Annotated in this window: 204 protein-coding genes, 6 tRNA genes, 1 other RNA gene and 1 pseudogene (2 of these 212 only partly in view); 67 read left to right on the top strand and 145 right to left on the bottom strand. The window is 41.3% G+C overall.

The window, feature by feature from the left end:
* Nucleotides 1-46: the 5' portion of an HTH-type transcriptional activator IlvY gene (gene ilvY, locus E5N72_RS08450; RefSeq protein ID WP_135924060.1), read on the bottom strand. The gene continues 857 nt to the left of window position 1, outside the view; only the first 46 of its 903 coding nucleotides appear in the window; its start codon is at nt 44-46; the stop codon falls past the left edge of the window.
* A 146-nt stretch (nt 47-192) separates the two neighbouring features.
* Between ilvY and ilvC the strand changes: the two genes are divergently transcribed.
* The 4 genes from ilvC to E5N72_RS08430 all read left to right on the top strand — a co-directional run bounded on the left by ilvC (nt 193) and on the right by E5N72_RS08430 (nt 5,845).
* On the top strand, nt 193-1,665 hold the full coding sequence (gene ilvC / locus E5N72_RS08445; RefSeq protein WP_135924059.1) for a ketol-acid reductoisomerase: 1,473 nt from the start codon (nt 193-195) through the stop codon (nt 1,663-1,665).
* 144 nt (nt 1,666-1,809) lie between these two features.
* A complete protein-coding gene (locus E5N72_RS08440; protein WP_135924058.1) occupies nt 1,810-3,723 on the top strand; it encodes a methyl-accepting chemotaxis protein in 1,914 nt (637 codons plus the stop codon).
* An 84-nt stretch (nt 3,724-3,807) separates the two neighbouring features.
* Nucleotides 3,808-4,992, top strand: a complete 1,185-nt coding sequence (locus E5N72_RS08435) for a tetratricopeptide repeat protein (RefSeq protein ID WP_240704506.1) — start codon at nt 3,808-3,810, stop codon at nt 4,990-4,992.
* The gene (locus tag E5N72_RS08430; protein ID WP_135924056.1) at nt 4,934-5,845 is read left to right on the top strand and encodes a M28 family peptidase; all 912 of its coding nucleotides are present in this window, start codon (nt 4,934-4,936) and stop codon (nt 5,843-5,845) included. Before E5N72_RS08435 ends, E5N72_RS08430 begins: the two co-directional genes overlap by 59 nt.
* Here E5N72_RS08430 and E5N72_RS08425 read toward each other — a convergent pair.
* Nucleotides 5,834-6,163, bottom strand: a complete 330-nt coding sequence (locus E5N72_RS08425; RefSeq protein ID WP_135924055.1) for a GIY-YIG nuclease family protein — start codon at nt 6,161-6,163, stop codon at nt 5,834-5,836. The two genes, E5N72_RS08430 and E5N72_RS08425, sit on opposite strands and share 12 nt — an antisense overlap.
* Before the next feature lie 117 nt (nt 6,164-6,280).
* Between E5N72_RS08425 and bamE the strand changes: the two genes are divergently transcribed.
* On the top strand, nt 6,281-6,643 hold the full coding sequence (gene bamE, locus E5N72_RS08420; protein WP_135924054.1) for an outer membrane protein assembly factor BamE: 363 nt from the start codon (nt 6,281-6,283) through the stop codon (nt 6,641-6,643).
* 43 nt (nt 6,644-6,686) lie between these two features.
* On the opposite strand, the gene E5N72_RS08415 is transcribed toward bamE, so the two are convergent.
* Complete coding sequence (locus E5N72_RS08415) at nt 6,687-7,013, bottom strand: RnfH family protein (protein WP_135924053.1); 327 nt, start codon at nt 7,011-7,013, stop codon at nt 6,687-6,689.
* A complete protein-coding gene (locus E5N72_RS08410; RefSeq protein ID WP_135924052.1) occupies nt 7,010-7,450 on the bottom strand; it encodes a type II toxin-antitoxin system RatA family toxin in 441 nt (146 codons plus the stop codon). Before E5N72_RS08410 ends, E5N72_RS08415 begins: the two co-directional genes overlap by 4 nt.
* A 133-nt stretch (nt 7,451-7,583) precedes the next feature.
* On the opposite strand from E5N72_RS08410, the gene smpB reads away from it, so the two are divergent.
* Entirely contained in the window at nt 7,584-8,063 is a 480-nt protein-coding gene (gene smpB / locus E5N72_RS08405) for an SsrA-binding protein SmpB (RefSeq protein ID WP_063700124.1), read from the top strand.
* Between the two features lie 189 nt (nt 8,064-8,252).
* Entirely contained in the window at nt 8,253-10,853 is a 2,601-nt protein-coding gene (locus E5N72_RS08400) for a TonB-dependent receptor (protein WP_135924051.1), read from the top strand.
* Nucleotides 10,854-10,921: 68 nt separating this feature from the next.
* Here E5N72_RS08400 and E5N72_RS08395 read toward each other — a convergent pair whose 3' ends face one another.
* Nucleotides 10,922-11,527, bottom strand: coding sequence for a peroxiredoxin C (locus tag E5N72_RS08395; protein WP_135924050.1), 606 nt, complete (start codon nt 11,525-11,527; stop codon nt 10,922-10,924).
* Nucleotides 11,528-11,827: 300 nt separating this feature from the next.
* Entirely contained in the window at nt 11,828-12,493 is a 666-nt protein-coding gene (gene queE / locus E5N72_RS08390; protein WP_135924049.1) for a 7-carboxy-7-deazaguanine synthase QueE, read from the bottom strand.
* A 122-nt stretch (nt 12,494-12,615) separates the two neighbouring features.
* Between queE and queC the strand changes: the two genes are divergently transcribed.
* Nucleotides 12,616-13,296, top strand: a complete 681-nt coding sequence (queC, locus tag E5N72_RS08385; protein ID WP_276605834.1) for a 7-cyano-7-deazaguanine synthase QueC — start codon at nt 12,616-12,618, stop codon at nt 13,294-13,296.
* Between the two features lie 28 nt (nt 13,297-13,324).
* On the opposite strand, the gene E5N72_RS08380 is transcribed toward queC, so the two are convergent.
* The 4 genes from E5N72_RS08380 to E5N72_RS08365 all read right to left on the bottom strand — a co-directional run bounded on the left by E5N72_RS08380 (nt 13,325) and on the right by E5N72_RS08365 (nt 17,916).
* Complete coding sequence (locus E5N72_RS08380) at nt 13,325-15,499, bottom strand: exonuclease domain-containing protein (protein ID WP_135924047.1); 2,175 nt, start codon at nt 15,497-15,499, stop codon at nt 13,325-13,327.
* A 66-nt stretch (nt 15,500-15,565) separates the two neighbouring features.
* Nucleotides 15,566-15,754, bottom strand: coding sequence for a DUF3185 family protein (locus tag E5N72_RS08375; protein ID WP_135924046.1), 189 nt, complete (start codon nt 15,752-15,754; stop codon nt 15,566-15,568).
* Between the two features lie 78 nt (nt 15,755-15,832).
* Nucleotides 15,833-17,242, bottom strand: a complete 1,410-nt coding sequence (locus E5N72_RS08370) for an ATP-binding protein (protein ID WP_135924045.1) — start codon at nt 17,240-17,242, stop codon at nt 15,833-15,835.
* On the bottom strand, nt 17,242-17,916 hold the full coding sequence (locus E5N72_RS08365; RefSeq protein ID WP_135924044.1) for a response regulator transcription factor: 675 nt from the start codon (nt 17,914-17,916) through the stop codon (nt 17,242-17,244). The genes E5N72_RS08370 and E5N72_RS08365 overlap by 1 nt, the downstream gene beginning before the upstream one ends.
* Before the next feature lie 174 nt (nt 17,917-18,090).
* Here E5N72_RS08365 and E5N72_RS08360 point away from each other — a divergent pair, with 174 nt between their 5' ends.
* Genes E5N72_RS08360 through E5N72_RS08350 form a run of 3 tightly spaced genes read left to right on the top strand, consistent with a single transcriptional unit; the run spans nt 18,091 to nt 22,076 of the window.
* Complete coding sequence (locus E5N72_RS08360) at nt 18,091-20,034, top strand: LTA synthase family protein (RefSeq protein WP_135924043.1); 1,944 nt, start codon at nt 18,091-18,093, stop codon at nt 20,032-20,034.
* Nucleotides 20,035-20,043: 9 nt separating this feature from the next.
* Nucleotides 20,044-21,675: a phosphoethanolamine--lipid A transferase gene (locus E5N72_RS08355; protein WP_135924042.1), complete on the top strand. Its 1,632-nt coding sequence runs from the start codon at nt 20,044-20,046 to the stop codon at nt 21,673-21,675.
* A 20-nt stretch (nt 21,676-21,695) separates the two neighbouring features.
* Complete coding sequence (locus tag E5N72_RS08350; RefSeq protein ID WP_135924041.1) at nt 21,696-22,076, top strand: diacylglycerol kinase; 381 nt, start codon at nt 21,696-21,698, stop codon at nt 22,074-22,076.
* Here E5N72_RS08350 and E5N72_RS08345 read toward each other — a convergent pair.
* The 6 genes from E5N72_RS08345 to E5N72_RS08320 form a co-directional block, all read right to left on the bottom strand.
* Nucleotides 22,073-22,306, bottom strand: coding sequence for a hypothetical protein (locus E5N72_RS08345; RefSeq protein WP_135924040.1), 234 nt, complete (start codon nt 22,304-22,306; stop codon nt 22,073-22,075). The two genes, E5N72_RS08350 and E5N72_RS08345, sit on opposite strands and share 4 nt — an antisense overlap.
* 49 nt (nt 22,307-22,355) lie before the next feature.
* Nucleotides 22,356-23,108, bottom strand: a complete 753-nt coding sequence (locus E5N72_RS08340; protein WP_135924039.1) for a hypothetical protein — start codon at nt 23,106-23,108, stop codon at nt 22,356-22,358.
* A 64-nt stretch (nt 23,109-23,172) separates the two neighbouring features.
* On the bottom strand, nt 23,173-24,684 hold the full coding sequence (locus E5N72_RS08335; protein ID WP_135924038.1) for a family 10 glycosylhydrolase: 1,512 nt from the start codon (nt 24,682-24,684) through the stop codon (nt 23,173-23,175).
* 70 nt (nt 24,685-24,754) lie between these two features.
* Entirely contained in the window at nt 24,755-27,373 is a 2,619-nt protein-coding gene (locus tag E5N72_RS08330; RefSeq protein WP_135924037.1) for a TonB-dependent receptor, read from the bottom strand.
* 563 nt (nt 27,374-27,936) lie between these two features.
* Complete coding sequence (locus E5N72_RS08325) at nt 27,937-28,782, bottom strand: HDOD domain-containing protein (RefSeq protein WP_135924036.1); 846 nt, start codon at nt 28,780-28,782, stop codon at nt 27,937-27,939.
* A 179-nt stretch (nt 28,783-28,961) separates the two neighbouring features.
* Nucleotides 28,962-29,261: a hypothetical protein gene (locus E5N72_RS08320; protein WP_135924035.1), complete on the bottom strand. Its 300-nt coding sequence runs from the start codon at nt 29,259-29,261 to the stop codon at nt 28,962-28,964.
* A 278-nt stretch (nt 29,262-29,539) separates the two neighbouring features.
* Between E5N72_RS08320 and E5N72_RS08315 the strand changes: the two genes are divergently transcribed.
* The 3 genes from E5N72_RS08315 to E5N72_RS08305 all read left to right on the top strand — a co-directional run bounded on the left by E5N72_RS08315 (nt 29,540) and on the right by E5N72_RS08305 (nt 33,377).
* A complete protein-coding gene (locus E5N72_RS08315; protein ID WP_135924034.1) occupies nt 29,540-31,324 on the top strand; it encodes an ATP-binding protein in 1,785 nt (594 codons plus the stop codon).
* A 230-nt stretch (nt 31,325-31,554) separates the two neighbouring features.
* Nucleotides 31,555-31,755, top strand: coding sequence for a hypothetical protein (locus E5N72_RS08310; protein ID WP_135924033.1), 201 nt, complete (start codon nt 31,555-31,557; stop codon nt 31,753-31,755).
* Between the two features lie 245 nt (nt 31,756-32,000).
* On the top strand, nt 32,001-33,377 hold the full coding sequence (locus E5N72_RS08305) for an alpha-amylase family glycosyl hydrolase (RefSeq protein ID WP_135924032.1): 1,377 nt from the start codon (nt 32,001-32,003) through the stop codon (nt 33,375-33,377).
* Nucleotides 33,378-33,583: 206 nt separating this feature from the next.
* Here E5N72_RS08305 and ffs read toward each other — a convergent pair.
* Nucleotides 33,584-33,680: signal recognition particle sRNA small type (gene ffs, locus E5N72_RS08300), an RNA gene on the bottom strand.
* Nucleotides 33,681-33,818: 138 nt separating this feature from the next.
* Complete coding sequence (locus tag E5N72_RS08295; RefSeq protein ID WP_135924031.1) at nt 33,819-34,682, bottom strand: DUF3014 domain-containing protein; 864 nt, start codon at nt 34,680-34,682, stop codon at nt 33,819-33,821.
* A 130-nt stretch (nt 34,683-34,812) separates the two neighbouring features.
* Here E5N72_RS08295 and E5N72_RS08290 point away from each other — a divergent pair, with 130 nt between their 5' ends.
* Entirely contained in the window at nt 34,813-35,958 is a 1,146-nt protein-coding gene (locus E5N72_RS08290; protein ID WP_135924030.1) for a patatin-like phospholipase family protein, read from the top strand.
* On the opposite strand, the gene E5N72_RS08285 is transcribed toward E5N72_RS08290, so the two are convergent.
* Nucleotides 35,959-37,932 carry a monovalent cation:proton antiporter family protein gene (locus tag E5N72_RS08285; protein WP_135924029.1) on the bottom strand — a complete coding sequence of 658 codons (1,974 nt, stop codon included), beginning with the start codon at nt 37,930-37,932 and terminating at the stop codon, nt 35,959-35,961.
* A 139-nt stretch (nt 37,933-38,071) separates the two neighbouring features.
* Between E5N72_RS08285 and E5N72_RS08280 the strand changes: the two genes are divergently transcribed.
* Complete coding sequence (locus tag E5N72_RS08280; protein WP_135924028.1) at nt 38,072-38,968, top strand: GGDEF domain-containing protein; 897 nt, start codon at nt 38,072-38,074, stop codon at nt 38,966-38,968.
* 25 nt (nt 38,969-38,993) lie between these two features.
* Here the strand turns inward: E5N72_RS08280 and E5N72_RS08275 are convergent, their stop codons facing one another.
* The 6 genes from E5N72_RS08275 to lpxB all read right to left on the bottom strand — a co-directional run bounded on the left by E5N72_RS08275 (nt 38,994) and on the right by lpxB (nt 46,949).
* A complete protein-coding gene (locus E5N72_RS08275) occupies nt 38,994-39,338 on the bottom strand; it encodes a hypothetical protein (RefSeq protein ID WP_135924027.1) in 345 nt (114 codons plus the stop codon).
* Nucleotides 39,331-40,641, bottom strand: coding sequence for a tRNA lysidine(34) synthetase TilS (tilS, locus tag E5N72_RS08270; RefSeq protein ID WP_135924026.1), 1,311 nt, complete (start codon nt 40,639-40,641; stop codon nt 39,331-39,333). Before tilS ends, E5N72_RS08275 begins: the two co-directional genes overlap by 8 nt.
* A gap of 91 nt (nt 40,642-40,732) precedes the next feature.
* Nucleotides 40,733-41,689 carry an acetyl-CoA carboxylase carboxyl transferase subunit alpha gene (accA, locus tag E5N72_RS08265; protein ID WP_135924025.1) on the bottom strand — a complete coding sequence of 319 codons (957 nt, stop codon included), beginning with the start codon at nt 41,687-41,689 and terminating at the stop codon, nt 40,733-40,735.
* Nucleotides 41,690-41,705: 16 nt separating this feature from the next.
* Nucleotides 41,706-45,197: a DNA polymerase III subunit alpha gene (gene dnaE, locus E5N72_RS08260; RefSeq protein ID WP_135924024.1), complete on the bottom strand. Its 3,492-nt coding sequence runs from the start codon at nt 45,195-45,197 to the stop codon at nt 41,706-41,708.
* The gene (gene rnhB / locus E5N72_RS08255; protein ID WP_135924023.1) at nt 45,197-45,802 is read right to left on the bottom strand and encodes a ribonuclease HII; all 606 of its coding nucleotides are present in this window, start codon (nt 45,800-45,802) and stop codon (nt 45,197-45,199) included. The genes dnaE and rnhB overlap by 1 nt, the downstream gene beginning before the upstream one ends.
* On the bottom strand, nt 45,792-46,949 hold the full coding sequence (gene lpxB, locus E5N72_RS08250; protein ID WP_135924022.1) for a lipid-A-disaccharide synthase: 1,158 nt from the start codon (nt 46,947-46,949) through the stop codon (nt 45,792-45,794). Before lpxB ends, rnhB begins: the two co-directional genes overlap by 11 nt.
* Before the next feature lie 422 nt (nt 46,950-47,371).
* Here lpxB and E5N72_RS08245 point away from each other — a divergent pair, with 422 nt between their 5' ends.
* From E5N72_RS08245 to cydC, 5 genes are read left to right on the top strand one after another with little or no spacing between them, the layout of a single operon-like run.
* Nucleotides 47,372-48,958 (top strand): cytochrome ubiquinol oxidase subunit I, encoded by a 1,587-nt coding sequence (locus tag E5N72_RS08245; protein ID WP_135924021.1) that lies wholly within the window; start codon nt 47,372-47,374, stop codon nt 48,956-48,958.
* On the top strand, nt 48,955-50,094 hold the full coding sequence (gene cydB / locus E5N72_RS08240; protein ID WP_135924020.1) for a cytochrome d ubiquinol oxidase subunit II: 1,140 nt from the start codon (nt 48,955-48,957) through the stop codon (nt 50,092-50,094). The genes E5N72_RS08245 and cydB overlap by 4 nt, the downstream gene beginning before the upstream one ends.
* 12 nt (nt 50,095-50,106) lie before the next feature.
* Complete coding sequence (cydX, locus tag E5N72_RS08235) at nt 50,107-50,259, top strand: cytochrome bd-I oxidase subunit CydX (RefSeq protein WP_036969707.1); 153 nt, start codon at nt 50,107-50,109, stop codon at nt 50,257-50,259.
* Nucleotides 50,249-52,009 carry a thiol reductant ABC exporter subunit CydD gene (gene cydD, locus E5N72_RS08230; RefSeq protein ID WP_135924019.1) on the top strand — a complete coding sequence of 587 codons (1,761 nt, stop codon included), beginning with the start codon at nt 50,249-50,251 and terminating at the stop codon, nt 52,007-52,009. The genes cydX and cydD overlap by 11 nt, the downstream gene beginning before the upstream one ends.
* A complete protein-coding gene (gene cydC, locus E5N72_RS08225; RefSeq protein WP_135924018.1) occupies nt 52,002-53,741 on the top strand; it encodes a thiol reductant ABC exporter subunit CydC in 1,740 nt (579 codons plus the stop codon). Before cydD ends, cydC begins: the two co-directional genes overlap by 8 nt.
* Here cydC and E5N72_RS08220 read toward each other — a convergent pair.
* The 14 genes from E5N72_RS08220 to rpsB all read right to left on the bottom strand — a co-directional run bounded on the left by E5N72_RS08220 (nt 53,738) and on the right by rpsB (nt 67,122).
* The gene (locus tag E5N72_RS08220) at nt 53,738-54,106 is read right to left on the bottom strand and encodes a septal ring lytic transglycosylase RlpA family protein (RefSeq protein WP_135924017.1); all 369 of its coding nucleotides are present in this window, start codon (nt 54,104-54,106) and stop codon (nt 53,738-53,740) included. The genes cydC and E5N72_RS08220 overlap by 4 nt on opposite strands.
* Before the next feature lie 140 nt (nt 54,107-54,246).
* The gene (lpxA, locus tag E5N72_RS08215) at nt 54,247-55,017 is read right to left on the bottom strand and encodes an acyl-ACP--UDP-N-acetylglucosamine O-acyltransferase (protein ID WP_135924016.1); all 771 of its coding nucleotides are present in this window, start codon (nt 55,015-55,017) and stop codon (nt 54,247-54,249) included.
* Nucleotides 55,018-55,019: 2 nt separating this feature from the next.
* Complete coding sequence (gene fabZ, locus E5N72_RS08210) at nt 55,020-55,472, bottom strand: 3-hydroxyacyl-ACP dehydratase FabZ (protein WP_135924015.1); 453 nt, start codon at nt 55,470-55,472, stop codon at nt 55,020-55,022.
* Between the two features lie 10 nt (nt 55,473-55,482).
* On the bottom strand, nt 55,483-56,523 hold the full coding sequence (gene lpxD / locus E5N72_RS08205; protein WP_135924014.1) for a UDP-3-O-(3-hydroxymyristoyl)glucosamine N-acyltransferase: 1,041 nt from the start codon (nt 56,521-56,523) through the stop codon (nt 55,483-55,485).
* Between the two features lie 9 nt (nt 56,524-56,532).
* Nucleotides 56,533-57,051 carry an OmpH family outer membrane protein gene (locus E5N72_RS08200; protein ID WP_135924013.1) on the bottom strand — a complete coding sequence of 173 codons (519 nt, stop codon included), beginning with the start codon at nt 57,049-57,051 and terminating at the stop codon, nt 56,533-56,535.
* A 12-nt stretch (nt 57,052-57,063) separates the two neighbouring features.
* Nucleotides 57,064-59,535 (bottom strand): outer membrane protein assembly factor BamA, encoded by a 2,472-nt coding sequence (gene bamA / locus E5N72_RS08195; protein WP_135924012.1) that lies wholly within the window; start codon nt 59,533-59,535, stop codon nt 57,064-57,066.
* Nucleotides 59,536-59,641: 106 nt separating this feature from the next.
* Complete coding sequence (rseP, locus tag E5N72_RS08190) at nt 59,642-60,994, bottom strand: sigma E protease regulator RseP (protein WP_135924011.1); 1,353 nt, start codon at nt 60,992-60,994, stop codon at nt 59,642-59,644.
* 1 nt (nt 60,995) lies between these two features.
* A complete protein-coding gene (gene ispC / locus E5N72_RS08185; protein WP_135924010.1) occupies nt 60,996-62,195 on the bottom strand; it encodes a 1-deoxy-D-xylulose-5-phosphate reductoisomerase in 1,200 nt (399 codons plus the stop codon).
* On the bottom strand, nt 62,192-63,058 hold the full coding sequence (locus E5N72_RS08180; RefSeq protein WP_135924009.1) for a phosphatidate cytidylyltransferase: 867 nt from the start codon (nt 63,056-63,058) through the stop codon (nt 62,192-62,194). The genes ispC and E5N72_RS08180 overlap by 4 nt, the downstream gene beginning before the upstream one ends.
* Nucleotides 63,059-63,080: 22 nt before the next feature.
* Nucleotides 63,081-63,860 carry an isoprenyl transferase gene (locus E5N72_RS08175; protein WP_135924008.1) on the bottom strand — a complete coding sequence of 260 codons (780 nt, stop codon included), beginning with the start codon at nt 63,858-63,860 and terminating at the stop codon, nt 63,081-63,083.
* 105 nt (nt 63,861-63,965) lie between these two features.
* Nucleotides 63,966-64,523, bottom strand: a complete 558-nt coding sequence (frr, locus tag E5N72_RS08170; RefSeq protein ID WP_135924007.1) for a ribosome recycling factor — start codon at nt 64,521-64,523, stop codon at nt 63,966-63,968.
* A gap of 14 nt (nt 64,524-64,537) precedes the next feature.
* Nucleotides 64,538-65,287 (bottom strand): UMP kinase, encoded by a 750-nt coding sequence (gene pyrH / locus E5N72_RS08165; protein ID WP_135924006.1) that lies wholly within the window; start codon nt 65,285-65,287, stop codon nt 64,538-64,540.
* A gap of 151 nt (nt 65,288-65,438) precedes the next feature.
* Nucleotides 65,439-66,290 carry a translation elongation factor Ts gene (tsf, locus tag E5N72_RS08160; protein ID WP_135924005.1) on the bottom strand — a complete coding sequence of 284 codons (852 nt, stop codon included), beginning with the start codon at nt 66,288-66,290 and terminating at the stop codon, nt 65,439-65,441.
* Nucleotides 66,291-66,393: 103 nt separating this feature from the next.
* A complete protein-coding gene (gene rpsB / locus E5N72_RS08155) occupies nt 66,394-67,122 on the bottom strand; it encodes a 30S ribosomal protein S2 (RefSeq protein WP_054562046.1) in 729 nt (242 codons plus the stop codon).
* A gap of 246 nt (nt 67,123-67,368) precedes the next feature.
* On the opposite strand from rpsB, the gene map reads away from it, so the two are divergent.
* From map to E5N72_RS08130, 5 genes are all read left to right on the top strand, one after another.
* Nucleotides 67,369-68,178 (top strand): type I methionyl aminopeptidase, encoded by an 810-nt coding sequence (gene map / locus E5N72_RS08150; RefSeq protein WP_268833789.1) that lies wholly within the window; start codon nt 67,369-67,371, stop codon nt 68,176-68,178.
* A 12-nt stretch (nt 68,179-68,190) separates the two neighbouring features.
* Nucleotides 68,191-70,809 (top strand): [protein-PII] uridylyltransferase, encoded by a 2,619-nt coding sequence (gene glnD, locus E5N72_RS08145; RefSeq protein WP_135924003.1) that lies wholly within the window; start codon nt 68,191-68,193, stop codon nt 70,807-70,809.
* Between the two features lie 9 nt (nt 70,810-70,818).
* A complete protein-coding gene (gene dapD / locus E5N72_RS08140) occupies nt 70,819-71,646 on the top strand; it encodes a 2,3,4,5-tetrahydropyridine-2,6-dicarboxylate N-succinyltransferase (RefSeq protein ID WP_063706839.1) in 828 nt (275 codons plus the stop codon).
* Nucleotides 71,647-71,893: 247 nt separating this feature from the next.
* The gene (locus E5N72_RS08135) at nt 71,894-75,004 is read left to right on the top strand and encodes an efflux RND transporter permease subunit (RefSeq protein WP_135924002.1); all 3,111 of its coding nucleotides are present in this window, start codon (nt 71,894-71,896) and stop codon (nt 75,002-75,004) included.
* An 11-nt stretch (nt 75,005-75,015) separates the two neighbouring features.
* Entirely contained in the window at nt 75,016-76,092 is a 1,077-nt protein-coding gene (locus E5N72_RS08130) for an efflux RND transporter periplasmic adaptor subunit (RefSeq protein ID WP_135926256.1), read from the top strand.
* 91 nt (nt 76,093-76,183) lie between these two features.
* Here E5N72_RS08130 and E5N72_RS08125 read toward each other — a convergent pair whose 3' ends face one another.
* The 10 genes from E5N72_RS08125 to pspA all read right to left on the bottom strand — a co-directional run bounded on the left by E5N72_RS08125 (nt 76,184) and on the right by pspA (nt 84,212).
* Nucleotides 76,184-76,753 (bottom strand): hypothetical protein, encoded by a 570-nt coding sequence (locus E5N72_RS08125; protein WP_135924001.1) that lies wholly within the window; start codon nt 76,751-76,753, stop codon nt 76,184-76,186.
* 119 nt (nt 76,754-76,872) lie between these two features.
* Nucleotides 76,873-77,382, bottom strand: a complete 510-nt coding sequence (locus E5N72_RS08120; protein WP_135924000.1) for a DUF6795 domain-containing protein — start codon at nt 77,380-77,382, stop codon at nt 76,873-76,875.
* Between the two features lie 278 nt (nt 77,383-77,660).
* Nucleotides 77,661-78,005 carry a 4a-hydroxytetrahydrobiopterin dehydratase gene (locus E5N72_RS08115; protein ID WP_036969771.1) on the bottom strand — a complete coding sequence of 115 codons (345 nt, stop codon included), beginning with the start codon at nt 78,003-78,005 and terminating at the stop codon, nt 77,661-77,663.
* Between the two features lie 9 nt (nt 78,006-78,014).
* Nucleotides 78,015-78,812, bottom strand: coding sequence for a phenylalanine 4-monooxygenase (phhA, locus tag E5N72_RS08110; RefSeq protein ID WP_054553132.1), 798 nt, complete (start codon nt 78,810-78,812; stop codon nt 78,015-78,017).
* 226 nt (nt 78,813-79,038) lie between these two features.
* Nucleotides 79,039-80,220, bottom strand: a complete 1,182-nt coding sequence (megL, locus tag E5N72_RS08105) for a methionine gamma-lyase (protein ID WP_135923999.1) — start codon at nt 80,218-80,220, stop codon at nt 79,039-79,041.
* Nucleotides 80,221-80,354: 134 nt separating this feature from the next.
* Entirely contained in the window at nt 80,355-81,389 is a 1,035-nt protein-coding gene (locus E5N72_RS08100) for a TIGR01620 family protein (protein WP_135923998.1), read from the bottom strand.
* On the bottom strand, nt 81,386-82,798 hold the full coding sequence (locus E5N72_RS08095) for a YcjX family protein (RefSeq protein WP_135923997.1): 1,413 nt from the start codon (nt 82,796-82,798) through the stop codon (nt 81,386-81,388). Before E5N72_RS08095 ends, E5N72_RS08100 begins: the two co-directional genes overlap by 4 nt.
* Nucleotides 82,799-82,860: 62 nt before the next feature.
* A complete protein-coding gene (gene pspC / locus E5N72_RS08090; RefSeq protein ID WP_135923996.1) occupies nt 82,861-83,262 on the bottom strand; it encodes an envelope stress response membrane protein PspC in 402 nt (133 codons plus the stop codon).
* Nucleotides 83,259-83,492 (bottom strand): envelope stress response membrane protein PspB, encoded by a 234-nt coding sequence (gene pspB / locus E5N72_RS08085; RefSeq protein ID WP_036969793.1) that lies wholly within the window; start codon nt 83,490-83,492, stop codon nt 83,259-83,261. The genes pspC and pspB overlap by 4 nt, the downstream gene beginning before the upstream one ends.
* Nucleotides 83,493-83,549: 57 nt before the next feature.
* Nucleotides 83,550-84,212 carry a phage shock protein PspA gene (gene pspA, locus E5N72_RS08080; RefSeq protein WP_135923995.1) on the bottom strand — a complete coding sequence of 221 codons (663 nt, stop codon included), beginning with the start codon at nt 84,210-84,212 and terminating at the stop codon, nt 83,550-83,552.
* A 188-nt stretch (nt 84,213-84,400) separates the two neighbouring features.
* On the opposite strand from pspA, the gene pspF reads away from it, so the two are divergent.
* The 6 genes from pspF to E5N72_RS08050 are packed head-to-tail and all read left to right on the top strand — an operon-like array spanning nt 84,401 to nt 90,770.
* Complete coding sequence (gene pspF / locus E5N72_RS08075) at nt 84,401-85,477, top strand: phage shock protein operon transcriptional activator (RefSeq protein WP_135923994.1); 1,077 nt, start codon at nt 84,401-84,403, stop codon at nt 85,475-85,477.
* Nucleotides 85,478-85,522: 45 nt separating this feature from the next.
* Nucleotides 85,523-87,100, top strand: coding sequence for an ABC transporter substrate-binding protein (locus E5N72_RS08070; protein ID WP_235382079.1), 1,578 nt, complete (start codon nt 85,523-85,525; stop codon nt 87,098-87,100).
* On the top strand, nt 87,100-88,134 hold the full coding sequence (locus E5N72_RS08065) for an ABC transporter permease (RefSeq protein ID WP_135923992.1): 1,035 nt from the start codon (nt 87,100-87,102) through the stop codon (nt 88,132-88,134). Before E5N72_RS08070 ends, E5N72_RS08065 begins: the two co-directional genes overlap by 1 nt.
* Nucleotides 88,121-89,014 carry an ABC transporter permease subunit gene (locus E5N72_RS08060; protein WP_135923991.1) on the top strand — a complete coding sequence of 298 codons (894 nt, stop codon included), beginning with the start codon at nt 88,121-88,123 and terminating at the stop codon, nt 89,012-89,014. The genes E5N72_RS08065 and E5N72_RS08060 overlap by 14 nt, the downstream gene beginning before the upstream one ends.
* A 2-nt stretch (nt 89,015-89,016) precedes the next feature.
* Nucleotides 89,017-90,009 (top strand): oligopeptide/dipeptide ABC transporter ATP-binding protein, encoded by a 993-nt coding sequence (locus E5N72_RS08055; RefSeq protein ID WP_135923990.1) that lies wholly within the window; start codon nt 89,017-89,019, stop codon nt 90,007-90,009.
* Nucleotides 90,009-90,770 carry an ATP-binding cassette domain-containing protein gene (locus E5N72_RS08050; RefSeq protein ID WP_135923989.1) on the top strand — a complete coding sequence of 254 codons (762 nt, stop codon included), beginning with the start codon at nt 90,009-90,011 and terminating at the stop codon, nt 90,768-90,770. Before E5N72_RS08055 ends, E5N72_RS08050 begins: the two co-directional genes overlap by 1 nt.
* Nucleotides 90,771-90,866: 96 nt before the next feature.
* Here the strand turns inward: E5N72_RS08050 and E5N72_RS08045 are convergent, their stop codons facing one another.
* The 13 genes from E5N72_RS08045 to E5N72_RS07985 all read right to left on the bottom strand — a co-directional run bounded on the left by E5N72_RS08045 (nt 90,867) and on the right by E5N72_RS07985 (nt 101,336).
* Nucleotides 90,867-91,214, bottom strand: coding sequence for a cupin domain-containing protein (locus tag E5N72_RS08045; RefSeq protein WP_135923988.1), 348 nt, complete (start codon nt 91,212-91,214; stop codon nt 90,867-90,869).
* Nucleotides 91,211-91,609: a GNAT family N-acetyltransferase gene (locus E5N72_RS08040; protein ID WP_135923987.1), complete on the bottom strand. Its 399-nt coding sequence runs from the start codon at nt 91,607-91,609 to the stop codon at nt 91,211-91,213. Before E5N72_RS08040 ends, E5N72_RS08045 begins: the two co-directional genes overlap by 4 nt.
* Before the next feature lie 96 nt (nt 91,610-91,705).
* Nucleotides 91,706-93,607 carry a peptidylprolyl isomerase gene (gene ppiD, locus E5N72_RS08035; protein WP_135923986.1) on the bottom strand — a complete coding sequence of 634 codons (1,902 nt, stop codon included), beginning with the start codon at nt 93,605-93,607 and terminating at the stop codon, nt 91,706-91,708.
* Between the two features lie 197 nt (nt 93,608-93,804).
* Nucleotides 93,805-94,095 carry an HU family DNA-binding protein gene (locus tag E5N72_RS08030; RefSeq protein WP_175580427.1) on the bottom strand — a complete coding sequence of 97 codons (291 nt, stop codon included), beginning with the start codon at nt 94,093-94,095 and terminating at the stop codon, nt 93,805-93,807.
* 196 nt (nt 94,096-94,291) lie between these two features.
* Nucleotides 94,292-96,652, bottom strand: a complete 2,361-nt coding sequence (lon, locus tag E5N72_RS08025) for an endopeptidase La (protein WP_135923985.1) — start codon at nt 96,650-96,652, stop codon at nt 94,292-94,294.
* 143 nt (nt 96,653-96,795) lie between these two features.
* Complete coding sequence (gene clpX / locus E5N72_RS08020) at nt 96,796-98,079, bottom strand: ATP-dependent protease ATP-binding subunit ClpX (protein ID WP_135923984.1); 1,284 nt, start codon at nt 98,077-98,079, stop codon at nt 96,796-96,798.
* Nucleotides 98,080-98,214: 135 nt separating this feature from the next.
* Nucleotides 98,215-98,832, bottom strand: a complete 618-nt coding sequence (clpP, locus tag E5N72_RS08015; protein ID WP_135923983.1) for an ATP-dependent Clp endopeptidase proteolytic subunit ClpP — start codon at nt 98,830-98,832, stop codon at nt 98,215-98,217.
* Between the two features lie 275 nt (nt 98,833-99,107).
* Nucleotides 99,108-100,412: a trigger factor gene (tig, locus tag E5N72_RS08010; RefSeq protein ID WP_135923982.1), complete on the bottom strand. Its 1,305-nt coding sequence runs from the start codon at nt 100,410-100,412 to the stop codon at nt 99,108-99,110.
* 410 nt (nt 100,413-100,822) lie between these two features.
* Nucleotides 100,823-100,899: transfer RNA gene (locus tag E5N72_RS08005), tRNA-Pro, on the bottom strand.
* Between the two features lie 42 nt (nt 100,900-100,941).
* Nucleotides 100,942-101,018 (bottom strand) — tRNA-Pro (locus E5N72_RS08000).
* A gap of 15 nt (nt 101,019-101,033) precedes the next feature.
* Nucleotides 101,034-101,109 (bottom strand) — tRNA-His (locus E5N72_RS07995).
* A gap of 23 nt (nt 101,110-101,132) precedes the next feature.
* Nucleotides 101,133-101,209, bottom strand: a tRNA-Arg gene (locus tag E5N72_RS07990).
* A 50-nt stretch (nt 101,210-101,259) separates the two neighbouring features.
* Nucleotides 101,260-101,336 (bottom strand) — tRNA-Pro (locus E5N72_RS07985).
* A 341-nt stretch (nt 101,337-101,677) separates the two neighbouring features.
* Between E5N72_RS07985 and folD the strand changes: the two genes are divergently transcribed.
* Nucleotides 101,678-102,532, top strand: a complete 855-nt coding sequence (folD, locus tag E5N72_RS07980; protein WP_135923981.1) for a bifunctional methylenetetrahydrofolate dehydrogenase/methenyltetrahydrofolate cyclohydrolase FolD — start codon at nt 101,678-101,680, stop codon at nt 102,530-102,532.
* A 50-nt stretch (nt 102,533-102,582) separates the two neighbouring features.
* Here folD and E5N72_RS07975 read toward each other — a convergent pair whose 3' ends face one another.
* The gene (locus tag E5N72_RS07975; protein WP_135923980.1) at nt 102,583-103,467 is read right to left on the bottom strand and encodes an EamA family transporter; all 885 of its coding nucleotides are present in this window, start codon (nt 103,465-103,467) and stop codon (nt 102,583-102,585) included.
* 135 nt (nt 103,468-103,602) lie between these two features.
* Nucleotides 103,603-104,982: a cysteine--tRNA ligase gene (gene cysS / locus E5N72_RS07970; RefSeq protein WP_135923979.1), complete on the bottom strand. Its 1,380-nt coding sequence runs from the start codon at nt 104,980-104,982 to the stop codon at nt 103,603-103,605.
* A gap of 177 nt (nt 104,983-105,159) precedes the next feature.
* Here cysS and ppiB point away from each other — a divergent pair, with 177 nt between their 5' ends.
* The 3 genes from ppiB to E5N72_RS07955 are packed head-to-tail and all read left to right on the top strand — an operon-like array spanning nt 105,160 to nt 107,291.
* Complete coding sequence (gene ppiB, locus E5N72_RS07965) at nt 105,160-105,651, top strand: peptidylprolyl isomerase B (RefSeq protein WP_135923978.1); 492 nt, start codon at nt 105,160-105,162, stop codon at nt 105,649-105,651.
* A 56-nt stretch (nt 105,652-105,707) separates the two neighbouring features.
* Nucleotides 105,708-106,439, top strand: coding sequence for a UDP-2,3-diacylglucosamine diphosphatase (locus tag E5N72_RS07960; RefSeq protein ID WP_135923977.1), 732 nt, complete (start codon nt 105,708-105,710; stop codon nt 106,437-106,439).
* Nucleotides 106,440-106,496: 57 nt separating this feature from the next.
* Entirely contained in the window at nt 106,497-107,291 is a 795-nt protein-coding gene (locus E5N72_RS07955) for a transporter substrate-binding domain-containing protein (protein ID WP_135923976.1), read from the top strand.
* Here the strand turns inward: E5N72_RS07955 and E5N72_RS07950 are convergent.
* From E5N72_RS07950 to miaE, 3 genes are all read right to left on the bottom strand, one after another.
* On the bottom strand, nt 107,284-109,185 hold the full coding sequence (locus tag E5N72_RS07950; RefSeq protein WP_135923975.1) for an ATP-binding protein: 1,902 nt from the start codon (nt 109,183-109,185) through the stop codon (nt 107,284-107,286). The genes E5N72_RS07955 and E5N72_RS07950 overlap by 8 nt on opposite strands.
* A 5-nt stretch (nt 109,186-109,190) precedes the next feature.
* Nucleotides 109,191-111,413 (bottom strand): EAL domain-containing protein, encoded by a 2,223-nt coding sequence (locus E5N72_RS07945; protein ID WP_135923974.1) that lies wholly within the window; start codon nt 111,411-111,413, stop codon nt 109,191-109,193.
* A gap of 224 nt (nt 111,414-111,637) precedes the next feature.
* Nucleotides 111,638-112,396: a tRNA isopentenyl-2-thiomethyl-A-37 hydroxylase MiaE gene (miaE, locus tag E5N72_RS07940; protein ID WP_135926255.1), complete on the bottom strand. Its 759-nt coding sequence runs from the start codon at nt 112,394-112,396 to the stop codon at nt 111,638-111,640.
* A gap of 230 nt (nt 112,397-112,626) precedes the next feature.
* Between miaE and E5N72_RS07935 the strand changes: the two genes are divergently transcribed.
* On the top strand, nt 112,627-113,226 hold the full coding sequence (locus E5N72_RS07935) for a Yip1 family protein (protein ID WP_135923973.1): 600 nt from the start codon (nt 112,627-112,629) through the stop codon (nt 113,224-113,226).
* A 77-nt stretch (nt 113,227-113,303) separates the two neighbouring features.
* Here E5N72_RS07935 and purF read toward each other — a convergent pair whose 3' ends face one another.
* From purF to E5N72_RS07825, 22 genes are all read right to left on the bottom strand, one after another.
* Nucleotides 113,304-114,830 (bottom strand): amidophosphoribosyltransferase, encoded by a 1,527-nt coding sequence (gene purF / locus E5N72_RS07930; RefSeq protein ID WP_135923972.1) that lies wholly within the window; start codon nt 114,828-114,830, stop codon nt 113,304-113,306.
* An 18-nt stretch (nt 114,831-114,848) separates the two neighbouring features.
* The gene (locus tag E5N72_RS07925) at nt 114,849-115,343 is read right to left on the bottom strand and encodes a CvpA family protein (RefSeq protein ID WP_135923971.1); all 495 of its coding nucleotides are present in this window, start codon (nt 115,341-115,343) and stop codon (nt 114,849-114,851) included.
* A gap of 572 nt (nt 115,344-115,915) precedes the next feature.
* Complete coding sequence (locus E5N72_RS07920) at nt 115,916-116,569, bottom strand: SPOR domain-containing protein (protein ID WP_135923970.1); 654 nt, start codon at nt 116,567-116,569, stop codon at nt 115,916-115,918.
* An 11-nt stretch (nt 116,570-116,580) separates the two neighbouring features.
* Entirely contained in the window at nt 116,581-117,846 is a 1,266-nt protein-coding gene (folC, locus tag E5N72_RS07915; protein WP_135923969.1) for a bifunctional tetrahydrofolate synthase/dihydrofolate synthase, read from the bottom strand.
* A 25-nt stretch (nt 117,847-117,871) separates the two neighbouring features.
* Nucleotides 117,872-118,747 carry an acetyl-CoA carboxylase, carboxyltransferase subunit beta gene (accD, locus tag E5N72_RS07910; RefSeq protein WP_135923968.1) on the bottom strand — a complete coding sequence of 292 codons (876 nt, stop codon included), beginning with the start codon at nt 118,745-118,747 and terminating at the stop codon, nt 117,872-117,874.
* A 158-nt stretch (nt 118,748-118,905) separates the two neighbouring features.
* Nucleotides 118,906-119,700, bottom strand: coding sequence for a tRNA pseudouridine(38-40) synthase TruA (gene truA / locus E5N72_RS07905; protein ID WP_135923967.1), 795 nt, complete (start codon nt 119,698-119,700; stop codon nt 118,906-118,908).
* Nucleotides 119,701-119,802: 102 nt separating this feature from the next.
* The gene (locus E5N72_RS07900; protein ID WP_135923966.1) at nt 119,803-120,135 is read right to left on the bottom strand and encodes a Na+/H+ antiporter subunit G; all 333 of its coding nucleotides are present in this window, start codon (nt 120,133-120,135) and stop codon (nt 119,803-119,805) included.
* A gap of 8 nt (nt 120,136-120,143) precedes the next feature.
* Nucleotides 120,144-120,413 carry a K+/H+ antiporter subunit F gene (locus tag E5N72_RS07895; RefSeq protein ID WP_135923965.1) on the bottom strand — a complete coding sequence of 90 codons (270 nt, stop codon included), beginning with the start codon at nt 120,411-120,413 and terminating at the stop codon, nt 120,144-120,146.
* Complete coding sequence (locus E5N72_RS07890) at nt 120,407-120,943, bottom strand: Na+/H+ antiporter subunit E (protein ID WP_135923964.1); 537 nt, start codon at nt 120,941-120,943, stop codon at nt 120,407-120,409. The genes E5N72_RS07895 and E5N72_RS07890 overlap by 7 nt, the downstream gene beginning before the upstream one ends.
* On the bottom strand, nt 120,943-122,460 hold the full coding sequence (locus tag E5N72_RS07885) for a monovalent cation/H+ antiporter subunit D (protein WP_135923963.1): 1,518 nt from the start codon (nt 122,458-122,460) through the stop codon (nt 120,943-120,945). The genes E5N72_RS07890 and E5N72_RS07885 overlap by 1 nt, the downstream gene beginning before the upstream one ends.
* Entirely contained in the window at nt 122,457-122,801 is a 345-nt protein-coding gene (locus E5N72_RS07880; protein ID WP_135923962.1) for a Na+/H+ antiporter subunit C, read from the bottom strand. The genes E5N72_RS07885 and E5N72_RS07880 overlap by 4 nt, the downstream gene beginning before the upstream one ends.
* A complete protein-coding gene (locus E5N72_RS07875; RefSeq protein ID WP_135923961.1) occupies nt 122,801-125,593 on the bottom strand; it encodes a monovalent cation/H+ antiporter subunit A in 2,793 nt (930 codons plus the stop codon). Before E5N72_RS07875 ends, E5N72_RS07880 begins: the two co-directional genes overlap by 1 nt.
* Before the next feature lie 212 nt (nt 125,594-125,805).
* The gene (locus E5N72_RS07870; protein WP_168246722.1) at nt 125,806-126,840 is read right to left on the bottom strand and encodes a hypothetical protein; all 1,035 of its coding nucleotides are present in this window, start codon (nt 126,838-126,840) and stop codon (nt 125,806-125,808) included.
* Nucleotides 126,841-126,991: 151 nt separating this feature from the next.
* The gene (nlpI, locus tag E5N72_RS07865; protein WP_135923959.1) at nt 126,992-127,870 is read right to left on the bottom strand and encodes a lipoprotein NlpI; all 879 of its coding nucleotides are present in this window, start codon (nt 127,868-127,870) and stop codon (nt 126,992-126,994) included.
* 128 nt (nt 127,871-127,998) lie between these two features.
* Nucleotides 127,999-130,128 (bottom strand): polyribonucleotide nucleotidyltransferase, encoded by a 2,130-nt coding sequence (gene pnp / locus E5N72_RS07860; protein WP_135923958.1) that lies wholly within the window; start codon nt 130,126-130,128, stop codon nt 127,999-128,001.
* Nucleotides 130,129-130,371: 243 nt separating this feature from the next.
* The gene (gene rpsO, locus E5N72_RS07855) at nt 130,372-130,641 is read right to left on the bottom strand and encodes a 30S ribosomal protein S15 (RefSeq protein WP_036969894.1); all 270 of its coding nucleotides are present in this window, start codon (nt 130,639-130,641) and stop codon (nt 130,372-130,374) included.
* A gap of 108 nt (nt 130,642-130,749) precedes the next feature.
* Nucleotides 130,750-131,694 carry a tRNA pseudouridine(55) synthase TruB gene (gene truB / locus E5N72_RS07850; protein WP_135923957.1) on the bottom strand — a complete coding sequence of 315 codons (945 nt, stop codon included), beginning with the start codon at nt 131,692-131,694 and terminating at the stop codon, nt 130,750-130,752.
* A complete protein-coding gene (gene rbfA / locus E5N72_RS07845; protein ID WP_036969898.1) occupies nt 131,694-132,098 on the bottom strand; it encodes a 30S ribosome-binding factor RbfA in 405 nt (134 codons plus the stop codon). The genes truB and rbfA overlap by 1 nt, the downstream gene beginning before the upstream one ends.
* A 110-nt stretch (nt 132,099-132,208) precedes the next feature.
* A complete protein-coding gene (infB, locus tag E5N72_RS07840) occupies nt 132,209-134,866 on the bottom strand; it encodes a translation initiation factor IF-2 (protein ID WP_135923956.1) in 2,658 nt (885 codons plus the stop codon).
* 25 nt (nt 134,867-134,891) lie between these two features.
* Entirely contained in the window at nt 134,892-136,391 is a 1,500-nt protein-coding gene (gene nusA, locus E5N72_RS07835) for a transcription termination factor NusA (protein ID WP_135923955.1), read from the bottom strand.
* A 38-nt stretch (nt 136,392-136,429) separates the two neighbouring features.
* A complete protein-coding gene (rimP, locus tag E5N72_RS07830) occupies nt 136,430-136,885 on the bottom strand; it encodes a ribosome maturation factor RimP (protein ID WP_062569821.1) in 456 nt (151 codons plus the stop codon).
* Nucleotides 136,886-137,180: 295 nt separating this feature from the next.
* A tRNA-Met gene (locus E5N72_RS07825) sits at nt 137,181-137,257 on the bottom strand.
* A 245-nt stretch (nt 137,258-137,502) separates the two neighbouring features.
* Between E5N72_RS07825 and E5N72_RS20840 the strand changes: the two genes are divergently transcribed.
* Nucleotides 137,503-137,964, top strand: coding sequence for a globin (locus E5N72_RS20840; protein WP_135923954.1), 462 nt, complete (start codon nt 137,503-137,505; stop codon nt 137,962-137,964).
* On the opposite strand, the gene E5N72_RS07815 is transcribed toward E5N72_RS20840, so the two are convergent.
* Nucleotides 137,959-138,738, bottom strand: a complete 780-nt coding sequence (locus tag E5N72_RS07815; RefSeq protein ID WP_135923953.1) for a hypothetical protein — start codon at nt 138,736-138,738, stop codon at nt 137,959-137,961. The genes E5N72_RS20840 and E5N72_RS07815 overlap by 6 nt on opposite strands.
* Before the next feature lie 129 nt (nt 138,739-138,867).
* Between E5N72_RS07815 and E5N72_RS07810 the strand changes: the two genes are divergently transcribed.
* Complete coding sequence (locus E5N72_RS07810) at nt 138,868-140,424, top strand: cryptochrome/photolyase family protein (RefSeq protein ID WP_135923952.1); 1,557 nt, start codon at nt 138,868-138,870, stop codon at nt 140,422-140,424.
* A 78-nt stretch (nt 140,425-140,502) separates the two neighbouring features.
* Here the strand turns inward: E5N72_RS07810 and E5N72_RS07805 are convergent, their stop codons facing one another.
* Nucleotides 140,503-140,949, bottom strand: a complete 447-nt coding sequence (locus E5N72_RS07805; RefSeq protein WP_135923951.1) for an Hsp20 family protein — start codon at nt 140,947-140,949, stop codon at nt 140,503-140,505.
* A 329-nt stretch (nt 140,950-141,278) separates the two neighbouring features.
* Here E5N72_RS07805 and E5N72_RS07800 point away from each other — a divergent pair, with 329 nt between their 5' ends.
* From E5N72_RS07800 to E5N72_RS07790, 3 genes are all read left to right on the top strand, one after another.
* Entirely contained in the window at nt 141,279-141,737 is a 459-nt protein-coding gene (locus E5N72_RS07800; protein WP_240704505.1) for a TlpA disulfide reductase family protein, read from the top strand.
* 109 nt (nt 141,738-141,846) lie between these two features.
* Nucleotides 141,847-142,110, top strand: coding sequence for a GrxA family glutaredoxin (locus E5N72_RS07795; RefSeq protein ID WP_054553185.1), 264 nt, complete (start codon nt 141,847-141,849; stop codon nt 142,108-142,110).
* Between the two features lie 147 nt (nt 142,111-142,257).
* Nucleotides 142,258-144,075 carry a DEAD/DEAH box helicase gene (locus tag E5N72_RS07790; protein ID WP_135923949.1) on the top strand — a complete coding sequence of 606 codons (1,818 nt, stop codon included), beginning with the start codon at nt 142,258-142,260 and terminating at the stop codon, nt 144,073-144,075.
* Between the two features lie 135 nt (nt 144,076-144,210).
* On the opposite strand, the gene E5N72_RS07785 is transcribed toward E5N72_RS07790, so the two are convergent.
* The 8 genes from E5N72_RS07785 to E5N72_RS07750 form a co-directional block, all read right to left on the bottom strand.
* Nucleotides 144,211-145,770 (bottom strand): AbgT family transporter, encoded by a 1,560-nt coding sequence (locus tag E5N72_RS07785; RefSeq protein WP_135923948.1) that lies wholly within the window; start codon nt 145,768-145,770, stop codon nt 144,211-144,213.
* 149 nt (nt 145,771-145,919) lie between these two features.
* The gene (locus E5N72_RS07780; protein ID WP_135923947.1) at nt 145,920-146,198 is read right to left on the bottom strand and encodes a YfcL family protein; all 279 of its coding nucleotides are present in this window, start codon (nt 146,196-146,198) and stop codon (nt 145,920-145,922) included.
* A gap of 2 nt (nt 146,199-146,200) precedes the next feature.
* Entirely contained in the window at nt 146,201-147,343 is a 1,143-nt protein-coding gene (locus E5N72_RS07775; protein WP_135923946.1) for an ATP-NAD kinase family protein, read from the bottom strand.
* Complete coding sequence (locus tag E5N72_RS07770; protein WP_135923945.1) at nt 147,333-147,902, bottom strand: elongation factor P hydroxylase; 570 nt, start codon at nt 147,900-147,902, stop codon at nt 147,333-147,335. The genes E5N72_RS07775 and E5N72_RS07770 overlap by 11 nt, the downstream gene beginning before the upstream one ends.
* A 90-nt stretch (nt 147,903-147,992) precedes the next feature.
* Nucleotides 147,993-151,169, bottom strand: coding sequence for an HD domain-containing phosphohydrolase (locus E5N72_RS07765; RefSeq protein WP_135923944.1), 3,177 nt, complete (start codon nt 151,167-151,169; stop codon nt 147,993-147,995).
* A gap of 122 nt (nt 151,170-151,291) precedes the next feature.
* Nucleotides 151,292-153,733 (bottom strand): HD domain-containing phosphohydrolase, encoded by a 2,442-nt coding sequence (locus E5N72_RS07760; RefSeq protein ID WP_135923943.1) that lies wholly within the window; start codon nt 153,731-153,733, stop codon nt 151,292-151,294.
* Nucleotides 153,734-153,822: 89 nt separating this feature from the next.
* Complete coding sequence (locus E5N72_RS07755) at nt 153,823-154,878, bottom strand: GGDEF domain-containing protein (protein WP_168246721.1); 1,056 nt, start codon at nt 154,876-154,878, stop codon at nt 153,823-153,825.
* A 283-nt stretch (nt 154,879-155,161) separates the two neighbouring features.
* Nucleotides 155,162-155,812: a glutathione S-transferase family protein gene (locus E5N72_RS07750; protein ID WP_135923941.1), complete on the bottom strand. Its 651-nt coding sequence runs from the start codon at nt 155,810-155,812 to the stop codon at nt 155,162-155,164.
* A gap of 101 nt (nt 155,813-155,913) precedes the next feature.
* Between E5N72_RS07750 and E5N72_RS07745 the strand changes: the two genes are divergently transcribed.
* Nucleotides 155,914-156,753 (top strand): LysR family transcriptional regulator, encoded by an 840-nt coding sequence (locus E5N72_RS07745; RefSeq protein WP_135923940.1) that lies wholly within the window; start codon nt 155,914-155,916, stop codon nt 156,751-156,753.
* Between the two features lie 13 nt (nt 156,754-156,766).
* Here E5N72_RS07745 and E5N72_RS07740 read toward each other — a convergent pair whose 3' ends face one another.
* On the bottom strand, nt 156,767-158,767 hold the full coding sequence (locus E5N72_RS07740; protein WP_135923939.1) for a winged helix-turn-helix domain-containing protein: 2,001 nt from the start codon (nt 158,765-158,767) through the stop codon (nt 156,767-156,769).
* A 130-nt stretch (nt 158,768-158,897) separates the two neighbouring features.
* Here E5N72_RS07740 and E5N72_RS07735 point away from each other — a divergent pair, with 130 nt between their 5' ends.
* Nucleotides 158,898-160,904, top strand: coding sequence for a fused MFS/spermidine synthase (locus tag E5N72_RS07735; protein ID WP_135923938.1), 2,007 nt, complete (start codon nt 158,898-158,900; stop codon nt 160,902-160,904).
* A gap of 68 nt (nt 160,905-160,972) precedes the next feature.
* On the opposite strand, the gene aroC is transcribed toward E5N72_RS07735, so the two are convergent.
* Nucleotides 160,973-162,070: a chorismate synthase gene (gene aroC / locus E5N72_RS07730; RefSeq protein ID WP_135923937.1), complete on the bottom strand. Its 1,098-nt coding sequence runs from the start codon at nt 162,068-162,070 to the stop codon at nt 160,973-160,975.
* Nucleotides 162,071-162,135: 65 nt separating this feature from the next.
* Nucleotides 162,136-163,071, bottom strand: coding sequence for a 50S ribosomal protein L3 N(5)-glutamine methyltransferase (prmB, locus tag E5N72_RS07725; protein ID WP_135923936.1), 936 nt, complete (start codon nt 163,069-163,071; stop codon nt 162,136-162,138).
* Between the two features lie 101 nt (nt 163,072-163,172).
* Here prmB and smrB point away from each other — a divergent pair, with 101 nt between their 5' ends.
* A complete protein-coding gene (gene smrB, locus E5N72_RS07720) occupies nt 163,173-163,730 on the top strand; it encodes an endonuclease SmrB (protein ID WP_135923935.1) in 558 nt (185 codons plus the stop codon).
* A gap of 24 nt (nt 163,731-163,754) precedes the next feature.
* Nucleotides 163,755-164,675 carry an AEC family transporter gene (locus E5N72_RS07715; protein ID WP_135923934.1) on the top strand — a complete coding sequence of 307 codons (921 nt, stop codon included), beginning with the start codon at nt 163,755-163,757 and terminating at the stop codon, nt 164,673-164,675.
* 3 nt (nt 164,676-164,678) lie between these two features.
* Here E5N72_RS07715 and E5N72_RS07710 read toward each other — a convergent pair whose 3' ends face one another.
* Genes E5N72_RS07710 through sixA form a run of 4 tightly spaced genes read right to left on the bottom strand, consistent with a single transcriptional unit; the run spans nt 164,679 to nt 166,746 of the window.
* Nucleotides 164,679-165,413: an SDR family oxidoreductase gene (locus E5N72_RS07710; protein ID WP_135923933.1), complete on the bottom strand. Its 735-nt coding sequence runs from the start codon at nt 165,411-165,413 to the stop codon at nt 164,679-164,681.
* 2 nt (nt 165,414-165,415) lie between these two features.
* Complete coding sequence (locus E5N72_RS07705) at nt 165,416-165,886, bottom strand: ASCH domain-containing protein (RefSeq protein ID WP_168246720.1); 471 nt, start codon at nt 165,884-165,886, stop codon at nt 165,416-165,418.
* Nucleotides 165,870-166,220 carry a RidA family protein gene (locus tag E5N72_RS07700; RefSeq protein WP_135923931.1) on the bottom strand — a complete coding sequence of 117 codons (351 nt, stop codon included), beginning with the start codon at nt 166,218-166,220 and terminating at the stop codon, nt 165,870-165,872. Before E5N72_RS07700 ends, E5N72_RS07705 begins: the two co-directional genes overlap by 17 nt.
* Before the next feature lie 49 nt (nt 166,221-166,269).
* On the bottom strand, nt 166,270-166,746 hold the full coding sequence (gene sixA / locus E5N72_RS07695) for a phosphohistidine phosphatase SixA (RefSeq protein ID WP_135923930.1): 477 nt from the start codon (nt 166,744-166,746) through the stop codon (nt 166,270-166,272).
* A gap of 196 nt (nt 166,747-166,942) precedes the next feature.
* On the opposite strand from sixA, the gene E5N72_RS07690 reads away from it, so the two are divergent.
* A complete protein-coding gene (locus E5N72_RS07690) occupies nt 166,943-169,663 on the top strand; it encodes an insulinase family protein (RefSeq protein WP_135923929.1) in 2,721 nt (906 codons plus the stop codon).
* A 53-nt stretch (nt 169,664-169,716) separates the two neighbouring features.
* Nucleotides 169,717-171,954, top strand: a complete 2,238-nt coding sequence (locus E5N72_RS07685; RefSeq protein WP_135923928.1) for an EAL domain-containing protein — start codon at nt 169,717-169,719, stop codon at nt 171,952-171,954.
* On the opposite strand, the gene E5N72_RS07680 is transcribed toward E5N72_RS07685, so the two are convergent.
* A complete protein-coding gene (locus E5N72_RS07680; RefSeq protein WP_135923927.1) occupies nt 171,951-172,145 on the bottom strand; it encodes a hypothetical protein in 195 nt (64 codons plus the stop codon). The two genes, E5N72_RS07685 and E5N72_RS07680, sit on opposite strands and share 4 nt — an antisense overlap.
* Nucleotides 172,146-172,520: 375 nt before the next feature.
* On the opposite strand from E5N72_RS07680, the gene E5N72_RS07675 reads away from it, so the two are divergent.
* Nucleotides 172,521-172,997: a DUF4234 domain-containing protein gene (locus E5N72_RS07675; RefSeq protein ID WP_135923926.1), complete on the top strand. Its 477-nt coding sequence runs from the start codon at nt 172,521-172,523 to the stop codon at nt 172,995-172,997.
* A gap of 78 nt (nt 172,998-173,075) precedes the next feature.
* On the opposite strand, the gene E5N72_RS07670 is transcribed toward E5N72_RS07675, so the two are convergent.
* The 7 genes from E5N72_RS07670 to yeiP all read right to left on the bottom strand — a co-directional run bounded on the left by E5N72_RS07670 (nt 173,076) and on the right by yeiP (nt 180,385).
* Complete coding sequence (locus tag E5N72_RS07670) at nt 173,076-174,395, bottom strand: DUF58 domain-containing protein (protein WP_135923925.1); 1,320 nt, start codon at nt 174,393-174,395, stop codon at nt 173,076-173,078.
* Nucleotides 174,392-175,375, bottom strand: a complete 984-nt coding sequence (locus tag E5N72_RS07665) for a MoxR family ATPase (protein ID WP_135923924.1) — start codon at nt 175,373-175,375, stop codon at nt 174,392-174,394. The genes E5N72_RS07670 and E5N72_RS07665 overlap by 4 nt, the downstream gene beginning before the upstream one ends.
* Entirely contained in the window at nt 175,372-176,520 is a 1,149-nt protein-coding gene (locus tag E5N72_RS07660; protein ID WP_135923923.1) for a hypothetical protein, read from the bottom strand. The genes E5N72_RS07665 and E5N72_RS07660 overlap by 4 nt, the downstream gene beginning before the upstream one ends.
* A complete protein-coding gene (locus tag E5N72_RS07655; protein ID WP_135923922.1) occupies nt 176,510-177,970 on the bottom strand; it encodes a hypothetical protein in 1,461 nt (486 codons plus the stop codon). Before E5N72_RS07655 ends, E5N72_RS07660 begins: the two co-directional genes overlap by 11 nt.
* A complete protein-coding gene (locus tag E5N72_RS07650; RefSeq protein ID WP_135923921.1) occupies nt 177,960-178,910 on the bottom strand; it encodes a stage II sporulation protein M in 951 nt (316 codons plus the stop codon). The genes E5N72_RS07655 and E5N72_RS07650 overlap by 11 nt, the downstream gene beginning before the upstream one ends.
* A complete protein-coding gene (locus tag E5N72_RS07645) occupies nt 178,907-179,635 on the bottom strand; it encodes an RDD family protein (protein ID WP_135923920.1) in 729 nt (242 codons plus the stop codon). Before E5N72_RS07645 ends, E5N72_RS07650 begins: the two co-directional genes overlap by 4 nt.
* A 177-nt stretch (nt 179,636-179,812) precedes the next feature.
* A complete protein-coding gene (gene yeiP / locus E5N72_RS07640) occupies nt 179,813-180,385 on the bottom strand; it encodes an elongation factor P-like protein YeiP (RefSeq protein ID WP_135923919.1) in 573 nt (190 codons plus the stop codon).
* A gap of 190 nt (nt 180,386-180,575) precedes the next feature.
* Here yeiP and E5N72_RS07635 point away from each other — a divergent pair, with 190 nt between their 5' ends.
* Nucleotides 180,576-180,962, top strand: coding sequence for an MmcQ/YjbR family DNA-binding protein (locus E5N72_RS07635; RefSeq protein ID WP_135923918.1), 387 nt, complete (start codon nt 180,576-180,578; stop codon nt 180,960-180,962).
* A gap of 14 nt (nt 180,963-180,976) precedes the next feature.
* Here the strand turns inward: E5N72_RS07635 and E5N72_RS07630 are convergent, their stop codons facing one another.
* From E5N72_RS07630 to fadI, 3 genes are all read right to left on the bottom strand, one after another.
* Nucleotides 180,977-181,507 (bottom strand): GNAT family N-acetyltransferase, encoded by a 531-nt coding sequence (locus E5N72_RS07630; protein ID WP_135923917.1) that lies wholly within the window; start codon nt 181,505-181,507, stop codon nt 180,977-180,979.
* Between the two features lie 136 nt (nt 181,508-181,643).
* A complete protein-coding gene (gene fadJ, locus E5N72_RS07625) occupies nt 181,644-183,869 on the bottom strand; it encodes a fatty acid oxidation complex subunit alpha FadJ (RefSeq protein WP_135923916.1) in 2,226 nt (741 codons plus the stop codon).
* The gene (fadI, locus tag E5N72_RS07620; RefSeq protein ID WP_135923915.1) at nt 183,869-185,179 is read right to left on the bottom strand and encodes an acetyl-CoA C-acyltransferase FadI; all 1,311 of its coding nucleotides are present in this window, start codon (nt 185,177-185,179) and stop codon (nt 183,869-183,871) included. The genes fadJ and fadI overlap by 1 nt, the downstream gene beginning before the upstream one ends.
* A 359-nt stretch (nt 185,180-185,538) precedes the next feature.
* Between fadI and E5N72_RS07615 the strand changes: the two genes are divergently transcribed.
* The 8 genes and pseudogenes from E5N72_RS07615 to E5N72_RS07580 all read left to right on the top strand — a co-directional run bounded on the left by E5N72_RS07615 (nt 185,539) and on the right by E5N72_RS07580 (nt 193,757).
* Nucleotides 185,539-186,495, top strand: a complete 957-nt coding sequence (locus tag E5N72_RS07615; RefSeq protein ID WP_135923914.1) for a MoxR family ATPase — start codon at nt 185,539-185,541, stop codon at nt 186,493-186,495.
* 3 nt (nt 186,496-186,498) lie between these two features.
* Nucleotides 186,499-187,443 carry a DUF58 domain-containing protein gene (locus E5N72_RS07610; protein ID WP_135923913.1) on the top strand — a complete coding sequence of 315 codons (945 nt, stop codon included), beginning with the start codon at nt 186,499-186,501 and terminating at the stop codon, nt 187,441-187,443.
* 2 nt (nt 187,444-187,445) lie between these two features.
* Nucleotides 187,446-187,886, top strand: coding sequence for a DUF4381 domain-containing protein (locus E5N72_RS07605; RefSeq protein WP_135923912.1), 441 nt, complete (start codon nt 187,446-187,448; stop codon nt 187,884-187,886).
* Nucleotides 187,879-188,865, top strand: coding sequence for a VWA domain-containing protein (locus tag E5N72_RS07600; protein WP_135923911.1), 987 nt, complete (start codon nt 187,879-187,881; stop codon nt 188,863-188,865). The genes E5N72_RS07605 and E5N72_RS07600 overlap by 8 nt, the downstream gene beginning before the upstream one ends.
* A 1-nt stretch (nt 188,866) precedes the next feature.
* Nucleotides 188,867-190,744 carry a VWA domain-containing protein gene (locus E5N72_RS07595; RefSeq protein ID WP_135923910.1) on the top strand — a complete coding sequence of 626 codons (1,878 nt, stop codon included), beginning with the start codon at nt 188,867-188,869 and terminating at the stop codon, nt 190,742-190,744.
* Nucleotides 190,738-192,387, top strand: coding sequence for a BatD family protein (locus tag E5N72_RS07590; protein ID WP_135923909.1), 1,650 nt, complete (start codon nt 190,738-190,740; stop codon nt 192,385-192,387). Before E5N72_RS07595 ends, E5N72_RS07590 begins: the two co-directional genes overlap by 7 nt.
* Nucleotides 192,388-192,465: 78 nt before the next feature.
* Nucleotides 192,466-193,008, top strand: a pseudogene (locus tag E5N72_RS07585) (sigma-70 family RNA polymerase sigma factor); the annotation flags it as partial.
* The gene (locus tag E5N72_RS07580) at nt 193,008-193,757 is read left to right on the top strand and encodes a DUF3379 family protein (protein WP_135923907.1); all 750 of its coding nucleotides are present in this window, start codon (nt 193,008-193,010) and stop codon (nt 193,755-193,757) included. The pseudogene E5N72_RS07585 and the gene E5N72_RS07580, both read left to right, overlap by 1 nt.
* 73 nt (nt 193,758-193,830) lie before the next feature.
* On the opposite strand, the gene E5N72_RS07575 is transcribed toward E5N72_RS07580, so the two are convergent.
* From E5N72_RS07575 to E5N72_RS07560, 4 genes are all read right to left on the bottom strand, one after another.
* Nucleotides 193,831-195,021, bottom strand: a complete 1,191-nt coding sequence (locus tag E5N72_RS07575; protein WP_135923906.1) for an amino acid aminotransferase — start codon at nt 195,019-195,021, stop codon at nt 193,831-193,833.
* 73 nt (nt 195,022-195,094) lie between these two features.
* Nucleotides 195,095-195,754: a GAF domain-containing protein gene (locus E5N72_RS07570; protein ID WP_135923905.1), complete on the bottom strand. Its 660-nt coding sequence runs from the start codon at nt 195,752-195,754 to the stop codon at nt 195,095-195,097.
* Between the two features lie 45 nt (nt 195,755-195,799).
* A complete protein-coding gene (locus tag E5N72_RS07565) occupies nt 195,800-197,470 on the bottom strand; it encodes a fused response regulator/phosphatase (protein WP_135923904.1) in 1,671 nt (556 codons plus the stop codon).
* Nucleotides 197,470-197,775: an STAS domain-containing protein gene (locus tag E5N72_RS07560; protein WP_135923903.1), complete on the bottom strand. Its 306-nt coding sequence runs from the start codon at nt 197,773-197,775 to the stop codon at nt 197,470-197,472. Before E5N72_RS07560 ends, E5N72_RS07565 begins: the two co-directional genes overlap by 1 nt.
* A gap of 133 nt (nt 197,776-197,908) precedes the next feature.
* On the opposite strand from E5N72_RS07560, the gene E5N72_RS07555 reads away from it, so the two are divergent.
* Nucleotides 197,909-198,238, top strand: a complete 330-nt coding sequence (locus E5N72_RS07555) for a stress response translation initiation inhibitor YciH (protein ID WP_135923902.1) — start codon at nt 197,909-197,911, stop codon at nt 198,236-198,238.
* 16 nt (nt 198,239-198,254) lie between these two features.
* Here the strand turns inward: E5N72_RS07555 and E5N72_RS07550 are convergent, their stop codons facing one another.
* Complete coding sequence (locus tag E5N72_RS07550) at nt 198,255-201,254, bottom strand: EAL domain-containing protein (protein WP_199527881.1); 3,000 nt, start codon at nt 201,252-201,254, stop codon at nt 198,255-198,257.
* A 332-nt stretch (nt 201,255-201,586) separates the two neighbouring features.
* On the opposite strand from E5N72_RS07550, the gene E5N72_RS07545 reads away from it, so the two are divergent.
* The 3 genes from E5N72_RS07545 (at nt 201,587) to E5N72_RS07535 (ending at nt 203,686) form a co-directional block, all read left to right on the top strand.
* A complete protein-coding gene (locus tag E5N72_RS07545; protein WP_135923901.1) occupies nt 201,587-202,738 on the top strand; it encodes a chorismate mutase in 1,152 nt (383 codons plus the stop codon).
* Between the two features lie 127 nt (nt 202,739-202,865).
* On the top strand, nt 202,866-203,384 hold the full coding sequence (dsbB, locus tag E5N72_RS07540) for a disulfide bond formation protein DsbB (protein ID WP_135923900.1): 519 nt from the start codon (nt 202,866-202,868) through the stop codon (nt 203,382-203,384).
* Entirely contained in the window at nt 203,384-203,686 is a 303-nt protein-coding gene (locus E5N72_RS07535) for a DUF6170 family protein (RefSeq protein WP_135923899.1), read from the top strand. Before dsbB ends, E5N72_RS07535 begins: the two co-directional genes overlap by 1 nt.
* A 23-nt stretch (nt 203,687-203,709) precedes the next feature.
* Here the strand turns inward: E5N72_RS07535 and E5N72_RS07530 are convergent, their stop codons facing one another.
* Nucleotides 203,710-204,003 carry a helix-hairpin-helix domain-containing protein gene (locus E5N72_RS07530; RefSeq protein ID WP_135923898.1) on the bottom strand — a complete coding sequence of 98 codons (294 nt, stop codon included), beginning with the start codon at nt 204,001-204,003 and terminating at the stop codon, nt 203,710-203,712.
* A 287-nt stretch (nt 204,004-204,290) separates the two neighbouring features.
* Here E5N72_RS07530 and E5N72_RS07525 point away from each other — a divergent pair, with 287 nt between their 5' ends.
* The gene (locus E5N72_RS07525) at nt 204,291-204,593 is read left to right on the top strand and encodes a YebG family protein (protein WP_135926253.1); all 303 of its coding nucleotides are present in this window, start codon (nt 204,291-204,293) and stop codon (nt 204,591-204,593) included.
* Nucleotides 204,594-204,655: 62 nt separating this feature from the next.
* Here E5N72_RS07525 and putP read toward each other — a convergent pair whose 3' ends face one another.
* Entirely contained in the window at nt 204,656-206,167 is a 1,512-nt protein-coding gene (gene putP, locus E5N72_RS07520; protein WP_135923897.1) for a sodium/proline symporter PutP, read from the bottom strand.
* Between the two features lie 370 nt (nt 206,168-206,537).
* Here putP and E5N72_RS07515 point away from each other — a divergent pair, with 370 nt between their 5' ends.
* Entirely contained in the window at nt 206,538-207,761 is a 1,224-nt protein-coding gene (locus tag E5N72_RS07515; protein ID WP_135923896.1) for an HDOD domain-containing protein, read from the top strand.
* 66 nt (nt 207,762-207,827) lie between these two features.
* Here the strand turns inward: E5N72_RS07515 and E5N72_RS07510 are convergent, their stop codons facing one another.
* From E5N72_RS07510 to ccmA, 10 genes are read right to left on the bottom strand one after another with little or no spacing between them, the layout of a single operon-like run.
* Nucleotides 207,828-208,559 (bottom strand): VacJ family lipoprotein, encoded by a 732-nt coding sequence (locus E5N72_RS07510; RefSeq protein ID WP_135923895.1) that lies wholly within the window; start codon nt 208,557-208,559, stop codon nt 207,828-207,830.
* A gap of 9 nt (nt 208,560-208,568) precedes the next feature.
* Nucleotides 208,569-209,828 carry a c-type cytochrome biogenesis protein CcmI gene (gene ccmI, locus E5N72_RS07505; protein ID WP_135923894.1) on the bottom strand — a complete coding sequence of 420 codons (1,260 nt, stop codon included), beginning with the start codon at nt 209,826-209,828 and terminating at the stop codon, nt 208,569-208,571.
* A complete protein-coding gene (locus E5N72_RS07500) occupies nt 209,829-210,290 on the bottom strand; it encodes a cytochrome c-type biogenesis protein (RefSeq protein ID WP_135923893.1) in 462 nt (153 codons plus the stop codon).
* The gene (locus E5N72_RS07495) at nt 210,287-210,859 is read right to left on the bottom strand and encodes a DsbE family thiol:disulfide interchange protein (RefSeq protein WP_135923892.1); all 573 of its coding nucleotides are present in this window, start codon (nt 210,857-210,859) and stop codon (nt 210,287-210,289) included. Before E5N72_RS07495 ends, E5N72_RS07500 begins: the two co-directional genes overlap by 4 nt.
* A complete protein-coding gene (locus E5N72_RS07490; RefSeq protein ID WP_135923891.1) occupies nt 210,856-212,811 on the bottom strand; it encodes a heme lyase CcmF/NrfE family subunit in 1,956 nt (651 codons plus the stop codon). Before E5N72_RS07490 ends, E5N72_RS07495 begins: the two co-directional genes overlap by 4 nt.
* 1 nt (nt 212,812) lies before the next feature.
* Nucleotides 212,813-213,292 (bottom strand): cytochrome c maturation protein CcmE, encoded by a 480-nt coding sequence (gene ccmE / locus E5N72_RS07485; RefSeq protein ID WP_135923890.1) that lies wholly within the window; start codon nt 213,290-213,292, stop codon nt 212,813-212,815.
* Entirely contained in the window at nt 213,289-213,492 is a 204-nt protein-coding gene (gene ccmD, locus E5N72_RS07480) for a heme exporter protein CcmD (protein WP_054553244.1), read from the bottom strand. The genes ccmE and ccmD overlap by 4 nt, the downstream gene beginning before the upstream one ends.
* Before the next feature lie 2 nt (nt 213,493-213,494).
* Nucleotides 213,495-214,232: a heme ABC transporter permease gene (locus E5N72_RS07475; RefSeq protein ID WP_135923889.1), complete on the bottom strand. Its 738-nt coding sequence runs from the start codon at nt 214,230-214,232 to the stop codon at nt 213,495-213,497.
* Between the two features lies 1 nt (nt 214,233).
* Nucleotides 214,234-214,920, bottom strand: a complete 687-nt coding sequence (ccmB, locus tag E5N72_RS07470) for a heme exporter protein CcmB (RefSeq protein ID WP_135923888.1) — start codon at nt 214,918-214,920, stop codon at nt 214,234-214,236.
* Nucleotides 214,920-215,540 (bottom strand): cytochrome c biogenesis heme-transporting ATPase CcmA, encoded by a 621-nt coding sequence (gene ccmA / locus E5N72_RS07465; RefSeq protein ID WP_135923887.1) that lies wholly within the window; start codon nt 215,538-215,540, stop codon nt 214,920-214,922. The genes ccmB and ccmA overlap by 1 nt, the downstream gene beginning before the upstream one ends.
* Before the next feature lie 102 nt (nt 215,541-215,642).
* On the opposite strand from ccmA, the gene E5N72_RS20715 reads away from it, so the two are divergent.
* Nucleotides 215,643-218,276, top strand: a complete 2,634-nt coding sequence (locus E5N72_RS20715) for a flagellar hook-length control protein FliK (RefSeq protein ID WP_240704504.1) — start codon at nt 215,643-215,645, stop codon at nt 218,274-218,276.
* Nucleotides 218,277-218,281: 5 nt separating this feature from the next.
* Nucleotides 218,282-218,590: an EscU/YscU/HrcU family type III secretion system export apparatus switch protein gene (locus tag E5N72_RS07455; protein ID WP_135923886.1), complete on the top strand. Its 309-nt coding sequence runs from the start codon at nt 218,282-218,284 to the stop codon at nt 218,588-218,590.
* A 398-nt stretch (nt 218,591-218,988) separates the two neighbouring features.
* Here the strand turns inward: E5N72_RS07455 and E5N72_RS07450 are convergent, their stop codons facing one another.
* On the bottom strand, nt 218,989-219,759 hold the full coding sequence (locus E5N72_RS07450) for a LytTR family DNA-binding domain-containing protein (RefSeq protein ID WP_135923885.1): 771 nt from the start codon (nt 219,757-219,759) through the stop codon (nt 218,989-218,991).
* Nucleotides 219,752-220,807 (bottom strand): histidine kinase, encoded by a 1,056-nt coding sequence (locus E5N72_RS07445; RefSeq protein ID WP_168246719.1) that lies wholly within the window; start codon nt 220,805-220,807, stop codon nt 219,752-219,754. Before E5N72_RS07445 ends, E5N72_RS07450 begins: the two co-directional genes overlap by 8 nt.
* 235 nt (nt 220,808-221,042) lie before the next feature.
* Here E5N72_RS07445 and E5N72_RS07440 point away from each other — a divergent pair, with 235 nt between their 5' ends.
* Nucleotides 221,043-223,439 (top strand): immunoglobulin-like domain-containing protein, encoded by a 2,397-nt coding sequence (locus E5N72_RS07440; protein ID WP_135923883.1) that lies wholly within the window; start codon nt 221,043-221,045, stop codon nt 223,437-223,439.
* Nucleotides 223,440-223,741: 302 nt separating this feature from the next.
* Here E5N72_RS07440 and E5N72_RS07435 read toward each other — a convergent pair whose 3' ends face one another.
* From E5N72_RS07435 to E5N72_RS07395, 9 genes are all read right to left on the bottom strand, one after another.
* Nucleotides 223,742-224,566 (bottom strand): hypothetical protein, encoded by an 825-nt coding sequence (locus E5N72_RS07435; RefSeq protein WP_135923882.1) that lies wholly within the window; start codon nt 224,564-224,566, stop codon nt 223,742-223,744.
* Nucleotides 224,567-224,841: 275 nt separating this feature from the next.
* Nucleotides 224,842-225,453 (bottom strand): hypothetical protein, encoded by a 612-nt coding sequence (locus E5N72_RS07430; RefSeq protein ID WP_135923881.1) that lies wholly within the window; start codon nt 225,451-225,453, stop codon nt 224,842-224,844.
* A 213-nt stretch (nt 225,454-225,666) separates the two neighbouring features.
* On the bottom strand, nt 225,667-226,071 hold the full coding sequence (locus tag E5N72_RS07425) for a DUF2802 domain-containing protein (RefSeq protein ID WP_135923880.1): 405 nt from the start codon (nt 226,069-226,071) through the stop codon (nt 225,667-225,669).
* Between the two features lie 15 nt (nt 226,072-226,086).
* Nucleotides 226,087-226,584, bottom strand: coding sequence for a chemotaxis protein CheW (locus E5N72_RS07420; RefSeq protein WP_054553251.1), 498 nt, complete (start codon nt 226,582-226,584; stop codon nt 226,087-226,089).
* A 21-nt stretch (nt 226,585-226,605) separates the two neighbouring features.
* Nucleotides 226,606-227,364 (bottom strand): chemotaxis protein CheW, encoded by a 759-nt coding sequence (locus E5N72_RS07415; RefSeq protein WP_135923879.1) that lies wholly within the window; start codon nt 227,362-227,364, stop codon nt 226,606-226,608.
* Nucleotides 227,365-227,366: 2 nt separating this feature from the next.
* Nucleotides 227,367-228,137, bottom strand: coding sequence for a ParA family protein (locus tag E5N72_RS07410; protein ID WP_135923878.1), 771 nt, complete (start codon nt 228,135-228,137; stop codon nt 227,367-227,369).
* An 11-nt stretch (nt 228,138-228,148) separates the two neighbouring features.
* A complete protein-coding gene (locus E5N72_RS07405) occupies nt 228,149-229,108 on the bottom strand; it encodes a flagellar motor protein MotB (protein WP_135923877.1) in 960 nt (319 codons plus the stop codon).
* Nucleotides 229,109-229,112: 4 nt separating this feature from the next.
* Nucleotides 229,113-229,877: a flagellar motor protein gene (locus tag E5N72_RS07400; protein WP_135923876.1), complete on the bottom strand. Its 765-nt coding sequence runs from the start codon at nt 229,875-229,877 to the stop codon at nt 229,113-229,115.
* Nucleotides 229,870-230,686 carry the 3' portion of a chemotaxis response regulator protein-glutamate methylesterase gene (locus E5N72_RS07395; protein WP_135923875.1) on the bottom strand. The gene runs 323 nt beyond the window's last position, so 817 of the gene's 1,140 nt are visible here — the last part of the coding sequence; its start codon lies off the right edge, out of view; the stop codon is at nt 229,870-229,872. The genes E5N72_RS07400 and E5N72_RS07395 overlap by 8 nt, the downstream gene beginning before the upstream one ends.

The following is a 230,686-nucleotide window of genomic DNA, read 5'->3' as shown; positions in this document are numbered from 1 at the left end:
GCGTCTTAGCTAAAGCCAAAAAGTAATGTAGATGTTTGTGATCCATAAACCCACCATTTCATTTTATGAAACACTTTAATTCAAATATATCATTTTACGCAAGGCAAAAAATTGCATACTGTTAACTCACACAAGGGGCAACAGATTGGCTCTTTGTTTTCTAACAAATTAGTTTTTTATAGGACACTAACAATGGCGAATTATTTTAATACTCTTCCTTTAAGAGAGCAGTTAGCGCAATTAGCGCAGTGTGAATTTATGGATCCTTCAGAGTTCTCTGAAGGCGTTGATGCTTTAAAAGGAAAAAAACTCGTTATTGTCGGTTGTGGTGCTCAAGGCCTTAACCAAGGTTTGAACTTACGTGATTCAGGCTTAGATGTTTCTTATACATTACGTGAGTCAGCTATTGCCGAGCGTCGTCAATCATTCTTAAACGCAACTGAAAATGGCTTTACTGTTGGTACATACGAAGAACTTATTCCAACAGCAGATGTAGTACTAAACCTAACACCAGATAAACAACATACTTCTGTTGTTACTGCAATCATGCCTTTAATGAAGCAAGGCGCAACACTAGCATATTCACACGGTTTCAATATCGTTGAAGAAGGCATGCAAATTCGTGAAGACTTAACAGTTATCATGGTTGCACCAAAATGCCCTGGCTCTGAGGTTCGTGAAGAATACAAGCGTGGCTTTGGTGTACCGACTCTTATTGCTGTTCACCCTGAAAACGACCCTCAAGGTCATGGTCTTGCACAAGCTAAAGCATACGCTGTTGGCACCGGTGGTCATCGTGCAGGTGTATTAAAGTCATCATTCATTGCAGAAGTAAAATCTGACTTAATGGGCGAGCAAACAATTTTATGCGGTATGCTGCAAACAGGTTCACTACTTTGTTTTGATAAAATGGTCGAAAAAGGCATTGATCCAAGCTACGCATCTAAATTAATTCAATACGGTTGGGAAGTAATCACCGAAGCTCTTAAATACGGTGGCGTCACTAACATGCTTGACCGCCTGTCAAACCCAGCAAAAATAAAAGCGTTTGAACTAGCCGAAGAGCTAAAAACAATTATGCGTCCGCTTTATAACAAGCATATGGACGATATCATCAGCGGTGAGTTTTCTCGTGGCATGATGGCTGATTGGGCTGAAGACGATGCAAAATTACTTGCATGGCGTGCTGAAACAGCTGAAACAGCATTTGAAAAGCAACAAAATACAGATCAAGAAATCAACGAACAAACGTTCTTCGACCAAGGTATTTTAATGGTTGCAATGGTTAAGGCTGGTGTAGAGCTTGCGTTCGAAACCATGACTGCTGCAGGTATTATCGCAGAGTCAGCTTACTATGAGTCATTACACGAAACGCCGCTTATCGCAAATACCATTGCGCGTAAAAAGCTTTTCGAAATGAACAGAACAATTTCAGATACAGCAGAATACGGCTGTTACCTATACAACCATGCGTGTTTACCGCTATTACAAGACTTTATGAAAAACATCGACACAGATGTAATTGGTAAAGGCTTAGATACAACAAGTAATCAAGTAGATAACCAAGCATTGATTGCTGTAAACAAAGCACTACGTGAGCACCCAGTTGAGGTAGTAGGTAGCAAGCTACGTGGTTATATGTCAGCAATGAAGAAAATTGTTTAACCCTGGAAAGTAAGTTTCGCTTGTTAGAAACCAAGCCCAATTGCTAATATGCTTTGGGCTTTTTTTTTGTTCCTACATTGATTCGTCATCTGCAAAGTGTATGCTAAAATTACTGACTTAAATGTTGTAAACTAAGACACTTTCATGGCGTTAAATCAACTCACCATTACTAAAAAGATAACACTGCTTGGCAGTGCAATTGCATTAATTGTTGCCGCTCTCATTGGCGCAACAGCTCTATACAGCGCAAAACAAATCATCGAGCAACGAATGATTGAATCTGAGCTACCTAGCAAGCTACAAGCAATTGATAATTATATTACTCACGATATAAATCAAATGATCAGCGCCGCTGAGCAACTCTCTAGTAACGAATTTGTATTAGAGTGGGCGCGTTCAGGCAATACTGATGATAAAACACTGCTAAAAGAGCTTAACCGCCTTGTTAAGCAATACGATTTAGCAACCGCTTCTTGGGCTAATCGTGAAACGGCACAATACTGGAATCAAGACGGTTTCTTGCGAGTTTTAACTAAAGATCAAGATGGTTGGTTTTTTGCGTTTACTAACACAACACAGCCGTTTTCTATTAGTATCTATCAAGAATCACCAACTGATGTGAAAATGTTTGTAAACCACCAGCAAACCAATGGCATTGGTTTAGCCGGCCTTGCAAAAAGCATTGACGATATGCAAGCAATGCTAAAGCGCTTCCAAATCGAAGAAACAGGGTTTGTATTTTTAGCTGACAAAAATGGGTTAATCCAGCTGCATAAAGATGCTGATAAAGTCGCGAAAGCAAAACTTGATAGTATCTACTCGCCGGGTATTACAAACACACTCTTAACAAACCAAGACTTCAACCTACAAGAAATCGAGCTTAATGGTGAAGCCACTTTAGTTGCTGCAAGTCCAATCAAAAATACAGATCTATTTGTTATCGCTCAGGTACCAAAACATGAAGTATTTTCGAGCATTCAAGTTTTACAATGGCAAATTATAAGCTTTGCTATTGTTATTGCACTGATAGCGAGCTTTGCAGGCTTATTATTAGCACGCACACTGTCATCTCCTCTTTCAAAAATGGCTGAACTGTTTACTCGTTTAGGCTCAGGTGATGCTAATTTAGCGTACCGACTACCTGACTCAGAGCAGCCTGAACTTGCTAATTTATCAGCTGGTTTCAATCAATTTATTTCTAAGATAGAAACCGCTATCAGCCAAGTTGCACAAGAAAGTAGCGAAATAAGACAAAGTGCCTCTCATGTTTTTAAACAAGCGCAAAAGAACTCTGAAGCGCTTGATAATCAAAAAGAGCAAACTATTTCTGTTGCTGCTGCTATTAATGAAATGGGCGCAACCGTGCAAGAGATAGCCTCAAGTGCTGCAAATACTGCCAAGTTAACACAAAGCAGCAAAGATAATACTAAGCAAAGCCACACTCAGGTCACACAAAGTAAAGAAGCGATAATAGAACTGGCGACCGATATCGATAATATTACAGAGCAAGTGAATGAGCTGGCACATAAAACACAAGCCATTGCCAGTATCGTTGACTCAATCAGAGGTATTTCAGAGCAAACAAATTTACTGGCTCTTAATGCGGCCATTGAATCCGCACGAGCTGGTGAGCATGGCCGTGGTTTTGCTGTTGTGGCAGATGAAGTAAGAGCACTTGCAAACCGAACTTCACAATCAACAACTGAAATTCAAACCATGATCAGTGAACTAAGTAGTACCTCTGACTCAGTGGTAAATCATATAAATCACTCGAAATCACAGGCTCAGGTTAGCGTTGAAGCAATGCAAAGTTCAGTGGAATTACTCAATGCCATTAATGATGCAGCTAATGAAATCAATGATATGGCAACACTTATTGCGACCGCTACTGAAGAGCAAAGTAACGTGGTAGCTGATGTAGGCCGCAACATTGAGCAAATTAGTGATATCAGCGATACCGTGATGCGTGAGCAAATTGATACAGAGCAAGCGATTAAAGATTTAGCAAGTAGCGCACAAACCTTAGATGACCTTGTTGCTACATTTGATAAACGCTGACATGTTTTGTAACAGATAACACTGACCCTTTTTTATTCACGGCCTATACTTAAATAGTATTAGGCCATGAATTTAGAGGGTCAGATGAAAACAATTACCATTGCTTTAATATCGAGTCTAAGTTTTTTAACCGCTTGCAATAGTACACAATCTAACTTAGTTCCCCCACCGCTGTCGTTAACACAAGCCAACGAATTCATTGTATCTGAGGTCGAAAGCCAAGAGCTGATATTTGCATTGACCCCTCATATTAAAGAGCAGCTCAACACTGCCTTTCCTAAAGAAGCTCGAACGTTACAAAATGCCAAAAAGTTACTTTATTTTTTGCTTAAAAATGGAGACTCGTCACTTTCATATCAATCAGGTGCAACACTTACGGCAGGTCAAAGCTATGCCAATTTAAATGCAAACTGTTTATCGCTATCAATATTAGCCTACAGCTTAGCTGAGCACCTCGGACTCGAAGGGCAATTTCAACAAGTTCATATACCTGAATATTGGGCCCTCAATAACGGCTTTAATTTGCTAACAGGCCACATAAACTTAAAAGTAAAAGAAAGCAACAAAGCATCCGTAAATCATAAGGTGATTTACCCACAAGAACGGGCAATTATTATCGACTTTGATCCGAATAGTCGCCAAGAAGCATTTAGAACGACTAACATTAATAAAGCCCGAATCACCGCAATGTTCTACAACAACAAAGGTGTTTCAGCAATGCTGAAAAATGACTATGACCTTGCTTACAGTTATTATTTAGCTGCGATTAATGCGGACTATAAATACTCTGGTGCATGGGGAAATCTTGGGGTACTTTTTAGGCTTAACAATGATTTTCAGCGTGCAGAAACAGCGTATCAATATGCAATCACCTTAAACTCAGACAACAACACTGCTCTTGGCAATTTAGCTCGGCTTTATAATTTAACTGACAGAGTACAGCAAGGTCGCGAAATTTTAGCTATGCTCGACAAAAAACGCCAAGCAAACCCGTATTATCATATTTCGCTTGGCAATGATGCCTATACAACAAAACGCTATAGAGATGCTATCAAGCATTACAGAAAAGCCCGTGAGCTTGACCCAAAATTACATGATACCGATTTTGGTTTAGCACGAACTTATTATCAACTCGGCGATTTAAAACTGGCTAAAAAATATTTAACCATGGCTAACGATAAAGCTGACTTTGAGGAAGATAAAAAACGCTATGAAAGCAAGCTACGCGCGCTTCGTTCACATACTGCAAAACTGTCTTATCACGACTAGTTTAATTTACTTTTGCTGTTTTCAAGTCAATGCAAGCTCACAGAAACAGCTTGAACACGATATAGCGATCCTTACTTCAAAACAGTTTTATGGCCGAAAAACGAATACTGTTGGTGCTAAGCGGGCTGCAGAATATATTACCCAGCGATTTAGTGACCTTGGTTATCAAATTCAACGCCAAGAATTTCACTACTCGGGCACCTTTTACCAGCAACCCCAAGCTAGTAACATTATTGCCGTTCAGCCAAACAGCTGCCAATCGTGCAAATTAATCGTGTTAACCGCACATTACGATCACTTAGGTTTACAAGGCAGTCGTCTTTACCCTGGAGCTAATGATAATGCCAGTGGTGTTGCAGCCCTTCTTTATATAGCAGCCATTTTTGCTGAGAAAACATCCCCATATAAGCTTGTGTTTGTTGCTACAGATGCAGAAGAAAATGGCTTACATGGTAGTGATTACTTCGTTTCTACATTAAATCCTAGCGACGTAAAGCTGAACATTAACTTAGACATGTTGGTGGTTAATCAGCACAAACCGCGTATGATCGCATTTTTAAATCATCAATCGCAGTACAAAAACGCCATAAACTCACTGTCTGACGAGAAAATACGGTTTGTAGCAACAAGTTCTTCGCACTATTTAAACCGTTTGTTTGATTTAAAAGTTAACTGGCTTAAGGCAAGTGACCACTACTCTTTTGCTAAAGCTGACATTCCTTATATTTACTTTGGTATGGGTCACGATAAGCACCATCATCAAAGCACTGATACAATTGCACACATCAATTTCGATTTATATGAACACGCTATTCAAAAAATAGCTGAATTTATGGACAAGCTAACCGACTAACTTAATAGGTAATTTAGATGTGGCTACAAACTGTATTTTTTGCGCCTTAGTAAGCTTTTTTACACGACACTCCAATTTACTTGCCTCACTGCGACTACCCACTTGTTGTTGGTAAATTAATTTAAGCGGCCCTTTGCCTTTTAAATTTTTCGCACCTTTGCCAGCTTGGTGGGCTTCAAAACGTTTTTGCACATTGGTACTGATCCCCGTATACCAATGCCCTAAACGAGTCTGAACAATATACAAATGCCATGAAGCATCTGAGTTATCGCTGTTTTTTATTGGATCGAGTAAACTTTCTGTATTATCTGTGGTCAAATTTATGCCTCGTGATTGTTAATCGCATTTCAGTAAAAACAATTACTGAAAAGGGTTTTACCTTCTGTGACTAATCGGTATCATGCAGTGTATAAAAAATAAGGATTCAAACAAATAATGCAGTCGTTTAAAACTTTTTCTTTTTGGTTAGTACTTACCCTTACTTTAAGTGCTACAGCAGGGTGTTCAAGCTGGGTTTACCGTATCAATATTCCACAAGGTAACTTTTTAGAGCAATCTGACGTTGATAAACTTCGCGTCAATATGACACGCGAACAAGTTCTTTATGTACTTGGTAAACCAGTAGCTGAAGATTCATTCGACAATAATACATGGCATTATCTTTATGTATTTAATATTGGTCGTAGTAACGAACAGCGTAAATCACTAACGCTTAACTTTGAAAACGATAAACTGGTTTCACTTTCAGGTGATTATGAACAGCCAAGTGAATTCAATACACCGCTCGAGCAAGAGTAACGAATCACACTTAACAAAAAGGGTAGCTTAGCTACCCTTTTTGTTATGCTTTATTTAAAGGACGACCGCCCGTTACTTTGTTTGCTCGGCCTTCTTCTTTTGCTTTTTCTGCTCGGCGTCTGCGTGCATCTTTTGGATCTGCAATTAATGGGCGATAAATCTCTATTCTGTCGCCATCCTTAACCTGCTGATTTAATTTGCAGGTTCGATTCCAGATCCCTAATGTTAAATTGTTAGCATCGATTTCAGGACATTTGTCAAAAATACCTGACTTTATCACCGCCTGCTCTGCACTGGTCCCTACCGGTACTTCAACAAGTAAACTTGTCGCTGTGGTAGGTAGCGCATATACAACTTCAACAGTAATCATGTGCGTGCTCCGTAAACAGTTTTCGCGCGCTGAGTAAACGCATTCACCATATTTTTAGCAACTTCGTTAAATATTTTACCAAAAGCAAGCTCAATTAGTTTACTGGCAAATTCAAACTCTAAATGTAAGTGCACTTTGCATGCTTGCTCATCTAGAGGTAAAAACTGCCATTTACCCTGTAGCTTTTTAAACGGCCCATCCACTAAGCGTAGCGTAACCGTTTGCTCATCAATAAAGGTATTTTCGGTGGTGAACCACTTTTTCAAACCTGCTTTCGAGATCTCTAAGCTTGCTGTCATGCCGCTGGTTTGTTGTGCAATTATCTTCGCATCAGAGCAATGCGGCAAAAACTCTGGGTACGCATCTACATCGTTCACAAGATCAAACATTTCTTTACTGCTGTACATTACCAGCGCACTTTTTTCTATCTGCGGCATATTCACTCCCAACTGTGTCGGCGAATTTTAGCAAGCTTTGGCTATTTCCCCAAATTTTAGTAGCGTGAAAATTTATGCAAAGCCTTAAAAAAGCGATGTAAAAACGCTGTTTTTACGTATAATATGAGCCACTATGGCTAAGAAAAAATCATCTAAATCGACAAGTAATACCATCGCGCTTAACAAAAAAGCGCGCCATGAGTATTTTTTACACGATAAGTTCGAAGCAGGGGTTGAACTACAGGGCTGGGAAGTAAAAAGTATCCGAGCTGGTAAAGTAAACATCTCTGAGACTTATATTCATATTAAAAACGGCGAAGCATTTTTACTTGGCAGTCAAATTCAGCCACTCAATAGTGCTTCTACTCACGTGATTTGCGATCCTCTTCGTTATCGTAAGTTACTTTTAAATAAGCGTGAAATCGATCGTCTTATCGGTGCCACAGAACGCGATGGGTTTTCTTTAATCGCAACTGCAATGTACTGGAAAAAATGCTGGGTGAAGTTGGAGTTCCACCTTGCTAAAGGTAAAAAGATGCACGACAAACGCGAAGACGGAAAAAACAAAGATTGGGCGCGTGAAAAAGAACGCCTAATGAAACATAAAGCATAATTCTGCTCTTTGAGCCTAACTTAAGGTTAGGCTCTTATCCCTTATAAACTCTCGCTTTTTACAAATAAATCAATACCCTTTCTAAAAACCCATACTTTTTTGCTATTTCAAACAATATCATTTACATGATATCAATCTTTACTGTGATATTTTCACAATACTTTCACAATTAAACAAGGATTGAAATTTATGAAGAACACCCACCGCTTTATACAGCGACCTCTCTATGCATTTACAATTGCAGCGTTAAGTGGCACAAGTTTTATGTCTGTTGCCGCACAATCAGATGGAGCTGAAAAGGTCGAGCGTATTGAAGTTACAGGTTCTCGCATTAAGCGCTCTGATATTGAAGGCCCTTCACCGGTACAATCTATTAGTCGTGCTGATATCGACAATATGGGTTACGACAATCTACAGCAACTATTGGAGCGTATGCCAGTTGCAGGTAATGGAACTTTCTCTACGCGCGGTAATAACCAAGACTCAACAGCAAATGGTGCCGCTGCAGTGAGTCTTCGTGGCTTAGGTTCAGATGCAACACTGGTACTAATTAATGGCCGCCGTGTATCTATTAGTGCCTTTGCAGAAAGCATTACCAATTCATTTGTTGATATCAACTCAATCCCAGTCTCTGCTATTGAGCGTATCGATATTTTAAAGGATGGCGCATCAGCAATTTATGGTTCTGATGCAGTTGCAGGTGTAGTTAATATCATCTTAAAGAAAGATATTAATGGTCTGGAAGTAAACCTAGGTTACGGCGGTACTGATGGTCCTAACTACGAAGAAAAAACGGCAAGCCTAGTTTGGGGTACGAGTACTGAAAAAAGCAGTGCGTCAATCATTATTGACTACTTTAACAACACAGCGCTGTCTTCTGATGAAATGGGTCGCTTAGGTACTGCAAATCAAGAACCTTATGGCGGCATGGATTTTCGTTCATCGCGTGGCTTCCCTGGCTACTTTTACGTAGATGGCGAAAAAACAATTGACCCTGCATGCCCGGCAGAAAATGCCACAGCAAGTGGGAGCTGTTTATTTGACTACGGTCCATTTGGTTATGTAACTCCGGCGTCAGAGCGTGTTGGTGCTATATCACAGTTTGAATACAACTTTGATAACGGTATTTCAGCTTTCTTAGAAGTGGCTGTACAACATAATACATCGCAAGCAGCTGGTGCCCCTACCCCTCTTGATGAAGATGCAGGCTTAACAGTGCCAGCAAGTCATCCAAATAACCCATTTGGCCAAGATATCGAGATTGGTCGCTACAGAACGGTAGATGCAGGCCCTCGTCAATGGGACATTGAGTCAGATACGTTACGTTTTGTTGCTGGTTTAAGAGGTGAGATCAGTGACTGGAGCTGGGAAGCGGCAGTTCAAAAAGGCCGTAGTAAATCAATGCAAACAGGCGATAGAAGCCAAGGTTGGGTGCGCACTGATTTCTTACAACAAGAAATTGACGCAGGTAACTATAACCCATTCGGTGGCACCTATAATGACCAAGCAGTTATTGATCGTATTACCACAAGCTTAGTTCGCCGCGGCGAATCTCACATGACATCATTTGATGCAAATATCAGTGGTGAAGCATTTAGCTTTGGCGATGATGTAGTGATGATGGCTGCAGGTATTGAATACCGTGAAGAAGATGTGAGCGATATTCCAGATGACCAATTCCAACGCGGGTTAATCTTTGGTACTGAGTCTGTATCAGCTGCAGCAGAGCGCGATCAGTATGCTGCTTATATTGAGTTTTCAATTCCGTTAGCAGAAAACTTAGAGCTGCAATTAGCAGGTCGTTACGATGATTACAGTGACTTTGGTTCAACAACAAACCCTAAAGTAGCTGTGCGCTGGGCACCAACAGATTCAATTACTGTGCGTGGTTCTTGGGCTCAAGGTTTCCGTGCTCCTTCACTGGCACAGATTGGTTTAGGTCCATCTGAAGAAAGTCAGTTCTTTGTAGATACTTATCGTTGTCAGGCAACGGGACAGGATTGTAATGCTCTAGATTACAATATCCAATTTGCGGGTAACCCGAACCTTGAAGCTGAAGAATCAGAGTCATGGAACATGGGCTTCATTTGGGCACCAACCGCTGAGTTTGGCTTTGGAATCGATGTATGGAGCATTACACAAGATAATAAGATAGACGAACAAGAGTTCGGCCCTATCTATGATAACAACTGTAACGATCAAAACAGCACTGTGTGTGTGCGTTTGGCACCACAAAATGGTCAAAGTTTAGGGGTAATCCAAAAAGTTTACAGCACCTTTGAAAACGTTTCATCGCAAGAAGTATCGGGTGTTGATGTGTCGGCAAACTACACTCATGCTATGAACGATTACGGCTTCTTAAAATTCAATTTAGAATGGGCATACCAAAACGAATTTAAAAAAGATGGCCGCGATTACACAGGCGAGTACCGTTATCCTGAAAACCGTTGGATTTTCTCAACAAATTGGGAAATGGGTGACTTCAATACCAATGTGAACGTTAGCTACACAGGCGAGTTTGAAGATACACCAGACATCGACTTTGATGGAAACTTAGACTTTGATAGCAACACATCACGTATGGTTGATTCGCAAACACTGGTTGATTTACAAACTGCGTATAACTTTTCAGATAAAATCAAACTATCTGTGGGTGTGAATAACGTGTTTGATGAAGATCCTCCGTTCGCAATTGGCGATGGTGATGGCGACTTATATGGCTATGTATCGAGCGTACATAACCCACGTGGTCGTTATTTCTATACTAAGCTAACAATGCGCTTTAATTAATCTCGTTGAGCTTAAAAACAAAAACCCGCCAATTGGCGGGTTTTTTAATTCGCTAACAAAGGCCTAAATTATAGGTCGCCTTCGTTTTCAGAAAGGAATTTAGCAACACCTTCAGGGCTTGCATCCATACCTTTTTTACCTTCAGTCCAACCTGCTGGACATACTTCACCGTGCTCGCTGTGGAACGCTAGCGCGTCAACCATGCGGATCATTTCGTCGATGTTACGGCCTAGTGGAAGGTCGTTAACTACTTGGTGACGTACGTTACCTTCTTCGTCGATTAGGAAAGAACCACGGAAAGCAACACCAGCTTCTGGGTGCTCAACGTCGTATGCTTTACAGATTTCGTGTTTAACGTCTGCAACTAGTGCATATTTAACTTGACCAATACCACCGTCAGCAACGGCAGTGTTACGCCATGCATTGTGTGAGAATTGTGAATCGATAGAAACACCGATTACTTCAACGCCACGCTTTTGGAACTCTTCAAAACGCTTGTCGAAAGCGATTAACTCTGAAGGACAAACGAAAGTGAAGTCTAACGGGTAAAAGAAGATAACTGCTTTTTTACCTTTGATAGTTTCTTTTAGGTTGAAGTTTTCAACGATTTCACCGTTACCTAGAACAGCTGCTGCAGTAAAGTCTGGTGCCTGACGGCCAACTAATACACCCATTTTTATCTCCAAATATTTGAGTTTATTTCCAATTGCATAAGCAATACTTACCTTTATATGGTTCCAAAAAACTAAAAACCAAGAGTAAGCACTGATATTTTGTAAGATAGTTTAAAGAGGTTACAGAGAAATGAACAATCGGAAATATCGATATCACCAATCGGAAAAATTGATTTAGCTAAGTTACTCATTATCCATTGAATATTAATGAATGAACAACTGACTAAAGAGTAGAGCGTGCCCTTTCAAAGATATATTCTACAGAGCACAACACGCATCTTTAATCAGTACATCAGCAGGCTAACTAATCCCTAAGTACTTATGCACCTGAACTGATAAACGCCAATTTTTCTCAATACATGTTTCAATAGCAAGTTTGGTCGCTGACTGCTTTTGACTAATTGGTTGAAGGTACACTAAACGTGGATTCACACCCGTTTTTAAGAATAAGTCTTCAAGCTCTTCAACATGCTTTTGCATTGCAACAGGATGCTTAATTTCATCAGCACGCTGCATCGCACTGCGCAGTACTTTATAGCCACCACGCATATTAATCTTTGGTGATACGGTCACCCATGTTTGCTCAGGCGCTAAAATCTCAAATGTGCCGCTGGTTTCAATTTGAGTTGAGTAGCCGTTTGCATGTAATAATTCACACACTGGATTTAGGTCGTACATGCAAGGCTCACCACCGGTGATCACCACATGTTTAGCGTTATAGCCACGTTCTTTAAATAATGCTAATACTTGCTCTGCTGATGCTTCTGCCCAATGATCAGAATCCGCTTTTTTCTCGACCGTGTCATCAAGAGACACTTTATATACATTATCAACATCCCATGTTTGCTTCGTATCACACCAAGCACAGCCTACAGGGCAGCCTTGTAAACGTAAAAAGATTGAAGGTGTACCCGTAAAACTCGCTTCACCTTGAATTGTTTCAAACACTTCGTTAATTTTGTACAAAAGACATCTCACTTACGACACGACGGTATAAAATACATACCATCAGATAAACCAAAAACACTGGCAAAAATTGTTATTTAGGCCCGAGCCGTGTAGTATATCGCGCCCTGAAGTAAACCTCTATCAAAAGTAAGAGCAAAACAGTTATGACGCAAAAAGTAGTTGTTATTTATTCCGGCGGTATGGACTCGTTTACCGTATTAAATAAAGCCCTGCAACAAGGCCACGAAGTGTATGCCCTGTCGTTCGACTACGGCCAGCGTCATGTTAAAGAGCTTAAAGTTGCCGCTCAAGTATGTGAAAAATTAGGTGTTTCACATAAAATTGTTGATATTTCAGCGATCAACCAATTGATTGGTGGTTCATCACTGACCGACGATATTGACGTGCCAGAAGGTCACTACGAAGAAGAAAGCATGAAGAGCACAATTGTGCCTAACCGCAACATGATCTTACTTTCACTTGCTGTGGGTTATGCGGTGTCTTTAAAAGCCAGCAAAGTTTATTACGGTGCGCACTCAGGCGATCATGCTATTTATCCTGATTGTCGCCCTGAGTTTGTGCGAAAAATGGATGATGTTTGCCGTATTGCTAATTACGACGCTGTTGAGATTTTCAGCCCGTACTTAAACAATACCAAAATCGACATTTTAACAGACGGTTTAAAAATGGGTCTTGATTACAGCCAAACATGGACCTGTTACAACGGCCGCGACAAAGCCTGTGGCAAATGTGGTGCCTGCCAAGAACGCTTAGAAGCTTTCGCATTAAATAACGTTACCGACCCTATCGAGTACGAATAACCATAACGTTTAAGTTTAAAAGGCGAGATTAACTCGCCTTTTTTGATTGTGTTTGTTGGATAAGTTTTAGCAGCTCTGCAGTGGCAGTCGCATCGGCTAATGCTCGGTGATGATTAGTTAAATTCAATTCAAAATGTGCCGCTAAATTACCGAGTGAATAAGACTTAAGCTTTGGAAATGCCTTGCGCGACTCAACCACTGTACATAGCTTTGGCATTTTAAAGCCCTGCCCGATTGCACTGTATTCTTTGCGAATAAAACCGTAATCAAAATTCACATTATGGGCAACAAAAACACTGCCTTTTAAAAGTGAACGCAGTGTATCGGCAACCTCTTCAAAGCGAGGAGCATCACGCACCATCGCAGCATTAATTCCTGTTAGCTTAGTGATAAAGGCAGGAATACTTCGCTCAGGATTGATTAAACTTGCCCATTGCTTTATCACTTCGCCCGCTTGTAACTGCACAACTGCAATTTCGGTGATTTTATTATTACCTTGTACGCCACCCGTGGTTTCTATATCAACGACACTATAAATACGGTTCGGATCATTAAACCAATTTACTGCGACGATGTTTACTGCAAAGCCCTGCTGTTTTAACACCTCAATACTGACAAGTTGGTTACGTCTTAGTTTGTCGCCAGGGGCTTTTACTTCTTCAAAGGTGAGCTTATCCCCTTTTAGCACCATCAAGTCTGGGTAACCGTCTTTTAGCTGCTTAAAGGTTTTTGACATTTGTAATAAATGCGCTTTTAAATTTGCAAGCGGGCTGTGTTTTATTAATACCTCTAGCGGCTCTAAAATATCGCTATGCCACATAAAAACACCATTAGGTGTTTCGTAAAACTGCCCTGCATTTTTGCAGACATGTTTATACAAGGCTTCATTGCTAGTGAAATTTGCAAGCTTTTGCTCAATTTGTGTTTGTTGCAAAGTGTAAAAGCAATCAGCCTGCAACACCTTTGGGTAAATATCAAATTCATTACACGGCGGGTGCGGAGTCTCTATAAAAAGCTCTTGCCAAAACGTTAAGGTAAAGAAGCTCAACCAAAGATTATTCTCAGTAAAAAATACCGTGTTACCAAGCTGTTGATAGTGCTCGCACACTCCTTGCTCTACATCGCCACGGTAAATATCATCAACCTCTAATTGATGCTCTGTATCCATGAGCATTTGTGTTAAGCGTGAACGTTGTTGCTTGTTATATTTACGCTGTAAAAAATCTTCAGCAAAATACAAAATGCCATCATCAAGTGGGTCTTGAATAATACTTTCAAGCTTTTGCTCAACCCAGTCTTTATCTCCTTGCTTATAACGCTGGCGAATAGCTAGCTCTTGCGCTTCACTGCTGCCTTCACAGTGCTCAAGTAACTCAAATGCAAATGCTAAGTTATGCTCTTTGAGTTGTTTGTATAGGCGAATAAGTAACTTATTTTTAATACTCTGGGCTAGTTCATCTTCACAGCTGATAGCTAAAAGCGCATGGGCTAAGTTTTGATACTGTGTTTGTGACTCGCTTTGCTTAAACTGCATGCGTAATTGGTTTAATTGATAATGTGTTTGTGCCTCGGCTAGCGTTTGAAAACGCGATAAGCTCTCGCTGACATCGCTACGCACTTTTGCAATTCCTAAGTCACGCATCACAAATCGGTTTTGATGATTTATATCGCCGCCACTCAGTCGGCCACTGTATAAAAACTCAAAATATTCATAATATTGGTCTCGGCTATTAACTACAAACTGACTAAACAATGCCTCTAAATCAGCGTGGCTACGATCGATATGTTGTTTACACAGTTGGGTTAAGCTCTGTTTACTGGCTGACTTTTTGTAATCAGGTTGAGTTGCCATTAACGCATCGTTTGCTAATAAGGTTAACAGGGTTGGCTTTGTTAAATGTTCAAGCAATAGATCTAATTCGTCGTTGTTAGGATGCGCTACCAGTCCTTGTTGTTTTAACTTAAAAATAGCACCGTGAAGATTAGGGATCTCTTCATAATTTAATGATGACAATGCGACAATTTTTGGCTTACGAGAATAAATACGCAGCAAAGTACACAAGCTTTGCTCATCAAGTTGAAGGAGTTTTTTAAGAAATTGCAGCTGCTCTGCTAAAAGCAGATGCCTGCACTGAGATTGAATAAACTCAGCAAGCTCAAAGAAGTGACTTAAATAATATTTTGCTGGTAATTGTGTTTTCATAGCCAAACCCGACACTGTATATAATTACAGTATCAGGTATTAGCTAAGCGATTTCAATATTTGAGGCTATTTAACTTTTAAAATACCCACAACCGCGCAAATTGCGCCACCCACCATACCTAACCAAGCTTCAATCGGCGTATCGCCGCTAAAAGTTCGGCTAATTTGCGCACTCGCCGAGTCATACACGTTGTAACCCCAAACCGCGAGTGCTACACCAATAACAATTAAAGCAATCCCTATAATTTTTCCCATTGTGTTGTTCCTTATTGTTGTTTTTTATTACATGTTAGTACGAACAGTTTTGCACATAAAATAATTAGCTGCAAAACCTTAAGCAATAATCAAACTAAAGATTATGTTTTGCCCACTTAACGAAACATGAAGCTCTGCACCAATTGCTCGACTTAACGCCTTGGCAATGGATAAACCTAAACCGAAGTTATCATTAGACGTTCTGGCACTGTCTTTTTGCCATAGTGGATCAAATAACTGGCTAATATCTTCATCTGTTAAGGATAATTTTAATTCATTAGTAACAGAGAATTGCAACTTACCCTCGTCATTCAACTGCGTACTTACAGTCACTACGCTCTTTTCTGGGCTATATTGTTTGGCGTTATTGACAAGGTTGGTGATGATTGATTCAAGTGCAAATAGATTACTAACAATCGCCGGTATATCTTCTTGAAGTGCAAATTCAACTCGCTCTAAATCGCACTTTTCTAAGATGCGCATTATGACCTGATTTAAATCACATGCGTCTTGTTTTGGTAAGGCTTCATTACTGTATTTATGCAGTAGCAATAAGTTCGACACAATGCTTTTTAACCGTTGGCTAATTTTTAGTACCTCGGGTTTAAAATCGGCTTCAAATTCTTTTTCATCAGGAAAACGAATTGCCACTTCGGTCATGTTGATTAGCTCAGCAATAGGGGTTTTTAGTTCGTGAGCGATGTCTGAGGTTAAACGTTTTTCGCGAAAGTAAAGCTGCCTATTTTCTTGAATAAAGGCATTTAAGCTATTTACAATCGGCTGCAGCTCTTTAACTGGTTCTTTAACAACAATTATTGCGTTTTTATCAGCGATACTGAGCTTACTTATATCACGATTTAATTTATTGAGTGGTGCTAGCGAGCTGTCGACCGATTTACGCACAAATAAACGAATAAAGACAATGACTGTTACTGTGGTTACCACAAAAATAATGTCGATAAGCCATAATATAAAATCAACTTCTTCGGAAGATGCGGCATAAGCCAACGTGAGTGTTTTAAAGTTCGGCTTACTCACCCCATCATAAGAGCTGTAGTGCGAATGTGGATCAAACTGCGGTTGAAAGCGAGTATAAATGATCCGTCCATCTCGACCATCTGGTAACTGGGTGGTCATTATTTTCGCTTCACCGAGTTTTAGTTCTTGAAACTTAAGGCTCTTTACTGGAAATAAATCAAGACTTGGTGAGCGAATAAGTACGCCCTCATCAGTCCACATTTGAAAATACTCAGGTTCAACTCGGCCATCAAACTCTGGCATAAACTCACCTGGGTGGTTAAAACCTATCCCTTGGTCGTCCTCATGCACCAGTGTCATTAGCATACCAGCTTTTGAGTGTAAGCCACGATTAAACTCATTATCTATCCAACTGTCGACGGCAATATCTGTGGCTAATAAAATACCTAAAACAAGCCCTGTTATAGCTATGGATAGAGTAAAAACTAATTTACTGCGAATTGATTTCATCACCTTCCTTGAATTATGTAACCAAAGCCGCGCTTGGTTTGAATAGGTAACTCACCACCTGCCGCTCTAACCTTTTTACGTGCCGATGATAAATGCGCCTCAATAGAGTTTTTCGAAACCAAGTCATATTGCCCTGCAATATAAGTACTTAACTTTTCTGATGTAATCACTTTATTTTGATTGCTAAATAAGCACTCAACAATTTTGTATTCGTTGGGCGTAAGGTCGATGACAGTGTCACCGACTTGCAACAGTTTTAATTGTAAGTTCAAAGACAGGTTATCGATGCGGATCACATCACTGATTGTTTTCAAGCCACCGCGACGCATCAAGTTTAATAACCTTGCATGAAGCTCATCAAACGAAAATGGTTTTGTTAGGTAGTCATCGGCCCCTGTCAGCAGCCCTTTCACTTTGTCTTCAGGCTCTTGCTTGGCAGATAAAATCAGCACACGCACATCGAGCTGCTTTGCTCTAATTGTTTGTAATAAGGTAATACCATCAATGCTGGGTAACATAATGTCGAGTATGATTAATTCGTAATCTCCTGTCATTGCCATACTAAGTCCTTCAGCACCATCGCCAGTTTCATCAATGGTAAAACCTAGGTTTTCAAGGCCAATTCGTAGACTACGTCTTAATGACACTGAATCTTCAATAATTAACAATTTCATATGTTACTCAAATAGGTAAAAACACTTTTACGTCATCAGGTTACGCCACCAAACTTAAGATTCACTTAAGATTTACTGAAGTTTTTCTGGTTTAGAAAATATTAAGATTACCATAAGGATTTCTTAAGTTTTGCTTCCTACTATAGCCGTAGTTTCGATTAAGTAAGTACGACTATGACAGCAAAACTCTCCGTTTTAAAACCTTTGTTTCGTTTTACCTTATTATTAATGGCAGTTTTTATGCTGTCGAGAATTGGCTTGCTGTTATGGCAACAGCAACGGCTCGTTGATGGCGATAGCTTAGCGGTGATAATGGGTGGCCTGAGAATCGACTTAAGTAGCCTTGGTTACCTATCAGCCTTAGCTGTTTTGATGTTACTTGCTAACGTGTTTTTGCGCAGTAAGACCACTTTATTTCAACATGCTTTTACTCTTTATAGCAGCCTAGTTGTGACTTTAATCGTGGTTGTTGAAGCTTCGACACCCGCGTTTATTAACCAATACGATGTGCGACCAAATCGCTTATTTGTCGAATACCTAGATTATCCTCAAGAAGTATTCTCTATGCTGTTAAATGGCCATCTGCTGGCTATGATAAGCAGCTTAATTATTGCAACATTAAGTTGTGTGTTTACGTATCGCTTTATAAGCGCAGCATTTAGTAAACAACAAAACACTAAAAAAGTTAGCCAAGTTGTAATACTCGTTACCACCTTATTAGTTTGTTTAATTAGCGCAAGAGGTACTGTAAGTCATCGCCCGTTAAATCCTGCGTTAGTGTACTTTTCAAGTGACTCGCTGGTTAACTCCTTGGCCCTTAATTCAACTTACAGTGTCGCATTTGCTATTAAAAATATGGGCAATGAAAAAAATGCCAGTAGCTTGTATGGCACCATGCCACGTGATGAAATTTTACAAACAGTCAAGCAAGCCGCCTATAAACAGCAATTTATCACTGAGAGTATTCCTACTCTTGCTAACAACCAGCCGTTTAACACCGGCAAACAAAAGAATTTAGTTATCATTTTAGAAGAAAGCTTAGGCGCACGCTTTGTTGGTGAGTTAGGTGGCATTGGCGTGACTCCAGAGCTTGATAAACTTTATCAACAAGGCTGGGGGTTTGATAATTTATACGCTACTGGCACACGCTCTGTTCGTGGTATCGAAGCAGTTACAACGGGGTTTACTCCTTCTCCTTCACGCTCTGTGGTAAAACTTTCTAAATCACAGCACAACTTTTTTTCTCTTGCCGATGTATTAACCCGCACCGGTTATACCACCCAATTTATCTACGGCGGTGAAAGCCATTTTGATAACATGAAAAGCTTTTTCTTAGGGAATGGCTTTAGCGATATTGTCGATATTAATGACATACAAAGCCCAGAGTTTATCTCATCTTGGGGAGTAAGCGACGAAGACTTGTTTAATCAAGCTGATAAAGAGCTAAACGAGTTAAATAAAACGGGCAAGCCTTTTTTCAGCCTTGTGTTTACGTCAAGTAACCACGACCCATTCGATATACCAGAAGGTAAAGTAACGCTACCTGATGGCCATGACCCAGAAAACTACAAACGCGACCTAGCAATTAAATACGCTGATTATGCACTAGGTAAATTCATCGCAAAGGCAAAAACACAAAATTACTGGCAAGACACGGTATTTTTAGTGGTTGCTGATCATGATGTGAGGGTGTTTGGCTCAGAGCCTGTACCGCTTAAATCTTTCCATATTCCTGCTGTGATCCTAAACAGTGATGTAGAAGCAAAGCGCGATACTCGCTTAGTCAGCCAAATAGACTTACCTGCTACTTTGTTGTCTTTATTAGGTGTAGGGCAAGCAACTCCCATGCTTGGCTATGACTTAACTAAACAATACCCTGTTGAGCGCGCCATGATGCAGTATTACGACAACTTTGCTTATGTAGAAAATGGTGAGGCGGTAATACTAATGCCAAACCAAAAAGTGAGTTATTGGCGTTATGACACAACCAATAAAAGCCAAGTTGCCATTGATAAACCAACCACTGACTTAAACCTTGCCAAAAAAGCGCTGGCTCATGTCTTATTTAGCAATCTTGCTTATACCGAAAAGCTGTATCGCTTACCGAATAAATCATAGCGATGAGGAATGACTATGAGTATGCAAATCAAACAACTTTTTACTAAAAAATGGCCCGTTAGCTACAGCCAATTTGTCTGGCTAGTGTCTTTATATTTAGTTATCGCTTTTAACGGCTTATTTTTATATAACGTCTTTGAGGCGGCAGCCAAGCCTGGGCATGTCGACTGGTTATTCATAATAACCGTGCCGTTTTTCTTATTGGCATTGACGGCAATGGTGCTAAGTTGGCTGTCGTTAATCACCTTTGTAAAGCCCATACTTTTGACAAGCGTGGTGCTCTCGTCACTGCTGTTTTATGCCACTTTGAACTATGGCGTGATCTTCGATAAAAGCATGCTGCAAAATGTCTTAGAAACAAATTCAGGTGAGGCATTTTCATACCTGAATGTACAAGTGATCGCTTTTATTGGTGTGCTTGGGGTGCTGCCAGCCTATTTGTTTTCTCGCTTTAAGATTGTTGGCCACTTTCGCGAACGCCTAAAAAGCTTTGCGCTATTAAACCTTGCAGCTGTTATCGTTGTAGCCATTATTGCGGTACCATTTTATAAAGATTATGCCTCTGTAGGGCGTAATAACCGCCAATTAACGAGCTACATAACTCCTTTTGCATTTTACACTGCAGGTTATAAGTACTTGCGCGATAATTATTTTTATCCACCTTTACCATTTAAAGTATTAGATAAAACACCGCATTTATTGGCTAAGCAGCAAAGCTCACTCACCATTATGGTAGTAGGCGAAACAGCACGAGCTGCCAATTTTTCACTGCAAGGTTATGAAAAACCAACCAATCAAAATACACCTAAGCTTGGGGTAAAATATTTCAGTAATGTTAGTTCATGCGGTACAGCAACCGCAATTTCTGTACCTTGCATGTTCTCTCGATTAGACCGCAACAGCTATGATTCACGCATAGCACAAAGCCAAGAGAATGCGCTTGATATCATTCAACGAAGTGGAGTTGAAGTAACATGGATTGATAATAACAGCAGCTGCAAAGGGGTTTGTGTACGTGTTAAATCACAAACGATAGAACCGACAAAGAGCAATCCACTTTGTGATGGCCATTACTGTTTTGATGAGGTACTCGTTGATGAGTTAGCAGCAACACTTGCCAAGAGTAATGCAAAGCACCAACTAGTGGTGTTACATATGATTGGTTCACATGGGCCAACCTACTATCGCCGCTACCCAAAAAAAGACACTAAATTTTTGCCTGACTGCCCACGTAGCGATATCCAAAATTGTAGCAGCGAGCAACTCACAAACACCTATGACAATACCATTGCTTATACCGACTTAGTGCTGAGTAAACTAATTAACTTGCTTAAAGACAGTAAAGCGGATGATAAATCACTGCTATATGTCTCTGATCATGGTGAGTCGTTAGGTGAAAAAGGTTTGTATTTACACGGTTTTCCATATGCATTAGCGCCAAAAGAGCAAACTCAAGTGCCTATGCTATTTTGGAGTAATAAGCTAGCCGATAGCCGCTTTAACCAATGTATTGAACAACAGCGTAACCATGCTTTTTCACACGATAACATTTTTGACACCCTACTTGGCTTAACCCATGTCGGAAGTACTAAATATAATCCTGAGCAAGACATTTTTTATGCTTGCTCAAAACAAAGCTAACGAAATAGAGATTTCATACTATGCAATTTGATAGCACTAACAAACCCATAGGCATTAAACGTATTCGCCTTGCATTTAAAAATTCCCAACGTGCATTCACGTGGTTAGCAAAACATGAATCTGCTTTTAAACAAGAGCTGATACTATTGGTCCTTGCCATAGCCGTGGTTTTTATCTGGCAAATTACCCTGTATGAGAAAATCATGCTGCTTGTATCTGTGCTATTTGTGATGTTTGCTGAAGTGGTCAATACGGCAATTGAAGCAGCAATAGACCGCATAGGCCTTGAAATTCATCCGTTATCAGGCCTAGCTAAAGACTTGGGGTCAGCAGCCGTACTTATTGCTCTTACAATTTGTGCGCTAGTATGGGGCGGTGTATTTGTTTACAACCTAAGTTAACTGGCTTTTTTATCATCCGGGGTGTCATTACAAAGTGCACAATGTCGCCCTTTTGATGAGTGATATAAACGGGTTGCGATAAAAATTGCCGTTGCAATAAATGACCAAAGTAATGCAAAACTCAATGCACTTTGTGTGTCGTGACCTTTAAGGATTTCTACCATAAACAATAAAATAGCCACCAGCGTGAAAACTCTAGTGGCTCTTAAAATCCAAAATTTTGTACTCATAACTTACTCCTTTAAAAAAGTAAGTGTAGTTCAAAGTAAGCAAAAACACCTAAAAACCCAAAGCAGGCTCAGACAAAATCTGTACATTATTTTTAAATACTTCTAATTGCCCTGCCGGAGATTGTTCAGTACCTAGCACGATAACATGACACACATAGCGATAGCCGTTATTCATAAATGTATAAAAATGGTTACCGCCACTACCATCAAAGCTTAACGTGCCCCCTGTTATCACCAATCTTGGCTCATCCAGCATTGATTGTTCAATATCCCAAGCCGCATAGCGGTATTGATTTTCTGCCAACTCATCAATACGAATTAAATGCTTTTTTGTCTTCCAAGTTAGTATCGGCTGAGTAAATTCGCGAAGGGTTTCGTGTAAAGCTTGTTTTTGCTCTTCAATAAGCGCTTCGCGTAATGTTTTTTCTGCATCTGATTGATAGGGCACAGCCCAAATAGAGCCATCAAAGTCTAACCAAAGTTTGCCTGAATCAAACATAATGCCGCGCCAACCCATCATCTCCCAATCATGACGAATATTTGAGTTAGCTATCGACTCAACAAATTGCTGATCAAATACCTGCTCAAATTTATCGATAAGCATTTGCTTATTCTCAATGTCTTTAAGAGGGGCTTTACGCTGCAATGGATAGTGGACTCGTTCTGCAATCGCCGCTTTATCCCCTGCTTTAAACGCTGCAACCACAGGTTTTACTATTTTGATATGCTTTGTTGCGGCAGTAGCCCATGATGAATAAGAGCTACCAATCAGTACGATTGCACTTAACAAAACTGCTTTCACTTTAGAATCCATTTTTTAGTTTTATAAAGCGTAACAAATTAGGGGACACGCAGTACAGCCTCAACTAAAATTCTAATTGAACTGCATCACTCTGATTACCTAATCTGTCAACGGCTATTACTTTAATTGTTGTTAATGTTTGTTGCTCTTTTTCTGTAGCAACTTTGAGCGTATGTTTATTGTTTGCATAAAGCTGATAATGCCAATCGTCACCGTATTTAAAATACACCAAGCTCTGCGTTACTTGTGGTTCATTTACATGCTGCCAAGATAGCTCAATGTGATTTGCTGAACGTTCATATGAAACTTTAAATGGCTCAACCGCTGGCATGTCTATCCAAGGGGTTTGCGGTATTAATGCTTGGTGCTGAAACACGCCTTTTGCTAACGCATCACTCATTAATCGACTACCGTCAAGCGCCGCAACATTCCAAAAAACAGTCCCTGGCGATGCTAAAAATCCTCGGTTAATCATGAGCTGATTAACCACTTCATCGACACCCGCTGTATCAAACGACCGAAGTGCGTTAATACCCGGCCATAAATGACGTTGTTTGGTGTTTTGTGTTTGCCACCAATTTACCAGCAGTGGATAACTTTGCGCGTACTGGTTTATTGGCCAGTACAATTGTGGAGTTAAGTAATCAAGCCACCCCTCGTTTAGCCATAACTTAGCATCCGCATAGAGCTTCTCGTACTGATCCATGCCACGAATTGAGTCTGGATTATTGGGTCTGTAGATACCAAATGGGCTAATGCCAACTAACACATGGGGTTTAGTTTCTTTAACACGAGCATAAAGGCGTTTAACAAATTGATTGACCGCTTCTCTACGCCAATCTGCAACTGTTAACTTGCCGCCCGCTTTTACATAAGCCTGATATTGTAATGCGTCAGGGAAATCTTCGCCTTCATTATAAGAAGGGTAAGGATAAAAGTAGTCATCGTAGTGAATAACATCTAAATCGTAATTTTTAACAAGTTCCGTTAATGTATTTAAGGTGTGAGCAACCACATCTTGATCGGTTGGTAAAAACCAATAAGTACTATTTTTTAGTTTTACCACTTGGTCTGGCATACGTGTGACCACAGAGTGTTCAGACACACGGCCACCATCAGGATGATGGGCTCGATAAGGGTTGAACCACGCATGTATCTTTAGGCCACGCTTATGTGCTTGCTCAATCCAAAACTGTAGCGGGTCATAAAATGGTACTGGTGCTCTGCCCTGCTCGCCAGTTAAATAATAAGACCAAGGCTCACGACTACTCTGATAGAAGCTATCTGCTTGCGGGCGTACCTGAAAAATCACAGTATTAAAGTTATGCTGTTGTAATTTATCGAGAATTTGAATCGCTTGCCGTTTTTGCTCTGTAACAGCTAACCCAGGCTCAGTTGGCCAGTTAATGTTTGCTACTGTGGCAACCCAAGCAGCACGAAACTCCCTTGCGACCTGTGGTTGGTAAATCGTACCAAGCAGTTGTTTTTCAGTATACGTTGTTTCATTTTTTGACAATAAACTACACGCACTTAAAACCAAGCACATGCTCAAAAGCGATAAAATTTTTAAATACATGATCAACCTCATAAAAAAGGCACAGCAATCATGTTGCTGTGCCTTCAATTTCACTAAACTCAAATGAGTATTAGAACTTCATTTGTGCGCCAATCAAGAAGCGACGACCATAATCATGAATTGCTAATGGACGATTAGCATCTGGCATACCTGTGCTATTACCTGAAGTCGCTTTTTGCTCTTCATTTGTTAAGTTAATAGCTTGGAAAATAAGATTAAAATCTTCAGAAATGTTATAGCTAACATTTAAATCATATTGACCAAAACCATCCTTATACTGGTTTAAGCCAAGGTAATTAGTATAAAAATATTCTGAACGATATGTATAAGAAACACGGGCACTGAAAGCAGTGTTTTCATAATAAACCGTCGCATTAAAAGTATCTTCTGAGTTGTTTGGCAACACAGCTTCTTCACCTGCGGCTTTTTGCTCCGGTGTTTGCTCTAGTTCAGCATCTGAATATGTATAGTTGGTTTGAATACCAAAACCATACATAAGCTTTTGAGTGTAGTTCACTTCAAAGCCCGAATTCTCACCACCTAGGCCATTTTGAGGCTGAGTCACTAAGAAATCACGAACCTCTTCAACGCCAGTATCAGGGTCTGTCCATGTCCACTGCTTTTCAATCGTTGTATTGGTGATATACGAATCAATATCTTTGTAGAAATAAGCTAATGACAATATTGATGACTCATTAAAGTACCACTCAGCTGATAAATCATATTGAGTCGAACGATAAGGTTTTAAGTCTGGATTACCTTGTGAACCTTTACAGCCTGTTGCCGCTGCACAGTAGCCACTTTTACGCGCTGATAAAAAATCGTAATCAGGGCGAGACATTACTTTAGCCGCAGCAAAGCGAAGCACAACATCATCCGTAAAGTCATAATTAATGTTTACACTTGGTAAGAAGTCATCGTAGCTATTTGAGCTATATACATCTTGAATATTTTCAGGCGCAAAACTACGTCCTGTGTACTCAACTGAACGAGAGTCAAGCTCTGTTTTAACCGCGCGTACGCCCATATTACCGCGCCACTTATTGTGCTCGAACACGGCTTTGACGTAGCCAGCTGTAACGGTTTCTTCAAGATCGAAGGTGTAGTCAAGGTGCTCATAAGGACCTGATGTTGGGCTAGTAGACGAGATCCAATCTGCATACTGGTTATTATCAAACTGCCATAAAATGCCGTCGCTAGTAGAATCGCTTGCAAACATACCCAAATTAAAGCTCTCACCTGCTGCTGACACTTTTGGATAGTTAGCTTTGATCAAACTGGCAGCTTTTGTATGCTCACGGTACTTTACACCCGCTTTAATTGCAGTGAAAAAACCAGTGTCTAATAAATATTCAACATCAAACTGCGCATAAAGCTCATCAGAGTCATTGAGTATGTCATTTTTATGGTTGTAATCTAAACGGTAATCTTGTGGGCTTAAATCTGCCGATAAAGTCACATCTGGCGTACCATTTTCTAACGTAAATGACGCATTTGTATTGGCATAGTACTCTGAATAAACATCACTCACCTCACCGTCAGCTTTACTGTAACCTAGCTGACCTGTAACAGTGTAATCATCTGCTTTGTAAGTCACTTTTAAATCATGAGCTTGAGTCTTAAATTCACCACGGTAGCCCGCATTACCATAATAACCCAAGTTATTGTGTGCTGGTAAATCACCGGCGACAACCGTACCGTCAACGATAACGGGGTTCTCAATGTTAGCAATATTTTGCAGGATAAAACCGCTTGAATACGTGCCATATGATTCATGTTCTGACTTTGAATATAAGTTATTGAAAACAAAATCAAGGTTATCATTTGCAGCGTATTGGAATGTCGCTGTTGCGGTATCTAAATCGCTATCACTTGCGTAGCGGTTGTAACCCACTGCCCCAGGATAAAATTCTGCATTACCATCTTGGTTAGCATCTGTGCTGCGATATCCAAAACGTACTTCTTTACTATCACGCTGCGTTGCTGTTTCTTTGTGCACGAAGCCAACATTAAAACCAAAATCTTGGGCTTCATTTTTCCATGAATATAAACCAGACACGTATGGCTTAGTTTCATCTGCGTTTTCAAAGTGGAATGCTTTTACTGAAAGCGCTGCATAGTTAGCTTCACTATCAAGCGGTTTACGTGTTTTTACTACAACAGTGCCACCAATTGAACCCTCATCAATGTCAGCTTCAGCAGACTTATAAACCTCGAGAGTATCGACCATTTCTGCTGGTAATAATGAGTAATTAAAACCACGCGACGGGCGTGTAATTGATGCCGAAGCCGTTGCAGAAGCCACATTTTGGCCATTTAACAGCGTTATATTTAAATGAGGTGCTGTACCACGAATACTCACTCGGTCGCTTTCACCGCCTAAGTCTTTCTCTACTTGCACGCCAGGAATTCGTTGCAATGCATCTGCAACTGTTTGATCAGGAAATTTACCAATATCTTCAGCAGAAACTGCATCAACTACGCTGTTTGAAAAGCGTTTCATATTAATACTTTTCTCAACTGACGCCGCATAGCCGCGAACTTCTATCAGCTCAATATCTTCTTTTGTAACTTTCTTTTTTTCATCTTGTTGATCAGCTGCAAAGGCTGGTGCACATGTTCCAAGTAAAAGAGTTGGGAGCAATGCTTTTTTGATGCAAACAGTTAGCGTGGAGAATTTTTTATTCATGGAAATGTAACCCTATCGTTTTTTAAAAAGTGAGAGATTTTGTGACTACAAACTACATAAATGCTCTTTTGAACAACAATTGGTAACAACTTTATTGTTACATTGCGGCTACAATAGTAGTAATATTTTATAAAATCAAGATATTTTATTCTTTAAATTTTTCATATTAACAATATTAAATTCCAAAAAAGAGACAAAAAACATACTGCAAGCAACCTCGAGATTAAAAAACACTTAAAATCATTAACTTATATTAATGTTTTATAAAATAGGTATTTTTTAAGAATTGAAGAATTACATTCGCGTGTTTGTTTTGGGGAATTTTTTATTCAATAACAAAACTAAGAATCAATGGGAATGGGTAATAAACGTCTATAAAACAAACGCTGCTAGTGCCTATTACAAGCACATGAAATGTTAAGGACTCTTTGGAAAAATAAAACTCAGCTAACACCAGAAAATTTAATATTGAATAGTTTCTGCCTATTTAAAAAAGAGTGATGAAAACTCACCACTCGCAAACTCATCGAAGTTAAGATAAGAGGAAATAAAACTAAATGGCTTTAACTTGCCATCGCATTGTCGACGTAATCTTCGACCATATCAGCAAAATCTTGCTCAACAATACCAAGCTCAGTAAAACACGCCTCTTTGATTTTAAACCATTCGCTTGAATACTGTTGGTGACGGGCATAATCCACAGCACTTTCTGCACATTTTAAAATGGCATAGGCCATACGTTGTTGTTCATCATTATTTTGCGCTAAAAAGTGCGTGTTATGATGGTTTAAAATAACGTGACAAAGTGGCTTAGGTAAATGCCAAGAAACAGAGATAAAGTAACCAATCACCGCGTGGTCACACTGGTAGCGTGCTTGTTCAAGGTCTGTAATCGCATGCTCTTTAGCTAGATTTGCTTGTTTAAGTACCTCGACATAATCTGTAAATTTTAATGCCATTGCGGCAATACCCACATTATGAAAAAGCCCTAAAGAATAAAGCTCATCTACTGGCATTAATGACTTATAACTATTACCGAGCAGCACACAAGCATTAGCAACCTCAAGCGACTCATCCCAGAAGCGCTCTAGGCTTATGCAGGCATTGCCATTAAAATTTTGCTTAAGTAAGGCCATCGTTACCAACCGATTAAGCTGCTCTAAGCCTAAAAACATCGCGGCTTGGCGTATATCACTTATAGTGCGTTGCAAGCCAAACACCGGGCTGTTTATAGTTTTTAACAATAAGGCCGAAAGGCTAATGTCTTTTGAAATTAGTAGGGCTATTTTATCTAAACTTGCATCCGACTTTTGCATTTCATCAGCAATTTGGCTCAATAATTCAGGTTTAGGTGGAATATGAAAACCGCGTTCGAGCGAAACTAGGCGTTGTTCATCTAAGTTGATCATTTGCTCAAGAGCCTCCTTTAATAAGCAACGAGCAATTTAATGGTTTAGATGTGTAAAGTAGCCTAAGAGGTTTACCTTAGTATTGTTTGAGATCAACTAGTTGCGCAGAAAGAGTATTCATTGCGTAAAAAAACGGCATAGTAATACGTCAATTAATATGCCGCCTATTGGCTATTTACTTAGTGAGAAAGTACGCTTAGCCACTCATCAGGGTTTGCTAAAATAAACTCAAATACATCATGGTTATTTAACGTAATACGAATTCCATCAGCTGTAATTGGTAAAATACCCGCGCCTTTACCTGAACACTTATCAATGTTTTTGATTTGCGATCGTGAAAATGTGTATGGACCTAGGCCTAACTCTTTGTTAAATGGCTCAAAAACAATGTCTTGCTCTGTAACTAAAAGCTTACCATCTGCTTTTGCAACACCTGATTGAATAGTTGCCATTGATTCTTTGACTGTTTGCGCTTGCATATCCTTTACTCCACTTAACAAATGAGTGTTAGCTTACACTCAATTAAACCTTAAAATCCCGTACCAACTTAAGATACAACAAGTACGAAAAAAGTACAGTGCTATTGATTTAAAATATTTTTATAAATAGCTTATTAATCGCTTTAGGTTATTTCATGTTATTCGTTAAGGCTTTTTATTATTCACATAAAAAGCCATTCTGACTTTAGTCCATTCTTATGTGAACAAAAAAAATGCTGCTATGCTTAAAATAATAATGGGATAGATGCATTAATCTAATGACAAAAGCGCTGCTGCAAACTAAAAAAAAGTTAAAAATGAATGCATCTATCGTGATTGCATTAGTCATATTGCTTACTTTTACTTCTTTATTCTCTTATAAAAATGTCGACTCGCAATGGCATGATTATTCTGAAACAGCAGCAAATGTTTATGTCCTTCACGACAAGCTTATTCAAAAACTAGGTTATGGTGGTTTTATTCATCATTTTAAAAACTTGGTGCTAAGAAAAAACACTGAGCTTTACCTTCCCAAAATTAAAAATGAACTTGCCGCAATAAAAGACTTACTATCCAAACTCAGCGCAATAGAAGAATACGATCAAACAGCGCTTACTGACGTTACAAAAACAGTTAGTGAGTATGAAGCTAAACTCAACATTGCAATAAAAATGATTGCTGAAGGCGCTACAAGTGAGCAAATCGATTTAGTGGCTAAAGTGGATGATGCTGCGGCCTTAAAGGCTCTTTCAGAATTCGAAACATACATAAGTACGATACTGAAGGACAAAAGCCTTGCTATCAATAACAACTTTCAACTCGCTTACATCGTACACATTTTAACCATCATCTTGCTTGCCAGCATATTGCTTGTTTACTTTAGAAAGCTTTCAAACTCTTATAAACAACAGATTGAACTCACCGAGCGTGCTTTAGAAGGCACACGAATAAAATCAGAGTTTTTAGCTAACATGAGTCATGAAATCCGCACCCCTTTAAACGGTATTATGGGGCTATTACAAATCTTGCAGCCAAACATTCAAAAACCGAACAATATAGAAGTTGTTGCTAAGGCGCTGTTTTCTTGTCGATCACTACTTACCATCATCAACGATATTTTAGACTTTTCTAAAATGGAGGCGAACGAGCTATCAGTTGAACGAATAGACTTCTCTCTCTCGCGGGTCGTTGAGTCAATTAATTCTGATTTTTTGCCTGTCTGTAATGAAAAATCTATCTATTTAAAAATTGAAGTTAGTGATGATATAGAGGATTTATGGATTGGCGATCCGGTACGCATAAGGCAAATACTGTTAAACCTAGTATCTAATGCAGTTAAATTCACTGAACAAGGAGGTGTAAAAGTTATTGTCAAAAAAGCTGCTCAGCGCGAGGGAATAGAATTAGATGTTATCGACACGGGTATTGGCATGAGCAAAGAAGGACTGTCTCATCTTTTCAATCGATTTCAGCAAGCCGATAACAGCATTACCAGGCGCTTTGGAGGTACAGGTCTTGGCATGTCGATTACAGTTAATTTAATAAACCGCATGGGTGGTAGTATTGATGTAAAAAGTGAACTTGGTAAGGGCACCCGTTTTACAGTGTATTTACCACTTAAGCTATCTCAAAAAGCTCATATTGATGAAACAATTACTCACATTAAAGTACCTGACTTAACAAATCAGACGGTGTTAATAGCAGAGGATAACCCTTTAAACACCATGATTATTAAATCAATGCTAGGAGAAACCAATGCTGAACTACACTTCGCACAAGATGGTAAACAAGCTATAGAGTTATTTAATAAGCTCAATCCTAGGCTAGTACTTATGGACATACAAATGCCAAATATGGGGGGCATTGAAGCGTGTGCTCATATACGAAGAGTTAACGAAGCAGTTCCTATTATCGCTCTTACTGCCAATGTAATGAAAGAAAATATTATCGAGTATATGAACTGCGGCTTTAACGGTCACGTTGGTAAGCCTATTGAAAAACACCTGCTGTTTAACACGATTAATGATGTACTCGAAATTAACCAAAATGAAGGCTTAGATTAAAGTTTTCATCAAAATTCACAGCTTATTTTGCTATTTCAATAAGCTATAGATTTTCAAAAAAATGGCAAATGAACAGCCCACTCCAAAACACTTATTTAACCTTTACATAACGATTGACTTACAAAAAAAGATCGCCCATAGTCATTAATCATCGGTACACATTGAACCTAATTATAAAACCAATTAGTAGCAACCGCTGCTATCAAAATTAAAATGTGGAGGGGTGCGTTATGAACCGTAAGTCTAAACTAATATACCGTATTATGTTGGCCTCTAAGTTTCATAGCCGTGACAAAGCGATTTCACTTGATAAGCTAAAACAAGGCTGTTGTTTAAGTGAATCCGAATTGCTAACCGTTTTAAAAGAGCTTGAAATCAACCAACTCATTAGCTGGGATCCCAGCAAATCAACTTTTCAACTATCCGCTTAAAAGCGGACCAAGCCACTGACTATTTGGTTGTTAGCAGTGGCTTTTGTTCAACACATTCATTTAATCATTTAAGTACTTTATTAGTTGCTTATTCTCAGCGAAATAGCAAGAATCAACTTAATCGATTATGTAAACACAAAGTGAATACGTATGCACTTTATTGTTGCAGCTAAACGCGAAGGCTATAGTAAGGACACCTGCTGATTTTTCAATCAGCATATAAAACTAGACAACAAGGCCTTAAAATGACTCATATTACAAAAAAGTGCTTACTTATATTCATACTTTGTTTACTCGCTTCGGCGTGTACTCAAACAACAAATAGTGCCTACCAACCAAAACCCTATGTAAAGATAACGCATCCGGCATGGTCAAAAAATGCAGTGATGTATCAGCTAAATACTCGCCAGTTTACTAAAGAAGGCACTTTTAATGCCGCACAGCAACAACTGCCGCGCTTAAAGAAATTAGGTGTCGATGTTATTTGGTTAATGCCAATTCACCCTATTGGTGAAGAAAATCGCAAAGGCAGTTTAGGCAGCCCCTACTCAGTAAAAGACTACCGAAAAGTAAACCCTGAATTTGGCACACTAGATGATCTTAAAGCCTTTGTGAATAAAGCACATGACATGGGCATGTACGTTATTTTAGATTGGGTAGCAAACCACAGCGCATGGGATAACTGGCTTAGATATGAACACCCCGATTGGTACGATAGAGACTATCAAGGCCAATTTAGACCGACGCCTTGGTGGGATTGGTCTGACATTATCGACTTTGATTATTCAAAACCAGCGCTTCGTGAGTACATGACAGAGTCGATGAAATACTGGGTAAAAGAAGTCGGTATTGATGGCTATCGTTGTGATGTAGCAGGCTTTGTACCCGTAGACTTTTGGAACAATGTACGCCGTGAGCTTGATGACATAAAGCCTGTTTTAATGCTTGCTGAATGGGAATCGCGCGATTTACATGCCGAAGCCTTTGACATGACATACGCTTGGTCATGGTCTGAACACATGCGCAAAATTGTAAATGGTCATGCAGATGTCAGCGCCCTATTTATTTATTATTCATGGAATGAAAGCGCATTCCCAGCTGAAGCTTACCGCCTTGTAGGTGTTGCCAACCATGACACCAATGCTTGGGAAGGTACCATGTTTGAACATTACGGTGAGGCGCTTGAATCTGTCATTGCGCTGTCTGTAGTTGGCGAAGGCTTCCCGATGATTTACAACGGCCAAGAAGCAGGCAACGATAAACGACTCGAATTTTTCGAACGTGACCCTATAAAATGGCAAAAGCACCCTATTGGTGACTTGTATCAGTCACTGTTTGAACTCAAACATAATAATGAAGCACTATGGAATGGCCAATTTGGTGGACGCATGGTACATGTACCAAACACTGCACCAAAAACAGTACTTAGCTTTGTTCGCGCAAAAGGCAACGATAAAGTATTTGCCGTATTTAATTTCTCGAAAGAACCAAAAACAGTCAGTTTTGAAGAGCCATTATATTTAGGTAAGTACACTGATGCTTTTTCAAAACAGCTAATAGAATTTACTGAAACAACAGAACTCACAATTCCGGCGTGGGGATTTAGAGTGTTTGTGAAATAGTTTTAAGAGCCTAGGTTCTAGGTTCTAGGTTCTAGGTTCTAGGTTCTAGGTTCTAGGTTCTAAAGTAAATTGTAAGAAAGAAGGCATCATTCATACCAGCTAATAAATCGGTGTAATTTAATAGAAAATTAAAGCGGGTATCGAAAGCGTGTTTAAAAAAGAGATAAGTATGAAGAAAGTCACCCAAAGAAGATTTTGGGTGGCAGTCTTACCAGCCACATCTCGGCACACACGTCACACGCTGTGGCTGCTCCCTTCCGGGCCTGACCAGATTCACCTGCTAGTGTTGCGAGAGGACCAATAAGACTACCATTGAGAGCCTCGTTCGGCGCGGGAGGGATTATCTCTAGTTTTAGCCTGTTATTCAAGGGGTATTCGAAAAAGAAAGTGCGATTGCATGCTTAGTATACAATCGCACAGTAAATAAGTGATTTTCGTTAATTACTTTTCAAGCTCAGCTTTAATGTTGCGCAGAGCTGCTTTTACTTTTTTCATGTTCTCTGGACCCATACGCAGCAATTGTTTTTGCGCATCAGGTAAATTTTCCCACTCAGAATAAGCATATTGATAAGTAACTGAGTTACGTACTAACGGCATTTCACCTTTTGGTTCTGGTGTATCAAGCAGAACGTCAATCGCCTCTTCTAGCGTGCCAGTGAATGCATCACCTTCGTAGCCAATTTCAGCATAAGCTTCGTTAATCAGCGGTTTGTATTCGTCATACATACGTATAACTTGTGCAGCACTTAAACTAGTAAATAGTTTTACGTAAGGGGTGTAACGCTCATAGCTATTTGGATCGATTGTTAAAATATCCCCTTCAATCACTTTAAATGACTCTTTAGGGCGCTCAACAGGCGCATGGCTTAATGCCACTTTACCTTTGGCGATATTATCAACATACACAACACCGCGACGAATAAGGTCATCGGTCACCATTAAGCTCATCACTTGATCGCTTAATAACTCATCCATACGTGCTACAACCACTTCATCGCTTTCATTGAGCGTAGGCAGTGGCTCTACCTCTGGTACTGGCTCTGGGGTTCGCTCTGGAGCCGTTTCAACCACAACTGGCTCTGGTTCTGGCTCTGAGGTTTCAGGTTCAGGCTCAGGGTTTTGATACTCAACCACAGGCACTTCTTCAGTGACAATGTCTTCAACAACTTGCACTGGCTGCTCTTCTGGTTTCAATAAAATAAACGCCGCAACACCGGCGATAATAATTAATATAACAACCGCAAAAATAAGATTATTATTTGATGAACCTGATTTAACTGTAGGCTCTGACGAATGCTCAGACATACACACTCCCTTTAAAAACAAACAAAAAGACGAAAATTAACGTAACTCGCGAGCTAAACTTTGCTTCTTCTAGCTTAAAGACTTACAGTTGATAAATAAAGTAAAGACGCACAACTAGTTAAATGCAAATATGGGTACTAAGTTAAAAAAAACACAGCATTCAAAAGTCGCCTTACTCCTTACAGGTGGTGGCGCTCGTGCTGCTTATCAAGTGGGCGTGCTAAAAGCAGTTACTCAAAGCATGCCGCGTACTGCCCCTTTACCGTTTACTATAATTAATGGGACATCAGCAGGCGCAATTAATTCCGCTGCATTAGCATGTTATGCTTCTTGTGCTCATTTAGCGAGCAAAAAACTAGAATGGGTATGGAAGAACTTTTCTACTTCGCAAGTTTATAAAAGCGACTTCATCAGCGTTTTTCTGCATATTCTGCGCAATATGCTAACAAGCTTCCAGTCAGAGCATATAAACCACCCACCAGCGAGCTTATTGAACAACAAGCCGCTGAGAAAACTGCTCAATGAAATACTCGATTTATCACGTATTGAGCGAAATCTGCATAAAAATTATTTAGATGCTGTGTCTATTACTGCTTCTAGTTATACCACGGGTGACTCTGTGGCGTTTTTTCAGTCGCTTACTCAAAAGCCTTGGCGCCGAGCGAAGCGCGAGGGACAAGCAACACGTATAAATGTAGAGCATTTAATGGCATCAAGTGCCATTCCTATGGTTTTTCCAAGTGTGAATGTACATAACCATTATTTTGGTGATGGCTCAATCCACCAGCTATCGCCCTTGAGCCCTTCTGTGCATTTAGGCGCTGAGAAAATTTTTATCATTGGTGTAGACGAACCAAAAGCACCACATCCTCCGGGCTATCAACCACACTATCCAGGACTTTCAAATATTGCGGGTCACTTACTCGACAGTGTATTTACCGATACCTTGCAGTCTGATTTAGAGCGTTTACAACGTATCAACCGAACCTTGAGCCTGTTACCTGCTCGCGACAAACATCAAGAATTAAAGCAAATCGAAACCTGCGTGATTAACCCCTCACAGAACTTTAATGTAATTGCCGCACAGTTTTATGACGATATGCCAATGGCGATTAAAGTGTTATTACGTCTTATCGGGGTAAAAAAACGCTCGCAATCAAGCTTAACCAGCTACTTACTGTTTGAGAAGCGTTACACACAAAAGCTCATCGAGATTGGCTACCAAGATGGCCTTAATAAACTCCCTGAAATTCGTAAATTCTTAGAGCTGGATTAGCTACTCCAAACCATCCAGCAAAAACCGCTCTACTCGCTCTACTCGGCGCGGTTTACCTTGTAGCACTAAAATGTCGCCAGCCAGTAAAATAGTTTGCGATGATGGAGCGTCAATTTCACGGTCTTGCCTACGAAGTGCCCTTACAGATACACGGCGCTGTTCAAGTTTTAATTCGCTGATTTTTTGGTTCACAGCATAAGCTCGCTCGGGTAAAGCAATAACATGCAAATATTCTAAGCGGTCTGAACTTGCTTCCTCTCCATCGAGCTTGTCGCCGGTAAAAAAGCCATTTAAAAATTGGTAACGGTTACGACGTTCTTTACTTACTCTGCGGATAATGCGAGTCATAGGCACTCCAGACATATAAAGAACATGAGAAACTAGCATCAAGCTTGCCTCAAGGGTTTCGGGCACCACTTCTGTCACACCCAGTTCTTTTAGTGTTTCGAGTTCACTATCATCACGCATACGCACAAGAATCTTGACCTTGGGCGCGATTTGCTTGATGGCATCAACCACTATTTGTGTTTGCTCAAAGTCGGTAAAGGTAATGATCACTAGCCTTGCTCGCTCTACCCCAGCTGACTTTAAAATATCTTTTTGATTTACATGACCAAATATAACAGGCTCGCCAGCGGCTTTTGCTTCTTGCAATAAGATTGGATTACTCTCTACTGCTACGTACTCAATTGCCTCGGGCTTTAAAAACCGCGCGATGGTTTGTCCAACCCGTGAAAACCCACAGATCACAACATGGTTATGGTACAACGGACTACTCGCAGCGGGTTGCTGCCAATGTTGCCCGGTTTGACTTAAAAGGCCGAGTTTTTTAATAATTAACGGTGTTTTTTCGATAAGATAAGGCGTGAGTGCCATCGATAGCACCCCTACTGCAATTAAAAACGATGCTTGCTCTGCACTGATTAAAAGGTGCTGCGAAGCAAGGGCAATAAGTACAAAACCAAACTCCCCCATTTGCCAAAGCATGATCCCCGCAGAAACAGCATCTTGCTTACGCTCACCCATTACTTGAGCAGCAATCGATAACACCGCTATTTTAAAGAGCAACAAGCCAACCAGTACAGTGATGATCCAATACCAACTACTAAGCACATAAAGTACATCAAGCTGCATACCGACTGTGACAAAGAACAGCCCCATTAAAATATCGCGAAATGGCCGAATATCCGCCTCTAGCTGGTGACGGTAATGACTTTCTCCTAACATCATCCCTGCTAAAAAAGCGCCTAATGCCATTGATAAGCCAAACAAGTATGTAAGCCCAGCTGCGAATAATGCAACCAATAGCGTGGTTAACATAAATAGCTCATCGGTTCTTACCAAGGCGATTTCGCTAAATACCTTGGGGAGTATCCACTTACCTATAGCAAAGAGTAAAACACAAACCAATGCGCCTTTAGTGAGTGCAAACGCCAATGCGCCTACAATTTCCTCTGAGCCGCTTTGTGCTAGCAGTGGATAAACAATAAGTAATGGCACAACCGCGATGTCTTGGAATAGCAATACGCCAATGGCAAGTTGGCCTCGTCGTTGGTTAAGCTCTCCAGATTCTTTAAGTAGCTTTACAACCACTGCGGTTGAAGATAGCGCCATTAAGCTGGCAATAGTAAAACTATTTAGTAAGCTGTAATCAAGCAGCAACAAAATCAGCATAAACACAATGCTGGTGACAACCACTTGTAATGAGCCAAGGCCGAATACGATATTACGCATAGCCCTTAAACGGGGTAACGAAAACTCTAGACCTAAACTAAATAATAAAAACACAATACCTAGCTCAGCCACAAAGTGCATTTCATGGCTTTGCGCCATCCAGCCAATACCGTGACTCCCCGCCAACACCCCAGTTGCCAGGTACGCAAGAATAGGTGGTAAACCAATTCGTTTGAAGAACCAAACAAATAATACGGCAGCAACTAGCAAGCCAAACACTTGAATCAGCACATTTTGCAAGCAATAAACTCCCTTCTACTTGATGATAAAGCTGTAGCCTTCTTTAACTATAGCAACCATTTGTTTTTCAGCCAGTTTAAAAAAGTGGCACAAATCTCGCTAAGTAGGAGTAACTAAACACTCCGGGGGGAGAATTTTAATGGAAAATGTCCATATTTTGACGCAGCGAGTGTCTGCGCGAGGCGAATTTCTGCCGTTTTCGGCAGAGCATTACCGAATAAATGAAACAAATAATCCACATGACTTAATTGCTAAGCTGCAAACCACACTTTCAATTGAGAATATACTGACGATTTTTGCTAATCATGCAAAACAACTGATTAATTTATCGGGATTACAGTTCCAGTCTTCACTCGGCGTGTCTCAGAGTGCAGGGAGTGATACATCTCAAACGCCTTACTCTTTTGATTTAGATATCGAAAGTGAGCGTTTAGGGCAATTAATTTACTTTAGCCAATTCCCAATGGGTAAAGGCATAGAAGCTAAATTAGAACAGTTACACAGTGCGCTGGTTTATCCACTTCGTAATGCCATTATGTATAACCGCGTATTACGTTTGGCAACGAAAGATGCCCTAACAGGCTTAAATAACCGAAGTCAATTTAATGACAGTTTGGCGCAAAAGCTTGAACGTTGTCGTCGCCAAAACCGACCATTTAGCCTAATGTTGCTTGATTTAGATAATTTCAAACAAGTGAACGATAGTTTCGGTCATAAAATTGGTGATGATGTTTTACAAGAGTTCTCAGAAGTACTATGCAGTAGTGTTAGAGGAACAGACTCAATTTTTCGCTTTGGTGGCGACGAGTTTGCACTATTAATTGACGACCCAGAATTCACAACTAACAAAGTAGTTGCAGAACGAATTATGCGGCTGGTGAAAAAGTCTAACTTGATGACACAATACCGCGTAACTTCAAGTATTGGTTATACTTTAGCAACTAACCAAGATTGCGAAAATGATGTATTTGCCCGTGCAGATAAAGGTCTGTACAAAGCTAAAGCAGCAGGAAGAAACTGCGCCAGAGCTTTTTAATTAACAGAAAGCCTAGCATCCCCCGCTAGGCTTTTTTAACTTTAAACTTATAGCAAAGTAATACCAGCCAAAAGCCAGCAAAAAAGCCGCTTAACAAGTAGAGCAATGCAGCCATGGTGGTAAGGGGTGATACCATCACTAAGGCCAATGGCGTAAGTACGCCTAAAATAAAGAATATACCACCTTTACCTGACCAATATCCTAGTAGCAATACTGAACACAACAGGCCGCCAGCTAAGGCATAAAGTAGTGTCAGTAAGCTCAAGTCTGTATAAACAAAACCAGCAATAACAGCAACTAACAGTGACAACACCAAACCTAGTGGTGCCTTATTAACTAGTGATAAACCAACATGTGGTTGTTCACTCATAGAATATCTCCCAAAAAATTCCTTCATCAACACTGTGCTCAGCGCTAGTGAAATAGCCCACTACTTGCACGAGTTGATCGTTATAAAAAATAAGTGGTGTTTGCGCACGTAACCAAGGGGCCACTTTGGCATCTTTAAACCAATGTTTTAAGGTGTTTGAGCCAGGCTTTTTTAAGGGTTTTATACGTGCTTGCGGCTTATTAAATTCAACGCTTACTTGCTCATTTTTTAAAGGCTTTCTGATGCCCTTCCCCTGCTTAACGATAAGTTTACGGCCATCAGTGAGCTCTATAGGCTGTAAGTTAATATCCATTGCCTGTGGTATTGCCTGCTCAGTCACAAAGTACCAATGTTGCTGATGACGACGAACATCGCCGCTTTGCAAACAAATTTTTAGCTGCGCATCTGCTTGTGCCGTTAAACCTTGCTCAATAATTTGCTGTAGCTGATTTTCTGAAGGTAGTTGATGGGTAAACTGATTTAGCCACGCACGCACAAGATTTGCTTGTCTGGGCTTACTAAACTCCGCAATTGCAACACAGCTTAAACCACCCTGTGAATTTTGGCAGTGTGCAAGGTCACTTTGCGTATATTCATCGAGCAGCGATTGCTGTTGTTGTAACAGCCGAATACTGCGCGCTGCACTTTTTTCAAACCCTTGAAAACGATCCATTAAAATAGGCAAAACTTGATGACGTAAAAAATTGCGGTCAAAGCGCTCATCAACATTTGAATCATCAGTGATATGGGTAATGGCAAATTTAATGGCAAACTGTTCAATTTGCTCACGTGTGATATTAATCAGCGGTCTAAAACATACTCGCCCAGACGCTAATAACCGCGTTTGTGGCATTGATGCTAAGCCTTGCAGGCCTGAGCCGCGTTTAAGCCGCAACAAGAAGGTTTCGAGTTGGTCATTTAAGTGCTGACCAAGCAGTATTACACTGCCTGCCACGCAGTTTTCGTCAAGAGCTTGGTATCTTGCCTCTCGCGCTTGTGCCTCGAGTGAAGTGCGCGAGCGCTCTTGGATTTCAACGCGCACCGCTTTAAATGCTACACCGAGCTCTTCACATAGTGACTTACAAAATCCTTGCCACTCATCGGCATACTTACTCAAACCATGATTAACATACACAGCTTCAAGCTTAAGCTCTGGGAGCTGCTTTTGAACTTGGTTCATTAAATGTAACAACACAACAGAGTCAACACCGCCTGATAAGGCAACACTAAAGCAGCTGTGTTCAGCGTTCAGCAACGGCCGTAATTGAGCTAAAAAATGGTGATATAAATCTGATGTTTGCATTAAAAACCAATGAGTATACAAGCGTCTGTGTTATCAGCATTATAAAACAAAAAAAGCCGCAAAAGCGGCTTTTTTCAATTTTAAGCAGTGTTTAGCAATAACCAAACGACATTAAACGTTTGTAACGCTGATCAAGCATTTCATCAAGTGAAAGGCCTTGTAATTCAGCTAGGTCGCGTTTAAGTTGGTTTTTAAGATTACGTGCCATCGCATCGTAATTGCGGTGCGCACCACCTAAAGGCTCTTCAATCACATTGTTGATTAAATCAAGCTCTTTAACGCGCGCTGCGGTTACACCCATTGCTTCTGCAGCTAATGGTGCTTTATCTGCGCTTTTCCATAAGATTGATGCACAACCTTCTGGCGAGATCACAGAGTAAGTGCTGTATTGCAACATGTTAACGCGGTCACCCACACCAATTGCAAGTGCACCACCTGAACCACCTTCACCAATTACAGTACAGATCGTTGGTACTTTTAACGCAGCCATTACTTTAAGATTGCGTGCGATAGCCTCACTTTGACCACGCTCTTCAGCACCAACACCTGGGTATGCCCCTGGTGTGTCGATAAATGTCATAATTGGCATTTTAAAGCGCTCAGCCATTTCCATTAAGCGTAATGCTTTACGGTAACCTTCTGGCTTTGGCATACCAAAGTTGCGTTTGATTTTTTCAGCCGTGTCACGACCTTTTTGTTGGCCGATAACCATTACAGGTTGACCTTCAAAACGTGCAATACCACCTAATATAGCTGGGTCGTTAGCGAAGGTACGGTCGCCTGCTAGTTCGTCAAATTCCGTGAAAATGCGCTCGATGTAATCACGAGTATAAGGACGCAACGGATGACGGGCTAACTGAGAAACCTGCCAAGCACCTAATTCAGAGAAAATTTTCTCTTTCATTTCAGCACTTTTTTCTTTTAATCGACTGACTTCCTCTTCTAATCCAAGGTCTAATTCGCCAGCGCGGCTTACATTTTGTAATTCTTCAATTTTTGCTTCTAATTCTGCGATTGGAAGCTCAAAATCAAGATAATTGAGGCTCATGCTCTAAACTACCTAATTAATTAAATTCTAGTTCTACATCTTGCGCCGCCATCAATGACAACTTATGAATTAAGTCATCACTAGGCGTAACACACCATTCAGTCCCTAAGGTAATCTCAGCCAACGCATCCGGACGTTGATAGAATACTTTAATAGGACATGTACCAAACTTATAAGGTTCAAGTACTTTTTGTAAATTATCGAAGAAGTTTGCCTCGATCTGCACCATATTCAGCGTCATTTTAATCGCTTTTATACGTTTTTCTCGCGCTTCGGCAATGGTGCATATGTCTCTAGCAGTCATTGTAATGCCACCAGAGAAGTTATCAAAGCTGACCTGTCCGGATATTACCAAGATATTGTTAACTTGCAGCATATCTTGGTACATTTCAAACTGTTCTGGGAATAAGCGTACATCAATACGGGCACTCTTGTCATCTAAAGTTATAAGACCCCAACGATTTCCCTTTTTATTTATCAAGGTTCGGGCATTGATAACAAGGCCAGCCGCTGTTGACTGCACATCACGATTTGTGGGCTGCAAGTCTACTAGCCTTCCCGAGGTGTAATGCTTTAGTTCTTTACGGTACTGGTTAATTGGATGGCCAGTTAAGTAAAGCCCTAAGGTATCTTTTTCACCGTCTAGCCATTGCTTATCAGTTAAGTCTGTCGCTTTGATAAACGCCTGTTCAACTTCGTCTGGTTCAGTAGCCAATAAACCAAACAAATCTGCTTGCCCTAATGACTCTGCTTTATGATGTTGATCTGCCGCTCGCATGGCATCTTTTAAGCTCGCTAATAAGGTCGCACGACCTGGCTGGGTTTTATCTGGGCCAAGTTGATCAAGTGCGCCTGCATAGATAAGTTTTTCGACCACGCGCTTGTTTAAGCGTTTTAAGTCAACTCTGGCACAAAAATCAAATAAGTCTTTAAACGGGCCGCCTTCACTTCGAGCTTCTAAAATAGCTTCAACCGGTGCTTCACCCACGCCTTTAATGGCACCAATGCCATAAACAATCTCACCTTTTAGATTAACAGTAAACTTGTACTCACCGGCATTTACATCAGGCGGTAACAAGGTCAGTTTCATGTTTTCACATTCATCAACCAAGGTAACAATTTTATCGGTGTTATCCATATCCGCCGACATTACTGCCGCCATAAACTCAGCTGGATAATGGGTCTTCATCCACAGTGTTTGATACGACACCAGTGCATAAGCAGCAGAGTGCGATTTGTTAAAACCATAACCCGCGAATTTCTCTACCAAGTCGAAGATTTTCATTGCAAGTTCGCCGTCAACGCCATTATTTATAGCGCCTTCTTCAAAAGTCGAACGTTGCTTTGCCATCTCTTCAGGCTTTTTCTTACCCATTGCACGACGCAGCATGTCAGCGCCACCAAGGGTATAACCGGCAAGTACCTGCGCAATTTGCATTACTTGTTCTTGATAAAGAATGATACCGTAGGTCGGCTCAAGAATAGGCTTTAGGCTTTCATGTTGCCACTGAACGTCTGGGTAAGATATTTCTTCTCGGCCGTGCTTACGGTCGATAAAGTTATCTACCATGCCTGATTGCAATGGACCTGGGCGGAACAGTGCCACCAGTGCGATCATATCTTCGAAGCAGTCGGGCTTTAGACGACGAATAAGATCTTTCATACCACGAGATTCGAGCTGGAATACCGCGGTGGTTTCGGCGCGTAGCAATAACTCAATACTTGGCTTGTCATCAAGTGGAATGGCGTTAATATCAACCGGCTCTTTACCCTCGCGGGCTAAGCGCTCATTGGTCATATCAAGCGCCCACTGCAAGATGGTAAGCGTTCTTAAACCTAAGAAGTCAAACTTAACTAAGCCCGCCGTCTCAACGTCGTTTTTATCAAATTGAGTAACCGGGAATTTACCTTCATCATCACAATAAAGGGCCGCAAAGTCAGTGATAGTGGTTGGTGATATTACAACACCACCAGCGTGTTTACCGGCGTTACGTGTACACCCTTCGAGGATGCGACACATATCGATAAGCTCTTTTACCTCTTCATCACCGTCGTAGGCTTCTTGTAAACGCGGCTCAACATCAAACGCTTTAGCCAAGGTCATGCCCGGATCGCCCGGTACTAATTTTGAAATACGATCAACAAAGCCGTAAGGGTGACCAAGTACACGGCCTACGTCACGGATAACCGCTTTTGCAGCCATGGTACCAAAGGTGATGATCTGAGATACCGCGTCACGGCCATAAAGCGCCGCTACGTGGTCAATTACCTCATCGCGCCTATCCATACAGAAGTCGACGTCGAAATCGGGCATTGAAATACGTTCAGGGTTCAAGAAACGTTCGAATAGTAAGTCAAATTCGAGTGGATCGAGGTCGGTGATTTTTAGTGCGTAAGCAACCAATGAACCGGCACCCGAACCACGTCCTGGACCTACTGGAATATTATTATCTTTACTCCACTGAATGAACTCCATTACGATCAAGAAGTAACCCGGGAAACCCATTTGGTTGATTACGTCGAGCTCTATTTTCAGACGCTCATCATACTCACCCCGTTTTTCTTTGCGCTCTTGCTCATCGGGGAATAAAAACTGTAAACGCTCTTCAAGACCATCTTCAGAGACTTTAACCAAGAAGTCTTCAATTTTCAGTGAACCGGTTGGGTAATCAGGTAAGAAGTAAGTTCCTAGCTGCACGGTTACATTACAGCGCTTGGCAATTTCTACGGTGTTTTCTAACGCTTCTGGAATATCGCTAAATAGCTCAGCCATTTGCTCCGCTGTTTTTAGATATTGCTGCTCAGAAAAACGTTTTGGTCTGCGTTTATCTTCTAGGGTATAACCGTCATGGATTGCCACTCGGATTTCGTGGGCTTCAAAATTTTCTGGTTTTAAAAACACCACTTCATTCGTTGCTACCACAGGTAACTGCTCTTTTGCGGCAAGCTCAACAGCCAGATGCAGATAATCTTCTTCTAGGGGGCGTTCAGTACGAATAAGCTCAATATAATAATGATCGCTAAAGTGCTGCTTATAAAAGCTAACCACAGACTCAATAAGACCAGGGTTGCCTTTTAGTAGGGCTTTGCCTAAGTCGCCATCTTTAGCGCCTGATAATAAAATCAGGCCATTTTTATTCTCTACCAACCATTCGCGATCAACCACAGGGCGATGAAATAAATGCCCGCGCTGGTACGCTTTAGAGATCAATAAGGTAAGGTTTTTATAGCCTTCGTTATCTTTCGCTAAGATGGTAATGCGACTTGGTTCATCTTCAAACTCAGGGCTTCTTAACCAAAAGTCAGCACCAACTATAGGCTTAATCCCAGCGCCATGCGCCGCACCATAAAATCGCACCAAACCACATAAGTTCATCTGGTCAGTGATTGCCAGCGCTGGCATTTGCAACTCTTCTGCTTTAGCTACAATCGGCTTGGTTTTAGCAAGGCCGTCCACCATTGAGAAATCTGAGTGAACACGTAAGTGAACAAATTGCGGCGCAGGCATTACAATTGCTCTCCTTTCAACGCCAAAATGCGCTGAACAGGTTTAAAGCTCTTACGATGCTCTGCAATTGCCCCGTATTGTTCGAGTGCCGCAAAGTGCGCTTTAGTTGGATAGCCTTTATGACCTGCAAAGCCATAGTCAGGATAACGCTTATCAAGCTCAATCATTTCTTCGTCACGGGCAACTTTCGCTAAAATAGATGCCGCAGAAATCTCTTCAACGAGGCTATCACCTTTTACTACCGCCTGTGCTGGCACAGTTAACTGGCTAGGCACACGATTACCATCAATAAAAACAAACTCAGGCTTTACACTTAAGCCTTCAACCGCACGGCTCATTGCAAGCATAGTGGCATGTAGAATATTTAACTCGTCAATTTCAGTTGGGCTGCAACGGCCAATGGCATAGCACAGAGCTTTTTCTTTTATTTCTATCGCTAATAATTGGCGTTTTTTATCTGATAACTTTTTAGAATCAGCTAAACCTGCTATTGGCTTATTCGGATCAAGTATTACCGCAGCGGTAACAACATCACCCACTAATGGGCCACGGCCAACTTCATCTACACCTGCTATATAATTAACATTCGGTCGTTCAATTTGCATTTAGTAACTCCGCGACTGCAGCTGCAGCTTGTTCGTTGGCATTTAATCTTATGTCTTTATGAATAGCTAAAAAGCGCGCTTTTAATTCGCTGTTATCCGTATTCAACATAGGTGTTAGCGCAGCTGATAAGTTTTCAACATTACACTCAGTTTGTAAGTATTCTGGAACAAGTTCTTCATCGGCTAATAAATTAGGCAACGAAAAATATTTAATGTTAAAAGTGAATAGTGTTTTAAAAATCCAATAACTCAGTGGCTTAATTTTGTAGCCCACGACCATCGGCTTTTTATACAGCATGCCTTCAAGCGTTGCGGTACCTGAGGCAAGCAAAATGGCATCAGCAGCTTGCATTGCAAGGTTTGATTGACCATCCAATAATTGCAGTGTTAAATCAGGGGCTGTTCTTTCTAAAATCTCACAAAACTGTGCTTTTCGTTTTTCATTGACTAACGGCACTACAATTTTAAGATCAGGATTTTGCGCCTGTAATTTCGCTGCTGTTTGAATATAGGTTTCGCTTAAAAGCCCTACTTCAGAACCCCGGCTACCTGGTAACAAAGCAAGTACTTTATCTGTTTGTGATAAACCAAGCTGATTACGCGCTTCGGTTTGGTCATGCTCAAGCGCAATATCATCAGCTAATGTGTGACCCACAAATGTACAAGGTACATCGTGCTTATCGTAAAAGGCTTTTTCAAATGGTAATAGTGCCAATACTAAATTGGTAGCCGCACTGATTTTATGTATACGTTTTTCGCGCCACGCCCACACTGACGGGCTGACATATTGAATCGTTTTGATACCTGCATCTTTTAACGGTTTTTCAACACGTAAATTAAAATCAGGCGCATCAATGCCAATAAATACATCCGGTGGGTTGTCGATAAAATGCTGCACCAATTGTTTGCGTATTTTGAGTAGGCGCGGTAATCGGCCTAGCACTTCGACTAGGCCCATCACTGATAATTCGTCCATATCGAATAATGTATTGCAACCAGCCGCTTGCATACGCGGGCCCGCAATCCCCTCAAAAATAGCATCAGGAAAACGGCGTTTAAGTGCTTTTATTAACCCTTCACCTAAAATATCACCTGATAACTCACCTGCCACCAAGGCAATACGTAACGGCTTTGTTTGTTCTTTCATTCGTTGATAATTCGCAACTTTTGGCACTAATGAAAATGAGTTTACCGTGTTTTAGCAGTCGGATAAATGTCACAGAGTTAATAAATACTAGAAATCGAAATTACGCTAAAAAGTCGTCGATTCTTTATACACAGTTTACCGCTCAAAGTAGCGGTAGATAATTAGTCAGATTCTTAAAAATAATAAAAATTAACTAAGTAAGCCATAGTAAATGAGCTTTTTATAACGATTAAATATTTGAAAGTGTAGAGCATTATCTCTAACCTGTAGAAAAGATATACAGAGGCTGTCTGTCTTTTTTTCGTACTTTTCTATTGACTAAAATGGATACAAGGTTAGAATTCACAAAGTTTCAATAATTACTGAAACTTTATGACAGATTTTTGTCGTGTCTACCGCACCCGCTAACAAGGAGCTAAACGATGATAGATGAAACATTTGTGGATCTATCGCGATTGCAATTTGCAATCACTGCCCTATTTCACTTCCTATTTGTTCCACTTACCTTAGGTATGACGTGGATTTTGGTGATCATGGAATCCGTTTACGTGATGACTGGTCGCGAAATTTATCGTGATATGACTAAGTTCTGGGGGAAATTGTTTGGTATCAACTTTGCGATTGGTGTGGCCACGGGTCTAACTATGGAGTTTGAGTTTGGTACCAATTGGTCTTATTACTCTCACTATGTGGGCGATATTTTTGGCGCACCACTGGCCATTGAAGGCTTAATGGCTTTCTTTTTAGAGTCAACTTTTGTGGGTATGTTCTTTTTAGGCTGGGAGCGTTTGAGTAAACGTCAGCATCTAGGTGCAACCTTCTTAATGGCATTAGGGACTAATTTATCTGCACTATGGATTTTAGTCGCAAATGGTTGGATGCAAAATCCGGTAGGTGCTGAATTTAATTACCAAACCATGCGTATGGAAATGACCAGCTTTGCTGAACTAGTATTTAACCCTGTTGCACAAGTTAAGTTTATTCATACTGTATCAGCAGGTTATGTTGCAGCATCTATGTTTGTACTGGGTATTAGTAGTTGGTACATCTTAAAAGGTCGTGACCTTGCTTTTGCCAAACGCTCATTTTCGGTCGCATCAGGGTTTGGTTTAGCGTCAATTTTGTGTGTGATTTTACTGGGTGATGAATCTGGCTACGAAGTTGGCGAGGTACAAAAAGTAAAACTCGCAACCATTGAAGCTGAGTGGCACACCGAAGAAGCCCCTGCCGCATTTACGCTAGTCGGTATTCCTGACTCAGAAGAGCAAGTCACTCACGCCGCTGTAAAAATCCCCTACGCACTGGGTATTATTGCTACTCGCTCAATTGACGAGCAAGTAACGGGCATTAAAGACCTTGAAGAGCAGCATGAAAAGCGTATTCGTAATGGCATGATTGCATACGAATACTTAGAAAAGCTTCGCAGCGGTGAAGACACTCCTGAAAACATTGCAAAATTCGATACCTTAAAAGCTGATTTAGGCTATGGTTTGCTACTTAAGCGCTATACGCCTAACGTGGTTGATGCAACAGAAGAGCACATTCAAAAAGCAGTGAAAGATTCAATCCCTCAAGTGGGCCCAATGTTCTGGTCATTTAGGATCATGGTTGGTTGTGGTGTGATCATGCTTGGCGTATTTGTCTTATCTTTTTATTACAACGCACACCGAATTATTGAGCAAAAGCGTTGGTTATTGTGGGCTGCGGTATGGAGTATTCCACTGCCTTGGATTGCTATTGAGTTTGGTTGGATTGTTGCTGAATACGGCCGTCAACCTTGGGCAATTTCGGAAATTTTACCGACCTTCTTGGCAACCTCATCACTGACGGTCAATGACCTATTGATTAGTATTACTGGTTTCTTAGTATTCTACACAGGTCTTGCTGCGGTTGAAGGTTGGCTGATGCTGCGCTTTATAAAACAAGGGCCAAGCTCGCTTCATACTGGTAAATATCACCATGAACTTGTCAAAGCAGATAGTCTTGCAAGCCAAGGAGCTCAATCATGATTTTTGATTACGAAACTCTTAAACTAATTTGGTGGCTGTTAATTGGTGTATTACTGATTGGCTTTGCAGTGACCGATGGTATGGACATGGGTGTGGCAATTTTGCTTCGCCTAGTGGGTAAAACCGATGTTGAACGCCGAACGGTTATTAACACCATTGGTGCTCACTGGGATGGTAACCAAGTTTGGTTCATCACTGCTGGGGGGGCGCTTTTTGCAGCCTGGCCTATGGTCTACGCGGCTGCGTTCTCTGGCTTTTACTTTGCCATGATGCTGGTATTATTTGCGCTATTTTTCAGACCACTTGGCTTTGATTACCGCTCAAAAATAGATTCACCGCGCTGGCGTAATAACTGGGATTGGGGCCTATTTGCAGGTAGTTTTATTCCGGCTCTAGTATTTGGTGTGGCATTTGGTAACTTGCTACAAGGTGTGCCTTATCACATTGATGACCTACTGCGTGTTAGCTACCAAGGCTCATTCTTCGCGCTATTAAATCCATTTGCCATTGTTGCAGGCCTTGTGAGTGTACTTATGCTCGTTGGCCACGCTGGTATGTGGCTACAACTTCGAACTGATGCGGAGGTTGCAAAACGCTCAGCACAATATGGCCGATATGCACTGATGGCGTTTATTGTATTGTTTGCTTTAGCAGGTGTGTGGGTATCTCAACTTGATGGTTATACAATCGTCAGCATGGGCGATACTCAAGGCTATGCCAACCCACTGGCTAAAACAGTAACGCAAGCACCGGGGGCATGGCTTGATAACTATACAAAAATGCCATTAACCATGCTGTTCCCTGCCCTTGCATTCGTTATGGCGGCACTGGCAATAGTGTTATCTAAATTACAAAAACCAGCGATGGCACTGATCGCTTCAAGCCTAATGCTTGCTGGCGTGATACTCACTGCGGGTATGTCAATGTTCCCGTTTGTTATGCCTTCGAGCAACAACCCTAATATTAGTTTAACCATGTGGGATGCGGTTTCGAGCCATATGACACTTAACGTGATGTTTATTGCTGCAGTTATTTTTGTACCACTTATTCTTATCTACACAACATGGTGTTATGTGAAGATGTGGCGCAAAGTAACCATCAGTGAAATTGAAAACAACACTCACGGTAGCTATTAAGGAGATTAAAATATGTGGTATTTTGCCTGGATTTTAGGTGTTCTATTAGCCTGTACACTGGGGGTGATCAACGTAATGTGGTACGAATTTCACCAACATAAAGATTCAATCGCTGATGATGAGCTAGAGCTATACGCGAGACTCAAAAACAACGATGACAACTAAACCCCGACCAAATCGCGCGCAGCAGCAAACGCTGCGCGCTTTTTTAAAGCAGTATAGCCAGTCCGCTTCAGGGCTTCTTAAATTAAGCATTAGTCTGGGCACACTCAATGCCCTGTTAATGATTGCCTCTTGTTACCTTCTTGCGAACGCGGTTCATCAAGTTATGTTTGAACAAGCAAACTTGCAAGCCGTAAGCCCATTGTTATGGCCTCTTGCGGGGCTCATTTTAGTTCGTGCTTTGTTGGTTGCGCTAAGTGAACGGGTGAGTAACCTTGCCGCGTTAAAAATAAAAAACGTGATGCGTAATACATTGCTAGAAAAGCTCAGCAAACTTGGACCAGCATACACTGAACAAAAAGGTCACGGCGCAACACTTAACACCTTACATAATGGGGTTGAAGCACTGCATCAATATTACGCCAACTACATTCCAAGTGTGGCTTACAGTGCGCTTATTCCATTAGCCATATTGGTCGTAATTTTTCCAACCGATTACAAAGCAGGCCTCATATTCCTTTTAACAGCGCCACTTATCCCCTTTTTTATGATTTTAGTGGGCCATAAAGCGGAGCAGTTAAACCAAGAACGCTGGCAACAGCTAGCGGTACTTGGCAATTACTTTTTTGACCGATTACAAGGACTGACTCAACTTAAGCTTTTTAATGCAACCAAGCGTGAGCTAAATAGCATAAGTCAGATATCTGATGATTACCGTGGTGCAACCATGGGGGTGCTGAAAGTCGCCTTTTTATCATCTTTCGCTCTTGAGTTTTTAGCCACCATTAGTGTTGCCCTTGTTGCTGTGATCATTGGCTTTAGATTATTTTTTGGTACGCTCGATTTTGCGACCGGTTTTGTGGTGCTATTACTGGCCCCTGAGTTTTACTTACCACTTCGGCAAATGGGCACTCATTATCATGCAAAACTCGAAGGGATCAGCGCCGCTGCTGATATGGTCGATATAATCAATCAAAGCGACGCCGATGAACATTTGGGTACCTCTAAACTTGAGTTACCGATAAAAGACATACAGCTGAATGCGCTTACTTTTCACTACCCTGAGACAAACGAAGGGGTGACTGATATCAACTTAAGCCTGCCAAGCACAGGCTTAGTTGCCTTTGTAGGTGAAAGCGGCTCGGGTAAAAGTACTTTGTTTGATTGTCTATTGGGTTTTCATCATCAAGTCAACAATGCCATTCACATTAACGGACAGCCACTGAGCGATACCGCCTTAGCTGATTGGCAAGCACAGCTTGCGTGGATCCCACAACAAGCCACATTATTTTATCGAACCGTTGCAGATAACCTACGATTAGCAAAACCAGATGCAAGCCAAGCTGAACTTGAGGAAGCGGCTAATAAAGCTGGTGCGCTTGAGTTTATAAACGCCCTACCTAATGGCTTTGATACACAGCTTGGTGAACAAGGAGAAGGCCTCTCAGGGGGGCAAAAGCAGCGTATTGCCCTTGCCCGTGCATTTTTAAAAAATGCCCCTGTGCTAATGCTTGATGAGCCTACAGCTCACTTAGACAGCCAAACAGAGCATTTAATCAACCAAGCAATCCGAGATTATGCAAAAGATCATTTAGTGCTGGTTATTGCTCACCGACTGAATACAGTTAAACATGCCGACACCATTTACGTTATGCAACAAGGTCAAATTGTTGAGTCTGGTCATTATCAGCAACTCACCGAACAAGCAGGCCTATTTGCTAAGCTTGTGAGCCAAGGTGAAGCCCATGCATAACTTCATACGTTTATTAAAACTTTGCAAACCTCATGCAAGCATGCTGCTTTTGGGGGCTTTTTTAGCAAGCTTAACGGTACTTGCAAATGTCGGTTTACTCGCCATCTCGGGCTGGTTTTTAGCAGCCATGGCAGCGGCGGGTATTGCCGGTGTGCAGATGAACTACTTTACCCCTGCAGGGGTGATCCGCTTTTTAGCTATCGTGCGCACAGCGTCTCGTTACGGCGAGCGAATGATAACTCATAACGCTACCTTTTTGTTACTGAGCGAAATTCGCGTAAAAATGTTCAAGACTCTTAGCCAACTCAACAACGTTGACTTAGCAATGACTCGTAGTAGCGACTTGTTCAACCGCCTACAAAACGATGTTGATGCGTTAGATAAGTTTTACCTAAATGTGCTGCTGCCAATTATCGTCGCTCTTATCAGTATTCCTATCGTAATGGCATTCATGGCAATGTATAACGCTGATGTTGCATTGCTATGCTTTATTTCATTAATGATTATTGGCGTGTTACTTCCGGCTCTATTGAGCCATAAACTTCGCCAACAAGCACATGCTGAAACACAGCTTTCAGCAGAGTTAAGATCTGAGCTTGCTGATACACTATCAGGTGCCAGAGAGCTTGCAGTATATCAAGCACACGCCGCGCAGCTTGCCCATTGTGATTCACTCAGTAAGCAATACAACAGCTTGCTATATAATCGACACAAAGCCATAGCAAACAGTAATGGCTTAAGCACTTTGGTGATCCAACTCACCATGCTTGCCAGTGTATTTATGATAATTCCACTGGTCGCAACAGCTACTATGAAAAACGTTGAACTAGCTATGCTCGCGTTATTTGTATTAGCCAGCTTTGAAACTGTACTAACTTTGCCAAGTGCGTTTATAGAATTACCAAATGCTTTAAGCGCAGCACAGCGACTATTTACACTTGAAGACAAACTCGAAGAGCATAATGAACAGAAGCAAGCATATGCAATACCACACAGTGCTCTTGGCCTTGAGTTCAAAAATGTTAATTACCGATACCAAGGCGCAACCAGTAACGCACTGAATGAAATTAACTTATCAATTGCTTCAGGCAGTAAATTAGCTCTAGTTGGTGCCAGCGGCAGTGGCAAAACCACTCTGGTTAACTTACTAACAGGGCTTTGGCCTATCCAATCAGGCACGCTTGAACTAACCACTAAAGAAAATACTTTTGAGCTAAGCAAGCTTAGTCATCAGCAGCGCTTCAAATGCATGACTATCGTGGCTCAGCAGCATCATATTTTTGATGGCACGCTTCGGGAGAATCTTCGCTATGCAGCTTTTGATGCGACTGATGAAATGCTCATTGAAGCCTGTGAACAAGCTGAACTTGGCTCATGGTTAAGCAATTTAAAAGATGGGCTAAACACTCGTTTAGGCACCGCAGGCAGAAAGCTATCTCATGGTCAGTCACGTCGTGTTGCCATTGCCCAAGCTCTATTAAGGCAAGGTAATTTAATCATTCTTGATGAGCCAACAGAGAGTCTAGATAACCACACTAAGCAAAACTTGCTGACTACGCTTGAGAAAATATGGGCAGATAAAACCATGCTAACCATTACTCACGACCCAGCAATGCTAAGTCGTGTTGATAAAGTTATTTGGTTAGAACAAGGACAAGTGAGAGCCCTTGCAAGTCATGCTGAATTAGTTGCTAATGAAGCTGACTACGTAGAGCTTATTACCCGCTTTTAATCTAGCTGCTCAACGGTAACGTCAATCACACCTTGCTTTGTTGATGCGATTTGTGAAAACGCCTTTTTTGATAAATCAATAATACGACCGCGGATAAATGGGCCGCGGTCATTAATGGTCACAATCACGCTTTTATTATTAGCAATATTAGTGACTTTTACTTTGCTACCAAAGCCAAGTGTTTGATGAGCCGCGCTCAATGCCTGTTGATTAAACACCTCACCACTTGCAGTAGTTCGGCCATGATATTTATCAGCGTAATAACTGGCTTTGCCTTTTTCTATCGTTCCCTTAGTTACCGAAGGCGCAGTACTACAACCAGTTATAATTAAACTTAATAAAGCAAAGAGGATAAGTTTGTTCATATTATTGAATCCTTTTTTTGCCATAAAGGTAGCAAGCGCTTACTTAGCGAAACCTGAACTATACTGATTTACCTAATTAAGCGAATTAGTATAAAAACAAAAAAGCCACCTTACGGTGACTTTTTGTGTATCACTTATAATTAGCGAATAATGCCGCGCTCAGAGCTTTTCACAAAGTCTATCATCAGCTGAACAGCAGGATACTTTGCTGCATCTTCAGTTAACTCGGCGATAGCTTCTTCAACACCTAAACTCTTACGGTAAAGCGTTTTATATGCACGACGGGTTGCCATAACTTCATCACTTTCAAAACCTCGGCGTTTCATGCCTTCAGTATTGATTGCTACAGGGCCAGCCGGCGTGCCAATAGTAGTTACAAATGGTGGTACATCTTTATTTACGCCAGAGTACATACCTACAAAGGCATGAGCACCAATTTTACAAAATTGATGAACACCAGAGTTACCCGCGAGAATAACCCAGTCACCTACGTGTACGTGACCAGCAACAGAGGCATTGTTAGCAAATATAACGTTATCACCAATTACAGCATCATGTGCAACATGGGTGTACGCCATAAATAAGTTGTTACTACCAATTTTTGTCACACCTTGGTCTTGGATAGTACCACGGTGAATTGTTGCACACTCACGGATCACATTGTTATCACCCATGATCAGCGTAGTTGGTTCATTCGCGTATTTTTTGTCTTGGCAAGCTTCACCAACCGATGCAAATTGAAAAATATGGTTACCAGAACCAATCGTCGATGGGCCTTTAACAACCACATGAGATTCGATGATACAGTTGTCACCAATAGTTACATCGTTTCCGATATAGCTATAAGGGCCAACTGACACATTTTTGCCAAGTTTTGCACCTGGTTCGATTATTGCCGTAGGATGAATCACTATTAAAACTCTCTTCTCGCACACATGATTTCGGCAGTACACACCACTTTGCCGTCAACTTTTGCTTCTGCTGCAAACTTCCATATATTGCGGCGCTCTTTTACAAACTCTACATGCAAATGCATGGTATCGCCAGGTAATACCGGCTGTTTGAATCGTGCATTATCAATCGCAGCAAATAAATACAGTTCATTGTCACTACGGTTTTCAACTGTTTTAAAACCTAACAAGCCCGTAGCTTGAGCCATTGCTTCTAGGATCAACACACCAGGAAAAATTGGTTGGTTAGGGAAATGACCCGTAAAAATAGGTTCGTTCACTGTTACATTTTTAATTGCATGTAACGACTTGCCTGGCGTGTAATCTAATACACGGTCAACAAGTAGCATCGGATAACGATGCGGAAGTAAACTCAAGATATCTTGGATATCAAGACTATTTAATTCATTTGCCAAAATAGCATCCTTATTTGTCTTCAATATTGAGTGACTTTGTTAGAGACTCAAGTGCTTTAATGCGGTCTTTCATATCACCGAGGTTTCGGATATGGGCAATACTACGTCGCCATTCTTTATTGGTTAGATGTGGCAAGCCCGAAGAATAAATCCCAGGTTCTGTGATTGCCTTAGTCACCATACTCATACCGGTGATTATAGCACCATCGCATACGCTAATGTGACCATTAATTGCAACCATGCCACCAATCTGACAATTCCGACCAATAACTGTACTGCCAGCAAATACCGTACAGCCAGCAACTGCAGTACCCGAACCGATCTCGACATTATGCGCTATTTGACATTGATTATCGATAATTACATTACTATGAATGATAGTATCGTCAAGTGCACCACGGTCAATGGTCGTTGATGCACCTACTTCAACTTTGTTACCAATAATTACACGGCCTAGCTGTGGAATTTTAATCCACTCACCACGCTCATTCGCATAGCCAAAACCATCGCTACCCACAACTGTATTCGCTTGAAATAAGCAATCACTGCCGATTTCGACTTCATGGTAAACACATACATTTGCCCAAAGCTTAGTGCCTTGGCCAATTTTTGTATTTTCACCGATAAAGCAGCCTGGACCAAGTTGTACGTCGTTGCCGATAACAGCCCCCGCTTCAATCACCACATTAGCAGCGATCGCGACATTATCACCAATACTGGCTGAATCGTGAATGACTGCACTTGGGTGAATACCAGTAGCAGCTGAACGCGGCGTGGTATCCATAAGCTGGGCAAGCTTGGCGTAACATACATAGGGGTTAGCAACCACAAGCTTATTGCCTGTAAAAAACGCTGCATCAGCCTCGGATAAAATCACCGCACTGGCTAATGTATCGTTCAATTGTGAGCGATATTTCTTGTTCGCTAAAAATGCAATATGCCCAGGTTGGGCATTTGCAAGTGTTGATATTTTTGTAATCTCTGTGGCGCCATCACCCTGAAGTTCGGCGCCTAAAAGATCCGCAATCTGCGAAAGCGTGTAATTATGCATATATGATTTCTATTGCTTACTTACTTTTTCAACTACTTTATCTGATAAATCAGATACTGTTTTAGGGTTAAAATAAATTGTTGTTTCTTTAACTTTAACTTCATCAAACTTGCCAGCTTTAGCCACTTCTTCGATTGCATCTAAGATTAGCTTTTGAACTTTAGCTAACTCTTGGTTTTGACGCATCTTGATTTCTTGCTCTAAAGGACGGCCTTTTTCAGCAAGTTGTTGCTGCATACCTTGAATCTTAGTACGTAATTCATCTTTCTGCTTATCGCTCATCGTTGTTGATTCACGCTTGAACTTTTCAGCTTCAAAACGAATATCGCCTTGTAACTTTTCTAACTCTTGACGACGCTCAGAAAACTCAGCTTCAAGTGACTGCTCAACTTTCGCCATTTGAGGGATTTGCTTGTAAATTTCTTGCATATCAACAACACCTACTTTGTGCGCAAATGCATTTGTTGAAAGGCCCATAGATAAAGTAGCAAGCAATGCGAAGGCTGTTGATTTAATTGATTTTTTCACGTAAAAACTCCTTTAGAATGTATTACTAATATTAAAGCTGATGGTCTTCGTATCGTCATCTTCTTCTTTTTGCAATGGATACGCAAAACTAATCAGCATTGGACCCATTGGAGAGATCCATTGTAATGAAAGACCCGTTGAAACCCTAAAGCGCATTGGATCTGAATAATCATCCAATTTTGCGCGTTGATCGGTCGACAGGTTTTGATAACGGTCAATGTTAAACTCTGTGTCCCATATGTTTGCTGCATCTACGAAGAAGCTAGTACGTACAGAGCTGGTGTTTTCTTCATCTAAGAAAGGTGTTGGAACGATTAGCTCCATCCCTGCTACCGCTTTGGCGTTACCACCAATTCGGCCTGCTGTGTATAACTCGTCAAACTCTGATGCACCACCAATGCTACCTGTTGTAGTACCATCAGGTAATGGTGTACCAGGAATACTTTGCGGAACACGAGAAACAGCACGTGGTAGAATCGTATTTCGATCGAAGCCACGTAATTCCATTTCGGTAATTCTGAAGAACTCCTGGAACGGCAATGTTTGGTCATAACCATTAGTTGTTCCATAACCATTACCATAACCAAGTGCTGCACGTGTTGAGAATACCCAACGGTGATCATTACTAATTGGCCAGTAGAAACGCGAATCATAATTTATCTTAAAGTACTGTAAATCAGAGTTCGGCGTTGTCGCTGTTAAGTTAAGTGATTGACGCGAACCAGCCGTTGGGAATAAACCACGGTTTACGGTAACACGCGACCAACCTGCACTAAGCTCATACTTAGTAAAGTCAAAACCTGCATCAGGGTTTTCTGGGTCTAAGAAAGTTTCACGCATTACACGAGTTTGCTCGTATTCAGCAATGTCAGATAACTCTTCTTGGATCCAACGAACACCAAAATTGATACGGTTAACAGCATCGATTGGGAAGCCAATATTGGTACCAATACCATAGCTCTTTGATTTATAGTCGATTAGACTGAATTTACTTGCATCATAGTTGCTGTAGAAGATACTACTCCCTTGCGATACACCATCTGGCGTAAAGTAAGGGTCTGTATAAGAAACACTGATGCGTTCAGAACCACGTGAGGTATTAATATTAAAACCAATTTGGTTACCGGTACCTAAGAAATTTGATTCACTAACACCGATATTAAATTGCAGACCTAAGTAAGAACCATAAGCAAGGCCAGCGTTAAAGCTACCAGCTGATTGTTCTTTAACAGTAAAATCGACATCTACTTGGTCATCAACTCCCGGTACTGGCACAACATTAAAATCAACACTTTCCATGTAAGGTAAACGTTGAATTTGTAGTTTAGAGCGCTCTAAGCTTTGATTTGATAACCACGCACCTTCAAGCTGGGTCATTTCACGGCGTACTACTTCATCAGAGGTATTTTGGTTACCACCTACGATAATACGACGAACATAGACGCGCTTACCTGGGTTAACTGACAAGGTTAATTGAACTTCTTTTTTCTCGTCATCAATCTCTGGGATTGTGCGTACTTCAGCGTTGGCATAACCAAAACGCGCTAAATAGCTTTTAATGAATTCTTCAGAAGACGTAACCACCGAGCCATTATAAAGCTCACCCGTTTTCAGCGGGATAACACTTTTGATTAACTCTTCGCGACCAAGCAAGTCACCAATAAAATCAAACCCTTTTACGGTGTACTTTACACCTTCAGTGATATTAGCTGTTACGTAAACTGAGTCACGTTCAGGACTAACTGAAACTTGGGTTGAATCGATATTAAAACGAAGGTAACCACGGTCTAAATAGTAACTACGAATTTTTTCTAAGTCGCCTTCAATGGTTTGCTTTTGATAGCGGTCGCTCGACATGAACTTCCACCACGGCAAATCTTGTTGTGACTCAGCTAATTTAAGTAGCTCTTCATCAGAGAATAATTCGTTACCAACGAGGTTAATTTGACGAATAGAAGCGGCATCGCCTTCATCAAATTTAAACAATAGCTTCACACGGTTACGTGGCAGCTTAGTGATAGTTACATCCACTTTAGCATTGTACTTACCGATACTATGGAAAAACTCAACTAAACCTTTTTCTATATTATCAAGAACAGTTTTATCAAGTGGCTCACCCGTACGAATATCTTGCTGATCGAGCGACTCATTTAACTGCTCATCTTTGATGTCTTTATTACCATCAAATTCGATCATGCTGATCGTTGGGCGCTCTGTTACGCGGAAAATAACACTGTTGCCATCGCGTAATGCTTTAATATTATCAAAGTGACCTGAACGATAGAGAGCCTTTATGGTTCTTGAAATTGTATACTCATCAATATTATCGCCCACGTTGATTGGAATATGCGTTAGCGCTGCACCTAGAGCAACACGTTGTAAACCTTCAACTTTTAAATCATCTACAATAAAGGAGTTTTGGCCTAGGGCTGCAAAGCTTGCACCTAATAAACTTGAAACTGCCAAATGTTTTTTTATAGCCATTTTATTATCTTTATCCTTTACAACTGTATTACCGCTCAACACCTTGTAAGTTAAACTTTTGCGGTGTTTTACAATCGTGTTCAAATTGGAATTTTTCGCTCATTTGTTATAAACGCGATACATCATTGAACAAAGCGAAACATGTTAAAAACAGGAGCAGCAACGCACCCACTTTAAAACCAAATTCTTGCGTCTTTTCAGAGACCGGCTTTTTGCGAAAAAGTTCAATTATGTAATACATTAAGTGCCCACCATCAAGCACTGGCAACGGTAATAAGTTAAATACACCTAGGTTTACACTTATTAATGCTAAGAAGCTTAAAAAAGCAACCAAACCATAGCTTACGCTAGTTCCCGCACCGACTGCAATGCCTACAGGGCCACTTAAATTTTTAACCGACACCTGACCGGTAATTAAATTACCAATCATGTCGAAACTTAGTGTGATTAAACGCCATGTTTCTTGTATGCCCAGCACAATACTATCGACAGGGCCATAATGTCTAGTTTCAATATAATTTTCTGGCCATGGCTCAACCACTGGAGACACACCTAAGAAACCTTGTTCAACACCTGAATCATTGATTTGGCCTTTAGGTGTAACAATAAGCTCTTTAATACTATCTTGTCTTTGTACACTAATTTGTAAGGATTTGTTAGGTGATTGCTGAATTAGTGAAACTAACTCGTTCCAAGTGCTGATATTTTCACCATTTACGGCAATAATTTTATCATTTACCTGTAATCCTGCCTGTTCTGCAGCTGACCCTTTACTGATCATCGCTACCTGCAGTAAGGCGTTAGGTCGAAAAGGTACTATACCAATCGATGTTAGTGGTGGTACATCTTGCTGATCTAATTTCCAGCCATCTAAGTTAAGGGTACGCACATGCTTTTGATAGTTTTGGTCACGAAGCGTAACAACAACGCTTTGCTCGCCTAAACGGCTCATCAATGAGAAGGTGGCATCTTGCCAAGTGCTGATATCGTCTTCACCGATTTTAATAATTTGTTGGTTCGGCTCAATATTAGCAGCTGCAGCACGGCTTCCTTGAGTCACTTCCCCAACCACAGGTTTTAATGACTGAACGCCCACCATGTACATGACAGCTAAAGCAAAAATAGCAAATAAAAAGTTCGCCATTGGTCCGGCTGCAACTATCGCTATACGTGCTTTTACTGATTTGGCATTAAATGATAAATGACGCTGTTCTGGCGGTACTTCGTCAACACGCTCATCAAGCATTTTGACATAACCACCTAGTGGGATTGCCGCTATCACATATTCTGTTTGCTGTTTGTCATACCACTTGATCAACGGCTTACCAAAGCCAATTGAAAAACGCAGTACTTTGACACCTGCCTTACGTGCAACCCAAAAGTGACCATATTCATGCACTGTCACTAAAATGCCTAAGGCAAGAATAAATGAACCCAGATTCCAAAAAAAATCAAACATGCTAATTAATGCCTCTTCTAACAAACTCAGTGGCTTTAATGCGAGCAGCTTCATCACAAGCCAGGATCTCGTCTAATGTATGCACATTAACATCCTGTGTTGCTGCTAGGGTTTGTGAGTTAATACGAAAGATATCTGTAAACTTAATCTGGCCAGCTAAAAATGCAGCAACTGCAACTTCATTTGCAGCGTTGACAGTGGTTGTTGCACCCTGCCCCATTTCGCATGCTTCAATCGCAAGTTTTAAATTTGGATATCGTGCATAATCTGGCTTAGTGAAAGTAAAGTCTGCAATCTGTGCAAAGTCGAGAGGTTTAACCCCAGCATCAACGCGCTCAGGAAATGCTAAAGCGTGAGCTATAGGAGTGCGCATATCTGGATTACCCATTTGCGCAAGCACTGAGCCATCTTGATATTGCACCATAGAGTGAATAATACTTTGCGGGTGTATCACCACTTCAATATCGCTTGCTTGGCAATTAAATAACCACTTGGCTTCAATAAACTCAAGGCCTTTATTCATCATAGTGGCTGAATCGACAGATATTTTTTGTCCCATCGACCAATTAGGGTGTGCCACCGCTTCTGCTACAGTCACGGATGGTAATGTCGCTAAATCACGCGTTAAGAAAGGACCACCAGAACCAGTAAGCAAAATTTTGCTCACACCATGATCGGCAAGTAAACCCGATGCAGTTTGTAGCGATGCAGGCATACACTGGAAAATAGCATTATGTTCGCTATCGATTGGCAATAAAGTAGCACCATGTTGTTTAACTTTATCAATAAACAACTGACCCGACATAACTAGAGACTCTTTATTAGCAAGCAATACTTTTTTGCCCGCCTCAACGGCGCTTAAAGTAGGTAACAAGCCTGCTGCACCGACAATAGCCGACATGACAGTGTCAGCATCAGTATGAGCAGCAAGCTCGCTCATAGCACTTGTACCTGCAAGAATCTCTGTTTTACAAGAGCTACTGGCAAGTAAGTTAGACAGCGCAGCCGCGGCGTGTTGATCTGCCATTACGGCAAACTTAGGTTGATGTGCAATACATAGTTCAGCCATTTTCTCGGCATTTTTACCAGCAGCTAAGGCAAAAACAGCAAAGCGCTCTGGGTTACGAGCAACAACATCTAAGGTGCTTAAACCGATTGAACCAGTTGCGCCTAATACGACGAGTTGTTCTACTTTGCTCATAAACTCAATGTCCATGCGTAACAAAGTACAAAAATAGGTGCAGCAGCTGTTAAGCTATCGATGCGGTCTAGAATACCACCATGACCTGGTAAACATGAACCGCTGTCTTTCAAGCCAACTTCACGTTTAAACATACTTTCTAATAAATCGCCTACCGCTGAAAACAGCGCAATAAATGCTGTCATAATCGCATAAATTGGCCACACAGCCATATCAACATTGCTGTAATGACAAAATACTAAAACAAAAATAACTGAGGCCACCACGCCACCAAGTAGGCCTTCAATGGTCTTATTTGGGCTCACTTTTGGCATTAGTTTGTGTTTGCCTAAGTTTTTACCAGTAAAATATGCACCGATGTCTGCGCTCCAAACAATGCCTAAAACCACAAGAATAAGCATAGAGCCGAAATGGGTTGATTCGCCATAGCCTGCGCTACGCAGGGTATTTAAAGCTAACCAAAGTGGTACGAGTGTTAAAAATCCGGCAATGGCACGCATCACAATGCCTTCATTCCACGCTTTTGCCATAGCGGGATAACGCCAAACTAAGTAAGTAGCTACAATCCACCAAGCAAACGATAGCGTGAATAGATAGTTTGCATCACCTACTAGTTGACCATTTTGCCAAAGCGAGTCAATCGGCCAATGCCAATTTAATAATGCAAGAAACACCGCTGTTGCAGCGACAAATCCAAAACGTTTAACTTTATCGCATAGCCCCATAAACGCAGACCATTCCCATGCACCGAGTAATACGATACCGGCGGCGATATAACTAAATAGAGTTAATGGGGTATAAAATACCAATACAAGTGCAAGTGGTGCCAACACGAGCGAGGTTAAAATTCGTTGTTTTAGCAATGTGTGTACCTTCAACTAGTAATTAGGTCTCGGCGAGTAATTGTTTTATTTGTTCGCCTGTACAACCAAATCGTCGCTCTCTGGCAACGTAACATGCGATAGCATCGGCAAAAGCAGCTTCATTAAAGTCTGGCCAAAGCGTATCGGTAAAGTAAAGCTCAGCGTAAGCTGCTTGCCATAAAAGAAAGTTACTAATGCGCAAATCACCACCTGTGCGGATCATTAAATCAAGCTCAACTTGATCTGCCATGCTCATGTGTTCACTCATGAGCTCTTCGGTAATCTCTTCAGCGGCCATTTCACCGGCTGCGACTTTTTTTGCAAGCATGGTTGCGGCATTGGTAATATCCCAACGGCCACCATAATTAGCAGCAACGTTTAATTGCAAGCCCGTATTATTACGGGTTAACTCGTGTGCTGCATCAACTTTATTACGCAAATTCTCAGAAAAGCGTGATAAATCACCAATTATATTGAGCTTTACATTATTTTTATGAAGCTTTTTAACTTCTTTGCCCAACACGAATAAAAATAGCTCCATGAGCGTATTTACTTCGTCCTCTGGGCGTCGCCAATTTTCGCTACTAAATGCGAATAGTGTTAACGACTGTATACCTAAGCGAGTACAAAATTGCACTGATTGACGAACCGCATCAACGCCTTTTTTATGCCCATAAACACGTGGGCGATTTTTCGCTTGAGCCCAACGACCGTTACCATCCATGATTATAGCGACATGCTTAGGCAAACTTTGCTGGGAAATTTTATCAGCGTTAAGAACCATAAATATCGAGTATTCCATAAAAAAACGCCGTCTAGTATACCCCAGCCGGCGTTTCAAAACTAATAAATTTGCAATGACCTGCTTGCCTTTCAGGATTCATCCCGAAAAGAAAAACAAGAGCTTTTAGATTTCCATCAATTCAGCTTCTTTCGCTGTTAATTGTGTATCCATCTCTTTGATGAACTTATCTGTAAGCTTTTGGATTTCGTCTTCTGCTTGACGCGCTTCATCTTCAGAAATTTCTTTGTCTTTCAATAAGCTCTTAATGTCGCCATTTGCGTCACGACGAATGTTACGAACAGCAACACGGCCGCCTTCAACTTCACCACGTACAATTTTGATAAGGTCTTTACGACGCTCTTCAGTAAGTGGAGGAAGTGGAACACGGATCACAGTACCAGCAGACATAGGGTTTAAACCTAAATCTGATGCCATTATTGCTTTTTCTACCGCTTGCGCTAATGACTTGTCGAACACGCTGATTGCAAGTGTACGCGAGTCTTCAATTGTTACATTAGCTACTTGGTTTAGTGGCGTGTCAGCACCGTAGTAAGACACTTGAATACCGTCAAGTAATGCAGGGTGAGCACGGCCTGTGCGAATTTTAGATAATTGACTGCCTAGTGCCGCAACACTTTTTTGCATACGTTCTGACGCATCTTTTTTGATATCGTTAATCACGGTTCAATCCTAATCTATTTATTAATTTCATCCGAGGCTTGTGAAGAGATAAGCGTTCCTTCATCTTCGCCCATAATTACACGCTTAAGCGCGCCTGATTTATTCATGTTAAATACACTTAAAGGCATATTATGATCACGGGCAAGCGTGAATGCCGCTAAGTCCATAACCTTTAGTTCTTTATCAATGATCTCATTGTAGCTTAAGTGGCGATATAATGTCGCGTCTGGGTTTTTCACTGGGTCATCTGAATAAACACCATCAACTTTTGTCGCTTTAATTACGGTATCAGCTTCAATTTCAATACCGCGTAAACACGCTGCAGAATCAGTGGTAAAGAATGGGTTACCTGTGCCTGCAGAAAAGATAACAACACGACCAGACTTTAATAAGCTGATAGCTTCTGCCCAGTTGTAAGCATCACACACGCCATTTAATGGAATGGCAGACATTAAGCGACAATTTACAAATGCACGATGCAAAGCATCACGCATTGCCAAACCATTCATTACCGTAGCAAGCATACCCATGTGGTCGCCCACTACGCGGTTCATACCTGCTTCTGCTAATGAACCACCACGCAAGAAGTTACCGCCACCGATAACTAAACCTACTTCTACGTCGAGCTCTACAAGTTCTTTAATTTCTTGAGCCATACGGTCAAGTACTTTCGGGTCGATGCCGAAGCCTTCGTCTCCCATTAATGCTTCACCGCTAAGTTTAAGAAGAACACGTCTAAAAATAGGTTTACGATTGATAGTCATAATATTTGGGCCAGCCTTAATAATGAGATAAAAAATAACCGCGCTATGGTTACACATAAAACGCGGTTATTTTAAAGAATTTTCATCAGTGACGCAAAAGCTAATAACAGATTAATTTCATCTAATTGTCCTACGTCACTAAGTTAGAAAATTACTCGCCTTTTGCAGCAGCGATTTGAGCAGCTACTTCAGCAGCGAAGTCTTCTTCTTTACGCTCGATACCTTCACCAACTTCTAAACGGATGAAGTTAGTAACAGTTGCGCCTTTCTCTTTAAGAATTTCGCCAACAGTTTTCTTAGGTTCCATGATGAAAGCTTGACCAGTAAGAGAGATCTCACCAGTGAATTTCTTCATACGACCAACAACCATTTTCTCAGCGATTTCAGCAGGCTTGCCTTCGTTCATCGCGATGTCGATTTGAACTGCTTTTTCTTTTTCAACAACGTCAGCTGGTACGTCTTCTGGGTTTACGAACTCAGGCTTAGACGCAGCTACGTGCATAGCAACTTGCTTAAGTGTTTCTTCGTCAGCTTCACCAACTACAACAACACCGATACGGTCGCCGTGGCGGTAAGAAGAAAGTTTGTCACCGTCGATGTACTCAACGCGACGAACATTGATGTTTTCACCGATTTTAGCAACTAGTGCAACACGCGTTTCTTCGAACTGTGCTTTAAGTGCATCGATGTCTGCTTTAGATTCTGCAGCAGCGTCTAATACTTCATTCGCGAAGCCAAGGAAGTTTGAATCTTTAGCAACGAAGTCAGTTTGACAGTTAACTTCAAGAAGCGCAGCGAAACCGTTACCTTCTTTGATTAAGATTGTACCTTCAGCAGCGATGTTACCTGCTTTTTTAGCAGCCTTTGCAGCACCGCTCTTACGCATGTTTTCAATCGCTAACTCGATGTCACCGTTAGTTTCAGTTAACGCTTTTTTACAATCCATCATGCCAGCGCCAGTACGCTCGCGTAATTCTTTAACTAGGGCAGCAGTTACAGCCATTAGAATATCCTCAATTGAATTCTGTTATAGGGAAGCGGTATGGGCCGCTTGACAAGAATAACAAGTCTTCACCTTGATTAGATGAAGACTTGATGACAGCTAATTATTCAGCTTCTACGAAGTCGTCTTTTTCAGCTTGAGCAACGATGTTGTTCTCACGACCTTCAGTGATCGCAGCTGATACAGCGCCAGTGTAAAGTTGAATAGCACGGATCGCATCGTCGTTACCAGGTACGATGTAATCAACACCGTCTGGGTTAGAGTTAGTATCAACGATAGCAACAACTGGAATACCTAGGTTGTTAGCTTCACGGATAGCGATGTGCTCGTGGTCTGCATCGATAACGAAAAGTGCGTCAGGAAGACCGCCCATATCTTTGATACCACCAAGGCTCTTTTCAAGCTTTTCCATTTCACGAGTAAGCATTAACGCTTCTTTCTTAGTTAACTTTTCGAAAGTACCGTCTTGGCTCTGCGCTTCAAGGTCTTTAAGACGCTTGATTGATTGACGAACTGTTTTCCAGTTAGTCAACATACCACCTAACCAACGGTGGTTTACGTAGAACTGCTCGCTTTGAATAGCTGCTTCTTTAACTGCTTCGCTTGCTGCGCGCTTAGTACCAACGAAAAGTACTTTACCTTTGTTAGAAGCTGCGTTCGATAAGAACTTAAGTGCTTCGTTGAACATTGGTACAGTTTGCTCTAGGTTGATGATATGAACACGGTTACGAGCGCCGAAGATGAAAGGCTTCATCTTAGGGTTCCAGTAACGTGCCTGGTGACCAAAGTGAACACCAGCTTGAAGCATATCGCGCATTGAAACGTTTGCCATTTTATAATCCTCTATAATTTAGGGTTAGGCCTCCACATATCCCATAGCACCAACACCGTAGTTAATTTGTAACTTAAGTGCACCCAAGTGTATGTGACGATACGTGTGTGTGTTAAAATAAAATTGTGTTTGTCTTAAATACAAAAAATCAGTTAAGAATTTATTTGTAAAAAGACGGCGCGCTTTATACCATATTAAAATTGAAAACTCAACGTCTAGTGCAAAATTTGTGCACTAAAAACTGACCTGAAAAACAACTTTGGAGCCTCAATGAGTGCTGTGATCAAGACCCCTGAAGAAATCGAAAAAATGCGTGTTGCCGGGCGCTTAGCCGCCGAGGTACTTGAAATGATAGAACCGCATGTGGTGCCAGGTGTAACCACAGATGAACTAAATACAATTTGTCATGATTATATTGTTAATGTTCAAGATGCTATTCCAGCACCGCTTAATTATCACGGTTTCCCAAAATCAATTTGCACCTCAGTGAACCATGTAATTTGTCACGGTATTCCGAATGACAAACCGCTCAAAGAAGGTGATAGCGTAAATATTGACGTTACTGTGATCAAAGATGGCTATCACGGTGATACTTCTAAGATGTTCCATGTAGGTACACCTAATATTCAAGGTAAGCGCCTTGCGGATATTACGCAAGAAAGCCTATACCTTGCTATTAAAATGGTTAAACCTGGCGTGCGCTTAGGTGATATCGGTGCTGCAATTCAAAAGTACGCTGAGAGCTTTAACTATTCAATTGTTCGCGAATACTGTGGTCACGGTATTGGTGCTGAGTTCCACGAAGAGCCACAAGTAATGCACTATGGAAAAGCAGGTACTGGCGAAGTATTGAAAGCTGGTATGTGCTTAACAATCGAACCAATGGTCAATGCCGGTAAACGTCAGTGTAAATTACTAAAAGACAACTGGACAGTTGTAACAAAAGACCGTTCTTTGTCTGCGCAGTGGGAACACACACTACTAGTGACTGAAAATGGTGTTGAAATTTTAACGCTCCGATCAGATGATACTATCGACAGGATCATCGAACACTAGGAGCCAGCCCCTGTGGCATTACCCAATAAAGTAAAAAAGTTGCTCAGCCAAGCTGAGCAACTTAGCGATTATCGCGACTGTTCTAGTTATTTTTATAAATGGCTACAGAACGAATTCTCAAAACAACCCGTTAGCAACTTAATTAATGCCCGTGCTGAGTTTATCGACCGCTTATTAATTAAACTGTTTCATGATTACGACCTTGCTCACGAAAGTGACTTAGCACTTATCGCTGTGGGTGGATATGGTCGTGGCGAACTACATCCCTACTCCGATATCGACTTTATGCTGCTGGTTAGTGAACAGCCCAGTGAAGCCGTATGCGAGAAAATTGGCCAGTTTGTCACCATGCTTTGGGATCTTAATTTAGAAATTGGTCACAGCGTTCGTACAATAGAACAAGCATTAGAACAAAAACGCGAAGATGTGACATTTGCCACCAGCTTGCTCGAAAGCCGATTAATTTTTGGTAATCACATTGAATTTGAAAAACTCAAAAATCATTTGATTGATACACCAATTTGGCGCTCAGACGAATTCTTTTTGGCAAAAGTACAAGAACAAAGTTTACGCCATAAAAAATGTCATGGTACGGCTTATAATCTTGAACCAAACATCAAAGAAAACCCAGGTGGCCTGCGCGATTTACAGACCATTATTTGGGTAGCTAAAAAGCACTTTAGAGCCGAAACATTACAAGAACTAATAAATCACGGCTATCTTACTCACGAAGAATACCAAGAGCTTTCTGAATGTTTAGAAAACCTTTGGAACATTCGTTTTGCGCTGCACATCGCTGCGGGGCGATCTGAAAACCGTTTACTGTTCGACCACCAACCTCACGCAGCAGAAATTCTTGGCTTTGGTAGTGAAGGTAAGGCCTCAGTTGAGCGCATGATGAAGCGCTTATTCCGTATTATGAGCCGCGTGCGTGAACTCAACCAAATGCTACTTTCATACTTCGAGCAAAGTATTTTGCCAGGTGCTGGTGAGTTACCAGTGGTTGAGCTTGACCGTAACTTTGAACGTATTGGCCATCAAATTCGCGTAAAAAACCCGTCGGTATTTTTCCGCCGAGATCAGCTATTTGTGTTGTTCGAGCATATTGCTGATAACCCTGAAATTACCCATATCTACCCAAGTACTATACGCACAATGCGTCAAGTACGTCGCCGGTTACTCGGTGATTTACAAGATTACGCCGCTTGCCGTGAAGCATTTTTGCGCTTAATTAAACACCCAAATGGTATGGGTCGCGCATTTACCTTAATGCACAAGCACGGCATTATCGCGGCCTATTTACCGCAGTGGCGTAATATCTTTGGGCAAATGCAATTTGATTTATTCCACGCCTATACCGTAGATGAGCACACCCACAAACTAATCAACAATATTTATAAATATTTTGATAAGTCAAAAGTCAGCGAGTTTCCGCTTTGTAGTGAAATCGTCACCCGCATGGATAAACCTGAGTTACTTTATTTAGCGGGTATATTCCATGATATCGCCAAAGGCCGTGGCGGCGACCACTCTGAACTAGGCTCGGTTGATGCGATTGCGTTTGCTAAATTGCACCGTTTCCCGTCATCAGACGGCAAGCTTATTTCATGGTTAGTGGCTAATCACTTACTTATGTCGGTCACTGCACAGCGTAAAGATATTAATGACCCAGACGTAATTAAAGACTTTGCAAGCAAAGTAAAAAATGAGCGCCAGCTAGATTATTTATATTGCTTAACCTTGGCCGATATTCGTGCCACTAACGATAATCTATGGAACGATTGGAAAAACACCCTACTACGTGAGCTGTATTTACATACCCAGCGAGCACTGCGTTTAGGTCTTGAAAACCCAATGGATCAGCGCGACCAGATTCGTGATAAAAAACAGCAAGCCAAGCAGCGCTTATTGAATCACGGCTGCAATGAAGACCAAATTGACTTAATTTGGAGCCGCTTTAAAGCGAATTATTTTACCGCCTTTAGTGAGCAACAAATTTCGTGGCAAACAGAGCACTTATTAAATTGTGAAGATTTAAGCCTACCAAGCGTCACTGTTTCTGACACCGCAATGCACGGGGGGACGCAAGTATTCGCTTACAGCCCATACTCAGGGGGTTTATTTGCACGCTTGGTGAGTGTAATTGGTTCGAAAAAAGCGCAAATCCAACATGCCCAGGTGTTAACGACTAAAGATGGCTATGTGATTTTTAGCTTTGTTATTTTAGAAGTTAATGGTGACCCGATTGCAAGTAGCCGTGCGCAAGGCATTAAGCGTGCATTAGAGCTTGCGATTAGCGATCCGAAAAAGAAAATTCGCATCAAAAAGAACCGCTCACAGCGCTTTAAAGACTTTAATATCAAACCAAAAATTGTGCTTAGACCGCATGCTCGTAAAGATCGCAGCTTAATTGAAATCCAAGCGGTGGATATTCCGGGTCTATTAACGAAAATTGCTGAAGTATTTCAAGCACACTTATTACATATTCATGCCGCGCGGATCACCACTGTTGGTGAACGTGCAGAAGATTTCTTCGTGGTATCAAATAACGAATACCAAGCATTAACAGACGAAGAACAGGCTAAAATTCATCAAGCATTGCGTAAAAAACTCAACGCAGAAACCGAATAAGAGGATCTTATGTCAGATTTAAAAACCATGATCGAAAACGCCTGGGACAACCGCGATAGCATCAGCCCAAGCACGGTATCAAGTGAAGTAAAGCAAGCGATTATCGATGCGCTTGAATTACTTGATAGCGGCGCTGCCCGTGTTGCTGAAAAAATCAGTGGTGAGTGGGTTGTACATCAATGGTTGAAAAAAGCGGTGCTACTGTCTTTTCGTATTCGTGATAACCAACCTATGAGCGATGGTGTTAATCAGTTTTACGACAAAGTACCACTTAAATTTAGCGACTACACACCAGAGCAATTCCAACAAGGCGGTATGCGTGTTGTGCCTAATGCAGTTGCGCGCAAAGGCAGCTTTGTAGGTAAAAACGTGGTGCTAATGCCATCTTATGTGAACATTGGTGCCTACGTTGATGAAGGTACGATGGTTGATACATGGGCAACGGTTGGCTCATGTGCACAAATTGGTAAAAACGTTCACTTGTCGGGCGGTGTAGGCATTGGTGGTGTACTTGAGCCACTGCAAGCAAACCCAACGATTATCGAAGATAACTGTTTTATCGGTGCACGCTCTGAGATTGTTGAAGGCGTTGTGGTAGAAGAAGGTGCGGTTATTTCAATGGGTGTTTACATCAGCCAAAGCACGCGCATCTATGACCGTGAAACAGGCGAAACTCATTACGGCCGAGTACCAGCGGGTGCAGTTGTTGTTCCAGGTTCTTTACCGTCAAAAGATGGTTCGCACAGCCTATACGCTGCTATCATCGTGAAAAAAGTTGACCAGCAAACTCGCGAAAAAGTAGGTATTAATGCCCTACTTCGCTCGATTGATGAATAACAGAACTGAGCTGTAAGTTTAAAAATTTAAGAAGCGCGATACTAACTAGTTTCGCGCTTTTTTACTTAAAACTGAGCGCTTAAGCCTTAAAGCTCCCTGTTAAATTGTTACATCTTATTTCAAATACACATTTTATCGCGAATTAACGGCTATTCAGCGTTACTCCTGACATACATTTCATTTACCTCACTGGCACTTTTTTTACATCGCACTACAATGCACACAAACTGATTTTGGAACACACACAATGAACCTGACACGTAGTTCGCTGAAGAACCCTGCGAGTGTTATTGTCATCTTGGTGTTGATTATGTTGTTTGGCATGTTAAGTATTTTTAAATTGCCAATTCAGCTCACACCAGATATTGAGCAACCGCAGATCACTATTTTCTCTGGCTGGCGCCAAGCTGCACCTGAAGAGATTGAATCAGTGATCATTGAACCGCTCGAGAACGCGGTAAAAAACACCCCGGGTGCGCTAGAGGTTAATACTTACATTAACCGTGGCAATGGCTCTATCACGTTAACTTTTGCTGTTGGGCAAAACATGCAACAGGCGATGCTTGATGTATTAACTAGCCTTAACCAAGCGCCGCCTCTGCCGTTAGATGCATTTGATCCTGTGGTTTTTGCTGGCGGTAATAATGGGGAAGCCGCTGCAACGTTACTGGTCACTCCAAAAGATTTTAATAGCGACAGCCTTGATTTAGACATGGCGCAGTTCCAAAAACAAATTGATGAATTTGTTGAGCCCCGTTTGGCACGTATTCCTGGTGTTGCTCGCGTTGACTTAGCCAGTGAACGACCAAAAGAATTACGTATTACCTTTGACCCTCACAAAGCCGCAGCACTTGGCGTCAGCCTTGACCAAATCAGTAATGTATTAGCCAGCTCACGCGATACCTCAGGTGGTCTTGCCAATGTTGGCCGTCGTCAATATACAGTTCGCTTTACGGGGCAATATGATTTATCGAGCATGGCACAAATGCGCGTTGGCTATTCAGGCGATAGACCTATTTACCTTGGCGATATCGCAAGTGTAGAGCGCACTTTTTCTGACCGTTTAGGGATGAGTGGTCGAAATGGTAAACCCGCGTATTACATTCGTATTTCGCGCGCTAACGAAGCCAATACCGTTGCCCTACTCGACGAAATAAACCTTGCCATTAAAGAACTAAACGAAGGGCCGCTGGCTGAAAATGGCTTATCGATTGAATTAAGTTTTGATGCCTCAGTGCATATTCGTAATGCCTTGTCGTTGGTTAAAAGTAACTTAGGTCTAGGTGTTTTGCTGTCGTGTTTAATCTTGTGGTTGTTCTTTAGGGGCTTAAAGGCCACGTTTGTGATTGCAGCGACAATTCCTGTCTCTTTGTTAGTCGCGTTTTTAACGTTGAATATTTTTGACCGCAGCTTAAATGTTATTTCACTGGCCGGCCTTGCCTTTGCTGTTGGCTTAGTACTTGATGCCGCCATCATAGTGCAAGAAAACATCGCAAGGCTCAGAAGCGAAGGCTTTGATACTAAAAAAGCCGCGCTAAAAGGCGCAGCTCAAGTAACAGGTGCCTTATTTGCCTCAACCACCACCAGCGTTGCTATCTTCTTGCCTATTTTATTTATGGCAGGTATTGAGGGGCAGTTATTCTCTGACTTGGCGCTTACCTTATCCATTGCTGTAATTGCCTCTATGATTTGCGCAATTACACTTATTCCGTTGGCTAATCACTTTTGGCCAGACAAAGAGCTAAAAGCGGATCCTTATAGTAAATATTGGCATAAGCTAACTAACTTCATCATGGCGCTTACCAATACCCGCGTTAAACAAATAGTATGGATAGTGTCGTTATTAGGTGGCTCACTCGTCGCGACCATGACCATGCTACCTAAAACTGATTTTATGCCGCGCGCACCAACCGATGGCTTTTTCTTTAACTTAAACACCCCGCCAGGTGGCAATGTGCAATTTATGGAAGAAGAGCTGCTGATGCGTATTAAAAAGCGCTTAATGCCTTATTACACAGGTGAAAAAGAGCCGGGGATAAAAGACTTTAACTTTTATGCTTTTGGTTCGAATGCTGGCGGTTTTATTTATTCTGCCGATCCACAACGTGTTGAAGAATTAATGAAGGTTGCCCGAGAAAAAATCTTCATTGATTTACCCGACACTCAAGTATTCTTCTTTAGAGGGTCGATGATCCAAGTTGCTAATGGTGGTGATGGTCGCAATATCAATATCGATTTAACGGGTCCGAATATGGACGAGCTAATAGCCGGTGCTAATGTGGCGCTGCAAGCTGTCACCGAAGCAATGCCGAATGCCACCGCAAGGCCACAACCACGACTCGATATGGCAGAGCCAGAACTTAGGCTCACACCAAATGACCGCCGTATAACCCAAGCAGGGCTAACTCGTCGTGACGTATCTCAAGCAGTGCAAGCCTATACAGGTGGGTTATTTGTTAATGAATACTTTGATGGCAACGAACGCATGAACGTGATTTTGCGCGGCATACCGTGGCAAACTCCAGAGGAGCTTAAAGCACTGCCCATTGTAACCCCGCAATCAGGTATTCAAACCTTAGGCGAACTTGCCAATATTGAGCGCACCGTGGGGCCAACCCAGCTTAGACGTGTTAATGGCCGTCGTACCGTGAGTATTGTTGTCACGCCACCAGCAGATATGAGCTTACAACAAGCGCAAACCATTCTCTCAGAGCAAGTTATGCCGAAAGTTCGTGCAAGCTTGCCCGACAGCTCTGGCGCGATTTTGGCGGGTAACGCACAAAAGATGAATTCGGCCATGCAAGAAATGACAATCAACTTTATCTTGGCTCTGTTTATTTTATTCTTGCTAATGACCGCATTGTTTAAGTCAGCCAAAGACAGCGCGTTAGTTTTACTCGTCATGCCATTGGCAATTGCAGGCGGTGTACTGGCCCTATTTGTACTTAACTTATTTACCTTTCAATCGCTCGACTTACTGACCATGATTGGCTTTATTATCTTGCTGGGTCTGGTGGTAAATAATGCCATTTTATTGGTTGATCAAACCCGTGTCGCGATGGCCGCAGGGCTCAGCCGAGAAGACGCTGTTCGCCAAGCTGTGCTACTGCGCGCAAGACCCGTTTACTTAAGTACCTTAACCAGCTTATTTGGCATGCTGCCACTGATGCTAATGCCGGGGGTAGGATCAGAAATTTACCGTGGCCTTGCCACTGTGATTGTCGGCGGCATGGCCATTAGCGCCCTATTCACCCTGATATTAATGCCAAGTTTATTACAACTTGGCAGACAACTGCCGCCCGTTAATAACAAAAAGCAACCAGAAAAAACGCCTTTAAGCTTGGTATCGAATCAATGAGTATTAAAACAATGAACACACCTTTTCGTAAATTAACCGCTCGCTTTTGTGCGTTATTCAGTCTTATCGCATTTAACGCCTTTGCAGTCGTACCTGTTACAGTAGAAACCGTCACACAAGCTCCGCTGACAAGCGAAATTGAAGTTAGCGGCACTTTGTATGGCAAAGATGATGTAACCCTAACAGCAGGCGTTAGCGGCCGTTTATTATATGTTGTTGAGCCAGGCACTCTGGTTAAAAGTGGCGACACCCTAGTTCGTATGGACACCTTACCGCTTGAACTTGAAAAAGCACGCCAGCAAGAAATGCTCAACCGCGCCAAAATAAACCTACGCTTATATCAACAAGAGCTCGCTCGTTTACAAAAGCTCGCCAAAGCCAGCAGTGCCGCAGCAAGCCAAGTCGATGATATGCAAAATAAGCATGACCTTGCGTTATCTGATATCGCACTGGCTAAGGTTGAATTAAAAGTGATAGACGATCAACTTTCGCGTGCAACCGTGCGCGCTCCATTTGATGGCGTGATCAGTGAGCGTTTTAAACGCGCTGGTCGCGAAATAAATCGTGCTGATGAACTGATCACCCTGCTCGATATTAATAACTTAGAAGTGCGTTTGTACGTGCCTGTTAAATACTTAAAGTTTTTACACAAAGGCATAGAGTTACCGATTCAAGCCGGCGACTTATCAGCCCCTGATATGACAACAGCCATTGTAACAGCGGTGATCCCATCAACCGATCCGCGTTCACAAACCGTAGAAGTACGTGCCTTACTTCCAAATGATGCCGAGCAAACATGGGCAATTGGCCAACTGGTGGATGTAGCCGTGCCACTAAAAAGCAAAGGGGATGTACTACTGGTGAATCGCGATGCGCTGATCTTACGCAAAAAAGGCACCCATATCGTCAAAATCGACAACGACAACAAAGCCCTGCAAATTCCAGTAAAAGTCGGTAATGGTAAAGATAAACTGGTTGAAGTCACCCCGACTTCTAACATCACCTTAAATGCGGGCGATAAAGTCGCAGTACGCGGCGCCGAGCAACTACAAACCGGGCAAGAAGTCGAAGTTCAGGTAAAGCAATAACTAGTTAGCTATGTAAGTAATAGACTGCCAGCAAATGAATATGTCGTGAGCTGGCAGTTATAACTATTTCAAAGATCAATACCTCTTCACTTTATTGCAAACAACCATACCCTTTTAATGAAATTTCTTGAGTATTCGCGCCGCTTTGGTTTTTATGTTGAATGATTAAACGTGAATCTTGGCTAGTAAACGTAAAGGTTCCGAGCCAAGGTAGCTGGGCAATTGGTTGCAGGTGGTAAAAACCATTGGCATCAAAGCATATAAATGAGAATTCATGATGTACCGGGGCAAATACACCATAATCAGCGGTAAATACAGCAATGTTGTCTTGCAGCATAAAGTGTTTCGCTTGCGTGCCCGCCACCAAATACCAAAAGCATATTGCTGTCATCATCACCACTTGTAAACCGCCGAGTAAAAAGACTGCAAACTTAATAATACGGGTCGATTTACTGGCTTCCATATAAAGGCGCTTTGCTTTAAGTAATAACCAAAGCCCAATGGCAACCATAGTGAGCTTTATAATCATCAGCGCCACGCCTACTTGATACATCAGCTTAGGGCTATGCCATTGAATGCCAAATGTTTGCGGGATAAACAAGCTATCAATTAAGGGCAGTAAAATGAGTAGGAATGGCAGAATAAGCGCTTTGTTTTTCATTCTTTACTTTTCTAGTGTTCTTGCATAGATAAGTGCCTAATGTTAATTCTTGGGCTCTAAAAAAGCAAAAAGGCGCAACCTGAGGTTACGCCTTTTATCGTTCTGGGCAGAACTTAAAATTAATCAATATCTGCATAAGAAGATATCTCTTGATTATTATAAAATGATGTTATGAGGCTATCTTGGAAATAGCATATAGATAGAACGACTTGAAAGCGCATACCACCAAAACTTCTTGTATCAACCTCATGGTGTATTTCTTTATTTTGAAGATCTGCATTCAATCTTATTAACAAATCACTTAACGGCTTAACTGGTTCCCATATCTTACTCGTATACCATAGTTGATATAACTTATCGTCGCGCTCAACATAAATTGCTTGTAATACTGGCATGTTCTGTCCAAAGATACTGCCTGGCTTACGAGATTTGATTACCATTTTTGTAAACGAAAACTCACCATTTTCATTTGTAAATGTATGCTCTAGTTGTTCTTTACCATCTTTGTACCCATCATATGCTAGGCTTCTTGCTACTTGCACACCTGATAATGGCTTACCCCCATCAGTTATTCGACCTGATACCTCCGGCGACATTTCTACAGTATGCAATTTAAATCGACCAAACATAGCTTGTACCTCAAGTGGCTTTAGTAAAAGTAAAAGATAAAGGCAAATATAAGCTGATAATATGATATGGCGTAAAAAATAAAAGCTCTGGGTTTGAGTGCTTTCTACAACCTTAGAGGAATAAACGATAAACCACCTTCCCTAGTATTTACCTATATAAGGTTCATGCTAGCCTTTTTATGAAGTCCCTTCAAGTAGGGTGCTGAAATCAGAACTAAAAAAGCAAAAAGGCGCAACCTGAGGTTACGCCTTTTATCGTTCTGGGCAGAACTTAAAATTTACAGTGCAGCGAATACATCGTCTGTTTTAGCAGCACAGATAAAATCATTTTTGTGTAACCCTTTGATAGAGTGGCTCCACCAAGTAACAGTTACTTTGCCCCACTCGGTTAACAGACCTGGGTGGTGACCTTCTTCTTCAGCCATATCGCCCACTTTATTAGTGAACTCAAGTGCTTGCTTGAAGTTTTTAAACTTGTAAACACGCTCTAATTGCATAATGCCGTCGCGCACTTCAGGAACCCAATCTGGGATCATTTTGATCAATTCTGCTAATTCAGCATCAGAAACTTTTGGCGCATCCGCACGACACGCTTCACACTTTTGTGTGCTTAATGAAGACATTATAAATCCTTAACTTGCTAATTTTTCTTTAGGAGGAAACTTTGGCTCATGTAGCCCTAATTCTTTTGCTTTACTCACCAGCGACATGATATCCATTTGTGAAATATCAAATAAGTCATTGATTGAGTTTATGGTGTAGTACACAGGCTGCATAATATCAATACGATAAGGTGTACGTAATACATCTAGCACATTCATCGCATTGATTTCAGGCTTATCTGAGTACACATACTGTGTTTCGCCTGGGCTTGATAAAATACCACCACCATAAATACGCAGACCCTGTTCGGTTTGCATTAAACCAAACTCAACAGTAAACCAGTACAGGCGCGCTAAATAAACACGATCTTTCTTTTCAGCGGCATAACCTAACTGACCATATTTGTGCGTAAACTCAGCAAATGCTGGGTTGGTAAGCATCGCACAATGGCCAAAAATCTCGTGGAAGATATCTGGCTCTTGTAAATAGTCAAACTCTTCACGACTGCGAATAAAGGTCGCAACAGGGAACTGCTTGTTTGCTAATAATCGAAAGAACTCATCAAAATCAATCAGTGCTGGAACAGGCGCGACTTGCCAGCCCGTTGTTTCGAGTAGCACTTCGTTGAGTTCACTAAGTTGTGGAATACGATCTGTTGGTAAATTAATTTTCTTAAGACCTGCTAAATATTCATCACAGGCTTTACCTTCTATGCAAGCGAGTTGGCGAGCAACTAGCTCAGACCATATTTTATTTTCTTCTTCGCTCCAATGGATAACCCCATTTTCATCAGGTTGCTTGGAGGTGTAATTACTTGCTTTAGCCATAATAACCTTCTTCGTTAAATCTTGATCAGCATTGATCAGAATCTCATTAACTTGTTAAGACGATACTATGTAAAAGTAAGCTAAATTTTAATAGTTTTGGCTGTTTCTAAGGTTTGCAGAAACAGCCCCAACGTAAAGATTAAATTACACCAAAGGATCTAAAAGTTTACACACCCCGTTTTTAAAGGTATTAAGGCAAGCAAAACCGTAAACTTAAAATTACAACCTAACCAATGAATGTAAATGCAGTTTTAAGATCGTTAATAATGTCGTTAACATCCTCTAGACCAACTGATAGTCGAATTAGACCATCACTTATCCCAGCTGCTGCTCTTTCTTCTGGTGTATAAGGCGAATGTGTCATCGATGCAGGATGTTGAATGAGGGTTTCAGCATCCCCTAAACTGACCGCCAGAGTGCAAAGCTGGGTGTTATTTATGAATGTTTCGCCATCTTCTAGGCTGCCTTTAATTTCAAAGGCAATAACACCTCCAGCCGCTTTCATCTGCGAGCCAATAAATTTATGACCCGGATGTGATTTAAGTCCTGGATAATAAACTTGGCTTACTAGCGGGTGTTGCTCTAAATATTCAGCAACTATTTGGGCACTCGCACAGTGACGCTCCATGCGCACAGCAAGGGTTTTTAAACCGCGATTAATTAACCATGCATCATGAGGGCTAATCGTTGCACCAATATCTTTTAGCACCGTCATTTTGATTAGGTTGATATGCTCCTCTGTGCCACACACAAGCCCAGCTACCACATCACCATGGCCATTTAGGTATTTAGTTGCGCTATGCACCACAATATCAATACCAAACGAGGTCGGTTGCTGTAGCAGAGGCGTTAAGAAGGTATTGTCGATAACGCTTATCAATTGATGCTGCTTGGCAACATCAGCAATTAAACTTAGATCAAGCACCGCCATGGTCGGATTAATTGGCGTTTCTGCAAAAATCATTTTTGAATTGGCTTTAACCGCACCGCGAAGTTCAGCTTCATTGGTCATATCAACGAAAGTGACTTCGATACCAAAGCGCGGCAACATGTGAGCAAAAAATGCAAAAGTACAACCGTATAACGCACTTGATGCGACTAGGTGGTCACCTTGTTGTAAAAAGCTAAGCACAGACGCAGACACGGCTCCCATACCGGTCGCTGTGGCAGCCGCTGCTTCACAGTTTTCTAACTGAGCCACTTTTTGCTCTAGCTCTTGCGTTGTTGGGTTACCTAAACGGGTATAAATAAAGCCCTGCTCTTCACCGGCAAATCGGGCTGCACCTTGGGCGGCATTAGCAAAGGAGAAGGTAGAGGTTTGGTAAAGTGGCGCACTCAGTGCGCCGTGAGGATCGTTTGGTTTTTCTGGACCATGAATACATTGTGTATGTAAGTGATGCTTAGTCATTGTGTGTTCTCGTTTTTATTATCAGTACTTCATACTCATAAATAAAACGTAGATACCCACAATGCACAAGCATGCCGGATGCTCAGATGGCTAAATATCACTCAGCTGTTTTTATTAACTGTACACAAAAGTTGTCATTTTGTATTTTCGGTCTCTTTGTCACCCGTGCGTGAGGCAATTTTACGGGCAATACTATTGGCGGTTTCTTTCAGCAAACTGCGCTTATGCTCTAAACGAGGTAACGGGCGGCTAAGCTCCATCGCTTTATACCCTATACGCGCAGTAAAAATACCTGCACTTAGCCCTTGCGCTGCACGGCCCGACAATTTCCCCAGTAATTCAGCGCTTAGTGCCGTTGCTGCTAAATCTGAGACTAACTCTGCACTACCAACAAACAGTACCTGTTTCACTAATAAGCGATACAATTTAATACGGCTTGCATAACCAAAACCAATACCGTAAATACGGCCAATTTGCTCAATGAGCTTAGTGCCACGCCATAGCACCGCCATCATATCGACTAAAGCCAGTGGGCTTAGCGCCACCAATAAGCCAGACTCAGTGGCAAAACGGTTAATCAGTTTTTTCGCTTGCTGATCTTGGCTTACCAATAAACTATCGGCGTATAAGGTCATGATTTCTTTATCGGTATGGTGACTTGCTATTTGCTGCTTAAACTCTTCAAACCCTGTAAGCTCCTGATGTTTATTAAGCTTTTCAAGCCACGGCAGTGCTTCACCTACTTGCTCGCTATTGAGTAAACGGTCGGCCTCGGTACGATGCAATTGATTACGCTTTAAACTTCTTAACATGCGGTACTCGCGCCAAATAACACGAGCAATTAGTAGTACACCACTAAGAACTGCCGTTAAATACACCGAGCCTAAAATAATTGATTGCTGAAACGTCACAAATAGTGACATCGCAAACTCAAGTAACACTAACGCTAAAAAGCTAACAACAAACACCCCCTTTAGGGTTTGCCATTTCGACTTTTTATACACAGGCTCAAGCTCAATGCTACCTTGCTGATCTTCTTCAGTATCGATAAATTCGGCGTTTTCTATGACTTTAGCAACAGTTAACTCCTCTGCTGTAGCTTCGTTACTTGCAGAGCTTGAAATACGACGACCAGCCTGAAAGTTCATCTCCTTTGGTTGCTCACTCATGTTAGTTTATCTCCTATCAGGTACTGCATGACATGATCTAAACGAATATGCTTTAACCGTTTATCAGGGCATGGTAGTGGCGAAAACGATAAGAACTCAAAGCCTTGTTTTGGCCACTCTTGTTTGTTGAGAAGGCGTGATGGTGGCTGCGGCGGTAAATACGTTAGCCATTCTTGCTCGCCCAAAGGTTTGCCATAAATACAGGCTAACTGCTGGCCTTTTTCAGCCACTTGGCGCGGCTCTGTAGCGCAGATAGATGACATTGCCATGGTTTCGATTTGCACGCCTTCGAACTTTAAGTGATTCGTTTGGTCATGCACGATTGAATCAAGCAATAGCGCTAAATCTTTGTGATACTGAGCACTAATATGATCTGACTTATTGGCCGCAAACAGTAGCTTGTCGATGTTTGGTTTAAACAAACGTTTAAAGAAGCTTGCTTCACCATAATTAAAGTGCGCCAGCAACTGGTTAATAACACGACTTTGCTCATGCAGCGTTTCGCTACCTTCATTCAAGGCACTGAGCACATCCACCAGCACAATTTGTCGGTCAAAATGACGAAAATGCTTCTCGTAAAAAGGTTTTACAACCTCTTTTACATAGGCCTTATAGCGCTTTTTAAGATGCGCTAGATTTGACCCTTCGCTTATATCGTCAGGCACATTCGCAACCGGGAAAAACTGTAATAACGGCGCGCCTTTTAGCTCACCGGGCATCAGCATGCGACCAGGTTGTAACATGGCAAGTTTGGTGTCTTTTTTAAGGCCGAGCAATAGCTGCTGATAGAGCGAAGCAACATCAGCAAGTTTACTTTCATCAACACTGGCTGATAAATCAAGTTCAGCAAGGGCTGTTAAAAATGGCTTAGCCTTTTCGTTACGGGCTGTTTGCTGCAACAGTGAGTATTGTGACTCACACCAATCAGCAAATGATTGCTCTAGCATTGGTAAATCAAGTAGCCATTCACCTGGGTAATCTATGATGTCTAAATAAAGTGTTGATTGCGGTGCGAAGTGACCACGTAGCCCCGAGTTACTTTGGTACTTAATTGCTAAACGTAGCGTATTTATGCGCTCGGTAGAGGCAGGCCATGTTGGCTCACCTTCAACAGGTAACAACGCCGATAATGCATTGTTATATTCAAATGTCGGTATTGTCAGTGCTTGCTGCGGCACAATTTTTGTAGCGATATGACGCTTTTCGCGCATCACATCAAAAAAAGGTAAGTTTTTTTCGTCAGCTTGACTTGTTAGGTGTTTAACTAAGGCTGTAATAAACGCGGTTTTGCCACTGCCACTTAACCCCGTGACGGCTAACTTCACGTGTTGGTCTAAACTACGATGAAGGGCTTTTTCCGCTTTATTTTTTAACGAATTAAAGGTGTTCTTTGCAAATGATTGGCTCATAAAGTGTCTGGCACCTTATTTGCGCTGGGTATCACGATGCAAACAAGGTGCGTTTATATCCTTTAAAGTTTGTTGATTTCACGGCTAACCGTAAATTCTGTTGATGTGACATAGCGTTCCATCTCTTGTAAACGACCATCAACTCGAGCAAGACGATCTTTTAAGTCTTGCAATGCACGGCGAGGTGGTTCCCCTTTTTGCCATACTTTAAATTTTACTTCAAGCGGGTCTTGGTGAATGCTATCTGCGCTTTTCACTGTTTTTTCAGTTGGTTTTTTATCTAAAATAAACCACGCTGCGATATAAGCAACAACAATAAACGGGCCGCCTGATAATAGTACTGCTGTCACCACTAAAATACGTACCAGCCAAAGCTCCATGTTAAAGTAATCGCTGATACCTGCGCATACACCTGCTATTTTGCCACGCTCAGGGTCTCTAAATAATTCGCGTTTGGTACTCATACTTTACGTCTCCACTGTGGAGCCTCTTGGTCTAATAAGGCTTCTAAGGTTTCAACACGCTCTGCCATTTTGTCTGCTTTTTGTGCAAGCTCTAATAATTGGCGGTGCTCATGTTCACTTAAACCTTGGCTAACTTGCTTTTTACTACGGTAATGTAAAATTAACCAAAGTGGGGCAACAACCACCATAAAAACGATAATGGGTGCCATCAAAACTTCTGCATCAAACATGCTACTCTCCTGTCAATCCGTCATGTGTTTAAGCATTGGGGGACACGCCCCCATTTATTATTTTTTATCTGCTAGTTTTTTCTTAAGCTCAGCTAGCTCATCATCAATCTTTTCGTCTTGCTGAAGACCAGCAATTTCGTCAGCTAATGATTTTTTACCAAGATCATAAGACTCTATTTGTGATTCTAGACCATCGATCTTGTTTTCGTAACGTTCGAAGCGGTTTAAAGCGTCTTCGACTTTTGAGCTGTCGAGTGCTTTTTTAACTTCAAGACGAGACTCAGCAGAGCGTTGGCGTAGGATGATTGCTTTTTGACGCGCTTTTGCATCAGCTAGCTTCTCTTGTAACGTGCTTACTTCTTGCTGTAGTTTCTCGATATGAGACTCTACATGTTCAAGCTCAGTTTCAACTGCTGCAACTGCATCTGCTGACTTTTGCTTTTCAATCAGTGCTGCACGTGCTAAATCATCACGGTCTTTACTGAGTGCTAATTCAGCTTTTTCTTGCCAATCTGCAACTTGAACTTTTAACGTGTCAACGCGACGTACTAGCTCTTTTTTCTCAGCAAGTGTTTTTGCTGATGTAGAGCGAACTTCTACTAATGTATCTTCCATCTCTTGGATGATCAGGCGAACCATTTTTTCTGGGTCTTCTGCTTTATCTAAGATGGCATTGATATTAGAATTAACGATGTCTGCAAAACGTGAAAAAATTCCCATAACATTTACCTCTTTGGTGTTTTAACTTAATCAGTTGGTATATCTAGTATCAATATGCTTGCCAACTTTTATAAACCTAGAATAACCAAATAAATTCAAATAGTTAAACTAAATTTATAAATTTCTTTAGTTCTCAAAGATAATGAAATACACTAGATCTTAGTAAAAATGACTAAGAGTTAGGGAATATGAGCCAATTTCGACAACAGGATAACTTACTCGGCCAATCTGACAGTTTTTTAAGTGTGCTTGATCAAGTTTCACAACTAGCAAGTTTAGAAAAGCCTGTCCTTATTATTGGTGAGCGCGGTACGGGTAAAGAACTTATTGCTGCCCGTTTGCACTTTTTATCTAAGCGTTGGGATCAAAACTATATAAAGCTTAACTGTGCAGCGCTTAACGAAAACCTGCTCGAAAGCGAATTATTTGGTCATGAAAGCGGCGCGTTTACCGGTGCTAGCAAACGTCACGAAGGCCGCTTTGAGCGTGCTAACGGCGGTACGCTATTCCTTGATGAATTAGCCAATACCTCTGCAATGGTGCAAGAAAAACTTCTACGCGTTATTGAATATGGCGAATTTGAACGCGTTGGTGGTAAGCAAACGGTTAAAGTAGATACTCGTTTAGTGTGTGCCACCAATGAAGACTTACCAACCCTTGCTGAACAAGGCGAATTTAGAAGCGACTTACTTGACCGTCTTGCCTTTGATGTTATTACCTTGCCTCCACTTCGTGAACGCCAAGAAGATATCATGCTATTGGCAGAACAATTTGCAATTAATATGGCTCGTGACCTTGAATGGGAGCTATTCAGTGGCTTTACTCGTAGCGCCATCGAAACACTGCAATCTTATGAGTGGCCCGGTAATATCCGTGAGTTGAAGAATGTGGTTGAACGTAGCTTATATCGCCATGGTAATGAACATATTCCCGTTCACCAGATTATTTTAGACCCATTCGCGAGTAAATTTAGACCTAAACAACGGGTTAAAGCTGCAGTTGCAAGTGCTCCAGTTGCTAGTGTCGAACATGCTGCCCCTATTGCTACAGTTCAAAATCAAGAAACGGTGACACTGAATAAACCTGAAATTCAATTTCCTTGTAATTTAAAACAGCTATCAAATGACTTTGAGATAGATGTGATCAAAAAAGCACTCGAACATAGCCAATTTAATCAAAAGAAAACTGCAGAACACTTAGAATTAACGTATCATCAATTACGTGGCTATTTGAAAAAATACAATTTATTAGATCAGCAGCAATAGTTAGAGGCTAATCAGGTGTTTAAACCGTTACTTGCTTTGTCTTTGGTGTGCTTAGTCGGCTGCCTAGACAGCGAAGAAAAAACCACAGAACAAAAAAACCAGGGCTTAGTCTATTGCGCTGAAGCAAACCCTGTGTCGTTTAATCCGCAAGTTACAACGACAGGTTCGACTATCGATATTATCGCTAATCAGTTGTATGACCGCTTGCTGAGTATTGATCCTGTCACCGCTGAGTTTCAGCCTGAGTTGGCAAGTGATTGGAAAATTAGTCCTGATGGTAAAGCCATTACCTTTACACTTCGTAAAGGGGTAAAGTTTCATACTACAAAATACTTCACTCCTACTCGGGAGTTTAATGCTGACGACGTTATTTTTACCTTCAGTCGCCTATTTGACGTATACAACCCTTATCACTTTGTTGGCGATGCCAGTTACCCTTATTTTCAAAGTGTGGGTATTGATCAGCTAATTCGTCGCATAGTCCGTGTTTCTGATTATCAAGTACGGTTTGAGCTCTATAATGCTGAAAGCAGCTTTTTAGCCAATCTTGCAACCGATTTTGCCGTGGTGTTATCTGAAGAATACGCCATGCAGCTTAAAGCACGAAACCAAGAAAACTTATTTGACCAATACCCAGTGGGTACCGGCCCTTATGTATACAAAGAGTATCGTCGCGATCGTCTAATTCGCTATTATCGTCATCCCGATTATTGGAAACACCCAGTAGTACTTGAGCAATTGGTGTATGACATAACACCAAACGGCACAACACGGGTTGCGAAAATGCTCACTAAAGAATGCGATGTAACTGCGCACCCAAGCAGTGCACAGTTGAGTATTTTATCGCAGCGAGACGACATCACTGTTCAAAAAGAGCAAAACTTAAATATTGGTTATTGGGCCTTTAACACTGAGCGACCACCTTTTGATGACGTACGCGTTCGTCAAGCTCTGGCCAGTGCCATCGATATCGACAAAATAATGCAAGCGGTTTATTACGGCAACGGCATTAAGGCGCAGTCATTACTGCCTCCGGCCTCTTGGGCATTTGAAGCGCAAAAAGCCATGCCTGAATTTAACCCTGCACTTGCCAAAACATTACTCGCCGAAGCTGGCTATAAAAATGGCTTTGATATGAATATTTGGGCCATGCCGGTAAGCCGTATTTATAATCCCAACGCTCGTAAAATGGCAGAGCTAATGCAAAGCGATTTACGCAAAATTGGTGTGAACGTTAATATCGTCGAGTACGAGTGGAATACTTTTTTACAACGGGTTGGTGAACACCGCCACGACAGCGTTTTACTGGGCTGGGCTGCCGACACTCCTGACCCTGATAACTTTATGAGTCCATTATTAAGTTGTACTGCTACCTTTAGCGGTAAAAACCCAGCTAACTGGTGTAACCCTGAATTCGATTTATTACTGACCCAAGCGCTTGATACCACTGATTTGGAAAAGCGTAAGCAATTTTATAATCAGGCACAGCGTATTATCGTGCAAGAACTTCCTATTTTACCGATAGCCCATGGTATGCGCTTTCAAGCTGCAAGTAGCGATGTTAAAGGTATCAATTTAAGCCCGTTTGGCGGTATATCACTGGCTAATGCGAGGAAAGAATAATGATACTCGATTATATTCTTCGCCGCCTAGCGCTATTAATGTTTATGATGCTGACTCTGAGCGTCTTTACGTTTTCATTAAGTTTTTTATTTCCCGGTGATGCCCTTACTAACTTAAGTGGTATTACAAACAGTACCTTTTCACAAACTAATGCGCTTGAAGAAAGGTTTCATTTTACTGAAAACTATGTGGTGCAGTATTTTGCATTCTTAGAGCGAATTATTCAGGGCGATTGGGGTGTCTCTTTTGCATCTGGAGAGAGTGTTTTCCAACACATAAAAGACCTATTTCCTGCCACACTTGAATTAAGCCTTTATGCGTTATTTGTATCTGTGGCCGTTGGTGTGCCAAGCGGTATTATAGCATCAGCCTACTACAAGCGTTGGCCTGATAAACTGATTAACTCTGGCACGCTTATTGGCTATTCGATGCCAGTGTTTTGGCTCGCGCTGCTATTAATCATGGTTTTTTCACTGCAACTAGGCTGGTTTCCTATGTCTGGTCGCATGGGCTTACTTTACGAAATAGAGCCGGTTACTGGCTTTATTCTTATTGATATTATTGCGACTGACTTTCCCTATCACGGCATGGCATTTTTAGATGCGCTACATCATCTAACACTGCCAACAATTGTCCTTGCAATGTACCCAACCACCGTACTGGTGCGCTTTACCCGTGACTCTATGCTTAAAGTTTTAGATCAAAGCTACATTAAAACAGCCCGTGCAAAAGGCTTAAACCGTGCACAATTAATCCTCCACCATGCGCTTCGTAATGCTCTTTTACCGGTTATCAAACAAATCGGTTTACAGTTTAGTACTTTGATCACCCTTGCAATGATCACCGAAGTTATTTTCTCATGGCCGGGCATTGGTCGTTGGTTAATAGACAGCATTTATCAACGTGATTACCCCGCAATTCAAGGTGGGTTGTTGGCTGTGTCTATGTTTGTAATTTTAGCAACTATCGTTGCCGAGTTAACCTATACCCTTTTCGACCCACTCTCGCGGAATCAAGCTCATGGCAAAGTTTAATTTATTCTCTGAAGAGTCGAATAAATCGCCACTAGCGCGATTTTGGCGGAAATTCAAAAATAATCACCCAGCCCTTGTTGGCTTATGGCTGTTTATTGCTTTTGCACTACTGGCGATTTCAGCACCATTACTTGCGCCATATGGTGTAAATCAACAACATAGCGACGCCCTATTGCTGCCTCCCTCATGGCATGACGCCGGCGATGTGCGCTTTTTATTAGGTACCGATGATTTAGGCCGGGATGTACTCTCACGACTAATGAATGGCGCAACCTACACTTTTGGTTTGTCGGTTGTTGCGGCCTTAATTACTACTGTGATTGGCGTGTTAGTGGGCACCTTTGCGGGTATCAGCCGTGGTATTCGCTCAAGCTTTTTGAACCACTTACTCGATATTACCTTATCAATTCCATCGCTGTTACTAGCCATCATTATTATTGCAATTTTAGGCCCTGGCCTGATGAATACCGTTTGGGCGATTATTTTAGCCTTATTGCCACAGTTTATTCATTCGGTACGTAATTTGATTGTTGAAGAACTCAACAAAGACTACATTACAGCGTTTAAACTTGATGGCGCTTCAAACTGGCATATTCTTGCTCGTGGGATCTTTCCGAACATTTACGAACACATTGTGGTTATTTTTACCATGGCGCTCTCTACAGCCATCTTGGATATCTCGGCACTTGGCTTTTTAAAACTGGGGGCACAGCCACCCACTACTGAGTGGGGAGCAATTTTGGCAGAAAACCTTGGTTTAATTTACCTTGCCCCTTGGACTGTAGGCTTACCGGGCGTATTATTATTTTTAGCGGTACTGTCTACCAATTTAGTGGGTGATGGGTTACGCCAAGTGCTTAAAGAACGTAAGGCCGACTAACTATGCAATTACTCGACATTCGCAATCTAACGATAGAGTTACGCACCTCAGATACCGTTATTCGTGCGGTTGATAGGGTCAGTTTGACCTTAAAAGAAGGTGAAGTACACGCATTAGTTGGTGAATCAGGTTCAGGTAAAAGTCTCATCGCTAAAGCTATCGTCGGCGTACTAAATAAACGTTGGCATATTACGGCTGATCGCATGCACTGGCGTGGTGTTGACTTAATGCGTTTATCAAACGAACAGCGCCGTAAACTAGTTGGTCAAGACATTGCAATGATTTACCAAGATCCAAGCCGCTGCCTTGACCCAACTGCTAAAATATTTGACCAAATTGCCGAAACTTTACCTACACAAGCGACCAGTGGCTTTTTCTTAAAACGTAATAAACAGCGTAAAGACAGAGTAAAAGCGTTAATCCACAAGGTAGGTATTAAAGATCATAAAAAGGTACTCGACAGCTACCCTCATGAGCTCTCTGAAGGTATTTGTCAAAAAGTGATGATTGCCATGGCCATTGCGCGTACCCCAAAACTATTGATTGCCGATGAGCCAACTACCGCCCTTGAGAGCACCACGCGTGCGCAAGTATTTAGACTATTAAAAAGCTTGAATCAGCTAAAGAATATGTCGATTTTGATGATCTCACACGAACTTGAAGAGATTATTGAGTGGTCTCACGGTATGCATGTTTTGTACTGCGGACAAATGGTTGAAGCAGGCCCGACGAACCGTATTTTTAGCCAGCCACATCACCCCTATACACAAGCGCTATTAAAAAGCTTACCTGACTACGAACAAGGCCTTGCTCATAAAGAACCTTTTTATGCGCTTAAAGGCACAATACCTACATTGCAGCATTTACCAATAGGCTGCCGATTAGGGCCGCGCTGTCCGCAAGCGCAAAAAGAGTGTGTGGTTACACCAAAATTAACTAAACACCATAGTCACAGTTATGCCTGTCATTTTCCGTTAATTAAGGCGATGAAATAATGCAACCGCTGCTAAAAGTTCAAGCGTTATCGAAAAGTTTTAACTTGCGAGCAGGTTTGTTTGCTCGAAAACGCTTTTCTGTTTTAAAAGATATTTCGTTTTGCTTAAGCCAAGGTGAGACCATTGCTATTATCGGTGAAACCGGCTCAGGCAAAAGTACTCTTGCAAAGTTATTAGCGGGCGCTGACAGTGCCGATAAAGGACAGATATTGCTCGATGGTAATATTATAGAAAATGATGGTATACGTGATAACGACTGCCGCCACATTCGCTTGATTTTCCAAGATTCTGAGGCGTCATTAAATCCGGGTTTAACTATCGGCGACATGCTGAACGATTGTTTACAGTACAACACTGATTTAAACAAAGATGAGCGAGAAGAAAAAATAAAACAAACCCTCGCAAAAGTGGGCTTGCTGTTAGATCATCAACATTATTACCCACACATGTTTAGTAGTGGCCAATTGCAACGTATAGCACTTGCACGGGCTTTAATTTTAGATCCCAAGGTTGTAGTGCTTGATGAAGCGTTATCGTCTCTAGACCCTTCTGTGCGCGCACAAACGGTAAACTTATTACTACGCCTACAAAAAGATACTGGACTTAGCTATGTGCTTATTACCCATCATCTAAGTCTGGTGCGCCACATCAGCGACCAGCTCGTAGTACTTGATCACGGCGAGATTGTTGAATACGGCCAAACCGAAGCAATTTTCCAAGACCCACAATCTAAAGTAACACAGAAATTGTTGAACTGCTGACATTGAAGTGTCAGCCGTCAACTTTAAATTTAATTCGGCGTTAAACGCCCCCCTTCGCGAGTATGTTGATATCTCTATTAACTTTACTCTTTCCCCTTACTGCTTTACATCAATTCTATCACCATGGCTTGGTGGTGTAGATGTAACAATAAAATGCAGTGGTTCAGTACCTTGATTACTTAGCTGATGAGCTCGGCCAGCACTTACATGCAAACCTTGTTGCGCAGTGAGTTTGTGTAATTGGCCATCAAGTTCAATGGTGGCACAACCACTAAGTACGAAGAAAAATTGTTCTGCATGCTCATGGTAGTGTTTTACTTCAGCCTCACCTGCTGGGACATGCTCTTGAATAACACTCAGCGCATTAGATTTTACCAAATGCCAACCGTCGCAATTGTTACCCCACTTGTAGTGCTCTGCTGTTTGTTTATCTATAGTGCTCAAAACTTTTTATACATCCCTTGGCTTTGTGGTGCGACAAACTTGTAGCCAAGCTTTTCGTAAAAACCTGGTTTGTCAGCGACCATAGTGACATAGCTGCCTTCAAAAGCGGCAGCTTCAATGTAACGGTCTACATGTTCCATAATTTGACGCCCTAGCCCTTTACCTTGATATTCAGGTGATACAGCAATATCAACTACCTCAAAATTACAACCACCATCACCAATAACACGGCCCATGCCAATCAACTCATCGTCTTTGCGAACACAAATAACATAAAGAGAGTTTGGCAGCCCTGCTTTCGCCGCAGCTAATGAACGAGCTGATAAGCCGGCCTTAAGGCGCATTGCACAGTATTCTTCCGCACTTGGTAACTGCTCTATTAGGCGATACTCCATAAATGCTCCTTTGATACCTATTCACGAGTTAGAATTACCTGAAAAGTTAACAAAAAAGGCGCCATAAGGCGCCTTTTATTTAAGTCATTTTGCTACTTATTCAGCAGCTTGTACAACTTTTGGTACTTTTACATCTGCTTGCGCTTTAAGTGCAGCAATGAATACCATGTAGTTTTTATTCACTTGAGCCATAGTGATGTTTTGTTTTTGTTGTTCGTTAATATCGGTGCTTTGTGCTTCATTCACTGCTTTTAAAGCAACGATAGCAGAGTCACCATTATTCAGATCAACAACATCTACCACTGGCGTATCCTGAGGATGCGGCATTTTAAATACTTGCTGTACAATTGCCGGAGACACAGTATACGCTTGACGAGCAAGTGCAGACTCTTGACGCACTTCAATACCTTCGGCAGTAGCAACATCATTTAAGCTCTTACCTGCTTCGATATCTGCAAATAAAGTACGTGCTTTTTCTTTAGCAAGTTCAGAGGCTTTCTGTGCAACCAGTGTTGCTTTAATTTGCTCTGATACATCTTCAAGTGGCTTAGTCGTTGCTGGTTTATGGTCGTTTACACGAACAACAACAGCGTGCTCATCACCCACTTCAATAACCTCTGAGTTCATACGATCTTCTAACACTTCAGGAGAGAAAATTGCAGTAACAACTTGCGGGTTATTTAAAGGCTCTGGTAATGAGTTACGTGTCACAAGTTCTGTTTTCTGTACTTCAACACCGGCTGCGTCTGCAGCGTCTGTTAATGTATCAGAAATTTCAAAAGCAATTTCTCCCATTTGAGTTTGCTTTTCATAAAACGCATTCACTTTCTTAGTACGTTCAAGTTCAGCACGAAGCTCATCTTTTACGTCAGCATACGGTTTAACTTGCTGATTTTGAATATCAGTGAGCTTGATGATGTGATAGCCGAATTCTGATTCAACAACGTCAGAAATGTCACCTTTGTTCTCAAGTGCATACGTTGCATCTTCAAAAGCTGGGTCCATCATGTCACGTTCGATCCAATCAAGATCACCGCCCATTTCAGCACTCACAACGTCATCCGAAGATGATTCAGCTAGCTCAGCAAAATCAGCACCGTTTTGCAGTTGTGCTAATAGCTCTTCAGCTTTCGCTTTTGCTGCATCATCGTCTTCACTGTTATCAATTAAGATGTGTGATACACGACGCTTTTCAGGCTCAATATATTGTGCGCTGTTTTGATCGTAGTATGCTTTGATATCTTCTTCTGAAACACTTGAATCCAACGTTAAGTTTGCAGCATTTAAATCAATATAGCTGACAGATACTTGTTCAGGCGCTAAAAATTGCGGTTGATTTAATTCATAGTAATCTGCAATTTCTTGCTCTGTTACTTCAATACCCGCTTGTAATGATTCTTTTGACACAACTAAATAGTCAATACTACGAGTTTGCTGTTGAAGCGCTACAGTATTATTTAATTCGTTTTCAAGAATAAAGTCAGTACCAGCAACTGCACCAACAAGTTGGCTGCGAGTCATGTCTTTACGTAAGTACTCTCGGAAAGCGTCTGGCTGGAAGTTCATCTGACGAATAACTTGTAAGTAACGATCGTTGCTAAATTGGCCGCCAACTTGGAAGTAAGGCATTTCTAAAATAGCTTTACGAACACTCTCATCACTTACACGAAGGCCTAACTCTGCCGCTAGTTGAGTTTGCAATTCTTGTTGTACTAAGCGGTCAATCACGCCTTGGCGAATTTGTGCCATGTAATTTGGATCAGCTGCGATTTGTGCAAAGTATTCACCAAACTGTTGCTCTAAACGATTGCGTTCATTTTGGTAAGCACGGCTGAACTCGGTTTGGCTAATTTTAACTCCATTTACTTCTGCAACGGGTTGCTCTGTGGTTTGTCCTAAATAACCACCAATCCCAGCTAAAGCAAAAGATAAAATCACCGCGCCTAAAATAATTTTGGCTGCAGGTCCCTGCGAACCTTCTCTGATTTTCTCAAGCATTTATCTATCTCTATTCTGATCAGGTACAAAATATACCAATTAGCATAATCAAGGATGATTGCTGATTGATATCAACCCTGCTCATGTAAAAAAAGCGTATCTTACCAGATACGCTTTTTCACTTGAAGTAACTGGTGATAAGTTACCTAAATTCTATTTAAGTGTCCTTAGGTATCCTCACCAACTAATCTTATTGATTAGTTTACTGCGTCTTTCAGCGCTTTACCTGCTTTGAAAGAAGGGATATTTGCCGCAGCAATCTGGATAGTCTCACCAGTTTGCGGGTTACGACCTGAACGTGCTGCACGCTCACGTACTGAGAAAGTACCAAAGCCAACAAGCGCCACTGAGTCGCCATCTTTAAGAGCGCCTGAAACAGCCTCGATGAATGAATCTAGTGCACGACCTGCAGCCGCTTTAGAAATGTCAGCGTCAGCTGCGATTTGATCGATTAATTGAGATTTATTCACAATATCATCCTCTTTCATTGTTATTATCAAGAGCGATTATTTTTTAAAAAATAACATCACTGTTTTGAAAATTTATAAGCAAATTAAATTTATGCTCAGTTTATTATATTTTTCTCAACCCTAGGCCACATAAGGCCTAGGCTTGAAAACTAGTGCTTAACTTATCATACCCTTAGTATTTGAAAAGCCCCTAAATGCACTTTTTTGCGGTTTTTTACTGGTTTTTTTCAGTTTCGACAGAAAAACTCTCAACTGGGTGCTTTAAAGCCAGCTTTAAAACGTCATCAATCCATGTAACTGGGTGAATTTCAAGGCCCTCTAATACATTGTTTGGGATCTCTTTTAAGTCACGTTCGTTAATTTTTGGAATAATAACGGTTTTAATACCACCACGATGAGCCGCTAGTAACTTTTCTTTTAAGCCACCAATCGGTAACACTTCACCACGTAAAGTGATTTCACCTGTCATAGCAACATCAGAACGTACCGGGTTACCTGTTAAGCTCGAGACTAAACCAGTTACCATTGCAATACCCGCACTTGGGCCATCTTTTGGTGTTGCTCCCTCTGGTACGTGAACATGGATATCACGTTTTTCATGGAAGTCGCTATTAATACGTAATTTTTCAGCACGATTACGAACAACCGTCATGGCCGCTTGAATCGACTCTTGCATTACATCACCAAGTGAACCGGTGAAAGTAAGTTTACCTTTACCTGGAACAGCAGCTGATTCGATAGTCAGTAAATCACCACCTACTTCAGTCCACGCTAATCCGGTTACTTGACCAATGCGGTCACCATCTTCAGCTTTACCATAGTCAAAGCGTTGTACACCTAAAAACTCTTCTAGATTATCTTCATCGATAGTCACTTTTTTAGTGTCTTTATCTAACAAGATATTCTTAACAGCTTTACGGCAAAGTTTAGATACTTCACGCTCTAGGTTACGCACACCGGCTTCGCGAGTGTAGTAGCGAATAATGCCAATAATTGCACTATCAGCTATTTCAACTTCACCCTCTTTTAGACCATTACGCTTCACTTGCTTTGGAATTAAATGCTGCTTAGCAATATTCAGCTTCTCGTCTTCGGTGTAACCCGATAGACGAATAACCTCCATACGGTCTAGTAACGGGCCTGGAATGTTGAAGCTATTTGATGTTGCAACGAACATTACGTCTGATAAATCGTAATCAACTTCTAGGTAATGATCAGCAAAATGACTATTTTGCTCAGGATCAAGCACCTCAAGTAATGCTGATGCTGGGTCACCACGCATATCAGAAGACATCTTATCGATTTCATCTAATAAGAATAATGGGTTTTTCACGCCGACTTTGGTCATATTCTGGATTAACTTACCAGGCATAGAACCAATGTAAGTACGACGATGACCACGAATTTCAGCTTCATCACGAACGCCACCAAGGGCCATACGAACATATTTACGACCAGTAGAACGTGCAATTGACTGACCTAATGAGGTTTTACCCACACCAGGAGGGCCGACTAAACATAAAATTGGGCCTTTGAGTTTATTAGTACGTTGTTGTACCGCAAGATACTCAATAATGCGTTCTTTTACTTTATCTAGACCATGATGATCGCTGTCTAAAATCTTTTGTGCGCCAGCTAAGTCTTTTTTCACCTTAGAGCGTTTTTTCCAAGGCACATTGATAAGCGTATCAATGTACGAGCGCACTACGGTTGCTTCAGCCGACATAGGCGACATCATTTTTAATTTAGATAACTCTGCGTTCGCTTTTTCTTGCGCTTCTTTAGGCATACCTGACTCTTCGATGCGTTTTTTAATTGCTTCGAATTCATCGGGTACATCATCAAGTTCGCCAAGCTCTTTTTGAATCGCTTTCATTTGCTCGTTGAGGTAATACTCTCGCTGCGATTTTTCCATCTGCTTTTTAACGCGAGTACGGATTTTCTTCTCAACTTGCAGTAAGTCAATTTCACCTTCCATCAGCGCCATTAGGTATTCAAGACGCTCAGTGACATCAGCTATCTCAAGTACTTTTTGCTTTTCAGGCACTTTCAGTGGCATATGAGCTGCCATAGTATCTGCAAGACGTGCGGCTTCATCAATACCTGATACAGAAGTGAGTACTTCTGGTGGAATCTTCTTATTAAGCTTTACATAGCCTTCAAATTGGCTAATTGCGCTGCGTATGAAGACATCCTGCTCTTGTTCATCAATATGGTTTGACTCAATAAACTGCGCTTCAGCTACAAAGAAATCATCATTGTCTAGAAATGTTTCTACTTTCGCGCGTTGAGTGCCTTCAACCAACACTTTAACGGTGCCATCAGGTAGTTTTAATAACTGAAGTACTGTGGCAATGGTGCCAACACGGTAGATATCGTCTTGCTGCGGATCATCAACAGAGGCGTCTTTTTGCGCCACTAGGAAAATTTGTTTGTCCTTGTCCATCGCCGCTTCTAGGCATTTTATTGATTTTTCACGACCAACAAATAGCGGGATCACCATGTGCGGGTATACCACAACATCGCGCAGTGCCAACACGGGGATTTCGACTCGATCGGTTCTCTCAAGCGTCATTATATTCTCTTCGCACTTCATTTATTTTAAAGATTACTCAAGTATATGGGGATATGTAAGGGAAAGTTCAACATATTTGTAAAAAAAGGAGCCTTTGGCTCCTTTTTTATACTTAACTGATTAAATATTAATCTATTAAAGCTTTATTCTGATGCAGCTTTGTCTTGATTACCACTTTGGTAAATTAAGATTGGGTCTGATTCACCTTTAATAACGGTTTCATCAATAACCACTTTGCTTACATCATCCATTGAAGGCAACTCATACATAGTATCAAGTAACACACCCTCAACAATTGAACGCAAGCCACGTGCACCTGTTTTACGCTCCATTGCTTTGTGAGCAATCGCACTGAGCGCATCTTCACGGAACTCAAGCTCAACATCTTCCATTGCAAATAATGCAGAGAATTGCTTAGTTAGAGCATTCTTTGGTTCGCTAAGAATTTGAATAAGTGCCGCTTCATCTAGTTCTGTCAGTGTAGCGACAACAGGAAGACGACCAATAAATTCCGGTATTAAGCCGTATTTAACAAGATCTTCTGGCTCTACATCTTTAAACGTTTCGCTTAAACTACGGCTACTTGCCGATTGCTTAACTTGAGCGCCAAAACCAATACCTGTATTTTTGTGGCTACGCTGTTCGATCACTTTATCAAGGCCAGCAAATGCACCGCCACAAATAAATAGAATCTTCGATGTATCAACTTGCAAGAATTCTTGCTGCGGATGCTTACGTCCACCTTGTGGTGGTACAGACGCAACCGTACCTTCAATCAGTTTAAGTAACGCTTGTTGCACACCTTCGCCCGATACGTCACGAGTGATCGATGGGTTATCAGACTTACGAGAAATCTTGTCAATTTCATCAATGTAAACAATACCACGCTGCGCTTTCTCAACGTCGTAGTCACATTTTTGCAGTAGCTTCTGAATGATGTTTTCAACATCTTCACCAACATAACCTGCTTCTGTCAGCGTAGTCGCATCAGCCATAGTGAAAGGTACATCGAGCAAACGAGCCATGGTTTCAGCAAGTAATGTTTTACCACTACCAGTAGGACCAATTAATAGGATGTTACTCTTACCTAGCTCAATTTCTGCATTAATACTTTGATTACGAAGGCGTTTGTAGTGATTGTATACCGCTACCGACAGCACTTTTTTTGCATGATCTTGGCCAATAACATAATCATCTAAGTGATTACGAATTTCTTTTGGAACAGGCAATTTATCAGACGCATTATGCTTTGGCGCAATGTCTTTGATTTCTTCCCTGATGATATCATTACACAGCTCAACACATTCATCACAAATGTATACTGAAGGGCCGGCAATAAGTTTACGAACTTCATGCTGGCTTTTGCCACAAAAAGAGCAGTATAACAATTTATTACTTTTGTCGCCGTCTGTAGGAGTGTCAGACATTCAGCTACCTCATTTATTACGTTGGCAGCAGCACTGGGCTACTGCTAATTCACTATGTTTAACTATATCAAAGAATATCAGTTTTCGCATAGTAAAGGGTGATAGCTAACAATACGTTATTATTAGCTATTCAGATTACTTCGTTTCGCGGCTAGAGAATACAGAGTCAACTAGGCCGTATTCAACCGCTTCGCTTGCGGTCATAAAGTTATCACGGTCAGTATCGCGTGATACGACCTCTAATGGTTGACCTGTGTGCTCTGCCATCAAACGGTTTAACTTATCTTTAATCGATAAGATTTCGCGCGCATGAATTTCGAAGTCAGATGCTTGACCTTGGAAACCACCTAATGGTTGGTGGATCATCACGCGTGAGTTAGGTAAACAAAAACGCTTACCTTTAGCGCCACCTGATAACAAAAAAGCACCCATACTAGCTGCTTGACCCACACAAATAGTGCTTACATCAGGTTTAATGAAATTCATTGTATCGTAGATTGCCATACCAGCAGTTACAGAGCCACCTGGCGAATTGATATAAAGATAAATATCTTTTTCTGGGTTTTCTGATTCTAAAAACAGCATTTGTGCAAGAATCAGGTTTGCCATGTTATCTTCAACTTGGCCTGTTAAGAAAATAATGCGCTCTTTTAAAAGACGTGAGTAAATATCATATGAGCGCTCCCCTTTTGCTGTTTGCTCAACAACCATAGGGACTAATGCGTTTAGAGGGTCTATCATACCGCTATTCATTCTTATTTAATTCCTTATCCGCTGCGACTCATCCTTACTATAAGGAAAGCACATTAATACTAATGTTAATTAAAGTAACTGTTCAATCTTTTTAACTATATGTGAACGGTTCGGCACTATTTCAATCTTTACTGAAAAATGTTCTGAAATAACATCTAGTATTGTCGGTTTTTGTGAAACTTGCTACCACAAACTAAAATGGCCCGGGTACGCTGTAAATATACAGAGTAACACGAGCCATTTAATCGCTAGCGAGAGCTTAAGTCAATGACTTATTAAGCACCTTGCTGTGGATTCATGATGTCGTCGAATGCTTTTTCAACTTCAGTCACGTTTGCTTTAGCTAGGATAGCTTCAACTGCTTGCTCTTCCATCGCTACGTTACGCATTTGTTGCATAAGTTGATCATTTGACTTGTAGTATTCTACAACTTCAGTTGGATCTTCGTATGCAGAAGCTACAGTTGCGATTAACTCTTCAACTTTAGCGTCGTCAACTTTAAGCTCGTTCGCCTTGATAACTTCACCTAGTAATAGGCCAGTCTTAACGCGAGTTACAGCTTGCTCGTGGAATAATTCAGCTGGAAGCTCAGGCATGTTTTTAGCATCGCCACCAAAACGTTGTGCAGCTTGCTGACGTAGTGCATCAATTTCTTGATCAACTAGCGCTTTAGGCACTTCGATTTCGTTGTTAGCTAAAAGACCTTTGATAGCTTGGTCTTTAACGTTAGCTTTAACCGCTTGGTCAAGCTCACGTGTCATGTTCTTTTTAACTTCTTCTTTAAGAGCGTCAACACCGCCTTCAGCTACACCGAATTTAGTTGCGAACTCATCGTTAAGCTCAGGAAGCTCTTGAGTTTCAACTTTCTTAACAGTGATTGCGAAAGAAGCAGCTTTACCTTTAAGGTTTTCAGCATGGTACTCTTCAGGGAAAGTTACTTCAGCAACAACTTCTTCGCCCGCTTTTTTACCAACGATGTTGTCTTCAAAACCTGGGATCATACGACCTTGACCAAGTTCTAGTGGGAAGTCTTCAGCTTTACCGCCTTCGAACTCTTCACCGTCGATAGAACCAACGAAATCGATAGTTACGCGATCGTTCTCGCCTGCAGCTGCATCAACTTCAGCCCAAGAAGCGTGTTGCTTACGTAAAGTTTCTAGCATGTTAGCTAGGTCTTCGTCAGTTACAGATACTGCTGGTTTTTCAACAGCAATTTTATCTAAACCTTGGATTTCAACTTCTGGGTAAACTTCAAACGTTGCATCGAATTCTAAATCTTTACCAGCTTCTAATGCTTTAGGTGCGAAAGTTGGAGCACCCGCTGGGTTAATTTTTTCTGAAACGATTGCTTCGATGTAGTTGCGTTGCATTAATTCGCCAGCAACTTCTTGACGCACTGCTGCACCGTAACGCTTGTTGATGATAGACGCAGGTACTTTACCTGGGCGGAAACCATCGATACGCTGGGTTTTAGACAGTTGTTGTAAGCGTTTTTTAACTTCAGTCTCAACGTTCTCTGCAGGAACGGTGATGGTCAGACGGCGCTCAAGGCCTTGAGTCGTCTCAACAGAAACTTGCATGATTTACCTCAATCTTCAATTTTGGCGACTGTTCGCCTTCCTTACAAACAAGGTGATCTCCATGAGTGATAGCAAGTTTTAATGCTGAAAAATTCAACTTAAAACGGCGCATTGTAACCATGAGATACCATTGCTGCTTTGCCTCTATGGGCACTATGTTAAACAATAGACGCGGCATTATAACCTAATATTTATGATAGTCGAGTCTAGGGGGCAATTATTTGGCGTATATAGCAGCATTCAGCGTTTAAGTGCTGAAAAAACGAACGCAGTAAAATAACAAAGTTAAATTAGGCTGATTTAAAGGAGGTATTTAGATATTAAGAAGTGGTCGGCAATGCAGGATTTGAATCTGCGACTGAATTGGATATACCCAAACCAATCGTTCTTTGACCATAAATCTTTAAAAGTGGTCGGCGATGCAGGATTTGAACCTGCGACCCCTTGGACCCAAACCAAGTGCGCTACCAAACTGCGCTAATCGCCGATACTGAGAGAAGCTTTGAAAATTAAGACCACTTTAGAAAAGTGGTCGGCGATGCAGGATTTGAACCTGCGACCCCTTGGACCCAAACCAAGTGCGCTACCAAACTGCGCTAATCGCCGAAATCTTAAGTAAATTGGGGTGACTGATGGGGCTCGAACCCACGACAACCGGAATCACAATCCGGGGCTCTACCAACTGAGCTACAATCACCACGGCATTTACATATTTTCAAATGGCGCACCCGGAAGGATTCGAACCTTCGACCAACGCCTTAGAAGGGCGTTGCTCTATCCAGCTGAGCTACGGGCGCATCGAAAACTTCAAAAGTTTGCCTGTAAGCACCGCTTCTTAAAGAAGAAGTGGTCGGCGATGCAGGATTTGAACCTGCGACCCCTTGGACCCAAACCAAGTGCGCTACCAAACTGCGCTAATCGCCGATGCTTACTGTTGTTTGCGAGTGACCTCGTTAACAACGGGGTGCATAATAGTGATTTGGCCGTGTTAGGTCAAACTTTTTTTTAAGAAAATAATTCAATCGGTCACTTTTAGTTCATAATGGTTAAATATTGCAAATATAAGCTAAAATTTGAACTCTTTTTTATAAAGTATCGCTTTATATACAATTGCATCTTGGCGCTATGATGCTTTTCTGCGAAAATACACAACATTAATAAATATGATCAAACAAACATGTTTTGTGTATCCACGCCCCCTTTATTGGATGATCATATTTTGATGTATCAGTATCAAGTTAACTAACCCCAATGAAAGGTCACCCATGACGGCAAACATCATCGATGGTAAAGCAATAGCTAAACAAGTACGCAGTAATGTAGCTGAACGTGTTGCAGAGCGTGTAGCAAACGGTTTACGTGCACCAGGACTAGCAGTAGTGTTAGTTGGTCAAGACCCAGCAAGCCAAGTCTATGTTGGCTCTAAGCGTAAAGCATGTGAAGAAGTCGGCTTTGTATCTAAGTCTTACGATTTACCTGGCGACACCACAGAACACGACTTACTTGCTTTAATTGACCAACTTAATGAAGACAAAGAAGTAGACGGTATCTTAGTGCAACTGCCTTTACCACAAGGCCTTGATGCTGAAAAAATTCTTGAGCGTATTACTCCTCATAAAGATGTTGATGGTTTCCACCCTTACAATATTGGTCGTTTAGCACAGCGTATGCCGGCACTTCGTCCTTGTACGCCAAAGGGGATCATCACCCTACTCGACTCTACAGGTGTTCGCTATAAAGGGATGCATGCAGTCGTTGTTGGCGCTTCTAACATTGTTGGTCGTCCTATGTCGCTTGAGCTTTTACTTGCTGGCTGTACAACAACGGTATGTCACAAGTTTACACAAGATTTAGAAACACATGTTCGCCGCGCTGATTTATTAGTGGTTGCGGTTGGTAAACCTGAGTTTATTCCGGGTGACTGGGTGAAAGAAGGCGCTATTGTGATTGATGTGGGTATTAACCGTCTTGAATCAGGAAAGCTTGTTGGTGATGTTCAATATGATGTTGCTGAACAAAAAGCGCATTTCATTACACCTGTACCAGGTGGTGTTGGCCCGATGACTGTTGCAAGCTTAATTGAAAATACGCTTGAAGCATGTGAAAAATATCACAGCTAAGAAGAGCTAAATTATTGCAAAAGGCTGCCAATGGGCAGCCTTTTTTGCTTTTAAGTTTTTTGTTGTTTGAACTGCTTAAGCTTTAGCATCTGAGGTAGCACTGAAAATACAATCATCATAAACATCAATAGGTATTGCCAGTCTTGGTATTGTTCGTTTATGAGCAAAACAGCGCATACAATTCCCGCGATTGGGTTGGCAATGGTGCCGAATGAAAACTCAGCCACACTCATGCGCCCTAATAACCAAACATACAGAGTATAGGCAATGGCAGTATTGGGCACGATTAACCAAAATAGCGCAGAGTATTGCAGCGCTGAAATAGGCTCAAATACCACTTGGTATTGCTCTGGGTTTAGCAAACTTCCATCGATAAAAGCAGCTAGCAATAATATGCTGCCACCAATGATTAATTGCCAAGTAAGCACAACCCACCAATGTATATGCACCGACAAACTTTGTACTAAGGTGCTACCAATCACAATAGTAAGTAAGGCACCCAATAAAGCCGCCACTCCCAATACATTTAATGACACGTGTGCTGGGTCAAACAACAACCACGCCAGTACAACCAAGGCTATGGCGCAAAATGCTTGAACTCTTGCTGGACGCTGTCCTTTTACAATCCATGCATACAGCAAAGCGACAACCGGCACTGACACCATCCCCACCCCAGCAATAGCTGCAGGAAGATTCACCGCCATGATAAAAATAAACGCAAAAAACAGCGCTATATTCACAGCACCTAAAGTCAATAAACTTGGCCACTGTGAACGAGTTGGTAAACTAGGCTTAACTAATAAAAGTAATAATCCTGCAGGCAATGCGCGCAATGCACCTAATAATAATGGCGGCCAATCTGGAGTGGCATATTTAGTCACAGCATAGGTAGTACCCCATAAAAAAGCAGGGATCATGGCAAGTAAGATATTCAATGTAAGTCCTTGTTAGTGAAAAGTAGCGTAAAAATAAAACCTCAAGTAAGGTTTAGGTCAATAGCTATACCCAGTTAAAAACAAAAAAGGTTGCCTCTTGGCAACCTTTTCAATTTGTAATATCTCGGTGGATACTTAAGCTTTACGCCATGTTGTTTTACCCGCAGAATCTTCGAGTACAACACCGAGTGCATTAAGTGCATCACGGGCTTCATCAGCAGCTGCCCAATCTTTGCTGGCACGAGCTTCGTTACGTTTTGCAATCAAGGCTTCGATGTGTGCGACTTCGTCATCAGCTTGGCCACCTTGTAGGAAGGCTTCTGGGTCTTGTTGTGCAACGCCTAATACCTCTGCAACACTGCGAAGTACATAAGCCAACTTACCAGCTTGTTCTGCATCGCTGTCTTTAACACGATTTAGTTCTTTCGCAAGCTCAAATAACACAGGTAGTGCTTCTGGCGTATTAAAGTCATCATCCATCGCTTTTCTGAATTTAGCCACGTATTCATTGCTGGCTAAATCACATTCGATTGGTGTTACCCCGCGCAGTGCAGTGTAAATACGCTCAAGTGACGAACGTGCTTGCTCTAAATTTTCTTGCGAATAGTTAAGCTGGCTACGGTAATGACCTGAAATTAAGAAGTAACGAACTGACTCAGCATCGTACTCTTTCAATACGTCACGCACGGTAAAGAAGTTGTTTAATGACTTAGACATCTTCTCTTTATTAACCTGTACCATACCTGTGTGGATCCACGTATTAACGTACTTGCCGTTATTTGCACAGCATGACTGAGCAATTTCGTTTTCATGGTGTGGGAATTGTAAATCTGAACCACCACCGTGAATATCAAAATGCTCACCTAAATGCTTAGAGCTCATTGCCGAACATTCGATGTGCCATCCTGGACGACCCTCACCCCATGGTGATGACCACGAAGGCTCACCTGGCTTGGCTTTTTTCCATAGCACGAAATCAAGTGGATCTTGCTTATCTTGAGCAACTTCAACGCGTGAGCCTGCTTGTAGCATGGTTAAGTCTTGTTGTGATAAAGCACCGTATTGCTCAAATGTAGAGACATCAAACAATACATCACCATCAGCTGCAATGTAGGCATGGCCTTTCGCAATTAAACGTTCAACCATAGCGATGATTTCATCCATATGGTTTGTTACGGTTGGCTCAACATCAGGACGCAACATATTTAAGCTGTCGAAGTCTTCATGCATTGCTTTAGTCATGCGAGTCGTTAAATCATTGATAGACTCGCCGTTTTCGTTAGCACGTTTGATAATTTTGTCGTCAACATCGGTGATGTTACGTACATATTTTAAATCGTAGCCGATGTGACGAAGGTAACGAACAATTACGTCAAAGCCTACAAATGTACGTGCATGACCGATATGGCAGTAATCATAAATGGTGATACCACACACATACATGTCGATTTTGCCATCAACAAGGGGTTTAAACTGCTCTTTTTGTCGCGTAAGTGTGTTGTAAATTTGTACCATTTATAAAATGTCCTTAACGGTGTTTCGAGATTCTCTATGTTAACACTTGCAAAGCCGCTGCTCTAGCGCTTTATCAATTGAATAAGCACTTTGTTAATCGTTTTAAACAAGCTCTTTGTTAATCAAAGACAACTACTATAAAATAGTGCCATTATTAAACCAGATATAGGAAACCTCATGGTTGTACTACACACAAACTTTGGTGACATCACCATCAAAATGCACGAAAACGATGCACCAAACACAGTTAAAAACTTCTTAGAGTATGCAAACTCTGGCTTTTATAACGGCACTATCTTTCACCGTGTAATTGATGGTTTTATGGTACAAGGCGGTGGCTTTGAGCCAGGTATGGTTCAAAAAGAAGTAAACAACCCTATCGAAAACGAAGCAAACAATGGCCTTGCAAATAAAGTAGGCACATTAGCAATGGCGCGCACGCCGGATCCACATTCAGCAACTGCGCAGTTTTTCATTAACGTTAACGACAATGACTTCTTAAACTTCAGCAGTGAAACTTCACAAGGCTGGGGCTACTGCGTGTTTGCAGAAGTTGTTGAAGGTATGGACGTGGTAAACAAAATCAAAGGTGTTGCAACTGGCAGCGCAGGTTTCCACCAAGACGTACCACTTGAAGATGTAATTATCGAAAAAGTAACGGTTAGCTAATTTAATCGTTTAGTACTTTTTTAAGCGGGCCTTTGCCCGCTTTTTTGCGAGTAACCATGAAACAAAGTTATTTTATTGCCGATCTCCACTTAACAGAAAACCGCCCAGACATCACTGCGGCATTTTTTGATTTTCTTGATAGCAAGATTATTAATGATGACGTTGATGCCCTGTATATTTTAGGTGACTTTTTTGAAGTATGGGTAGGTGATGACTATCAAACTGACCTTTCAGTGAGCGTTGCCACACGTTTAAGCCAGGTAAGTGAAAGTGGTACTAAGGTGTTTTTTATTCATGGTAACCGCGATTTCATTATGCGTGAAGGCTATGCCAAAAGCGCGAGTATGACTTTATTACCCGAACAAGTTGTTATTGATTTATACGGCACCCCAACGGTTATCCTGCATGGTGATGAAATGTGCACCCAAGATGTTGAATATCAAAAGTTTCGCAAAAAAAGCCGTGGTTGGTGGTGGCCAAAATTAATGCTTGCTATGCCGCTTTGGTATCGCAAAAAGATTGCTCGCAACGCCCGCGAAAAATCAAAACAAAGCCAAGCTGGTAAAGCATTAGAAATTCTTGATGTTACAGAAGATGCGGTATTAACCATGTTTAAAAAACATCAGGTTAAGAATATGATCCATGGTCATACCCACCGCCCTAATGTTCACTACTATAATGTTAATGGCGATACCCATACTCGCACCGTGCTGGGTGATTGGTATGAACAAGGGTCATACCTAAGAGTAACTCCAGATAAACAAGAGCTAATTTACACTCCGCTTTAAATCATCAGTTTATTAGCTATGCTTTAGTTGTGTATCAAATAAAAACGGGCATGTTAGGTGAACCGATTTATATACTTGTGTAGCTGTTTAGTGCTTAGCTTTTCGATTAATAGCCAAACCTGGCAGTTGGTCACTGAGCCTTTTCCTCCCTATTTTATTGGTGAGCAGAGTAAGCCTGGTTGGTTACATGAAGTTATTGTTGCCGCATTAAAAACTCAAGGGCAAAAAGCCAGCATAGAATATACACATTGGGCTCGCGCACTGAAGCTTGCCACGCGCCATAAACGTGTCGCAGTGCTAGGTGCTTTTTATACAAAGCAAAGAGCGAGAGATTTTACATATTCACCTTCATTAGCAACCGCACATACAGTGTTATTCAAGCGTGTTGATAGCAAAATAACTTACACTGGCTCTTTGTATTCATTAAAGCCATATACAATCAGTAAAGGTGAAGACTATGTGGTAAGTGAGCAATTTGAGCACCACCCAAACCTTAGCGTGACAACCACAGGTAGCTTGATTGAGAGCTTGTTGCTATTAAAGCATGGTCGTGTTGATTTAGTTGCAGGCACAAAAGAAGTTGCCTTGTATTGGCTCGATAATAGCGAACGCCTACAGCAAGCAAAGCAAACAGAGTTAGAAATAGTTACCCCCTATCTTGCTACTCAACACTTACATGTGATTACTGATAAAAATCACCCTCAGGCTGAGCTTTTTCAGCAAAGTTTATCTTTAGGTCTTAAAGCAATTACGGCGTCAGGCAAGCTTTTAGAGATACTGAAGCATTATAAACTGAATGAAAAAGAAATTAGTCACATTACGCAACTATATGAAAAAACCTATGCTAACTAATTTTGTTCTTTTTCAAGCCTGGCAAGGTTATCTTAAACTGGGTTGCTATTCCTTCAGGTAGGTCTTTGCTTGCAACTAGCTGGATTTTTCCGTTAAGAACACTCGTAACCCATTCATGCACAAGATACAAACCTAACCCTGTATGACCATGGTTTCTAGATGTAGTCACGAAGGGGTCAAATAAGTTACTACGCAAAGAGTCATCAATCCCACAACCATTATCAGAAACGCTAATACAAAGGTCACCTTGTTGATTTAAATGTACATGCAATTGAATTTGTTTGTTATCAACCTCGTCAAAGGCGTGAGAAATTGCATTAACGATTAAACTCTCGATAGCCTGAGAGATAATCCCAGGGCGACTAATAATGTCTTTTTTGACATCGATTTTAGTTTCTATGGTTACTTTTGAAGCTTTAAAGCGAGATTTTAAACCCAGTAGAAGATCATGGATGACTTTTTCGATATTAAAGCTAACAAGTTGATCATTCGAGCGATCATGGGCCATTTCTTTAAAGCTTTTCACATGAGCGATCGCTTTATCTAAATTTACTTTTGAGAGCGACAAATTATCGGCAATACGTTCAACACTCGTTTCTAAAAACTGTTTTGTGAACCCTTGGTCAATTTTATCTTTGAGTTGTTGATTAATTAATTGCGCATTTGATAGTGAAATAGCAGCACCACCCAATGGTGTATTCATTTCGTGGGCCACACCTGCCACCATTAAACCGAGTGATGACAACCTTTGTGCTTCAATAAGCTCACCCTGTAATTGATGCTGCTGTTTTATGTAACGTTGTAATTTAGTATTGGCTGCTAACAGCTCCTGCTGCTCGTGCTCTAAGTGTGCTCTGGCTTTAATAATCTGACGTTGGTCACGATAACTGCGTTTCAGATATAAGCCAGAAATTGATATCAAGCTTACAGCACATGCAAAAGCAATAAAAAAAGACCATAAAACAATCTCGTTTTGCACCGAATCATCAGCCTTTACCAGTACAATAATATCGTTTGTACCATTTGCGCTATTATTACCTAAGGTCATTTTTAAAAAGCTAGTTGCATGACTATGCGATGCAATAAGATCCTGAGATTTTGGCAACTGGGTGATGACTTGCCATAATTGGCTATCTTCTTTACCGAGTGTCAGCATCGGCTGCTCCAGCATAAACCCCCACTCTTTATCTTTGCGTGGATGTAACAACCAATAACCTTCACCATTAATTAATTGTATTTGTGCTTGCATGGTACTGAGTGACTTTATTTGCTGTAGAGTTTTCGACAGGTCAAAATTGACAACAATTAACCCGTTTAGAATAAAGCTATCGCTTATGGTTCGATAAGATGCTCTTAATGTTGGTTCATGTGGTGTAACAACTGCGCCGCGCTCGACATTTAAATCTATTGGCGTGATATAAACGTCCCCCTTACTGTGCTCCATCCCCTCGGTAAAATAATAACGACTACTTTTATTTTGTAGCTGTTGTTTTGGTACTAGCTCTGCTTGTCCTGCCTTAAAGTTAACACGGTACTTTTCTTGGCCTTCACTATCTAACCAACGAATTTGAGAAATGTTTTCTGCGGCTAAACCAAAGTTCACAAAATGGGTTTGTATTTGTTGCTCAAGTAATTCGTTTTCATCACTTTGCTTTAATATGTCATCGGCCACCAGCAACTTAACCACTTTTCGAACATCGCCAAGCTCTCTGCTTAAGGTGTTATGAGCGGCAAGTAAGGTGTTATCTTGCAAAAGCGTGATACTACTTTTTTGTATTTGATACTGGATCACATAAACCATCAAGCTAATTAATAAGCTAACAGCAACCATCACCATAAATTTAAAAAGTAGAATTTTTTTCAGTGACTTATATTGGCTTGTTACTTCTACCATAATAGTTAATTATACCTGCCCTTTAGCCACTGCAATGCATCATCATAAAACATGGGTTTTGCGTAATAGTAGCCCTGCCCTATGTTACACCCAGCTTCAATAAGCCAGTTGTGTTCAGCTTCTGTTTCAATGCCCTCAGCTGTTACTTCAAAGCCGAATTTTTCTGCCAGCAACATTATCATTTCGATAATGTGTTGGTTAGATTTTGACTCTTGAATATCGGTTACAAAGCAGCGATCTATTTTTATTATCTGCGCAGGAATTTCGCTAATATGGGCAAGTGATGAATAGCCAGTACCAAAATCATCAATACTAATTTTTATACCCAAGCCCGCAAAACGACATAAACATGTATTGATCTTTTCATAGTTAAAAATCGCTTGAGTCTCTGTTACTTCAAGCTCAAGTAACGAAGGTGAAATGCCATACTCCTCAATGCGTGCTGCAACCTCAACAAAGTAATCATCGGCTAACAAATCAAACGTCGATGCATTAAACGCGATTGGCAAACTAACGCCCTGCTCTGCAAATTGCTTAATCGTCTGCATTATTTTATCGAAAATAAGTTTGTCTAACTCACTGATAAGCCCTGCAGTTTCGGCAAGTGCAATAAACTCATCGGGTCTGACAAATGTTCCATCATCTCTTTGCCATCGCGCCAATGCTTCAAAACCAATCACTTCATCTGTGGTTAAATTAATCTTAGGCTGTAGGGCTACTTGAAGTTCTTTGTTGCGAATTGCAGTGCGCAACTCTTGCATAAGCTCATAGCGCCGGGTGATTGCTTTGGTATTATCTAACGTATAATAGAGAAGCTCAGCTCTTTGTGAGTTTTCATCATTAAGAGTAGACTCTGCTAAATTGAATATTTGCTCTGCGTTATGATCTTCAAAGGCGATTAGCTGCATAACTAAAATACGCACATCTAAAAACTGTTTTACCCCATCAATTTCAAAAGATTGACGTTTTAAAGAGTCAATAATACTTTCATCTTCAAATGCATGGCTTGACACTAAAACACCTAAACAATCACTTTTAAAAACAGCGATACGAGGGTGATATGGGGCTAAAGCTTGCAAAATATTCTCGCGCATTTTTAGATGTGTTTTTTTACAAAATTCATAGCCAAACCGAAAAGATTTTTCGTCAAACTGAAGTATCTCAAACACCACTAACTGAGTTTCTGCTTGTTCGTATTTGTTCATATTATCGATTTCGCGCTGGAGCCAGTTCCTGTTGGGCATGTTTAGCGTTATATCGGTGTAAGCAAGCTCAGTAAGCCGGTTCATCAGTGCAATATTCGAAAAGCCTGTACTGACATTTTCACTAAATACCTTTAGTAAAAATACATTATGCTCGTCGATGGGAACATCTGATTTAACAATCGTGATGTAATAGCTAATATCAACGTCTGCGGTATCAAAATAAAAAACACTGTAATGCTCAGAAAACACATGCTCTTTTTTATCTCTGGCTGAAATAAACGATTCCTGTGCTTCTTCACTGAGCACATCTGTGCTGAGCTCTTTACCATCAAGCCCTCTATAGCAGCCGATACTAGTTATAACTTTGGGGTGTTTATCAAAGTGCATTTCATTGCCAACGCATAATACGCCGCCTCCCTTAGATAGGTGCAAAATTTTACCTATTTCATCTAGCACCGCGTGAGAAAACGCACGTATATCGTGTTTACTATTAATGCTTCTTGCTGCATCGAGCACTAGCTGCAGTCCTTGTTTAGCACTTGAGATTTGCGAAATGTATTGATACGTACGAAGATGGCTACTAACGATAGATTTAAGCTTATCTACCGTCATATCTGACTTATTCCAGTATTCGTCAATATCAAGCGATTGCATTACTTGTGGTTCAGGAGCAAAGCTTGGTTGTCCTGTTAATAGCACTATGCGTATATCGTTATTGCCTAAAACGTGGCGAATGGTATTTACAAGCCTTAGGCCTGAATCATCTTCTTCCATTACCACATCAAGAAATACAATAGCGATATCTTTATGGCGCGATAAAACAGACGATGCCTCTGACACTGAATTTGCCGTTAATACCTCAAGAGACTCATTGTTATCTAGAGATATGGCATTAAAACTGTTTAGTAATGCTTGTTGGTAGTTTAAGTCATCTTCAACCGTTAAAACTTTCCATGTTTTTTGGGCATACGATTGTTCAGAAGCATCTTCTTTAAACTCGAAAGGCACATTAGAATCACGCATGACTTCTCCTTTTAACAACTTATGATTCTATTTTACGAATGTTAATAGCAACCTAGGTCAAAGGTAGTGCAAGATTTTAAAAGGTACAAATTATTTACTAAAACAATAAATGAATAAGTATTAGAAAAGTAATGAGAATTAGCTAATTTGGATAGGGGTAAAACCCACTAAACTTGGCAAGATAAATGAACTAGAGCGCCAAACAGGCGCTCTGATTTAATATATTATGCAGGCACACCGCTGTGAAATTTAAAGTCTTCATCTGGGGTTGAAATAAGCTCAGCTTCAAGTTGACCAAAAAATTCAACACGCTCAGTAATATCAAACTCACTGATTTCTTGCGCAAGGGTTAGATAATCTTGATAATGGCGCGCTTCAGAGCGCAGGAGTGAGATATAAAAATCACCTAAACGCTTATCAACATGCGGGGCTAATTTAGCAAAACGCTCACAAGAGCGGGCTTCGATGTAAGCACCGATAATTAACTTATCAACTAAAGCATCTGGCTCGTAAGTTTTTACATGGCGAAGCATGCCTTTAGCATAACGACACGGAGTAATACTTTTATATTCAATGCCGTACTCATCCATGATCTCCAACACTTGATAGAAGTGGTGCAGCTCTTCTTTAATAAGCATGACCATTTTATCAATGAGATCTTGCCCATATGGAGAGTTTGATTTTGGGATCATCGACTTAGTCAGCTTGTTTTTATCTGCAAGCTCTCGCCAATCACCTTCACGCTTGTAAATAAGTGTCTCAAAAGGCTTCAACCATTCAAGTAAAGCGTCGCTACTTTCTTTATCAACGGCATATTTGCGAATTAAGAACATCGCGCTTTGCGCCGCTTTTAACTCACAAATAAGGTGATCGATTAAAACTATATCTAAGTTTTCTTTTTTGGTTGCCGCAGCAATCCACTCATCAGGCGTTTCGCACTTTAAAAAAGCATGAATTGGCGCTAACAAATCAGAATAAGGCACTGAATAACTTCTCATCAAAAATCTTGGTTTGATTTTACCACATAATTAAGCCTGCATTCCATGACCCATATCAGTGCAAAGTAATTTCCTATATGCACTAAAGAGTTACATTCAATCGACTGTTTCGATTATTTCAGCTTCTTGACAAGATTTAATTACTGAACCATAACTTAATCAAAGCTGTACAAAAATAAAACAGCTACTATTCCTTTTTTATAGGGGCAACAATTATGATTTTAAACCACTTATGGGGCTTATACGCCCATCCACTCGAAGAATGGCAAACGATTGATAATCGCCATGAGAGTTTGCGCTATAGCCTATCTCATATCCTATTAATTGCATGTATCCCTTCAATTATGGGCTACTATTCGTCGGTTCACTTAGGATGGAGCATTGGTTCTGGTGAAGCTGTATTTTTAACCCATGATAGTGCATTGATGATCGCAGTAGCGATGTATTTTGCACTCATAGTAGGCGTATTTGCGCTTGCTTATCTAGCTCATTGGATGGCAGTAACATTTGGTGCTAAACCCACTTTCACACAAACCCTAGAACTTGCAGCTTATACAGCAACGCCAGTGTTTATGTCGTCATTTGCAGCATTTTTGCCAGAGCTTTGGTTTGTAGTGTGTGTTGGCTTAGTTGCACTTGCCTATTCTGTTTACCTACTTTACACAGGCGTGCCTATTCTCATGCACATACCTGAGGAAAGAGGTTTTATTTATGCAAGCTCGGTCGTTACTTGCGGGCTTATTCTGTTAGTAATTATTTTAGCTGCAACAGCTATACTCTGGACAAACGGTATTGTTCACCCCATGTTTACTTGATTTCATTATTATTTCCTTTCTTTCCAAAACAAAAAAGGAGCTGCAAAGCTCCTTTTTTATCATCTTGAAAACAGTGACTAGTCAGCGCTATTTTCTTCTTGATTATGAAGTTCTAAACCCGCAGACATAGCATTTTCACGCGTTGATTTTGCTGAATCGTTACGTAAACGGTCAATGTGGTTTAGGTACTCTTGATCAATATCGCCGGTGATGTACTGGCCATCAAATACAGACGTTTCGAAACGAGTGATTTCAGGGTTCTCTTGGCTAACCGCCGCAATCAAGTCATCTAGCGATTGATAGATAAGACCATCCGCACCAATGCTAGCATTGATATCTTCAACTTCACGACCATGAGCAATTAACTCTGCAGCCGATGGCATGTCGATACCATACACGTTCGGGAAGCGAATCTCAGGCGCAGCTGAAGCAAAGTAAACGTTCTTTGCACCTGACTCACGAGCCATCTCAACGATTTGTGCTGACGTTGTACCACGAACAATTGAGTCATCAACAAGTAATACGTTTTTACCTTTGAACTCACGGTCAATAGCATTCAGTTTTTGACGAACTGATTTCTTACGCATCTCTTGACCAGGCATGATGAAAGTACGGCCAATGTAACGGTTTTTAACAAAACCTTGGCGGTATGGCAAGTTAAGAGCTGAGGCAATCTCAAGTGCTACATCACATGATGTTTCAGGAATTGGAATAACAACGTCGATGTCTTTGTCGGCCCATTCGCGAGCGATTTTTTCACCTAACTTAGTACCCATGTTTACACGCGTTGCATAAACAGACATACGGTCAATTGTTGAATCTGGGCGCGCAAAGTAAACAAACTCGAAGATACATGGTGAGTAAGTAGCTTTTTCTGCACACGCTTGCGAGAAAAACTGACCGTCTTCAGTAACGTAAATTGCTTCACCTGGCGCAACATCACGCACAAACTCAAAACCATCAGTTTTTAATGCAACGCTTTCAGATGCAAACATATATTCAGTGCCATTTGCAGTTTCACGCTTACCAAAAACTAATGGACGAATACCGTTAGGGTCACGAAAAGCAACAATACCGTGGCCAATGATCATTGCAATTGTTGCATAACCACCTGTCACTTTGTTATTAACTTCGGTTACCGCGGTGAAAATATCTTCTGCATCTAACTTAAGCTTATTTGACTTACTTAACTCATGCGCCACGATATTAAGTAAGATTTCAGAGTCTGATGTTGTATTAACATGACGGCGAGCTTCTGAAAATAATTGCTGCTTTAATGCTTCTGCATTTGTTAAGTTACCATTGTGCGCAAGCGCAATACCAAATGGCGAGTTAACATAGAAAGGTTGCGCCTCAGACGAGCTAGATGAACCAGCTGTCGGATAGCGTACATGGCCAATACCAATAGTGCCTTGCAGACGTTTCATATGACGGGTATGAAACACATCTTTCACTAGGCCATTGGCTTTGCGTAAGCTAAACGTGTTGTTTTCAATGGTAATGATGCCCGCTGCATCTTGACCACGGTGTTGCAAAACAGTTAAGCCGTCATATAACGCCTGATTAACAGGAGAAGTGCCGACTATGCCAACGATACCACACATTAAATTTATCCTCGCCGATTAACGGTTTACCGAATTTAAAAAGCTTGAGTTGTTTTCGAGGTACGAAAAGAACCACTCAACAACAAAGCCAAATTCTGGAATCAAAATAGAGTTGCCCCACCAATGCGTATTTGGTGCACCGGTAAAAGCATCAAGAAAGAAAAGTAACGCGCTCACGACCAACACGCCACGAAGAGCACCAAACACAATGCCAAAAACACGGTCTGTGCCAGATAAACCAGTACGCTGTACAAGTTCACCTAAAATATAGTTTAGTAAACCACCCAACAGGAGTGTCGCAAAAAATAATATGGCAATTGCGGCTGCATTTCTTAAAAGGGGTTCTGAAATACTTGTTAGGAAGGATGCTAAATATTGGTAAAACAAACTAGAGATGATAAATGCGCCAGCCCACACCGCTAAAGACATTGCTTCTTTTATAAAGCCACGTATTAAACCGATGATAGTGGATAGTGCAATAATGCCAAGTATGGCGTAATCAACCCAGATCATAAGAACCAACTAGTCGTTAATTTGGGGCGCATTCTATACCCAAACCACCTGTAGATGCAAGAATTCAGCATGAGATAAAACGTATTTAGGCAAGGCATTGATTGTAGGTAATGGTGTACCCATTAGCAAAATCAATAACGCAGAGTAAATGCGTTTTAGCCATGCCCTTCGGGCGCTTCACAAGGCTTCCACTACTGTGTTGTGGCAACTTGAAAGGTACCTACATTCCTGTATTGCCACGCCGTGTATTGAAAGCCCTGTGATAGCGCTGAATCATGGATCTACAGGTGCTTTGGGTATAAGAACCACCTGTAGATGCAAGAATTCAGCATGAGATAAAACGTATTTAGGCAAGGCATTGATTGTAGGTAATGGTGTACCCATTAGCAAAATCAATAACGCAGAGTAAATGCGTTTTAGCCATGCCCTTCGGGCGCTTCACAGGGCTTCCACTACTGTGTTGTGACAACTTGAAAGGTACCTACATTCCTGTATTGCCACGCCGTGTATTGAAAGCCCTGTGATAGCGCTGAATCATGGATCTACAGGTGGTTTGGGTATCCTTTACCAGATCACTTCGTAATTTCAAACTGAGTAACTTTACCATTTAGCTTGGTTAACTGCTTTAACTCAGGAAGCTTACTCTCTAACTCTTTCTTGTTAAGTGAAGGACCTACAAAGACTTTTGTCAGTGTGCCGTTCGGGGTTTTTATCGGGCGCGTGAAAGTTTTGAAACCATTCGCTTTTAGTTTTTCTTGAAGCGATTTCACATTAGGTGCATGAGAAAAACTCCCCAATTGAATAACATACGCCATTTTGGTGAGGTTTTCTTCTGGCTTACGGGTTGGCTCAGGAGTATTAGCGACCGGCTTTGCAGGCTCTTGCACTGCAACTTTTGGCTCAGCTTTATTAATCACAGGCTCATCTGTTGATGCTTCAATCATTTTCGGGGCATCGCTAAATGATTGCTGTTCTGTTGCCGTTAACTCGGCATCATTAGCTTTAACATCTTCAACAGCAACTTCGGCGGGTTGCTCAGCTGATGCCACTTTATTGTCTATAGCTTGTTGTAAGTCAATCGTGGTGAACTCAGGGCGGTCAGGGATCGCTTTAAAGTTTTCTGCATGATGAACTTTCTCTCCGTCCAAAATATTTGGAATGAAGACAATAGCCGCTACAACCACAATGGTGGTTCCTACTAAGCGATTAATAAACCCTGCGTTCACCGATTTCCTCTCTATTCTTTAAAGTAATTGATAGCAGCAGCCACAGTTATAAATGACCCAAACACAATCAATAAGGTGCTTTTATCTAGCTTTGGTAACATTGCATCTAATGCAGCTTCAACACTCTTATAATGGGTACTAGGCGCTGTTGATGGCGTTTCTGCTAATGCGCTGGCAAGGTTTTCGACGGTATCTCCACGAAAACAGTCTAAACTCGCCAACGACCATTCATCAACTACATCGGCCACAGCCGACATAGCAGCCACTTTATCTTTATCTGCAAGCATAGCGACTAATGCATGAATTTTAAACCCTTGATCTTTATACACGCTTAATTTACGTGCTAAATAACGAGCCGACTCTGGGTTATGAGCTACATCAGTAAAAATAAGTGGTTGCTCACTTAGCTGCTGAAAGCGACCTTCAACCGTCAAGTTTGCTAAACAGTCTCTTACTTGTTGTTCATTTGGTAATAAATCAAGCTTACTAAGTAGAGTCAATGCTGTGGCAGCATTTTGACAAGGGATCGCAGGTTTAGCTAAACGCCAGTCATTGGCTTTGTATTGCCAATTAAAGCCTTCACTATCTTCTGTGAATTTAAAGTCGCGACCTGATAACACCATATCGGCGTTAATTTCATTACCGTAATCAGTTACTGTGTGTGGAATAGCTAAATCGCCAACGATTGCGGGCGTATTGGTACGGAATATACCTGCTTTATCGTAGCCAACTAACTCACGAGTATCACCAAGGTATTCTTTATGGTCTAAATCTATTGTAGTGATCACACAAGCATATGGGTTGACTATATTAGTAGCATCATAACGACCACCAAGACCCACCTCTAAGAGTACATAATCAACCGCATGGCGTTTAAAAATAGCTAAAGCGCCCAGTGTTCCGTATTCAAAATAAGTCAGTGGTGTGTCACCACGACCTTTTTCGAGCATATCGAAAGCATCAACATGGTATTGATCATCAAGCTCTTGGCCATTAATACGCACGCGCTCGTTGTAACGAATAAGATGCGGAGAAGCATAAGTCCCCACACTAAAACCTTGTGCAAGCAGTAAGCTTTCTAAGCAACGAGCTGTCGTTCCTTTACCATTCGTACCTGCAATAAGGATTATTTTGCTTGATGTATCGAGTAAGCCGACTTGGTTTGCCACACGCTCTACGCGCTCAAGACCCATTTCGATATTGGCTGGATGTACACTTTCTAAATAACAAAGCCAATCATCAAGGCTTGATGATTGGCTAGGAAGGATTTCTGTCATAGCGTTTAATCAGTTAAGCTGAAATTTACGCTACTCTATGCTCTTGTTCAGTAGAAGGCAAGTTCATAAATTTCGCTAAGATACGTGCAAGGGTGTCACGCATTTCACGGCGGTCAACAATCATGTCGATTGCACCATGCTCTAGCAAGAATTCACTGCGTTGGAAACCTTCTGGTAGCGTTTCACGTACTGTTTGCTCGATTACGCGAGGACCCGCAAAACCAATTAATGCTTTAGGCTCTGCAACGTTCACATCACCAAGCATTGCCAGCGATGCAGATACACCACCCATTGTTGGATCAGTTAATACTGAAATAAACGGTAAACCTTTTTCGCTCATCTTTGCAAGCGCAGCACTTGTTTTAGCCATTTGCATTAATGACATAAGGGCTTCTTGCATACGTGCACCACCCGATGCAGAAAAACAGATAAGTGGCATATCATGCTCTAAGCATTGGTCAACAGCTTCAACAAAACGTGCACCTACTACTGACGCCATTGAACCACCCATAAATGAGAATTCAAATGCAACAGCAGCAACAGGAATGCCTTTTAAACGGCCTTTCATTGCAACAAGTGCGTCTTTTTCACCACTTGCTTTTTGTGCTTGGGTGATGCGGTCAGAGTATTTTTTAGAATCTTTAAACTTTAATACGTCTTTTGGTTCGTGTTCAGCACCAATTTCGTGACGATCAGCATCATCTAAAAAGTTTTCTAAACGTTTACGGCCACTTAAACGCATGTGATGATCACACTTAGGACATACGTTGAGTGCTTTTTCTAATTCTGCTTTGTATAAAATTGAATCACAGTCTGTACACTTAGCCCAAACCCCTTCAGGGATTTCTTTACGACCTGATGATTTAGTCGTTTTAGGTAAGATTTTTTCTAACCAACTCATTTGCAACTCTCTTAAATGCTGTTCTGTGTCGCAGTCTGTTTAATCAAGTATGCTCGATGCACTACTTCTAGTAATTAAACAGACAGATTTTTTCAATTAAAACATGAATTACCCGTAGACGATATAAAAAACTGGTCTTAGTAGTGCAGCACTTTCAGTTAACTATCTGAATCAGGTAAAAACAGAGGTCCTAATGGTGTTTTAGGAATACCAAAGTGTTCAGGGTAATCCACATCCACTAAGTAAAGACCAGCAGCCTTTGCTGTGGCACTTGCCTTAGCGCGTTCTTTTAAATCAAGTAATTCTTTTAACCAGACTGGTTCATGTTTATGCAGACCAATATCCATCAAACAGCCAGTAATATTTCGTACCATATGATGTAAAAATGCATTCGCTTTAATATCAATTATCACATAGTCACCTTGGCGTTTTACCGACAAATGGTGAATCGTACGATTTGCTGTATTAGCTTGGCAATGCAGTGCCCTAAAAGAGGTAAAGTCATGCTCACCAATTAAATACTGACAGGCTTCTTGCATTTTAGTTTCATCGAGTGGGTGATGAAAATGCGTCACCCCTTCGCTCATGATTGCACCGCGATAGGTGTAGTTATAAATAACGTAACGATAGCGACGAGCTGTGGCGCTAAAACGAGCATGAAAATCTTCACTGACAGGCTCGGCAAACCGAATAGAAATATCTTTCGGTAACAGGGTATTCATGCCCATTGTGAATGCAACCATTTCACGTTCTGCATGAGTGTCAAAGTGAACCACTTGCCCTGTGCCGTGAACACCAGCATCAGTGCGGCCAGCACATACGATTTCGACTGGGTGATTACAAATCCGCGACAACGCCGTTTCTACTTCTTGCTGTACGCTATTGACATGTGATTGACGTTGCCAACCACTGTAACGGGCGCCGTTGTACTCTACTCCAAGTGCTACTCGCATAATGACCTATTTACCTACTGTGCTAAATGACGGGGCATTTTATGCGATCTGCTCGCGCAATAAAAGCACCCTTGTACTTCACCCTGTTAGCACGATTAGTTTTTAATCGTCCTCGACGTTGTCTAAGCCCTTGGTACCTTCTTTAGCGCGAAGTTTGTGATGAATAGCTGACTTAATCAACATGTAACCACTGATAGGTGCGGTGATCAGTAAGAAAATTGAAATTAGGATCTCTTTAACGCTCACTCCATCATGGTGATAGCTAAAATACACCATTGCAGCGATAAGTAATGATGCCATTCCTAAAGTAGTGGCTTTAGTTGGCCCATGTAAACGCATAAAAAAGTCTGGCATTTTCACTAAGCCAATCGAACCAATCAAAATAAAGCAACCACCAATTAACAGTAAGATTGATACAATCCATTCACTCATTATTTGTTACCTTATTCAATAATATCGCCGCGCAGCAAATATTTACATACTGCAACGGTACTAACAAAACCAAGCATGGCAATTAATAAAGCGGCCTCAAAATAAAGCCCGGTATCCATACTCATGCCATAAAGAATTATCAGCGCAATGGTGTTAATAAACATCGTATCTAGCGCTAATATACGGTCAGGTACCGATGGACCCACTATTAAGCGCCATAAATTTAGTAATAACGAGATGGCGATCATCGCATAGACAATTAAAAATACGGTATCTAGCATCTAAAAATCTCCTTAAGCGGTGCTTCATAGCGCTGCTTAATAGTATTAATTAACGCCTGTTCATCTGCTAAATCGAGCACATGGATCAGTAAATAGCGCTGCTCAATTTCTTCGCCCTCTTCGAGTGACTCAGGAATAGGATAAACCTCTGCACTCACAGTGCCTGGGGTTAGTGACACAGTGCTTGCCAAAATAGTGATTGGCATTTCATGACTTAAATCAAGTGGTACTTTTATAAAGCCCGGACGCAACTTTTTAGTCGGCCCGAGTATTAAAAGCGCAACTTGTAAATTGGCAGTGACAATATCGTACAACACTAAAAGTAAGTACTTAAACGCCAATCCTGGTCTAACAATAAGGGGCTGTGGATCGCGAAATGGAAAAGTGATCCACGGAATTGTTATAGCAAAAAAAGTAGCTAACAGCAGATGCCCTGGCGACACGCTATTATTGAGTAATAACCAGACAACAAAAAGTAATACACTACGAAATGGAGTCGGTAGCCAACGAAAACGAGCTTCTAAACGCATTATTGGCCTCCTTGTAATACATTCTGAATGCCTTGGTTTATATCAAACAATTGCTCAGAGGTTGCTAGCATATATTCAGATATTGGCCCTGCAAAAATAACCATTAACGGCGAGCATGCTAACAGCACAATGACCGCAGTCACTTGTAAAGGGTGTGCTTTTACGCCCTCAATTGCTTCACTATCTTTATATTTGTGATCCCAAAAAAGGCTTGTACCAGCACGCGATATCGCAACCAACAGTGCCAAACTAGATAAAATATAAATAGGCCAAAACAACATGGCTTTTTCGCTATCTAGAGTACTCTTTAAAATCCAAATTTTACCGACAAAACCTGACAATGGTGGCATCCCCACCACGGCAAGTGCCGCAATCACAAAACAAATACCTAACAAGAATGGCTGAGCAACTGCACGCCCCGCCACTAAGCGGTCAGCGACCTTACCGCGCTGCTGCGCAATTAAATCAGCCAATAAAAACAGGACAGCACAAATTAAAGTTGAATGAACTAAGTAGTAGAGTAACGCAGCTGTAGCAGAGACATTTTGAATGGCCACCAACGCAACGAGAGTACCAACCGACACCACCACCAAGTTGGCAATCAACTTACGGAAATCTTGGCTAGCTAAAACACCAATAGCGCCCATCACAATTGTCGCCAGTGCTAAGCCCCACAACCAAGGCTGTGCCATATGAGCAAGCTCACCTGCATTCTCACCAAATATAACGGTGTATACACGCAGCATGGCATAGACACCTACCTTAGTCATAATCGCAAATAATGCAGCTACCAATGGCATTGCACTTGCGTAAGTATTCGGTAGCCATAAATGTAAAGGTAAGAGCGCGCCTTTAAGTGCAAACACGACAATCAGTAACAAGCCACCTATTTTCGCAAGGTATACATCATCACCTTTTAGTAAAGGGACTTTTTGTGCTAAATCAGCGATATTTAATGTTCCTAGGACACCATATAAAATACCTAACGCGATTAAGAATACACTTGAACCAATTAGGTTTAATATCACGTACTGCAGTGCTGCTCGTGTTTTGTGTTTGTCACCGGCATGCATCAATAGCGAATAAGAGGCAATCAGTAACACCTCAAAAAATACAAATAGGTTAAACACATCACCAGTTAGAAAAGCACCATTCACACCCAGAATTAAAAAATGGACCAGCGGGTGAAAAAAGCTGCCTTTTTTGTCGTCACCTGCACAGCTATAAAGCACAATCACCGCGCCCAATAGACTCGTTAGTAGCACCAGTAATGCAGAGAGCCTATCAGCCACAAGCACAATACCAAAAGGTGCTGACCAATCACCGATAGCATAAACCAGTGATGCAGTCGTATTAACATGAAATAGCAAATAAGCACTTATTAGCAACGTAACTATCGATAAAATAACGGAAGCTACACGACGAATATGTAAGTTTTTACCGCACGGTGGCATTAATAAAATAACGCCCGCCAACATAGGGATTAAAATGGGTAAAGAAGCTAAATGCTGAATCATTTTTGCTCCTTAGATGATTTTAATAAATGACCGTCAACATGATCATTACCCAAATCAGCACGACCACGAATAGCTAAAATAACCACAAAGGCGGTCATCGCAAAACCGATAACTATAGCGGTAAGCACAAGTGCCTGCGGTAATGGATCCGCATACTCACTAGCACTGCCTAGTACTGCAGCTTTATTAATCGTTAAGCGACCTGACGAGAATAAAAATAGGTTAACCGCGTACGATAACATGGTTAAACCAAGCACAACCGGAAAGGTACGTGCTCTTAATATTAAGAAAATCCCGCATGCAACCAGCACGCCCACGCATGATGCGTACAATACTTCCATTAAATATTTACCTCTCGCTTGGGTGTATCGGCAGTCAATTTACCTAAACTTGCCAAAATCATCAGCGTTGCACCTACAACAGTTAAATACACACCTAAATCAAATACGATAGCACTGGCAAGTTCTGTTTTGCCGACTAACGGAATATCAAAATAATCAAACCACGTTGTTAAGAATGGACGGTCAAAGAACCAACTACCCACACCTGTGAACAACGCAATAGCAATACCTGACGCAATAATTTTGCGATAATTCACATCAAATCTGTCTGCAATCCAGTGTGAACCATTTGCCATATATTGCAAAATAAACGCAATCGCCGTTACTAGACCTGCAATAAAACCACCACCCGGTAAATTGTGACCTCGTAAGAAAATATAAGCAGACACCAATAATGCCAGTGGTAATAGACTTTGCGAAATACTCGACAGTAAGATTGGATAACGCTCTCTAGCCCATGGGCGCCCTTCGCTATCACTTGCCGGCATAAACAATGGCAGATTAATAAGTAATTTATAAATACCTAATGCGGCAATACCCAGTACGGTTATTTCACCAAGGGTATCAAAGCCCCTGAAGTCAACTAAAATCACGTTTACAACGTTAGTACCGCCACCGCCAGTTTTAGCATTGGCAATAAAGAAATCAGAAATTGATTCAAGCGGTCTAGTCAACAGCGCGTAGCAGATACTGGCCACAACCACACCAATTGCCGATGAGATACCCAAGTCTCGCAGAATACGCAGTGAGCTTGATTCTTTCGGAGTACGCTGCGGTAAAAAGAATAATGCGAGCATAAGTAGCATCACAGTGACAACTTCAACTGTTAACTGAGTCAATGCTAAGTCTGGCGCAGAGAATCGAGTGAAAGCTACAGATACCATCAGGCCTACAATTGAAATCATAATCAAAGATATCATTCGCGAACGATGCCAAATAACAGTAACAAGCGCACCGATAATTAACAGACCCGCGCCAATGGCGTTATGAAAATCAATAGGTGTTAATTCACTTGTGCCCGCGAGTTGTTGCATCTCAAACAATGGCCAACCAGCACACATCAAAACAACCACAATCATTACAAAAGCGTATCGTTGCAATGAACCATTTTCAATACGGTTAACTTTAGCTTGTGACCATTTGATCACAGAATACAGGCCTCGTTCAAAGCCTTTTTTAGCATTTAATGTCGGTAATGAAGCTTGGAAATGGAACAGGTGCTTGCGTTGCACATAAATAAGCACACCACAGCAAGTAGCAATAAAGCTCATTAATAAAGGTAAATTAAAGCCATGCCATACCGAGAGCTTATAATCTGGAGCTGCATCACCAAGTACCGCATACGAAGCAGACGCTAAAATATCGCTCACAGCAAAGTGAGGGAACATACCCACTAATAAACATAACACCACTAAAATTTCGATTGGCACACGCATGTAACGTGGTGGTTCGTGTGGCTGTTTAGGTAAATCAATCGGGTCACCATTAAAGAACACGTCATGAATAAAACGTGCAGAATAAGCGACCGATAAAGCACCAGCTACAGTTGCTAAAACCGGAATGAGCCACGACATCGAACCTAGTACTTGCTGATGCAAGGTTTCAGCAAAGAACATTTCTTTCGATAAGAAACCATTTAACAATGGCACACCAGCCATCGCAGCCGCAGCAACCATTGCAAGCGTGGCAGTATAAGGCATAAAGCGCCACATACCGTTTAGTTTGCGCATGTCACGAGTCCCCGTTTCATGATCAATAATACCGGTTGCCATAAACAATGAGGCTTTAAACGTTGCATGGTTAATAATATGGAAAATCGCTGCAACCGTGGCAAGTTCAGTATCTAAACCAAGTAATAACGTGATAAGACCCAAATGACTGATGGTTGAATAAGCAAGTAAACCTTTTAAGTCATGCTTGAATAATGCGATATAAGCGCCAACCAATAAAGTAGCAAGACCAGTCATAGCAACCAAGATAAACCACGTATCAGTGCCTGCTAATGCTGGGTAGAAACGGGCAAGCAAAAAGATACCAGCTTTAACCATGGTAGCCGAATGTAGATAGGCACTCACAGGTGTAGGTGCAGCCATTGCATGCGGCAACCAAAAATGAAACGGGAATTGCGCCGATTTAGTAAACGCCCCCAAAAGCACCAATACTAACGCTACTTCGTAGAGCGCATGAGATTGAATGAGTGCTTTACTCGCTAAGATAACATCCAAGTCATAACTACCAACGATGTCACCAATCAATAATAAGCCTGCCAATAGCGCAAGACCGCCCGCCCCTGTAATAGCAAGCGCCATGCGCGCACCCTTACGGGCTTCAGATTTATGCCACCAATAGCTAATAAGCAAAAAGGAACTAATACTGGTAAGCTCCCAGAATAGCCAAAGCTGGATAACATTATTCGACATTACTATTCCGACCATCGCGGTCATAAATAGCATTAAGTAGCAATAAAGCTTAGGCAGGGAGTCGTTATTACTTAAATAATAACGCGCATAGAAAATCACTAAGGTACCAATACCTAAGATCATGTATAAAAAAAGTAAGGTTAAACCATCAAGTCTAAAAGACACTTGCATGTTTAATAACGGGATCCACTCTGCGCTGTAGCGAATCATTTCACCAGAAAATACCGCAGGTGTGTACGAGAATACTATTCCAAGGGCAAGCAAAGGCGCTAGCATAGTCAAAGCGGTACTTTGATTACGCGTTAGTTTTGAGGTGCAGGATGAAATAACACTGCCGATTAAGGATAACAGGGGTATCCAGAGCAAAGTCATAATTAAGAGCCTTTTAGTGTCATAAGAATATCAATACTGCTGCTAGTTATAATTAGTTGCGTACTGTTCATTTGGATGGTTAAAAGTTGGCTTCAAAAAAAGCTTACAATGCGTATAGTTATACTGATCAGGGGCTATTTTGTCTATAGCAGCCACACCTATTCGCACAAGTTTTAACCACTTTACATACTAAAATAGCAATAAATTGACGATTAGTCAGAAAAACTATGTTTAGTTGAAGCCATTGTAATTGAAGGTTTTAAGCCCAAAAAAGCAAAGTAATCTAAAAATCGAACAGGCTTTGTTAAGGGCTGGTTAATTTGCTTTTGCCAAAGTTGTCGATACTGTTCAGACAGCCCCATTAACTGATACTGCATAATTGACCAATCAGGGCTTGGCTTATAGGCCAAATTATTATTACAAGCGATACTCTTTTGCCAGCCTATTGGAGGTTTAAGCTGACGCGCTATAAATAAATTTGGTGCAACATGACCCTGCTGCTGACATAGCCACTGCTGCTTTTGAGTTGGCAATGTGTATTCATCTTCAAAGCCATTAAAATGCATCAACTCATGTAAAAACACAGCATAAGGCTGTGTTGAATTAATATGCATTATTCCGCCACGCACGTTAGCACTGCCCTGTTCAGACATCATAACAATAAAATCAAATCCAGCGGGCCACGTGTAATCTTCTGCCTGATACCAATCACACTCCAGCACATTATCACTGCTGTTACATTGAAACTGGTCTGCTACATAAACAACTTCGCTAAAACAAAAACTGTTGAGCGAAGGTTCTGGCTTTGACTCGTAACGTTGCTTAAACAACTTCAGCGTAGCAATTCCATCAGCGTGATCAGTCATCATCAGCACATTAAAATGGCACTGTGGCTGTGCTTTCAATTCATTTAGCGATAACACAAATTGATGTTGTTCAGCATATTGAGGACTTATATTTGCTGTTGCCATGCCTTGTCGTAAATACCAAGATTGTTTGGCATTGCCATTTGGTAATTGACCGCTACGCCAAAGCATAGAAATAGCCTGCCATTGTTGATCCGCTGCCAGATAATCAGCTAAGCGTTGTTGCTGTAAAGGATTGAAGCTATCAAACCGAGTTTGCCACCATAATTGCGCAGCAGAGTAATCACCCTTTTGTAAAAATCGCATGGCAAGTTGATAGGTTGCATTAATATTTTTAAGTTCAGCGAGCCTTCGTAATTGCAGGGTTGAAAGTGTGTCCAATTGCGTGTTGAGGGCATTAGGCGCTAGGTGATAAATAGCAACGGCTTGGGAAGGTCTCTTCTGAGCGTAAAAAACGTAACTCGGAGAAAACAATGATACTGAGCTTGAAACACAACCCAAGCTCAGTAAAGTAATAACCAGCAAATAAACACTAGCTCGCGTCTTCACCAGCCATTAACTCAAGTTCTAAGCGAGCGTATTTATATTCAACAAACTCATGCACATTGGTGGCAAGGGCAAGTCTAAAGTAATCAGCAGCCAAGTAATTATCACCTGCCGCTTGATGCATCTTAGCGAGGTAAAAATAGGCTTCACATAAGCGGTGTGCATACTCTTGTTCAGAGGTAACCCCTTCGATGATACCAGACAAGAATTCAAACTCACTGACATCGCCTAGATACAGTGCAAGTAACTGGTAACCCCATTGAGACTCGTCAACACCTTGTGCATTTGCTTTTAAGTCAATTAAGGCCTGTGCTTTATCAGCTTCTGATTGAGCTAAGTAAAGCCAAAGTACACGGTATGGGTCGCTTGGTGAGCGATTTAAAAATTGTTGCAAATCATCTTGAGCAAGTAACGGGCGATCAGCATAGTAGAGCGCAATCCCTCTGTTTAAATAAGCATATTCATGCTGCTCATTTAACTCTAGTGCTGAATCAAAAAACTCATAAGCTTGTTCATACTGTTGCATGAGTGTGTGGTGAATACCTAAAAAGTTATACACCTCAGCTAAATCAGGTTTAAGCTTAATCGCACGGTTAAAATCGATACGTGCCAGTGTCGACATGCCTAAGCTGTCAAATAATACACCGCGGTCATAATAAAGTTTGGCTTGTTGTTCTGCACTCAAATCTGCACGATTTAAAAGTTCAGAGTAGCGCGCAATCGTAATTTCATTGCGGAAATCAGGCAGTAGCGGCGCAGTAAATGGAACATTAACAATCGGAACTGACTCAGGTTGTGAGGTTGTTTGACACGCACTTAAAGAAAAAATAGCCACTGCGGTCAATGCTAAGTGTTTAAAAATCATTAAATTCCTTAATACCTGAATTTTCTGTAGACAAAATCGAAGCTAATAGGTTTCATTAAAGCATAAAAAAAGGGGCTAAACAGCCCCTTTTTCTTATAACCAGCAAATAACTGGCTACTCAATCATCATTAAGCGTCTTTTGGCTCTTCAGCTTTTTCTTCAGCAGCTGGTTCCATTGCTTCTTTGATGCTTAAACGTACACGACCTTGGCGATCTACTTCAAGAACTTTAACTTTAACTTCTTGGCCTTCGCTTAGGTGGTCAGTTACGTTGTTAACACGCTCAGTGCTGATTTGTGAAATGTGCACTAGACCGTCTTTACCCGGAAGGATATTAACGAACGCACCAAAATCAACGATACGTACAACTTTACCAGTGTAGATTGCACCTACTTCTAGTTCAGCAGTTAATTGCTCAATACGCTTAATAGCTTCGTTTGCACTCATGCCATCAGTTGCAGCGATCTTGATTGTACCGTCATCTTCGATTTCAATCGTTGTGCCAGTTTCTTCAGTAAGTTGACGGATAGTTGCGCCACCTTTACCGATAACTTCAGCGATTTTCTTAGCAGGGATTTGCATTGTGTAGATGCGTGGTGCGAACTGAGATAACTCTTCAGAAGGAGCAGAAATCGCTTCGTCCATAACACCTAAGATGTGTAAACGTGCAGCTTTCGCTTGTTTAAGCGCGATTTGCATGATTTCTTTAGTGATACCTTCGATCTTGATATCCATTTGTAGTGCTGTGATACCGTTTGAAGTACCCGCTACTTTAAAGTCCATATCACCTAAGTGATCTTCATCACCTAAGATGTCAGAAAGAACAACGAAATCGTCGCCTTCTTTAACTAGACCCATCGCAATACCAGCAACAGATGCTTTGATTGGTACACCAGCGTTCATAAGTGCTAGTGATGTACCACATACTGATGCCATAGACGATGAACCGTTTGATTCAGTGATTTCTGAAACAACACGGATTGAATATGGGAAGTCAGCTAATGTTGGTAATACCGCAGCAATACCACGCTTAGCTAGGTTACCGTGACCGATTTCACGACGCTTAGGAGAACCTACAAAACCTGTTTCACCTACGCAGAACGGAGGGAAGTTATAGTGAAGCATGAAGTGATGCTTGTTAGTACCAGTTAAGTCGTCGATTAACTGTGAATCACGCTCAGTACCAAGTGTTGCAGTCACAAGTGCTTGCGTCTCACCACGAGTGAAGATTGCAGAACCGTGAGTACGTGGTAAAACACCGGTCATTACGTCTAGTGCACGAACCATGTCTGGTTCACGACCATCGATACGCTTTTCACCAGCGATGATACGGCCACGAACGATTTCTTTTTCTAACGAACCGAATAGTTTGCCAACTTCTTGTGTATCTAGCTCTTCGCCTTCAGCAAGTTCCGCTGTTAATTTAGCAACAACTTCTTCTTTTGCAACACCAAGTGCTTCTTTACGCGCTACTTTGTCAGTGATGCGGTAAGCTTCACCTACTTTTTCAGCAGCGATTGCAGAGATTTTCTCAGCAAGAGTTACGTTTTTCTCTGGTGCAGTCCAATCCCAAGCTGGTTTACCAGCTTCTGCTTTGAACTCGTTGATTGCGTTGATGATAGCTTGAGATTGCTCATGACCATAAACAACCGCACCTAACATGACGTCTTCAGATAGTGTTTCAGCTTCTGATTCAACCATAAGTACTGCGTTATCAGTACCTGCAACAACTAGGTCTAATTGGCTTTCTTCAAGCTCAGCTAGTGTTGGGTTAAGTACGTATTCACCGTTGATGAAACCAACACGTGATGCACCGATAGGGCCATTGAATGGAATACCAGAGATAGCAAGTGCTGCTGAAGTACCAATCATAGCAACCATGTCAGGTTGGATTTCTGGGTTAACAGAAACAACTGTCGCGATTACTTGTACTTCGTTTACGAAACCGTCTGGGAAAAGTGGACGGATTGGACGGTCGATTAGACGAGCGATAAGTGTTTCGCCATCGTTTGGACGACCTTCACGCTTAAGGAAACCACCAGGGATACGACCCGCAGCGTACATACGCTCTTGGTAGTTAACTGTTAGTGGGAAGAAGTCTTGACCTGGTTGTGCATCACGCTTACCAACAACAGTAACTAATACTGAAGTGTCGCCAATGCTTGCTAGTACTGCGCCGTCAGCTTGACGAGCGATAGCACCTGTTTCTAGAGTCACAGTGTGTTGACCTAGTTGAAATTCTTTAATAATTGCTTGCACTTAAAAATGTCCTTTAAATGTAAAAGCAACTCAGAGCAGTGCTCCGAATTGGTAAAAAATAGTCCATCAAAGTACCAATTACAGTACTTAATTAAACTTAAGAAAAATTAATTAAGTACTACAATTGGCAATGATGTTTTTTCAATCACTTAGCAGATTTGCCTACTAAGATGTGCGCTAGTATACCTTTCATAAGCGCACAAAAAAAGGGGCTATATAGCCCCTTTTCTCGTAATCTAGTTCTTAGCGACGTAGGCCAAGCTCTTGGATTAACGCAGTGTAACGTGCAATGTCTTTACCTTTAAGGTAATCAAGCAGTTTACGGCGTTGGCTTACTTTGCGTAAAAGACCACGACGTGAGTGGAAGTCGTGCTTGTGATCAGCAAAGTGACCTTGAAGCTTGTTGATATCGAAAGTTAGAAGTGCAACTTGTACTTCAGGTGAACCAGTGTCGCCTTCAGCGCGTGCAAATTTAGCGATGATTTCAACTTTTTCTTGATTGCTTAGTGACATAGTAACTCCAAAAATTAATTTAAATTGTGTTTTAGCCGATCACTAATTCAGCCAAAACGATTGAGCGGGCGTATTCTACCAGCTTTAGTAATAACTACAAGGTAATCTTTACTCAGGCAATTGATTTGATAAACCGCGCTTTGATTTTAGGTGCCCATCTTTATGACGCTCACCAGTGCCGATAAACACGCCATCAGCCATAACTTTTACCACGCCATCAGGCACAGGTTTACCAATTACCACCGTTTGACCATGGCTAAACGCCACGCCCTGCTCTTGTGTAATTTCAATCACAGGTAAATCAACCAGTGCGGTATCCATTGGCAAAAGTAGCTCATCTAGGTAGCTTGAAGGCGCAACATCATCTGCTTTTGCTTGCTGTAGCTTTTCTTCAAGTTGCTCAAGAGTGACCATTTTCTCACTAGGATAATGGCCCACAGCACTGCGATGTAACATGATAACATGTGCACCACAGCCTAGTTTTTCACCTAAGTCGTCAACAATTGTACGAATATAGGTACCTTTAGACACATGCGCCGTCATTTGTACTTCGTTGTTCGCTTCGTCAAACTCATCAAGCGTTAAACTAAATACATTAATTTTTCGACACTTGCGCGGCACTTCAATGCCCTCTCGCGCATATTTATACAAAGGCTGACCTTGGTATTTAAGCGCTGAATACATTGAAGGATATTGATCCGACTCACCTATAAAACTGGCAATTTGCTCAGCTAATTGCTCACGCGTAACTGATACTTCACGCGTCTCAACGATTTCACCATCTGAATCAGAGGTGGTAGTTCGCTCGCCAAGTTTTGCGCGTACAACATAAGTTTTGTCTGTATCAAGCAAAAACTGGGTAAACTTAGTCGCTTCACCAAAACAAATTGGCAGCATACCCGTCGCGAGCGGATCAAGCGCACCTGTATGGCCTGCTTTTTGTGCAAAGTAAATACCCTTTGCCTGCTGCAATGCTTTGTTTGATGAAATACCTTGCGGCTTATTAAGTAATAAAATGCCGTCAATAGCACGACCTTTACTGCGTCTAGCCATTAGTCTTTAGTGCCTTCTTCGCTATCATCTTCGTTTACATGCTTGGCATTATCTTCACGAATAACTGAGTCAACCAAGTTTGAAATACGCATACCTTCCATTAGCGAGTTGTCGATTACAAATCGTAACTCAGGCATGATGCGCGCACGAATGCGTTTACCTAATAAAGAACGAATATAACCCGTTGCTTCATTTAAGATTTTAGCGCTTTGCTTGGCTTTATCTTCATCATCAGTATTAAACACTGTGATAAATACTTTTGCATAAGATAAGTCGCGAGATACCTCAACCGCAGACACTGTCACCATGCCTAAGCGTGGATCTTTGATTTCGCGTTGAAGAATAACAGCAATCTCTTTTTGAATTTGCTGAGCAACACGATCAGTGCGAGAAAATTCTCTCATTTCATTTCACTCTAAAATAATAACTTATTGATGTTAAACAATAAGTTAATTTAATTACGAATACACAAATGGGGGCTAGGCCCCCATTTAAAATAGTGACTTAAACGAAATTAAAGTGAACGTTGTACTTCAACCGTCTCGAATACCTCGATTTGGTCGCCAACTTTAACATCGTTGTAGTTCTTAACGCCGATACCACATTCCATACCGTTACGTACTTCTTGTACGTCATCTTTAAAGCGACGTAGTGACTCAAGTTCACCTTCATAGATAACCACGTTATCACGAAGTACACGGATAGGCGCGCTACGCTTAACGATACCTTCAGTAACCATACAACCTGCGATTGCACCAATCTTAGGTGACTTGAACACGTCACGAACTTCAGCAAGACCAATGATCTCTTGCTTAAATTCTGGAGCAAGCATACCTGACATCGCTTGTTTAACTTCTTCAATCAGGCTGTAGATTACGCTGTAGTAACGTAAGTCTAGGTTTTCTGACTCAATCACTTTACGAGCTGAAGCATCAGCACGTACGTTAAAGCCAACAACGATTGCGTTAGATGCCGCAGCAAGCGTTGCATCAGTTTCAGTGATACCACCTACACCTGAACCAACAATCTTCACTTTAACTTCATCAGTAGAAAGCTTAGTTAGTGAATCAGCAATCGCTTCAATCGAACCTTGTACGTCAGCTTTAAGTACGATGTTAACTTCTGAAACATCGCCTTCCGTCATGTTAGTAAACATGTTTTCAAGCTTCGCTTTTTGTTGACGAGCAAGCTTCACTTCACGGAATTTACCTTGACGATAAAGTGCTACTTCACGCGCTTTACGCTCATCTTTAACAACAGTAGCTTCATCACCCGCAGCAGGGATACCAGATAGACCTAAAATCTCAACTGGGATAGATGGACCTGCAGACTTGATGTCTTTACCGTTCTCATCTTTCATCGCACGTACACGGCCATATTCAAGACCACAAAGTACGATATCACCTTGGTTAAGCGTACCAGACTGAACTAGGATTGACGCAACTGGACCACGGCCTTTATCAAGACGTGACTCAATTACAACACCTGCCGCCATGCCTTCTGCTGGTGCAGTAAGTTCTAAGATCTCAGCTTGCATTAATACAGCTTCAAGTAAGTCATCGATACCTAAACCAGTTTTTGCAGAGATGTGTACAAATTGCGTATCACCGCCCCACTCTTCAGGGATAACGTCTAACTGAGCTAACTCGTTCTTAACGCGATCTGGGTCGATACCTTCTTTATCCATCTTGTTAACTGCGATGATTAAAGGAACGCCTGCAGCACGGGCGTGCTGAACCGCTTCTTTAGTTTGTGGCATTACACCATCATCCGCAGCAACAACTAGAATAACGATATCTGTTGCTTTCGCACCACGAGCACGCATTGATGTAAACGCGGCGTGGCCCGGAGTATCTAAGAATGTGATCATGTGACCATTTGTTTCAACGTGGTATGCACCAATGTGCTGAGTAATACCACCGGCTTCGCCAGAAGCAACTTTTGCTGAACGAATGTAATCAAGTGTTGACGTTTTACCGTGGTCAACGTGACCCATTACTGTCACAACCGGTGCACGAGGAATGGCTTTACCTTCTTCGCTACGGTCGCTTAGTACTTTCTCTTCTAATTCGTTTTCTTTAACGATGATAACCTTGTGGCCCATTTCTTCAGCAACTAGTTGTGCTGTTTCTTGGTCGATCACTTGGTTGATGGTAACCATGTCACCCATCTTCATCATTGTTTTAACAACTTCAGCACCTTTAACCGCCATACGTGATGCAAGCTCTGCAACAGTGATTGTTTCACTGATACGAACTTCGTTTTTCACGTCAGCCGTTGGTTTTTGGAAACCATGTTGTAAAGACGTTGGTGCTTTAAGCTTGCCTTTTTTGCCTTTAGGACCAACAGGCATTTTCTCTTTTTGAGGTCCTTTTTTCTTTTTCTTACGACGAGCGCTTTGCTCTTCACGTGCATCAGACTCATCTTCTGCTTCACGTGCGTAAGTTGAAGTTGTAAGGTGGTGATCAGCGTTTTCTTCACGCTGCTTACGCTCTTCTTCTTCCTTTTTCCAGCGAGCTTCATTTTCTTCAGCTAGCTTTCTTGCCTCTTCTGCTTGACGTTTCGCTTCTTCTTCAGCTTTTCTCAATGCGGCCTCTTCTGCTTCTTTTTGCAGACGCTCAGCTTCGGCGCGATCTTTTTCAGACTTAGCACTTTGCTCTGGGGTCATCTGCTTCTGTTTCGCTTTACGCTCAGCTTCAGCTTTGCGTTTAGCCTCTTCTTTGGCTTTACGGTCAGCTTCTTCTTTCGCTTTACGTTCTGCCTCTTGTTTCGCTTTAAGCTCCTCAGCTTCTTGCTGGGCTTTAAGCTCTGCTGCCTTACGGGCAGCTTCTTCTGCAGCTAAACGCTCTTCTTCTTGCTGTTGCTCAATGGCGCTTTTCTTAACATAAGTACGAGTTTTACGTACTTCAACTTGGACAGACTTTGCTTTACCTGTTGAGCCAGTCACGCTAAGCGTGCTTTTGCTTTTACGTTGCAAAGTCATGCGGGCTGGGCCTTCAGAACCCGTACCGCCATGCTGCTTGCTCAAGTGGTCAAGTAACGTCGACTTTTCAGACTCAGTTACCATATCACCTGCTTTTTTAGAAATACCGGCTTGCTCAAGCTGCTGTAGTAGTTTATCAACAGTTGTACCAATATCTCCGGCTAGTTTTTCAACATTTACTTCTGCCATAGTGTGTAATACCTCCGTTAATAAATTACTCTTCTGCGAACCAACAAATGTTACGCGCAGCCATAATTAGCTTGCCAGCTTCTTCTTCTGAAAGTTCAGTGATATCCACTAACTCATCAATGCCTTGCTCTGCTAAATCTTCTAGTGTTACTACACCTTTACTTGCCATAACAAATGCAAGGTGACGCTCAAGACCTTCAAGTGCAAGTAAGTCCTCTGCAGGCTCTGCACCTTCAAGGCTTTCTTCTGTCTTAAGCGCTTTTGTTGTTAACGCGTCTTTTGCACGTGAACGTAAGATATCAACTGTTTCTTCATCTAAACCGTCGATTTCTAAGAATTCTGATGCTGGAACGTAAGCAACTTCTTCAAGTGTTGAGAAACCTTCGTTGATAAGTAATGTTGCAAACTCATCATCAATATCTAGGTACTCAGTGAATAAGTTGATTAGTTTATCAGACTCAGCTTCATTCTTTTCACGCATTTCATCAACTGTCATTACGTTTAATTCCCAGCCAGTTAATTGGCTAGCAAGACGTACGTTCTGACCGTTACGACCGATTGCTTGCGCTAGGTTATCTGCTTCTACAGCGATATCCATTGAATGCGTGTCTTCGTCCATTACGATTGACGCAACTTCTGCTGGTGCCATCGCATTAATAACGAATTGAGCTGGGTTGTCATCGTAAAGAACGATATCAACACGCTCACCGCCAAGCTCTGTAGAAACAGCTTGTACACGTGCACCACGCATACCCACACACGCACCCACAGGGTCAATACGTTTGTCGTTTGATTTAACAGCGATCTTTGCACGAGAACCAGGATCACGCGCCGCGGCACGTAATTCAATCATTTCTTCGCCAATCTCTGGCACCTCAATGCGGAATAACTCCATTAGCATCTCAGGCTTAGAACGTGTTACGAACAATTGTGCTCCACGTGCTTCTGGTTTTACTTCGTAAAGTAAACCACGAATACGGTCACCCGGACGGAAGTTTTCACGCGGTAGCATGTCGTCACGGTAAATAACCGCTTCAGCATTGTTACCTAGGTCAAGGATAATAGCGTCACGTGTTGCTTTTTTTACAACACCTGTTACTAATTCACCTTGTTGATCTTTATATTCTTCAACAACAAGTGCGCGCTCAGCTTCACGTACTTTTTGTACGATAACTTGCTTCGCCATTTGCGTTGTAATACGGTCAAATTTAATTGATTCGATTTGCTCTTCAACGTAATCACCAAGTTGTAAAGACGGGTCTTCAACTTGTGCTGCTTCTAATGTGATTTCGCTGTAAGGATGTTCTAATGAACCATCTTCAAGAACTTCTGCAATTTTCCAACGACGGAATGTATCGTAATTACCTGTTTTACGATCAATTGCTACGCGAACATCAATTTCGCCATCGTGTTTTTTCTTTGTAGCAGTCGCTAATGCGAACTCTAACGCTTCAAAAATCTTTTCTTTTGGAACCGCTTTCTCATTGGAGACGGCTTCAGCAACCAATAATATTTCTTTTGCCATGGGTTATGCCTCGCTTGCCCTATTCCTTCGCACTCGAATTAAAACTTTGCGATGATGTTCGCACGTTCGATATTACTAAGCATAATCATATGCTCAGTGCCATCTGCCGAAAGTGTGATCATATCACTGCTAACTGATACTAAGTCGCCTTTAAAGTTACGACGACCATCTTGTGGAAGCTTAGTACGCACGCGTACTTCTTCTCCTTGCGCCTTCTCGTAATGATCTTGTTTGAATAATGGACGATCAACACCAGGAGACGACACTTCCAAATCATATTCATTTGTAATTGGATCTTCGACATCCAAAATTGCGCTAACTTGACGACTTACGTCGGCACAATTGTCAACCGTAATCCCTGCATCGTGATCGATATAAACACGTAATGTAGAGTGGCGACCAGCTTGCACAAACTCAAGACCATGTAACTCAAAGCCTAACATTTCTACGGCTGGTGAGAGCATGGTTACTAAATCTTGCTCAAGTTTTGTCACGAAAATCCTCCATACAAACAAAAAAAGGGCACAAAGCCCTGAAATACTGAGTTTAATGATGATTAAAACACATCATGCTAGACCAGATACAAGAACGCCCCGAACCAAGCGGGGCGTCACACCTAAAGCATAAAACTGTGTGGCCTAGGGCCAAGCTTGGTTGCGAGTCAAATATCTGACTAAATTAAACTAGATAGCCTAAACGCAAAACGCGCATTACCCAGAATGCGCGACTTCATACAGTAAATTAATTACTGAGCACACTAAGCGCATTTAAAATGCCTTAGTATGTAGTTGGTTGCGGGAGCCGGATTTGAACCGACGACCTTCGGGTTATGAGCCCGACGAGCTACCAGGCTGCTCCATCCCGCGCCAATCGATATTAAAGTAAATTACTTAATATCATCTAATCGAGTATTAACACCTCAATTCAATGGCGGCCATTATAAGCATGTAGCGCTCAATTAGCAACCTTCCAGCATGAATTAGTTAGACTATTTTTTACCTAAAAATTTTATGACAGCATTGTCATAAAATTTATTGTTTTATTAAATCTGGTCTATATTAAGTCATATAATAAGAACAACCTATAGCCAAGACTATATAAGTGAGCTGCGATGAGTTTATCCACTGCACAAAAAAGGCTTTTACAGCAAAACATTAAACATTTAAAACCTAATTTCCATCAATTTACTTTACAGTTCCACACACTGGCAAATAAGCACAGTTTACACATGACCCTGCCCAGTCAAGAAAGTATTAATAGGCGTAGTTATCTGCTTTTTTGTGCTTTGAATAAAGTTGTCATGCACTTAGATGATTTGAAACAAGTAACACCTTTCATAGAATACTTAGCCAACAACCTCAGTTTTTTAAACGTAACAAGTCAAGATATAGATAATTTAACGAATGCTTTTATGAAAACCGTTGAATCAATGCAAGAACCTATGAGTGAACAACTTAAAGATGCGTGGCAATTAGCAACTCGCCTTTTTGCAAATATCGTTAAGTGCTATTTGTTTTCATACAGCAATGTCATACCACTGCAAGACAATTTCGCAGTAAGACGAACCTCATAATTTAACCAGCTCATTACTCAATCTGTCTAATTGGCGTTGTTCTACTGCAATTAGAGTATTGTACTTTTTAGTTACTGCACTCATTTTGGCGGACAACGCATAATCTTTATTCACATTACTAAGATTAATTGCCTGTTTATCAGCTTGCTGTTGTAATTTGACTATCTGTTGATTCAATTCATCGTAATAGCTGTCTATCTTGTTCTTGTGTTCAGTCATTTTTCGCTTTATCTGTTCACTACGAATATAGCTATCAATCTCGGTGTTTTCAGTCTTTGATAGCGTTGACTCTAAGCTAGCTTGCTCTGCATTTAACCTATCAATATTACGTTGTTCATTATCGATTAATAAATTATAACGCTCTGAAACAGCAGTCATTTGTTCAGCTACTGCGACTGCCTTTTTTGCTCCAAATGAAGAGCGAAAGTACTCATCTGCCTGATTATTCAATGCAGCTATTTCACTATTTAATCGCGCGGTATAGGTATCTATCTTATCGAAATGCTCAGCCTTTTTCACAGCGATTTGTTTCAAACGAATATATCTATCAAGCTCATCATTTTGCTTAGCAAGTGCGACAGGTTTAGGTACTGAGTTAGGGTTAGTTTGAAGCTGATGGTCTTCGATAACTATCAGCTTTGCATCAACACCACATGGTTGCTGACTAAATTCAACAGTACCATCATGCTCGCACTTGTAAATGGCCGCATTTGCAATTGAACTTGCCAACACCCCTGTGATGGCAATTACTAATTGAATGACATTATTGTTCATATTTCACCTTCCGTAGTGGTGTACATCAATTAAATGGTAACACCCTAATAGCTATTCATACTCTATAATAGATCGATATTCAGGTTTACGTCGTAAAGAATAATTTACCTCAGACTGGGTATACACAGCGTGCAATTTTCTACCATCCGATTTATTTTTGGCGACCAGCTAAACGCCAACCACAGCTGGTACAAAGAGCAAGATCAACAACATATACTATATGTTGTTGCCGAATTAAAACAAGAAACAAACTATGTGAAGCACCATATCCAAAAGGTAGCAGCATTCTTCGCAGCCATGGAAAACTTTGCTAAGGCGCTTGATAAAGTCGGGTTAAATTGCCTACTCCTTACGCTTGATGATACAAAAGATGACAGCACCTTGTGTGAATTGTTGACCCGACTGGCCAAACACTATCAATGCAGCACTATTGAATATCAATACCCTGATGAGTTCAGACTAAAAAAACAAATGTCAGAATTTGCTGAGCAAAGTGATTTAGACGTCAAAGGCTATGATACAGAGCACTTTCTACTGCCGTTTGAAGATATAAGTACGCACTTTAAAAAAGATAAACACGTCAAAATGGAATTTTTCTATCGTGCAATGAGAAAGCGCTTTAATATTCTCATAGACGACGATAATCAACCTTGCGGCGGGCAATGGAATTTTGACCAGCAAAACAGAAATAAGTTAAAACAAAACGACCTTGATAAAATCCCAGCTCCATTATGTTTTAGCCATGACGTGAGCCACATCTTAAAACGTATCGAAAAACATAAAGTAAATACATTTGGCGAATGCGGAAAAACTTTGCTGTGGCCAACTACTCGTAATGATGCCAAACAACTGCTGCGTTTTTTTTGTGAAAACCTGCTGCCCCATTTTGGCCAATTTCAAGACGCAATGACCTGCAATTCACAGCATCAATGGTCTTTGTATCACAGCCGCTTGTCATTTGCTCTTAACACCAAGATGCTGCATCCGATGCAAGTCATTAAACAAGTGTTAGACACCTACGAGCAACATACTGATGATATAGATATTGCGCAAGTTGAAGGATTCATTAGACAAATCCTCGGCTGGCGCGAGTATGTAAGAGGGATTTACTGGCAGAATATGCCTCAATACAGTGAAAAAAATCACTTAAATGCACAGCGTTCCCTGCCAGAGTATTTTTGGCATGGTAAAACAAACATGAATTGTATGCAGCATGCCATCAAACAAAGCCTTGAAACAGCTTATGCCCATCACATACAACGCTTAATGGTCACTGGGAATTTTTGCTTATTGACCGCAATCGAGCCAACTGAAGTTGATGCATGGTATCTAGGTATTTACATCGATGCTATTGAATGGGTTGAAATGCCCAATACTCGGGGAATGAGTCAGTTTGCTGATGGTGGGTTAATTGCCACTAAACCCTATGCTGCTAGTGGCAATTACATTAATAAAATGAGTGATTACTGCAAGCACTGCAGCTACAAAGTAAAAGAGAAAACCACTGACGATGCGTGCCCATTTAACAGTTTATATTGGCACTTTATGTTAGAGCATGAGGAACAGTTATCGCAAAACCCACGGATCGGTATGATCTATAAAAACTGGTATAAACAAGATGAAGCTCTTCAGCAAGCGACGCTTGAGCGAGCCAACTGGTGTTTAAATAATTTAGAAAAGCTGTAATAAAAAAGCCGCCTCAATTGAGGCGGCTTATTACTAACAAATAACTAGGGAAACAATGCTTTGTTGATAAGTATAAAATTACTTATTCTCGAGTAATTTACCATTACCAATTTCGATTTTACGTGGTTTCAGCGCTTCTGGAATTTCACGTTGTAAATCGATACTTAGTAAGCCGTTTTCAAGGTCAGCGCCTAGTACTTTAACGTGGTCGCCTAATTGGAACTTACGTTCAAAGTTACGCTCAGCAATGCCTTGATGAATGAACTTACGCTCTGCATTGTCTTCTTTGTCAGCTTTTGTGCCACTGACTTTTAATGTGTTGTTTTCTGACTCGATGGTCAGTTCACTTTCACTAAAACCAGCTACAGCCATAGTGATACGATATTTGTCTTTATCGAGTGCTTCGATGTTATACGGAGGAAAACTTGGCTGCTTGTCTGTACGAGCTGCCGCATCCATTAATGATGCTAAATGATCGAAGCCGATGAATGAACGATAAAGTGGTGATAAGTCTACTGTACGCATAATTATATCCTCATATTTAAGCGATATTTTGTTAGTGCTCTTCTATTGAACCAGCGCTAACAAAGTTAAATTAATATTATATATTTCAATTACTTTAGTTTGTTTGGGACCCATCAGGCGTCCTCACTAAACTATTTATGGGCGGGTAAATTCTTTTCAAGATTTTTAGCAAAAAAAATTGCAATTTTTTTAAATTAAATGAAAGTTAAGTGCTCTCAAACTGGTCTGAATAAGTTGATTTTAAAGGGCTAACCACGTACAAAATAACAATGAAAAAAAATCCAACTTTTTTAAAAAAATTTTTAAGTGTGCTAAAAAATGTCGTGTTAATGGCAGCCATTGTGTATGCCGTGACCACATTTCAGCAGCGAAATTTACTCTCAACTGATAAAACCCCTGCCCCCTATTTTAATTTGGCCACGTTAAAAGACCCGACAGAGCGAATGACCATTGCACAATTACAAGGAAAGCAAACAGTGGTGTATTTCTTTGCGCCATGGTGCTCAATTTGCCGCTACAGTATGCCAAATTTAGAAACTGCCTATCAGCAAGGTAAGTTAAATGCGATAGCGATTGCCCTCGATTATGAGAATATTACTGAAGTAAGACAGTTTACTGATTCACTCGAATTAACCATGCCTGTGTTACTTGGCAGTAAAAGTACAGGCCAAGATTATAAAATCAGTGCCTACCCAACTTATTATGTTATTGATGAGCAGCTGGCTATCACTGCGCATTCTATGGGTTACTCAACAGAGCTTGGCCTCAGAATACGCACACTTGATTAGCTCAATCACATTTGCTGAGAAAAAATAGAACAGTACAATCGATTTTATGCACTGTTTTTATTCATTTAATTCGTTAAGATGATAACCAGACAAACTCGAGGAGAGCGATATGTTAACTGTAATTTTTGGCCGTGAAGGCTGCCCATACTGTGTACGTGCAAAAGACGTTGCTGAAAAACTAGCTAATGAGCGTGATGATTTTAAATACCGCTATATCGATATCATCAAAGAAGGGATCAGCAAAGCAGATTTAGAGCAGTCTGCTGGCAAACCTTGCCCAACCGTACCACAGATTTTTATTGACCAAGCCCACATTGGTGGCTTCACTGAGTTCGAAGCATACGCTAAAGAAAATTTAGGGTTATATCAATAAATTGTAAACGTGGTTGATTTTTGCAAATTTAAATTGATTAAATTATGACCAACATCAACCACATACAAATTAGTTGTAATTTATACAAGCAATTGCCTTGTATTTCCTATACAATGCGCGCCTCTTTAAATTCGTTGAGGCGTATTAATGTCAGAACCAGTCACGTTTGAATCTCTAAATCTTTCTCCTGCAATCCTTAAAGCAGTTGAAGAGTTGGGTTACAAGACTCCATCTGAAATCCAAGCTCAATGTATACCGTTATTGCTAGAAAGAAAGGACGTACTGGGACTAGCGCAAACGGGTACAGGTAAAACAGCAGCATTTGCACTGCCGTTACTAAATAATATTGACCCGTCTGTGAAGCAGCCACAGATCCTTGTTTTAACGCCTACGCGTGAACTTGCGATCCAAGTAGCTGAGGCATTCGAACAATATGCTAAGCATACTCGTGGTGTGGAAGTTTTAGCCCTATATGGTGGCCAAAGCTACAGCATCCAACTAAGTGCACTTCGTCGTGGCGCGCAAATTATTGTTGCAACGCCGGGCCGCTTAATTGACCACATTAACCGTGGCACAATCAAGTTTGAGAGCTTACAAGCCCTTGTTCTTGATGAAGCAGACGAAATGTTACGCATGGGCTTCATTGATGATGTAGAAAGCATCATGGAGAAAACGCCACGTGAAAAGCAAACATGTCTTTTCTCTGCGACCATGCCTAAGCAAATCCAAAATATTAGCAGCAAGTACATGAATGAGCCTGAGCAAGTTCATATTTCTGCTCGTAATTCAACTGTATCAACAGTTGAGCAAGTATTTTGGAATGCACATGTGCACAAAAACAAAGCAATCGTTCGCTTTTTAGAAGCTGAAGAATACGATGGTGCAATTGTTTTCGTACGTACGCGTAACGACACGGTACAGTTAGCTGAATTACTTGAGCGCGAAGGTTTCTCTGCGGCACCACTTAATGGTGACATGAACCAACAAGCACGTGAACGTACAGTAGACCGTTTGAAAAACGGCCTAGTTGATATCGTTATTGCAACAGACGTTGCTGCACGTGGTCTTGATGTAGACCGTTTAAGCTTAGTTATCAACTACGATATCCCGCAAGACTCTGAAGCCTACGTTCACCGTATCGGCCGTACAGGTCGTGCAGGTCGTACAGGTAAAGCGATTCTTTTCGTAAAACACAACGAGCGTTATTTACTTAAAAATATCATTCGTCATACGAAATCAGAGATCGCACAAGTTGACTTGCCAACTGCAAAAGTCGTTGAAGAAAAGCGTATTAAAGCACTTCAAGACAAGTTAACAATTGCGCTTGAAAACAAAGACATTACGTTCTTTAATCAAGTAGCTGCTAACATGGCTGAAAAACTTGAGTTAAGTACTGAAGACTTAGCAGGTGCGTTACTTTGTTTAGCGCAGCAACAATCACCAATCAAGGTTGAAGAAGTTAAAGTTCAACCGCGTGGCGAACGCAGCGAACGTGGCGACCGTCGTCGCAACGAACGTGGTGATCGTGGTGGTGAGCGTTCTGCACGCGAGCGTAAACCTCGTGAACCGCGCGAGCGCAATAGCCGCAGCATGGGTCCTATGGATACTTACCGTATCGAAGTAGGTCGCGAGCACGGTGTACAAGTTAAAAACATTGTTGGTGCGATTGCTAATGAAGCTGATATCTCAAGCAAGTTTATTGGTGATATTCGCTTACACGACAGCCACAGCACAGTACAGTTACCACAGAACATGCCAAAAGATGTGCTTGATCACTTCCAAAAGGTATTTATCTGTAAACGTCCGATGAATATGACGCTAACGCAAGATCAAGGTCCTGCTGCTCCTCGTGCAGAACGCCCAAGTGGTGACCGTGGTGATAAAAAGCGTAACTTCAAAGACCGTGGTGAAAAACGTGGTGGCCCTCGTAAAGAGCGTCGTCCAGTGAGCTTCACAGCTAACTAATGTAAGCTGTAAGCAATAAAAAAACCTTGTCATGAGAGTGACAAGGTTTTTTTGTGTCTGTAGTAAAGCTGTCAGCTATCAGACCGCAGTTTTTAAAGCCTCAAGCTGGATTGCTGAGGCTTTACAACTTAATCATTATGAACCAATGGCTGGGTATGCGTAGCTTGATTGGAGACCTAGTGGGATACCTAAGCCCCAGTACGCAAGTAAGAAGATGCTCCAGCCGATTAAGAAGGCGATTGAATAAGGTAACATCATCGCAATTAAGGTACCGATACCTGTGCCTTTAACATACTTCTGACAGTACACTACAACCAATGGGAAGTATGGCATCAGTGGCGTGATGATATTCGAGCTTGAGTCACCTACACGATACGCAGCTTGCGTTAAATCAGGTGAAATGCCCAGTTGCATCAACATTGGAACAAAGATTGGCCCTAACAGCGCCCATTTTGCTGAGCTTGAGCCAACAAATAGGTTAACGAATGCCGTTAAGAAGATAATACCTACCACAGTGACTGAGCTTGGCAGTGCCATTGCTTTAAGTAGCTCTGCACCCTCAATCGCAAGTAATGCGCCAAGGTTTGATTTACTAAATGCGGCAATAAATAACGCACAGAAGAACGCCATAACAATATAGTAAGCCATACCGCTCATAGCTTTACTCATGGCATCTATCATATCTTTAGAACTTTTGAAGGTACCCACTGCAAAACCGTAGACGGCGCCTGGGATCCAAAACAGTAAGAAAATAAGCGGTACAATTGATTGCATTAACGGTGAGCGGAAGTTAGTTAATGAGCCATCGCTGCTTCGCATTGCTGAATCGGCTGGGGCTGAGACAAACCAAAGTAAAGCAAGGCCTGCAATCATCACTGTGCTTGCAATATAAAACGCTCGTTTTTCATCACTGCGCGCTTCATCAAAGGCAGGTAAATCTTGTGTGTCACCATCAAGTGGCGTGTTTTGTAAGCGCGGCTCGATGATTTTATCTGTGATATACCAGCCTAATAAGATAATAAATAGGCTCGAAGCCGAGGTAAAAAACCAGTTATTAAGCGGGTTTATTGCCATATCAGGATTAATAATTTGCGCCGCACTTTGGGTAAAGCTTTGTAGTAACGGGTCAATGCCTGATGGAATAAAGTTTGCGCTAAAGCCACCACTTACCCCAGCAAACGCTGCAGCAATACCGGCAAGCGGGTGACGACCCATCGCATAGAAAATAACCCCAGCCAATGGGATAACTAACACATAACCGGCATCAGTGGCGGTATGACTGACAATCGCCACTAAAATAATAGAAGGCGTTAAAAGCTGTTTTGGTGTTACTTTTAGCATTAACTTAAGGCCAGTGTTGATGAAGCCAGAATGCTCAGCAACCCCGACACCTAACATAGCAACGAGTACCACACCAAGCGGGGCGAAGCTGGTAAATGTTTTCACCATCGACGATAAGAAGGTGGCTAATGAATCACCCGCAAGTAAGTTATTTACAACTATGGCTTCGCCTGTGCGTGGGTCTATAGCGTCAAATGTGGTGCCCGAAAAGAGCCAAGATAAAAACCAAATTAATAGCATAGCGACTAAGAAGATAATCGCCGGATCGGGCAGTTTATTACCCACCCTTTCAATCGTATTTAGAAAACGTGCTATCGCACCGCTTTGTGCTTGCACATCATTATTGTTATTCATTTTCAAATTCCCTAGAAAAAATTCTCGTTAACCTTAACGTATCTAAGTAATAAGGTAAATTTTAAGTTAATAGCTTTACTGATAAAGCTAAGGTCTAGCTGTAAAAAAAGCGACACAGGTCGCTTTATAAATTTGGTTTAGATACTAAGTTAAGCTGCTAGCGCTTTAACTTCATCCCACAAACGCACAACAAGCTCTTTATCTTCTTCGTTTAGCTCACCATTACGGTAAGCTTTAACTAAGCTTGATTCTACTTGATTGTTAAGTTCCTCAATTGACAAGTTTAATTCTTCTACTTGTGCATAACCTACCGCTAAGTCAAAGTGACCACGTAAATAGCCACCCGCAAACAGTTCGTCGTCAGTCGCTTTATCAACTAAATCATCAAAATATTGCTGCGCTGCATCAATATAACTTACTAAACTCATTGTTACTTCTCCTCTGGGTGCAGCCCATCTTGATGACCCACTGCATACATAATATGGTCATTAAAACCGGTGGTTACGCGTATATAACCACTTAATTCATCGTCTAACTCACTATCACCGGTATCGGCAATCAGCGGTCGGCCATTTAAGGCCTGTAATTTAGTTTTAGTCGCCACTACAATAATATTGTCACGACCAATAGCACGAATAAGTGCAGGGCTTAATTGCTGATTTCCTCTGCCGAATATATGGCCTTGGCCACCAATTAAGGTAATCACTAATTTAGTCGCTTTACCTTCGGTAAGCTCAAGTAATTGCTGAGCCGTTAAATCCTGTGCAACGAGTTCTTGATCAGCCACTAAATCAACACCTAACAAGGTATTTTCAAGGCCCATTTCTTCCATTATTGCAGCCACGGTTGAACCACTGCCCATCACATATAAACAGTCTTCATCCATTTCACTAACAACATAAGCCGCAATATCAGCAAGGACTAATTCATCGGTTTCTTTGCCGCCATTTTTAACTGCTTGCACATAACGCACTTCACTAGGTACTTGCATTTCACCATAGCGCTTAGCTTTTACCGTGCCTTCGCGAAATGCTTCTTCGTCGATATCCATCACATCGGCATCACCAAGGCTTACAAGCTCACCTTTTACTAGCATTTCGACAACGCGACCTGCTGCCTTTGGAGTAATCGCATAAACACCAGAGTGTATTTTACAGCCAGCAGGAATACCCAACACAGGTGTGCTATCACCAACTGCGTGACAAATGTTGCGAGCAGTGCCGTCACCACCAGCAAATAAAATAAGATCGACACCTTGCTCGACCAATAGCTTGGCTGCCTGCTCTGTGTCATCAGGAGTAGTGATTTCATTTGTTTGGTAAATGACGTGAGTATTAAAACCAAGCTGGCTTGCCGTTTGCTCACCCATTTCACCGTTTACAGTGTAAATGGTTAACTCATCTTGATGTGCAAGCAGAACCTCAAGTGCCGCTCGGGTGCGTAAGTTTGCTTTTGGCTCTGCGCCAAGTTGCATTGCCTTTGCTGCGGTATCTGCCCCATCACTGCCCTTGAGTGCCACACTGCCACCTAAGCCGGCAACCGGATTTACAATCAAACCTAATTTAAACTGCATCAGCTAAAACTCCTGGGTTGCTATGAAAATCGCGCTGCCACGTAAACTGTGCAGCGGATAATGGCCATGGGGTGTTATAAAAATCGCTCAATGCTTTAAGTAACGCCTCTGTGCGCTGATTAAAGCCAGATGCTAATAGATCCAATACTTGCTGATGAACCCGCGCTTGAAAGTCAAATCGGCAGGTTTGCTCGCCATTAAGATTATCAACCGATACATTAAAATCGAAACCCGCTGCTGTACTGAGCGCCCACTCAATAGCTTGCGGTTTTACTTCAACCGCTTCAAATTCAGCTTGCTGGTGTTTATCACGGCCATCTGGGCAATACCAATAACCATAATCTTCTTTTAACCGACGTGCCTCTCCTGCCACCAGCCAATGGGCAATCTCATGCAAGGCGCTGGCATAGAAGCCGTGGGCAAATACAATTTGATGATAAGGCGTTTGCTCATCAGCAGGCAGGTAAATAGGTTCATCATCACCTTTTATCAAACGTGTATTATGACTTTGATAAAAGGTGTTTTCAAAAATAGTGATTAAGTCAGCAATCTGATGCATACGGCTTGAATTCGTCTCGTTAAAAGCGTCACTAAAAACGAGGCGAATTGTACGGACTTTTCAGCCTAAAGTAAAAGCAACCGCCCTCAGTTACAGGTATTTTGCGATATCAACATCATCGATTTGCTCTGGGTTTAAATAGCGCTTTGCATACTCAAGGTAAATACCTGACGTTAAGAACAATTTGAATACATCTTCATCAACATGCTGATCGGCCACCATCTTGGCTAAAATATCAATGGCAACACTCAGCGGTTTGGCTTTTTTGTAGGGTCTGTCGGCTGCGGTCAATGCTTCAAATATATCAGCAAGCACCAACACGCGCTCAGGTATCGATAAATCATCCGCAGACAACTTACGCGGATACCCCGTGCCTTTTAAAGTTTCGTGGTGAGTCGAGGCATAACGTGGCACACGGGCTAACTCTTCAGGAAACGGCACATTATCGAGCATACGTATAGTGCTAATAATATGCTCATTAATTTTAAATCGGTCTTCACTTGTTAAAGTACCGCGCTGAACCTGTAAGTTATATAACTCTCCTAAGTTATATTTATACTCTGGAATATCTACTTTTATCCCTAATCGTTCATCATAGTGAATTGGTTTATCGTGGGCAATCAAATGCTCAGGCCTATCTGAAAGTAGCTTTTCAGTTACAGGGAGTTGCTCATCATTGCTATGAACTCGCAGCTCTTCAACTGGCGAAAGGCCTATTTTATCGTCAAAATAGCGCTGCCAAGTAATAGTGCTGAGCGCTTCTAAACGCTCAAGGCTAGCTTCATCCATAAACTCGCCCCCTACATTACAGGTAGCGATAAACGAAAAATCACTCCGCAGCTCTGCTTGGCGTTTAGTAAGTTCAGCTTCAAGCTCTAGCTGCTTTTCGGGTGTGGCTTGCAATGCTTTTAGATAAGCGATTTCTGCATCTCGCCAAAGTACTTCAAAACGTGTACGCACTTCGTGTATACGGTTGTATATTGTTTCTAACTTAGTGCCTTTATCTACGATATGTTCTGGCGTGGTAATTTTACCGCAGTCATGTAGCCACGCTGCGAGACTAAATTCTCTTAGCTCGTCTTTATTTTTGAACGCAAACTCTTTAAAAGCATGTTCATTTGAGTTTGAAGCTGCTTTGGCTAGCATAATGCCAAGCTCTGGTACCCGTTCGCAGTGCCCTGCTGTATAGGGAGACTTATCATCGATAGCCTGTGCGATAAGCTCAATAAATGACTCCATTAGGGCCTTTTGCTTTTGCTCATGTTGCTGAATCGATTGACTCATTTGCACCATAGAGCGAGATAGGTTGTTAATTTCTTTAATACTGCTTTTTAGCGTAGAAACTTGGTCAAATTGACGCCGTTTAATCTTTAAGTTTTCGCCCTCTAAGGTCTTAATTGGTGCAACGATAGGTGAGGCAAAAAACCACGACACGGGTAAAACCATAATTAAGCATGCCGCAGTGATTAAAATTGACAGCTTAATTTTCTCGCGAGTAGAGCTTAATACACCTTCTTTGGGCACCACTATCGCTAGGAAATCGCTATTATCGCCCATCTCAGAAAGCGGGGTGATATATACGTACTTTTCAACCCCATTAAGAGTCATCAAACGTAAATGGGCAAAGTTTGTTTTATCTTTTATTAAGGTTAAAAATTCAGGGTAAGGCACGGTGCCAATCACTTGTGGTTGCTGATTGGGGTCGCTTCCTAACCATTTACGCTCAAGTGCTGCAATATACGAATCTGGCAGTTGCTCTATTGCCATATCAATTAAATCTTTAAGCGCTGCATCCTCAGGGTGAAACAGTAAATGCAGCGTATCGGGTAAAAGGTCATGGCTGTAACTATCAAGCTGATTATATTGAAGCCCATCAATAAAAAACTGCTTTTGGGTGTATTTGAACACCGCCTCGTTATCTAGGCCTGCAAAGACCCGCCCTTGGCTTACCGCATCAAGTACCGCTTTTGTACTTGGCAGCTCAACAATGTCGATGTCGGGAAAGTGCTCTTTGATCACTTTGATCACCGACCAACCTTCGCCAATTGCAAGCTGCTTACCCGCCAACTGCTTCATGCTAACAACTGGGAGCGTACCTTGTGCAGTAATAATACTAAATGGTAAGGTTGCCATGGTTTGGCTCATAATACCAAGCGGCTCATTGGCAGGCGTTTTAAAAATAGGCTGAATAACATCTATTTCTTTTTTAGCAAATTGATTCAAAAACTCAGACCAAGTAAACCCATTGATAAAGGTCACTTTAATTCCGAGCATATTGGCCAAGCCATTAATGTAATCAATGCTATAGCCTTTGGGGTTACCGCCAACACTAAAATCCATTGGCGGCCAGTTAGTTTCGTTTGAAACACTTAAATAAGGATACTTTGCCAATACACTTTGCTGCTCTTCAGTCAGAGGCAATTTTTCAAGCCTTGGCAGACGTAAGCTATTTTTTTGTTGATTAGAGGCAACAATTTCACCCTCTTTATTGTATATATACAGCTCACTTAAATACTGGCTGCTCATTTTACTTTGCTGTTTGCTTAAATATTCAGAGATGCTCGACAAACTAACGTCTAACGCTAAGACACTGTTTTCGCTTGCCGACTTTATCGAATAGGTTTGCCCGGGCGCTTGCAGGTGGGTAAAGAAATACGGCTTGGTTTTATTGACTCGGGCAGAATTTGCTTGCTTAAACCACAAACGCTCTCGGGGGTCATAGCTGGTACCTTTAGTTTGAGAAATGCGTAAATTAAATTGCTGATCAAAATAATGGGTGTGCTGAACACGCTCAGCCCCTTCGCCGGTAATGTGGATCACGACCCAGCGATCTGCTTCGATGGCTTGCAACTGCTGACGAACTATTTCACTACTTTCTAAATTTATTAATTCATAAAAGTCACCATTTTCATAGCCAACATACAAGGCATAAAACAATGGATTGAGCTGCATGATTTCACTCATGACATTTCTCAGTTCACTTTTATCTTCGCTGTCGGCACTGATAAGGCTACTGTTTTGTACCATTACACTTAGCGTGTTTTCCGACTTTTCATTGACACCGGTAAGGTAATCAGCGACAGAGCCAGTGGCTAAATTAAAGTTTTTAACACTGGCTTCTAAGGCCATTTTTTCACTGAAATAATATTGCAGACTAATTGCAATCAGGGCTGTTAATGAGGTGGCTAATACGAACACCGCAACAACGGTAAGACGAATCGAGAAACGTATTGTTTGTTTGAGTTTTTGAAAAGCAGATACCAGCACTTATGCATCTCCTTGCAATGCTTTGTTCGTAAATAATATTAGCTTGTATAATATGTATACACCAATAACTTTGTATTACAAACAAAAACACTGCAATATTAGCCTAAAGCATAAGCAAATAATTATCTTAGATATTTTTGAATATCGACCGAATCGATTTGCGACTCATCTAAAAACTGTTTTGCATATTTTAGGTATATGCCTGAGGTTAAAAATAGCTCAAATACATCACGATCAATATGCTCGTCATCGACCATCTTCGCTAAAATATCAACGGCAACACTCAGAGGCTTGGCTTTTTTATACGGCCTATCTGTCGCAGTTAGAGCCTCAAAAATATCAGCCAGCACTAACACTCGTTCAGGTATTGATAAATCTTTTGCAGTTAATTGGCGAGGATATCCAGTACCTTTTAATGTTTCATGATGCGTCGAGGCATAGCGTGGGATCCGAGCAAGCTCTTTCGGAAAAGGAACATTAGAAAGCATGCGAATAGTACTGATAACATGTTCATTAATTTTAAACCTATCCTCAGCAGTAAGCGTACCGCGTGAAATAGATAAATTATAAATCTCACCTAGATTGTATTTATACTCAGGGATTGTCATTTTTATCCCTAAATCAGGTTCGTAATCAATGGCCTTTTCATGAGGAATTAAATCATTTGGTTTATCACTCAATAGTGATTCTTCAACAGGCAAAGTTTGATCTTTAAGGTTTACCATGCGCAACTCTTCAAGTGGCGATAAACCAAGACTAGCATCGAAGTGACGATACCACTTGATGCTGGCAATCTGATGTAAACGATTTAATTGCGACTCATCCATAAACTCTCCGCCGACATTACATGCCGCAATAAAGCTAAAATCTGCATGCAACTTTTCAATCTCAGCGTCTAATTGCTGTTGTAACTGCTGTTTTTGTTCTGGGTTTACAAGCAGTTTTTCGTAGTAGTCTAGTTTTGCATCTCGCAGCAGTACTTCAAAGCGCATACGAACTTCATGAATTCGGTTGTAAATTGTTTCCAGCTTAGTGCCTTTATCAACAATATGTTCTGGCGTAGTAATTTTACCGCAGTCATGCAACCATGCTGCTAAACGAAACTCTCGTCGTTCATCTGGGGTTTTAAAACTAAACTCAGAAAACGCCTCATCCTTTGAATCTGATGCTGCATCAGCAAGCCAAATACCGAGCTCTGGCACCCGCTCACAATGCCCTGCCGTGTAAGGTGATTTATCATCAATTGCTTGCGCTATAAGCTCAATAAAAGATTCCATTAACGCTTTTTGCGAGTTTTCATGCTGCTCAATTGAGCGACTCATATCAACCATAGAACTGGCTAAATAATGAATCTCTAGAATATGGCTCGAAAGTGTAGAAACCTCATTGTAATCACGCTGTTGGATTTTTTTATTTTCGCCCACCAATTTCAAAATAGGATTAACAATCGAAGATGCAAAAAACCACGATACGGGCAAAAGTAACAATAAACATAACCCTGTGACTAAAATTGAGATTCTGATTTTCTCTTTAATAATTGCTAGCACATCTTCTTTCGCAACTAGCACTGTAAAGTAATCCACTTCATCAGAGTGCATATCGCCACTAAGTGGCAATGGCACTACAAACATATATTTTTCTTGACCATTTTCGTGCACATCAAGCATTTTACCGAACTGTTGCTTTTTATTGGCAAGCCCAGGTTGTTGCTCATCAAGTCGAATAAGCGCAGATAAGTCGTCGAATGTTCGTTGCTGACTTTGATTACGACTTGCTGCGATGATTTCGCCATCACCCCGGTAAACATACATTTCAGAAGAAACTAAGAACTGCATTTTAAGTTGTTGCTCTACAAGAAAGTGGCTCAAACTGGAGCTGGCTATATCAAGTGCAAGTACATCACCTGTGTCTGCTGACTGTATTGAATAGGTATAGCCCGGCATTTCTAATAGATTAAAAACATACTGCTCAGACTTTGAGACTGACTCACTAGAGGCTTCCTTAAACCACTTTCGGGTACGAGGATCATAGTCAGTTTTTTCTTCTTTGACTCTAATAACCGAAAGGCTTTCATCCAAGAATAACTTTACGGTTTTGCGAGCATCACCTTGCCCGGAGACTTTATAAATCAACCAACGCTCCAAAGGCCGGATTTGAAAACTAGCGGGTAAGGTTGCATCACCTTTTAAATTAATTACTTGCAGCATATCACCATTTTGATGCGCAAGAATTAATGAGTAAAAATCCGCATGTCGACTTAGTACCTCTATCAACACATTACGCAAGGTGTCTTTATCCTTGCTATCTTCAGAAAAGAGTCGAGTATCATGGATCATTACGCTGAGCGTATTATCAACCCGATGATTTATTCTCGAGATATGGTCTGCTATTTGTTGACTGGTCTGCTTAAATTGGTCCGTTTTTGTCTGCAGTACAAACTTTTCACTAAAGTAATAATGGAGACTAATTGCCACAATCCCTGTTAATAAACTTGCCAAGGCAAACACCAGTAACACACTGACGCGAATTGGAACTTTAAAGCCCTTAGGTTGGCCTGGTAGCATATTGCGGCTCCTTGCATGCTGAATATACCTATCTAGGTATAAAATAAAAATAAAAGTGAAATCTAAAACAACTTATTTAGACAGACTCGCTAGATTTTGACGACCAGTTGATTGCGACCAGCCTCTTTGGCTTCGTATAACGCTGAATCTGCTCGAGCAATAACAGACTTTTGAAGCTCCTCACGCATAACTGTCAAACCAAAGCTTGCTCTTATTGATAAAGACATATCATTTAGATGTAACGGCTCAGCATTCAGTGTTTCAATCATTTTATTGACAATTATCGTCGCATCTTCAACAGAACAAAGCGGCAACACAATTACAAACTCCTCTCCTCCAAAACGATAAACATCGTCAGAAGCTCTCAAAGACTTTGTAAGGAATGTTGAAAACTTTTCTAGCACAGCGTCGCCAACTTCGTGCCCATGGGTGTCATTAACACGTTTAAAGTAATCAATATCAGCTAAAACAACGCATACTTGTTTTGATTTATATTGATTTTCTTTACTGAGTTTTTGGTAATGCTCATAAGTATTATCAAACGCTCTGCGGTTAGGTAACTGTGTAAGCGCATCTTTCAAGGCCTGCTTTTTCATTTCTTGAGCTAATTGACCTAATTGCGTATTACGTACAAATAGCTCACGACGAATAATGTGTTCATGGGCAGCCATGATCGATCCCGCTAAATTAGCCGCTATGTGAGCTAAAATAACCACATAAAAAGAATGCAAATTTATATCTTTATTAAAATAAATAACGGAAATTGCCAAACAGCTATAAAACACACCTAATAGCGCTGATAGTTTCAAGGAGAGCAAAGTCGAGAAGTAAAATGTAATCAATACAATGACATCAAAAAACATATGCAATATATAATGACGCTCATAGGTGATAACCATAAATTGCATATTCAAAAACATAAATATCATAAACGCGATGACCATCTTTATTAACTGCTTCGGTGACTTTACAAAACTAATACCAAAAGCAGCGCTAACGCATACAAATACAGTGATAGTTCTGCCAATCAAAGCAATATCAGGCCAGAAATCTGGCTGAATAATCATCTTATCGAAAAAAGTGACGAGCATAGTCACAACGGCGATTATACATGCAAGAAATTGAGCAAGCTTTTTATCTTGCACCAATTTACTTTGTATAAACAACAACTCAACCTGTTTCGACTTGAACTGACAAGCATAACGGTTAATAGTCATATCTTTGTTTAATAACTTTGCAGCATAAACGCCCATAAATGTGCCTACAACAAAAGGGAGAATGAGAAGTGTTGAATTAAAGAGCAACAACTCTATTATAGAAGGAAGAGATTAGAATTGAACTAGTTATTTTGTATAAAAATAACACATTTTAACCAGCACAATATAAGTAGAGACAAACGAAGTATTAATGAAATACTCCGTAATTATGTTATGAAATCTCTTTTCCTGCCTCATCACATACAACAATATCGGTTTCTTTTAATGCTTGATTGATCCAGGTTTGCAACACAGGGCAAGCTAGCACATGCTGGCAATAAGCTTGTGCTGCACTCGACAGCTCCACCTGATAGGTTTTAAAACGCAACACCACAGGTGCAAACATCGCATCAACAATAGAAAACTCGCCAAATAACCACGCATTAGGATAACGCTGCTGCTGAGCCGAAAAAATCTCATCGATACGTGCGATATCTTTTTTAGCTTGCTCTGATAATTCAACATGCCTTTTAGCGCGAATGTTCATCGGCATTTCATTGCGAAGTGCAGCAAAACCAGAATGCATCTCGGCAGCTAGACTGCGCGCTTTTGCTCTTTGGGCTATTTCACTAGGCCAAGCTGCACCATTTAGATAAGCATCATTGATATATTCACAAATAGCGAGTGAATCCCACACGATTAACTCAGCATCAATAAGGGCCGGCACTTTTTGCACTGGAAACTTACTTTTTAATGCTTCATAAAACTCAGGCGTATCTAAAACCAACTGTTGCTCCGTAAAAGAGATATTGAATTTACTCAGTAAATACCACGCTCTTAATGACCAAGTTGAGTAATTTTTATTGCCAATAAATAATTGCATTGCGCTTCCTTTAACGTTTAGATTAGGCTCACTATAAAACAGCGATTGGTGAATTACTCGCCAATTGTTTTTATGCTACCTATAAGTAAAGTTGATACATTATGGATATTGATGCCCTCAGGACTTTTTGTGCCTTTGTTGATACAGGCAGTTTTACCCGCGCTGCAGCACAGATTTGCAGAACCCAATCGGCGGTAAGTATGCAAATGAAAAAGCTTGAACAAGACATTGCAAGTCCGCTATTTGAAAAGCAAGGTCGTCAACTGGTGCTAACTCATCAAGGCCACCAGCTAGCAAGCTATGCAAAACAATTGATAGCGCTTCATGATGAAGCGTTTAAGCAATTAAAAGCAGGCACAGGCAATATGCGCGTACGCATAGGTTGTCCTGACGACTATGCCCACTCTTTACTACCAGAGCTTGTTGGTGCCTTACATCAACAGTTTAATGCGCTAGATTTACAAATAAGCTGCGCCCCAAGTACTGAGCTTAGAGCCAAGCTAGACCAAGGTATGCTCGATTTAGTGATTGCCACTCGCTCGCCAGACAGCGAAGAAGGTTACTTATTACAATCAAGCCAAGGCGTGTGGGTGAAAAGCCCCGCTTTTGAGATTAACGATTCAACCCCACTTCCTATCGCCTTGTTTCAACGAGACTGTAAGTTTCACCAAGCCAGTATTGAAGGCCTTTTAAAGGCCGAACGCCGTTTTAATATTATTGCCTGTTGTGGCTCAGCGGGAGCGTTACATGGCTTGATTAAACAGGGACTGGCAATTGGCAGTATGGCGCGAATCAGCATGCAATCAGGTGTGGAAGAAATCAGCGATACCTCACTTCCGATACTGCCTGTCATTGATATCGTCCTGCTTTACGGTAATCATGCCCACAACCCGCTAAGTCATGAAAAAATTAAACAGCTTGTGGAAATAATTAAGGCATAAAGACCATATCAAGCTAAAGAAGTTTTACTAACTTACGAGTTCTATTAGGCTCTGTAAGGTATAAAAACTCTGTTAAATCATGGGCACTGTTGATCAGCATATGTTGCTTAGGTTGAGTTAATTGCCAACTTTCTGTTGCAGCGGTTGCCAAATCAATACGCTGGAAATTAATAGTATCAGCATGCTCCATAGTGACCGCTAATTGCTGGTTACTTACAGATATACCAATGATGTCATTGTTAGCAGCTTGCCAAACAGTCTCAATATCTCCACGGCTATTAACTCGAAACACTTCGTTGCTATTTGAAAAATAGATCTGGTCTTGCTCATCTAAATCCATGCCATAGCAACTTAAACGTTTCCCTGAGCCTGTGAATGGTGTCAAAGTTAGGCTTGTTAAATCGAATTTAGCCGGATGAAACGTCTGTCCATCCTCTGCTCGATACGAAACTAAAATCGCGTCTTGATTGTGATACATTTCTCTCAAATAGAAAGAATGATTGCCGTGAGGAATTGTTTCATAAGTGCCACTGCTTAAATCAATTTTAAACAATGTATCTTTACTTGCGGTGTACACCTGTCGTGCGTCCTGGCTCCAAACAATGCCAAATAACTCATGGTTATCAGGATTAGCAAAAATGCGCGTTTGCTTGCCATTATCGTATAAAAATAATTGTTTTAATCCAAAACGATGTGACTCAAAAACAAATTTCGTTGAGTCTGGCGAAAACACGGGTAGAAAGTCGATTGATGAGGTATCAACGAGTTTGGTCAATTTGTCAGGGGTGGCGCGTGTTTGGCTAACAATATCTACATCAACATTCACTAACTCCATCAAAATGGCTTCAGCGTCTGGTGTGTACTGGGCATCACGAATTATTTGATAATTATTAAATGAAATTAGCTGAAGCTCACCATCTAGCTCTAGATTAATAAGCTGATTTCGTTGACTTATCAATAGCGCTTGATTGTTCGGGTGCCAACTTAACCCTTGAATACCGTTTTCTATGATAGCAATAGTTTGTATTTTTTTACTGGCAAGGTCGAGTACATCAATACGGTATTTGTTTTGCCCCGCTTCAATCCCCATTGCGACTTTACGGCCGTCTTTCGATAACGCATTAACGAGTAACCAATCTTGCTGTGTAGCGGCTAGTAAATGTGCCTTTTGTTTAGACTCTAAGTTGAGTGAAACGAGTCGAGTATCGTTGTTTAGTTTATCTTTTTCTATGTAATAGAGCTTATCAGCATGCCAATCGATGTGGTGACTGGTTACAACGGTGTCATTAAAAACACTCACCGTCGCTTGTTCTAATGGCTGAAATTTAGATAAATCAATGCTTATCGTGTTTAGATGTTGTTTCTGCTCTGTACTTTTCACAAACGCAATCGCATTATCGGAGGTCGACCACCCCAAAGCGTAGTAGCTTGCAGCATCTTCAGTTAGCCTCACTTCTCGCTCTGTCGCAAGCTCTTTAATCCAAATCTGCTGACTTCCTTTATTACCTCTAACAAAAGCAAGGTACTTACCACTATGTGAAAGTGACAAATTAGCTTCATTTAGTTCACTTGAAGTGAGTGGCATCAGTTGGGTAAAGTGAGCATTATCTTGTTGCTTAGGGACTAGTTGCCACGCAATAGCGATAAGGCTTACTAGTAAAACAAACAGCAACCCAAGATGTTGCGATTTTAGTTTTTTGCTTTGCCCCTGTGTTACTTTTTCAAGGCTATAACCGCGCTTAGGGTGTGTAATTATATACTGCGGATTTTTGGCATCTTCTTGGAGTGCTTTTCGTAGCAATGCGATACAACGCTGTACAGAACTTGGGTTGTAGGTAGCATTAGGCCACACTTTTGCAAAGATTACTTCTTGGCTTACAACTTCACCTTTATTTAAATAAAGGGTATGTAATACATCCATGACCTTTGGCTCGACTATTTGCTCATAATCTTGCGATGAAATTAAACATCGACTCTCATCAATTGCAAATTTGCCGATTCGATAACGCGCCACTTACTTCTCCAATAAATATTTACGAATCAAAGATTAAGGTTTTCTTAAGAGAAACTCAAGCGTTACTCCATTGTCACTTTGCTCTGGCTATTGGATTGTTTTTGCTATCTCAAAATAGGTAATAAAAACAATGTATAAATATTTATCAACGCTCACTATTTTCATCAGTGCTTTTTTAATTTTTCAAATTCAGCCGATGCTTTCAAAGCAACTTCTACCGCAATTTGGTGGTGGTGCTTCTATCTGGTCAGCAAGTTTAGTGTTTTATCAAGTCATGTTACTTATTGGCTATTTCTATGCGCATGGTATGGGTCGCTTTCATATTAAGTTGCAGGTAGTCACCCATATAGTTTTAGTTAGCTTTGCCACACTCATTGTTGTGACAGAATTTGCAGCCCCAAATCTCACAAATTGGCCGCCTACGCTTGCGGTGTTTGTTAATTTATTTATAGAAATTGGTCCAATATTTATTCTACTGAGCGCTACCAGCGTTCTTTTACAAAGATGGTATGTGCAAACTGCTTCAGCACAGGTGCCTTACCATTGGTATTCCATCTCAAACTTGGGTTCTTTACTGGCGTTAATGAGCTACCCACTCGTTTATGAATTACTATTTTCTTTAGAGCAGCAAACTACTTACTGGCTATTTGGACTCATCAGCTACTGCTTGTTATTAGCACTTCTTGTAATATTTTTACTAAAAAAAGCACCCGATTTATCAAGAGCATCTATTCAGACTAGGCATATCACGCTATTAAAAGGTAAAGGTCAATGGCTGTTATTAAGTGCCTTAAGCTCAGCCATGTTGGTATCTACCACGCATATGATCAGCACTAATATTCCTCCCATGCCATTACTTTGGTCGTTACCTCTTGTAATTTACTTGCTCACCTTTAGTTATACGTTTGCCAATAAAGCAAATTATCATCGTCATGTGTGGGCATATGTGTTTATATTTTCGGCTTTTGCAGGTCTGCTGATGTTTTATTTTGGCAGCTTATTCAATGCCCTAGCCCAGCTTATAATTTACAGCCTGATTCTATTAACCGCCGGTATGATCTGTCATGGTGAACTGAGAAACAAAGCCCCTGAAAACGAGCAATTTACCATTTTTTATTTTTATATCGCCCTTGGCGGTGTGTTAGGTTCGCTTTTCAGTACGCTCATTGCCCCATTGCTATTTGTCCAGATTGACGAGTATTTACTTACATTAGCGGTTATTTTTAGTTTTGTGTGTTACTACCAATTAAAAGCTAGAACAAAGACAAAACAGCTCAAATTCACTCTCGCAACCAGCTCAGTTATTTGGTTAGCATGCTATTGTTTTTTAGCGGTAAACTTTAACCAATATAACATTGCCACTAGCCGCAATTTTTATGGCTATTTAGCGGTAAAAGATATAAACACTCAATCAATAAAAGAAAGGCGCTTAATTGACGGCACCACGATTCATGGCTCAGAGCCACTAAATCCAAACCAACAGTTTGAGCAAAGTTATTACCACCAGCATACTGGTGTCGCTAAATCACTTGCCATACTAAAGCAAAACAGCGCACTAAACATTGGCGTGATTGGTTTGGGTGCAGGCGTTTTAGCTCGGTTTGCAGACCAACAGGATAGTATTCACTTTTTTGAGTTAAACCCTGCTGTGTACGAGATGGCAAAGCGTTATTTCTCATATTTAGAAAACAGTGAAGCCAAGCTCACAGTCAGCTTAGGGGATGGTCGTATTGCGCTAAAAAATAATGCGAACGAAGTATTTGATGTCTTAATTATTGATGCATTTACCAGTGATGTAATTCCTGCACATTTGCTAACCCAAGAAGCAATGTCACTTTATTGGCAAAGGCTCAATGAAAGTGGCGTATTGATTGTGCATATCTCAAATAATCATATCGACTTACTGCCTGTATTACAGGCACATAGCCAATATTTTAATAAGGCAATGTTAAAGTTTAGCTATCAAGGCCATAGCCCATCAGACATAGGCTCAGACTGGGTGGTGCTAACTGATAATCAGGCTTTTTTAAATCGTGTATCTATCAGTGATTTGTCGCCTATTAAACGCTACCCACATAGCGAGCTGGCAATGTGGACTGATAGCAAACACAGCCTACTCCCTTTATTAAAATTCTAACAGGCATAAAAAAGCGCGATGATAATCATCGCGCTCATTAACTGCTTTTACTTTATTTAAGACTGCGCTTAAATCGAACCTTTGATTGGTCCATGTTCGTGGCTTACATGTGGGTTTTGACCACGTTGGCGCAATAAGTGATCCATTAAAGTAATCGCCATCATCGCCTCAGCAATAGGAATAGCACGAATGCCTACACAGGGATCATGGCGTCCTTTGGTGATCATCTCTACCGCTTCGTTACTAGTATTAATACTGTTGCCCGGTATGGTAATGCTTGAGGTTGGCTTAAGTGCGATAGAGGCAATGATATCTTGCCCTGTCGAGATACCCGCAAGTACACCACCCGCGTGGTTTGATGTAAACCCATCAGGAGTTAACTCATCACGGTGTTCAGAGCCTTTTTGCTCAACCACATCAAAGCCGTCACCAATCTCAACGCCTTTTACTGCATTAATGCTCATTAATGAGTGTGCAAGCTCTGCATCTAGGCGATCAAATACTGGCTCACCTAAGCCTACAGGCACATTTTTAGCAACCACTTTAACTTTAGCGCCTACCGAGTCACCTTGTTTTTTTAGGTCGCGCATGTACTCATCAAGCGCTTCTAGCTTGCTGGTGTCTGGAAAGAAAAATGCATTATTTTCTACTTCATCCCAGTTGTAGTCTTCTGCTTTGATTGGCCCTAGTTGGCTCAAACATGCTCGAATTTCAATACCATGAAACTGTTTTAAGTATTTTTTAGCAATTGCACCTGCCGCTACACGAATAGCCGTTTCACGGGCAGAAGAGCGACCACCACCTCGGTAATCACGGATACCGTATTTATGCCAATAGGTATAATCGCCATGACCTGGACGAAACACCTCAGCGATTTTGCCGTAGTCTTTTGAACGTTGATCGGTGTTTTCAATCAGTAAACCAATGCTAGTACCTGTGGTTTTACCTTCGAATACACCTGAAAGAATTTTAACTTCGTCACTTTCGCGGCGCTGCGTTGTATAACGACTTTGCCCCGGTTTACGACGGTCTAAATCAATTTGTAAGTCGGCCTCGCAAATTTCAAGGCCTGCTGGTGTACCATCAACAACGCCGCCTAATGCAACGCCGTGGCTCTCACCAAAGGTGGACACTTTAAATAGTTGTCCAATGCTATTACCTGCCATTAACTTTCCTCATTCCTAATGACTACTGATACCGAGCCCTCAGGCTCGGCTTTTAAAATCTGCCGTTAGTCAGCAAAATACTTAACTAGTTGCTCTTTGCTGATCACAAACACACCTAATCCACCTTGCTCGAACTCAACCCACTCAAACGGTGCATTTGGATATAACGCTTCCATATGTACCATAGAGTTGCCGACTTCGACAAATAACAAACCGTTATCAGTTAGATGTTCAGCGGCTTCAGCTAAAATTGTACGCGTTACGTCTAGGCCGTCATGACCCGATGCTAAACCAAGTTCTGGTTCATGGTGGAATTCACGCGGTAAATCAGCCATATCTTCAGCATCAACATAAGGTGGGTTTGCTACGATCAGATCATATTTTTGACCCGGAACGCCACTAAACACGTCTGATTGAATTGGTAGTACGCGGTCATTGAGCATGTAATCGCTAATATTAATATCAGCAACTTCGAGCGCTTCATAAGAAATATCAACCGCATCAACTTGAGCATCTTCAAATGCTTGTGCAAGTGCAATGGCGATACACGCAGAGCCGGTACATAAATCAAGAATGCGCGTTACTGAGCTTGGCTCTTCTAACCAAGGTGCAAAGCGGTTGTTAATTAGCTCTGCAAATGGCGAGCGTGGAATTAACACGCGCTCATCGACATAAAACGGCATACCTGCAAACCATGCTATGTTGGTCAGGTATGGTACTGGCGTACAATCATTAATACGCTCTGCAATTAGTTCAGCTAAACGGTTTTTCTCGGTGCTGGTTAAACGCGCATGCATTAGCTCTTTTGGCGCGTCGATAGGCAAACTTAATGCGGGTAATAATAAGCTAACTGCTTCATCCCACGCATTATCTGTACCGTGCCCAAAGAAAATACCACTGCTGGCAAATTGACTGGTTGTCCAACGTAACCAATCGTGCAACGTTGAAAGTTCTGCAATTGCCTCGTCTAAAATTGCATCTTCAATCTGGAAATGGTTCATGTATGTTCCTTAACTTTCAAAGTCTATTCTGACGCGTATTGTACCGTCTTTTCAGTTGGTTTTTACTCGATTTTTAGCGTTTTTTTGTTTAGACTGCCGCCATGAAAAAAGATCCCCACGCCAACAATCACATAAGCCCTGACGATATTGATTTATTTCGTCAGAGTATTAGTGGTGCCAAAGCCTTTAAACAAGACACTATTCGATTCACCAATAAGCCTAAAGTGTCACAAGCGAAGCAATTTTCCCAGCAAAAAAAGCAACATCAGGCAGAATTTTTCTTTTCTGATGAATATGTACCAGACATCGACACTCATGGCACTGTCAGTTATGTCAAGCCAGGTCATGATAGCTTTTTGGCAAAGCAACTTCGTCGTGGAGATTACCCGCCTGAGTTAACCCTTGATTTACATGGCTTAAATAAAGAGTTAGCCAAAGATGAGCTGGCTGGATTAATTCATGAGTGTAAAAAACAGCACTACTATTGTGCCTGTATTGTGCATGGTATTGGTGAGCGCATACTCAAACACAAAGTGCCACAATATTTAGTACAACACCCTGATGTAATTGCTATGCATCAAGCACCTCTTGAGTTTGGCGGTAAAGGTGCGGTACTTATTTTAATTAATCTTCCACAAAGTGATGAGTTTAGACGCTAACGTCTTCTTGTCATAAGGCCTAATGTGCATATTTTTTCGATTATTTTTCCACTGATTTTTATCGTTTTAAGTGGTTACATTAGCTCGCGTAGCAAGTTTTTATCGAAAGAGCATATAGCAGGGTTAAGCAAGTTTACCTTTTACATTAGCGTGCCTGCTTTTCTATTTTTGAATATGGCACAAGCCGATTTAAAAAATAGTGTTTCTGTTGCCGGCTTTTTAAGTTTTTATATTCCAGTATTAGCTATTTATGCCCTTGGCTATGTGATTGACCGGTATTTTATAGCAACGCAATCTGCACCATCGCGTCACGCTGTATTTGCTCTTGGCAGTAGTTACTCAAATACCGTACTGGTAGGTCTGCCTATTATTATTGCTGCTCTTGGGCAGCAAATGGTCGGCATTGTGTTTATGATCATCACTTTTCACAGCGCATTATTATTTACCCTCACCTTTTTGCTCAGTGCTAAGTCGCAGCAAACATTCTCTTGGCGAGCATTTGCTAAAAACATGCTACTGAACCCAGTCGTGTTGAGTATCAGTAGTGGCCTTGCTGTTAACCTATTTGGTTTTACACTTTTTGATGATTTAGCAAATGGCCTGAGCTTACTTGCTAAACTCGCCATTGCGTGTGCGTTATTCGTGTTAGGGGCAAATTTGGTGTTCTATAAAGTTGCAGACAACTGGCAGGCCTCCGTTATTGCTACCATCATCAAACTTGCCGTTTTACCTTGTGCTGTATACTTTTTTGCTAGCCACGTTTTTAATTTGGAGCAATCTCTGCTGAAAGTACTTGTCCTTTTAAGCGCCTCTCCTTTAGGTGTAAACGCTTATTTAATTGCTAATCAAATTAAACAACATCAGGCGACACTGGCAAGTAGCGTTGTGCTTTCAACGGTGTTAAGTGTAGTGAGCTTTAGTGTTTGGTTAACTATTTTACTTTAGTTTTTATAAACCACCTGAAACATCTATAAAACTGCCTGTTGTAAATGATGCTTGCTCACTTGCCAAAAAGTAAATCGCTGAAGCGACCTCATCAGCTTCTCCACCACGCCCCAGCGGCAATTTAGATTTTAAACGATCGACGCGGTTTGCTTCACCACCATCACGATGCATATCGGTATAAATAAGACCAGGCCTTACCGCATTAACTCGAATGCCTTTACTCGCTACTTCTTTGGCAAGACCAATAGTGAAGGTATCAAGTGCTCCTTTAGATGCAGCATAGTCTAAATATTCATTTGGCGAGCCGGTTCGCGACGCACCCGATGACACATTCACAATACTGCCTTTATCCATGCGCTTAATTGCTTCTCGCGCACACAAAAATGCCCCTGTGACATTGCAACTTAAAATAGCGTTGATTCGCTTAGCATCCATCTCTAATAACGGCATTTGCGGCATCATCATCGCCGCGTTATTCACTAACACGTCTAAGCGCGCAACCAGCCCATCGAGTTTGGCGAACATGGCGATTACTTGCTGCTCATCTGCGATGTCAGCTTGTAATAAGTACGAATTCACACCGAGGGATTTTAGCTGTTGGGCTACCTGCTCTGCACTTGCTTGATCTGACTTATAATTAATACACACATCATAGCCATGTTTAGCAAACAGCTTTGCTGTCGCGGCACCAATACCTCGTCCACCGCCAGTGATAAGAACCACAGGATTTGAACTCATGCTCACTCCTTAAAAATTAACTTAAACTGTTCACACACTAAAGGCATATCGGGGTGACATTGATAGCCTGTGCCAGCTAATTCTCGCTGATAATAGTCCCAATGTACGCGTTGCCAATATTCAAGGCTTTTGTCGCCCTCGCCTTCTAGCGCGGCATAATCTGCGCTTATTTGATTAAATGCGGTAATGGTTACAGAGACAGTTTCAATAATGCCGAGGGGCTGCCCCTGCCAATTGGTAAAAATGGCTAAATCACCCACTTCAGGAAGGGCTTCATTGTTGGCTTTAAACCAATAAAGTGAAGGAGTTGTTGCTTGTTTTACACCCTTTAAAACCAGCAATGCGCAGTCATTGGCATCTTGCTCATTATCACAAAAATGCCAACTTGGTAATTGAACAACTGCGCGCCCAGATTGCTCATTAAAACGAGCAATCAACTGCGCAATTCGCTGCTCGTTACTTAACAGCTGCAACAACAGAAATCTCTACAAGCAGAGCATCGCGCGCCATTTTTGCCTCAACACAAGCGCGAGCAGGTGCATGGCCTTGTGGTACCCATGCATCCCAAACAGCGTTCATCTCGGCAAAATATTCCATGCTTTTCAGATAAATAGTGGCACTTAACATATGCTCTTTGCTACTACCAGCCTCAATGAGTAAGGCTTCAACTTTATCAAGCATAGTTTGAGTTTGTTCAGTGATATCTTTTTCAGCATCAGCACACACTTGGCCACACAAGTAAACAGTGCCGTTATGCTTAACGATGCGGCTCATACGCGCACCCGTTTGTAAGCGTTCAATTGTCATAGTAAGGACTTAAAAAATTAACAGTGGCGCTAATTTAGCAAATCCACTGTTATATTTCGACGTTATTTGGTGAGTGAATACTATGGTAGTAACTGCGCTGATTGTGCTCATCATATTCAATTACGGCGACTGCGCCAGTATTGAAAATAGGCATGTGGCCAGGACTCAACTGATCAACTAAATAGCTGACTATTGGCATGTGCGCTACCACTAACCAAGTATTACACTGAGGGTGCATGGCAATGAGGGTTTCTAAATAATCAGCAGCAACTTGTGGCACGCCATCTGGCGTAATATCGCTACAAGTTTCATTAAATTGTAACGAAATATTTTGCGTTGCATCAGTAGCGGTTTGTTGAGCGCGAATGTAAGGACTCACCAACAGAGCATCTGGTTTATAATGTGTTGCTAACCATTGCCCCATTCTACTGGCTTCTTGATGACCATTTTCGGTCAGTTGTCTTGCTGCATCATCTGCTTGCATTGGCGTTGCTTCGCCATGGCGCATGATTAAGATTGTTTTCATAAAAAATCAACCGATTAAAGAATATAAAACAGTAGCCAGTTTGCTTGATTGTTAGCTATATTAGAATATCATCACTAGATACATTAAACATCCGCTTATTGATATTCAGGTAGATTTTCATTGCTGTGCCATTTTTAGCCTTCCTGAAGTTATCATCTGTTGTTAGCGAGTTAACGCATTCTTTCAGGAGCATCTTTTGAATATCAGCCGCAATGATAACAGAACATATCAGCCCCTAACACTGGACAATGGTCTAAAAGTGCTCTTGGTGCAAGACCTTGAGTCAACAAAATCCGCGGCTTCTATGGCGATAAACGCTGGTCACTTTGACGATCCTCTTGATAGACAAGGGCTCGCTCACTTTTTAGAACATATGCTTTTTTTAGGTACCGATCTGTACCCAGAGTCAGGCGGGTTTTCTAATTTTGTTTCACAATCAGGTGGCAGTACCAACGCATGGACAGGTACTGAGCATTCTTGCTTTTTCTTTGATATCAATAACCAACAATTTTCAGAAGCTCTGGCTCAATTTAGTCGCTTTTTTATTGCGCCACTATTAAGCCCTAACGAAACTGCTAAAGAACGAAATGCGATTGATGCAGAGTTTAAATTAAAAATAAAAGACGATGGCCGTCGTATTTACCAAGCCCATAAAGAAACCGTTAATCCTGCTCACCCTTTTGCTAAGTTCTCGGTTGGTAACCAACAAACACTTGCAGATCGTGAAGGTTGTATTAGCGATGAATTACGTGCCTTTTTTGACCGCCACTACCAAGCACAATGGATGACTTTAGTCATTTGCAGTAACGAAGATATTGCCACAATGAGCGACTGGGTAAGCCAATATTTCAGCGCCATTAAAGGGCAGCAAAAAAGTAAGGCGATCATTGAGCAGCCTCTTTATCGCAAACAAGACTTAGGTAAAGTACTGCATATTGAGCCACACAAGCATATGCAAAAGCTAATTATAAGTTTTGCAATGCCGAACATTGATGACTTTTATCGTCACAAAACGGTGAGTTTTATTGCTCACTTACTCGGCTATGAAGGCAAAGGGTCGCTGTATTCAATTTTGAAAGAGCAAGGTTGGATCAACGCGCTTTCTGCAGGTGGTGGTATCAATGGCAGTAATTTCAAAGACTTTAACATCAGCATGGCGTTGACAGATGAAGGTATTGAATACTATGAAGATATCGTCGAAATGGTATTTGAATATATCTGCTTAATTAACCAAAACTGCGATAAGTTGCCGCGTCTTTATCAAGATAAAAAGAACCTCTTGCAAATCGCCTTTGATAATCAAGAAAAAGCACGCTTAATTGATTGGGTAAGTAACTTAAGCATTAACATGCAGCATTATGATGAAGCTAACTATGTTCAGGGTGACTACCTTATGGAAGGCTTTAATCAATGTGCCCATGAAATTGCTATGCAGTGGCTTACGCCAGACAATATGCGCTTAGTGTTAATTCACCCAGGTGTCGAACCTGAGCATACGACAGCATGGTACAATACGCCTTATAAAATTGAGGATATTTCTCCTTGCTGGTTAGAAGCACTCGGCGAAATAAACACCCCCCTGCCTAAAATGTGCTTACCAAGCGCGAATCCTTACCTTAATAAAGAGGTTGAGTTGCTCCCCTTAGACGCGCCAACAAAAACACCAGAATTACTTGTAAAACAAGAAGGTTTTGATTTTTGGTTTAAGCAAGATGCAACCTTTCGTGTTGCAAAAGGGCATTTTTATTTAGCAATGGACTCTTCCTTTGCGATAAAAGATGTTAAGCATATGGCACTCACACGTTTGTTTGCCGACCTATTTATGGACAGTGTCGCTGAACAATTTTATCCAGCAGAACTGGCTGGCCTTAGTTATCATTTAACTTCTCACCAAGGCGGTTTGACCTTACATACTGCAGGCCTTTCATCGAGTCAGTTAGAGCTGGTTAATGAGTTACTTGAAGCACTCTTTAATGTTGAGATCTGCGCAAAACGCTTTGCAGAATATAAAAAGCAACTAGTTAGGCATTGGCGAAACAGCAATCAAAACAAACCTGTAGGTGAATTATTTAGTATCCTTGGTGCACAGATAATGCCTTGGAACCCAGAACCAAATGCGCTTGCACAAGCTTTAAAAGATACGAGTTTTCATCAATTTAATTGCTTTAGAGAAGAGTTTTTCAAAGCATTGCATGTAGAGTCTTTTTTGCATGGTAATTGGCAGCGTAGCGATGCATTGAAATTTCAAAAACAAATCGCTGAGCACCTCGCTGGCAGCAATACCATTATTGATTTAACCAGACCTCTTTCTACTATTACGGATGTGTCGCAGCAGCGCTTTTGTTTAAATTGTAATGACCATGCGATGGTTCTTTATTACCAAGCTCAAACTGATGCGACTGAAGAAAAAGTAAAAATGATGTTGTTGAACCACCTCATCAATCAAGATTACTTCAACGAATTAAGAACCAAGCAACAGCTAGGTTATTTGGTAGGCGCAGGTTACGCACCTTTCAATACCCGCGCTGGTATCGCTTTTTATGTGCAATCCCCTAAACATAGCGCTGATGAAATTTTAAAACGTCATAAGCAGTTTATTGAAAATTATGTAACACAGATCTCACAAATCAGTGAGCAACAATGGCTTGATACAAAAGCAGGCTTAGTGACTCATATCGCAGAAAAAGACAAAAATTTGCGTCTTCGCTCACAGCGTTTATGGCTAGCCATAGGTAATCGCGACAGTGATTTTAACATGCAGCAGCAACTTTTAACTGCCCTAGAAGCATTAAGTCTGAGCGATATGCAGCAATATGTGAGCGAGATATTCAGCGATGAACGCCCAAGAATAGAACTTTTAAGCGAACCTAAGACTAAAAAGACAGCAAAAACCACCCTTTATTCGCATTCTCTTTGACTCATTCGTCAGCTTGGATTAAATTAACTGGTGCGAATTAGGGTAATGCATTAATGACAAAAATAATAACAATGATTTCTGCTTTTCTAACAATAAGTATAGCGAGCGTTTTTAGCGCCGCTGCAAGCCCCATAGAACTTGAGCAAACAACTTTGCTGTTAATACCAAGTGGGGTGATGTTGTTATTATTGCCGTACCTGTTATTTATAATTTTCAAGCTAAAACGCTCTCGCCATCAACTCCGTATCTCAGAACATCGACTAAAAAGTACAGTAGAGGGAAGCGGAGATACATTGTGGGATTGGAATATAAAAACAGGCGAAGTGCTACGTATTAACGACAAATACACCGCGAATACTAATAATACCAGCGCCTTCCCTCCTAATCGTGACCTTATCCATCCCCATGATGTTCACCAAGTAGAAAAAGCACTAAAAAAACATTTTGCAGAACACACTGCTTTTTTCGAAGCAAGTTACCGTATTAAAGATAATTTTGACCGTTGGCACTGGGTATTAGACCGCGGAAAAATTATAGAAAAAGACGCAAACTTACAGCCATTACGCATGACTGGCACCGTGCGAGATATTTCACAACTAAAGTCCACTGAGGCACGCTTAAACTTATTTGCTAAATGCGTTGAGTCATTAACTGACGCGATTGCTATTTACGATAAAAACTTCAAATTAGTCGATTTAAACCCAAGCTTTTTAACCTTGTTTGGTGGCAGCCGCGAGCAATACCTAAAAAAAGACTTCATGCTTAATGGTTATGACCAAAGTTATGTAGATGAAGTTAAAGCAACGGTTAAAGCCACTGAACATTGGCAACAAGAAGTCAAACTGAGAAACGCCAAGCGACAGCTATTGCCCATTGAAATTTCAATTGATGAAATCAAAAATGAGCACAATCAAATTTGTAATTATGTGGTTGTATTCTCAGATCAAACTGAACGAAAAAAAGCCGAATCGCAACTTCATAATTTATCAAACCGTGACCGCACAACAGGCTTACCTAATCGAAATCTGTTCTTCACGAATTTAAAGAAGCTCGCTAAGCAAGATAACCATCATGCCCTGTTAGTTTTCGATTTAGATAACTTTAAAAAGATCAACGACTCACTTGGTCATCAACTTGGCGATAGCTTGCTGTCTAAGCTTGCGATGCGTTTGAATAAACTTACCCGCGAAAAAGACGTATTTTATCGCCTAGGTGGAGATGAGTTTGCACTGGTCATGTCGGGTACCAACGACATACACACCATCACCCGTATGGCTAAGCTATTTTTAGCGGCGATAGCTACACCATTCAACATGGCAGGCCATGAGCTGGTGATCACATCGAGCGTCGGTATTGTGTTATTTCCTGAAGATGGTAATACCCCAGAGTTATTGCTTAAGAATGCCGATACAGCCATGTATCATGCCAAGAAAAAAGGGAATAGTTACCTATTTTTCAACGACACGATGAACCGCCAAGCCGTCAAAAGGCTACAAATCGAAAACTTGATGCGCTACGGCTTAAAAGAAGATCATTTTGAAGTCTATTATCAGCCGAAAATGAATATTCGCACTGGCAAACTAGATGGTATGGAAGCACTGGTTCGTTTTATTACTCCGAAAAAAGGCATTATAAGCCCGGGCGTATTTATCCCTATTGCAGAAGAAACCGGGCAAATCATCGAAATCGGTGAAGTGGTATTAAACAAAGCATGTCGTGATGTAAAAAACTGGATTGATCAAGGCTTATTTAACGGCCGAGTTGCTGTTAACTTATCAGCGAAACAATTCAGCTTGCCTGATTTGACCACTCGCATTGATGTAATTTTACAAAAAAATGAGCTACCATCTTATTTCTTAGAACTTGAAATTACCGAAGGTACGGTAATGGATGACCCTAAAGAAGCGATAACAATTATGCGCTCACTAAGCGCTCGTGGTATTCACCTAGCAATGGATGACTTTGGTACGGGTTACTCATCATTGGCCTATTTAAAGCAATTTCCGCTTAACACCTTAAAAGTTGATAAAGCCTTTATTGATGATATGCAATCAGAGCGTGGTCGCAACATGGTCGACTCGATTGTGACCATTGCCCATAACCTTGATTTACATGTAGTTGCTGAAGGGGTTGAACAAGCTGACCAAGTGACAATGTTAGAGCAATTGAAGTGCCAAACAATACAAGGTTATTTCTATTCTAAACCGTTATCACAGCCAGAATTTACAGAATTTTTAAAAAGCCAGCTCGATAAGTCTGCGCCAAGTTTATTAAGAAGCGTAGAAGCCTAAGGTCGCCAGCCACATGATTGGCGGCCGATATGACGAATAAAGGCACGTCGATAATGTACGTTAAACAAACACCACGCAATTGGGCCAAGCATTCCACCGAGAAGCATCCAACGCTTTACTGGCATCCCTTTAGACAACGACTCTAAATACATCACCAAAACAAACATACAGCTTAAAATAACAAATAGCACACAACACCTCATTAAAAATCAGCGGCAGTGTACATAATTCACACAGCTTTTGGAACTTCACACTTTATATAGTCTGCATAACGCGTGTTTATACAACGAACTTTTTATTATTTTTACTAGGTAAAGCAACAATTAATGTGTACTAAATAATTACAATTTACTAATATAGGAACAAACTAATACCAGTTTGCTTAATTAAGTGGTCTATTTTGAGGCAATAAAACCTCGTTGATAGCAAGGCAAAAATTTCGTTATTTAGTTGTTCTAAATCAGAAATTTTTAACGCAGATAGCGACAGGTTTAATCCCTCAAAATGATTAAGTATTATTGCGGATTGGTGTAATCAAGGAACTAACAAAAAAATGAGGATCCGTTGTGTCTGAAGAATCAACAAATGTATATGAAGCACCTGAAGCAGAGCTAACTCAAGCAAATACAAGTGGCAATAAACCTATTTTAAACTTTGAGCGCTTCTCCGCTTGGGGCGTATTCTTTTTGAGTCTTATCACATTAGGTATCTACGCCTTATACTGGCTAGTAAGCCGCGCAAACAAAGCAAACGCACTTGCTAAACATCAGGTAAATCAAAACTTAATTTATGGCTATGTTGCTATTTACGTAATCAACTTTGTTTTGGCATTCACCGATATTTCTGAAGTCTTGTCTGCTATTGCTTCTATTATTTCTTTAATTGTTGGTCTGGTATTCATTTTCTCGCTACGTACTTCACTCAAAGAGTTAATTAATGAAGGCAGCAATGAGCCGGTACATTTAAGTGGCATACTCACGTTTTTCTTTTATGCGATTTATTTCCAATACAAAATTAATGAGGCCATTGATAATCAAAAGTAATCGTTTCATAGGTTTCGTTAATTAATAAAAAAGGCATTGAATTCAATGCCTTTTTTATTGCCGCTTGATATTCGGGTATTACAACGCCCCTGAGTGCTTCACATTCAAATAGGTATTAAGCACATGCGGTAACAGCTGCTCAGGGTTACAGTCTATGGCTATCACCCCTTGCTTTTTCAGCTTAGCCATATTGGCTTTATGTGAATTTAGTAGTGCTAATGCTGCACAGTAACTGGTTGCATCTTCATACTTTTCTATAGACTCTTCAAGCACTTCACTCACGGCACGATTGTTAATATTGATAAGTGCCACTAAGTGATGTTTTTGCAATAGCTTTATTGCAGGCATTAACTCGTCAATACTTTGCTCATCTAGGGTGGTGACTAATAACACTAAAGAGCGTTTACTGCGCTTAGCAATTAACTGGTTTACAGCTACCAAATAGTCACTGCTGCTATTATCTGGGTATAAATCATAAAAATGATTCATCACCCGAGATACATTCTGCGCGCCTTTAACATCGGGTAACCAGCGTAGGTTTTGATTAAAGCTCTGCATACTAAACCAATCACCTTGCTTTAAAACCGTGTGAGAAAGTAGTAATAATGCATTTAAAGCATGATCAAAGTGGCTGCCTTCATTGGCTTCTATGGCCATTTTTTTTGAGGCATCAAGCATAACTATTACATGCTGGTTTTGCTCTTCTTGATACTCTCGCGAAATTAATTTTCGGCGTTTACTTGTTGCCTGCCAATCTATCTGCCTGACGCTGTCACCTTGGCGATATTCGCGTAATTGCTGGAATTCAATACCATCACCGCGCTTTTTGGTGAGTTTTAACCCCGAAATAGGCTTATTCACGACCCCGTTTAAATGCTGTTTCGAGGTAACACGGCTAAAGTCTGGGTAAACCTTTAACTGAGTAGCTTGAGTTGCCAACCAATTTACTTGCCAAAGGCCTAGTGGCGACCCTACCCTCAGCTCAATCGCACTGATTTGTGCATCCCCCCGCTTATGGGCGCGTATCATAAAGACCAGCTTTGCCTGTTGCGTAGCGTCAATGAATAGGGTTTGCACTGGCTTTAACAATTCAATAGCGTTGCTTAAATGCACACTCACATCTAATTGCTTAGCATGTTTGGCATTATTTTTAATCAACACGTTTAAATCTTGGCGTCTGTATAACGCCATATTTAGGTTAGTTTCTGCGCTTACTTCGAGTAAAGGCGTTGACTTAGCTGCCAAGCAATCAACAATTGCAACTAAAGCTGGCACCAATAACAAGGCGGTTAAAAGCATGCCATTTACCTGAGCAATAGCACACACAAGCATAAGCAACAGAATGAATGCTGTTAACACAACTAAACGTTTTGCTGGCCTAAGCTTGATACGGTTCATGAACGTGGCGCTTCAACACTGGCTAAAATAGCACTGATCACTTCGTCAAACGAAACACCTTCCAGTTCTAAGTCCGCAGATAAAATTAAACGATGCCTTAAAATATTTGGCGTGACTAGCTTCACATCATCTGGGGTAACAAAATCACGGCCATTCATCAATGCCATTACTTTTGCAGCTTTAATGATATTAATTGAGGCACGTAACCCTGCACCGTGCAGCACGCCTTGCCAAGTTCGTGAGCTACGAACTATATCAACGGCATAATTAAGAATTTGCTCGTCTACTAAAATATCCGCACAAAGCTGTTTAATTTCAGCAATACGCTTGGCATCTAATACCGCTGGAAGCTGCTCCACTTTGCTTTCATTAGAAACTATTTGTGTATTCAGTTTTAAAAGCTCAACTTCCGATTCATGAGAAGGAAAACCAAGCTCTACTTTCATCATAAAGCGGTCTAATTCGGCCTCTGGTAATGGGTAAGTCCCTTCTTGATCTAGTGGGTTTTGAGTGGCTAATACCATAAACGGGGAGTTTATTAATAACGATTCGCCATCAATAGTGATTTGTTGTTCTTGCATCACTTCAAGTAAGGCTGATTGCGTTTTTGCTGGCGCACGGTTAATTTCATCAGCAAGTAAGATATTAGTAAAGGCAGGGCCTTTTTTGATATTAAACTCACCTGACTTCATATCATACAAGCTATGCCCTACTACATCCGAAGGCATTAAGTCTGGGGTAAATTGTACACGTGAGAAATTTACACTTAAGCTTTTAGCTAAAGCTCTAACAAGTAATGTTTTACCAAGTCCCGGAACCCCTTCAAGCAGCACATGGCCACCTGCAAAAAGAACGGTAAGCACATCTTCAACAATGGCATCTTGACCGACTAACACACGCGAAATGTTATGCTTTACTTGTTTTACTGCATCAGCTGCCTCAACTAAGCTCATGCGATTAGTGTCTAATTCCGTGCTCATAAGGCATTCCTTAACTGTTTAAATCGTTTTATATAATTTGTTCTTTGTGTTTTTGAGTCAGGTAACTTGCTAGCCAATAGCTGCGCTACCTGTTGTTTTTCAAAATGGGTTAAATTAGCAATACTCTGCGCCTGTTTATCTGCGCTTAGCATTTTAAAGTTTGGTACACGCGCTTCTACCTTGCTGTAAAAGTCTTTCTTGAGTGCGGCAAATAATACGGATTCATGGCCGTGTTCAGAGTAAAAATTAGCGAGTGCACGAATATGCTGATTAAAACTGGTTTTAGCTTCAAAATCAGGGGCGTATGCTCGGCCAATACGGCTCGTAATATGCCACACTGCAAGCACAATTAATAACACTAGAGTCACTACAAATTGCCAGCTCCAGTGCCAAAGCTTTGCAAGCCAATTAGGGTAAGTCAGGTATGGAACATAGCTAATACTCTTAGCGCCTTTACTTAACCAAAGTAATAGACTGCCATGGTCGAGGTGGCGCAAACGATAGTTAGTAAAAGGTAATAACGATGGCATCACAACTACTCTGCCTTGACCAAAGGCAAAATCACACATTAGGGTTTTGCCCTCAGAAGTATTTGTACTTACACCAGGGCAGTTTTCGATGTAAAAGGCACGGCTTAATTCGAGTTCGAGCTCAGTATTTTCATCAATAGACAACACACTGTTTTTATCTCCCTCTTTGCGCATCGCAAAATCATATTCAAACACATCTTCTTGACTTAGCACATTGATGCCAAGCTGCCCAAAGAACACTGAATTATCGATTGCTAGCTCTTCGCGCTGCCTATTTAATACATAAATTAAACGCCCGCCATCAGCGACCCAGTCAGCAAGCTGAGTATCAAGCAAATAGGAGTCAGCAAGTACGGCTTCATCTAAAATTAAAATGCTTTTTGGATCTATCGCAAGCTCTTCACTTTGTGCTTGTTCAGCCAAGTGTTTATCTTTGATCCAACTTATTCCATTGGCCTTTAAAAGACGTTGGGCCATGGTGAAGTTATCTTTGGCAACATCTGAATGAAACCCTATTTCAACTTCTCTTTTTTCCCAATCTAATGAGGCCAGTGAGGCAACGATAAACACGGTAAACAAGACTAATAGAGCAATTAGCACAACCTTAAGCTTCATGGGCTTGCTCCTGAGTATTTGCTGTCATTGCTGTAATTTGTGCAGTTAACTCTACAAAATTGATATCAGGGGTTTTATGACCCCAAGCAACCGCGACCCATGCAGAAAATAAGCGGGCAAATATCGCTTGTCCTTGATTTGGCACCTTTGCATCAATTGCACGTTTACATTCGCGTTCAGTCATCGAGCGGTGCAGGCGCACTTGGTGATGCTGCTGAGCCCAACTCAGGGTATGATGAAGCAAATACGCTAACGCTAAGCGATGCTCACCTTGCTCAAAGCATTGCTGTGCAGCAGCTATTAAATCTGATGGTAAATCTTTACTTTTAATCTCTGCAAATAAGGTTGGGATCACTGACTCTTCAGTTACTTTTGTGCGCTCAGGTAAGCTTAAGTTGGCAAAAAAACCTCGTTTTTTAATCAAGTAATAAACGAGCCAAACCAATAATAATCCAACTAACAGCCAAACTAATACACCAAACCCATTACCTATCGCTGTAAACAGATCGATAAGCCATGACCAATCACTGTGTGATGAACTCTCTGTAGGCTCTAAATTTGGCACCCAGGTGGTTTCTGTTTCGATGACATTAGGCTCATTATAGAGTGCGGTGACTTGCTCTTTTATCGCTTGCTTATCGATTTGCTCAGCATAACTAGTTGATGGTTGCAGGGTAAACATTGTTAGCATAAATAGCCCAACAGCACTGAGTAAGCCTGCGAGGCGGGTACGAATGTTTTTAAATGCCAGCTCAATGTCCCAACCTTCAAGCTCTACACGGCGGTGTAAATAAGCAAGAAATCCACCACTAACAAATAAAGGTGCAACCAACGAAATACTAATTATGTAGATAAGGTTAAAAGCTATCTCTAGCCACTCTGGAGATTCAAAAATTTGGTACATAGCCTCTTCGGCAGAAAACGATTGGGGGATTAATGCGATAGTCAGTGCCGATATCCCCATCAACAAAATGTATTCAAAATGCACACAAAACAGCATCCATAGTGTTTGCTTAGGCTTCGTTGAGGCAAACAATACTTGCTTACGCTTGGTTTTTCGTTCACCTGAAAGTCGTTCTAGTTGCTCAACTGGCGCTAAAAATGCACGATTTGGGCTAAGCCTATATATCGTTAGATGAGCGACCATGTCGGTCATTTTTAACTGTTTCACTGACCTTAAGCTACGACTAATACTTAGCGGCTGATTAAACACCGCTTTTGACATGTAATCCAGTAATGGCCGCTCAAATAGAGGCTTGAGCCACCAGATAACAAAAGCACTTATTCCCCAATTAAACAACAGGCCAATCATTAAAAACACCGGGACAGCCATTATTAAATACATAGCTACCAATGCTACAAAGTGTTGCTTAACCAGTAATACCGCTAAATCAAAGGTTTCGTAGGCGCTGCGCTTACGAGGGTTAAAGCTTAGGTGATTAAGCTCCATAACGCATACCCTTATATAAGCGAAAAATGACATAAGTCCAACAACCGCTGCCAACTAAATATTTAACTTCATTAGCAATATCACGAGGTGACCAAAATGCTTCAATAAAAGCGGCTATCACCAACATTAAAAACGCCCCAACAATCAGTGGGAGTGCTTTTTGAGCAGCCTGTTTCATCGCATATGCACGGGTAAACTGGCCGGGATTTAAAAGCCCGTAACCAATCTGACAGCCTGCCGCTGAGGCAATGATGATAGCGGTTAACTCAAACGAGCCATGGGTGATAACAAATGAGAAAAACGGCCCTTCAAAACCAACATTAACAATATGAGCGGCAATAGCCCCAAAATAAAAGCTATTGAATAATAAGAAAAAGGCAGCGCCTACACAGAACAACACACCGCCTGCAAACATCTGAAATGCAATACCAATATTATTGTAAATGTAGACCCCGAACATCATGAGATCTTGTGATGCGCCTCGCTCAGCCGATTGTACGCTACCACTGGGGTTATACATTTGTTCGATATTAAGGACGGTGCCTTGCCCTAAAAATGTATAGACGGCATCAGGGTCAAGTGTCACCCAAATAAAAGCAATAAGAGCCAATCCCCAAAATGCCAATAAGTTAATACCAAGCATTAAACGGTTTTCATATAGGGCGCGAGGAAATGCTGTGCGTGCTACGTGCCATAATTCAGAAAATTGATTACTACGCGATAAATAAAGTCGCTTTTGCCCTAACTGCACGAGTCTATTGATTTGCTCAATCAACACGGAGCTGTATTGACGACTTTGCGCAATGGCTAAGTCATTACACACTTTTCGATACAAATTAGGAAAGTGAATAGGTAAAGTCTCTGTACTTTTTTGTTCACACAAAGTCTTAAATTCATCCCAGCGTTCACTATTCGACTTTACAAATTGAGTTTGTTTCATGGTTTACCCTCTTGCGGTGGGTAATCTGTATTATCATTGACTTGTCCAGCATAATGGCGCGCATAACTGAGCAATTGCCACTCAATATTGTTTTCATCTGTCGCAAATGACTCTGCGAGAATGCGCGCTAGTTCGTGGCGCCTAGCATCAGATAACTCGTCATGACGCTCAGCAAAAGCCAGCACTGCAAGTTGCTCTTCGGTAGTTAAACTTACTGTAGGTACATGCACTTGGCCTTTCGACAGCTCTGGTCGCGCTTCTAACTCGTCTTCATAAATAACCATAGTTCCAGCAGCCCAATCACCAATTCGCTTGAAACGGTTGTTAAACAACATAACCACAAGACCCAAGAAATAGCCTATCGGTAACATATCTGCGGGGCGTAATAAGTTGCGCACCACTATTTGCGAAAAGCTCGCGGGTAAGCCATTATCTTGCACAACACGAATTTTAAGTCTTTTTTTACCGGGTGTTTGGCCATTCTCCATTTCATAAAGAATGTTGTACCCCCAAGAAATTACAAAGTAAGCAATTAAAATAAGCCCTTGCCCTGCATCGCCTAAAAATGCCAAAACGCTGCTCACAGCAATTAAAACAAGGCCTCGGATAATAAAATCAATAAGGTAAGCGTAGCTTCGGGCAACAACGCCAGCAGGAGTTATGGCGATATCAACGCCTTCGGGAAGTTTTATATATTCTCTGTTTTCCAATCCGTGGTTTAACATTAATCGACAACTAGCATTATTATTGTTTTCGTAAGCCCTTAATGATGCGGCTTTTCTGTCCCTTTTTCAATGCCTTTGTAGGAGCAAACTTTTATTCTGTCGCTTAATAAAACACTGAAATACTATTTTTTGACACAAAAAAACCGGCAACTAGCCGGTTTCTATCAGTGAGTGCCATTATTTCTCAGCACGGCCCATAAATTTATGTTCAACGGTGTTGATACGAATTCGGTCGCCTGTAGAAATATGCTCAGGAACTTGAATCGTTAAACCCGTAGTTAAACGTGCAGGCTTTGAACGCGCACTAGCAGAAGCACCTTTAATTGAAGGGTCTGTTTCTTCAACAACAAGTTCAACGCTTGATGGTAAGTCTAGGCCAACCGGAGCACCATCAATTACAATTACGTGAAGACCCTGAGTTTCTTCATTAACGAATAAAATTTCTTCGCTAATCGCTTCTTTGTTTAAGTTATATGGCGTGTAATCTTCATTATCCATGAAAACATACTCTTCACCGTCAATGTAAGAGAACATTGCTTCACGGCGAGTTAAGTCAGCTAGCTTTAGCATGTCGCTGTCTTTGAATGTTTCATCCACTTTACCGCCTGTTACTACATCGTATAAACGCATGCGGTATAAGCTACCACCTGCACGACCTTGCGGTACAGAACGTTGAATATCTTTAACTACTAAAACACGGCCGTTATGCTCAATAGCGGCGCCTTTTTTAACTTCACTTGCCTTAGGCATGGGTGTATTCCTATCGTTTTTTGATGACAGGAATTTACCACGTAATAGCGTTTGTTCAATAAAAATTTATAGTTTTAAATCACATCTGTGATTTATCCTATTTTTCAGCAAATTATGGCAATAGTTGTCTCCAAACTACGAAAAAGCTGCTATGTTTATAACTACGAAAAATGACTTCAAGGATTGGATCATGAATCAACACGCAGTACACGAATATTTAATGAACAAGCCATTGGTGATGATCACACAACCATTTGGCCAAGATGTCGATGTTTATAAAGTTAATCATAAAATGTTTGCTACCCTCGCAGAGGGCAAAGAAGGTCAAACAGATGATGAAGGCAACCTTGTATGGTGGCTTAATCTAAAGTGCGACCCTGATGAGGCTCAAGCATTACGTGATATTTTCCCGTCTGTGATCCCGGGTTATCATATGAACAAACGTTTATGGAATACGGTTATTTTAGATGGCACCGTACCACAAGGAGAAATTGAACGAATGATCGATAATTCGTTTAATTTAGTGGTTGCGAATATGCCAGAAAAAGACAGAAAAGCGATTGAGCTTCATCTGTAAAAGTTTTGCACTGATCACACTCTGTGATCAGTGCAGCTTAAATGATAATGATGATCGGCATACAAAATACCACCAATTGCATAGGCGTCAGGTTGCTTTTCAATCAGCTGAAAGCCACACTTCTCAAGTACTTTTTCTGAACCGATATTACCTTCGGTAACAACCGCTTTAAATTCACGTACAGCATGTTCTGATGCGGCATAATCGAGCACCGCTTGCAAAGACTCAGTGGCATAGCCTCGACCATGAAAGTTAGGCAACAGCAAATAACCAACTTCTTGTATCTCAGGGACAGTTGATGAGGTAAACCCAGTCACGCCAACTTCTTTTCCTGTGCTGGTTTCAACAATCACTAAACACAGTGGTGTATTCGAATTTGGCAGCCAAGGCTTTAAACGTTCATTAAACTTAGCGCGTAGCTGCGCTTCTGACGGCTTATCAAAGCATTTCGCTATTACTTGGGCATCATTATGCAAAGTATAAAACAATGGCCAGTCATCGGCATTTAACAGCCGTAATGTTAATCGCTCAGTGGTGAGAGTCATGGTGATTAATCAATTAGTAAATAAACCTAGTTATAACAAACCGACATGGCGAGTTAAATACCACTTATGGCCAATATCGAAGCAAAAAGCCCCGCTCAATGAGCAGGGCTTTTAAATTAGCTAATTAATTAAAATACTAGCTTTTAGTTGTTTCGGTATCAGCTTCTTCTGACGCTTGCTCGTCTTCGACCACTTCTTTGGTTACTTCAACCGGATCGACAGGCGCAGCTTCTTCAACTGCCGGCTCTTCGCTTTCTGCTTGGTAAAAACGACCACCCTTTTCAGCCATTGCTTTTAACGTATCACAAGGTGTGAAAATTGGGTTGTAGTTAGCAAAAGTCGCCATTTCTGAGCTCACTTGTGCAGCACCCAGTTTATCCATATAGCTAAATGGACCGCCTAAGAATGGTGGGAAACCGATACCAAAAATAGCACCAATATCACCGTCACGCGGGCTTGCAATAATACCATCATCTAAACAGCGCACTGCTTCGTTCAGCATTTGCGCAACACAACGTTTAGCAATTTCGCTCTTGTTTAAACGAGGTGATGGCGTAACACCCAGTAGCTCGTATACTGACTCATCCACTTTTTTATCTTTCTTGTCGTAAAGATAAAAACCACGGCCAGTCTTACGACCTAAGCGCTTAGAATCGATTAAGCGATTAAAGGCGTCAGGTGCTTTAAAGCGCTCGCCCAATTCTTTTTCAAGGATTGGCGCAATTTTAGAACCGATATCAATCCCTACTTCATCAAGTAACGCTAAAGGCCCTACCGGGAACCCAAACTCAACAAGTGCTTGGTCAATCTTTTCAATTGGCTCACCTGCAAGCAGTAAATTAGCCGCTTCATTTACATAAGGCGCTAAGATACGGTTTACATAGAAACCTGCCATGTCTTTAACCACAATTGGAGTTTTACCTTGCTTACGGGCAAAGTTAACCACGCGTGCGATAGTTTCTTCAGACGTACCGGCGTGTGGAATAATCTCAACAAGTGGCATTTTCTCAACAGGTGAGAAGTAATGCAGACCAATTACATTTTCTGGGCGTGCTGCATCAGCAGCAATTTGTGCAATTGGTAATGATGAGGTATTACTTGCAAAAATCGTGTTGTCTTGGCACTCACGTTCTACATCAGCCACCATACCTTGCTTTAAAGCAAGATCTTCAAACACGGCTTCGATAACGATATCAATGTGTTTAAAGCCGCTGTAATCGGTGGTACCGGTAATGCGGTTCATGGTTTGTTGTAGATCAGCTTTAGATAAAATACGACGCTTTTGCTTTTTATCTAAAATCTTATAGCTGTAGTTCATCGCATTGCTGATGCCCTTTTCAGCCACATCTTTAATGCGCACTGGAACACCCGCTTTTACAGCACTAACATGGGCAATACCCGCGCCCATGAGGCCGCCGCCTAATACTGCCGCTTTAGCGATTGCTGGCGCATCATCATTACGCCACTCTTTTTTCATTTCAGTGGTTGCAAAGAAAATACCGCGTAATGCTTTTGACTCATCGCTCATTACCAGCGTGGCAAAGCCTTCAGCTTCAGTTTTGTATGCTTTTAACTGATCAAGTTCAACACTTGCACGAACGGCTTTAATAATGGCTAAAGGTGCCGGGTAGTGACCGCCTGTTTTTTTCAGCACGTTTTCTTGTGCTTTTTTGAAAATAATATTGCGACCAAATGGGTTTGACTCAAGTAATTGACTTAAACGGTCTAGCTTAGGTTTAGTAGCCTTCGCCTTACCTTTCAGAGCAAACTCTTTAGCAACGTCAAGTAATACACTGTGTGGTACACAGTCATTTACTAAGCCTGTTTTCTTCGCTTGCTTAGCACGCACTTGCTTACCTGTAAGCATCCACTCAAGTGCTTTTTGCAGGCCAACTAATTTAGGTAAACGTTGAGTACCGCCACCACCAGGTAATAAGCCTAACTGTACTTCTGGCAAACCAAGCTTAGTGATATCGCTGTCTGAACACACGCGATAATCACAAGCTAAAGCAAACTCTAAACCGCCGCCCAATGCAGCACCATGAATAGCACTTACTGTTGGAAAAGGCAGCTTTTTCATATCGAAAAATGCTTGCTGACACATTTCGCTTAATGCTAATGCATCTTCACGGCTATTGGCGCTATCAAGCATTTTAATATCAGCACCGGCGATAAAGTTATCGCTTTTACCACTGATAAATACCATGCCTTTTACTGCTTGCGCTTGTGCGTCTTTAAGTAAGGTTTTTAAATCTTCTGCAAAACTGCTGCGCAGGGTGTTCATTTTTTCACCCGGCACATCAATGGTTACAACGGCTACGCCGTCATCAGCCACTGATAAACTAAATACTGAATCTGTCATTACGCACTCTCCAATACAAAGGCTGCGCCTAAGCCACCCGCTGCACACGCAGTCGTAAGCGCTAAGCCGCCACCGCGACGATTAAGTTCATGTAAGCTTTGCGTGATCAGGCGCGCGCCTGTTGCCGCAAATGGGTGACCGTATGCAAGAGAGCCACCTAATACATTGAACTTGTCCATGTTAATTTCGCCGATCGCTTTACTACGACCTAGCTTTTCTTGTGCAAATTTATCTGACGCAAACATCTTCATGTTGGCAAGTGTTTGCGCTGCAAATGCTTCGTGCATTTCGATTAAATCTAAATCAGCTAATGTGATACCAGCTCTATCTAAGGCAATTGGCGTTGAGTGCGCCGGACCCATTAGCATGTCTTCATGTACACCAATTGCAGAGAAAGCAAAACTGCGTACATAACCTAAAATGTTGTAACCCAATGCTTTAGCTTTGCTCTCACTCATCATTAATACCGCTGCTGCACCATCTGTTAATGGTGTAGCGTTAGCTGCGGTAACTGAGCCGTGTTGACGGTCAAATACTGGCTTTAATTTGGCGTAGCCTTCAACTGTTGAGTTATGACGGATGTTATTGTCTTGCTCAATAAAGCTCTTATAAGGTGCAACATGGGCAGTCATCACTTCGTCTTTCAGTTTACCATCAGCCCACGCTTGGCTTGCAAGAGTGTGAGAACGATGTGCTAAAGCATCTTGATCTTCGCGGCTAATGTTATGCGTTTTCGCCATTTGCTCAGCTGTTTGACCCATAGATAAGCCAGTAGAGTACTCAGCGACCGCTGGCGGTACAGGCAGTAAGTCTTTAAGACGCAATTTTGAGAAAATCTTTAATCGATGACCAAGAGTGCGTGCTTTGTTTAAATCAACAAGGCTACCCGCTAATTTTTTGCTAACACCAATAGGTAATACAGATGATGAGTCAGCACCGCCCGCGATACCAACTTGCACTGAGCCTGCCATAATTGACTCAGCCACGTTAGCAATGGCTTGGAAACTTGTCGCACACGCACGCGATACAGAATAAGCATCAACAGATACAGGCATACCCGTACCTAATACGATTTCACGGGCAATATTTGGCGCTTCTGGCATTTGTACTACTTGACCAAATACCAGTTGGTCGATTTCAGATTTATCGAAATTTAGTCGCTCAAGCATTTCGTTGACAACTAACTTACCCATATCAAGGGCTGGTACATGGTGGAATGCTGTGGCTTGCTTTGCAAACGGCGTTCGTAGGCCGCTAACGATTGCGATACGATCGCCTTTTGCTGTTTTAAGTATATTTTGCTCAGACATTTATGCTCTCCCGCTGACAGGTCTGACCTGTTTGTTTTTCCTGATTCTAAAACAACCCGTGTACGAATGCCAATAGTAAGTTTTCAACCATAGGCTTTTTTCGACCGATTTACAAAAAAACACTGTATTTATATGGTAGGCTAAAATTTTTATAGGCTAGGATAAAATTCCTTAAAAAATAACGAACTATTTGAGGATTTTCTGTCTAACACTTGTGTTATAACTTTTGAATCCTTATAACTTGTTGATAGCGCCCCATTCACGGTAGCGTAAACACGATTGATAAGCACTGAACGTTTCACGTTTGTGCGGTATAAAAAACAATTTTTGACTCACGCTTTTAGGACAGTCTTTTTATTATGGCAGTTAACGCATTTTCACAATTAAAAACATACTTAGACACGCAAATTATCGGCCAACCCCAATTAACTCAAGCACTGTTAATCGCAATTTTGGCTGATGGCCACTTATTAGTTGAGGGCCCTCCGGGTCTTGCAAAAACCCGTGCTGTAAATGCATTAGCAAAAGGCGTTGAAGGCAGCTTCCAACGAGTTCAATTTACCCCTGACTTACTACCTGCGGATGTCACCGGTACCGATATTTATCGTCAGCAAACCAGTGAGTTCGTATTTGAAAAAGGCCCGTTATTTCATAACCTAATATTGGCTGACGAAATTAACCGTGCTCCAGCTAAAGTACAATCAGCACTTCTTGAAGCCATGGCCGAACGCCAAGTAACTGTTGGTAAAAACACCTATCCACTGTCTGACCTATTTATGGTTATGGCAACGCAGAATCCGCTTGAGCAAGAAGGCACTTACCCACTGCCAGAAGCTCAGCTTGACCGCTTTTTACTGCATTTAAGCATTGATTACCCGGGTGCTGAACACGAATTAGATATCCTACGCTTAACCCGTGGCGAGGCCATCTCTGATAAACAAGCAACGACGCAACAAATTAGTCAAAGTGAGCTTTTTGCTGCCCGTAAAGCCATTTTGGGTTTGTACTTAGCTGAACCACTAGAGAAGTACCTAGTACAATTAATTGTTGCCACCCGTGAAGCGTCTGAACTTGATGAGCAACTTGGCCGCTGGATTGAATATGGTGCAAGCCCACGTGCAACGATTGCCCTTGATAAGTGTGCGCGTGCTCATGCTTGGCTTGAAGGTCGTGATTTTGTAGCCCCTGATGATATCCAAGCTGTGCTTCACAATGTGTTGCGTCATCGTATTATATTGAGCTACGAAGCGCAGGCCGATGGCATTAGTAAAGACGATGTGATCAGCCGTATTTTAGAATTGGTGGCAGTACCATAAGCTATGTCGAGCCAATTTGATACAGCGGCGTGGTTAGCGGCAAGCCATAGTCAAGGCGTAAACTTATCACTCAAAGAGTTGATGTATTACAAAGCCAAAGCTCGCTTGCTAGAACTTGCGCCCAAAGTAAAAATCAAAAACAGTTTAGCTGGGCAATACCTTGCGCCTCATAAAGGTCGCGGTATGGAGTTTGCCGAGGTACGGCATTACCAAGCCGGTGATGACATACGCTCTATCGACTGGCGTGTTACCGCACGTACTGGCGAAACCCACACTAAGCTGTTTCAAGAAGAAAAAGAACGCCCTGTTTTCGTATTTACTGACTTTTCAAACTCAATGCTGTTCGGCTCAAAGTTATTATTAAAGTCAGTGCAAGCAGCGCACATTAGCGCATTAGTTGCATGGTCAGCATGTCAACGCGGTGATCGGATTGGTGGTCTGGTGTTTAATCAGCATAGCCATCACGAATTAAAGCCTACATCGCGCGAAAAAGCAGTGCTAAAGCTTTGTCACAATTTATGTGATATTCACAGCCAAGCACTGACTAATATAGATAAAACAACCACCAGCTTATTTAGCGAAAACCTTAAACGCCTTAATCATTTAGCAAAACCAGGAAGCTTGGTTTATATCGTCTCTGATTTCAGTGCCCTTGATGAAGCAAGCTTCAAACAGCTTGAGATGCTAAGCAGACACTGTGAGTTAATTGGCTGCCATATTAGCGACCCATTCGAGCATCAGTTACCGGCTTTTAAGCAAACTGTGACCGTGTCGGCTAATGGTCAAGAGCTGGCTTTACCGTTAATGGATAAGCAATTTCGCGAGCGTTTTGCTAAGTCTGCTGAAGAGTCGTTTTCTAATAGATTAAAACGCTTACAAAAATCTGGGCTTAGTTTAATTTCATTCAGTGCAGCCACCCCACTTGAGCTGCAATTAGTGAGAAAGTAACAATGCAAAAAAATCCGCTAGATGGCTTACATGATGTCATTGCACCAACCGAGGTTGCATGGTGGCCACTTGCTCCAATTTGGTGGCTTATCATCGCCTTAATTGGTTCGTTATTAATTGTCGGCTTAGTGCTTTTATATAAAAACCAGCAGTTTAAAAAAGCCAAAAAACAAGCCATTAAATTAAGTAAAACAGTGGCTGATGATGACGCACAACAGCTACACATTATTTTAAAACGTTTAACTCGTCATTATTACAACAACCAGCTTGCCTCTCAGCCTTTAGCAAAGTGGTCAGAAAGCTTGTCTAAGCTTAGTGGCGACAACTTTAGTTACGATGAACTAATGCCACTTTATCAACAGCAAACGAATAATGCCGAGCTTGGGGCTAAATTACGCAGCGCCATCCACAACTTTAAACTCAAGGAGCCAATCAATGTTTGAGTTTAGTTGGCCATGGTGTTTTGTACTTTTACCACTTCCTTGGTTATTAAGCCGCTTTATGCCGCTAAAGCAGCAAGGGCAGTTACGTTTACGTATCCCAGGCTTTGCTAAGCTTGGCTTGAATAATCAAACAGTGCAGCAACATAGCCGTAAAGTTTCATTACTCGAATGGGCAGTATGGGGTTCACTGGTTGTTGCAATAGCAAACCCAACTTGGCTTGATGAGCCTATCACACTGCCTAATGAAGGCCGCGACATTATGCTTGCAGTGGATTTATCTGGCTCAATGACCGAGCAAGACATGGCCTATCAGAATCAATATGTCGATAGGCTAACCATGGTAAAAGCTGTATTAAGTGACTTTATTGAGCAGCGTCAGGGTGACCGCCTTGGTCTTATTTTATTTGGCGATACGGCATTTTTACAAACGCCACTTACACGTGATGTTAAAACTGTGAGCCAAATGCTAAGCGAAGCACAAATTGGCCTAGTTGGCCGAGCAACAGCCATCGGTGATGCATTAGGTTTATCGGTAAAACGCTTTGCCAACAAAGATGAAAGTAATCGTATTGTTGTACTATTAACTGATGGACAAAACACCGCTGGTAACCTTGATCCAGAAGATGCGCTACTGTTAGCCCGCGAAGAAGGTATCAAAGTATATACCATTGGCGTTGGCTCAGATAACCCACGTGGTTTTAGCCTATTTAATATGGGTGGCATGAATGGTGGTAACCTTGATGAAAGCTTATTAAAGCGTATTGCAGAGCAAACCGGCGGCTTATACTTTAGAGCAAAAGATGTGGCTGGTTTACAACAAATTTATCAAGAGCTTGATAAGCTTGAGCCTATTAGTAGCGATGAGCAAACGTTCCGCCCGCAAATTTCTTTGTTTTATATTCCACTGCTTATAGCGCTTGGCTTAATAAGCTTAGCAATGCTAGTCAGTTTTATCCGCCAATTTAAGCAGGAGAGCTAGTATGGATTTTGAATTTATTCGCCCTGCCCTACTTTGGTTATTAATCCCAGCATTGATTATTTTTAGTGTGTTGTTAGTGCGCAATAAAAAAAGCGCCCCAGCTGATTTAATAGCACCCCATTTGGCACAGTTTGTAATGAGCGACAACCACAAAAAACAAAGCCAACCACTTTGGTTAGTTGCGCTGTTTACCTTATTAGCTATTGTGTTTTCTGCAGGCCCAAGCTTTGAGAAAAAACAAGTGCCAGTGTTTCAAGCAAAAAACGCTCGAGTCATTGTGATGGATATGTCGTACTCTATGTTCAGTACCGACATTGCGCCAAGCCGGTTAGTTCAAGCTCGCTTTAAAGCACTTGATATGATTGAGCTTTTCAAAGAAGGTGATACGGCATTGGTTGCTTATGCAGGCTCTGCATTTACTATTTCGCCGCTAACCAATGACGCCAGCACGTTGGCTAATCTGATCCCAAGCCTAAGCCCTGATATCATGCCAAGCAAAGGCTCAAATGTGATTGATGGTTTAGAAAAAGCAAATGAGCTACTTAAACAAGCGGGTTACCTTGAAGGCGATATTATTTTAGTAACGGATGGTGTTGACCAACTTGACCAAGAAGATATTGCTCGATTTACAAGTGAATCGGATTATCGCTTAAATATTTATGGTGTAGGCACTGAGCAAGGTGCGCCAATCAAGCTTCCTGAAGGTGGTTTTTTGAAAGACATGCAAGGACAAATTGTTATTCCAAAATTAAATGTGAGTCGCTTAAATGCACTTGCACGTAATAGTGGTGGCAAATTTGCGCTCTATCAAACCAGTAATCAAGATATTAAAACATTCGCACCTAGTGCCAATGCTGAAGTGCTTAAAGATGAAAAACAAAGCCAAGCTTTATGGCGTGTTGATGCGGGTATTTATGGCCTGATTATTTTACTACCGTTAGCACTTTTTTTGATTCGCCGAAGCAGCCTAGTGCTTGGGGTTTTGTTTGTTATGCTACTGCCTCAGCAACAGGTTTACGCCGCTGAGTTACCAGAGGTGTTTAAAAACCAAGACCAACGTGCCCTTGATGCCTATCAGCAGAATCAATTTGAACAAGCCGCACAAGCAGAAAACGCGCAACTAAAAGGCGCAGCCCTTTATCAGCAAGGTAATTACCAAGCGGCCATGGACGCCTTTAGCGAAGATAAGTCAGCTACTGGTTTGTATAACTATGGTAATGCTCTTGCCAAGGCTGGTGAGCTAGAGCAAGCCGTAGAAGCTTATAAACAAGCCCAGCAACTTAAAAATGATTTTACTGAAGCAAAAGAAAACCAAGCCCTCGTTGAACAGTTATTGCAGCAGCAAGAGCAACAACAGCAGCAACAAGATCAACAGCAAAACAATGATCAACAAAACAGCGATGGCCAGCAAGATAACCAGCAAAAGCAACAGGGAGAGAATTCCCAGCAAGGCGAAAACTCTGAGCAAAGTGAGCAGCAAGAGGGGCAACAACCCTCTGAGCAAGGTGAACAATCAGATCAAAAAGGTGAGCAAAGCGAGTCTGAAAGTGGCCAGCAAAACAAACCTGAAATGGAATCACAAGCACAACAGTCACCACAATCAGGTGAACAAAAGCCAGAGCAGTCCCCCGAGCAACAAGATGCAAAGCCAGAGCCATCGCAAAGCGATGAACAAGCTAAACAGCAAGCAGAGCAACAAGCTATGCAGGCACAAGCAGCTGAACTGACTAATGAAGAGAAAGAAAAAGCACAACAGCTTAATCAGTTACTTCGTAAAGTCCCTGATGATCCTGCGATCTTATTAAGAAATAAAATGCAATTAGAAGCACAAAAACGAAACTATCAACGTCGTCCACGAGGAGCCGAAAAATCATGGTAATGCGATTATTATGTTGTTTATTGCTAATCGCGGCAGCGCCGCTTTGGGCTGCCACCCAACTACAGGCAAGTGTTGATAAAAACCCAGTCCTTGCAGGTGAGTTTTTCATATTAACTATTACCGCTGACGACACCATCAACAGCGAGCAACCTGATACCTCTGTACTATTAAAAGACTTTGTTGTTGGACCAACGAGTGTTAGTACCCGCACCAACATTATTAATGGTGAAATCAGTAAGCAAACGAGTTGGTCTGTAAAATTAATGACTCGCAAAGAAGGGACTTACACAATCCCAGCATTCACCGTTGCTGGTGCAACTTCGCAGCCAATTGAGTTAACGGTTAGCAAACGGAGTCAAAACTCTGAACAAAGCCAAGATGCATTTATCAAAACCAGTATTAAACCGCAAAGTTTGTATGTGCAAGAAGCCGGTGTCTATACAGTTAAGCTTTACATAGACAACAATAAAGAGCTACTTGATGGCAACCTTACGACACCAGAAATGGAAAATGCCGAATTAACCGCCATCAATAAACAATCAGAAAGCTATGAGCTGATTGATGGAAAGCGTTATTTGGTGATCACTCGCGAATACCTAGTGCAACCACAAAAAAGCGGCATTAATACCATTACAGCCCCTGTCTTTAATGGCCGTATCCGTCAAAACTATCGCCAAATGGCAATTTCAGCTATGGGTAAAAATGTTGATGTAGACATAAAACCAATTCCTGATAACTACACAGGTGCTTGGCTGCCAAGTGAATTAGTCAACCTTGATGAGCAATGGCAACCAAAAGATGACACGGTAGAGGTAGGTACGCCAATTACACGTACAATCAAACTCACCGCGCTTGGTGTCACCAAAGAACAGCTGCCTGATATCGAGATGCCACAAATACAAGGTTTTAGAAGTTACCCTGATCAAAAAGAGAATAACCACTTAGTGCGTGATGGTCGCGTTATTTCTCAGCAAACAGCGTCTTATGCGTTATTACCTCAAACACCAGGAACGTACACTTTACCTGAAATCAAATTGCCTTGGTTTAATACTAAAATAAACCGTATCAGTTATGCCACGCTTCCTGCACGCACAATTACGGTGATACCAAGTACTAACCCATTAACCCCGCCACCAGCGACGCTTACACAGCCCCAAACTGACAACTCTGCCGCTGTGACAGATATGCCACCGGCTGTACAAACTGTCACTCAAGTCAGCACACCAGCTTGGCTCATAATTGTTGCAGCTGTAGGCTATGGCCTGTGGTTAGTCACTTTGGTTCTGTATATTAAAAAACGCCCAACAGTACGTGAAGTCGCACCACAATCAGTAGCTGCTTCTTCAACATCACTTGATGAGCTTAAGAAGGTCGCTAAACAACGCAACAATGCTCTCTTCTACAGCACGTTAATGGCCTACGCTAAACAGCAAACCGGTCACACAACACGACCAATTGAGCACCTGCAAACAACACTTAACAATCAAGCCCTCAATGAGGAAATTGCTAAATTACGCGCTAAACTCTATAGTTCAGCAGACGAGCATCCTGATTTAGCAAAGATTGTGGCTTTGCTTAGCCAAGCCACTAAGCACGTTAAGTCGACAAACCAAGAAGATGTATTAAAGAATCTATACGATTAATATTAATACGTTGAATTTAAACGGCTAATCTACAATTAGCCGTTTTTTATATAAAAATAATATAAATTCAGAAAGTTTTTTTCTGGTGGGCGGGTCTTATTTACTATGACAGAAAAACAAAAGCGATATGAAGCACTGGTTCATATCTACCACAGTGAGCTTTTTCGCTTTGCATATTGGTTATGTCGTGATCAGAGTATTGCAGAAGACTTAGTGCAGGAAACCTTCCTGAGGGCTTGGCGTGCCTTGGATTCACTGCAAGATCAGCAAGCAGCCAAACCTTGGTTACTCACTATATTACGACGAGAAAATGCTCGGCGATTCGAACGCAAACAATTTGATTACGCCGATGTTGAAAATGACACACTTGTAGATGAAAAAAGCACGACGCTTGATGCTGAAATGGAACAAACAGTGATTCAACGACAAATTGGAAAGTTATCAGAAGAGTATCGCGAGCCACTGCTGTTACAAGTAGTAATGGGGTGTTCGGGTGATGAAATTGCCGAGATACTCGATTTAAATAAAAACACGGTAATGACACGTCTTTTCCGTGCCAGAAACCAGCTTAAAGAGGCTTTAAGCAGTGATGATGATCAACTTAGAGGAGCATCAAATTAATGGATGAACTCGAGTTTCGCCGCCGCATCCTCGCCGAGCCAAGCACGACTGATAAGGAGCTTGACGCGTTTGCCGAGCAGGACGAAGATAAACAGGCGTTTATCGATGATGTACGTGCCTTAGATGATGAGCTAAGCAAAGCACTCAACGTACCCGTGCCTGAAAATCTAGCAAAGCGAATTATTGATAATACTTATGCCACCGAAGAACAGCTCTCTGAGCAGCCGTTAGACACTATTATTGAGGCTAAGTCGCGCTTTGCCTTTAATCGCCTTTATTTAGCGGCTGCAGCGTCGTTTTTAGTGGCAATTAGTGTGTTCTTCGTTACTAACAAACAGCATACGTTATATAGTGTTGGTGAGCATGCTTTTACTCATTTGTATCATGAAATTGACTCGCTCAATAAACATGAGCCAATTGACCTTGCCTATGTGAACGAAAAGTTTGCCACAATTGGCGGACATTTAGATGAGCTACCCGGTAAAGTTACTTATTTAATGTTTTGTAATTTTCAGGGGAAAAAAGGCCTGCACTTGGTATTTGAATCTGACTTTGGTCCAATGACTGTCTTTATCGTCCCTGCTGACGAACAGCCTTTTGGTACTGGCTCAGAAGATTTCAGTGATGAACGTTTTGCTGGGCATATAAACCGCGGAAAACAAGCTGATACGATACTGATAGCCAGCCTTGATGCACCGCTTGATAGCTATAATGCAATGCTAAATGATGCGATACGCTGGTTACATTAGCCCTGTCCGCAAATAAAGTTTAGATACAAAAAAACCGCAGTGTGACTGCGGTTTTTTATCGCTATAGAGCCGATTATTTACAAACGTCTGCTACTGCATTAGCAAAGTAATCAATGTTTGCATCACTGATACCAGCAACGTTTACACGGCTAGAACCAACAATGTAGATTGAGTACTCTTTTTGTAAGCGCTCAATTTGCTCTTTATTAATACCTAGGAATGAGAACATACCATTTTGACGGTCAATAAATGAGAAATCTTGTTCAATCCCTTTTGCTGCTAAGCTTTCTTTGATTAAAGTACGTAAACTATTAATACGGTTACGCATTTCATCAAGCTCATCGTGCCACATTTGCGTAAGCTCAGTGCTGCCTAAAATCGTGCTAACAATATCAGCACCGTGTGCAGGCGGCATTGAATAAATACTACGTACAACGCTTAATAATACAGAGTTAGAGATATCAGCAGTTGCAGCATCTTTTGCAATAATTGAACACGCACCGATACGCTCGCGGTATAGACCGAAGTTTTTCGAACATGAAGAACAGATGATTAGCTCATCTACCGCTGCTGCTAGTTTACGTAGACCCGCAGCGTCTTCTTCAAGGCTTGAACCAAAACCTTGGTAAGCAATATCAACAAGTGGCGTAAAACCAACTTCAACAGCAAGATCAGCAACTGTGCTCCATTGCTCAGCATTTAAATCCATACCGCTTGGGTTGTGACAACATGCGTGAAATAACACAACATCACCTTTAGGCACTTGCTTTAGGGTGTTTATCATGTCATCAAATAATAGGTCTTTATTTTCGTAATCGTAGTAAGGGTACTCTTTTACTGTTAAGCCTGCCGCTTCAAATAAGCTAATGTGGTTTGCCCACGTTGGCGTAGTAACCCATACCGTTGCATCTTTATTGCAACGCTTGATGAATTCAGCTGCAACACGAAGTGCACCTGTACCACCTGGTGCTTGTGCAGTGCGAACACGGTTTGCTAATAACGCAGGATGCTCACCCAGTAATAAGTTTTCCATTTTTTGGCAGTAATCTAAGTTACCCGCCAAGCCAATGTACGATTTACTGGTTTCGTTTTCTAAACGAAACGCTTCCGCTTTTTTAACCGCTTTTAATACAGGCGTATTGCCTTGCTCATCCTTATAAACACCTACACCCAAATCGATTTTCTTCGGGTTTGTATCTTGTTTAAAGGCCGCCATTAGGCCAAGAATAGGATCTGTTGGTAATGGTTTTAATTCTGAGAACATTGACTATCTCTTTTTATAGGGGTTAGCGTTGCCACTAGCTTAACATAAAAACCCAGCCTAATTACTAGTTAAATTAGACCAAGAGTTGAGGAATTTTAATACAACATGCCACAAGTAATGCGAGGGTTTGTTGATCAAAGAAATCAGTATTAAATGCTTCTGCATCTATAATACCTAAGCATTCGTTTTTGTCTGAAAGTAATGGTAAACAGGTCTCTGCTTTCACTTTAGGATCGCAAGTATAGTACTCACCACCTTGAGCAAGGTAATCAGCAACGTTATTGATCACACGCCCTTGCTTAGATAGTGCAACCTGTACATTATTGCTACCCTTAGCGAATGCTTCTGTTAGAGGAAATAACGGACGACTTGGCGCGCCATGGTAAACCAGCTTCAATAACTGTGGGCCTTCGTCTGTATTTGTTGCTTGATAAATACCAAACCAATCTACTTGCGTCTGGGCAACGACAAAATCGATGATTTTTTGAAGCTTAGCCAGCTTTTCAGTGTTTACAGCATTGTCTGCAACATAGTCGTTTAATTTGAATGGTTCATCTTGCAAATAACCAAATAAGCTACACGCACCACCCTCACCTAGTTCAGGGATTTGGTACTGCCAGCGCACTGAAGGTAATGCTGACTCTGCAAGATATTGCTCAAGGTTTGATAATTGCTCCGCAACAAGGTTTTCAGGTAAATCTAGTTGGGCAACAGATAAGTAAGTAGAGATCATTTAGCCATCCAAACATCTATAATGCCGAAATGATAACATGCGATTTTAGTGTGAGCTAGCTTTGCTTGCAGTTAATTTATAATTAATTTCGACTTGGTTGCCAGCGCTATTAAATGAGACTTTAGAAGCTATCTCAGAAAGTAAACATAGACCTCGACCATGTTCTCTAACTAGGTTTTGCTGACTCTGCCCTGTTTTTGAAAATCCATTCCCTGAGTCACAAATCGTAAAGTCTAATTCTAATGTTTCGGGACTATATTGAATATCTATAATGATTAATGCTTCGCTTAACGAAGCCAGAGCTTCTTCTCGTTGTTGATAATAGATTAAAAAACCGTCTTCTTGGTTTTTTATCTCTGAGTCAAGCCCAAGAACACCATGATCAAGTGCATTATTATAAGCTTCAGATAACATCAAAAATATATTAGCCCGATGATCATTTAAGCCACCAATTTTGCTAAGCAGTTCGATCACTTCTAAAACGGGGTCGGTACTTTTAATTTGCTTTGCGTTTAAGCTCATTGAGATATGAAAAGGTAAAGGCGAAAACTGCTCATATGTCTGTTCTGGTGAAGGAACCGGCAAACAATTTAACAACACTAAGCTCAAGTCATCTTGTTGTTGATTACCACGCGCAAAACGATTAACACGCTCAATTATTTGTTCTGTACTTATATACGATTTTGACGCTAATACTTTTTTAAATCGTTGTTCACCAAAGTACTCATCATTGAGGTTAGTTGTTTCAATAATGCCATCTGTTGCCATCACGATTCGCGATGATGGCTCAACTTCGATGTGAATTAAACCACGTTCAAACTCTTCAGGCTCAAGTATACCCAGCGCCATATGCTGTGATTCTAGCGTTCGGGCTATGTTGCCTTTTTCATTAATAACATAAATGTCAGGTAAACCACCTAACCATGCTGAAACACTTCTTCCAGATTTACTCAGCTCTAAAATAGTCGCAGCACAAAACATGTGGCCTGGCAGTAAATTGCCCAGTACAGTATTAATTTCAGCCGCAATATCACTGACCGACATACCTTTACTTACCATGGTATAAAACACGCGTGAAGCGGGTAATGCTCCAACCGCTGCAGCTAAGCCGTGACCTGTAAAGTCTCCTAACATGCAATATAAACTGCCAATAGGGCTTTGTGCCACAAGAAACATATCACCATTAAACATGGCGGCAGGAGATAAATGGAAGTCTAAATGAGCAGGAAATGCTTGCTGGTTTTCTAATGCGTTATTAAAGATATGCTCAACAATCTCATGCTCTCTTTCAACTTGATTTTGATGGTACTCAAGTTGCAAATTCTGATCATGGGCTTTTTGGCTTAAGTTTCTAATTCGGCTGTGTGCTTTTATCTTGGCGTTTAGAATCACTTCTTGAAATGGTTTTTGTAAGAAGTCATCTCCCCCAACAGCTAAACAACGTTCAAAACTTGCCTCATCTTCTAATGAGGTAATAAAAATAATTGGCAGGTAAACTTGGCTGAAGCGCTTTTTGATTATCGATGCAGTTTCAAAACCATCCATAACTGGCATGATGACATCAAGTAACACGATGTCGATTTTATTCTCTTCTAATAGCTTTAATGCATTCAAGCCATTATCGGCAGTAAAAACACGATAACCTTGTTGCTCTAACATCACTGTTAATAGACGGCGATTTAACTCTAAATCATCAACAACCAGTATATTTAGCATCAATCAATATCAAACTTTTTGTCAAAACGAGAAATTTGCAGAATTTTCTTTAGCTGTGGCTGACAGTTACTGATTTGAATTGTGTCGACCTTACCAGAAAGGTTTTTTTTCATGTTAAGCAGCATACCTAGTGCAGAGCTATCCATATAGTCTGTTTCTCTTAGGTCAATAACAACTTTGTTAATATTATCGTTTAAGTCAGCATAAGCCTGACGAAAAGTTTGCACTAGATTAAAATCAAACTTTCCTTTGATCTGAACGGTTAAAATTTCGCCATCTGCAGATGTACTGCACGTTAAACTCATAATAAACTCCTAACAAACAATTCCTTCCTCAGAATTATCTAAATATAACTGCTTAAAAGAAATAAGCCAAAAATTAAAACACTTAGAATGAAATTTGTTATTATTTGGGCAAGCTTTCACAATGAGATCCACTATGAGCGACAATAATCTAGTTTATTCAACAGCGACTGGCCGTATTGAACAACCTAAAGAAACAAAGCCAACCCAAAGCAAAACGTTTAAAGATGGCTTTTTACGTATTGAGCGTCAAACAAAAGGCCGCAAAGGCAAAGGCGTCATGCTAGTTGTTGGTATTGACAGTGAGCAACATGACTTAAAAAAGCTGGCTAAAACCATTAAAAGTAAAATGGGTCAAGGTGGCGCCGTTAAAGAAGGCATCATCGAGGTGCAAGGTGACGACAGAGAAAAACTCAAAGCTATTCTCGAAGGGCTTAAATTTAAAGTAAAAATTGCAGGGGGCTAGTCAGCCCCCTCACTCATTATGACTTCATTGAGCTTAGGTGCTCATAAAGTGCTGGTAACTCATCTTCTGGGACTGGTTTACTGTAATAGAAGCCCTGCACAATATAACAATTGTTATTTTGCAAAAATTCTATTTGCTCAATCGTTTCAACCCCTTCAGCAACCACGTTTAGTTTAAGCTTTTGCGCCATCGCGATAATTGCAGCCGTGATTTCCATGTCGTTGCTATCCTCAGGAATATCTTTAACAAACGAGCGGTCAACTTTCAAAATATCAACCGGGAAACGCTTCAAATAACTTAATGATGAATAGCCTGTACCAAAATCGTCAATCGAAATCGACACGCCCAATGCTTTCAGTTGATGTAGTTGCAAGATAGCAGCTTCTACATGCCCCATCAGCATACTTTCTGTGAGCTCTAAGTGCAGTCGCTTTGGCTCCACACCGGTTTGCTTAATAATGTTATCAAGCGTCGATACTAGGTTGGCATCTTTAAACTGTCGAGCAGATAAGTTAATCGAGATATTATTTTTTAAATTCTGATCTGCTAATCGAGCTGCAAACTCACAGGCTTCTTTTAAAATCCAGGCTCCTAACTCAACAATTAATCCAGTTGCTTCAGCAATAGGAATAAATTTTGTCGGTGGGATCATTCCCTCTTCCGGATGGAACCAACGTATCAGCGCTTCGTACCCAACAACTTGGTTGTTACGACAATCAACTTGAGGTTGGTAGTACACTCTGAATTGGCCTTCACGAATACCTGTACGTAACTCATTTTCAATGAATAATCGTTCATTCGCAGCAGCATTTAATTCTTGGCTATAGAAGTGATAGGTGTTTCGTCCCTTTGCTTTCGCTTCATACATTGCAAGATCAGCATGTTTGAGTAATTGGTCTTCTTCTTGGCTATCAAATGGTGCCATTGTAATACCAATACTGGCACTAATGATCACTTCATTGTTACCTAACTTAATTGGCTCATTAAGCGTACGTTGAATGGTATTAGCAACTTCTGTCGCATGAGTTTGATGCTCAATACCACTAAGTAAAACCGCAAACTCATCACCGCCTAAACGGGCAATGGTATCTTCTGTGCGTAAACGTTTTTTCAAGCGATTGGCTACTTCAACCAGTAATTGGTCACCTGCATCATGGCCTAACGTATCATTGATACGCTTGAATTCATCTAAATCAAAATAGAACAAAGCAAAGGCATAATGACCACGCTCTGCTAAGGCCATTGACTTACGCAATTGCATTCTAAAGAAAGTACGGTTTGCAAGCCCCGTTAAGGTATCAAAATAAGCAAGTTGCTCCATCTTACGTTGGCTTTCTTTTACAAAAGAAATATCTTGAGCTGATGCCACGTAACTGGTTATCTCACCACTGTCTTCACGAATTGGCGAAATACTTAAAGAAACCCAAACAGATTGACGATCATTTGCTTGTAATAAGGTATCACCGCGCCAATAATTTCGGCTTCGCAGGTCAATATCAATATCATCAACTAATATTGCCATCTCTTGTGAAATAATGCTCAGTAAAGGAGAGCCTATAAAGTGACGTTCTTCAAAGCCTGTCATCTCAACCATTTTTGGGTTGACGTATTTTACTTCAAACTCTTCATCTGTAATGACCACCCCCGTTCCGGAGAATGCAACAGCCTTAGATAATCGATTTGCCGCTTTTTCTGCAATTTCCTTTTCACTGATACGCTGATTTAAACCATCTATCAATTTACGGATCTCAACGGCCATATCTCTGAAAGAACCATTCAAGGTACCGATTTCATCTTTATTTTCTTTGGGAAACTCTGTTTGCAATTGCCCTTTACCAAAGCTCACCACAGCATTAACCAAAGAGTGAATACGGCGTAACACTAATTGATAAAGTGCTTGATGAAGTAACAGTGCAACTAAAATAGCGTACAAAATAAATAAGCCAAAAAATTTAACTTTCAGCTCTTCTAACGCAGATAATGCCGATGAACGCTTTTTATAAATACCAATATACCAGTCGAGCTGTTCAACTTTGCGGATATTGATAATGTGAGTTTCACCATCTTGTACAAATGAATTTGCCGACTCAGGCAACCTAAGACGAATGGTTTCAGAGACTAGCTTTTGCAAGTCAGCATTCACAAAATCTTGAGTCGCTAATTTTTTCCCCTCACGCCCGTATTTTTCTAATGTTTTCTTATCTAAATCAGGGTGCGCCAATAATTGACCATTCGCATCAAAAACAAATAGGTTTTGTTCGCGATCGCCAATCGGTAATTGAGAAAGCAGTGTTTCAAGTGCAATATCACTTCCTGTTACACCAAAAAACTCATTTCCACGATAAATAGGAACGAGCACACTCACAACCCATTTGTGCCATATATTATCGTAATAAACATTTGACCAAACAGCTTCACGACTTGGGTTGGTAGCTTCTTTAGCGTAGTTAAAGGTTTTACCAGTCGTAAAATTAAAATCGCCCGGAACATTTAGCGCCCAGTTAGGCGGCGCAATACGAATAAAATTGTCTTTTGTGATCAGATAGAAATTGAAAAAGTCTTGGATTAAGGTAGGTGAAACAATTTTCCATAATGACTCGGAATCATTAATTAATTGTTTGTAAAACGGTGAGTAATTTTCTTGTGGTATAAATGCAGCTGATAACCCATCAGCAGAAGTGCTACGAATACTGCCGTCTACAGCAAATTTAATTTCTGAGTTAAAATTACTTTGCAAATGAGAGTCGCTTTGTAGCAACTGGCTACTAACAACAGAATTAGCCTGTTCCGCAATATTAATTTTAGTGTTGATTAAATGATTAAACTGCTTTGTTAAGCGTTCACTTGAGTGCTTTAAGAGATCATGCTCTTCAAACACGAGTTGCTTCTCTTCGGATTTGAGCATTAAAGCCGCTGCACAAATACCCGCAATTAAACAAATCGCAGAGATCAGCAGCGACAATTTCATACTTAATGAATTCACACCAAACCGTGATGGCGGTCGTCGATACACCACAGGACTACCTTATTAATAATTGTTATTATTTATTATGCAAAAACAAATATACCAGATTCATTTTTATATTTATAAATTTTTTATGAAGATTAATGAATTTTCCTAATCAGTGTACTCATTTATAAATTACTGCGATATGCAGTTGACTTTGTGTACAAGTGTTTTTACATTAAAGCAATGAATAAAATTATCTCTCGCACACGTTTTTCGTTTTTTAGCTTCTTTAGATAGAGGAGGCTTAACTGTTTGCGAGATAAATTCACCGAATAGCTAAAGCCTCCCTCTTGGGAGGCTTTTTTGTTTGTGCACTGTTTTGGAATGAGGAAACCAACATGAGCAATGATGTATTAAATGCATTACGACACGATATCAATGAAATTGATTCAGATTTATTAGTCTTACTGGCCAAAAGACGCCGAATAAGCCATAGCGTTGTTGAGTATAAAATTGCTAACAATAAACCAATACGAGATGAAGCACGTGAGCAAGCGTTGCTCGAAAAGCTAATAAGCTATGGTAAATCACTTGGCCTAGACGCCTACTACATAAACAATGTCTTTCAGACCATTCTTGAAGACTCAGTTTTAAATCAGCAAGCCATGTTGCAAAAGAACCTCAACCCTGAAGCAATGAGCGAAACACACCGCGTAGCATACTTAGGTGGACAAGGCTCATATAGCCAACTAGCTTGCCATAAATATTTTAGCCGTCGCCCAGGTAAAGTAATTGAAATGGGCTGTACTAGTTTTGATCAAATCACAGGTAAAGTAGAAAGTGGTCAGGCAGACTTTGGCTTATTGCCTATTGAAAATACCAGCTCTGGCAGTATTAATGAGGTGTTTGATTTATTACAACATGCGCAAGTATCCATTGTCGGTGAAGTGACACACAGTGTTGAACATTGCCTATTAGCGATGCCTGGCACAGAGCTTTCTCACATCAACAAAGTGTTTGCTCATCCTCAGCCTTTTGCTCAATGCAGCCGCTTTATCCAAGGTTTGGGAGATATTCAGCATGAAACCTGCGACTCAACCTATCACGCCTTAAAATCAGCTGTTGAAACACCTAACAGTGCCGCAATTGGTTCAGCACAAGCCGGTAAAAATGTTGGCCTAGAGGTTGTTAAGTCAGGTCTTGCTAACCAAAGTGAAAATCATAGCCGCTTTATCGTTGTAGCACGTAAGCCGCTACAAGTTTCAAAGCAAATTCCGACCAAAACCAGTTTAATTATGGCTACAAAACAACAAGCCGGTTCTTTGGCAGATGCACTGATGATTTTTAAACATCATCAGATCAATCTAGTAAAGCTTGAATCTCGCCCTGTACCTGGTAACCCATGGGAAGAAGTGTTTTATGTCGACCTTGAAGCGAACCTTGATGACTTACATGTTAAACAAGCGCTCGAAGAGCTAAAAGAACACACCCAGTACACCCGTGTATTAGGCTGTTATCAAAGTGAATCATTACAAGCAGTAAGCGTTTAATCCACCTTATTCTATTAGTTAAATAAAGGAGCCAACAGGCTCCTTTTTGTTTAATTTTATCGCAGAGACTTGCACACCCTTCCCAGTGTAAGCATAATCTTGAAAACATTTTTAAAATGGAACATACATGAATTGGTTAGCAGAATTAGCAACTAAAAGAACACCTTGGCTATTATTAGCCGTGATATCCTTAGCATTTGAAATCACCGCATTGTTTTTTCAATACAATATGGGTCTTGAGCCATGCATCATGTGTATTTATCAACGTACAGCAGTATTAGGCTTACTTGCTGCAGGTGTTATAGGTGCGATTAACCCGCAGGCGATGGTATGTAGAGTATTAGCATTTGTCAGTTGGGGTATATCAGCAATTTGGGGTTATTTTATCGCCAAAGAACACATTGCAATGCAGAACAACACTGATCCTTTTGCATTCAGCTGTGCTTTTGAACCAAACTTTCCAAGCTTTATGCCTCTTCATGAGTGGATCCCAAGTTTCTTTGCTGCTACTGGTGATTGCGGCAATATAGATTGGCAGTTTGCATCGCTGAGTATGCCAGCTTGGATGGAAGTGATCTTCGCTGCGTTCTCTGTCGTATTTTTAGTGGTTATAATTAGCCGCCTTGTATGCAAAAAGTCACTGTAATGATATATTTTTTTACCAGTCAAATACCTGAATTAAAGGTCTTTAAAGTGAGGCAGCGCCAGCAAATCATTGCCCTTGCACTTAGCCATTTGAGCCCTATGCACAAAATCACTTTATCTGTCTGTAAACTTGCTTTTTTGGCACCACTATTTTTAGGGCTCGCGTATTTTGAAGGATGGATGCTTCTGCCCTGGTTACTGTTAGCGGGGGTAAGCTATCCGCTTTTAACCACACCACTCGAAAATATATTTGCATTGCCACATCTGCAAACCGCTATTAAAGAATACAAACAGGGCTGTTAGGCCCTGTTTGACAGAGTGGCTTTTTAAAGCGTAATTTGTCCCTTTAATTTTTGGTAGAGTTTCTCACCAATCCCCTTAACCTCTTTTAGCTGTTCGACAGTTTTAAAGTTACCTTGGCTCTTACGATATTCAATAATTGCTTTGGCCTTTGCTTCACCAATACCTGGTAATTGAGTAAGCTGCTCTAACGTGGCTTTATTCAAACTTACTTTTTGTAGCTTAACATCTGCAACATCAACAGGTTTCGCTGCAAGTGCAGCTGTGGCGGGCAAAAGCGCAAGGCTTGAAGCTAACAATAGACTTGATAATAATTTCATATTTTCCTCCATGATGTCCTTACTTGGACAACTAATTTCCTTTGTTACCAAACACTCGCTCCATCGCTTGTGTTCTTAAAATTATAGGCCTAGCAGTTTTCCGATGCTTGGATAGATTTTAGGTAACAATTTAAATTAAGCTAATTTCGCTTTCTTTGTCAAATGATAGAAAGAAAAATGTAAGTTGCTACTTGCAAATAATGCCACAACACATTACTGTATATAAAAACAGTAATCAAGATGGCGATTTTACGCTACAAATGCCACGCTTAAATGCAGGAGAGATCATGGCTGTTGTTGTTAAATATGTTGTAGAAAGAAACGGAGTCGAGCGCATGACGTTTACTACTAAAAAAGAAGCTGATGCGTATGACAAAATGCTCGACATTGCTGAGTCATTGGAACTAATGCTTGAAAAAGTTGATGTACCATTAAGCGAGCAACAAATTGAGTCACTGGCGCTTGAAATGGCAAAAGAAAAAGACCAATTTATGGCTGTACTCAAAGGTGCAAAAGAAGCACCTGCTAAGCCTAAAAAAGCAAAGTCAGACGATAACGTTGCAGATATAAAAGAGAAAGCTGCAAGCTAACCATTCGCTTTAAAATTAAAAAAGGGCAACATCTGTTGCCCTTTTTTGTGTTTAATCAAAAATTACAGTGATGATTCAACCTCATCAAATAAGTCTGTAATTTCCTTTTTCGGCTCGGCTGTCATAAGGCTTACAACAACAATCGCTATCGTTGATAAAATAAAGCCAGGGACAATCTCATAGATGATTGCACTTAGAGCTTGGCCGTCAATAGTGATTGGCGCGTAAATCCAAAACAACACTGTTGCTGCACCAACAACCATGCCACTGATTGCTCCTTGTAAGTTCATGCGCTTCCAGTACAAACTAATTAGCACAAGCGGACCAAATGCAGCACCAAAACCAGCCCATGCATTACTTACTAAATCAAGGATTGAGCTGTCACGGTCATACGCAAGATAAATAGCAAATAAAGCAACCAAAATAACGCTGATACGACCCACTAACACTAGCTCTTTTTGTGAAGCGCTACGATTTAAGTAAATCTTATAGAAATCTTCTGTTAGTGAACTTGAACATACTAATAGTTGCGACGAGATAGTACTCATGATTGCCGCTAAAATAGCAGCCAATAAGAAACCCGCAATAAGTGGATGGAAAATAAGCTCAGATAACACCAAGAAAATCGTTTCTTTATCATCGATTGGCATTTGATTTTCGAGCATGTACGCTGCGCCAAATAAGCCTGTAAATACGGCACCAATAGCTGAAAGCGTCATCCACGACATACCTACACGACGCATCGTTGGCATATCTTTAACAGAGCGAACTGACATGAAACGAACAATAATATGTGGCTGACCAAAATAGCCTAAGCCCCATGCCATTGCAGAAATAATGGCAATTGTTGAACCACCAGCGAACCAGTCCATCATGTTAAGTGCATGTATTTCTGTTTCTTTAGGAGAACTTAATAATAAGTCATAGCGTGCATTTGCAAGCGTATCCATAAATGGTTGATCAAGCATAGTGTAGGTTGCAATAGGCACCGCTAACAGCGAGATAAACATGATACAGCCTTGCACGAAGTCAGTTAAGCTCACTGCTAAAAAGCCACCAAATAAGGTGTAAAGCACAACAACACCCGTAGTAATGTACAAGCCCATTTCATAACTCATATTAAATGAATTTTCGAACAGCTTGCCGCCCGCTACAACTCCTGATGAGGTATATAGAGTAAAGAATACAATGATAACGACTGCAGAAATAACACGTAAGATATTTTTATTATCTTCAAAACGGTTTGCAAAGTAATCAGGGATAGTTATCGAATCATTGGCTTTTTCGGTGTAAACACGTAATCGAGGTGCCACTAAAAAGTAGTTAGCCCATGCACCAAGCACTAAACCGATTGCAATCCAAACCTTGCTTAGGCCAAATAAGTACATTGCACCTGGTAAGCCCATTAATAACCAACCACTCATGTCTGATGCACCCGCTGAAAGCGCCGCAACACTTGGAGATAAGTTACGTCCACCTAGCATATAACCTGACACATCATCTGTTGATTGCTTATAGGCATATAGCCCTATTCCCAACATTACGATGAAGTATAATGCTAACGAAATTATCATTCCTGTTTCCAAATTAGCCTCCAAAAATTAGTTAATGTTGGCTTTTAATCCGAATAATGACTCGCAAGTTATTTAATTATAAGACATTATTGGGGTAAAAACCGATATCACTCATGACTATACCACGCTTCGACACTATAACTCCAATAGTGCCGATAACCAACTAAGTTTACATTTACAACGATACGCTAACAAAATTGTGATATTTAATCATAACTTATAGAATTTCATTACGATTTATCCTAGTCTTAACGTTAAGATAAAATCATAATTTATCCCCATATCTTGTCATTTTATTAATGCTATTTTAGATACAATGGCATATATTGCGAGGGGATAATGAAATAACTGATGTGGACAAGCTTGGACTATGTATTTTTACGCTGCGCGCCAACCGATTTTAGATAAGGAAAAGAAACTAGTCGGCTACGAACTCCTCTTTAGGGATGGAGTAGATAATGTGTTTCCAGATATTGATGGCGATGAAGCAACGTCACGGCTCATTGAAGGCAGCCAATTTAACTTTGGTTTGGAAGACTTAACAGACAACAAACCTGCTTATATAAACTTTACGTTAGAAACATTACAAAAGGGTTACCCGTTATTATTAGGTAAAGACAATGTTGTAGTTGAAATTCTTGAAACTATTCAACCTGGTAAGCGATTACTGGCTCTTGTCAAAGATTTGAAAGAAAGAGGCTATACGCTAGCACTTGATGATTATATTCACCAACCAGTTTGGCGTCATTTTTACCCGTATATTGATCTTATAAAAATCGATTTTCTAACCTGTACACCTGAATCTCTGCAGACGGTGATTGAAGCTATAAAGCCTCACCCACACATTAAGTTGTTGGCAGAAAAAGTTGAGACCCATGAGAAGTACCAACTGGCCATCGATATGGGTTTTAGCTACTTTCAAGGCTTCTTCTTTTCGAAACCTGAGATGGTGCAAAGCAAAACTTTACCACCGTCTGAGATGGCATTAGCTGAGCTTTTGTATGAAACATCGAGTATTGACTTAAATCTTAAAAAAATCACCGATGTATTTGAAAGAGATGTTAACTTATCTTACAAGTTACTGCGTTATTCAAACTCTGCAGCATTTAAACGTCGTGCTGAAATCAGCACCATCAAACAGGCACTTATCGTTTTAGGTAGCGAAGAAATTAAACGTTTCTTATCGCTGTTATTCGCCGCACAAGTGGCTGCAGATAAGCCTGCTGAACTCATCCGCTTATCACTCACGCGAGCTCGCTTTGCTGAGCTGTTAGCTATCAGTCATGGGCAATTACGCGATACTGGAATGGCATTTTTGACCGGTATGATGTCGCTTATGGATGCAATCTTAGATGAAGATATGCCAAGCGTAATGGGCAAATTACCGCTAACAAATGAAATTAAAGGTGCCCTTCTTCATGACGAAGGTTTATTAGCAACGTATTTACGCCTTGTAAAGTTTTACGAGCAAGCTGACTGGGAAAGTGCCAAAGAGATCCAACAACAACTCGGCCTCAAACCCGAAGAGGTGCCCGATGCATATCACGATGCATTGAACTGGTCGAATGAACAAATGTCTGTATTCGGCGACTAATGTTCGAAATGTAAATACAAAAATGCCAGCAATATAGCTGGCATTTTTTCGTTGTGGTCAACGCTATTAAAGGTTTTCTAAGAAGTCTTCATCAAAATCGTCTGGCTCTTTTTCCATTGGTGGATTGCCATCATGAAGCTCATATAATTGACGCTGGAAATAGATATCTTTAACAAATATGTACGGGTCAAGTGACTCATTTAATAGACTTTCTTGAGGTATCAAAGAAGCACGCGCTTCAACCGCTTTCAGTGCAAACACTAAAATGGTTTGAGGTGTTGTTAACGCTATTTCAGGTAATACTATGTTATCAACTACATCACCCGTTAAATTTCGTACTGTACTTGGCCCCATGCCAGGTATCATCAAGTAGGCACCATCTCCTACTCCCCACACACCTAGCGTTTGGCCAAAATCTTCATCAACGATCTCTAGCCCTAATGAAGAGGCCACATCGAAAAAGCCAAATAAGCCAACCGTAGAGTTCACTAAGAAACGCGCAAGGCTGATCCCCATATTCCCTGGTTTGCCCTGCAAACCAGCGTTAACCATATCAGTTGGTGCAGTAATATTATCAGTAAAGTTAACAATACTGCGCCTAACAGGCATAGGTGTCACTGTAACATAGCCCACAGCAGCAGGGCGCAGAATATAAGCATCAAGCACATCCATGTTAAAGTCATACATAGGACGATTGAATGACTGCAATGGATCTCGCTCATCTGCTTTTTCTTCGGGTACTTGTGCGCATCCTGCAAGTACAGCAAAAAAAATTAAAAATATACTATGCCTAAACATTGGCTATCCTTAAGGTATTAACTCATTAATTAGCAACGAATATTCTTTAACGTTAGCACGCTCCAAGACATCCGACTTGCCTTCCAACTCGCCGCTAGAAGTTACCACAGTTGCATCTTTCGATAAACGCGCGGTTAAAATAATTTGCTCAACACTCGATAAATTCAGGCCATCAACCATTGCGTTAGCATCACTTAACGTCACTGTTAGTGGAAAGCTATATTCTGTCATTTTTACCACAGCTAATGGCATTTGCGGACCACTGGCTGCTTTTGCAAAAACAAATAACGTGCCGTTTTGTGGCTGTGAGTCAGCAAGTGCTGGGTCCAAATCAACTGTGATGCTAATTTCACTGTTTGAAGCATCAGCTAGTTCTGTATTTGTGACTTGCTCATTATTTAAATGGGCATCAATTTCAGCAATACGCTCTGCAATCATGCTATAACGAGGGTCGTTTTGCTCCATGCTCGCTAGCAGTACTTCAAACGCGGTTTTAGCTTGCAGCCAATCTTTACGCTCGTAGGCAATTAGGGCCAACAATGAGATTGCATCAATATTGGTTGGCTCTGCTTTTAACACTTTTGAAAGCATAGTCGCAGCCTGAGACATGTTCGCGTCATTGCCTTCCATTAGCAGAACTTGCGAGTAGCTGATCAGCACTTGCTTGTTATCCGGATTCATTTTCAATACTTTATCAAATGACTGCTTTGCCATATCAAATTCATTTAACGACATTGCAACACGTCCAAGTAGCATCCAGGCTACTTCGTCATCACCACTTTGATCAAGTTTAGTACGCAGCGCTAATGCAAATGCTTGAAGTTCATTTGCAGTCAACGGCTCACCATTTTGCATCACAGCTCGCTCACCGTATGACTTTAGATTTGACATTGCATCATGCCAGCCTTTTATTTGCTGCTGACTGCCAGTGTAGCCATAGAAAATAGCTGTTAAAACGATTAAAAAGCCTGCTCCTGTTAAAGCAAATATACGGTTGTTACCTTTGCTGTTTAAGGCTTTTTCTGGTGATAACTCATTAAGTAAACGACGCTTTTGCTCAACAACTGCCTCGTCATGCATTTGTGCATCGATACGTTGATTTTCAAGATCGTCTTTAAGCTCATCTAAACGTTGGTAATAAATTCGGATCAATTCCGAGTTTGCATTGTGATCAAGGCGTTGAATACGTTCGCGTTTAAAAAACGGCACGACAACAAACAGCAATGCAATCAGTGTGAGTAAAACAAAAGAAGCCCACATTAATGCCATTTAGCTTTGCTCCTGACGTTGATTTTGTTCAATTAGTTTTGCAAGTAATTTCTCGTCTTGCTCAGTCCATGTTTGCTTCACTGATGCTTTACGCTGACGCAATACAATAAAGCCAAAGCCAAGCACCACAATGAGCACTGGTAATACCCAAAGCACAAGTGTTGCTGGAGTGACAGGCGGATCGTAATGAACGAAGTAACCATAGCGGTCAATCATATAGTCAATCACTTCGTCTTTTGTTTTGCCTTCTTTTACTAAGGCTAATACTTTATCGCGCAAGTCTTTGGCAACAACGGCGTCTGAGTCGGCAATATTCTGATTTTGACATTTAGGGCAGCGTAACTCTTTAGTTAATTCACTAAAACGCGTAGCTTGCTCTTTGTCATCGAACTGGTACTTGTCTTGCTCTGCAATTGCACTAAAGGCGATCAGCAAGCTTGCTAGAAGAATAACGAATCTCATTGCTGTAATTCCTGCATTAACGGTGCAAATTTAGCACGCCAAACACGTGGATTAATATCACCGGTGTGATGAAGCAAAATTGTGCCCTGCTTATCAACTAAAAACGTTTCAGGCGCACCAGATACCCCTAAGTCGAGGGCTAATGTACGCTTTAAATCCAAAATATTGAACTGATAAGGGTCGCCAGCGCGATTTAGCATGCTGGTTACATCTTCACGTAACGCATTAATATCAAACTGGCCATCAAAGTCAGGGTCATAACCTTGCTCGTAGTATAAGCCAATAATCTTAACGCCCTGCTCTCTAAGCTCTGTTAAATAACCTAACTCAGCTAAACAGGTCGGGCACCATGTGCCCCACACATTCAGCAGGTATACTTCGCCTTTGAGATCGGCATCAGTCCAACGCTTTGACTCATCCATCAAATCAGGTAGGTTAAATGTTGGCATAGTCTGACCAATACGCCCTGTTTGCAGCTCACGCGGGTTTGCAAACAAGCCTTGATATAAAAACACACACAACAAAACGAAAACCAATAATGGCGCTAGCGCTAACAATTTGCGGTTCATGCTGAAGCCTCCTGCTTAGTCGATTTCTGGCGATAGCGTTTATCACCAAGCACTAAAAAGCCTGCCAGTGAAATCAAGATGCCACCGAGCCACATCCAACGAACATACGGTTTATGGTAAATACGTAACGACCACGCACCTTGGCTTAATTGCTCACCTAGCGCTAGATACAAGTCACGGGTGAAGCCTGCATCAACAGCTGCTTCTGTCATAAACTGCATGCCAATGTCATAACGGCGTTTTTCAGCATGTAAAACCGTCACTTGTTTATCGTTTTTCAGCACGGTGACAACCCCAGCATGGCCACTGTAGTTAGCCCCGCGAATAGACTTAACACCGTCAAAGCGATACTGGTATTCATTTAAAGCCACTGTGTCACCCGGTTTCATTGATACATCACGCTCAACCGAGTAAGCAGAGGTTAACGTGACACCTGCAATTACAAACGCTAAACCAATATGACCTAAAACCATTGCCCAATAGCTTAGACCTAATCGCTTAAAGCCTTCACCTATGGTTTTATGAATAGTTACTTTTGCAGCTAAATCTATCAGTGTAGTAACAAAAATCCATACTGCTAATGCGGTTGCAATAAAGGTAATTGGCGTAATTACGTCGTAGCTTGAATATAACCATGCACCGGTAACAACCACACTGACCACAGCCGATAATAACAGCTTGTTCTGTAGCATTGACCACTTGTTTTGCTTCCAGCGTAACAGCGGACCTATCCCCATTAAGATAGCAAATGGCACGAGTAAAATAGCAAACATCTTATTGAAGAATGGTTCACCTATCGAGATGCTGCCTAAGCCAAGTTCTTTGTGGATCATTGGCAATAAAGTGCCCAGTAAAACAATCAGTGTTGCCACAACTAAGAAAATATTATTTAACCAAAGCGCTACTTCACGTGAAGCAAACTTATAGCGCCCCTCACTTTTAACCTGCGAAACACGCAGTGCATAAAGCGATAAACCACCGCCAACAACAATGGCCAAGAAAGCTAAAATAAACATGCCGCGATTAGGGTCTGACGCAAAAGCATGCACAGATACAATAATGCCCGAACGAACAATAAAGGTACCCAGTAAGCTTAACGAGAATGCTGCTATAGCTAGTAATACGGTCCAAGACTTAAATACACCACGTTTTTCTGTGGTTGATAATGAGTGCAACAACGCGGTTGCCACAAGCCAAGGCATTAGTGATGCGTTTTCAACGGGATCCCAGAACCACCAGCCACCCCAGCCGAGTTCTGAGTATGCCCACCAACTACCAATGGTAATACCGAGTGTTAAAAAGCCCCATGCAGTCATTGTCCAAGGACGAGACCACTTTGCCCAAGTATTATCGAGTTTGCCTGTAAGTAACGCCGCAATGGCGAATGAGAACGACACAGATAACCCAACATAGCCCATATAGAGCAATGGCGGGTGAATGATCATACCTGGGTCTTGCAGTAATGGGTTTAAATCGCGACCTTCAACAGGGAAATACGGTAATAAGCGCTCAAATGGACTCGACATTAACAAGGTGTACAGCATAAAGCCAACACCTAAAAAGCCTAGCACGCCCAGTACACGAGCACGTAATACCCAAGGTAATGATTGTGAACGCATAGCAACAACCGCTGTCCAACCTGCTTGCATCACTAACCAAAGTAAAATAGCTCCTTCATGGCCACCCCATGTTGAGGTTATTTTGTAGTACCAAGGTAAGGTGCTACTTGAGTGATAAGCAACATACGAAACGGTAAAGTCGTCGGTTAAACTGGCATAAATAAGTGCTGCAAAAGATAAAAGTACGAATACGAACTGACCAATTGCCAGTGATGGGGCTGCACGCATTAACCTTAAATTGCCGGTATGCGCGCCCCACAAAGGAAAAATACACAGTAGAACACTGAGCACCATGGCCAGTGTTAAAGAAAAATAACCGAGTTCTGGGATCATATTAATTGCCGTTATCTAAGTTATAGGTCGGTTTTTCGTGTTTGATACCCTTCACAGCTTCAGCAACTTCTGCTGGCATGTATTCTTCATCATGCTTTGCAAGTACCTCAAAGGCATCAATTTCATTCGCTTTCACTAACACGCCCTGTGCCACAATCCCTTGGCCTTCACGGAATAAGTCCGGCAAAATTCCTTGATAATTAATTGTCACCATAGGGCCCGTATCGATTAACTTAAAGCTTACCTTTAAGCTTGATTCGTCACGGACAACTGAGCCTGGCACAACCATGCCGCCGATACGTAGTTTTTGCCCAATATGCGGTTTTTCTTTATTAGGCCCTTTTCCATCAACCAATTCACTTGGTGTATAGAATAAATTAATGTTTTCTTGCAGTGCATACAGCACTAAACCAATCGTTGCACCCACACCAAAAATAATGGCTACAACCGCTAATAAACGCTTTTTACGTCTTGGATTCATTGCCCTGCCTCTTGCTTCGCTTTCTTAATGCGCTCTTCACGTTGTGCTTGCTGCTTTACTGAAGAGAAAATACGTTTTGTGTCGTTTAACGAACTAAATAAAATACCAAGTAAAATTAATGCACAGCTGCCAAATGACAGCCAAACATAAAAGCCATAGCCACCCATGGCAATAAAATCTGCAAAAGAATCAAACTGCATGATTAACCTCGCTCAAGCATATCACGCACCCAAGGGCGGTGCTTTTCACGTTGTAAAATTTCGTTCTTAAGACGTATTAACGTCACCGTACCGACGAACGCTGCGAATGCCACAATATTCACCATCAGTGGCCAAAACATGCTTGGGTCAATGGCTTTAGTATCAAACTTTGTAATGGTTGCACCTTGATGCAAGGTGTTCCACCACTCAACCGAGAAGTGAATAATCGGTAAATTGATCACCCCGACAATCGCTAAAATACAGGCTGCTCGACCCGCCGCTTTTTTATCTTCAAAAGCATGATAAAGCGATAACACACCAAGGTATAAAAATAACAGAATAAGCTCAGAGGTTAGGCGTGCATCCCACACCCACCAAGCGCCCCACATAGGTTTACCCCATGCAGCACCAGTAATTAATGCTATCGCTGTCACACATGCCCCAACAGGTGCAATTGCAATCACTGCGAGTTCTGCATTACGTAATTGCCATACTAGTGCGATCACTGCAGCAATCGCCATAGAAGAGTAAGCGCCCATAGATAAAATAGCTGAAGGCACATGGATAAAAATAATTCGGTAGCTGTCTTTTTGTTGGTAATCGGCTGGGGCGTAAGCAAGCCCCCAGACCCATCCAACAATCATACAGACCACCGTAACGACGGCGAAATAAGGCAGTAAGGTGTTACACAATTGGTAAGCACGATCTGCTTTTGCGTAGGGATGTAACCACTTCCACATATTAACTTACACTCACTTTCAATGCTGACGATATGGCAATTGGCGCCGCTATAATCGCTACGATTAGCATGGCACCAAGGATTGCAAGCTGTCCGCTATAGGCAAGCTCCATAGAGCTGGTATCGATAGCCGAGGTTGCAAAAATTAGTACAGGGATATACAAAGGCAAAACAAGTAAACTCATTAAAATGCCACCTTTTTGTAATCCCACAGTCAGTCCAGCACCAATTGCGCCAATGAAACTCAGCAATGGCGTCCCTAACAATAACGTCAGAACGGTTGCTAACAGCGCTGAACTTTCTAAATTCAATAATAAAGCAAATACCGGAGTCATAAGCACAAGAGGCAGCCCCGTAATCACCCAATGAGCCGCAACTTTAGCAAGAACGGTCAGTGGTAATGGGTATGCCGAAGCGATTAATTGCTCTAATGTTCCGTCGTGATAATCATCACGAAATAACTTATCTAAACCTAACATGGTCGAAAGTAATGCTGCGACCCAAATAATGCCTGGCGCCATACGAGCAAGTAGACCGGGCTCAGGGCCAATTGCTAACGGAAAAAGTGTAATTACAATAAGAAAAAACAAGATAGGGTTAACGATTTCAGCACGCTGACGAAACGCTAATTTAAGATCTTTAGAAAAAACTGCAGAGAATAGTTGCCAATACGAGTGCTGCTTTACCATCAGTGGCGATACTCCAAAGTCACTGTTTTAAGGTCACTAAAATGTGCCGTTAAATCTTGGTGGGTGGTTAATAAAATAGCTCCACCCGCATTAAGATGCTCAACAAATCGCTCTTGCAAAAACGCCACCCCACTTTTATCAAGCGCAGTAAAAGGCTCGTCTAATATCCACAGTTTGGCGTTATTTAACCAAAGACGAACCAATGCAACACGACGCTGTTGTCCTGCTGATAACATGCGCACAGGTACGTCTTCAAGACCCACTAGACCTATCTTAGCTAAGACCGGATATAAGTCTTGCTTGCTATCATAGCCGTTTATTTTCAGCCAAAAAGCAAGGTTTTCAAGTGCCGTAAGTTGACTATTTACACCTGTCTTATGACCGATAAATAATAACTCATCAGCAAATTCATCATAGTATTTTGCGATAGAACGTTGTTGCCATAATACCTCACCTTCATCAGGCATAGCGAAACCTGCGATAATACGCAATAATGATGTTTTACCAGCCCCATTTGGACCAGCTAACTGCATAATTTGCCCAGATTTTAAGCTGAAATTAAGATCCGCAAACAAACAACGATCTTGCTTGATGCAGGTGACGGCCTTAATGTGTAACAAGATGACGATTCTCTATACCCAAAATTAGGCGTTAGTCTACCATAATGATAGGGTAATACGAATATTGCTTTAAAACGATTAACTTATATTTGATCTAAAATAATGAATAAACAAAGCCAGTTGACTCTCAGCACCCAGCTTAATATTGACCCTAAAAGTATTAGCAGTGCTTCACAACATTCATCAAGCGAGGCATTAAAAATGCTCGCTGATCAGAGTCTAACTGCCCGTAATATCGTGATTAGCAAACACAGTGTGCAGATGGATGTATTAATCAACAATGCATGGCAAACATTGCGTTTATCTACTGAGCAAGAAAATCCCAAAACTGAACGATTCTTATCGGCAAACATCCAATTAAGTAATGATGGCAAAGGGCTCACTATTACACCTCTGCCTATCACAATTACACTGGGTAAAAGTCAGCAAATGCAAGCACTTCTTAACTTGTTCACACAGGGGAATGCAAATACAAACACGCCCTACCCGGCAACTATTGCCAGCAATCAGCCAATATTGCAACTGCCATCACTAAAAACAGAGTTTGCCCTTAACAATACCTTGGCAACACTGTTAAAAACTGAAGCGCCACTCAAAGCAATCTTGTTGCCAGCTACAAATCAGCAAAATAGTTTTAACTTAAACATCATTAATCGCTTTGGGGATTCACTGCATCAACAAAGTGTTAGCCAACAAAAAGTCGCTGATTTAGTCGCTAAACTAGTCCCAGAAATAGACTTAAAACTCACCGGCCAACAGCTACAATTGAGTTTAGCAACCAAACAAAATAGCGAGTTAACGCTGCCACTTGCAGCAATCCCCCCAAAACAAGCAAAACAAATTCAAGCGCATTGGCAATTTAATCCTCATACGCTAAAACTGCTATCACAGCGCGTAAAAGAGACCATTGAACTTGTCAACAAAGCGCCAATACAACATTTGTTATTAAAAAACTCACTCTCAGATACATTTACACATGCTCTTAAAAGCCAACCACTTGACAGTAAGACAACGCCTTTGGCTCCATCAAGTAGTAATGATTCACCAATACGCTCTTGGTTAAAAGACAGTTTTGCCGATTTGAAAACCCGTATTAGTGATGCAGTGCGTTACTTTGAGCGTTTACCAGCAACAACAAAATCAACAGCTAACTTATCTGTTAGTCAAACGCTGGGCGCAAGCAACAGTGTAAGCCAGCTAGGGTATAATGCTAAACAAATCAATATAATTAAGCTCGCGTCTTTAGACCCAAATTGGTCGAGGTTAATGACCTCTAACTCGCCTTTAAAACAACAGCCGGGCCCACTTTTGCCTACCATCAATAACAATGTGCAGTTGGCGGCCACAAAGTCTGCTGGCGAACAACCTATGTTGCCTGTCAGCTTTAATAAATCGGCGCCGCTAATTCAATTGTTTCAGCAACTTAAAGTAAGTCTTGAACCATTAATAAATACGCCCGCAATCAACGACAAAGCAGCACTCATTAATAGCGCTCAAATAACCGAAAAGCCTCCTACAACTGTAGCGGCAAATGCTATAAATAAGGCGAACTCTATACCCGCTCTAGCTTCAAACATCGCCACTAATATTGATAACGCAGTATCGAAAGACAATCCAGCGCTTGCAACTAAGGCGATTAAACAAACTGTGAGTGGTGATCAGTTGCAATCCTTAGCGAGAACAAAGGGTGCAATTACAGAGCAAACGGCAAATCATTTAAAAGTTAAAGCGGAACTGCCTGCATCAATAACAAACCAAGTTTCTTCTCTCGCTCCTTTTTTAGCAGCAAAAGAGCCTAATTTACGCCAACCCCTACTCGCTATTAGGCCTATTGAAGCTGCACTAATAGCCAAGTTAGTGCCAATGCCACAGAGTCAAAAGCCCACAAGCACGCCACTACCTTTGCAGTTAAGTGAAAAGTTAGTCGCTCTTAGTGAGCAAAGTACGTCTTCTTCTGTTGATCTAAATAGGTTAGTTAATCAAGCATTTAACCGCATGATTTCAAGTCAAAACATACACCCAGCAACGATCGAGCGTGAACTACTAAGTATACTTAGACCAACATCTTTAACACCACAAAACCAACAAGCAAGCTTTAATCAAGGTCTAGAGCAACTAGCAGTAACCGCTTTAGCTGCACCTATTATTAATCAGGCTCCCACTAATTTAAGCTTTAACAACCAAACAGGTCTTGATGCTTTATTGCAAGTGCTAGTACCCAATTTTAAAGCCATTAATGGCAGTAAGTTACTGGAGCAATTACAACAACCCAATTTGCAAGCCTTAGCGGGTGAGTTAAGCCAAGTAAAGAATACTCTCACTCAAGTACAAACGACGCCGATAAACCAACAGCAAGATAGTAACCCGCTTGCACAATTTTTCTTACCGATGAAACTTCCAGCAGAGGCAGGGCAAACAGAAATCAGCTTAGGCCAATATAAAAAGCCGAGCAAAAACAAGCTTGAAAGTAAAAATGTATGGTTTGTTAGGCTAAACTTTGACTATGCGCAGCTTGGTAAATTACAAGTTACCGCAGAGGTTATGGACACAGCGGTAGATTGCCAATTATTAGCCTCTTCACAAGAGGTCACGGCTCTTGCACATCCGCATTTAGAAACGCTGCGTCATAAACTAGCAAGCCATGGTCTAAATGTTGGTGAGCTTAATTTGCAACAAGGTACGCCAAGTCATCAAGCCTTTTACAAGTCACATGCGATTATTAACATCAAGGTCTAAATTTTATGAGCGAACAATATCAACATAAATCTGCTATTGGCCTACTCTACGAAGCGGGCAGTTCGCCACGAGTAACCAGTAAAGGCTTTGGTGAACTTGCTGACGAAATTGTTAAACTTGCCGAACAAAAAGGCATCTTAATACATCAAGACGCTGACTTAGCACAAACCTTATCGCACCTTGAGTTAGGTGAAGAAATACCAAAAGAGCTTTACTATGTCATTGCTGAATTAATTGCATTTTCGTATGTATTGCGTGGTAAATTTCCACCGGGTTGGCAAGATTTTCAGGGTAAGCTCAACATTCAAGCTTAGGGCTTAGAAGTGTTCCAATAAAAAAGCGCCTCATTGGGCAAGGCATTAACCATAAAGGGGGAATCAAAAAAAACTTCGATTTTTCGAAGTTTTTTTATACCTGTTGTATCTAAATCAAAGGGTCAAGGTCTGATGATTAGGAGGTTGGCAATTTGAATAACTTAAAGTAAATCCCCAAGTTTGATGGTCTATGAAAAAAGAATCAACTAAACCGCTAACACGGCATACCCTCGCCTCAAGAATGGTAGAGGCCTGCTATTGATTCTTTGACTAATGTTTGAAAATTTGTATTCCCAGCCAATGGGACAATGTATGAAGACTAGTTTATGGAGCAACTCTATTAATTAAGGCAGTTTTAAGGTAGCGCCTGCTGGGTTTATTTAACGAGATTATGGGTATCACTGCCCCTTATTTAGTGCCGACTTTAACTCTGACACTTTAGCGCGAGCGACAGGTATTTTCATATCACCTTCCATTAAACTGACATAATGGCGTCTCGACTCGACAGATATTTCAACAATTTGTTCAATACTCACGATAAAGCTGCGGTGCAAACGGGTAAATGCTGAGGTTGAAAGCTGAGATTCAAAGTCATCTAAAGTAGTGCCAGAAACAATGGTGGGCATACGGTGTAGATCAATCCCCGCCTGATTGAGGTGAATACAACGGTAGCGTCCAATACCCTCAATGTAAGTAATATGCCTTTGGTTAACCACCCGCATGGCTTTACCATCTGACAACACCAAACTGTCGCTTTGTCCTTTTTGTTCTTCAAGTGCCTCGAGCGCCATATTTTCCTGATGTAAAATTTTGTTGATGCACTTTTTAAGTACCGAAGGCCGAACCGGCTTCAATAAATAATCAATTGCTTTGGTATCAAAGGCTTCCAAAGCGTAGTGGTCGTAGGCGGTAACAAATACCAACTGATAGCTAATATCTTCCGTTACTTTCGCCACTTCAAAACCTGTTACTTCAGGCATTTCTATATCGAGAAAAACGATATCGGGTTTTTGTATGATAATCTCCTTGATGGCGTTTCGACCATCACCAATTTCAGCAATGATTTCCAGTTCATCGAAGGTATTAATAACCGATCTCAAATGATTAATGGCTGCTGGTTCATCATCGATCAACATAACACGTTTAACCGCTATCTTTAGTTCACTCACGGTTTGACTCCAAGGTTCGAACGGGAATACATACCTTAAATTCGCCACCTGTCTTGGTTGATTTCAAGCTCAATCCATAGTTGTTAACAAAGTGTAAGTCGAGCGTTTTGCGCAGAATTCTGAAGCCATCCCCTTCTTCGATACCTTTATCGTCAAATACTGGCCCCGTATCTTTGAAAACCACAACGAGGTTTTTGTCGGTAAGACTTGCTGATATCTTTACGTGGGCTTTTGCGGCGTAGGGAGCAACGGCATGTTTTATTGTATTTTCAACAACAGGTTGTAACAGTAGTGCAGGGATCTGTAATCGATGAGTGTCATGCGCGACCTCGATGTCGAAAGTAAGCCGATTTTTAAATCGTTTTTGTTGCAATGTCAGATATAAGTTCACCAACTTCATCTCTTCTGAAACCGTTGTGAAGCTTTGTTGCGCCATTTTCAAATACTTGCGAAGCAAATCAGCAAGGTCATACACTATTTCCTTGGCGTTGCCTGGATCGTCAGATATTTCCGAATTGATCAGATTTAAAGTATTAAATAAAAAGTGAGGATTACTCTGAGATCTGAGTACATTTAATTCTGATTCTTTCAGTGTCAGCACTGTAGAAAAAGCATTCGCCTGCTCGTCCAGTATTCGTAATACTATCAGATAAAGAGTAATTTCCAGAGTAATGATAAAAAGCCTGGGCACCTCGAGGGACTGGGTTGAGGGGAGGCCGTCAGGGTGTGTAAATACAGGTGCGAAGAATGAGGCAATGCCTACAATAATGAGAATGTGCAAAGCTAATTGACATACAAAACTGTCTTTACGAATAACTCTAGGGAGATACTCTTCCAGCAACTGGAAGACCAGAAATGTTAATCCGAAGATCACCCAAACTCGAATTGCAACAGTCCCAATGGTCTGAATATTGAATTTTTCATTGTCGTACATCACAGCAGCGACAAAAAGCAGATTTGTCAATGGCAAGATAATCAAAAACACAAGCTTTTGTAGCTGTTTTCGATTTATCTCTTGTTGCGCGTTTAGTGTGATTAATTTATCCAATACCATTTAGCCTTTGCGGGTTATCGTTAATGGCTCAATTATAAGTTTATATTTTGAGAATGAAATACAGCGTCTGTACTACTCATACGCATTAACGTACCGTTCATACATCACGGCGCACATTTGATGCACTTCGCCCAGCAGGATGGAAAAAGCTCTGTTAATTTCCGAACCAAATTCGATGTTCGTAATTGAATTTCGATTTATTTGAAATGAACAAAACAAGGTGACAGAGATGACAAACAAGGCAACTTTTCCACTGAGCTGTATTGCGCTTATCTTGGCAATCCAACTTACAGGCTGTGGTAGCGATGGTGATAACACCCCCCAAATCGACGATAGCGCAACCGACAACACCCCACCAGTAATTACTCTTATTGGTAATGAAAGTATTGAAGTTGTGTATAACGCCGTATTTGGTGACTTGGGTGCAGAAGCTCATGATGACACGGACGGTGCAATCACCGTAACATCGCAAGGAATCATCGATACAGGTATGCCCGGTACCTATGATCTGACATATACTGCAACAGATACCAGTGGTAACTCGTCGCAAGCGACAAGAACAGTAGTGGTGCTAGAAGATACCTCTCAAAGCGCAACCATTACCACACCACAAGCGCCGTTTTCGTTATTCTATGACGGTGTATTGAAAGGGGCAGACTATTGGTCCGAAGAGCCACAAATCTTGTCGGCGGGCATGGGCTTTGATGGCATTATCGGAATTGATGCCCCAGAATTAACGTTTGATTCTGTTCTTGAAGCGGGTGGTGCTTGGTCATCAGACATTAATTGTGGCACGGGCGCTCAAAACTACACTTCAACTTCAACGCTCGATCAAATTGCTGGAGCTTATATTAATCAGACGCCTTATGGAGAACTAAAAGACGGTGCTATCGGTCTTGATGGTTTGCCCATTGTGCTTAGTTGGCCGATTGATACCAGTACGCTAAGTCTGACCGATTTTCAATTTACATTAAACACGGGTGACATTGTAAGGCCATTGGCGATAGGCCCCTTACCTAACTTTGAAGACAATGAGCGAAATACACCGGTCGCTTTTGGAGAGTTTGGCAACAGATTACCAAGCGACCATCCTGATGCTCGCTTCCCGATTAAGCTCGAAATTGTTGAAGATGACACGCCATTGATGATGGTTGGTCCTGGCGGTCAAGTTGTCAGTGCCGTTGGGCTTACGTGGGAAACCGATTCCAGTCCGTATGATGAGAATAACGGTCCAAGATTAGTCGGCGCGAAGTTAAATCGCATCGAGGGACAAATGGATGGAGAAGGGATCAGTACACTACTACCAATAATTCCAGCCAATGACGCCACCGTCTTATACGATGAAGGTGATTTTATGCTGAGAATGTTAACCACAGGTGGTTTTTCACCTGATGGTGTAAGTGGTTTAAAACCGAACGAGTTTGAACGTTTCTTTCGAATTCATGCTAATGGTGTGGACGGCAACACGGTCATCATCGATAAAGTAGGAGAGGAATATGCTGTGCAGGGGGGCACGCTTAGAGTCGTTGGTATGTCTGATCTAGGTCAGCCTGAAGATAGCGAAGTTGTATTTGATGCTTGTTACAGTGAAGACAGAGATAACTATATCGACATCATTTTGGTTGGCGATGAAGAAGCTGCGAGGAACATTACCATACTTGAAATTCCAAGTTTAGAAGAAGGTTATTCAGCATTTTATAACCCTGGTGGTCCTGGTAGCACCCCTTTCGAAGGTGTGAGTTACACAGCCCCTGGCCCACGCGATCTTGAGCCTGTGATTATTGCCTTAGATGACCCAATGCGTGTGACTTACGTTCCAGGATCTGAGAACGTTGAAACTCCTGATAATCTAATGACTTTCCTATTTGAAGGTATTGAACGCGAATATTTGTTGAATATGTCTAGCAATTATACAGGCGATACTCCCGTGCCTTTATTGTTTGATTTTCACGGATTAAACGGCACAGCAGAGCAGCAAAATACTGACAGTCAGTTCAACCAGCTTGCTGAAACTGAAAACTTCATATTAGTCACTCCGCAAGCGATTGATGGCTGGAATGTGACTGGATTCCCGCAAAGTGGCAATGCCAATGACCTGGGTTTCATCGACGCCTTAATTAACGAGCTATCAACAACGTATAGCATCGATACCAATCGTATTTATGCGGTAGGCTTTTCATTAGGCGGCTTCTTTTCATTTGAATTGGCTTGCCAGTATAGCGACACATTCGCGGCAATCGCCCCGGTTTCTGGTGTGATGACGCCGAATATGGCTAACGACTGTCTGCCAGAGCGTCCAATCCCAATACTGCAAACTCACGGCACGGCAGACGATCAACTCCCTTATGCACAAGCTCAAACTGTCTTGCAGTGGTGGATTAACTTTAATCAAACGGATGTGGAACCGGCTATCACTGATTTAGAAGACACATTCCCTGATAATGGCACCACGGTTCAACGTTATGTGTATGGCAATGGAACCAACGGTGTATCTGTTGAGCATCTAAGAATTGAAGGTGGTCAGCATATATGGCCAGGTTCTGCGGGAGACAGCGATATTAATATTGCAGAAGAAATATGGTCTTTTTTAAGCAACTATGATTTAAACGGTAAAATTCCGGATTAAAGAAGTTGATATATTGGTGGTTCAATTTTGAATCACCAATAATATTAATCTTTCACCCAATAAATTAGATGAATCAAAACTTAATTGTTTGTAATTTGATGGAGCAGCAGTTGCCACCCTACGTTGTTTTATATCGATTTAAACCATGATGAACAGAAGACGTTTGAGTAAGGGCAGTTTCACCGGCAAATTCCTTAAATTAGTTGTCGGTTAAGCGCTAATATCCGAACCGCTACCTTTGGCTCTGACACGAAATTACATCCTATTGGTCAAATGGTCGCTAAAGGGGATTGTCGTCACGCCTAAGACTGATACAAAATATCCTCCATTTTTACTACGCCTCTAGCTAGCCCTAACCTCATCTCTGGTGTTTCGTTGTTGAACCCTCCCTTTCTATTCCGAGTTAACTTGACGTAATTGTTATAGACGCGGTAGATGTCCAGCACCTTCTGTATGATTTTTGGATTATAAGGAGCCATACCATGCCACAGCCTCCCATCATTACTTTGTGTCGCAAATGGCCTACCTAGTAATGGAAGGTTGCGGCGGATGCTTTGGAAATAACTATCAAGCCGTTCAACCGATGCCACGTTATACAAGTCGGCCAACTCATTAATATTGAGGTATTGGTCAACTTTAGTTAGCGCTTTAGCGCTTCGGTACGGCTCATTTATCTTGTGGATCTTGTTTTTGAATGTCGTCTTGAACAACTTTCCGAAGCTAGCAAGGTGCTCTTCCAGTTGTGATTTCGTGAATAGAAACTCAATCAGTTTCTGGTCGTCTTTGTACTTCAGACCGCGCTGGATAGCGAATCTACGCAACATCAATAATGACTCAGCTCGCAGCGACTTTTTTGCGTCTTGCGCCATCCCTTTGGCAAAACCACATGTAAGTGCGTGAGTCGTGCCTGCCGATATGCTCTCTTTAAACGCCGACATAACCCCACTGGATAGCATAGAGTCACCATCAAGATAAAAATAAAGAGGGCTCCCTTCACCGACCAGATGACGCAACAGCATACAGTGCCCAAACACCACATATTCGCTATGCAACTGGGAACCTTTTGAGGGAAGGGTTGCATGTAAACCTAGATGTTGTTTGTCGAATTTTGATACTTCTTTACTCATAGCGAGCTCGATATCGTTGGGTATAAAGTATTGAGCAAACGTTCGAAAGCAACTGTCAGTATTCAAATCTCCAACCTCTCCGGCTCTTTCAACGACTTCACTCGTACTTATCGCTGGGTCATAGTTAACACTAGATGCGAGAACATACCCACTAACAGCTTCTACTGAAGTAATACTGGTAAGTTGCACGTTCTTCTTAAAGTGACTGTCCGTTCAATTCACAACGTAGTCCTGCTTATCCATCGCTATAGCAATAGGATTAGGCAACTTGTCTGCTATACCTTCTTCGCGTTTTGCGATGAAGCGTATGCACTGGGTTGTATAAAGTCGATTTTCTTGTATAGGGCATTAGGAGTCAGCCCTGTATGCAACATGATCTTATTCAGTGCGGTGTTGTTGACGAGCAAGCTAAAAACACTCTTGTCTTGTGCGCCGTACAATCTTTCTTGGAAACAACGTTTGGTCTTCTGAGTAATTGATTTACGGCACAACTTGCAAGTAAACCGTTTATTTCCAGAAGTTCCTTTGCCCTTAGAGTGATAGCGTTTGGGGTGTAGTTCAACAGAATAGTGGTAGTTGTCGCATTCGTGATTGCTACAAAAGGTCTGATTATCTCTCAGGTAGTTAGCTTGGCGTTCAAACTCTTCGATGATGGCCTTATTCGACTTAACGATTGTGTGGGTATTGCAGTACTTACAACGGATTGCTCGCTCTCGGCCTTTTCCTGTGAGCGCATAACCGTCTTTTATGCTGTTGCCGTGTCCTTCGCAGATTGGGGGCACCATGAAGTTACGGCATGCAGGGTTTTTGCAGCCGTTAAATTGAAATCCTTTAAACGGAAAGGGTACACGAAGCTTTTTTGTCTGGTTTGATAATGCGTTACTCAATTGGTGGTCTCCTAAAAGATATTAGAAAACCACAACTGGAAGACTTGTCAAAAAACTGAAAAAACCTGTCGGAGGCCGACAAACAAGCAAAAAAAATGCCTAGAAAATATATTCTAGGCATTTCGATTGCATAAATTCCTTTGTAAGCAAAGTTAAATAAGCCATACACCTATCTAACTTTTTGACATTCCCCTCTTTGAGTTAATGCCTTGCTCATTGGGCGCCTTTTTGTTTATGAAGAGACATAAGAAGTTCAGCTTCGGCTCTGGGTAACTCGCATTCACGAATTATTTCTTCTAAATCAGCACCTAGCTCAACCATTTTAACCGCTCGCGAATAGATTTTCGCATTCGGGTCATCATATTTTTGTGCGTCTTGTAGTTGCTCAAGTTCTCTACTTTTTTCTTCAACAGCTACAACACGTTTGCCAATACTGAGCATTCCTGCACGCATTTCTGCAACTTCACTGCGTAATATACTCAATTGTTGTTGAGCATCTTGCAGCTGTTTTTGCTTAGCCTGAATTGCGGCAGCTTGTTTATTGTTATTGACAAAAATAAGCCCCAAACACACTAAAACTAGTAAGATTGAGGCACCAAACAAAGAGTATAACAGCATATAGTTTCCAAGCGTTTATAGTGCGCTCAGCTCGTCCCACTCATCGTCATTTAAAAGCTTGTTAAGGTCTACCAAGATCAATAACTCACCATCACGGTTTGATACACCTTGAATAAACTTAGCACTTTCTTCTGTGCCAATATTTGGCGCACTGTCAATTTCTGAGCTACGTAAATAAACCACTTCAGCGACACTATCAACTAAAATACCAATAACTTGTTTTTCAGCTTCAATGATGACAATACGTGAGTTGTCGGTAACTTCTGCGCCCATCAAACCAAAACGTGCACGGGTGTCGATCACTGTTACAACATTACCGCGAAGGTTAATAATACCCAACACATACGAAGGTGCGCCTGGAACAGGAGCAATCTCGGTATAGCGAAGCACCTCTTGTACTTGCATTACGTTAATGCCGTACGTTTCTTCTTCAAGCTTAAAGGTTACCCACTGTAACACTTCATCGTTGCTATCAGCATTTTTATTAGCTGACAGTAGTCTTTCTTCACTCATGCTATTACTCCGTAAAAATAGTTACTGCTCACGGCTGTCTAAGCCCTGCTCTAGCAATTGATATAAATTTTCAACGTCAATCAAGGCGCACATTTTCTCTTTGATAACACCGGCTAACCATGGCCGCTTACCTGATTTTGCTCGCCATTTTACATCTTCTTTTTGAAGCGTAATATTATTTACGAGCTTTTCTGCCAATAATCCCCATTGACTATCACCTAAGGTGATTAAATACTGATAATTTAATGCTTGTTCTAATCTTTCATCATATTTTTCTGGCATAACCCAACGTGCAGTATCAACAACATTGAGCTTTTCATCTCGGTTAAGCATTACGCCTTTAAACCATTTTGGTTTACCAAACAATTGGTTAACCTCTGTCAGTTGATGAATTCCCCCTAATGCTTTTAGTGGTACTGCTAAGGTTAAACCTGCAACTTCAAAAAACAGTGCCTGAAACTCGCCATCAAAGTAATCTTCTTGGCGCTCAGACGATGTCTTAGCAATAATATCTGCATTAGATTCTGCAACTATATCTTTGATATTAGCTTGGTTCTCGGTTTTCTCAAGCTCTTTAGTTGACTCAACACTCGGTAAAGGCGGTTCAGTAGCAATTACTGTGGGGGTAATCTTTTCTTCTTGCTTTTGTTCAGGCTCATTAACCTGCTCGAGTAATTTAGCTACGGGTTCAAGATTCTGCTCGCTAGGTTCATCTTCACACAGCAAAGCACCCAAATATTGGGTCATCACTTTTTCATTAGCAAATAAATGCTTACTCATCATTAACCTTGTGCAACTAAATAATCAAGCAAGGCGCGATAGGCAAATACACCTCGAGAACGAGGGCAAAATTGAATCGGCACTTGTTGTGCTAAACTAGCATCTCTAAATTTTGTATCGACAGGAACAACACCCGACCATACTTTGTCTTTGTAATTATCCTGCAGAGTTTTATACGCTTCAAGTGATGCTTTAGTCCGTTTGTCGTACATTGTAGGAATAATAGTATATTGATACTGCTTTGACTGCGATGTTTGCATTAATTCCATCGTCCGCATCATTCGGTCAAGCCCTTTAAGAGCCAAAAACTCAGTCTGTACTGGCACCAAAATACGCTCGCTGGCTGCCAAGGCGTTAACCATCAACACCCCTAGTACTGGTGGGCAGTCAATAATTGCATAGTCATAATGGTCACTAATTTTTGCCAGCGCTTTCTTAAGAATTAAGCCCATACCATTTTTATTACCCATGCTTCTATCAAGTGTCGCAATTGCCATAGTGGCAGGTAAAATATCAAGGTTTTCTAATGTTGAAGGGCATAACGCTTGCAAAATTTCTTCACTTGCCATGCTGTTGCCGCGTGCAAAAATATCATACACGCTAACCTCAAGCTCTTCAGAATCAATACCAAAATAATAAGTTAAAGATGCATGTGGATCGGTATCAATAAGTAAAACACGCTTACCTTGTAATGCAAGAATACCCGCAAGGCTGACAGCTGTTGTTGTTTTCCCTACGCCACCTTTTTGATTTGCTACTGTCCAAACTTTCACATCACACCTTATTATTGTTCATTGCGCGTGGTTATTCGAATGCCACCATGAGGTAATTGAATCACTTTAATGGTGTTATCATTGCTTGGCAACTCAATTTCAGGAGCTTGTTGCTGCGGCTTTTCAGTGTCTTCATCACTAGGGGTTGTCGGTTCTGGTGGTAAACCATATTTAGAAAGCGCAACCACCACTTTACGGTTTTCAGCTCGGCCTTGTTCTGTATCGTTACTCGCAAACGGTGAATATTGTCCGTAGCCTTCAATCGCCATACGTGCAGGGTTGATACCTAAGTTTTCAAGTTCAACTAACACTGAAGTGGCACGTGCAACCGACAATTCCCAGTTAGAACGAAACATTTCATTGCGAATACCTTCGTTATCGGTATAACCACGTACACGAATATAGTTATCTACAGGGGCAATTATATCTTTGACTAAGCTTACAACTTGCTTGGCTCGTTGCTGAGCAACCGCACTTCCAGAAGAGAACAGCATACCCGAACTCAACTCTATAATTAGCCAATCTTGATGTAACTCAAGACTTGCCTCACCATCGCGAATTTCATCTATCAGTGCAGACTGTAACTTGGTAAGAAGGCTATCGAGTGGTTTACCTAGGTGCTTCTTATCAATATTACTGGTCTCACTTTGCCCATCAAGTAGCTCTGGGCCTTGTTCATCTTTACGGATGCTTTCTCCGTATAAAATATCATTTTCGGGACTGACTCGGTCAGTCAAAATACCCGTGCCGTTGACACCTGTTCCAACTTGCTGCTGCTGACGGGCTGATTTTTCAAAAACTTGTTCAAGAGAATCTGAGAGGATTTGGAAATCTTCATTTTTACTAATTGCGATCGCGTACATCACCACAAAAAACGCAAACATAATAGTCATATAATCTGCGTATGAAACCAACCAACGTTCAGTATGCTGACTTTTTTGAGTGTTTTGACGCAAGCGACGGCGCAACATGATATTACTCGTCAACTAAACTTGGGCGATCAACACGGTACGCCTCAAGTTTAAGTTCAATATTTAGTGGGCTTTCGCCTTGAGAGATTGCAATAATACCTTCAGCAAGTAACTCATGATAAAGCATTTTTTGTTCAATTTGCTGCTTCAGCTTGTTCGCCATAGGTAAAAACAACAGGTTTGCTAAGCCAACACCATAAATGGTAGCGATAAAGGCGGTTGCTACACCCGCACCTAGTTTTTCAGGATCAGTAATAAATTGCATTGCTTGTATTAGGCCTAATACGGCACCTAAAATACCGATTGTCGGGCTGTAGCCCCCCATCGCTTCATACACTCTGCTAACTTCAAGCAAGCGCTCACGTTCAAGCATTAAGTCGATTTCTAGCGTATCTCTAAGTCTATTCTCATCAATACCGTCGACTAATAAGTTCAACCCTTTTGCCGCGTAGGGGTCTGAATGAGCAAGTGCTTCAGACTCTAATGATAAATAGCCCTCTTGCCTCGCTTTATGTGACCAGCGTTTTACTTGCTCAATGGCGGCGTCGATATCATGATATGGAGGAAAAAAAACCCAATGACTAATTTTAAGTGTTTTTGCAAAAACACTGCCCGGGGTTTGGAGCATCACCGCACCTAAGGTACCGCCAAGTACGATGACTAGCGCAGGCCCGTTGAATAAGGCTGTTACCACTCCTCCTTCTAGCGCATAACCAAAGGCAATTGCGCTGACAGCAACGATTAAACCAAGAAAGGAAAGCTTATCCACAGCCAGTCTCTCGCGTTAAACGAGCCGCAACGTCATTTAATGCAAGACTTTCACTGGCAAGGCCTGCATTAGCAACAGCTTGAGGCATACCATATACGACACTCGTTTTTTCGTCTTGAGCCCAAATTGTCGCACCTGCTTGCTTGAGCATGCGGGCACCATCTCGGCCATCAGCCCCCATTCCCGTTAACACGACAGCTAATACATCTGCCCCGTACGCTTTGGCTGCACTGGCAAAAGTAACATCAACACTTGGTTTATAAGTAATACGAGGACTATCGTCTTCAAACACGCGTAGCGTACGTGAGCTGCCACGTCCTTCTACCAGCATTTGCTGACCACCCGGAGCTAAATAAGCTGTGCCAGCAACCAGTCTATCGCCTTGCTGTGCTTCTTTTACGTTAATTTTACACAAGCCGTTTAGCCGTGCTGCAAATGCCGGAGTAAACGCCGCAGGCATATGTTGGATAAGTAAAATAGGATGCGGAAAATTAGCAGGTAATTGCGTCAAAATAGTTTGCAATGCCACAGGGCCACCCGTTGACGTACCAATTGCGACCAACTGATATCGTTTACCAGAAGCCCGAATGTTACTTGCTGCAGATGGCGATGAAGAGCCCGCAGTCGGTGTTGAACGACTAAAACTGCGATCAGGCTGTACAATACCGCTGCTGCGTGAACTGGTAGAAGTTGACGGTCTTACAACAGGTGCTGGGCGGGTAAATCGAGAGATTCTACGACGGCCAATCTCTTTTACTTTATTTTGTAATAATGCAATTGCATCTTCATTATTACGTGCAATGTCTTCA

It is taken from the genome of Pseudoalteromonas sp. MEBiC 03607 (assembly GCF_004792295.1).
GTDB lineage: Bacteria > Pseudomonadota > Gammaproteobacteria > Enterobacterales > Alteromonadaceae > Pseudoalteromonas > Pseudoalteromonas lipolytica_C.
This window is presented reverse-complemented; position numbering and strand designations above follow the sequence as displayed.

Coding starts and splice junctions, on each gene's coding strand:
- E5N72_RS08095 (WP_135923997.1), bottom strand. CDS start 82,798: ATGAGCCAATCATTTGCAAAGAACACCTTTAATTCGTTAAAAAATAAA.
- E5N72_RS07510 (WP_135923895.1), bottom strand. CDS start 208,559: ATGTTTAGGCATAGTATATTTTTAATTTTTTTTGCTGTACTTGCAGGA.
- cysS (WP_135923979.1), bottom strand. CDS start 104,982: ATGGTACAAATTTACAACACACTTACGCGACAAAAAGAGCAGTTTAAA.
- E5N72_RS07575 (WP_135923906.1), bottom strand. CDS start 195,021: ATGTTCTCAGAATTAAAACCATTACCAACAGATCCTATTCTTGGCCTA.
- E5N72_RS08410 (WP_135924052.1), bottom strand. CDS start 7,450: ATGCCGCAGATAGAAAAAAGTGCGCTGGTAATGTACAGCAGTAAAGAA.
- E5N72_RS07535 (WP_135923899.1), top strand. CDS start 203,384: ATGATATATTTTTTTACCAGTCAAATACCTGAATTAAAGGTCTTTAAA.
- E5N72_RS07660 (WP_135923923.1), bottom strand. CDS start 176,520: ATGAAGCTTAAGGTTGTGCTAATTGCTCTATTAGTCTTGTTTACCGTG.
- ccmD (WP_054553244.1), bottom strand. CDS start 213,492: ATGCAGTTTGATTCTTTTGCAGATTTTATTGCCATGGGTGGCTATGGC.
- accD (WP_135923968.1), bottom strand. CDS start 118,747: ATGAGTTGGTTAGAAAAAATCTTACCTAAAACGACTAAATCATCAGGT.
- E5N72_RS08375 (WP_135924046.1), bottom strand. CDS start 15,754: ATGGGAAAAATTATAGGGATTGCTTTAATTGTTATTGGTGTAGCACTC.
- E5N72_RS07875 (WP_135923961.1), bottom strand. CDS start 125,593: ATGACTTTGCTCTGGATACCCCTGTTATCCTTAATCGGCAGTGTTATT.
- E5N72_RS07925 (WP_135923971.1), bottom strand. CDS start 115,343: ATGATCTGGGTTGATTACGCCATACTTGGCATTATTGCACTATCCACT.
- folD (WP_135923981.1), top strand. CDS start 101,678: ATGACGGCAAACATCATCGATGGTAAAGCAATAGCTAAACAAGTACGC.
- clpP (WP_135923983.1), bottom strand. CDS start 98,832: ATGAATAGCGGTATGATAGACCCTCTAAACGCATTAGTCCCTATGGTT.
- dapD (WP_063706839.1), top strand. CDS start 70,819: ATGTCAGATTTAAAAACCATGATCGAAAACGCCTGGGACAACCGCGAT.
- E5N72_RS08030 (WP_175580427.1), bottom strand. CDS start 94,095: ATGAAAGAGGATGATATTGTGAATAAATCTCAATTAATCGATCAAATC.
- E5N72_RS07475 (WP_135923889.1), bottom strand. CDS start 214,232: ATGTGGAAGTGGTTACATCCCTACGCAAAAGCAGATCGTGCTTACCAA.
- E5N72_RS07515 (WP_135923896.1), top strand. CDS start 206,538: ATGTATTTTTACGCTGCGCGCCAACCGATTTTAGATAAGGAAAAGAAA.
- lon (WP_135923985.1), bottom strand. CDS start 96,652: ATGACGCTTGAGAGAACCGATCGAGTCGAAATCCCCGTGTTGGCACTG.
- E5N72_RS07545 (WP_135923901.1), top strand. CDS start 201,587: ATGAGCAATGATGTATTAAATGCATTACGACACGATATCAATGAAATT.
- E5N72_RS07610 (WP_135923913.1), top strand. CDS start 186,499: ATGTCGAGCCAATTTGATACAGCGGCGTGGTTAGCGGCAAGCCATAGT.
- putP (WP_135923897.1), bottom strand. CDS start 206,167: ATGATAATTTCGTTAGCATTATACTTCATCGTAATGTTGGGAATAGGG.
- E5N72_RS08395 (WP_135924050.1), bottom strand. CDS start 11,527: ATGGGTGTATTAGTTGGCCGTCAGGCACCAGACTTTACTGCAGCAGCT.
- truB (WP_135923957.1), bottom strand. CDS start 131,694: ATGGCTAGACGCAGTAAAGGTCGTGCTATTGACGGCATTTTATTACTT.
- purF (WP_135923972.1), bottom strand. CDS start 114,830: ATGTGTGGTATCGTTGGCATAGTCGGCACTTCTCCTGTTAATCAGGCG.
- E5N72_RS07500 (WP_135923893.1), bottom strand. CDS start 210,290: ATGAGATTCGTTATTCTTCTAGCAAGCTTGCTGATCGCCTTTAGTGCA.
- E5N72_RS20840 (WP_135923954.1), top strand. CDS start 137,503: ATGAGTTTATCCACTGCACAAAAAAGGCTTTTACAGCAAAACATTAAA.
- smrB (WP_135923935.1), top strand. CDS start 163,173: ATGAAAAAAGATCCCCACGCCAACAATCACATAAGCCCTGACGATATT.
- E5N72_RS07895 (WP_135923965.1), bottom strand. CDS start 120,413: ATGCTAGATACCGTATTTTTAATTGTCTATGCGATGATCGCCATCTCG.
- E5N72_RS08055 (WP_135923990.1), top strand. CDS start 89,017: ATGCAATTACTCGACATTCGCAATCTAACGATAGAGTTACGCACCTCA.
- E5N72_RS07945 (WP_135923974.1), bottom strand. CDS start 111,413: ATGCGTGATTCTAATGTGCCTTTCGAGTTTAAAGAAGATGCTTCTGAA.
- E5N72_RS08355 (WP_135924042.1), top strand. CDS start 20,044: ATGACTATGAGTATGCAAATCAAACAACTTTTTACTAAAAAATGGCCC.
- E5N72_RS07745 (WP_135923940.1), top strand. CDS start 155,914: ATGGATATTGATGCCCTCAGGACTTTTTGTGCCTTTGTTGATACAGGC.
- smpB (WP_063700124.1), top strand. CDS start 7,584: ATGGCTAAGAAAAAATCATCTAAATCGACAAGTAATACCATCGCGCTT.
- E5N72_RS08315 (WP_135924034.1), top strand. CDS start 29,540: ATGACAAAAGCGCTGCTGCAAACTAAAAAAAAGTTAAAAATGAATGCA.
- E5N72_RS07815 (WP_135923953.1), bottom strand. CDS start 138,738: ATGAACAATAATGTCATTCAATTAGTAATTGCCATCACAGGGGTGTTG.
- truA (WP_135923967.1), bottom strand. CDS start 119,700: ATGCGAGTAGCACTTGGAGTAGAGTACAACGGCGCCCGTTACAGTGGT.
- dsbB (WP_135923900.1), top strand. CDS start 202,866: ATGAATTGGTTAGCAGAATTAGCAACTAAAAGAACACCTTGGCTATTA.
- E5N72_RS08065 (WP_135923992.1), top strand. CDS start 87,100: ATGATACTCGATTATATTCTTCGCCGCCTAGCGCTATTAATGTTTATG.
- tsf (WP_135924005.1), bottom strand. CDS start 66,290: ATGGCTGTAACTGCTGCCCTAGTTAAAGAATTACGCGAGCGTACTGGC.
- clpX (WP_135923984.1), bottom strand. CDS start 98,079: ATGTCTGACACTCCTACAGACGGCGACAAAAGTAATAAATTGTTATAC.
- E5N72_RS07560 (WP_135923903.1), bottom strand. CDS start 197,775: ATGAGTTTAACGTGCAGTACATCTGCAGATGGCGAAATTTTAACCGTT.
- E5N72_RS07935 (WP_135923973.1), top strand. CDS start 112,627: ATGATTTTAAACCACTTATGGGGCTTATACGCCCATCCACTCGAAGAA.
- E5N72_RS08130 (WP_135926256.1), top strand. CDS start 75,016: ATGAACACACCTTTTCGTAAATTAACCGCTCGCTTTTGTGCGTTATTC.
- E5N72_RS07435 (WP_135923882.1), bottom strand. CDS start 224,566: ATGAGTAAAGAAGTATCAAAATTCGACAAACAACATCTAGGTTTACAT.
- E5N72_RS07710 (WP_135923933.1), bottom strand. CDS start 165,413: ATGAGTTCAAATCCTGTGGTTCTTATCACTGGCGGTGGACGAGGTATT.
- ccmB (WP_135923888.1), bottom strand. CDS start 214,920: ATGGTAAAGCAGCACTCGTATTGGCAACTATTCTCTGCAGTTTTTTCT.
- E5N72_RS07880 (WP_135923962.1), bottom strand. CDS start 122,801: ATGGAAGTATTGTACGCATCATGCGTGGGCGTGCTGGTTGCATGCGGG.
- E5N72_RS08120 (WP_135924000.1), bottom strand. CDS start 77,382: ATGTTTGGTCGATTTAAATTGCATACTGTAGAAATGTCGCCGGAGGTA.
- E5N72_RS07735 (WP_135923938.1), top strand. CDS start 158,898: ATGTATAAATATTTATCAACGCTCACTATTTTCATCAGTGCTTTTTTA.
- E5N72_RS08345 (WP_135924040.1), bottom strand. CDS start 22,306: ATGAGTACAAAATTTTGGATTTTAAGAGCCACTAGAGTTTTCACGCTG.
- pspF (WP_135923994.1), top strand. CDS start 84,401: ATGAGCCAATTTCGACAACAGGATAACTTACTCGGCCAATCTGACAGT.
- megL (WP_135923999.1), bottom strand. CDS start 80,220: ATGACTAAGCATCACTTACATACACAATGTATTCATGGTCCAGAAAAA.
- cydX (WP_036969707.1), top strand. CDS start 50,107: ATGTGGTATTTTGCCTGGATTTTAGGTGTTCTATTAGCCTGTACACTG.
- E5N72_RS08365 (WP_135924044.1), bottom strand. CDS start 17,916: ATGAAATTGTTAATTATTGAAGATTCAGTGTCATTAAGACGTAGTCTA.
- ispC (WP_135924010.1), bottom strand. CDS start 62,195: ATGAGCAAAGTAGAACAACTCGTCGTATTAGGCGCAACTGGTTCAATC.
- E5N72_RS08040 (WP_135923987.1), bottom strand. CDS start 91,609: ATGGAGTATCGCCTAATAGAGCAGTTACCAAGTGCGGAAGAATACTGT.
- ilvC (WP_135924059.1), top strand. CDS start 193: ATGGCGAATTATTTTAATACTCTTCCTTTAAGAGAGCAGTTAGCGCAA.
- tilS (WP_135924026.1), bottom strand. CDS start 40,641: ATGCAAACATCAGATTTATATCACCATTTTTTAGCTCAATTACGGCCG.
- nusA (WP_135923955.1), bottom strand. CDS start 136,391: ATGGCAAAAGAAATATTATTGGTTGCTGAAGCCGTCTCCAATGAGAAA.
- E5N72_RS07530 (WP_135923898.1), bottom strand. CDS start 204,003: ATGAAATTATTATCAAGTCTATTGTTAGCTTCAAGCCTTGCGCTTTTG.
- E5N72_RS08115 (WP_036969771.1), bottom strand. CDS start 78,005: ATGTCTTCATTAAGCACACAAAAGTGTGAAGCGTGTCGTGCGGATGCG.
- fadI (WP_135923915.1), bottom strand. CDS start 185,179: ATGTCTGAGCAAAATATACTTAAAACAGCAAAAGGCGATCGTATCGCA.
- E5N72_RS07555 (WP_135923902.1), top strand. CDS start 197,909: ATGAGCGACAATAATCTAGTTTATTCAACAGCGACTGGCCGTATTGAA.
- E5N72_RS07630 (WP_135923917.1), bottom strand. CDS start 181,507: ATGACTCTCACCACTGAGCGATTAACATTACGGCTGTTAAATGCCGAT.
- folC (WP_135923969.1), bottom strand. CDS start 117,846: ATGACAGAAATCCTTCCTAGCCAATCATCAAGCCTTGATGATTGGCTT.
- ppiB (WP_135923978.1), top strand. CDS start 105,160: ATGGTTGTACTACACACAAACTTTGGTGACATCACCATCAAAATGCAC.
- E5N72_RS07670 (WP_135923925.1), bottom strand. CDS start 174,395: ATGAACCGTATCAAGCTTAGGCCAGCAAAACGTTTAGTTGTGTTAACA.
- E5N72_RS08320 (WP_135924035.1), bottom strand. CDS start 29,261: ATGCAAGCGCAAACAGTCAAAGAATCAATGGCAACTATTCAATCAGGT.
- E5N72_RS07960 (WP_135923977.1), top strand. CDS start 105,708: ATGAAACAAAGTTATTTTATTGCCGATCTCCACTTAACAGAAAACCGC.
- E5N72_RS08360 (WP_135924043.1), top strand. CDS start 18,091: ATGACAGCAAAACTCTCCGTTTTAAAACCTTTGTTTCGTTTTACCTTA.
- E5N72_RS07565 (WP_135923904.1), bottom strand. CDS start 197,470: ATGCTAAATATACTGGTTGTTGATGATTTAGAGTTAAATCGCCGTCTA.
- E5N72_RS07415 (WP_135923879.1), bottom strand. CDS start 227,364: ATGAGTAAGCATTTATTTGCTAATGAAAAAGTGATGACCCAATATTTG.
- E5N72_RS07795 (WP_054553185.1), top strand. CDS start 141,847: ATGTTAACTGTAATTTTTGGCCGTGAAGGCTGCCCATACTGTGTACGT.
- E5N72_RS07605 (WP_135923912.1), top strand. CDS start 187,446: ATGCAAAAAAATCCGCTAGATGGCTTACATGATGTCATTGCACCAACC.
- E5N72_RS07800 (WP_240704505.1), top strand. CDS start 141,279: ATGGCAGCCATTGTGTATGCCGTGACCACATTTCAGCAGCGAAATTTA.
- E5N72_RS08290 (WP_135924030.1), top strand. CDS start 34,813: ATGGGTACTAAGTTAAAAAAAACACAGCATTCAAAAGTCGCCTTACTC.
- prmB (WP_135923936.1), bottom strand. CDS start 163,071: ATGAACCATTTCCAGATTGAAGATGCAATTTTAGACGAGGCAATTGCA.
- E5N72_RS07645 (WP_135923920.1), bottom strand. CDS start 179,635: ATGTTAAACCACGGATTGGAAAACAGAGAATATATAAAACTTCCCGAA.
- E5N72_RS07780 (WP_135923947.1), bottom strand. CDS start 146,198: ATGAGTTTAGTAAGTTATATTGATGCAGCGCAGCAATATTTTGATGAT.
- cydD (WP_135924019.1), top strand. CDS start 50,249: ATGACAACTAAACCCCGACCAAATCGCGCGCAGCAGCAAACGCTGCGC.
- E5N72_RS07525 (WP_135926253.1), top strand. CDS start 204,291: ATGGCTGTTGTTGTTAAATATGTTGTAGAAAGAAACGGAGTCGAGCGC.
- rseP (WP_135924011.1), bottom strand. CDS start 60,994: ATGTTTGATTTTTTTTGGAATCTGGGTTCATTTATTCTTGCCTTAGGC.
- E5N72_RS08295 (WP_135924031.1), bottom strand. CDS start 34,682: ATGTCTGAGCATTCGTCAGAGCCTACAGTTAAATCAGGTTCATCAAAT.
- E5N72_RS07760 (WP_135923943.1), bottom strand. CDS start 153,733: ATGCTACCAGGCCAACCTAAGGGCTTTAAAGTTCCAATTCGCGTCAGT.
- pspB (WP_036969793.1), bottom strand. CDS start 83,492: ATGTTTGATGCAGAAGTTTTGATGGCACCCATTATCGTTTTTATGGTG.
- E5N72_RS07570 (WP_135923905.1), bottom strand. CDS start 195,754: ATGATCTCTACTTACTTATCTGTTGCCCAACTAGATTTACCTGAAAAC.
- E5N72_RS08245 (WP_135924021.1), top strand. CDS start 47,372: ATGATAGATGAAACATTTGTGGATCTATCGCGATTGCAATTTGCAATC.
- E5N72_RS07425 (WP_135923880.1), bottom strand. CDS start 226,071: ATGCTGTTATACTCTTTGTTTGGTGCCTCAATCTTACTAGTTTTAGTG.
- E5N72_RS07495 (WP_135923892.1), bottom strand. CDS start 210,859: ATGAACCGCAAATTGTTAGCGCTAGCGCCATTATTGGTTTTCGTTTTG.
- infB (WP_135923956.1), bottom strand. CDS start 134,866: ATGGCAGAAGTAAATGTTGAAAAACTAGCCGGAGATATTGGTACAACT.
- aroC (WP_135923937.1), bottom strand. CDS start 162,070: ATGGCAGGTAATAGCATTGGACAACTATTTAAAGTGTCCACCTTTGGT.
- E5N72_RS08125 (WP_135924001.1), bottom strand. CDS start 76,753: ATGAAAAACAAAGCGCTTATTCTGCCATTCCTACTCATTTTACTGCCC.
- E5N72_RS08325 (WP_135924036.1), bottom strand. CDS start 28,782: ATGATCAACTTAGATGAACAACGCCTAGTTTCGCTCGAACGCGGTTTT.
- tig (WP_135923982.1), bottom strand. CDS start 100,412: ATGCAAGTTTCTGTTGAGACGACTCAAGGCCTTGAGCGCCGTCTGACC.
- E5N72_RS08220 (WP_135924017.1), bottom strand. CDS start 54,106: ATGAACAAACTTATCCTCTTTGCTTTATTAAGTTTAATTATAACTGGT.
- E5N72_RS08050 (WP_135923989.1), top strand. CDS start 90,009: ATGCAACCGCTGCTAAAAGTTCAAGCGTTATCGAAAAGTTTTAACTTG.
- E5N72_RS07405 (WP_135923877.1), bottom strand. CDS start 229,108: ATGTTGCGCCGTCGCTTGCGTCAAAACACTCAAAAAAGTCAGCATACT.
- phhA (WP_054553132.1), bottom strand. CDS start 78,812: ATGGCTAAAGCAAGTAATTACACCTCCAAGCAACCTGATGAAAATGGG.
- E5N72_RS08415 (WP_135924053.1), bottom strand. CDS start 7,013: ATGATTACTGTTGAAGTTGTATATGCGCTACCTACCACAGCGACAAGT.
- E5N72_RS07805 (WP_135923951.1), bottom strand. CDS start 140,949: ATGCGTACAGTAGACTTATCACCACTTTATCGTTCATTCATCGGCTTC.
- E5N72_RS07770 (WP_135923945.1), bottom strand. CDS start 147,902: ATGCATCAGATTGCTGACTTAATCACTATTTTTGAAAACACCTTTTAT.
- E5N72_RS07595 (WP_135923910.1), top strand. CDS start 188,867: ATGGATTTTGAATTTATTCGCCCTGCCCTACTTTGGTTATTAATCCCA.
- E5N72_RS07615 (WP_135923914.1), top strand. CDS start 185,539: ATGGCAGTTAACGCATTTTCACAATTAAAAACATACTTAGACACGCAA.
- cydC (WP_135924018.1), top strand. CDS start 52,002: ATGCATAACTTCATACGTTTATTAAAACTTTGCAAACCTCATGCAAGC.
- sixA (WP_135923930.1), bottom strand. CDS start 166,746: ATGAAAACAATCTTAATCATGCGCCATGGCGAAGCAACGCCAATGCAA.
- dnaE (WP_135924024.1), bottom strand. CDS start 45,197: ATGCCTGCGCCGCAATTTGTTCACTTACGTGTTCACTCAGATTTCTCA.
- accA (WP_135924025.1), bottom strand. CDS start 41,689: ATGAGCCTCAATTATCTTGATTTTGAGCTTCCAATCGCAGAATTAGAA.
- nlpI (WP_135923959.1), bottom strand. CDS start 127,870: ATGATTTTTAAACACTTAGCATTGACCGCAGTGGCTATTTTTTCTTTA.
- E5N72_RS08370 (WP_135924045.1), bottom strand. CDS start 17,242: ATGAAATCAATTCGCAGTAAATTAGTTTTTACTCTATCCATAGCTATA.
- E5N72_RS07750 (WP_135923941.1), bottom strand. CDS start 155,812: ATGCAATTATTTATTGGCAATAAAAATTACTCAACTTGGTCATTAAGA.
- E5N72_RS07775 (WP_135923946.1), bottom strand. CDS start 147,343: ATGCAGTTTAAATTAGGTTTGATTGTAAATCCGGTTGCCGGCTTAGGT.
- E5N72_RS07790 (WP_135923949.1), top strand. CDS start 142,258: ATGTCAGAACCAGTCACGTTTGAATCTCTAAATCTTTCTCCTGCAATC.
- ppiD (WP_135923986.1), bottom strand. CDS start 93,607: ATGCTTGAGAAAATCAGAGAAGGTTCGCAGGGACCTGCAGCCAAAATT.
- E5N72_RS08435 (WP_240704506.1), top strand. CDS start 3,808: ATGAAAACAATTACCATTGCTTTAATATCGAGTCTAAGTTTTTTAACC.
- E5N72_RS07590 (WP_135923909.1), top strand. CDS start 190,738: ATGGTAATGCGATTATTATGTTGTTTATTGCTAATCGCGGCAGCGCCG.
- E5N72_RS08310 (WP_135924033.1), top strand. CDS start 31,555: ATGAACCGTAAGTCTAAACTAATATACCGTATTATGTTGGCCTCTAAG.
- pyrH (WP_135924006.1), bottom strand. CDS start 65,287: ATGACTATCAATCGTAAACCTATTTTTAGACGTGTTCTTCTTAAACTT.
- E5N72_RS08060 (WP_135923991.1), top strand. CDS start 88,121: ATGGCAAAGTTTAATTTATTCTCTGAAGAGTCGAATAAATCGCCACTA.
- lpxD (WP_135924014.1), bottom strand. CDS start 56,523: ATGCATAATTACACGCTTTCGCAGATTGCGGATCTTTTAGGCGCCGAA.
- rnhB (WP_135924023.1), bottom strand. CDS start 45,802: ATGCAAATTGAACGACCGAATGTTAATTATATAGCAGGTGTAGATGAA.
- pspA (WP_135923995.1), bottom strand. CDS start 84,212: ATGGGAATTTTTTCACGTTTTGCAGACATCGTTAATTCTAATATCAAT.
- E5N72_RS08430 (WP_135924056.1), top strand. CDS start 4,934: ATGAAAGCAAGCTACGCGCGCTTCGTTCACATACTGCAAAACTGTCTT.
- E5N72_RS08275 (WP_135924027.1), bottom strand. CDS start 39,338: ATGAGTGAACAACCACATGTTGGTTTATCACTAGTTAATAAGGCACCA.
- E5N72_RS08100 (WP_135923998.1), bottom strand. CDS start 81,389: ATGAGTGAGCAACCAAAGGAGATGAACTTTCAGGCTGGTCGTCGTATT.
- E5N72_RS08175 (WP_135924008.1), bottom strand. CDS start 63,860: ATGGAATACTCGATATTTATGGTTCTTAACGCTGATAAAATTTCCCAG.
- E5N72_RS07655 (WP_135923922.1), bottom strand. CDS start 177,970: ATGGAGCTTAATCACCTAAGCTTTAACCCTCGTAAGCGCAGCGCCTAC.
- E5N72_RS08135 (WP_135924002.1), top strand. CDS start 71,894: ATGAACCTGACACGTAGTTCGCTGAAGAACCCTGCGAGTGTTATTGTC.
- E5N72_RS07580 (WP_135923907.1), top strand. CDS start 193,008: ATGGATGAACTCGAGTTTCGCCGCCGCATCCTCGCCGAGCCAAGCACG.
- lpxB (WP_135924022.1), bottom strand. CDS start 46,949: ATGAAAGAACAAACAAAGCCGTTACGTATTGCCTTGGTGGCAGGTGAG.
- E5N72_RS07950 (WP_135923975.1), bottom strand. CDS start 109,185: ATGGTAGAAGTAACAAGCCAATATAAGTCACTGAAAAAAATTCTACTT.
- E5N72_RS08380 (WP_135924047.1), bottom strand. CDS start 15,499: ATGAAAACACAATTACCAGCAAAATATTATTTAAGTCACTTCTTTGAG.
- rbfA (WP_036969898.1), bottom strand. CDS start 132,098: ATGAGAGAATTTTCTCGCACTGATCGTGTTGCTCAGCAAATTCAAAAA.
- E5N72_RS08400 (WP_135924051.1), top strand. CDS start 8,253: ATGAAGAACACCCACCGCTTTATACAGCGACCTCTCTATGCATTTACA.
- pspC (WP_135923996.1), bottom strand. CDS start 83,262: ATGAGTACCAAACGCGAATTATTTAGAGACCCTGAGCGTGGCAAAATA.
- bamA (WP_135924012.1), bottom strand. CDS start 59,535: ATGGCTATAAAAAAACATTTGGCAGTTTCAAGTTTATTAGGTGCAAGC.
- E5N72_RS07600 (WP_135923911.1), top strand. CDS start 187,879: ATGTTTGAGTTTAGTTGGCCATGGTGTTTTGTACTTTTACCACTTCCT.
- fadJ (WP_135923916.1), bottom strand. CDS start 183,869: ATGACAGATTCAGTATTTAGTTTATCAGTGGCTGATGACGGCGTAGCC.
- rpsB (WP_054562046.1), bottom strand. CDS start 67,122: ATGGCAAACGTTTCAATGCGCGATATGCTTCAAGCTGGTGTTCACTTT.
- cydB (WP_135924020.1), top strand. CDS start 48,955: ATGATTTTTGATTACGAAACTCTTAAACTAATTTGGTGGCTGTTAATT.
- E5N72_RS07440 (WP_135923883.1), top strand. CDS start 221,043: ATGACAAACAAGGCAACTTTTCCACTGAGCTGTATTGCGCTTATCTTG.
- ccmE (WP_135923890.1), bottom strand. CDS start 213,292: ATGAATCCAAGACGTAAAAAGCGTTTATTAGCGGTTGTAGCCATTATT.
- E5N72_RS20715 (WP_240704504.1), top strand. CDS start 215,643: ATGAATAAACAAAGCCAGTTGACTCTCAGCACCCAGCTTAATATTGAC.
- E5N72_RS08330 (WP_135924037.1), bottom strand. CDS start 27,373: ATGAATAAAAAATTCTCCACGCTAACTGTTTGCATCAAAAAAGCATTG.
- E5N72_RS07635 (WP_135923918.1), top strand. CDS start 180,576: ATGAATCAACACGCAGTACACGAATATTTAATGAACAAGCCATTGGTG.
- ccmI (WP_135923894.1), bottom strand. CDS start 209,828: ATGGCATTAATGTGGGCTTCTTTTGTTTTACTCACACTGATTGCATTG.
- E5N72_RS07455 (WP_135923886.1), top strand. CDS start 218,282: ATGAGCGAACAATATCAACATAAATCTGCTATTGGCCTACTCTACGAA.
- E5N72_RS07885 (WP_135923963.1), bottom strand. CDS start 122,460: ATGATTCAGCATTTAGCTTCTTTACCCATTTTAATCCCTATGTTGGCG.
- yeiP (WP_135923919.1), bottom strand. CDS start 180,385: ATGCCTAAGGCAAGTGAAGTTAAAAAAGGCGCCGCTATTGAGCATAAC.
- E5N72_RS07700 (WP_135923931.1), bottom strand. CDS start 166,220: ATGACAATTGAACGCTTACAAACGGGTGCGCGTATGAGCCGCATCGTT.
- E5N72_RS07490 (WP_135923891.1), bottom strand. CDS start 212,811: ATGATCCCAGAACTCGGTTATTTTTCTTTAACACTGGCCATGGTGCTC.
- E5N72_RS07650 (WP_135923921.1), bottom strand. CDS start 178,910: ATGAAACAAACTCAATTTGTAAAGTCGAATAGTGAACGCTGGGATGAA.
- E5N72_RS08280 (WP_135924028.1), top strand. CDS start 38,072: ATGGAAAATGTCCATATTTTGACGCAGCGAGTGTCTGCGCGAGGCGAA.
- E5N72_RS07420 (WP_054553251.1), bottom strand. CDS start 226,584: ATGAGTGAAGAAAGACTACTGTCAGCTAATAAAAATGCTGATAGCAAC.
- E5N72_RS07785 (WP_135923948.1), bottom strand. CDS start 145,770: ATGAATAACAATAATGATGTGCAAGCACAAAGCGGTGCGATAGCACGT.
- bamE (WP_135924054.1), top strand. CDS start 6,281: ATGCAGTCGTTTAAAACTTTTTCTTTTTGGTTAGTACTTACCCTTACT.
- E5N72_RS08350 (WP_135924041.1), top strand. CDS start 21,696: ATGCAATTTGATAGCACTAACAAACCCATAGGCATTAAACGTATTCGC.
- E5N72_RS08440 (WP_135924058.1), top strand. CDS start 1,810: ATGGCGTTAAATCAACTCACCATTACTAAAAAGATAACACTGCTTGGC.
- E5N72_RS07665 (WP_135923924.1), bottom strand. CDS start 175,375: ATGAGCACGGAATTAGACACTAATCGCATGAGCTTAGTTGAGGCAGCT.
- E5N72_RS07890 (WP_135923964.1), bottom strand. CDS start 120,943: ATGCGTTTAGAAGCTCGTTTTCGTTGGCTACCGACTCCATTTCGTAGT.
- rpsO (WP_036969894.1), bottom strand. CDS start 130,641: ATGTCACTAAGCAATCAAGAAAAAGTTGAAATCATCGCTAAATTTGCA.
- E5N72_RS08335 (WP_135924038.1), bottom strand. CDS start 24,684: ATGTATTTAAAAATTTTATCGCTTTTGAGCATGTGCTTGGTTTTAAGT.
- E5N72_RS07685 (WP_135923928.1), top strand. CDS start 169,717: ATGACAAAAATAATAACAATGATTTCTGCTTTTCTAACAATAAGTATA.
- E5N72_RS08305 (WP_135924032.1), top strand. CDS start 32,001: ATGACTCATATTACAAAAAAGTGCTTACTTATATTCATACTTTGTTTA.